Annotated in this window: 194 protein-coding genes, 1 tRNA gene, 1 other RNA gene, 2 pseudogenes and 1 riboswitch (2 of these 199 only partly in view); of the genes and pseudogenes, 83 read left to right on the top strand and 115 right to left on the bottom strand. The window is 58.0% G+C overall.

Annotated elements, in window-relative coordinates:
* A protein-coding gene (gene tmaR / locus ACFOSS_RS11095) for a PTS system regulator TmaR (protein WP_377152421.1) crosses the window boundary here: on the bottom strand, positions 1-100 show its start. 224 nt of this gene lie to the left of the window's left edge; the window shows 100 of its 324 coding nt (coding positions 1-100); its start codon is at positions 98-100; its stop codon lies beyond the left edge, outside the window.
* Between the two features lie 196 nt (positions 101-296).
* On the opposite strand from tmaR, the gene ACFOSS_RS11090 reads away from it, so the two are divergent.
* Positions 297-812 (top strand): M48 family metallopeptidase, encoded by a 516-nt coding sequence (locus ACFOSS_RS11090; protein ID WP_377152419.1) that lies wholly within the window; start codon positions 297-299, stop codon positions 810-812.
* Positions 813-834: 22 nt separating this feature from the next.
* Here the strand turns inward: ACFOSS_RS11090 and ACFOSS_RS11085 are convergent, their stop codons facing one another.
* Entirely contained in the window at positions 835-1,593 is a 759-nt protein-coding gene (locus tag ACFOSS_RS11085; protein WP_377152418.1) for a DeoR family transcriptional regulator, read from the bottom strand.
* 220 nt (positions 1,594-1,813) lie between these two features.
* Between ACFOSS_RS11085 and ACFOSS_RS11080 the strand changes: the two genes are divergently transcribed.
* Positions 1,814-2,338, top strand: a complete 525-nt coding sequence (locus tag ACFOSS_RS11080; RefSeq protein ID WP_377152417.1) for a prepilin-type N-terminal cleavage/methylation domain-containing protein — start codon at positions 1,814-1,816, stop codon at positions 2,336-2,338.
* A gap of 69 nt (positions 2,339-2,407) precedes the next feature.
* Here ACFOSS_RS11080 and aroG read toward each other — a convergent pair whose 3' ends face one another.
* Positions 2,408-3,466: a 3-deoxy-7-phosphoheptulonate synthase AroG gene (aroG, locus tag ACFOSS_RS11075; protein WP_377152416.1), complete on the bottom strand. Its 1,059-nt coding sequence runs from the start codon at positions 3,464-3,466 to the stop codon at positions 2,408-2,410.
* Between the two features lie 318 nt (positions 3,467-3,784).
* On the opposite strand from aroG, the gene ACFOSS_RS11070 reads away from it, so the two are divergent.
* Positions 3,785-5,140, top strand: coding sequence for a DEAD/DEAH box helicase (locus tag ACFOSS_RS11070; protein WP_377152415.1), 1,356 nt, complete (start codon positions 3,785-3,787; stop codon positions 5,138-5,140).
* A 424-nt stretch (positions 5,141-5,564) separates the two neighbouring features.
* Here ACFOSS_RS11070 and ACFOSS_RS11065 read toward each other — a convergent pair whose 3' ends face one another.
* Complete coding sequence (locus ACFOSS_RS11065) at positions 5,565-5,768, bottom strand: DUF1127 domain-containing protein (RefSeq protein WP_377152414.1); 204 nt, start codon at positions 5,766-5,768, stop codon at positions 5,565-5,567.
* Between the two features lie 437 nt (positions 5,769-6,205).
* Here ACFOSS_RS11065 and ACFOSS_RS11060 point away from each other — a divergent pair, with 437 nt between their 5' ends.
* The gene (locus ACFOSS_RS11060; RefSeq protein WP_377152413.1) at positions 6,206-7,858 is read left to right on the top strand and encodes a methyl-accepting chemotaxis protein; all 1,653 of its coding nucleotides are present in this window, start codon (positions 6,206-6,208) and stop codon (positions 7,856-7,858) included.
* A gap of 66 nt (positions 7,859-7,924) precedes the next feature.
* Here ACFOSS_RS11060 and ACFOSS_RS11055 read toward each other — a convergent pair whose 3' ends face one another.
* From ACFOSS_RS11055 to ACFOSS_RS11040, 4 genes are all read right to left on the bottom strand, one after another.
* A complete protein-coding gene (locus tag ACFOSS_RS11055) occupies positions 7,925-9,115 on the bottom strand; it encodes an amino acid aminotransferase (RefSeq protein WP_377152412.1) in 1,191 nt (396 codons plus the stop codon).
* A 92-nt stretch (positions 9,116-9,207) separates the two neighbouring features.
* A complete protein-coding gene (locus ACFOSS_RS11050; protein ID WP_377152411.1) occupies positions 9,208-10,215 on the bottom strand; it encodes a hypothetical protein in 1,008 nt (335 codons plus the stop codon).
* A 14-nt stretch (positions 10,216-10,229) separates the two neighbouring features.
* On the bottom strand, positions 10,230-11,174 hold the full coding sequence (gene lpxM / locus ACFOSS_RS11045; protein ID WP_377153905.1) for a lauroyl-Kdo(2)-lipid IV(A) myristoyltransferase: 945 nt from the start codon (positions 11,172-11,174) through the stop codon (positions 10,230-10,232).
* A 64-nt stretch (positions 11,175-11,238) separates the two neighbouring features.
* On the bottom strand, positions 11,239-12,234 hold the full coding sequence (locus tag ACFOSS_RS11040) for an adenosine deaminase (protein ID WP_377152410.1): 996 nt from the start codon (positions 12,232-12,234) through the stop codon (positions 11,239-11,241).
* Positions 12,235-12,401: 167 nt separating this feature from the next.
* Between ACFOSS_RS11040 and ACFOSS_RS11035 the strand changes: the two genes are divergently transcribed.
* Positions 12,402-13,157, top strand: coding sequence for an HAD-IIA family hydrolase (locus ACFOSS_RS11035; protein ID WP_377152409.1), 756 nt, complete (start codon positions 12,402-12,404; stop codon positions 13,155-13,157).
* 165 nt (positions 13,158-13,322) lie between these two features.
* Positions 13,323-14,993, top strand: coding sequence for an asparagine synthase B (gene asnB, locus ACFOSS_RS11030; RefSeq protein ID WP_377152408.1), 1,671 nt, complete (start codon positions 13,323-13,325; stop codon positions 14,991-14,993).
* Between the two features lie 61 nt (positions 14,994-15,054).
* On the opposite strand, the gene ACFOSS_RS11025 is transcribed toward asnB, so the two are convergent.
* Positions 15,055-16,752: a glycoside hydrolase family 36 protein gene (locus tag ACFOSS_RS11025; protein ID WP_377152407.1), complete on the bottom strand. Its 1,698-nt coding sequence runs from the start codon at positions 16,750-16,752 to the stop codon at positions 15,055-15,057.
* A 434-nt stretch (positions 16,753-17,186) separates the two neighbouring features.
* Here ACFOSS_RS11025 and ACFOSS_RS11020 point away from each other — a divergent pair, with 434 nt between their 5' ends.
* From ACFOSS_RS11020 to cdd, 3 genes are all read left to right on the top strand, one after another.
* Positions 17,187-17,558, top strand: coding sequence for a CidA/LrgA family protein (locus ACFOSS_RS11020; protein WP_377152406.1), 372 nt, complete (start codon positions 17,187-17,189; stop codon positions 17,556-17,558).
* A complete protein-coding gene (locus ACFOSS_RS11015; protein WP_377152405.1) occupies positions 17,555-18,250 on the top strand; it encodes an LrgB family protein in 696 nt (231 codons plus the stop codon). Before ACFOSS_RS11020 ends, ACFOSS_RS11015 begins: the two co-directional genes overlap by 4 nt.
* Positions 18,251-18,360: 110 nt before the next feature.
* The gene (cdd, locus tag ACFOSS_RS11010) at positions 18,361-19,242 is read left to right on the top strand and encodes a cytidine deaminase (protein ID WP_377152404.1); all 882 of its coding nucleotides are present in this window, start codon (positions 18,361-18,363) and stop codon (positions 19,240-19,242) included.
* A gap of 122 nt (positions 19,243-19,364) precedes the next feature.
* On the opposite strand, the gene ACFOSS_RS11005 is transcribed toward cdd, so the two are convergent.
* Together ACFOSS_RS11005 and ACFOSS_RS11000 are read right to left on the bottom strand one after the other, a co-directional pair.
* Positions 19,365-20,711, bottom strand: a complete 1,347-nt coding sequence (locus tag ACFOSS_RS11005) for an MFS transporter (protein ID WP_377152403.1) — start codon at positions 20,709-20,711, stop codon at positions 19,365-19,367.
* Positions 20,712-20,916: 205 nt separating this feature from the next.
* Positions 20,917-23,637, bottom strand: a complete 2,721-nt coding sequence (locus ACFOSS_RS11000) for a family 14 glycosylhydrolase (RefSeq protein ID WP_377152402.1) — start codon at positions 23,635-23,637, stop codon at positions 20,917-20,919.
* Positions 23,638-23,960: 323 nt separating this feature from the next.
* On the opposite strand from ACFOSS_RS11000, the gene ACFOSS_RS10995 reads away from it, so the two are divergent.
* Positions 23,961-26,099, top strand: coding sequence for a methyl-accepting chemotaxis protein (locus tag ACFOSS_RS10995; protein ID WP_377152401.1), 2,139 nt, complete (start codon positions 23,961-23,963; stop codon positions 26,097-26,099).
* Between the two features lie 13 nt (positions 26,100-26,112).
* On the opposite strand, the gene ACFOSS_RS10990 is transcribed toward ACFOSS_RS10995, so the two are convergent.
* Positions 26,113-26,343: a hypothetical protein gene (locus ACFOSS_RS10990; protein ID WP_377152400.1), complete on the bottom strand. Its 231-nt coding sequence runs from the start codon at positions 26,341-26,343 to the stop codon at positions 26,113-26,115.
* Between the two features lie 333 nt (positions 26,344-26,676).
* The gene (mtgA, locus tag ACFOSS_RS10985) at positions 26,677-27,453 is read right to left on the bottom strand and encodes a monofunctional biosynthetic peptidoglycan transglycosylase (protein WP_377152399.1); all 777 of its coding nucleotides are present in this window, start codon (positions 27,451-27,453) and stop codon (positions 26,677-26,679) included.
* A 146-nt stretch (positions 27,454-27,599) separates the two neighbouring features.
* On the opposite strand from mtgA, the gene ACFOSS_RS10980 reads away from it, so the two are divergent.
* The 11 genes from ACFOSS_RS10980 (at position 27,600) to ACFOSS_RS10930 (ending at position 41,845) form a co-directional block, all read left to right on the top strand.
* Entirely contained in the window at positions 27,600-28,055 is a 456-nt protein-coding gene (locus ACFOSS_RS10980) for a YaiI/YqxD family protein (RefSeq protein WP_377152398.1), read from the top strand.
* Positions 28,056-28,227: 172 nt separating this feature from the next.
* Positions 28,228-29,388: an efflux RND transporter periplasmic adaptor subunit gene (locus ACFOSS_RS10975; protein ID WP_377152397.1), complete on the top strand. Its 1,161-nt coding sequence runs from the start codon at positions 28,228-28,230 to the stop codon at positions 29,386-29,388.
* Complete coding sequence (locus ACFOSS_RS10970; RefSeq protein WP_377152396.1) at positions 29,381-30,070, top strand: ABC transporter ATP-binding protein; 690 nt, start codon at positions 29,381-29,383, stop codon at positions 30,068-30,070. Before ACFOSS_RS10975 ends, ACFOSS_RS10970 begins: the two co-directional genes overlap by 8 nt.
* On the top strand, positions 30,067-31,278 hold the full coding sequence (locus ACFOSS_RS10965) for an ABC transporter permease (RefSeq protein ID WP_377152395.1): 1,212 nt from the start codon (positions 30,067-30,069) through the stop codon (positions 31,276-31,278). The genes ACFOSS_RS10970 and ACFOSS_RS10965 overlap by 4 nt, the downstream gene beginning before the upstream one ends.
* Before the next feature lie 8 nt (positions 31,279-31,286).
* A complete protein-coding gene (locus ACFOSS_RS10960) occupies positions 31,287-32,495 on the top strand; it encodes an ABC transporter permease (RefSeq protein WP_377152394.1) in 1,209 nt (402 codons plus the stop codon).
* 152 nt (positions 32,496-32,647) lie between these two features.
* A complete protein-coding gene (locus tag ACFOSS_RS10955) occupies positions 32,648-32,965 on the top strand; it encodes a hypothetical protein (protein WP_377152393.1) in 318 nt (105 codons plus the stop codon).
* Between the two features lie 246 nt (positions 32,966-33,211).
* Positions 33,212-35,185, top strand: coding sequence for a type I restriction-modification system subunit M (locus ACFOSS_RS10950; RefSeq protein ID WP_377152392.1), 1,974 nt, complete (start codon positions 33,212-33,214; stop codon positions 35,183-35,185).
* Complete coding sequence (locus ACFOSS_RS10945) at positions 35,182-36,531, top strand: hypothetical protein (protein WP_377152391.1); 1,350 nt, start codon at positions 35,182-35,184, stop codon at positions 36,529-36,531. Before ACFOSS_RS10950 ends, ACFOSS_RS10945 begins: the two co-directional genes overlap by 4 nt.
* Positions 36,528-37,778 carry a PDDEXK-like family protein gene (locus ACFOSS_RS10940; RefSeq protein ID WP_377152390.1) on the top strand — a complete coding sequence of 417 codons (1,251 nt, stop codon included), beginning with the start codon at positions 36,528-36,530 and terminating at the stop codon, positions 37,776-37,778. Before ACFOSS_RS10945 ends, ACFOSS_RS10940 begins: the two co-directional genes overlap by 4 nt.
* A 147-nt stretch (positions 37,779-37,925) precedes the next feature.
* Positions 37,926-38,642 (top strand): hypothetical protein, encoded by a 717-nt coding sequence (locus tag ACFOSS_RS10935; protein ID WP_377152389.1) that lies wholly within the window; start codon positions 37,926-37,928, stop codon positions 38,640-38,642.
* Positions 38,643-38,701: 59 nt separating this feature from the next.
* Entirely contained in the window at positions 38,702-41,845 is a 3,144-nt protein-coding gene (locus ACFOSS_RS10930) for a type I restriction endonuclease subunit R (RefSeq protein WP_377152388.1), read from the top strand.
* A 187-nt stretch (positions 41,846-42,032) separates the two neighbouring features.
* On the opposite strand, the gene ACFOSS_RS10925 is transcribed toward ACFOSS_RS10930, so the two are convergent.
* The 5 genes from ACFOSS_RS10925 to ACFOSS_RS10905 all read right to left on the bottom strand — a co-directional run bounded on the left by ACFOSS_RS10925 (position 42,033) and on the right by ACFOSS_RS10905 (position 47,301).
* Positions 42,033-42,120, bottom strand: a tRNA-Ser gene (locus ACFOSS_RS10925).
* Positions 42,121-42,430: 310 nt separating this feature from the next.
* Positions 42,431-44,182, bottom strand: coding sequence for a C4-dicarboxylic acid transporter DauA (gene dauA / locus ACFOSS_RS10920; protein WP_377152387.1), 1,752 nt, complete (start codon positions 44,180-44,182; stop codon positions 42,431-42,433).
* Between the two features lie 166 nt (positions 44,183-44,348).
* On the bottom strand, positions 44,349-45,980 hold the full coding sequence (locus tag ACFOSS_RS10915) for a methyl-accepting chemotaxis protein (RefSeq protein ID WP_377152386.1): 1,632 nt from the start codon (positions 45,978-45,980) through the stop codon (positions 44,349-44,351).
* Between the two features lie 189 nt (positions 45,981-46,169).
* Positions 46,170-46,484, bottom strand: a complete 315-nt coding sequence (locus ACFOSS_RS10910) for a YfiM family protein (RefSeq protein ID WP_377152385.1) — start codon at positions 46,482-46,484, stop codon at positions 46,170-46,172.
* A gap of 4 nt (positions 46,485-46,488) precedes the next feature.
* Positions 46,489-47,301: a DUF1189 domain-containing protein gene (locus tag ACFOSS_RS10905; RefSeq protein ID WP_377152384.1), complete on the bottom strand. Its 813-nt coding sequence runs from the start codon at positions 47,299-47,301 to the stop codon at positions 46,489-46,491.
* 127 nt (positions 47,302-47,428) lie between these two features.
* Here ACFOSS_RS10905 and ACFOSS_RS10900 point away from each other — a divergent pair, with 127 nt between their 5' ends.
* Positions 47,429-48,019, top strand: coding sequence for a DUF4202 domain-containing protein (locus tag ACFOSS_RS10900; RefSeq protein WP_377152383.1), 591 nt, complete (start codon positions 47,429-47,431; stop codon positions 48,017-48,019).
* 35 nt (positions 48,020-48,054) lie between these two features.
* Here the strand turns inward: ACFOSS_RS10900 and ACFOSS_RS10895 are convergent, their stop codons facing one another.
* The gene (locus ACFOSS_RS10895) at positions 48,055-48,399 is read right to left on the bottom strand and encodes a hypothetical protein (RefSeq protein WP_377152382.1); all 345 of its coding nucleotides are present in this window, start codon (positions 48,397-48,399) and stop codon (positions 48,055-48,057) included.
* Between the two features lie 206 nt (positions 48,400-48,605).
* Between ACFOSS_RS10895 and ACFOSS_RS10890 the strand changes: the two genes are divergently transcribed.
* Entirely contained in the window at positions 48,606-49,538 is a 933-nt protein-coding gene (locus tag ACFOSS_RS10890; protein ID WP_377152381.1) for a DUF808 domain-containing protein, read from the top strand.
* A gap of 86 nt (positions 49,539-49,624) precedes the next feature.
* Here the strand turns inward: ACFOSS_RS10890 and trpB are convergent, their stop codons facing one another.
* The 4 genes from trpB to ACFOSS_RS10870 all read right to left on the bottom strand — a co-directional run bounded on the left by trpB (position 49,625) and on the right by ACFOSS_RS10870 (position 54,436).
* Positions 49,625-50,845: a tryptophan synthase subunit beta gene (trpB, locus tag ACFOSS_RS10885; RefSeq protein WP_377152380.1), complete on the bottom strand. Its 1,221-nt coding sequence runs from the start codon at positions 50,843-50,845 to the stop codon at positions 49,625-49,627.
* Positions 50,846-51,208: 363 nt separating this feature from the next.
* A complete protein-coding gene (secF, locus tag ACFOSS_RS10880) occupies positions 51,209-52,129 on the bottom strand; it encodes a protein translocase subunit SecF (RefSeq protein ID WP_377152379.1) in 921 nt (306 codons plus the stop codon).
* Positions 52,130-52,131: 2 nt separating this feature from the next.
* The gene (gene secD / locus ACFOSS_RS10875; protein ID WP_377152378.1) at positions 52,132-53,937 is read right to left on the bottom strand and encodes a protein translocase subunit SecD; all 1,806 of its coding nucleotides are present in this window, start codon (positions 53,935-53,937) and stop codon (positions 52,132-52,134) included.
* Between the two features lie 79 nt (positions 53,938-54,016).
* Positions 54,017-54,436 (bottom strand): hypothetical protein, encoded by a 420-nt coding sequence (locus ACFOSS_RS10870; RefSeq protein WP_377152377.1) that lies wholly within the window; start codon positions 54,434-54,436, stop codon positions 54,017-54,019.
* A 253-nt stretch (positions 54,437-54,689) separates the two neighbouring features.
* On the opposite strand from ACFOSS_RS10870, the gene ACFOSS_RS10865 reads away from it, so the two are divergent.
* Positions 54,690-55,313, top strand: coding sequence for a DUF2441 domain-containing protein (locus tag ACFOSS_RS10865; protein ID WP_377152376.1), 624 nt, complete (start codon positions 54,690-54,692; stop codon positions 55,311-55,313).
* Positions 55,314-55,614: 301 nt separating this feature from the next.
* Positions 55,615-56,733, top strand: a complete 1,119-nt coding sequence (locus tag ACFOSS_RS10860) for an acyltransferase family protein (RefSeq protein ID WP_377152375.1) — start codon at positions 55,615-55,617, stop codon at positions 56,731-56,733.
* 214 nt (positions 56,734-56,947) lie between these two features.
* Here ACFOSS_RS10860 and hrpA read toward each other — a convergent pair whose 3' ends face one another.
* Positions 56,948-60,856, bottom strand: coding sequence for an ATP-dependent RNA helicase HrpA (hrpA, locus tag ACFOSS_RS10855; RefSeq protein WP_377152374.1), 3,909 nt, complete (start codon positions 60,854-60,856; stop codon positions 56,948-56,950).
* 419 nt (positions 60,857-61,275) lie between these two features.
* Here hrpA and ACFOSS_RS10850 point away from each other — a divergent pair, with 419 nt between their 5' ends.
* The 4 genes from ACFOSS_RS10850 to ffs all read left to right on the top strand — a co-directional run bounded on the left by ACFOSS_RS10850 (position 61,276) and on the right by ffs (position 64,521).
* Positions 61,276-61,734, top strand: a complete 459-nt coding sequence (locus ACFOSS_RS10850) for a type III secretion system chaperone family protein (RefSeq protein WP_377152372.1) — start codon at positions 61,276-61,278, stop codon at positions 61,732-61,734.
* A gap of 274 nt (positions 61,735-62,008) precedes the next feature.
* The gene (locus ACFOSS_RS10845; RefSeq protein WP_377152371.1) at positions 62,009-63,445 is read left to right on the top strand and encodes a basic amino acid/polyamine antiporter; all 1,437 of its coding nucleotides are present in this window, start codon (positions 62,009-62,011) and stop codon (positions 63,443-63,445) included.
* 88 nt (positions 63,446-63,533) lie between these two features.
* The gene (locus ACFOSS_RS10840) at positions 63,534-64,322 is read left to right on the top strand and encodes a sulfite exporter TauE/SafE family protein (protein ID WP_377152370.1); all 789 of its coding nucleotides are present in this window, start codon (positions 63,534-63,536) and stop codon (positions 64,320-64,322) included.
* 102 nt (positions 64,323-64,424) lie between these two features.
* Positions 64,425-64,521, top strand: an RNA gene (gene ffs / locus ACFOSS_RS10835) — signal recognition particle sRNA small type.
* A gap of 469 nt (positions 64,522-64,990) precedes the next feature.
* On the opposite strand, the gene ACFOSS_RS10830 is transcribed toward ffs, so the two are convergent.
* From ACFOSS_RS10830 to ACFOSS_RS10805, 6 genes are all read right to left on the bottom strand, one after another.
* The gene (locus ACFOSS_RS10830; protein ID WP_377152369.1) at positions 64,991-66,307 is read right to left on the bottom strand and encodes a type II toxin-antitoxin system HipA family toxin; all 1,317 of its coding nucleotides are present in this window, start codon (positions 66,305-66,307) and stop codon (positions 64,991-64,993) included.
* Complete coding sequence (locus tag ACFOSS_RS10825; RefSeq protein WP_377152368.1) at positions 66,301-66,630, bottom strand: helix-turn-helix transcriptional regulator; 330 nt, start codon at positions 66,628-66,630, stop codon at positions 66,301-66,303. The genes ACFOSS_RS10830 and ACFOSS_RS10825 overlap by 7 nt, the downstream gene beginning before the upstream one ends.
* 618 nt (positions 66,631-67,248) lie before the next feature.
* Complete coding sequence (locus ACFOSS_RS10820) at positions 67,249-68,310, bottom strand: Gfo/Idh/MocA family oxidoreductase (protein WP_377152367.1); 1,062 nt, start codon at positions 68,308-68,310, stop codon at positions 67,249-67,251.
* Positions 68,311-68,587: 277 nt separating this feature from the next.
* Positions 68,588-69,334, bottom strand: coding sequence for a TonB family protein (locus ACFOSS_RS10815; protein ID WP_377152366.1), 747 nt, complete (start codon positions 69,332-69,334; stop codon positions 68,588-68,590).
* Between the two features lie 79 nt (positions 69,335-69,413).
* Positions 69,414-70,436: a putative transporter gene (locus ACFOSS_RS10810; protein WP_377152364.1), complete on the bottom strand. Its 1,023-nt coding sequence runs from the start codon at positions 70,434-70,436 to the stop codon at positions 69,414-69,416.
* A 6-nt stretch (positions 70,437-70,442) separates the two neighbouring features.
* Complete coding sequence (locus ACFOSS_RS10805) at positions 70,443-73,253, bottom strand: M16 family metallopeptidase (RefSeq protein WP_377152363.1); 2,811 nt, start codon at positions 73,251-73,253, stop codon at positions 70,443-70,445.
* 196 nt (positions 73,254-73,449) lie between these two features.
* On the opposite strand from ACFOSS_RS10805, the gene ACFOSS_RS10800 reads away from it, so the two are divergent.
* Complete coding sequence (locus tag ACFOSS_RS10800; protein WP_377152362.1) at positions 73,450-75,921, top strand: TonB-dependent receptor plug domain-containing protein; 2,472 nt, start codon at positions 73,450-73,452, stop codon at positions 75,919-75,921.
* Positions 75,922-76,037: 116 nt separating this feature from the next.
* On the opposite strand, the gene ACFOSS_RS10795 is transcribed toward ACFOSS_RS10800, so the two are convergent.
* The 16 genes from ACFOSS_RS10795 to ACFOSS_RS10720 form a co-directional block, all read right to left on the bottom strand.
* Positions 76,038-76,259: a YgdI/YgdR family lipoprotein gene (locus tag ACFOSS_RS10795; protein WP_377152361.1), complete on the bottom strand. Its 222-nt coding sequence runs from the start codon at positions 76,257-76,259 to the stop codon at positions 76,038-76,040.
* Positions 76,260-76,752: 493 nt separating this feature from the next.
* Entirely contained in the window at positions 76,753-77,742 is a 990-nt protein-coding gene (locus ACFOSS_RS10790) for a 2-hydroxyacid dehydrogenase (RefSeq protein WP_377153902.1), read from the bottom strand.
* A gap of 95 nt (positions 77,743-77,837) precedes the next feature.
* Positions 77,838-78,266, bottom strand: coding sequence for an ion channel (locus tag ACFOSS_RS10785; protein ID WP_377152360.1), 429 nt, complete (start codon positions 78,264-78,266; stop codon positions 77,838-77,840).
* A 99-nt stretch (positions 78,267-78,365) separates the two neighbouring features.
* Entirely contained in the window at positions 78,366-78,815 is a 450-nt protein-coding gene (moaE, locus tag ACFOSS_RS10780; protein ID WP_377152359.1) for a molybdopterin synthase catalytic subunit MoaE, read from the bottom strand.
* Between the two features lie 2 nt (positions 78,816-78,817).
* Positions 78,818-79,063 (bottom strand): molybdopterin converting factor subunit 1, encoded by a 246-nt coding sequence (moaD, locus tag ACFOSS_RS10775; protein ID WP_377152358.1) that lies wholly within the window; start codon positions 79,061-79,063, stop codon positions 78,818-78,820.
* Positions 79,060-79,566 carry a cyclic pyranopterin monophosphate synthase MoaC gene (gene moaC / locus ACFOSS_RS10770; protein WP_377152357.1) on the bottom strand — a complete coding sequence of 169 codons (507 nt, stop codon included), beginning with the start codon at positions 79,564-79,566 and terminating at the stop codon, positions 79,060-79,062. The genes moaD and moaC overlap by 4 nt, the downstream gene beginning before the upstream one ends.
* A 2-nt stretch (positions 79,567-79,568) precedes the next feature.
* Positions 79,569-80,087, bottom strand: a complete 519-nt coding sequence (moaB, locus tag ACFOSS_RS10765; protein WP_377152356.1) for a molybdenum cofactor biosynthesis protein B — start codon at positions 80,085-80,087, stop codon at positions 79,569-79,571.
* A complete protein-coding gene (gene mobA / locus ACFOSS_RS10760) occupies positions 80,084-80,755 on the bottom strand; it encodes a molybdenum cofactor guanylyltransferase (RefSeq protein WP_377152355.1) in 672 nt (223 codons plus the stop codon). The genes moaB and mobA overlap by 4 nt, the downstream gene beginning before the upstream one ends.
* A 2-nt stretch (positions 80,756-80,757) precedes the next feature.
* Positions 80,758-81,774, bottom strand: a complete 1,017-nt coding sequence (moaA, locus tag ACFOSS_RS10755; RefSeq protein ID WP_377152354.1) for a GTP 3',8-cyclase MoaA — start codon at positions 81,772-81,774, stop codon at positions 80,758-80,760.
* Positions 81,762-81,896, bottom strand: a riboswitch (molybdenum cofactor riboswitch). Its footprint overlaps the gene before it by 13 nt.
* Positions 81,897-81,946: 50 nt before the next feature.
* Complete coding sequence (locus ACFOSS_RS10750; RefSeq protein WP_377152353.1) at positions 81,947-82,723, bottom strand: HesA/MoeB/ThiF family protein; 777 nt, start codon at positions 82,721-82,723, stop codon at positions 81,947-81,949.
* Positions 82,720-83,985, bottom strand: coding sequence for a molybdopterin molybdotransferase MoeA (gene moeA, locus ACFOSS_RS10745; protein WP_377152352.1), 1,266 nt, complete (start codon positions 83,983-83,985; stop codon positions 82,720-82,722). Before moeA ends, ACFOSS_RS10750 begins: the two co-directional genes overlap by 4 nt.
* A gap of 19 nt (positions 83,986-84,004) precedes the next feature.
* Positions 84,005-84,340 carry a nitrite reductase small subunit NirD gene (gene nirD / locus ACFOSS_RS10740; RefSeq protein WP_377152351.1) on the bottom strand — a complete coding sequence of 112 codons (336 nt, stop codon included), beginning with the start codon at positions 84,338-84,340 and terminating at the stop codon, positions 84,005-84,007.
* Entirely contained in the window at positions 84,337-86,853 is a 2,517-nt protein-coding gene (gene nirB, locus ACFOSS_RS10735) for a nitrite reductase large subunit NirB (protein ID WP_377152350.1), read from the bottom strand. Before nirB ends, nirD begins: the two co-directional genes overlap by 4 nt.
* A gap of 55 nt (positions 86,854-86,908) precedes the next feature.
* On the bottom strand, positions 86,909-87,739 hold the full coding sequence (locus ACFOSS_RS10730; RefSeq protein ID WP_377152349.1) for an ABC transporter ATP-binding protein: 831 nt from the start codon (positions 87,737-87,739) through the stop codon (positions 86,909-86,911).
* Between the two features lie 27 nt (positions 87,740-87,766).
* Positions 87,767-88,750: an ABC transporter permease gene (locus tag ACFOSS_RS10725; RefSeq protein WP_377152348.1), complete on the bottom strand. Its 984-nt coding sequence runs from the start codon at positions 88,748-88,750 to the stop codon at positions 87,767-87,769.
* A gap of 50 nt (positions 88,751-88,800) precedes the next feature.
* A complete protein-coding gene (locus ACFOSS_RS10720) occupies positions 88,801-90,165 on the bottom strand; it encodes a CmpA/NrtA family ABC transporter substrate-binding protein (RefSeq protein ID WP_377152347.1) in 1,365 nt (454 codons plus the stop codon).
* A 581-nt stretch (positions 90,166-90,746) separates the two neighbouring features.
* Between ACFOSS_RS10720 and ACFOSS_RS10715 the strand changes: the two genes are divergently transcribed.
* The 3 genes from ACFOSS_RS10715 to ACFOSS_RS10705 all read left to right on the top strand — a co-directional run bounded on the left by ACFOSS_RS10715 (position 90,747) and on the right by ACFOSS_RS10705 (position 94,883).
* Positions 90,747-93,425: a nitrate reductase gene (locus ACFOSS_RS10715; RefSeq protein ID WP_377152346.1), complete on the top strand. Its 2,679-nt coding sequence runs from the start codon at positions 90,747-90,749 to the stop codon at positions 93,423-93,425.
* 23 nt (positions 93,426-93,448) lie between these two features.
* Positions 93,449-94,234: a uroporphyrinogen-III C-methyltransferase gene (cobA, locus tag ACFOSS_RS10710; RefSeq protein WP_377152345.1), complete on the top strand. Its 786-nt coding sequence runs from the start codon at positions 93,449-93,451 to the stop codon at positions 94,232-94,234.
* Between the two features lie 91 nt (positions 94,235-94,325).
* Positions 94,326-94,883 (top strand): ANTAR domain-containing response regulator, encoded by a 558-nt coding sequence (locus ACFOSS_RS10705; RefSeq protein WP_377152344.1) that lies wholly within the window; start codon positions 94,326-94,328, stop codon positions 94,881-94,883.
* Positions 94,884-95,022: 139 nt separating this feature from the next.
* On the opposite strand, the gene ACFOSS_RS10700 is transcribed toward ACFOSS_RS10705, so the two are convergent.
* From ACFOSS_RS10700 to ACFOSS_RS10690, 3 genes are all read right to left on the bottom strand, one after another.
* Positions 95,023-96,342, bottom strand: a complete 1,320-nt coding sequence (locus ACFOSS_RS10700) for an ABC transporter substrate-binding protein (RefSeq protein WP_377152343.1) — start codon at positions 96,340-96,342, stop codon at positions 95,023-95,025.
* Positions 96,343-96,351: 9 nt separating this feature from the next.
* Positions 96,352-98,325 carry a methyl-accepting chemotaxis protein gene (locus ACFOSS_RS10695; RefSeq protein ID WP_377152342.1) on the bottom strand — a complete coding sequence of 658 codons (1,974 nt, stop codon included), beginning with the start codon at positions 98,323-98,325 and terminating at the stop codon, positions 96,352-96,354.
* An 82-nt stretch (positions 98,326-98,407) separates the two neighbouring features.
* Complete coding sequence (locus ACFOSS_RS10690) at positions 98,408-101,149, bottom strand: glycoside hydrolase family 3 protein (RefSeq protein ID WP_377152341.1); 2,742 nt, start codon at positions 101,147-101,149, stop codon at positions 98,408-98,410.
* Between the two features lie 624 nt (positions 101,150-101,773).
* Between ACFOSS_RS10690 and ACFOSS_RS10685 the strand changes: the two genes are divergently transcribed.
* Together ACFOSS_RS10685 and ACFOSS_RS10680 are read left to right on the top strand one after the other, a co-directional pair.
* Complete coding sequence (locus tag ACFOSS_RS10685; RefSeq protein ID WP_377152340.1) at positions 101,774-104,113, top strand: glycoside hydrolase family 9 protein; 2,340 nt, start codon at positions 101,774-101,776, stop codon at positions 104,111-104,113.
* A 197-nt stretch (positions 104,114-104,310) separates the two neighbouring features.
* Entirely contained in the window at positions 104,311-105,258 is a 948-nt protein-coding gene (locus ACFOSS_RS10680; protein ID WP_377152339.1) for an endo-1,4-beta-xylanase, read from the top strand.
* Between the two features lie 95 nt (positions 105,259-105,353).
* On the opposite strand, the gene ACFOSS_RS10675 is transcribed toward ACFOSS_RS10680, so the two are convergent.
* From ACFOSS_RS10675 to ACFOSS_RS10660, 4 genes are all read right to left on the bottom strand, one after another.
* Positions 105,354-106,373, bottom strand: a complete 1,020-nt coding sequence (locus tag ACFOSS_RS10675; protein ID WP_377152338.1) for a LacI family DNA-binding transcriptional regulator — start codon at positions 106,371-106,373, stop codon at positions 105,354-105,356.
* A gap of 110 nt (positions 106,374-106,483) precedes the next feature.
* Complete coding sequence (locus ACFOSS_RS10670) at positions 106,484-107,377, bottom strand: MalM family protein (protein WP_377152337.1); 894 nt, start codon at positions 107,375-107,377, stop codon at positions 106,484-106,486.
* A gap of 144 nt (positions 107,378-107,521) precedes the next feature.
* A complete protein-coding gene (locus ACFOSS_RS10665) occupies positions 107,522-108,817 on the bottom strand; it encodes a carbohydrate porin (RefSeq protein ID WP_377152336.1) in 1,296 nt (431 codons plus the stop codon).
* A gap of 26 nt (positions 108,818-108,843) precedes the next feature.
* Positions 108,844-110,097 (bottom strand): putative glycoside hydrolase, encoded by a 1,254-nt coding sequence (locus ACFOSS_RS10660; RefSeq protein WP_377152335.1) that lies wholly within the window; start codon positions 110,095-110,097, stop codon positions 108,844-108,846.
* Between the two features lie 574 nt (positions 110,098-110,671).
* Here ACFOSS_RS10660 and ACFOSS_RS10655 point away from each other — a divergent pair.
* The 3 genes from ACFOSS_RS10655 to ACFOSS_RS10645 are packed head-to-tail and all read left to right on the top strand — an operon-like array spanning position 110,672 to position 113,670.
* Positions 110,672-111,916 carry an ABC transporter substrate-binding protein gene (locus ACFOSS_RS10655; RefSeq protein WP_377152334.1) on the top strand — a complete coding sequence of 415 codons (1,245 nt, stop codon included), beginning with the start codon at positions 110,672-110,674 and terminating at the stop codon, positions 111,914-111,916.
* Positions 111,917-111,926: 10 nt separating this feature from the next.
* Positions 111,927-112,847 carry a carbohydrate ABC transporter permease gene (locus ACFOSS_RS10650; RefSeq protein WP_377152333.1) on the top strand — a complete coding sequence of 307 codons (921 nt, stop codon included), beginning with the start codon at positions 111,927-111,929 and terminating at the stop codon, positions 112,845-112,847.
* On the top strand, positions 112,834-113,670 hold the full coding sequence (locus tag ACFOSS_RS10645; RefSeq protein WP_377152332.1) for a carbohydrate ABC transporter permease: 837 nt from the start codon (positions 112,834-112,836) through the stop codon (positions 113,668-113,670). The genes ACFOSS_RS10650 and ACFOSS_RS10645 overlap by 14 nt, the downstream gene beginning before the upstream one ends.
* Before the next feature lie 88 nt (positions 113,671-113,758).
* Here the strand turns inward: ACFOSS_RS10645 and ACFOSS_RS10640 are convergent, their stop codons facing one another.
* The 7 genes from ACFOSS_RS10640 to ACFOSS_RS10610 all read right to left on the bottom strand — a co-directional run bounded on the left by ACFOSS_RS10640 (position 113,759) and on the right by ACFOSS_RS10610 (position 120,219).
* The gene (locus tag ACFOSS_RS10640; protein WP_377153900.1) at positions 113,759-114,445 is read right to left on the bottom strand and encodes a family 16 glycosylhydrolase; all 687 of its coding nucleotides are present in this window, start codon (positions 114,443-114,445) and stop codon (positions 113,759-113,761) included.
* A gap of 309 nt (positions 114,446-114,754) precedes the next feature.
* A complete protein-coding gene (locus ACFOSS_RS10635) occupies positions 114,755-115,066 on the bottom strand; it encodes a PTS lactose/cellobiose transporter subunit IIA (RefSeq protein WP_377152331.1) in 312 nt (103 codons plus the stop codon).
* A gap of 9 nt (positions 115,067-115,075) precedes the next feature.
* Positions 115,076-116,455 (bottom strand): glycoside hydrolase family 1 protein, encoded by a 1,380-nt coding sequence (locus tag ACFOSS_RS10630; protein WP_377152330.1) that lies wholly within the window; start codon positions 116,453-116,455, stop codon positions 115,076-115,078.
* Positions 116,456-116,502: 47 nt separating this feature from the next.
* Positions 116,503-117,840 (bottom strand): PTS sugar transporter subunit IIC, encoded by a 1,338-nt coding sequence (locus ACFOSS_RS10625; RefSeq protein ID WP_377152329.1) that lies wholly within the window; start codon positions 117,838-117,840, stop codon positions 116,503-116,505.
* Between the two features lie 23 nt (positions 117,841-117,863).
* Positions 117,864-118,169, bottom strand: coding sequence for a PTS sugar transporter subunit IIB (locus ACFOSS_RS10620; RefSeq protein ID WP_377152328.1), 306 nt, complete (start codon positions 118,167-118,169; stop codon positions 117,864-117,866).
* A 472-nt stretch (positions 118,170-118,641) separates the two neighbouring features.
* The gene (locus ACFOSS_RS10615) at positions 118,642-119,634 is read right to left on the bottom strand and encodes a zinc-binding dehydrogenase (RefSeq protein ID WP_377152327.1); all 993 of its coding nucleotides are present in this window, start codon (positions 119,632-119,634) and stop codon (positions 118,642-118,644) included.
* 84 nt (positions 119,635-119,718) lie between these two features.
* Complete coding sequence (locus tag ACFOSS_RS10610) at positions 119,719-120,219, bottom strand: lactoylglutathione lyase family protein (RefSeq protein WP_377152326.1); 501 nt, start codon at positions 120,217-120,219, stop codon at positions 119,719-119,721.
* Positions 120,220-120,317: 98 nt separating this feature from the next.
* Here ACFOSS_RS10610 and ACFOSS_RS10605 point away from each other — a divergent pair, with 98 nt between their 5' ends.
* The 7 genes from ACFOSS_RS10605 (at position 120,318) to ACFOSS_RS10575 (ending at position 125,523) form a co-directional block, all read left to right on the top strand.
* Positions 120,318-121,208 carry a LysR family transcriptional regulator gene (locus ACFOSS_RS10605; protein WP_377152325.1) on the top strand — a complete coding sequence of 297 codons (891 nt, stop codon included), beginning with the start codon at positions 120,318-120,320 and terminating at the stop codon, positions 121,206-121,208.
* A 106-nt stretch (positions 121,209-121,314) separates the two neighbouring features.
* Positions 121,315-121,833: a cytochrome b gene (locus ACFOSS_RS10600; RefSeq protein ID WP_377152324.1), complete on the top strand. Its 519-nt coding sequence runs from the start codon at positions 121,315-121,317 to the stop codon at positions 121,831-121,833.
* A gap of 256 nt (positions 121,834-122,089) precedes the next feature.
* The gene (locus tag ACFOSS_RS10595; RefSeq protein ID WP_377152323.1) at positions 122,090-122,374 is read left to right on the top strand and encodes a DUF2325 domain-containing protein; all 285 of its coding nucleotides are present in this window, start codon (positions 122,090-122,092) and stop codon (positions 122,372-122,374) included.
* A 105-nt stretch (positions 122,375-122,479) separates the two neighbouring features.
* Positions 122,480-123,049, top strand: coding sequence for a TetR/AcrR family transcriptional regulator (locus ACFOSS_RS10590; protein ID WP_377152322.1), 570 nt, complete (start codon positions 122,480-122,482; stop codon positions 123,047-123,049).
* 130 nt (positions 123,050-123,179) lie between these two features.
* Positions 123,180-123,512, top strand: a complete 333-nt coding sequence (locus ACFOSS_RS10585; protein ID WP_377152321.1) for a DMT family transporter — start codon at positions 123,180-123,182, stop codon at positions 123,510-123,512.
* A 45-nt stretch (positions 123,513-123,557) separates the two neighbouring features.
* Positions 123,558-124,265: an oxidoreductase gene (locus ACFOSS_RS10580; protein ID WP_377152320.1), complete on the top strand. Its 708-nt coding sequence runs from the start codon at positions 123,558-123,560 to the stop codon at positions 124,263-124,265.
* Complete coding sequence (locus ACFOSS_RS10575; protein WP_377152319.1) at positions 124,252-125,523, top strand: MBL fold metallo-hydrolase; 1,272 nt, start codon at positions 124,252-124,254, stop codon at positions 125,521-125,523. The genes ACFOSS_RS10580 and ACFOSS_RS10575 overlap by 14 nt, the downstream gene beginning before the upstream one ends.
* A gap of 107 nt (positions 125,524-125,630) precedes the next feature.
* Here the strand turns inward: ACFOSS_RS10575 and ACFOSS_RS10570 are convergent, their stop codons facing one another.
* Positions 125,631-126,527, bottom strand: coding sequence for a LysR family transcriptional regulator (locus tag ACFOSS_RS10570; RefSeq protein WP_377152318.1), 897 nt, complete (start codon positions 126,525-126,527; stop codon positions 125,631-125,633).
* Between the two features lie 211 nt (positions 126,528-126,738).
* Here ACFOSS_RS10570 and ACFOSS_RS10565 point away from each other — a divergent pair, with 211 nt between their 5' ends.
* From ACFOSS_RS10565 to ACFOSS_RS10550, 4 genes are all read left to right on the top strand, one after another.
* Positions 126,739-127,875: an alpha/beta hydrolase gene (locus ACFOSS_RS10565; RefSeq protein ID WP_377152317.1), complete on the top strand. Its 1,137-nt coding sequence runs from the start codon at positions 126,739-126,741 to the stop codon at positions 127,873-127,875.
* A 244-nt stretch (positions 127,876-128,119) separates the two neighbouring features.
* Positions 128,120-128,551 carry a cyclophilin-like fold protein gene (locus ACFOSS_RS10560; RefSeq protein WP_377152316.1) on the top strand — a complete coding sequence of 144 codons (432 nt, stop codon included), beginning with the start codon at positions 128,120-128,122 and terminating at the stop codon, positions 128,549-128,551.
* A 1-nt stretch (position 128,552) separates the two neighbouring features.
* Positions 128,553-129,764: an MFS transporter gene (locus ACFOSS_RS10555; protein WP_377152315.1), complete on the top strand. Its 1,212-nt coding sequence runs from the start codon at positions 128,553-128,555 to the stop codon at positions 129,762-129,764.
* A 5-nt stretch (positions 129,765-129,769) separates the two neighbouring features.
* A complete protein-coding gene (locus tag ACFOSS_RS10550) occupies positions 129,770-130,183 on the top strand; it encodes a (R)-mandelonitrile lyase (protein WP_377152314.1) in 414 nt (137 codons plus the stop codon).
* Between the two features lie 73 nt (positions 130,184-130,256).
* Here ACFOSS_RS10550 and cadR read toward each other — a convergent pair whose 3' ends face one another.
* Positions 130,257-130,658: a Cd(II)/Pb(II)-responsive transcriptional regulator gene (cadR, locus tag ACFOSS_RS10545; RefSeq protein ID WP_377152313.1), complete on the bottom strand. Its 402-nt coding sequence runs from the start codon at positions 130,656-130,658 to the stop codon at positions 130,257-130,259.
* A gap of 81 nt (positions 130,659-130,739) precedes the next feature.
* Here cadR and ACFOSS_RS10540 point away from each other — a divergent pair, with 81 nt between their 5' ends.
* Positions 130,740-133,106 (top strand): heavy metal translocating P-type ATPase, encoded by a 2,367-nt coding sequence (locus ACFOSS_RS10540; RefSeq protein ID WP_377152312.1) that lies wholly within the window; start codon positions 130,740-130,742, stop codon positions 133,104-133,106.
* A gap of 76 nt (positions 133,107-133,182) precedes the next feature.
* Here ACFOSS_RS10540 and ACFOSS_RS10535 read toward each other — a convergent pair whose 3' ends face one another.
* Positions 133,183-133,491 carry a hypothetical protein gene (locus ACFOSS_RS10535; protein WP_377152311.1) on the bottom strand — a complete coding sequence of 103 codons (309 nt, stop codon included), beginning with the start codon at positions 133,489-133,491 and terminating at the stop codon, positions 133,183-133,185.
* Between the two features lie 196 nt (positions 133,492-133,687).
* Entirely contained in the window at positions 133,688-134,647 is a 960-nt protein-coding gene (locus ACFOSS_RS10530; protein WP_377152310.1) for a LysR family transcriptional regulator, read from the bottom strand.
* 159 nt (positions 134,648-134,806) lie between these two features.
* Here ACFOSS_RS10530 and ACFOSS_RS10525 point away from each other — a divergent pair, with 159 nt between their 5' ends.
* Complete coding sequence (locus ACFOSS_RS10525) at positions 134,807-135,115, top strand: DUF1330 domain-containing protein (protein WP_377152309.1); 309 nt, start codon at positions 134,807-134,809, stop codon at positions 135,113-135,115.
* A gap of 60 nt (positions 135,116-135,175) precedes the next feature.
* A complete protein-coding gene (locus ACFOSS_RS10520) occupies positions 135,176-135,724 on the top strand; it encodes an NAD(P)H-dependent oxidoreductase (protein ID WP_377152308.1) in 549 nt (182 codons plus the stop codon).
* Between the two features lie 78 nt (positions 135,725-135,802).
* Here ACFOSS_RS10520 and ACFOSS_RS10515 read toward each other — a convergent pair whose 3' ends face one another.
* From ACFOSS_RS10515 to ACFOSS_RS10505, 3 genes are all read right to left on the bottom strand, one after another.
* Complete coding sequence (locus ACFOSS_RS10515; RefSeq protein ID WP_377152307.1) at positions 135,803-136,888, bottom strand: GGDEF domain-containing protein; 1,086 nt, start codon at positions 136,886-136,888, stop codon at positions 135,803-135,805.
* Between the two features lie 246 nt (positions 136,889-137,134).
* A complete protein-coding gene (locus tag ACFOSS_RS10510) occupies positions 137,135-138,328 on the bottom strand; it encodes an EAL domain-containing response regulator (protein WP_377152306.1) in 1,194 nt (397 codons plus the stop codon).
* A 60-nt stretch (positions 138,329-138,388) separates the two neighbouring features.
* Entirely contained in the window at positions 138,389-139,753 is a 1,365-nt protein-coding gene (locus ACFOSS_RS10505) for a response regulator (RefSeq protein WP_377152305.1), read from the bottom strand.
* A gap of 481 nt (positions 139,754-140,234) precedes the next feature.
* Here ACFOSS_RS10505 and ACFOSS_RS10500 point away from each other — a divergent pair, with 481 nt between their 5' ends.
* Together ACFOSS_RS10500 and ACFOSS_RS10495 are read left to right on the top strand one after the other, a co-directional pair.
* Entirely contained in the window at positions 140,235-140,615 is a 381-nt protein-coding gene (locus ACFOSS_RS10500; RefSeq protein ID WP_377152304.1) for an Hpt domain-containing protein, read from the top strand.
* 124 nt (positions 140,616-140,739) lie between these two features.
* Positions 140,740-141,456, top strand: coding sequence for a Crp/Fnr family transcriptional regulator (locus ACFOSS_RS10495; RefSeq protein ID WP_377152303.1), 717 nt, complete (start codon positions 140,740-140,742; stop codon positions 141,454-141,456).
* Between the two features lie 5 nt (positions 141,457-141,461).
* On the opposite strand, the gene ACFOSS_RS10490 is transcribed toward ACFOSS_RS10495, so the two are convergent.
* Positions 141,462-143,003: a mechanosensitive ion channel family protein gene (locus ACFOSS_RS10490; RefSeq protein ID WP_377152302.1), complete on the bottom strand. Its 1,542-nt coding sequence runs from the start codon at positions 143,001-143,003 to the stop codon at positions 141,462-141,464.
* Positions 143,004-143,380: 377 nt separating this feature from the next.
* On the opposite strand from ACFOSS_RS10490, the gene ACFOSS_RS10485 reads away from it, so the two are divergent.
* Together ACFOSS_RS10485 and ACFOSS_RS10480 are read left to right on the top strand one after the other, a co-directional pair.
* Positions 143,381-144,634 (top strand): anaerobic sulfatase maturase, encoded by a 1,254-nt coding sequence (locus ACFOSS_RS10485; RefSeq protein WP_377152301.1) that lies wholly within the window; start codon positions 143,381-143,383, stop codon positions 144,632-144,634.
* 123 nt (positions 144,635-144,757) lie between these two features.
* The gene (locus tag ACFOSS_RS10480; protein ID WP_377152300.1) at positions 144,758-146,341 is read left to right on the top strand and encodes an arylsulfatase; all 1,584 of its coding nucleotides are present in this window, start codon (positions 144,758-144,760) and stop codon (positions 146,339-146,341) included.
* 85 nt (positions 146,342-146,426) lie between these two features.
* On the opposite strand, the gene ACFOSS_RS10475 is transcribed toward ACFOSS_RS10480, so the two are convergent.
* Entirely contained in the window at positions 146,427-147,281 is an 855-nt protein-coding gene (locus ACFOSS_RS10475) for an SDR family oxidoreductase (RefSeq protein ID WP_377152299.1), read from the bottom strand.
* A 100-nt stretch (positions 147,282-147,381) separates the two neighbouring features.
* Between ACFOSS_RS10475 and ACFOSS_RS10470 the strand changes: the two genes are divergently transcribed.
* Complete coding sequence (locus ACFOSS_RS10470; RefSeq protein WP_377152298.1) at positions 147,382-147,774, top strand: winged helix-turn-helix transcriptional regulator; 393 nt, start codon at positions 147,382-147,384, stop codon at positions 147,772-147,774.
* A gap of 83 nt (positions 147,775-147,857) precedes the next feature.
* Positions 147,858-149,057 (top strand): chromate efflux transporter, encoded by a 1,200-nt coding sequence (chrA, locus tag ACFOSS_RS10465; RefSeq protein ID WP_377153897.1) that lies wholly within the window; start codon positions 147,858-147,860, stop codon positions 149,055-149,057.
* Positions 149,058-149,098: 41 nt separating this feature from the next.
* On the opposite strand, the gene arsB is transcribed toward chrA, so the two are convergent.
* From arsB to nifH, 13 genes and pseudogenes are all read right to left on the bottom strand, one after another.
* Entirely contained in the window at positions 149,099-150,166 is a 1,068-nt protein-coding gene (gene arsB / locus ACFOSS_RS10460) for an ACR3 family arsenite efflux transporter (RefSeq protein WP_377152297.1), read from the bottom strand.
* Between the two features lie 27 nt (positions 150,167-150,193).
* Positions 150,194-150,592 (bottom strand): annotated as a pseudogene (locus ACFOSS_RS10455) (protein-tyrosine phosphatase family protein); the annotation flags it as partial.
* A gap of 165 nt (positions 150,593-150,757) precedes the next feature.
* Positions 150,758-151,099: pseudogene (locus tag ACFOSS_RS10450) on the bottom strand (ArsR/SmtB family transcription factor); the annotation flags it as partial.
* Between the two features lie 109 nt (positions 151,100-151,208).
* Entirely contained in the window at positions 151,209-153,395 is a 2,187-nt protein-coding gene (gene katG / locus ACFOSS_RS10445; RefSeq protein ID WP_377152296.1) for a catalase/peroxidase HPI, read from the bottom strand.
* Between the two features lie 221 nt (positions 153,396-153,616).
* Positions 153,617-154,432 carry a TOBE domain-containing protein gene (locus ACFOSS_RS10440; protein ID WP_377152295.1) on the bottom strand — a complete coding sequence of 272 codons (816 nt, stop codon included), beginning with the start codon at positions 154,430-154,432 and terminating at the stop codon, positions 153,617-153,619.
* Between the two features lie 68 nt (positions 154,433-154,500).
* Entirely contained in the window at positions 154,501-155,259 is a 759-nt protein-coding gene (gene modA / locus ACFOSS_RS10435; protein ID WP_377152294.1) for a molybdate ABC transporter substrate-binding protein, read from the bottom strand.
* Between the two features lie 518 nt (positions 155,260-155,777).
* The gene (locus ACFOSS_RS10430) at positions 155,778-156,476 is read right to left on the bottom strand and encodes a Fe-only nitrogenase accessory AnfO family protein (protein ID WP_377152292.1); all 699 of its coding nucleotides are present in this window, start codon (positions 156,474-156,476) and stop codon (positions 155,778-155,780) included.
* A gap of 22 nt (positions 156,477-156,498) precedes the next feature.
* Complete coding sequence (locus tag ACFOSS_RS10425; protein ID WP_377152291.1) at positions 156,499-157,026, bottom strand: pyridoxamine 5'-phosphate oxidase family protein; 528 nt, start codon at positions 157,024-157,026, stop codon at positions 156,499-156,501.
* A gap of 16 nt (positions 157,027-157,042) precedes the next feature.
* Complete coding sequence (locus ACFOSS_RS10420) at positions 157,043-157,471, bottom strand: hypothetical protein (RefSeq protein ID WP_377152290.1); 429 nt, start codon at positions 157,469-157,471, stop codon at positions 157,043-157,045.
* A gap of 55 nt (positions 157,472-157,526) precedes the next feature.
* Positions 157,527-158,915 (bottom strand): Fe-only nitrogenase subunit beta, encoded by a 1,389-nt coding sequence (anfK, locus tag ACFOSS_RS10415; protein WP_377152289.1) that lies wholly within the window; start codon positions 158,913-158,915, stop codon positions 157,527-157,529.
* Positions 158,916-158,927: 12 nt separating this feature from the next.
* Positions 158,928-159,284 carry a Fe-only nitrogenase subunit delta gene (anfG, locus tag ACFOSS_RS10410; RefSeq protein ID WP_377152288.1) on the bottom strand — a complete coding sequence of 119 codons (357 nt, stop codon included), beginning with the start codon at positions 159,282-159,284 and terminating at the stop codon, positions 158,928-158,930.
* 1 nt (position 159,285) lies between these two features.
* Positions 159,286-160,875 (bottom strand): nitrogenase iron-iron protein, alpha chain, encoded by a 1,590-nt coding sequence (anfD, locus tag ACFOSS_RS10405; protein ID WP_377152287.1) that lies wholly within the window; start codon positions 160,873-160,875, stop codon positions 159,286-159,288.
* Positions 160,876-161,030: 155 nt separating this feature from the next.
* On the bottom strand, positions 161,031-162,041 hold the full coding sequence (gene nifH, locus ACFOSS_RS10400) for a nitrogenase iron protein (protein ID WP_449301178.1): 1,011 nt from the start codon (positions 162,039-162,041) through the stop codon (positions 161,031-161,033).
* A gap of 418 nt (positions 162,042-162,459) precedes the next feature.
* On the opposite strand from nifH, the gene ACFOSS_RS10395 reads away from it, so the two are divergent.
* Together ACFOSS_RS10395 and ACFOSS_RS10390 are read left to right on the top strand one after the other, a co-directional pair.
* Positions 162,460-164,148 carry a sigma-54-dependent Fis family transcriptional regulator gene (locus ACFOSS_RS10395; protein ID WP_377152286.1) on the top strand — a complete coding sequence of 563 codons (1,689 nt, stop codon included), beginning with the start codon at positions 162,460-162,462 and terminating at the stop codon, positions 164,146-164,148.
* A gap of 28 nt (positions 164,149-164,176) precedes the next feature.
* Positions 164,177-165,283, top strand: a complete 1,107-nt coding sequence (locus tag ACFOSS_RS10390) for a nitrogenase component 1 (RefSeq protein WP_377152285.1) — start codon at positions 164,177-164,179, stop codon at positions 165,281-165,283.
* Positions 165,284-165,383: 100 nt separating this feature from the next.
* On the opposite strand, the gene ACFOSS_RS10385 is transcribed toward ACFOSS_RS10390, so the two are convergent.
* From ACFOSS_RS10385 to ACFOSS_RS10375, 3 genes are all read right to left on the bottom strand, one after another.
* A complete protein-coding gene (locus ACFOSS_RS10385) occupies positions 165,384-165,986 on the bottom strand; it encodes a hypothetical protein (protein ID WP_377152284.1) in 603 nt (200 codons plus the stop codon).
* A 181-nt stretch (positions 165,987-166,167) separates the two neighbouring features.
* Entirely contained in the window at positions 166,168-166,410 is a 243-nt protein-coding gene (locus ACFOSS_RS10380; protein WP_377152283.1) for a hypothetical protein, read from the bottom strand.
* A 159-nt stretch (positions 166,411-166,569) separates the two neighbouring features.
* A complete protein-coding gene (locus tag ACFOSS_RS10375) occupies positions 166,570-167,511 on the bottom strand; it encodes a DMT family transporter (protein ID WP_377152282.1) in 942 nt (313 codons plus the stop codon).
* 225 nt (positions 167,512-167,736) lie between these two features.
* On the opposite strand from ACFOSS_RS10375, the gene ACFOSS_RS10370 reads away from it, so the two are divergent.
* The 3 genes from ACFOSS_RS10370 to ACFOSS_RS10360 all read left to right on the top strand — a co-directional run bounded on the left by ACFOSS_RS10370 (position 167,737) and on the right by ACFOSS_RS10360 (position 171,856).
* Positions 167,737-168,846, top strand: a complete 1,110-nt coding sequence (locus tag ACFOSS_RS10370; RefSeq protein ID WP_377152281.1) for an NADH:flavin oxidoreductase/NADH oxidase — start codon at positions 167,737-167,739, stop codon at positions 168,844-168,846.
* Between the two features lie 224 nt (positions 168,847-169,070).
* Positions 169,071-170,912, top strand: coding sequence for an SLC13 family permease (locus tag ACFOSS_RS10365; protein WP_377152280.1), 1,842 nt, complete (start codon positions 169,071-169,073; stop codon positions 170,910-170,912).
* Between the two features lie 125 nt (positions 170,913-171,037).
* Entirely contained in the window at positions 171,038-171,856 is an 819-nt protein-coding gene (locus ACFOSS_RS10360) for a shikimate 5-dehydrogenase (protein WP_377152279.1), read from the top strand.
* Positions 171,857-171,945: 89 nt separating this feature from the next.
* Here the strand turns inward: ACFOSS_RS10360 and ACFOSS_RS10355 are convergent, their stop codons facing one another.
* Together ACFOSS_RS10355 and ACFOSS_RS10350 are read right to left on the bottom strand one after the other, a co-directional pair.
* Positions 171,946-173,247, bottom strand: coding sequence for a dicarboxylate/amino acid:cation symporter (locus ACFOSS_RS10355; protein ID WP_377152278.1), 1,302 nt, complete (start codon positions 173,245-173,247; stop codon positions 171,946-171,948).
* A 317-nt stretch (positions 173,248-173,564) separates the two neighbouring features.
* Positions 173,565-173,909, bottom strand: coding sequence for a DUF805 domain-containing protein (locus ACFOSS_RS10350; RefSeq protein ID WP_377152277.1), 345 nt, complete (start codon positions 173,907-173,909; stop codon positions 173,565-173,567).
* A 268-nt stretch (positions 173,910-174,177) separates the two neighbouring features.
* Between ACFOSS_RS10350 and ACFOSS_RS10345 the strand changes: the two genes are divergently transcribed.
* The 7 genes from ACFOSS_RS10345 (at position 174,178) to ACFOSS_RS10315 (ending at position 181,270) form a co-directional block, all read left to right on the top strand.
* Positions 174,178-175,176 (top strand): sulfate ABC transporter substrate-binding protein, encoded by a 999-nt coding sequence (locus tag ACFOSS_RS10345; RefSeq protein ID WP_377152276.1) that lies wholly within the window; start codon positions 174,178-174,180, stop codon positions 175,174-175,176.
* Positions 175,177-175,378: 202 nt separating this feature from the next.
* Positions 175,379-176,029, top strand: coding sequence for a TetR/AcrR family transcriptional regulator (locus ACFOSS_RS10340; RefSeq protein WP_377152275.1), 651 nt, complete (start codon positions 175,379-175,381; stop codon positions 176,027-176,029).
* Complete coding sequence (gene hlyD, locus ACFOSS_RS10335) at positions 176,026-177,009, top strand: secretion protein HlyD (RefSeq protein ID WP_377152274.1); 984 nt, start codon at positions 176,026-176,028, stop codon at positions 177,007-177,009. Before ACFOSS_RS10340 ends, hlyD begins: the two co-directional genes overlap by 4 nt.
* On the top strand, positions 177,006-178,736 hold the full coding sequence (locus ACFOSS_RS10330; RefSeq protein WP_377152273.1) for an ATP-binding cassette domain-containing protein: 1,731 nt from the start codon (positions 177,006-177,008) through the stop codon (positions 178,734-178,736). Before hlyD ends, ACFOSS_RS10330 begins: the two co-directional genes overlap by 4 nt.
* Positions 178,733-179,863, top strand: coding sequence for an ABC transporter permease (locus ACFOSS_RS10325; RefSeq protein ID WP_377152272.1), 1,131 nt, complete (start codon positions 178,733-178,735; stop codon positions 179,861-179,863). Before ACFOSS_RS10330 ends, ACFOSS_RS10325 begins: the two co-directional genes overlap by 4 nt.
* Positions 179,863-180,957 carry an ABC transporter permease gene (locus tag ACFOSS_RS10320; RefSeq protein WP_377152271.1) on the top strand — a complete coding sequence of 365 codons (1,095 nt, stop codon included), beginning with the start codon at positions 179,863-179,865 and terminating at the stop codon, positions 180,955-180,957. Before ACFOSS_RS10325 ends, ACFOSS_RS10320 begins: the two co-directional genes overlap by 1 nt.
* A 133-nt stretch (positions 180,958-181,090) precedes the next feature.
* Positions 181,091-181,270 (top strand): hypothetical protein, encoded by a 180-nt coding sequence (locus ACFOSS_RS10315; protein WP_377152270.1) that lies wholly within the window; start codon positions 181,091-181,093, stop codon positions 181,268-181,270.
* A gap of 38 nt (positions 181,271-181,308) precedes the next feature.
* Here the strand turns inward: ACFOSS_RS10315 and ACFOSS_RS10310 are convergent, their stop codons facing one another.
* From ACFOSS_RS10310 to ACFOSS_RS10300, 3 genes are read right to left on the bottom strand one after another with little or no spacing between them, the layout of a single operon-like run.
* Positions 181,309-182,076: an amino acid ABC transporter ATP-binding protein gene (locus ACFOSS_RS10310; protein ID WP_377152269.1), complete on the bottom strand. Its 768-nt coding sequence runs from the start codon at positions 182,074-182,076 to the stop codon at positions 181,309-181,311.
* Positions 182,073-182,750 (bottom strand): amino acid ABC transporter permease, encoded by a 678-nt coding sequence (locus tag ACFOSS_RS10305; RefSeq protein WP_449301177.1) that lies wholly within the window; start codon positions 182,748-182,750, stop codon positions 182,073-182,075. Before ACFOSS_RS10305 ends, ACFOSS_RS10310 begins: the two co-directional genes overlap by 4 nt.
* 26 nt (positions 182,751-182,776) lie before the next feature.
* Positions 182,777-183,544, bottom strand: a complete 768-nt coding sequence (locus ACFOSS_RS10300; RefSeq protein WP_377152268.1) for an amino acid ABC transporter substrate-binding protein — start codon at positions 183,542-183,544, stop codon at positions 182,777-182,779.
* A 334-nt stretch (positions 183,545-183,878) separates the two neighbouring features.
* Between ACFOSS_RS10300 and mdh the strand changes: the two genes are divergently transcribed.
* Positions 183,879-184,853: a malate dehydrogenase gene (gene mdh, locus ACFOSS_RS10295; RefSeq protein ID WP_377152267.1), complete on the top strand. Its 975-nt coding sequence runs from the start codon at positions 183,879-183,881 to the stop codon at positions 184,851-184,853.
* A 119-nt stretch (positions 184,854-184,972) separates the two neighbouring features.
* Positions 184,973-185,881 carry a DUF4424 family protein gene (locus ACFOSS_RS10290; protein WP_377152266.1) on the top strand — a complete coding sequence of 303 codons (909 nt, stop codon included), beginning with the start codon at positions 184,973-184,975 and terminating at the stop codon, positions 185,879-185,881.
* A 7-nt stretch (positions 185,882-185,888) separates the two neighbouring features.
* Here ACFOSS_RS10290 and ACFOSS_RS10285 read toward each other — a convergent pair whose 3' ends face one another.
* The 4 genes from ACFOSS_RS10285 to recC all read right to left on the bottom strand — a co-directional run bounded on the left by ACFOSS_RS10285 (position 185,889) and on the right by recC (position 197,265).
* The gene (locus ACFOSS_RS10285) at positions 185,889-188,123 is read right to left on the bottom strand and encodes an EAL domain-containing protein (RefSeq protein ID WP_377152265.1); all 2,235 of its coding nucleotides are present in this window, start codon (positions 188,121-188,123) and stop codon (positions 185,889-185,891) included.
* A gap of 126 nt (positions 188,124-188,249) precedes the next feature.
* The gene (gene recD, locus ACFOSS_RS10280; protein WP_377152264.1) at positions 188,250-190,346 is read right to left on the bottom strand and encodes an exodeoxyribonuclease V subunit alpha; all 2,097 of its coding nucleotides are present in this window, start codon (positions 190,344-190,346) and stop codon (positions 188,250-188,252) included.
* On the bottom strand, positions 190,343-193,927 hold the full coding sequence (gene recB, locus ACFOSS_RS10275; protein WP_377152263.1) for an exodeoxyribonuclease V subunit beta: 3,585 nt from the start codon (positions 193,925-193,927) through the stop codon (positions 190,343-190,345). The genes recD and recB overlap by 4 nt, the downstream gene beginning before the upstream one ends.
* Positions 193,924-197,265: an exodeoxyribonuclease V subunit gamma gene (gene recC / locus ACFOSS_RS10270; RefSeq protein ID WP_377152262.1), complete on the bottom strand. Its 3,342-nt coding sequence runs from the start codon at positions 197,263-197,265 to the stop codon at positions 193,924-193,926. The genes recB and recC overlap by 4 nt, the downstream gene beginning before the upstream one ends.
* 477 nt (positions 197,266-197,742) lie before the next feature.
* Between recC and ACFOSS_RS10265 the strand changes: the two genes are divergently transcribed.
* The 3 genes from ACFOSS_RS10265 (at position 197,743) to bluB (ending at position 199,865) form a co-directional block, all read left to right on the top strand.
* Positions 197,743-198,621, top strand: coding sequence for an SPFH domain-containing protein (locus ACFOSS_RS10265; protein WP_377152261.1), 879 nt, complete (start codon positions 197,743-197,745; stop codon positions 198,619-198,621).
* 119 nt (positions 198,622-198,740) lie between these two features.
* The gene (locus ACFOSS_RS10260; RefSeq protein ID WP_377152260.1) at positions 198,741-199,103 is read left to right on the top strand and encodes a DUF2750 domain-containing protein; all 363 of its coding nucleotides are present in this window, start codon (positions 198,741-198,743) and stop codon (positions 199,101-199,103) included.
* Positions 199,104-199,124: 21 nt separating this feature from the next.
* Positions 199,125-199,865 (top strand): 5,6-dimethylbenzimidazole synthase, encoded by a 741-nt coding sequence (bluB, locus tag ACFOSS_RS10255; RefSeq protein ID WP_377152259.1) that lies wholly within the window; start codon positions 199,125-199,127, stop codon positions 199,863-199,865.
* On the opposite strand, the gene ACFOSS_RS10250 is transcribed toward bluB, so the two are convergent.
* From ACFOSS_RS10250 to pspA, 9 genes are all read right to left on the bottom strand, one after another.
* Positions 199,844-200,593, bottom strand: a complete 750-nt coding sequence (locus ACFOSS_RS10250) for a substrate-binding periplasmic protein (protein ID WP_377152258.1) — start codon at positions 200,591-200,593, stop codon at positions 199,844-199,846. The genes bluB and ACFOSS_RS10250 overlap by 22 nt on opposite strands.
* 267 nt (positions 200,594-200,860) lie before the next feature.
* Complete coding sequence (locus ACFOSS_RS10245; RefSeq protein WP_377152257.1) at positions 200,861-202,399, bottom strand: DUF3369 domain-containing protein; 1,539 nt, start codon at positions 202,397-202,399, stop codon at positions 200,861-200,863.
* Between the two features lie 146 nt (positions 202,400-202,545).
* Complete coding sequence (locus ACFOSS_RS10240; protein ID WP_377152255.1) at positions 202,546-203,292, bottom strand: glycerophosphoryl diester phosphodiesterase; 747 nt, start codon at positions 203,290-203,292, stop codon at positions 202,546-202,548.
* A 6-nt stretch (positions 203,293-203,298) separates the two neighbouring features.
* Positions 203,299-204,465, bottom strand: coding sequence for a glycerate kinase (locus tag ACFOSS_RS10235; protein ID WP_377152254.1), 1,167 nt, complete (start codon positions 204,463-204,465; stop codon positions 203,299-203,301).
* Entirely contained in the window at positions 204,431-205,567 is a 1,137-nt protein-coding gene (locus ACFOSS_RS10230) for a TIGR01620 family protein (protein WP_377152253.1), read from the bottom strand. Before ACFOSS_RS10230 ends, ACFOSS_RS10235 begins: the two co-directional genes overlap by 35 nt.
* A complete protein-coding gene (locus ACFOSS_RS10225; RefSeq protein ID WP_377152252.1) occupies positions 205,564-206,994 on the bottom strand; it encodes a YcjX family GTP-binding protein in 1,431 nt (476 codons plus the stop codon). The genes ACFOSS_RS10230 and ACFOSS_RS10225 overlap by 4 nt, the downstream gene beginning before the upstream one ends.
* A gap of 2 nt (positions 206,995-206,996) precedes the next feature.
* Positions 206,997-207,368 (bottom strand): envelope stress response membrane protein PspC, encoded by a 372-nt coding sequence (gene pspC / locus ACFOSS_RS10220; RefSeq protein ID WP_377152251.1) that lies wholly within the window; start codon positions 207,366-207,368, stop codon positions 206,997-206,999.
* Entirely contained in the window at positions 207,365-207,622 is a 258-nt protein-coding gene (gene pspB, locus ACFOSS_RS10215; protein WP_377152250.1) for an envelope stress response membrane protein PspB, read from the bottom strand. The genes pspC and pspB overlap by 4 nt, the downstream gene beginning before the upstream one ends.
* A 1-nt stretch (position 207,623) precedes the next feature.
* On the bottom strand, positions 207,624-208,301 hold the full coding sequence (gene pspA, locus ACFOSS_RS10210; RefSeq protein ID WP_377152249.1) for a phage shock protein PspA: 678 nt from the start codon (positions 208,299-208,301) through the stop codon (positions 207,624-207,626).
* Positions 208,302-208,480: 179 nt separating this feature from the next.
* Here pspA and pspF point away from each other — a divergent pair, with 179 nt between their 5' ends.
* Genes pspF through ACFOSS_RS10180 form a run of 6 tightly spaced genes read left to right on the top strand, consistent with a single transcriptional unit; the run spans position 208,481 to position 214,732 of the window.
* Positions 208,481-209,491, top strand: a complete 1,011-nt coding sequence (gene pspF / locus ACFOSS_RS10205) for a phage shock protein operon transcriptional activator (RefSeq protein WP_377152248.1) — start codon at positions 208,481-208,483, stop codon at positions 209,489-209,491.
* A gap of 1 nt (position 209,492) precedes the next feature.
* Positions 209,493-211,100, top strand: a complete 1,608-nt coding sequence (locus ACFOSS_RS10200) for an ABC transporter substrate-binding protein (protein ID WP_377152247.1) — start codon at positions 209,493-209,495, stop codon at positions 211,098-211,100.
* 3 nt (positions 211,101-211,103) lie between these two features.
* Entirely contained in the window at positions 211,104-212,066 is a 963-nt protein-coding gene (locus ACFOSS_RS10195; RefSeq protein WP_377152246.1) for an ABC transporter permease, read from the top strand.
* Positions 212,050-212,943, top strand: coding sequence for an ABC transporter permease subunit (locus ACFOSS_RS10190; RefSeq protein ID WP_377152245.1), 894 nt, complete (start codon positions 212,050-212,052; stop codon positions 212,941-212,943). The genes ACFOSS_RS10195 and ACFOSS_RS10190 overlap by 17 nt, the downstream gene beginning before the upstream one ends.
* Positions 212,943-213,941, top strand: coding sequence for a peptide ABC transporter ATP-binding protein (locus tag ACFOSS_RS10185; protein WP_377152244.1), 999 nt, complete (start codon positions 212,943-212,945; stop codon positions 213,939-213,941). Before ACFOSS_RS10190 ends, ACFOSS_RS10185 begins: the two co-directional genes overlap by 1 nt.
* Entirely contained in the window at positions 213,938-214,732 is a 795-nt protein-coding gene (locus ACFOSS_RS10180) for a peptide ABC transporter ATP-binding protein (protein ID WP_377152243.1), read from the top strand. Before ACFOSS_RS10185 ends, ACFOSS_RS10180 begins: the two co-directional genes overlap by 4 nt.
* On the opposite strand, the gene miaE is transcribed toward ACFOSS_RS10180, so the two are convergent.
* The 11 genes from miaE to apt form a co-directional block, all read right to left on the bottom strand.
* Positions 214,729-215,343, bottom strand: a complete 615-nt coding sequence (gene miaE, locus ACFOSS_RS10175) for a tRNA-(ms[2]io[6]A)-hydroxylase (RefSeq protein ID WP_377152242.1) — start codon at positions 215,341-215,343, stop codon at positions 214,729-214,731. The genes ACFOSS_RS10180 and miaE overlap by 4 nt on opposite strands.
* A 66-nt stretch (positions 215,344-215,409) precedes the next feature.
* Entirely contained in the window at positions 215,410-216,714 is a 1,305-nt protein-coding gene (locus ACFOSS_RS10170) for an inosine/guanosine kinase (RefSeq protein ID WP_377152241.1), read from the bottom strand.
* A 94-nt stretch (positions 216,715-216,808) separates the two neighbouring features.
* The gene (gene hemH / locus ACFOSS_RS10165; RefSeq protein ID WP_377152240.1) at positions 216,809-217,783 is read right to left on the bottom strand and encodes a ferrochelatase; all 975 of its coding nucleotides are present in this window, start codon (positions 217,781-217,783) and stop codon (positions 216,809-216,811) included.
* Positions 217,784-217,859: 76 nt separating this feature from the next.
* Positions 217,860-218,504 (bottom strand): adenylate kinase, encoded by a 645-nt coding sequence (adk, locus tag ACFOSS_RS10160; protein WP_377152239.1) that lies wholly within the window; start codon positions 218,502-218,504, stop codon positions 217,860-217,862.
* A gap of 54 nt (positions 218,505-218,558) precedes the next feature.
* On the bottom strand, positions 218,559-220,631 hold the full coding sequence (locus ACFOSS_RS10155) for a GGDEF domain-containing protein (protein ID WP_377152238.1): 2,073 nt from the start codon (positions 220,629-220,631) through the stop codon (positions 218,559-218,561).
* Positions 220,628-221,737, bottom strand: a complete 1,110-nt coding sequence (locus ACFOSS_RS10150; protein WP_377152236.1) for a sugar ABC transporter substrate-binding protein — start codon at positions 221,735-221,737, stop codon at positions 220,628-220,630. The genes ACFOSS_RS10155 and ACFOSS_RS10150 overlap by 4 nt, the downstream gene beginning before the upstream one ends.
* 227 nt (positions 221,738-221,964) lie before the next feature.
* Positions 221,965-223,872, bottom strand: a complete 1,908-nt coding sequence (gene htpG / locus ACFOSS_RS10145) for a molecular chaperone HtpG (RefSeq protein ID WP_377152235.1) — start codon at positions 223,870-223,872, stop codon at positions 221,965-221,967.
* A gap of 106 nt (positions 223,873-223,978) precedes the next feature.
* The gene (recR, locus tag ACFOSS_RS10140) at positions 223,979-224,581 is read right to left on the bottom strand and encodes a recombination mediator RecR (protein ID WP_377152234.1); all 603 of its coding nucleotides are present in this window, start codon (positions 224,579-224,581) and stop codon (positions 223,979-223,981) included.
* A gap of 47 nt (positions 224,582-224,628) precedes the next feature.
* A complete protein-coding gene (locus ACFOSS_RS10135) occupies positions 224,629-224,958 on the bottom strand; it encodes a YbaB/EbfC family nucleoid-associated protein (RefSeq protein ID WP_377152233.1) in 330 nt (109 codons plus the stop codon).
* 22 nt (positions 224,959-224,980) lie between these two features.
* The gene (gene dnaX / locus ACFOSS_RS10130) at positions 224,981-227,332 is read right to left on the bottom strand and encodes a DNA polymerase III subunit gamma/tau (RefSeq protein WP_377152232.1); all 2,352 of its coding nucleotides are present in this window, start codon (positions 227,330-227,332) and stop codon (positions 224,981-224,983) included.
* A gap of 31 nt (positions 227,333-227,363) precedes the next feature.
* The gene (gene apt / locus ACFOSS_RS10125; RefSeq protein ID WP_377152230.1) at positions 227,364-227,909 is read right to left on the bottom strand and encodes an adenine phosphoribosyltransferase; all 546 of its coding nucleotides are present in this window, start codon (positions 227,907-227,909) and stop codon (positions 227,364-227,366) included.
* Between apt and ACFOSS_RS10120 the strand changes: the two genes are divergently transcribed.
* Positions 227,908-228,081 (top strand): hypothetical protein, encoded by a 174-nt coding sequence (locus ACFOSS_RS10120; RefSeq protein ID WP_377152228.1) that lies wholly within the window; start codon positions 227,908-227,910, stop codon positions 228,079-228,081. The genes apt and ACFOSS_RS10120 overlap by 2 nt on opposite strands.
* A 56-nt stretch (positions 228,082-228,137) precedes the next feature.
* Here the strand turns inward: ACFOSS_RS10120 and ACFOSS_RS10115 are convergent, their stop codons facing one another.
* Complete coding sequence (locus ACFOSS_RS10115; protein WP_377152227.1) at positions 228,138-229,157, bottom strand: porin; 1,020 nt, start codon at positions 229,155-229,157, stop codon at positions 228,138-228,140.
* 308 nt (positions 229,158-229,465) lie between these two features.
* On the opposite strand from ACFOSS_RS10115, the gene dinG reads away from it, so the two are divergent.
* Positions 229,466-230,686, top strand: the 5' portion of a protein-coding gene (dinG, locus tag ACFOSS_RS10110) for an ATP-dependent DNA helicase DinG (RefSeq protein ID WP_377152226.1). It continues 846 nt past the right edge of the window; the window shows 1,221 of its 2,067 coding nt (coding positions 1-1,221); the start codon lies at positions 229,466-229,468; its stop codon lies off the right edge, out of view.

Raw genomic sequence — 230,686 nt, 5'->3', positions numbered from 1 at the left:
TCTCGTTATCTTCGATCTCGCGCTTGAGCTTATTCCGACGACGAGACATACGCACATACTCCAACACATCACTGAACATCGAGATGTTGACCTGTTCCATCTTCTAACCCCTTATGGATGTTTTTGTAACGCTATGATGTCGTGGCGACATCGATTTGAAAACGCTATTAGCATAGCGAAAAATGCCCCTCTGGCGACAGGGGTTACCACAGACTTGCGTATTGTTACCTATTGATACGCGACTGACGGCTTGGAGTGATACGCGCCAGTGCCTATAATCCCCGCGCGGAGGGAGTATGCAACCCAAACACTTGAATTATTTGGCCGGTTATCCGGAGTCCATTCAACAACAAGCACAAAAATTAATCAGCAGTGGAAAACTGGCTGAGTGGTTTGCCCATCGATATGGCCAACAAAGCCACAGCGTGCAAAATGACAAGGCGTTATATGAATACGCGATGACACTCAAAGAGCGTTTCATGAAACACGCAGCGCCCCTGTCACGTGTTCAATTTGATAACAAATTAAATCTGGTGCAGCAGGCATTAGGTTTGAACACGCAAATTGCCAGAATACAAGGTGGAAAGCTCAAGGCAAAAAATGAAATACGCATCGCCTCGTTATTCAAACAAACCCCTGACGCCTTTTTACGGATGATAGTCGTACATGAACTGGCACATCTTAAAGTCAAGGCACATGACAGAGCCTTTTACCAACTTTGTCAGCACATGGAGCCCGATTATCATCAATTGGAATTCGATTTACGGCTATATCTCATCTGGAAAGAGACAACTGTTTCCCCAGAAAAATAACGAAAACAGAATACGGTGAGCGTTAAGAACAAATCTTCCATTTGACGCCTTGCTGATCATATACCTGCGTCAACGCTGTTTCGGGTAACTCGGCAAAGAACACCTCTGATATCTGCATCGCTGCCGCAATGAAGAACATGCCTCTGGACTGCGCCGCGTGTGGGGGTATAGCAACCCAGACGGCCCTGGCCTGCCGAATCATGATTTGCTCGCAGCTGACCAAGGCCTCATCCAGCCCCAGCAGCTGACCATCCGGCTCAACTGCGCAGGCTTCGAGCAAACAGTAATCCATCTGGAATTGACGCAGAAAATCATAAGCACTCTGGCTTTGAACCAGACCGGTTCTACTGCAGACCTGACCGGCACTGATATATACCTGAAAATCATCTCGGGCCGTCAGCAGCGCTGCGATATTCAAATTGGATGTGGCAATGCGTAAATCACGGTGATCGAGGAGCGCTGCGGCAACGGCTTCCATTAACGGACCAGACGATAAAAATAGCGAGGCACCATCAGGTATGCGTTGCGCGATAAACCGCGCCATGCGCAATCTGGATTCAGCATCCGAACCGGATTTTGCCGGTATTACCAACGGGGCACTGGGCAAAGAGGCCCCTCCGTGGTGTCGCGCCACCTTGCCTTGTTCTGCCAATTCATTGAGATCGCGACGAATTGTTTGCGGGCTGACATCTAGCTGGGCAACCAGTTCCTCTGTCGAGGCAAATCCATTTTGACTGAGGAGTTCGAGAATTTCCTGGTGTCGCTTGGCCTGTTTGAACACGCTTTAATCCACCTGCATTATTGTATGGGCGATTATAACGATGCCCGCTGTCACTGACTATAAGCGCTCTGTTTCGACGCTTACCCTTCCGGTCAATCCGCGGCCCCTGGATTTGGCGCCTAAATCGCCCCGCTCATTACGGTATTATCACTGATGTAGATTGAAATATTTTATTTAATCAGCAGAATGTTCGGCAACTGATGACTAACGAGTGTGTCGCGTGACCCCAAAAAACGGTTTTACATTAATTGAACTGATTATCGTGATTGTCATTGTTGGCATTTTGGCTGTCATCGCCGCCCCCCGTCTATTATCTTTCGGCGCCGATGCTCGTATCAAGGTACTGGGTCAGTTGCAGGCCAGTGTCAAAGAGGCCAATCAATTGGTGTACCTGAAATCGAAAATGCCGTCGTACAGTGTAAAAGCCGTTTCGGGAAGAGCGGATCTAACGGATGTCGATCTAGATGGAGATGGTACCTATGAAACACGTCTCAAGTGTGGCTATCTGGATAATACCGATGTCAGCAAGCGGCTAGACTACAGCACAGATACACTTGCCAGTCAGGAAGAAGATGTCGACAAGGTGTATTTCGGCTATGTACGCGGTAATAACAGTACGGTAAAAGCCAGTAACTGCTATTTCATGTATCGGCAAGCTTATGGATCCACTAATCCGGCCAGTTGTGATGCCGATAGCGCCGCAAGTAATGCCGCATCCTACGCCCTCGTCACCACTGGTTGCTGAGTAAGCATGAAAATAATAAAGAGGACCGAAGTCCTCTTTATATCATGTTGCAGCGCAAGAGCGCGCTGATTAGCCGCGACGTCTGGCGACCGCTTCGGCCAGTTGACGCAACAACTGTTCGGTATCACTCCAGCCAATGCAGGCGTCCGTGATGCTTTGTCCAAAGGTCAGCTTGCAAGCCTCACCTTCAATCAGATCCTGCCGCCCCTCTACCAGGTGGCTCTCCACCATGACGCCAAATACACTCTGGCTACCATTGGCAATCTGGCCGCAGACATCTTCACACACTTCCATCTGCTTCTTGAACTGCTTGGAGCTGTTGGCGTGGCTGAAGTCGACCATGACTTTTTGCGGCAATCCGGCCTTGGCCAGATCGTCTGCCACCGCCGCGACGTGGGCGGCACTGTAATTCGGCTCCTTGCCACCGCGCAGGATAATATGACAATCCGGGTTGCCACCGGTCTGCACGATGGCAGAATGACCATATTTGGTTACCGACAGGAAACAGTGTGATGCGCTGGCGGCATTGATAGCATCAACGGCCACTTTAGTGGTGCCATCGGTACCGTTTTTGAACCCAACCGGACAAGACAAGCCGGATGCCAGTTCGCGGTGGACTTGCGATTCAGTGGTACGAGCACCGATAGCGCCCCAACTCATCAAATCTGCGACATATTGCGGCGAGATCATATCCAGGAACTCGCTGGCGGTAGGCATGCCCATTTCGTTCAGATCCAGCAGCAACTTGCGACCAATCCGCAGACCATCGTTGATACGGAAAGTACCATCCATGTAGGGATCGTTGATCAGCCCTTTCCAACCGACAGTGGTGCGTGGCTTCTCAAAATAGACACGCATGACGATTTCGAGGCGATCTTTGAGTTCATCGCGCAAGGCCAGCAGACGTTGGCCATATTCAATGCCGGCTTGTGGGTCGTGAATAGAACAGGGACCAATGACGACCAACAACCGATCATCGGTGCCTGAGAGAATGTTGTGAATGGCCTGGCGCGCTTCAAAAACGGTAGCCGATGCTGTTTCAGTGGCGGGGTATTTTTCCAGAACGGCCACCGGAGGCAACAATTCCTTAATCTCTTTAATGCGAACGTCATCGGTTTGGTATTGCATCATCTACTTCCCATAGTGAAAGTGCCAAGGAGCCCATGGGCTGGCTTTAAACCGACGTAGAAAGGATGAAGGGAACCGCAATCGAGGCTAAGCAACAAACGGAACACAAACCACAGTCATACGCCTGGCAAGTCACGGACAACCCCTTTCGGGCTCCGCTCCCTGGCGTCAGTGTCGACGGAGACAACAATCTAGAAGCTTTAGCCGGCCGGTGTCAACTAAAGCGCCACTCTGAAGCGTGCTTTTACAACGCTGACATCGCCTAGCGCGCGCCGTTGGCATAGAATAGAAAACAGTATCTGATCACTGGAGTCTGTTTTGCGTTTTGACGAATTTTCGCTGCACCCCAAGTTGCTTGGCGCCTTGAGTCATCTGGCCTTTGATGAACCTACTGAAATCCAGAAACTGTCCATCCCGCTGATCCTGGCGAGCAAAGATGTCGCCGCCTCATCAAAGACCGGATCGGGCAAGACGCTGGCGTTTTTGTTACCTATGGTGCAACGGCTGCTGACGAGTCGCGTACTTGGCAAACGAGGGCCGCGTGCACTGATCCTGGCCCCGACCCGTGAACTGGCCAAACAGGTTCATGCCCAGCTGCGCCTGCTGATTGCAGCCACATCCTATAAATCGGCACTCATATTGGGCGGCGAGAATTTCAACGATCAAGCCAAAGCATTACAGCGTCATCCTCATATTGTCATCGGGACGCCGGGTCGAATCGCTAACCATCTGCAAGAACGTTCGCTGTTTCTGGATGGTCTGGAGCTGCTGATCCTCGATGAGGCAGACAGAATGCTCGACATGGGGTTTGCCAATGAACTCAAACAAATCCATGATGCGGCAGATCACCGGCTGCGCCAGACCCTGATGTTCTCGGCCACGCTGGGTCATACCGATTTTGAAGCGCTTTCGACCGTCTTGCTGCAATCCCCGCAACGCATCAGCGTCGGACAAGAGTTTGAACAACACGACGACATTTCGTTGCGTTTTATCCTTGCCGATCACCTGGACCACAAACAGACTCAACTCGAATACCTGCTGCAACAAGAAAACTATCAGCAAGTCATCGTCTTTACTGCCACGCGCAGTGACACAGAGCGCTTGGCAACGCTGTTTAACGCCAAGGGTTTCAACTCGGTTGCGCTCTCCTCCGATCTGAAACAATCCGCTCGCAACAACATCATGGACGGTTTCATGCGAGGTCACCACAAGGTGTTGTTTACTACCGACATCGCCTCACGCGGTCTGGATCTGCTCAATGTGTCGCTGGTCATCAACTTTGATATGCCCAAAGTGGCCGCCGAGTTCATTCATCGCATTGGTCGCACAGGTCGTGCCGGGGCCAAAGGCACTGCCGTCTCGTTAGTCAGCGCCAAGGATTGGGCGAGTTACCTGGCCGTTCGCCAATTATTGAATCTGACGGATGATTTCATGGTGTTGCCCGGTTTGGAGGCCAAGTTTACGGGTCTCACATCAGCCCCTCGCAAGCGCAAGCCCCATGCTCACCCGCTGCTGCGCAAAGCGCAACAGGAGGTGGCACAATCCAAGACAGAAGATGCCCATGCCGCCAGAGTGGCCGCCGCGCATCGGCGACGCCCAGGCAAGCAAGCCTCTGATGAGCAACTGGCGCAGGAGGGTTTTGCGCCGCTGCGTCGCCGTATAGTCAAAGATTGAGTCTGATTGTCCGGAGGAGTATCAAGGCAGCCAAGGCTGCCTTTTTTACACCGGCAAACGGCTAACTGCACGTCATCATCAAAAGGGCTGCCAGCAACCGATATCAGACCGCGGACACCCTTGTATCGGCGCTGATTTGCATGGTTGCCGCGAGCTACTCGTTCATATCCCGGGGTTAGCCCGGTATGTATGGTGACCAACCGCCGTCGCCTCACGATGCCCTGGCACAGGCTCGGCAATCGGTTGTGGCTGGACAGTGGGCCTGCATGGGAAACCCATTTTGCCTCATTGAGGCAGACGACTATCTGACAAAAAAGCCCCGCAATGCGGGGCTAATGGAATAAAGGAACTGAGTTACCACTGTTCCACAGGGAAATGGAATCGTCAGTAGACAGACTTTGTTGCTAACGCAGTCCCTTTCTCCTTAATCGCGCCAGAATGGCTTGTTGCTCTCGTTAAAACGGTCTGATTCGGTCAAGCCAATATCCTTGAGCAGGTAGGGCGGCAGCTCTGCCAGTTCACGACGGCTGCGTGCACGCTCCAGCCAGGTCAGACACAGAGACTTGAGATGTTCAACAACACCGGCAGGTTGCAGGGTGCTGGTTTGAGAATTCAGTTGGGTAGCCATGATGTGGTCTCCTCATTGGTATGAGCTAAGTCTAGCCCTCCCCCATGGGAGTCACAATTGACCTTTTTTGCCAGCTATTAATTAGAAAAACTAATGCATGATCCAGATCACCCCACTGCACCTCCAAAACGCACCGCGCGTAACCAGAGTCAGGACTGCACTTTGGGCGTTACTGTTATGTTAATGAAAAATCGAAATATTTGCCGAAGATGATTCGGCAAATGTAACTGATTTATCCATCTGGTGATTCTGAGAACAAGCTCAAATAAAAGTTTACCAAAACACGATGCTGATTCGAGTTCTGATCTTCTCGCTCCACATGCAACTATCTAGAATATCTGCACGATTCGATGTCCGGATCAAACCAAGCCTTTGGCCTCATTTTTTTATGGGAAGTGAATATGGACTCTGCACTGCTTTCCTCCGCAGTATCAGATATGCATCATCGTCATCATCAACCTGGATGGTTGCTGCGCATGACCTCGAAGCTGCGTTTCAATGGCAAGATGGGACTGCTGTTCCTGGTTGTGCTCCTCTGCTCTATCCTCGGTAACCTCTATTCTGCTTTTGAAACACGGGATGCTATCCGTGACAGCATTGACCAGGGACTGATCAGTCAAGTGACCGCCGTTCACAGCCTGCTGCAGGCTGAATTGGACCAGGCACCGGCAGCCTTTCTGACCAACAGTCGCCGGATGCTGCAAGGCTTGCGCTGGGGCGACAACCAGTCAGGTTATTTCTTTCTAGCCGACCGGCAAGGCCGACTACTCATCTACCCACCTAAAGCCGAGCGTGAAGGTGGCTTCCTGGATACCGTTCAGGTCATCGAGACGAATGAAGAAGTCAGCCAGGCCTTTACCCGAATCGGTCATGGTGACACGGCAGAGCTCATCCACTACCCCTACGTCAAACCCGGTAGCACGAAAAAGACAATGAAAGCGGCTTATGTGGCGCCGGTCGGAGAGTACCTGCTGATTTCAGGTGTGTACATGGACGCAGCAGATGACGCTTTCATCAGCTACCTGTGGCGCAGTTCCATCATCATTGCCGGCACCCTGCTGAGCATGCTGTTGATCGTGATGATCATCAGCCGCGCCATCGGAAGTCAGGTTAACCAGTCGTTGAATGAGCTGCGGATGATCGCCAATCGTAATCTCAGCCGGCGCATAGCGGCGGTCGGTCGCGATGAATTTGCCGATATCAACCGCGCTCTGGAAGAAACACGCCACAACCTCAATAACTTGCTGTACAAGCAACATGACACCTCCATCACGCTTTCGGCGGCGTCCTCGCAAATGAATGATGGGATGCGCCAAGTCGGTCAGGCCGTGCAGGACCAGCGCGAACGCTTGGATGCGCTCGCTGCCGCCATGGAAGAGATGGCGACAACCATCCGTGATGTCGCCAGTAATGCGCAAATCAGTGCCTCGGACAACCAGCAGACTGACGCTATGACCAATCGAGGTGTCAGCCAGCTGCAGCACTGCATTACCAGCATTCATCAGCTTGTCGGCAATCTCAACGACAGCGCCTCCGCAGTCGATCAGGTAGAGCAGCAGGTCTCCTCCATCGGTCAGGTCGTCAACACGATCAGTGGCATTTCTGAACAGACAAACCTGCTCGCCCTCAACGCAGCCATCGAAGCGGCCAGAGCCGGCGATCAGGGACGCGGTTTTGCCGTCGTGGCCGACGAGGTTCGCCAACTGGCCAGCCGGACTCAGCAGGCGACCCGTGAGATTGACGATATGATCAACAACCTGCAGCAGAGAACCCGTCAGGCCGTCAGTCAGATGGAAGTGAGCGTCAAGAATGCGCAAAGTGCCATGCAGGACGCCGAGGCGGCTAACCATGAATTTGCGGCGATCGCCGATCAAATTGGTCATCAGGCCGAACGCAGTGACATGATTGCAGCGGCGTCGGAGCAACAAAGTCTGGTCGCCAGTCAGGTCACCGATAGTCTGATGATCATTCGGGATGCCGTTGAAGAGACCGAGATGGTGGTGCATCAGCTCGGCGAGGCCAGTGGCAGCCTTCACCAGCAGGCGATCATGCTTGAAGACATGGTCGGCTCATACCAGCTCAGCCGCTAATTGCTTGGCGTCACACAACAAAAAGGCGCCAGGAGGCGCCTTTTTCATGTTTAACCTGTCACTGATTTAGATGACCTGAGCAATCGCCTCGCACAGCGCATCGATATTCTGTGTCGTGATACCCGCCACACTGATGCGGCCAGAACCCACGATATAAACAGCAAATTCCTCTTTCAGACGTGCAACCTGCGCCTTGTCCAGACCAGAGAAAGAGAACATGCCATTTTGCTCAGTCATAAAGCTGAAATCTTGGCAGACACCATGCTCCTTGAGCTTGCTGACGAGTAATTTGCGCATCTCCCAGATCCGATCCCGCATCTGGCGGACTTCATCTTCCCACTCGGCCTTGAGCTGCGGATCCTTGAGCACAGTGGAGACGATTGAGGCACCATGGGCAGGCGGATTGGAATAGTTAGCGCGGATTGTCGTCTTGATCTGACTGAACGCCACTTGCGCCACGTCAGCTGAATCGGTGACCAGTGTAATGGCGCCCACACGTTCGTTATACAGACCGAAATTCTTTGAGAATGAGCTGGCTACCAACATCTCGCGATGATGTTTGGCGAAGATTCTCAGCCCGGTTGCGTCCTCATCCACACCACGGGCAAAGCCTTGATAAGCGAAATCGAAAAACGGCAGCAGCTTGCGTTCAGCACAGAATTGCGCAAGCTGTTCCCATTGCGCTTGGCTGGGATCGATCCCGGTCGGGTTATGGCAGCAGCCATGCAGCAAGACAACATCGCCCTCTTGTGCCGCGGCCAAGGAGTTCAGCATGCCGTCGAAGTTCAGACCGCGCGTCAGTGGGTCATAATAGGTGTATTCGGCTGTCTCCATTCCCGCCGCGCCAAATACCTGGAAGTGGTTAACCCAGGTAGGATTGGAAATCCATACTTTACGACTCAGTTGCTGCCGGGATAGAAATTCGGCACCGATACGCAATGCACCTGTCCCGCCCGGAGCCTGGGCCGTCTTGGCACGCTGACTGGTTACGATATCACTCTGCGCACCAAACAACAGTTGTTGCACTAGCTGACCATATTCGGCCAACCCCTCAATGCTCAGATAATTCTTGGTTTTTTCCGTTTCCAGCAGGATCTGCTCGGCTTTCTTGACTGTATTGAGGATGGGGGTCTCACCCGCATCATTCTTGTAAATACCGACGCCAAGGTTGATCTTGTGACTGCGTTTATCGTTACGAAACTCTTCAGTGAGGCCCAAAATCGGGTCTGCTGGCGCCGCTGTGACCTTTTCGAACATAGTAATCCCTGTCTGTGTCTGCTGATGGATGGCCGCTGACTTGAACGTCCGGGCCACCAATGGGCACCAGACGAGTGCATGTGCATTTTATATCACTCTGCCGATGCAGAAAGAATCCTTTCCTCAAGATTCATACTTGCCGGGGCAGACAACACCCAACGCGGTGTGAGTGTGAAAACCTCTTGCTGCAGCCAGCGCCCCGATGTGAAGAGATAGCCCAACGGGCTCTGCCAGGCACGCGGTAATGCGGCCAAAGACCAGGCATGGGCGTCGGAGAGTGCGATGCCGTACTCATTGACGAATGACGATAGATTATCCGGCAACATCAGACACACGGCGCGGCTCAGTTCGTTAGCCCATTGTAGACAGCGCATTAGTGCATCCGGATGCAGATCGCACAGATGCGCCCACAGAAAACCGGGTGGCAAAGCGCGCAAGAAGGACTGCCATAACGACGGCATGCCGGCAGGCGCGAAAACGACCAGCTCATCTGCTGCCAGCGGGTAGCTCAGGTAAGCGGCCCGGCTCTCGATGGTGACAATTTTGCCGGGCGGCTGGGCGGCCCAGAGAATTTTAGCGATCTGACTGGATAACGCGACGGGCAATACACACTCAGCACTGTGCCGGATCCAGCTTTGCATATCGAGCAAGTCACCCTGTTGCAGGAATAACGTCATCGGCAGCCGGGTTCTAAAACGCAGTGGCTGATCGGTTGCAGCCGAGAGCCCTTGCTCGGCTAATTGCGCCCACTCCGCAGGTTGCCAACGATGATGCCGATCGCCAAACAGCAAGGCTGCAAAGATCGCCGGAGGTAATTGCGCAGGCAGCTCGATGCCAAGACGTTGTAGTTTTTGTTCGGCATCAGGCTGGGTCCGCAGCAGCCACTCCTGATGCTGTTGCAGAAAAATTGTTCGCCCGGCCGCGGTTAGCGAGTAGTGTTCCGCTGTCGAGTCGACCTGCAACCACCCCTGTTCAATCCACAGCTGCGCCTGCAATTTTGCCCAGCGACGTCGAATGCGCACAGCGGATTGGTCAAGCAGAGCCTCGACCAGACAACGTGTTGCTTCATCTTCCATGACAATCAACGATTCCTGGCTCACTCCGGCTCCTGCTGTCAGTCGTAGGTACGCCCCGGATCATCCACCGGACGCGAGCGAAAATACTTGAGGAACCACATATAATCGGCGCTGAATCTGGCAACTTGCTGCTCGATGATCTGGTTCATCCGCAGGGTATCTGTTGCAATATCTTGACCGGGATAGTCGCTGAGCGCTGGAGAAAACTCGATCTGATAGCCACCCAGGTGATCGTCATAAGCGATAAACATCGGCACAACTACCGCTTGCGTGAGTTTGCACAATTTGGGCAGGGCTGGCAGCGTGGCCTTCATGCGTCCGAAGAACGGCACAAACAGGCTGCCCTCAGGACCATGATCCTGGTCCGGCAGGTAGAAAAAGTGATATCCCTGCTTGAGGTTACGGATTATGGGTTTAAGTCCGGCGCTGCGCTCATACACGGTGCCACCAAAGAAGCGCCGCTGCCGATTGATAAACCAGTCATACAACTTGTTCGGCACACTGTGCATCATGGTGCACATTTTAAGCCCTTGTGCACTGATGTAGAGTCCTGCCATGTCCACAGCCCAGGCATGGGGCATCAGGAAGATGATCGGTTTACCACTGGCCTCAGCGGCCTGAACATGTTCCCAGCCTGTCACCCGGTAACGAGACAGCAACGTCCTGCGGGAACGAAAGGTTGGCACCCCGAACGCCAGCATGCATTGCAGCCCCTTGGTCATATTGGCGAGCAGCAAGGCTTCACGTTGCTCAACGCTCAAGGCAGGAAAGCAGATCGCCAAATTCGTTCTGGCGACACGGCACGGCTTCTTGGCCAAACGCACGGCCAGGGGCGCCAGCTTGCGGGCCAGGGCATCGCGCCAGCGGGTTGGCACCCAGGCAAACAGACACATCAATGCCAACATGAGCCAGGTAGGCCAATGGCGGGGATGAAGAAGATCAGAATCAAAGCGCGTGTCAAACGCAGCAGGATCCTGGTGCATACGGTTTTCGGAGCTCATAACAACCTGTCACGACCAAAATCAGAGGGGCTTATCATAGCATTTGTCACAGACACGCCAGAATGCGCTCGCGCAATGCCTTTTTTTGGCGCTCATCCAGCCAACAAGCTTCGACAGCATTCAGGCTCAGCATGCGCAGTTGCTCTCGGCTGGCATGAAGCTCTGTTGCCAAAGCGCGGAAATTGGCAGTCATGTAACCCCCGAAGTAGGCAGGGTCATCGGAGTTGACCGTGACACAGAGCCCGCGATCCAGCAGATCGAGAATTGTGTGATCCGCCATCTGTTCGAACACCTTCAACCGAGTATTGGATAACGGACAGACCGTTAGCGGTACACGCTCTGATGCGAGCCGTGCCATCAACAAGGGATCATCCACACAACGCACGCCGTGGTCGATGCGTACGACCTTCAGCAAGTCCAGCGCGTCCCAAATATAGCTTGCAGGCCCCTCCTCTCCGGCATGCGCCACACAGGGCCATCCCAGCTCACGGGCACGTTGGAACAGGCGCACGAACTTTGATGGCGGATTACCAACCTCGGCAGAATCCAGACCGATGCCATCAATCTCGTCGCGGTAATCGACCGCCTGTTCGAGTATCGCCAACCCCTCATCCTCGCTTAGGTGGCGCAAGATGCACATGATTAGACGGCTAGTGATGCCCCATTGGCGTTCAGCCTCCGCCAACGCGCGACGAATACCCTGCAGTGGCACCGCGAAATCGACTCCCCGCGCGGTATGGGTTTGCGGATCAAAGAAAATCTCGGTGTGCACCACGTTATCTTGCTGGCAGCGCTGCAGATAGGCCCAGGTGAGATCATAGAAGTCCTGTTCAGTGCACAGAACGGCAGCCCCCTGATAATAGAGGTCCAAAAACGACTGTAAGTTGGCAAACTGGTAAGCGGCGCGTACGGCTTCAACATCGGCGTAAGGCAGTGTGATGCCATTGCGCTGTGCCAGCGCAAACATCATCTCCGGCTCCAGTGTGCCTTCTATGTGCAGGTGCAGTTCAATTTTAGGCAGCTCAGCCAGAAAGATTTCCATCGTATACTCCTCGTCATGGCGGCGACGCTATAGTAACGTGACTCACCATACAAAACGTCGACTTTATACAAATATACAGGAAATCCAGCCAGTTAGATTGAATTTCCAGACTTAACAGACCGCCGGCTGACATTCAACCAATGAAAAACGCCGAAGAGGAGTGAGCTTTGAATTCAAAACAAGCCGTAATCTGCGATATCGATGGCGTCATCCTGCATAACAACAAGCTCATCCCTGGCGCAGATCTGTTCGTGCATCGATTGATAGAACAAGGCACGCCGCTGCTGTTTGTCACCAACTATCCGGGCCAAACGGCTAAAGATCTGCAGAACCGTTTCCAGGCCGCCGGCGTCAATGTGCCGGAAGCCTGTTTTTACACTTCGGCGATGGCGACAGCCGCATTTTTGACTCGTCAGGAAGGCCGCAAGGTATATGTCATTGGCGAGGGGGCCCTCACCCATGAGCTTTATATGGCCGGTTTTACCATTACCGACATCGATCCCGATTTCGTTGTCGTCGGCGAAACGCGTAATTACAACTGGAACATGATTCAGCAGGCTGCGCAGTTTGTCGATCAAGGGGCACGGTTCATTGCCACTAATCCTGATACCCATGGCCCGCATATGTATCCGGCCTGTGGTGCCTTGTGCGCACCGATCGAGCGCATGACAGGCCGGCAACCGTTTTATGTTGGTAAACCCAGTGCCTGGATCATGCGCGCCGCGTTGAACAAGATGCAAGCCCACTCGGATCAGACGATTATCATCGGCGATAATCTGCGCACGGACATTCTGGCTGGATTTCAGGCCGGACTGGAGACAGTTCTGGTGCTCTCCGGGGTGAGTAAAATCGCGGATATCGATAAGGTCCCTTTCCGGCCCAATCACATTTTCGAGTCAGTAGTCGACATCGACCTGGTCTAAATTGCCTGTTTTCGCCAAAATCGCACCAAAATAGCCAGGCGTAACGCCACCGCCGACATTTCTGCTTGCAGAGGGTCGGCGCCGTCTGGCAGATTGATGGCTGAGGAATGATAAAAGGACAAGTGGGCCAACGTGGGGCCCCACCATCTCGAGGAATAAGGAAGTATGTGTTCAATTTTTGGTATTCTGGACATCAAGTCAGATGCGGTTGCACTGCGCAAAACGGCTCTGGAGATGTCCAAACGCCTGCGTCACCGTGGCCCCGACTGGTCCGGGGTGTATAGCACCGACAAAGCCATTCTGGTTCATGAGCGTTTGGCCATTGTCGATCCGGGCAATGGTGCGCAACCGCTGTACAACCCCGAGCGGACCCACGTGCTGGCCGTTAACGGCGAAATCTACAACCACAAGGAGCTGGAAAAGACGCTGAGCGTCGATTTTCAATTCCAAACCGGTTCAGATTGCGAAGTCATTCTTGCCAAGTACAAAGAGAAAGGCGCGGCTTTTCTTGATGAAATCAACGGGATTTTTGCCTTCATTCTCTATGATGCCGAACAGGATGCCTATCTGATCGGTCGTGACCATATCGGGATTATCCCGCTGTACATGGGTTATGACGAGTGCGGCAATTTCTATGTTGCCTCCGAAATGAAAGCCCTGACCCCGGTGTGCAAGAGCGTACAGGAGTTCCCGCCCGGACATTACCTGTGGAGCAAGGATGGTGAGCTCACGCGTTACTATCAGCGCGACTGGATGGAATACGACAACATCAAGGACAATGTCACCGACAAGTTAGCCCTGCGTGACGCACTCGAAGATGCCGTCAAGCGCCAGCTGATGTGTGACGTGCCATACGGTGTACTGTTGTCCGGTGGTCTTGATTCCTCGATCATCTCTGCTGTCACCAAGCTCTTCGCCGCGCGCCGCATCGAAGATGATGGCAAGTCCGAAGCCTGGTGGCCGCAACTGCACTCGTTTGCTGTCGGTCTTAAAGGCTCGCCGGATCTTTCGGCGGCACAAAAAGTGGCTGACCATCTGGGTACTATTCACCACGAAATCACCTTTACCGTACAAGAAGGGATCGATGCGCTGCGAGATGTGATCTATCACCTCGAGACGTACGACGTCACGACCATTCGTGCGTCGACCCCCATGTACCTGATGGCTCGCTTCATCAAGGCCATGGGTATCAAGATGGTGCTGTCCGGTGAGGGTTCCGATGAGCTGTTTGGTGGATACCTCTACTTCCACAAGGCACCGGATGCCAAGGAGTTCCACGAAGAGACGGTACGCAAGCTGTCTCAGCTGCACATGTACGACTGCCTGCGGGCTAATAAGTCGATGGCGGCATGGGGCGTCGAAGGCCGGGTACCCTTCCTCGACAAGGAGTTCATCGACGTTGCCATGCGTCTGAACCCCAAAGACAAGATGTGCGGCAATGGCAAAATTGAAAAGCACATCCTGCGTGAGGCGTTTGAACATTACCTGCCCAAAGAGGTCGCATGGCGCCAGAAGGAACAGTTCTCCGATGGTGTCGGCTACTCCTGGATTGACAGCCTGAAGGTCCACGTCGAAAACGAAGTCAGCGATCAGATGTTCGAAGCGGCTGCCTACCGTTTCCCGGTCAATACCCCATTGACCAAGGAGGCCTACTTCTATCGCGCCATCTTTGAAGAGCACTTCCCGCTGGAATCTGCAGCCCGCTGCGTACCTTATGGTAAGTCAGTTGCCTGCTCTACACCGAAGGCGCTGGAGTGGGATGAAAAGTTCAAGCTGATGGCTGATCCGTCTGGCCGTGCTGTTATGGACGTGCACAACGAGGCCATTAAGCATTAAGGCTTAACACGTCTCCCTGTGCAAAGGGCCTGCTGATGCAGGCCCTTTTTCTTATGCGCAGTTACAAGCGGTAGGTGACGACCAGGGCGCCTCCCGGCGGCAACAGATACTCATCGGGTGCTGGTGCGTCATAGAGCGCCAACTCCCCCCCGGCTGGCAGGACCAAGCGTTGTGCCTCGGCGTGCCAGTTGAAGAAAAACGACCAGCGTTTGCCATCAAACACCATCTCGCCATAGCTCAGGTCTTCACAAAAATCCGCTGCTGGCGCTCGTCCCTCTGCCATGCGGATCAGCATCTGGAGCCACTGGCTCTGCCGTGGATTCAGATCACGCAGTCGATCGCCACTCAAGATCATGCCGCCACAGGCGAGCAGAGTCGTCATATGAAATTCGTAATCAGCCTGTGAGGCGTGCTGCCAGCTTAAATCGTGCAGACACAGACAATCCGGATCGAGCTGCCACAGGCGCTCACCTTGCCAACTGCGGGCGAAGATCTCGCGAGCGACCTGTCGGATACGATGCCCGGAGCGCTCAATGTCATCCGCTACGCGCATCCCTTGCACCAGCCCGAGCGAAGGCCATATCGGTGCGTTGCAACCCAACAGGAAGGCCCCTTCCCCGGCACCATCTATGATGGCTTGCATGCCGCGTCGGTATGCGCTGATACGTGTTGCTTGCGGATCATGATGTTTGCCTCCATGGATCGCCCCCCAAAAGTTGGCATCCAGCTTGAAATAACGAATGCCGAACCGATGCCGCAAGGTGGAAAACAGCCCGCTAAGATGTGCTTGAACCTCCGGGTGGCTGCCATCCAAGACATACCAGGGGGTGCAGCGCCAGCCACCGTAGGTGACGGTTTCCGCAGCCAGAGGCTGACCATGTTCATCGCGGATAAACCACTCCGGATGGTCCTGGAACAGCCTGGACCCCGGTTCGGCGATAAACGGGGCGACCCACAACGCCGGCTCGGCGCCACTGGCATGGATGGCCTCCACTACTGGTTGCAACCCGCCATCAAACCGGTCAGAAGGAGTAAGCCAGTCCCCCATGGCAGCTTGATAACCATCATCGATTTGCACATAACGTAGCTCAGGGAAACGCTGCTGGATCTGCTGCAGGTTTTCGCGGATATCGTCGGCACTGACGTCGGCATAGTAGTGATACCAGGAGCACCACCCCGTTGGCCGCGCCATGGCACAGACAGGTGGATGATGCCGTGCAATGCGCTGCGCCAACCGGGCCAGCAAGTCGCCTCGTTGCCGGCCTTGCATCACCAGTAACGGCTCACTCAACCAATGACTGCCAGGCCGCAAGGCCACAGACTCGGTGCGCATCAGCACCTGCAGACGCCCGTCAGGAAAGAGTCGGAACTCACCGCCGAAGCGCTCACAGCCGGTAAATGCCAACAGTGTCCACTGCTCCTGCGCCTTGAACATCAGCAGATTATGTACTGTGTGGTAGCCCTCGTCCGCGGTTATGCGATAGACCTCGGCATCAGGACAGCGCCCTATCGGTTGCGGTGCGCCCCAGCTACCCGCTGTTTGCGCCAGCATCTGGAATCCTTCACCATAGATAGGCCAGTCCGGTTCAGCAACAGGCTGGTCCAGCAAGAGCCACTCGCGTGGGCATAGGGGCTCATTCGAGATGTTATCCAGCCTGACAACGACCTCATCATCCGACCAGGCCGGCGTGGTCAATGTACCTGGAATTGAAGGAGTGTTCTGGATGGCGTGACGCCAGTGGTCAAGCAAGTTATTCATGCTGCAATCCCATTGGTTGTGACGATAAAACTTTTATATGAAATTTCGACTTGCAATCTGCAAACACGCGCTATAGTTAAAGTGCTCCTTCAAGCAACATGCAACATGCTCCAAGCTACACGTAACACGTAACACGTAACACGTAACAGGCTACACGGTTCCATCATGAAGTGAGCAAGGGGGCCACCGTACCGGATGGCCTAGCGTTTAAGAGTTTGTTCATGCAATACGTTCCACATGGTTCGCGCTGTCGCGATGACAGTCGCACTTAAAGGGCGAGTCAGTACACTGGACTCGCCCTTCTCATTTGTGTTTCCTCCATTGTAGCCCCTGGAAGCTGAACAGACTCTTGCTGCGCAGGCGGATAAGCGGCTGCACGCACGCCATCGTCATGATAAAGTGTGAGTCATAACGCATTTTTGATGGTTGCAGTCATGACACATAACCAAAGGGTGCAACGTGCCCTGAGCTATGTTTCGAGTTTTCTCATCATCCTGGCGGCCTTGGGTGTCGGCAAGCTGGTCGCCAGCCAATTACCCTTCGCCTTTCCCGGCAGCATCATCGGCATGTTGTTGCTGTTTTTGTTACTCAATTTTCAGTTGGTGAAGCTGCATTGGCTTGAGGCCAGTGGCGGGCTCTTGCTTCGACACATGGCCCTGCTGTTCATTCCGGTCGCCGTCGGGTTACTGGCCTATCTGGATACCGTATTGGCCTCATTGACGGTCATTCTGATCAATGTGGTATTGGGTATTGCCTTGATCCTGTTCGTTGTCGGTCATGTCTTTCAGAGGATGAACCGTTCATGATCTTCTATTTCGCCATACCACTGACTTTGCTGCTCTACTGGCTGACCCGCCAGCTATATCGTTTCAAACCGTGGCCGTTTATCAATCCGGTGCTCCTGCCGATGTTCGTCATCATGGCCGTGATCGTGCTCAGCGGCAGTGCATTGCAGGACTATCAGGCCGGCGCCCATCCCATTCACCTGCTGCTTGAACCGGCCGTAGTGGCATTGGCTATTCCGCTATACCAGCAGATTGGTCAAATCCGTGCCCGATTGAAACCAATCCTGCTCGGATGCAGTTTATCCGTGCTCATCAGCGTTGGGCTGACGTTGATCACCTGCAGCCTGGTGCCCACTGCGCCAGAGATTGTCAGCTCCATTGCTACGCGATCAATTACTACGCCGCTGGCGATGAGCGTCAGCAGCAGTCTTGGTGGCGTAGCCGCCATCGCCGCCGCGATTGTTGTGCTGGTCGGGATCCTTGGCGCTGTCATTGGTTTCCCGCTACTGCGACTGTTTCGGGTAACCGATCCGCAAGCACAGGGACTGGCCATCGGCGCCTGTTCCCATGCCGTCGGCACCGCCGCTGCCGCAGAAAGGGGCACTACACAAGGCGCCTTTTCATCACTGGCCATGGTGGTATGTGGTGTTTTGACTGCGATACTGGCCCCGGTGCTGTTTGCGCTGTACCACTGGATTAGCCAGCATTTGTGAGATGCTGCACAGAGTCTGAATTGTCAAACGTTTCGATTTTGCTCGAAAAATCAATGGCGTGCACATTCAGACTCACTGCTACTCCACGGCCATCCTAGGCGGAGAATCTGATGCTCGCTACCACTGAACACGTCCTGACTACCCTGCCTGCCGCTTGGCAGCAGCTGTTGCAAGCGCATGCCCGCCACCACGATCTTTCTCGCCTCCCGGCGTCGTTGATCGAACAACTTCAATCCGTCTCAGGGCTGACTAAACAGGAACTCTCGCTGCAATTGTTACCGCTGGCTGCCAGTTTTGCGTACGCCGAGATCTCCCATTTCCACGTCGGTGCTATCGCCTGGGGGGGCTCGGGAGCGTGGTATCTAGGGGCCAACATGGAGTTTCGGCAGCAACCCCTGGCCCAAACCATTCATGCCGAACAATGCGCAATCAATCACGCCTGGCTATGCGGAGAGACGGCCCTCGAAGCCATAACCATCAATGCTTCCCCCTGCGGTCATTGCCGGCAGTTCATGAATGAGACCAATTCGGCCAAGCAGCTGCAGATCCATCTGCCAGGACGAGCTCAGAGCCTGCAACAACTGCTGCCAGACGCCTTCGGCCCTGCGGATCTGGGCATAGTGGAGACGCTGCTGCAGCCCCAGTTGCACGCACTGGTCGCCCCGCCAGAGGGCCAGCCACTACTGGCTGCAGCCTGGCAAGCGGCCAGCCAGAGCTATGCCCCCTACTCCCACGCCTACGCCGGGGTGGCACTGGCGCTGCAGGACGGGCGGGTGATCTGCGGGCGCTATGCTGAAAATGCCGCCTTCAACCCGAGCCTGCCGCCGTTGCAGTCCGCATTGATCCTGTTGCGCATGCAAGGTTTGACACCCGAGGCGATTACCCGGGCGGCCTTGTATGAATCAGCGCACGGGCGCTTGTCGCATCGCGTCCCTACCGAGTCGCTATTGCAGGCCTATGGGCTTTCGACGCTGGAATACCTGAGACAGTAAATACCTGAGACAGTAAATACCTGAGACAGAGGGCCATGAAGGCCCTCTGTTTTTTTAACGCGATTTAACGTAACTATTACGATGATGAATGATGCGTTCGCGTATAGCGCGGCACCTATCGATTACGCCGTAACCGGCGCGATAGCGCCTGAGCCGTTGTGCTCGCTGACCGCTTCATCGACATCCTTGACTTTCAATGTCATAAGCGCCGCCAGCAGCATGGAGGCGCCGCCCAGTGCCAGCGCCGACATCGCGTTGCCATCGAAGTATTCACGGGTGATATAACCGAGGATGCCCGCAGCCAATACCTGTGGCAGGACGATAAAGAAATTGAAAACGCCCATGTAAAAACCCATGCGCCGTGCCGGCAGCGCGCCGGCCAGAATGGCATACGGCATACAGAGTATCGATGCCCACGCAAAGCCAATGCCGACCATGTTGATCAACAACCAGCGTGGATCGCTGATCAGATTCATACCGATCAGTGCCACGCCCCCCAGTGCGAGGCACAGCGCATGCACACCGCGACGCCCGATACGGCTCGCCAACCAGGGCAGGACGAACGCCGCCAGCGCCGAGATGCCGTTATAGGCAGCAAAACAGATGCCAACCCAATCCGCCCCTTCGTTGTACAGCGCAGAGGATGAATCTGTACTGCCATACAGGTGGCTGGTCACCGCCGAGGTGGTGTAAATCCACATCGCAAACAGTGCAAACCAGCTGAAAAACTGCACCCCGGCCAGCTGCCGCATGGTAGCTGGCATCGCCAGAATATCGCGGATGGCCGGTCGCAGACCATCAGCTTGCGGCGCTGATGACACATCCGCGTCGAAGGCCTGCAATTGTGCCGGTGAATACTCCCGCGTGCGCCACACAGTCCAGAGTATGGTCAGCAAGAACACCAGTCCGCCTGCGTAGAACGACCATTTCACTGACGGCGGAATCACCCCTTCCGGCGCCGTATTGGCAATACCGAACACGTTGGTCAGCAAATACGGCATGGCAGATGCCACCACTGAGCCTACGCCGATAAAGAACGTTTGCACCGCAAAACCGGATGTCCGCTGGCGTGACGGCAGATTATCCGCCACCAGCGCACGAAATGGCTCCATCGACACATTGATCGATGCATCGAGGATCCACAGCATACCGGCGGCGACCCACAGGTAAGGGCTGTTGGGCATGATGAGCAGGGCCAACGAGGAGAGAATGGCACCCGCCAAAAAATAGGGCCGACGACGACCGAGCCGGCACCAGGTGCGGTCGCTGAAATAACCGATCAACGGTTGCACCAGCAGGCCAGTGAGCGGTGCGGCGATCCACAGAATCGGGATCTGATCGATGCTGGCACCGAGGGTTTCAAAAATTCGGCTGACATTGGCATTCTGCAGCCCGAAACCGAACTGAATGCCCATGAAGCCGAAACTCATATTCCATATTTGCCAAAAGGAGAGAGATGGTTTTTGCATTTATTATTCCCGCTGAATGATCACGCTTGTCCCTAAGAAGGGGCGTCAATGTAACGTTTTCAGTCAGCAGGAGACGTGATCGGCTTCACAGCACAACCGGTCGATTCAGTGAACTTACAAAACCGTCAATATGTCAGCGGTTACATTTGTGTGAGGCTGTTCAAGATTTAGACATTGAGGCGGCCCCGCCGTGGCCGCCGAAGTTTCACTGAAACTGATTGATCAACCACTGTAACCGTTCACGGGGCGTGCGGTTTTCATCGAAGAAGTTCTGCATGCGCAAGAAGGTAATGCCACCAAAGCCCGGCGTGCGGCGCAGTGCATTGGCAATCTGTTGCCAGCCCTGTTCACCGTATAGCTCACCGGCCAGTGCATTTTCTCCCATCAAACTGATGCCTAGCTCATGAGCCGCATCGGCAAACCAGCCCACCAGATCGGCGGCACGCGAGTAGCCTTCATAGTCTTTATTGATCATTTCCAGACAGGTGAAGTGGACTACCACACGCTGACGACAGTCGGACGGCACCAGTTGCTCGAGCAGCTGCAGATATTCACGCTGGTTTGTCGGGCCCAATGTGGGATGGGGTCGGATCAGTCCGGCGGTGATCTCCGCCACCCGCGGTGAGGCCGGATCGCTGATCTCCCAGTGAATTCCCGGCACCTTGATGCCGACGGGGATCCGCACCCAGTCTCCGACCGCGAAAATGTCCAGCGCCGCCTGCAGGATCCGTTGGCCATGCGCGACCAGCGCACCGTGATACCAACCGAGAAACTCTCTCGCCCAGGCTGAATAGACGTATTCCTTGTTATCGAACAGGTTGTCGGCAACCGGCATCGCAATCTCGGCAAAGGTCCGATAACGGGTACCAAAGGCATAATTCAGCGCCTCGAGTGACGAGAAGCGGCTGCGCAAATAACGCTGCCAGTCCTGTTCGGCCAACGGGCTGTAACACTGCAGTGTTCCCCGGTTTGGGTAATTCCCCCAGTCGTGGGCATTGTAACTGGGGTAACGCAACTCCCCGGCCGGACCCAGGCTGACATTGATCTCGGCAATCATGCCGGCACGGCTGATGAAGTGGTCGCGGAACGCCGTCATGAAGCGTTCATAGTAAGGCTGAACATACTGGTCTGCCCACAGCGAGACATACTCCATCGAGGCATCGCCGGTTTCGCTGACATATTGCAGATCGCGCACCGAATCGAGCTCAGGATGGGTCTCCAGCAACTTGCCCCACAGCCAGAGTGGAATCGTCTGCATGAAATCGTCATTGACGTTGCCACCAGCCTGGTGGAACGACAGGATAGGCACCCAGCGCATGTCATGGCGTGCCAGCAAGGCGACGAGGCGGTCATAGTAGCTCCAGTCAAAGACACCGGATTGCCGGCCCTCAATCAGCCCCCACCACAGATCGGTGGAGATGGCCGTGACCCCCATGCGCCGCAACTGGCGCACTTCGTCGGCAAACTGCTGCCACTCCGCCTCGGACAACAACTGACGCTGGTTGGCGACCTTGAGGTGCAACGGCCCCATCACGCGGAATTCACGGTGATTGAGTCGCGACACCTGTCCCTGGCCGTGACGCAAGCGGGTCAACTGGCGCAAGCGGGCTTCGCCGACCTCCTGGCCCATCAGGATGTCCAGATCGCGGATCGCCCAGCCACAGTAGGCGCCCTGGTGCATCACGGTGTTGATCAGATGATCCCACTGCGGATGATCATCCAGTGCCAGACGGCGATCGCTCTCGGCGAGCAGCGGCAAACCCAGCGCCGCCGCCGCACTCTGCCAGTGGGTCATCAGCATCGGCTCGCGTTCGCCTTGCTGAACACCGGCCCCGGTGAGCAACAGGCGGCAACGCGATCGCACGGCGGCAGGAATCAGCTGCGCAAGCAGCTGCTGGTAGTGTTCATCGTCGGCACCCGGCGCTGCGTCGACAGCAACGGTTGCAAAACCGGCGATCAGCGCCGCACTGTGTTCATCGCCCCCCTTGAGCAGCGGAAGACGCCCCGGCAAACGCACCCCCAGCGATACGCCTTGCCAACGGCCAACAAAGACCTCGGCCGCCAGCAGCATCAACTGCTGGCCATACGCTGTCAGCGATGCCTGATACCAGCGATAGACATCCTGCTCCGCCTGACCATGAGTGCCCTCCAGCAGCGCACTGGCAATCTGTATCAGCTGCGCCTTGAGTACCTGATTGGCTGTCAGATCCTGCTTCTCACAGTGCCATGCCTGCTGCCATGCCGCCAGCGAGCCATAGTAAGCCAGCTGGGTATCCCGTAACTGAGACAGGGCGCGTTGGCTGAAACAGGGAAAGTGCGCCAGCAGGCCATCACTGGCATAGTGGCCGAGCAACGGATAACGCCACTCCCCCTCCGGCCCGACGCTGAGCACCAGATGCGGCACCATGTCGGCAAATTCAGCCAGATGTTCGGCAAATCCCTGCAAGAATTGCGCGAACAGCGGTCGGGTATAGTCGTGGGCCCAGTACGAGGTGACGGCCACACTGTCGCGGCCATATTGATCAAGAAAACTGAAAGTGTCGCGCGGTTCATCGGCAGGCAGCTGCTGTTGCAAATGCCCCCACAACCAGCCGGGAAGCAGCGTCATATGACGGCTGTCATCCATGCCTCTGGCCACCAGAGACAAGTCCGGGATCACCTTCAGCCCCAACTGCCGGGCCATGGTGAACAACTGGCAATAAGGGCGCCAACTGCTGGCCTGGCTGGCCTGCTCCGGCGCAAAGGGGGCAACGTGACGCCAGCTGATGGGGAGGACAACGGCATCGACGCCGCTGAGTCTGGCTTGCTGCATCTGCTGACGCAGATGTTCAAATAATTCCGGGCTTTCGGGGAGTTGCAACAGGTTACGGCTCAGGGTCACGCCCAGGTGAACCCACAACTGCATCGGAGCATTCTTGATTGTCATAATTCTCTCTGGCCATCATCAATGGCAACATGTCCGCCACCGGTTTACCTGTCCTGCCGACAGGGCCGCAAATCTGGTACGCTTTTCACAGTCAGGCGCTGTGATTTGGCTCACATTTTATAAGCCATTGCTTCGTTGGCCCCACCAGTAACCACGCAGAGACCCCCACTTGGTGAAATTGCACCGCAATAGTGCAAAACAGTCCAACAATTTCAACTTTCTCAATAAGTTATAACAAGAAAGTTCTGCAAACCCCCTGTTCAATCACACGCAGGCAAGGATATTATCAATCCACTGTTGAAGGGCGCTTTGAAGGAATATTTATGCGTTCAATCTCCATACAATGGAAGATCTCTCTGCTGGCGGGCAGTTGCCTGTTGTTGTCCACCGCGGCCATGACCGCAGTGTCACTCTATGCTGCCCATAGCAGCAATCAACTGGTGGTCGCCCAGTCGAGTCAAGAGCTCGAAGACAATGCCGCCCAGCTGCTGGCGCAACAGGCCGAAACCGAATCGACCCGCATCGTCAACTTTCTGAACGATGCCTCGGTGCGGGGCCAGATGGTGGTCCAGGCACTGCAATTCCAAAAAAAGTTTGCTGAAGACAACCTGCTCAGCAGCGAAGTCTTGCGCGGCGCCGTCAATCAGACGGTCCGTTCCGCAGCCGAACACGCCACCATGGCCCGCGGCGCCTTTGCCGTCTACCTGCCCGATGCACTCGACGCCGAAGACGCCAACTATGTCGGTTCAGACAATCTGGGGGCCAATGATAAAGGGCGGATGGCCTTTTACTGGGGGCGCAACGCCAAGGGCGAGATGACGCAGCAGACCATAGCCGAGAAACAGCTTGCCGATCAAAGCACACAGGCCAATGGTCAGCCGAGTAACGCCTGGTGGCACTGCAGTCAGCAGGAAAAAGGCATCTGCCTGGTCGATCCCTATAACGACAGCCGTCAACCCGCCGCCGGCTTGCTGACCACCTTGTCGCTGCCTTTGCTGGATGGCGATACGCTGCTGGGTAGCGTCGGATTTGAACTGCCGCTGGGGCCACTGCAGTCGCTGCTCGACACCATGGATAACAGCATGTTCGACGGCAAGGGTGACGTCGTGCTCCTGAGCCAGAATGGCATTGTGGCAGGCAGCACCCGTGAAGGGTTGCAAAGTGGCAGTCATTACTCAACGGAGGCTGCCGATGAGTTGTCACAGCTGCAGCAGGTGTTTGCCGGTGGCAAGCGCCAGGTCAGCTGGCAACAGGACACCTTACAAATACTGATGCCGGTGGTGCTGGCCGGCGATAAACAGCACTGGGGACTGGTCATTCGCATGCCCAAGCAGGTGGTGCTCGCCCGGGCTGCCGAACTGGAGCAACAACTGGGCAGCGCCCTGGGGCGCACCACGGGCCAACTGCTGCTCGCCGCGCTGCTGATTGCCTCTTTGGGCATCGCCGTCTTCTGGTTGATGGCACAGCGTCTGGTCACGCCGTTGCGTCACGTGGCTAACCGCCTGCGTGATATCGCCCAGGGCGAAGGCGATCTGACCCAGCGCATCAGCCTGCGTCGTGACGATGAGCTGGGCGAACTGGCGACCTGGTTCAATGCCTTCCTCGAGCGGATCCATGGCACAGTGCGCGAACTGGTGCACTCGGTGCACCACAGCAGACAGCTGACCACCCAGGCCACGGCGCTCTCCCACGACAGTCGCAACGCGCTCAATGCCCAGTTCAACGAAATCGACATGGTGGCCTCGGCGTTTGAAGAGATGCACCAGACCTCTGGCGAAGTCGCCATCAGTGCCAACCGGGTCGTGGCCGCGGCTGACAGCGCTGAAGTCTCGGCGCAACAAGGCAAAGCCGTGGTCGAGGAGACACGCCATGCGATGGAAGACCTGATGCACTACATCAGCAACGCCAAGCCGCAGGTTGAATCCCTCGCCCGTAACAGCGACAACATCAGCCAGATCCTCGAGGTGATCACGGGCATTGCCGAACAGACCAACCTGCTGGCCCTGAATGCTGCCATCGAAGCGGCCCGGGCCGGGGAACAGGGTCGCGGTTTTGCCGTCGTAGCGGACGAGGTGCGCAATCTGGCCCGTCGCACTCAGGACTCCGTGGTGGAGATCCGGCAGGTGATCGGCGATCTGCAACAGGGCACGCAGCAAGTCGTCAGCGCCATCCTCTCCAGCCATGATCAGGCCAATGTCACCCAGCAACGCTCACAGCAAGCTGTCGTGATGCTTGAAGCCATCACCCGTTCGGTCTCGACGATTCAGGAGATGAGCAATCAGATCGAGATTGCGGTCAAGGAGCAAGGCAAGGTGAGTGGCGAGATCAGCGAGAACGTCAGCAATATCCGCAAAGCCAGCGAGACGGTGATCCTGGCGGCCGAAGAGACCAACCAGCGGCTCGATGAGCTGCAACAACTGGCCGATGCCCAACAGCGCCAGGTTGATCAATTCAAGGTCTAACAATACCGATTTCTTAATAACATGCAGACCGCCCCGGCGAGGCTATTTCCCTGGGGCGGTTCTTTTTTTGTTCGCGGCGGGCTGAGCCATCAGCTTCGATATTAATCACTGCGTCGAAAATAAATTTATGTATGTTTTTCAGATAATTATAGTGCGCCAACCACTGCGCCCGCCAATACAGGGCCGTGCGGGCATAATCGGCATCGAATAACCACGCCGGCTGAAAATACTCATTTGCCGCCACCTGTCATCACTGACACAGACCCTGTTGGATTGACACCTTTGCAGCCGCGCAAAAATAGGCGCCGCAATAAGTGTAAAGCTATGCAAATCACGCTGCGGCCTGAGCGTCAGGCTCGTATGCTCAGCATGCTGGTGTGCGGGACTATCCATTCCCCATGTTTGATGGTCCCGCACCACAGTATGCCAAGTGGCATCAACGGGTGTCTGGAGTCGATCACCAAGCACCACCTGTTTACGCCCCGCGCGTCGCTCTCCCCCGGGCCAGGTGGGATCACTCCAACTTTTTAGCCTGCCGTACACACGGCGGGCTTTTCTTTTTGTCCGGGAGCCGGGGTTACGGCAGCTCGGCGCTGCGCATGCGCTGCAGGATCAGATTGGTTTTGTACAGCAGGTGGCGATTCTGGCGGTGAGTCTGGTAATACCGCGGATTGGTGACCATGGCTGCCAGGTAGGCGGCCTGATACGCAGATAACTGGCTGGCATGAACATGGAAATATTTCCGCGACGCCGCCTCGATCCCAAACAGCCCATCCCCCCACTCAATGACGTTGAGATAGAGCTCGAAGATGCGCTGCTTGTCGAGAAACGTCTCCAGCATCACGGTGATCAGCGCCTCTTCGGCCTTGCGCCACGGCGTCCGGCTGGCCGATAAGAACAGGTTCTTCGCCAGCTGCTGGCTGATGGTCGAGCCACCGGCAACGATGCGCCCTTTCTTCAGGTTCTTCTCCCAGGCGTAGCGCATCCCTTGCCAGTCAAAGCCATCGTGTTCGCTGAATCGCGCATCCTCTGCTGCCAGCAGGGCGCGCTTGGCATGGCGCGAGATCTTGTCATACGGCACCCACTGGTAACGTAACGCAGCGTCGGGATCATCATCCTGCAGGCGTTCAAGCTGCTCGCTCATGAAGCTGGTCATATCCGGATTGATCCAGTTCAGGCTGATGACATAGCCCAAAATCCACAGGTTCCACAGCAGGTAGGCACACAGCAAGCCCCACAGCAGATGACGCAGACGATACTGGCGCCAGCTGGCAGGCACGGCGCGGCGCAGCAGCGGGATACGACGTAACAGGCGATGGCTGCGACGCAACAATGCAGATGGGGTAAACGACATCAAGAGGTCCGGCAACGACAAGGGCCGCCAATTGTAGCTAACTGCAGCCCTGACCGGCAATCGCTTGGTCCGCGCACGGGAGTAACGCGTACAACAGGCGGCGAACCTGCTACCATGGCGCCCCAAACCTGTAATGGAGCCTGTCTATGACCATCTGGGTCGATGCCGATGCCTGTCCTGTTGCCATCAAGGAGATCCTCTACCGCGCCGCCGAGCGCACGCGGATCCCGCTGGTGTTAGTGGCCAACCAGCCGCTGCGCACACCACCTTCGGCGGTGATCCGGCGGGTACAGGTCTCCAGCGGTTTCGACGAAGCGGATGACTATCTGGTCGAGCAGGCGCAGGCCGGTGATCTGGTGATCTCCAGCGATATTCCGCTGGCCGCTCGTCTGCTGGCCAAACAGGTGGTGGTACTCACGCCCCGTGGCCAGCCGATGACCGAGGCCAATATTGGCGAGCGCCTGGCGATCCGCGATTTTATGGATACCCTGCGCGGCTCCGGCATCCAGAGTGGCGGCCCCGCGGCCATGACCCCGGCCGATCGGCAGACCTTCGCCAACGCGCTCGACCGCTACCTGCTCACCGCGCGCCGCCCTGAATAACCCCCTCCCGTCCAGCGGCATCCGTGACGCGGCCGCGCGACCAAGCCGATATCCGAAGGCACCCGTGGCGATTTGCGACACGGGCGCCACTAACTGGGCGCCCTGTCACGACAGCTGACGCCCTCAGACAGCACAATAGGTGCAGAGTCCCTGACATCAAGGAGCCAGACGTATGCGCTCGCGTCTGTTGCTATCGCTATTCCTGCTGCTTGCCCTCTTGGCCCTGCTGCTCTGGTGGTGGTGGCGCCCCGTCGTCACCCCCCTTGAGGTGGTCAGCCCCTCGCTCGGTCCCTTGCGCGTGACCGTCGTCAATACCCGTGCCGGGACCATCAAATCCTGCCAGCGCGCCGGACTGAGTCTGCCGCAGGGTGGCATAGTCCAGCGCATCGAGGTGGCCGCCGGCGACAGAGTGCGCGCCGGGCAACCGCTGCTGACGCTGCGCAACGACGATCTGCAGGCCGAGGTGCAGCGCGCCGAGGCCAGCGCCCGCCTCAATCAGACACTGCGCGCCCAGCGCTGCGTCGAGGCCAGTTATCAACAACGCGAAGCCGACCGCCTCGCCAGCCTGCAGGCGCGCAATCTGACGTCGAAAACCTTGAGCGAACGCGCCGCCACGGACGCCGCCTCCAGCCGCTATGCCTGCGAGGCGGCCGCCGCGCAGACCCAGGTTGATAACGCCATCATCGCCGCCGCCCGTGCCCGGCTGGCCCATAGCCAGCTGATCGCGCCATTTTCCGGTGTCGTTGCCGAGGTCAACAGCAAGCTGGGGGAATACATGACCCCTTCTCCGCCCGGCGTCGCCATGCCACCGGTGATCGATCTCATCGACGATCGCTGCCTGTATGTGTCCGCTCCCATCGACGAGGTGGATGCCGCTCGACTGCGCCTGGGGCAACCGGTGATCCTGATGCTCGACGCCTTGCCCGCCGAGCGCTTCAGCGGGCGGCTCCGCCGCATTGCTCCTTATGTGCGCGATGCCGAGAAGCAGGCGCGAACCGTCGAAGTGGAGGCCGAGTTCACCGATCTGCCCGCGCAACAGTCACTGCTGATCGGTTACAGCGCCGATGTGGAGATCGAGATTGCCCATGCCGAGCAGGTGCTGCGCCTGCCGGCCGAAGTGCGCCGCGATGACGGCTCGGTGCTGGTACTGCAAGCCGATGGCCGCCTGCAGGAACGCCACCCGCGCTGGGGGCTGGAGAACTGGAACTGGCTACAAGTTGCAGCAGGATTGGCCAGCGACGATCAGGTCGTCCGCCAGCCTGGCACCCTGGATCCGGCCCACTCCGCCCGCTATCAGGCGGCCGAAGCGCCAGCGGAGCCCGCGGATGATTGAATTAACCGGCGTCAGCCGGTATTTCAAGCTGGGCGAGCAACGGGTCTGTGCCCTCGACAGCATCGACTTGCGCATCACCGCCGGTGACTATGTTGCCGTGATGGGCGCGTCCGGTTCCGGAAAATCCACGCTGCTCAATGTGCTCGGTTTGCTGGATCGCCCCGACAGCGGCTGTTATCGGCTCAATGACATCGACACCGCCACGCTGACCGAGCCGGCACTGGCCCAGCTGCGGGCGACTGCCCTCGGCTTCGTGTTCCAGTCCTTTCACCTGATCCCGCGCCTGAGTGCCGCCGAGAACATCGCCCTGCCGCTGGTGCTGGCCGGTGTCGCCCCCCGGCAACGCCAGCAGAGGGTGGCTGAGCTGCTGGCGGCACTGGATCTGAGCGACCGCGCCCGGCACACGCCGGCACAGCTCTCCGGCGGTCAACGGCAGCGGGTCGCCATTGCGCGCGCCGTGGTGATGCAGCCGCGCCTGCTGCTGGCCGACGAGCCCACCGGCAACCTCGACAGCCAGTCGGGGCGGGATGTGATGCAGTTGCTGGAACAGCTGAACCGCCAGCACGGCATCACACTGCTGGTGGTGACCCATGACGCCCAGCTGGGTGCCCGCGCCCGCCGCCAACTGCGCATGGCCGATGGTCGGTTGATCAGCGATAGCGCCGGCGGGGTCGCCCCATGAGTTACCGCGACACCCTGTTATTCTGCCTGCTGGCACTGGGGCGGCAGCGTGGACGGCTGACAACGCTGCTGCTGGCCATGGCCCTGGCGGTCAGCTCGGTGCTGGTAATGACCGCATTGGGCGAAGGTGCTCGGGGTTTTGTCGCTGCCGAGTTCACCCATCTGGGTAAAGATCTGCTGGTGATGTTTCCCGGGCGCAAGGAGACCACGGGCGGCATGCCCCCGATCACCGGCAATACCTTGCGCGATATTACCCTCGACGACATGGCCTACCTGCAACAACGCATTCCACACCTGCGTCTGGTCCCGCTGGTGATGGGCTTTGCCGAGGCACGTCACGGCGCCCGCCTGCGGCAGACCATGTTGCTCGGTGCCAGCAACGACATGCGCCATACCCATCAGCTGACCCTGTTGCAAGGGCACTGGCTGCCAGAGGATGCCAGCCAGGACGCCTCGGTCTGCCTGCTGGGAAAAACCGTGGCATCAGCGCTGTTCCAGCGCCCGGAACAGGCCGTCGGCCAATGGGTTCGTTTTGATAACCGCCGCTTTCGTGTCGTCGGGCTGTTCAGCAGCCAGAGCAGCAATCTGGGTATGGAGTTCAACGAAGCCGCACTGGTCCCGGTCGCCGCCGCCCAGCGTCTGTTCAATGTCGAAGGGTTGTTCCGCCTGCTGATCCAACCCCTGGCCGGCCAGCCCTTGCCGGGGTTGATTCGGCAACTGGAGTTGCGGATGCAGGAGCGGCATCAAGGCGTGCTGGATGTCACCGTGTTGCGCCGCGATGCCATGCTGCAGAGCGTGAACCGCATCCTGGCGACCTTGTCCTTGTGCGTGGCGGGCATCGGCGCCATCAGCTTGCTGGTCGCCGGTATCATGATGATGAACCTGGCGCTGATCAGCACCCACCAACGACGGGGCGAGATCGGCCTGTTGCAGGCCCTCGGCGCCAATCGTGCACTGATCCGCCGCCTGTTCCTGACCGAGGCACTGCTGCTCGGTGGCGCCGGAGCCTGGCTCGGTATTGTGCTTGGTTACCTGCTGGTGCTCGGCGGCCGTCTGCTCTGGCCGAGCTTGCCATTGCAGATCCCCCTGCTCACCACGCTGCTGGCCGGCGGTGGCGCCCTGATCACGGCACTGCTGTTCAGCTGGCTGCCGGCGCGCCAGGCCGCGCAGCAGGATCCGGTCACCAGCCTGCACAGTGCATCCCCCTAGGAGACCCCATGCGCAGTATTGATTATCTGCTCTGGTGGCAAACGGCCCTGCGTTCCGGACGCCTGCGCAGCCTGCTCAGCGCCTTGGGCATCGCCATTGGCATTCTGGCCGTCACCGCCCTGACCGGGATCGGTGAAGGGGTTCGCCTCTATTTGCTGGATACCTTCTCGCAATTTGGTTCCCGTCTCATCGCCATCACCCCCGGCAAGACCGAGACCGCCGGTGCTCCGCAGGGATTGCTGGCCAGCAGCCGGCCGTTACGGCTGGAAGATGTCGCGGCGTTGCGCTCATTGCCCGGAGTGCTCGCCGTAGTGCCGGTATTGCAGGGACAAGGTGAAGTCCGCAGTCAGGGACTAACCCGGCAGACCACGCTGCTCGGCACCGACCACCAGGCGGCCCGGGGCTGGCAATTCACGGTGGCGGCCGGCCGTTTTCTGCCCGCGGATGACAGTGCCATGCCGCGTGCCTATGCCGTGCTCGGTGCCAAGGTTGCCGCAGCGCTCTACCCGCAAGGCGAGATCCGGCGCGCGCTCGGCAGCCGGTTGCGGGTCGGTGACCGTCGTTTTGTCGTCACCGGCGTCATGGCGCCGCAAGGCCAGTTTCTGGGTTTTGATCTGGACGACATGGTGTTTATTCCGCTGGCCCATGCCCAGGCACTTTTTGCCAGCGATGCCCTGCAGGAGATCGATGTCGTCTACCGGCCCGGCATCGACGACCAGACCCTGCGCCAGCAGATCCGGCAGCGTTTGATCCAGCGTCATGGCGCCGAGGATTTCACCCTCTATTCGCAGCAGGACATGCTGAGCAGTCTGGACCGGATCCTGGTTGTCGTGCGGGCCGCCATCGGGGGCCTCGGCACCATCTCGTTGCTGATCGGCGCCGTCGGCATCTACAGCATCATGAGCATCGCCCAGCAGGAGCGCATTCCGGAGATCGGCCTGTTGCTGGCGATCGGCGCCGGCCGCCGCCGCTTGCTGTGGCTGTTTTTGGGGGAAGCCATGCTGCTGGCCCTCGCTGGCGGCGGCCTGGGGCTGCTGCTGCTTTTCATCGTGCAACAGTTGCTGCACAATCTGTTGCCGGCCTTGCCCTTGACCATACAGCCGCTGTACCTGCTGCTGGCACTGCTGGTGTCGGCCCTGGTCGGCTTGCTGGCCGGCTTCGCCCCTGCCTGGCGTGCCAGCCATCAGGATCCTGTGGTGGCGCTGCGCGGCGAATAATCAGGCCCCATCACCGTTGCTGCTCCCGTCGCCGCGCGCCGCCACACAAGATCAGCACCGCAGACAAAAAGCGGCGGGCTGTCATCTGCTTGTCATCCCCCTTGCGGATGCTGGGCGCGTGTTGCCCCTCTGTGCACACCAAGGAGCCCACCATGCTGCAACCGACCGCCCAACCCGGAATCGCGCTGCCTGCCACAAATCGAGCCTTGCGTGCCCGCTCGCGACTTGATGCCGCCTGGTTCATGCTGTTTGCCGGTGCCCTGCTGCTGGTGCTCGGCCAACTCAGCCACAGCCAGGCCCCGCAGCCACTCGGCCAACCGCACGCGGACACCACGCCGCGCCCGGCGCTCTGCCAGGAGCCGCACTCGCCTGTGCTGGATGCTGGCCACCCCACCGACGTTGCCACCCTGCAACAACGCGAACAGCAGGACACCCTCTGTGCCCACCAGGCCGCCCTGGCACGCGACTAATCCGCAGCCTAACCGCGTGCCACGCCGGTCACCTGGTCCCTCATTTTCCTCGCGTCACACTGCCCCAAAATGCGACATGTCTAGCCTTCCTAGGCTCCAGCGCTGCAATTTTCCGTCCTACAACGCGCAACAACCGCTTGATATCGCGAGGCTTGTTAAGTCTCCGTTGTACACACCTGTGATAACCTACTGCTCTGTCTTCTTATTATGTCGGTGCCTGGCGGACCGGCGGTTTCAGGAACACGCATGACAACGAACATCTCCACCCTGGCCAGCTTGATCTGGTCGGTCGCCGACCTGTTGCGCGGTGATTTCAAACAGTCCCAGTACGGGCGCATTATTCTTCCCTTTACCGTATTGCGCCGCCTCGAATGTGTACTGGCAGCCAACAAGCAGAAGGTGCTCGTTGCCGTCGAGAGCACCAAGGTGCTGCCCGAGGTCGCTCGCGACAAGCTGCTCTTGAGCGCCGCGGGCCAGAGCTTCTATAACACCTCCAAGCTGACGCTCGATTCGCTGGGTGAAAACCAGATTGGCGATAACCTGGATGCCTATGTGCGCGCCTTCTCGACCGATGCCCGCGAGGTGTTCGAACATTTCAACTTCGAGGCCAGCATCGGCCTGCTCGAAGATGCCAACCTGCTCTACAAGGTGGTGCGCTCGTTTGCCACTGTCGATCTCTCGCCCGAGGCGGTCGATAACTACGACATGGGGCTGGTGTTCGAAGAGCTGATCCGCCGCTTCGCCGAAAGCTCGAACGAGACCGCCGGGGAGCACTTTACCCCGCGCGATATCGTCCGGCTCACCACCTCGCTGGTGTTTGCCAGCGATAACGAGGCGCTGACCAAGCCCGGCGTGGTGCGCTCTATCTATGACCCCACCGCTGGCACCGGCGGCTTTCTCTCCTGCGGCATGGAGTACCTGCACGAGCTCAACCCGGCGGCCCGTCTGGCCACTTTCGGTCAGGAGCTCAACCCCGAGTCCTACGCCATCTGTAAGGCCGACATGCTGATCAAGGGCCAGGACATCAGCCATATCAAGCTGGGGAACACCTTAAGTGACGATCAGCTGCCGTTCGAGCGGTTCGACTACTGCCTCTCCAACCCGCCCTTTGGTGTGGACTGGAAGAAGGTGGAAAAGCAGGTCAGCGATGAACATCAGCGCAAGGGCTTTGATGGCCGCTTCGGCCCCGGCCTGCCGCGCGTCTCTGACGGCTCCTTGCTGTTCCTGATGCATCTGATCTCCAAGATGCGCCCGGCCAGTGCCAACAGCGAAGGCTCGCGCATCGGCATTATCCTGAACGGCTCGCCGCTGTTTACCGGCGGCGCGGGTAGTGGCGAGAGCGAGATCCGCCGCTATGTGCTGGAAAACGATCTGCTCGATGCCCTGGTCGCCCTGCCCACCGACATGTTCTACAACACCGGCATTGCCACCTATATCTGGGTGCTCTCCAACCATAAGCCTACCGAGCGCAAGGGCAAGGTGCTGCTGATCAACGCCAGCGACCTGCACACCCCGATGCGTAAATCCTTGGGCAGCAAGCGCAAGCAGTTAAGCGAGGAGGCCATCAACGAGATTGTTACCCTCTATAGCCGTTATGAAGCCAGCCCCATTGCCAAGATCTTCCCGACCTCGGCCTTTGGCTATCGCCGCATCACGGTGGAGCGGCCATTAAAGCTGGCCTTCTACCCGCACGACGCCGAGCGTCTGGCGGCCCTGCAAGCCGACAAGGGCTGGCAGAAGCTCGATGCCAGCCTGCAAGCGGTCATTCTCGCCGCGCTGCCACAACTGCCGGAACAGCTGCTGTGCCGCGAGCAGTTTAAAAAGCAACTGACCAAGGCGCTCGGTGCTACCAAACTGCCCGCCCCGGCCTTAAAACTGCTGATTAATACCCTCGGTGAGCAGGATGATGCAGCCAAGGTCTGTACGATCAAAGGCGAGCCGGAGGCCAGTAGCGATCTGCGCGATTACGAGAACGTGCCGCTGGGTGAGGATATTGATGCCTATCTGGCGCGTGAGGTGCTGCCCCATGTGCCCGATGCCTGGATCGATGTCAGCAAGACGGATGCGCTGGATGGCCAGGTGGGCATAGTCGGTTACGAGATACCGTTTAACCGCCACTTCTACCAATACCAGCCGCCACGCCCGCTGGCCGAGATTGATGCCGATCTGGACGCGGTCGCCAAGGAGATTATGCAACTGCTGGCCGAGGTGCATTCATGAGTAGCGTAAATCAGCAGGGAATATATAAATCTTATGCGGATTATAAAAAAACCGATGTGGATTGGATTGGGGATATTCCAAATGAATGGACAACAAAACGAGTAAAACACATGTTCTCAATCTGCAAACGCATTGCAGGTGAACTCGGGTTTGATGTTTTATCAATCACTCAAAGAGGGATCATTGTTAAAGATATTGAAAGCGGAGAAGGACAGCTTTCAATGGATTATTCAAAATATCAGCGGGTAAAGCCTGGTGATTTTGCTATGAATCACATGGACCTCTTGACTGGGTATATTGACCTATCTCGTTTCGATGGTGTAACCAGTCCTGATTATAGAGTTTTCAAGTTAATCAAAGAAAACTATTCGCCAAGATACTATCTATATATTTTCCAAATGGGATATAACTTACGTATCTTTTTTCATATGGGCCAGGGAGCATCACATCTAGGCAGATGGCGTCTTGCCACCGATGAGTTTAATGAAATGCTCTTCCCAGTCCCTTCGCCAGAAGAACAACTCACTATCGCCACCTTCCTCGACTACGAAACGGCCCGTATCGATCAGTTGATTGCCAAGCAGCAGCAATTGATTGAATTGCTGAAAGAAAAGCGTCAGGCGGTGATCTCCCACGCCGTCACCAAGGGGCTCAACCCCAATGCCCCGATGAAAGACTCCGGCGTAGAATGGCTCGGCCAAGTGCCAGAGCATTGGGTGGTTGGCAGATACAAATTTTGCTGTTCAAGAGTAATTGTTGGAATAGCAGAGGCTGCGACCCATGCATATGTAGATCAAGGTATTCCGCTTGTACGCTCTACCAATATTAAAGAAACAGGTTTGGACTGTGGTGACATGCTTTATCTTGAGCCAAAGTTCGCAGCACAAAACATCACAAAAAAATTAAAGGTTCATGATGTTATTACAGTAAGGACTGGTTATCCAGGAATTAGTGCTGTTATACCTGAGGTATTAGATGGCTCACAATGTTTTACAAATCTCGTCGCAACGCCTTTACCTGTTCACGAGTCTGAGTTTTTATCAACATATCTAAACTCAGTCATGGGTAAGTCATATTTTGATTTAAATGCATGGGGTAGCGCGCAAAAAAACATCAGCGTTCCAATTCTTCAGAATTTCCCAATATCATGGCCGTCACAGCAAGAACAATTAGAACTCGTTAGTTTTTGTAAAAAAATTAACGATAAATTCAATCGATTAATTTATGTGAGCATGAATGGGATAAAACTTCTGCAAGAACGCCGAACCGCTCTGATTTCCGCCGCTGTGACTGGCAAAATTGATCTGCGTGGCTGGCAGCCACCCCAGAGCGAGGAGGCGGCATGAGCCAGACGCCACCTGTGATGACGGAGGGCAGCGCCGAGGAGCAGTACCGCTGGCTGACCGAGCTGATCTTTGATAGCAAGGAGCTGGATAAACTGGGGGGCATGGTCTCCGAGTTTAATCTGTTCGAGGCAATGGGCATGGTGCGCCAGGAGATCCGCCACTCCCACTTTCTCGGCACCCTGCTCAATCCCCGCGAGTCCCACGGCCTGGGGGTTCGCTTCTTCGAGTCACTCTTTGCCCGGCTGCTCTACGGACTGCGCGATCGGCATGAGTGCCAGATCTCGCTACTCGATATCGATCTGTGTGATTACGACGACTTGCAGGTATTTCGCGAGCAGGATCGCATTGATCTGCTGCTGGTGAGTGAACAGAACCGTCAGGTGTTTGCCATCGAGAACAAGATCGATGCCAGCGAGCACAGCAACCAGTTAGCGCGCTATGAGCAGAGTGTGCAGCGGCGCTACCCCGGTTATCGCAAGGTCTTTGTCTTCTTGACCCTGGATGGGGACGAGGCCAGCCGCGATGAGTGGTTAACCTTGAGTTATACCCAAGTCATCGAGTGCCTGACCGAGTTGGTCACCGATTATGGTCACCAGATCCCGCCAGCTGCCCGGATTGGCATCGAACACTACATCACCCTATTCAAGCGATATTTTATGGAAGATACCGAGATTGCGGATCTGTGCCGCCGCATTTACAAAAAGCACCAAAAAGCCCTGGATTTGATCTTCGAACACAGACCCGCAGAGGGGGATGGACGGGCTGAGCGCCGGGATTGGGCCAAGGAGATAATCGCCCCCGCAGCGGCGCAGCAGGGTTGGCTAATCGACGGTGAGACGAGCAAAAACACACGTTATGCCTATTTACCCTGGGATAACGGTCAGGGAATGTGCTCTTCCAGCTGGAGCAAAAGTGGCCGCGTGGTGATGTTTGAGATCCAAAGCGGGACTGACAAGCTGGACTTGAAACTGCTGATAGGTCCAAGCAGCGATGCCACGCTGCGAGATCACCTGTTTGTTTGTATCGAAAAGAGTGCAGTGGCTGCCCTGTCGACCCGAAAGTTGCGACATAGCCCGCAGTGGAGCCAGGTTTATTCGCTATCGCTACTCGATAAAAAATACCTTGGCGATGAACCTGACGAGGCGCTATGCAAAAAACAGATCGACAAGCGGATGCAGTACTTCTGGTCGCATGATTGGCCATTGCTGAAAGAGACCATCAACAAGGCGATTGCAACCTGGTCGTGAGAGTGGCAAGAGCCGTGGACAACACAGTGCTGGCCGTTCGCGGCTGGAAGCAACGCCTGATAAGGAGCAAGCCTGACAGGGCATACCCTTGGGTTGACATAACAGGGGCTGAACCCACAGCCCCAAGAACAAGAGAGGCATGAGTTAATGGCGAGAATCATCATCTGCAAACTTTGTCATCTGCACGTTGAAGAAGACAAATTGCTGGTGCATCTGCTGGACAAGCATCAATGGGTTGAAGTGAAGGAAACTCCACATCTGGGGCTAAATTCGATGACAAAGGATCCCGTGTTCCTCAATCAACCTGTCGCATCTCTCGCCCAAGACCAATTAATAGCCAAACCAGTTGCAACGGTGATGAAGCCTTGTAGCTGTATTTACTGCAAAGTGAAGGTTGAACCGGCCCACGCTATAGAACATATGCGTCAGTGTCAAAAACGCATTAACCAATTGGCAAATAAAGAAAAGCAGGGAAAACCTGAACAAGGACGAGTACTTTGCGCTTACTGCAACTGTAAAGTTCATGCTCGAAACATTATGAGTCATATTCGGCAGCGGCACTTATCCGAACAAGCCTCGTCTGCTATTGAGCAACAAGGACGACCTGGCAAACAGGCAAAGCGGTCCAAACAACCCAAAGTGGTGATGACTAGCAAGCGGGGAACGCGAACGGTCGGACTGCGGATTTGTGATAAATGTAGAGTCATACATATGGAGCACTGGACTTATCACTTCTCAGATGGAACATCACAAACTGTCTGTCGATTCTGCAAAGGGCAATTGCTGGATAACGCGGCCAATCGGAGAGTGGACGTAATGGATCGCTGCGTCCCAGGCTCCGCAATGAGCGGCAAGCGACGATAAGTATCCAGAATATATAGAATTCAATGACAAACCAGATCACCCAAACGACGAAGAAGAGCATGGACCAAAAAGCACGGGAAAGAGCCTTTCAGGATCATATCGTTAATGCGCTGGCACACAGCGGCTGGCTGGTCGGTGAGTCGGCCAAGTACGACCGCGAGCGGGCGCTCTACCCCGAGGATCTGATCGCCTATGTGCAGCAGAGCCAGCCCGAAGGCTGGGCCAAGTTCTGCAAGACCTATGGCGAGGAGCCGGAGCGCCATCTGCTCAATGCCGCCGTGCGGGCACTGGAAGGGCAGGAACGCGGCACTCTGTGGTTATTGCGCAACCAGATTGAGGATCGCGGCCACCGCCTGAGTGTGGCGACCTTCAAGCCGGACCATGATCTCAACCCCGAGCTGACAGCCCGCTATGCCATGAATCGACTACGGGTGGTGCCCGAGCTCATCTACAGCCCCCACGGCTACGACGGGCGGCTCGATTTGACGCTGTTTTTAAACGGACTGCCGATTGCGACGCTGGAGCTGAAATCCTGCTTCAAGCAGAGCCTGGAAAACGCCAAGCAGCAGTACCGCAAGGACAGGCCGCTGAAAACAGCTGGCAAGGTGGAGCCCTTGCTGGCCTTCCGACGCGGGGCCCTGGTCCATTTCGCGGTCAACCAGTTCGAAGTGGCGATGACCACCAAGCTCGCTGGCGAGAGCACCTACTTTCTGCCCTTTAACCGTGGCACCTGTGACGGCGGTGCCGGTAATGATCAGCCTGAAACCGGCTATGGCACCGAATATCTGTGGCAGGAAATATTGCAACCAGAAGCACTGCTGAAAATCCTTGCCCGCTACATGCACCTGCATGTGCAGCATGAAGAGGATGATCTGGGGCGCATCAAGAAAAAAGAGAGCCTGATCTTCCCCCGCTATCACCAGTGGAACGTGGTTGAGAGCCTGCTGGGTGCCGTGCGCCACGAAGGCAGTGGTCAGAAGTATCTGATCCAGCACTCTGCTGGCTCCGGCAAATCCAACTCCATCGCCTGGCTGACCCATCAGCTCGCCTCGTTGCGGCAAGGCGGCCAGAAACAGTTTGATTCGGTGATCGTCATTACCGACCGCACCGTGCTCGATAGCCAGTTGCAGGAGACCATTGCCCAGTTTGAACATGCCGATGGCGTCATCTCCCGCATCAACCGCGAAGAGGGTGACGGTAGCAAGTCGGCCCAGCTGGCTGGCGCCCTATCCTTGGGTACGCCGATCATTATCGTCACCATCCAGACCTTCCCCTATGTGCTCAAGGCCATTCAGGAAACCACCACGCTGAAGGGGTGCCGCTTTGCCGTGGTGGCCGACGAAGCCCACTCCAGCCAGACCGGTAAAACCGCTCGCCAGTTGCGGGAAGTGTTGATGGCCGAGCAGCTGGATGACGAGGAGGAGCTCTCGACCGAAGATGTTATCAACCTGACCTTGGCCGCCCGTGCTGGCAGCGCCAATATCAGCTACTTTGCCTTTACCGCGACACCCAAGGCCAAGACGCTGGAGCTGTTCGGTCGCAGACCTAAGCCGAACATGCCGAGCAGCGATGACAACAAGCCGGAGCCGTTCCACGTCTACACCATGCGCCAGGCCATCGAAGAGGGCTTTATTCTTGATGTGCTGAAGAACTACACCAGTTATCGGCTGGCCTACAAGTTGGCGATGGACAGCGAAGAGGCCGACCAGGAAGTCGACAGCAAGCGGGCCAAGCGCAAGCTCTCGCAATGGGTACGGTTGCACCCGCACAACATAGGCCAGAAGGTGCAGGTGATCATCGAACACTTCCGCCAGAATGTGGCTCCTCTGCTGGCCGGGCAAGCCAAGGCGATGGTGGTGACCAGCAGCCGGATGGAAGCGGTGCGCTACAAGCTGGCGTTCGACAAGTACGTGCAGGAGCAAAAATACCGGGGCATCCGTGCCATGGTGGCCTTCTCTGGAGAGATCGAGGACAACGGCCAGAGCTTCAATGAGCGCAACATGAACCCTGAGCTGAACGGGCGTGACATGCGCAAGGCGTTCGACACCCAGGATTATCAGGTGATGCTGGTTGCCAACAAGTTCCAGACCGGCTTCGACCAGCCCAAGCTGTGCGCCATGTATGTGGACAAGAAGCTGACGGGGGTGGACTGCATTCAGACCCTATCGCGGCTGAACCGGACGTGTCCGGGCAAGACCTCCACCTTCGTGCTGGATTTCGTCAACGATCCGCAGGATGTGCTGGAGGAGTTCCAGAAGTATTACGAGACGGCAGAGCTGGAAACCGTCTCGGATCCCAATCTGGTCTATGACCTGTTCCACAAGCTCAAGAGCACCGGCATCTTCACCTGGAATGAGGTGGTGGCCTTTACCGATGCCTATTTCGACCCGAAACGGGGTCAGGAAGCCATGCTGGGTTATATCAAACCGGCGGTCGACCGCTTCAGCAAACGCTATGGCTTCACCACCGAGACCATTCGCGAGTGTCGCCGCATGTTGAAACTGATTGAACAAGGCGGCTCGGCCACCGACAAGGCCAATGCCGAACGGCGCCTCAAAGAAGCGAGCGAAGCCCGCTCTGAGCTCGACATCTTCAAGAAAGACCTCAACGGTTACGTGCGCTTCTACGAATTTGTTTCGCAGATCACCGCTTTTGATGATTATGAGATGGAGCGGTTGTGTGTCTTTGCCCGCCACCTGTTGCCCCTGTTGCGTCAGGAGATCCTCGAAGAGGACGAGATCGACCTCTCCGCCGTGATGCTCACCCACTACAACCTCAAGGCCAAGCGCACCCAGGATCTGAAGCTCAAGGAAGATGCCGAAGGCTATGGTTTGCAGGGCATATCGGCACTGGGCAGTGCCGCTCCGAAGGAAGAGAAGAAAGACTTCATCTCGGAACTGCTGGCGCGCATGAACGACCTGTTCGGTGTCGAAGTCACCGAGGGCGACAAGCTCGACTGGCTGCACGGCATGGCCAGTAAGCTCAGTGAAAACGCGACCCTGATGGAGCAGGTCAACAACAATGATCGCGACGCCATCATGCTGGGTGACTACCCCAAGGCCGTGGATGAAGCGGTGATCGCGCGCATGGACACCCAACAAGGCATGTCGCTGGATTACCTCTCTGCCCCAGAGAAAGCCGTAGCCCTGCAACACCTGTTGCTGGATCTGCTGCTCAAAGGGATTGGGGGGTTAGCAAGGTGATGGCGGCAAGAAACGCTGCATTCGAGCAGCGTATTGCCCGCGCCATCCGTGGCGCTCGCCCTGCGGGCAGCCTGCGGCTGTCCCCGACGGCACGCCTGCCGTTGGGTCGAACAGGCTGCAAATCAGATCCGCCCATCAGCGGATAAAAGAAAAGACCCTGTCTTGCGACAGGGTCTTTTCTTTTATCTGGCGGTGAGGGAGGGATTCGAACCCTCGATACGTTGCCGTATACACACTTTCCAGGCGTGCTCCTTCAGCCACTCGGACACCTCACCGTTTTTTGATTCCTTGTTTAAGGCGTGGAATCTCACCTTTTTCCAGTTCAGTGCTCTGTGGCTGCGTCGCACGCCTTGCGTGCTCTCCTTTATCGCCAGCTTCGCTGGCTTGGGGCAGCCACTCGGACACCTCACCGTTTTTTGATTCCTTGTTTAAGGCGTGGAATCTCACCTTTTTCCAGTTCAGTGCTCTGTGGCGGCGGCGCTGTGCTGTCGCCAGAACCGGTATCGACTTGCGGCCATGCCGTAAGGACCGGCGCAATTTAGAAGAATCCCTGGTTCGGGTCAAGGGATTTTTCGGTCATCACGTTCAACTGCTGGTAAAACCAGCATTTTGCGCTGCCGTTGCCGTAATATGCTGCAACGCCTCCTCCATGGTCGCGGAGAATTCGACGGCATCCGGTATCGCCTGAAAGCTGGCTCGGGCCAGTGTCTTCAAGGGTTGAAACTGTACCTCGGCAACCTGCAAGCGGATCCCCTGTGCCCGCAAGTCATCACACAAGTGCTGAAAACCAGCCAGCCCACCGGCATCCAGAATCGAGACCCCATCCAGCAGCAGCAATACTCCCTGATGCCCCTGCACCCGCGCCAGCAACTCGGCAAACAGATGGTCGGCCGCAGCAAAAAACAGCGGGCCGGTAATGCGGTACGCGGCCCAGCCATCGGGGATCTGATGGCCCCAGCGCTTGGTCAGCTTGAGATCGGTCAACAGCGTCATCTTCGACATGGCGCGCATGAACAGCAGCGACGCCAGCACTATGCCAAACGTAATGGCAATCACCATGTCAAACAGCACCGTCAGTGCGATGCACAACACCATGACCAGCACATCAGAACGGGGGGCGGTGCGCGCCAAGGCTACCACCTTGTGCGCCTCACTCATGTTCCAGGCCACCATCATCAGCAGCGCCGACATGGCCGCCAGCGGCAAGTACGACAGCCAGCGCGCCAGAAACAGGATCGCCAGCAAGACCACAATGGCATGGATGATGGCAGCAACCGGTGAGGTGGCACCGGCGCGCACGTTGGCGGCAGAGCGGGCGATGGCGGCGGTAGCCGTTATGCCGCCAAAGAACGGCGCCAGCAGGTTGCCAATCCCCTGCCCCAGCAGCTCGCCATTCGAGTGATGCCGGCTATCGGTCATGCCATCGAGCACCACGGCACACAACAGCGACTCGATGGCACCGAGCATGGCCATGGAGAAGGCGGCGACCATCAGCTTTTCAATGGTTTGCAGATCCCAGACCAAGGGCGCCCCCTCCGGTCCCGGCAAATTCCAGGGCAGCACAAACGACGGAGCAAACGGCGGAATACCCTGCCCCAGGGTGCCATCGGGCAGCGCGTAACTAAAACGCGAACCGATGGTGGCCACCTCTTCGCCGCTCAGACCCACCAGCCAGGCCACCAGCATACCGGCCAGCACCGCCGGTAAATGACCCGGCAGCTTGAGTTTCAGCTTCGGCCACAGGATCAGGACCGCCAGTGTGACCACGCCGACCAGCGTGTCGCCCCAGTGCCATGTCGGCAGCGCATGCCAGAGCGCAGCCACTTTCTGATGGTACTTCTCCGGCATCTCGACCACCGTCAAGCCAAAGAAATCCTTGAGTTGCAAGGTTGCGATGACAATGCCGATGCCCATGGTAAAGCCCAGTGTCACCTGCATCGGTATATAGCCAATCAGGCGGCCCAGCCGTCCGACCGCCATCGCGACCAGCATGGCGCCACACATCAAGGTGGCCACCAGTAGCCCGGCGACACCAAACTGCTGCGCCACCGGATAGAGAATGACGACAAATGCCGCCGTCGGCCCGGAGACGCTATAACGGGAGCCACCGGTCAGGGCGATGGCTATGCCGGCGATGATCGCGGTGTAGAGCCCGTGCTGCGGTGGCACACCACTGGCAATCGCCAGTGCCATGGCCAGCGGAATGGCAATGATACCGACCGTTAAACCGGCCAGCAGATCCTTGATCAGTCGGGAAATTGAATAGGGTTGCTGCCAGCAGGCGTCGCGCAGGGCGCTGCTGATCTTGAGAAGATGACGCTGAGTCACGGCTTGCATGGTGTCCTCGAAACGAACAACGACGGGGCGATTTGTCACGCAAATCGCCGCCTTACACTACGCCGAATGAGCGAAAAAATCCATATTGGTTTCGTTTTTGTTTGTTTGCGCGTTTGCGCACATTCACGGGCCAAGAGCCCGCTCGGGCCCTTGGCAATCGCCTGGACTAGAGGCGAAAACGCGATACCAGCTCCTGCAACTCGTCGGAAAGCTGGTGCAAATCGTGGCTGATCGTCTGGACCTGCCCATGCTGCTGACCGACTTCGGCAGAGAGTGTCGAGATATTAATCACGCTGCGGTTGATTTCTGCACTGGCCAGGCTCTGCTCCTCGGCGGCACTGGCGATCTGGGCATTGCGATCATTCATCACCAGCACGGCACTGGCAATCGCGCTGAGCGCTTCACCTGTGCCTGCCGAATGCTCGACGGTTTGCCGACTGAGGCGCTGGGTCTGCTGCATGCTGTTGGCTGCATTATGCACCCCCTGCTGCAGACGGCTGATGATGCTCTGGATCTCGTTGGTCGAGGTTTGCGTCTGGGTGGCCAGCTTGCGCACCTCATCGGCCACGACGGCAAAACCACGCCCCTGATCCCCGGCCCGAGCGGCTTCGATGGCCGCATTGAGAGCCAGCAAATTGGTCTGGTCGGCAATACGCCGGATCACCTCGACCACAGAGCCGATTTGCTTGGTTTCGTCCACCAGGTGGTTAACCATGTCGTCGGCCACGGTCACTTCCTGATTCAGCTGCCGCATCGCACCGATGGCTTGCTGAATCACCTCGGCACCCTCATCGAGACGCTGCCGGGCATCCAGCGCAGCATCCGAGGCTTGTACCGCACTATTGGCCACTTCGCGGGTGGTGGCCGCCATCTCGTTCATCGCAGTCGCGACACCTTCGGTCTCATGATGCTGGCGCAGCATGGTTTCCTGGCCCGCCTTTACCGCCAACTCCAACTCTGCCGCGGCGTGCTGGCTGCGCTCGCTGGCGCCCATGATCTGGCTGACCGTCTGGCTCAGGTTCTGGTTGAAGCGGTTAAATGCCCGCGCCAGCGCCGCCAACTCATCACGCCCCTGTTCATCCAGCCGCCGCGTCAGATCGCCACCGCCATCGGCAATGGCGCTAAGACTGCGCTCGGTCTGTTGCAAGGGCCGGATGATACTGCGACCAATGGCCAGGCTCAGCAGTGTCAGCAACAGCATCAGCGGGAACACAATCGACAGCACCGTCATCAGTTGCGACATAAAAAACGCCCAGACATCGTCGGTGTAGACACCACTGCCCACCACCCAACCCCATGCCGGAAATAGCTGGACATACGAGACCTTGAACACCGGATCCGCATGTCCGGGCTTTGGCCAGTAGTAGTCGACGAACCCTCCGGCAGGGGCTTGTTGCGCGACACGCACAAACTCCAGAAATATCGGCTTGCCTTGCGGATCGCGGATTTGGCTTAAATCCTGGCCTTCGAGTTCAGGTTTGGCGGGATGCAGTACGGCCTTGGGCGAGAGATCATTGATCCAGAGGTAGTTTTCATCGCCAAAACGCATCTGGCGGATCAGTTGTTTGGCTTGCTGCTGGGCACTGGCCCGATCCAGCTCGCCACGCTGCTCCTCGGCATAAAGCGCGCTCAAGGTGCCGTTGGTGGCCTCAACCAGTTGACGTACCGTCTCGCGCTTGTCGGCCATGACGGCCTGGTACGAGACATACAAGGTCACCGCAGCCAGACAGATCAGTCCCGAGAGTGTCAGCACGCCGCTGAGCAGCAATCTGTGGTAAATCGTTAGTCGTCGCAGCATCCGTTTTCTCCGTTACGCTTCACTGAACGGAGCACTGCATAGAAGGGGCCAGGTTGAATGCCAGAAGGGATGTCGATGTAATTTATTGATTTTATTAGTTAATAGCCAATGTGTGTCGGCTCCCCGCAGTGCCGTGCACGCTTGCTACTGCAAAATGCAACGCAGGTTTGAAAATTGCAAACCTGCGGCCTAGCGAGCCTGTTCGGCCAGGCTATAGCCGCACAGGGCACCCGCCAGATCCCATGCCAGATCGCGCCAGCTCCAGCCCGAACCCCCAGGACGGGAATCCAATGCTTCCTTGCCCAGCCCAATCTGAAGTGTCAGACCGATCCCGAATTGGGCCCGTGTTGTGGCCGACTGCGAGTGGCTCGCCGCCGTTGCCGCAGAGGCCAAAGCCGCGGAGACAACGAAATGTTTGGCCTTATCCGGTCCCAACCAGTGATCCTGTGGTGAGCTGGCACAGCCCACCAACAGGAACAGAGGCAGCCACAGGAGGTGCCTCAAGGGCTTAGACTTCCATAATATGGTCGTTGCTATCGGCCGACGGAGTGCTGGATTGCGCCCGCGCCACGCTCTGCACGGCAAAAAACAGGTATCCCTGGGCAATCAGGAACAACACAAAACCCGGCAGTGTCGCCGCCATCCCCAGCACGCTGGCCAGAGTGATCACCAGAATGCTCGGCGTTACCGCCAGACACGTCAAACGCAACAGGGTGCCATACGGCAAGCGAACCTTCAGGATCGAGGCAAAGACCATGCCGCCGACGGCATAGATCAATACCTGCATCAGCCGGTACAGGAACTCGCCCACCAGGACAGGCAGATAGGCGATAGGTTTGACAATCCCCACCATCCGATCGAGAAACGCGTGTGCTTGAACCTTGTCGAAGGCGTAGGACTCGATCTGTTCAAACGGATAGCTGCGCACCTCACCTTGATTGTCGATCAGCAGGCGATCGGCCAACAACACCAGTGGGGCCTGCAACTCCGCCTCGCTGGGCTTGTCACTGCGGGTATCAATCACCACCATGGGCTCGCTCTGGCCTGGCAAAGTGATGATGTAAGGTTGCGGGACATCAGTCTTCAATTGCCCCTGCTCAATGCGCAGCGGCGGCATCTTGTCGATGACCTGGCTCAGGTAGGTGTTTGCCATCGTTTCGATGATCTGGCCCACCTGAAATGTCATCGGGATAGAGGTGACACACAACAGCAGGAACAGGTAGCCGATACCGGTTCCGCGCCAGTTTTTCGCCACATCCACATAAAAATCACGGGAAAACCATGCCAACCACGGGGCCGACCAGGCTCGATAAAATTGCACCTTGTGCTCCTTGATACCTAGTTGAACGAAATCAGGGACATGATACCTGATTCCGACCCAGGCTGCCGCCGTTTGACATGTGGTAGCCAGACAGCAATAGTGGCAGCACTTTACAGGGAGATGATTCATGACCAATAAGCTGGATGCAACTGCCGCACTGCAGGCGTTCGATACCGCCAATCAGGCCGACCCGCGCCGTGACATCGACGAGCATGGCGACGCTCACCCGCAGGAGTGGCTTTATGGTCGGCGCATGAGCGAAATGCTGGCCCGCTTCTGTCCCGAGGCATCACTGGCGCTGCAATTGGCCGCACGGGCTCAACATCTGGAACGCTGGGTGATCCCCCGTGATCACTACCCTCGCGACCGCGCCGGTTATCTGCAGTGGCGCAATGAGCTGAAACAGTACCACGCCCGACGCGCCGCAGAATTGATGACGGAGTTGGGTTATGACGTGACACTGATTGAACGGGTTGGCAGCCTGTTGCAAAAGGAGCAGCTAAAGCGGGATCCCGAATGCCAGACCCTGGAAGATGTCATCTGTCTGGTGTTCTTGCAGTATTACTTCACGGCGTTTGCGGCGGCACACGAGGAAGAAAAAATCCTGGATATCGTGCGCAAAACCTGGCGCAAGATGTCGCCGGCCGGCCAGCAAGCCGCCCTGACATTGACGCTGGATGCCGCTGCCCTGGCACTGATCGGCAAGGCACTGGCGTAAAAAAAACAGGCGTCATGCACATGACGCCTGTCGGCTTACTCCTCTTCGGACGCCGGCTCCTGATCCTGTCCCTCGGGTGGTGGTGGCATGTGCTCCGGCCGGCAAGCCAGAACCAGATCCGTGGTGGCCACAGCGGCACTGGTCGACGCCTTTTTGGCCGCTGGTGCCGCCTGGCAGGTCCCATCCAGCGTATTGCCATCCGGCATCGTCATGGCGCAAGGGTCGTTGACGGCCATGCCGGCGCAGGCATCGAATGCTTCCTTGGGCGGCCGCGGTGGCTTCTTTCCGTCAGGCCCCTGTGCCAAAGCCAGGGCACTCACCAATGCCAGTGACAGCCAAGACCAACGCAACACGCCACCCGGTTTATGATTCATCCGCATCTTGTTTCTCCAATGGTCGGTAGATGAGGCGAGCATAGGTCTCGACCGAACCATTTCCCAGCACCTTTGCCGAGTTTTACCAACGTTAAGCTGGCATGACAGAGACGATCCGGACCTTGCGTAGTGATAACCGAAAAGCGCAGCACTTGTTCATTGATTTGCGCTCCGTATACTCGTGGCTTCCCCTTGAAGAAAAGGAAAGCACCATGGCAGCTGGAAGCCTGCTCGCTCTGCTTGATGATATCACTAGCGTCCTGGATGACGTGGCCACCATGACCAAAGTCGCCGCGCGCAAAACGGCTGGAGTACTCGGTGATGACCTGGCACTCAATGCCGAACAGGTGTCAGGGGTTCGTGCCGAACGCGAGCTGCCTGTGGTCTGGGCCGTCGCCCTCGGTTCGCTGCGCAACAAGTTGATACTGGTCCCCGCCGCCCTGCTGATCAGCGCATTCGCGCCGGCGCTGATCACGCCGCTATTGATGCTGGGCGGCGCCTACCTGTGCTTTGAGGGCGCCGAAAAGCTGTTACATAGCTGGCTTGGTCATGATGAAGCGGGCGCAGCCAGCGCAGAGGGCGCTCCGGCCCCCGCAACCGATCTCAACACGGATCTGCTGGCGCTGGAGCGCGAAAAGATCAAAGGGGCAATCCGGACTGATTTTGTCCTGTCGGCCGAGATCATCGTCATCGCGCTGGGCACCATCCAGCTGATGGCGCTGCCAAGCCGGATTGCCGTCCTGAGTCTGGTCGCGCTGGTGATGACGATTGGCGTCTATGGCCTGGTGGCGTTGATCGTCAAGCTGGATGATATGGGGCTCTGGCTGCTGCAGCGGCCGGGCTCACCAAGCCGGATGCTGGGTCGCGGCCTGCTGTGGCTGGCCCCGGCCCTGATGCGTACCCTGGCCTTCGTTGGCACCATCGCCATGTTCATGGTCGGTGGCGGCATACTGTTGCACGGCCTGCCCCTGGGTCACACACTGAACCACGCCATCGCGAGCCTGGTCGCCAGCTGGCCTGCTGCCACCGTCTGGCAATCGCTGGCCGAAATGCTGGCGGGTGCCATCAGCGGTGTCGTCGCCGGTGGTGTGCTGGTACTGCTTGCGCTGCCACTGCAACGGCTGTTGCGCCGTCGTGCAGGTTAAGCCATGTCGATGTGCTGATGATCGCGGCCAGCACCTCTGCGCTTTGGCATCGGAGGTGCTGGCACACTCTGCGCAGTCGCGTGCCGTTACAGGCTGCCAACCCCGTATTCGGCACCGAAGTGCTTGATGACAAAATCAATGTCTTTGTCACCACGGCCAGACAGGTTGACGAGGATAGAGCCCCGCTCGCCCTGCTCGGCCAACTGCAACGCATACGCCACGGCGTGGGCAGACTCAATCGCCGGTATGATGCCTTCCAGGCGCGACAGTGTGAAGAACGCATCGATGGCCTGGCGATCATCGATGACCCCATAGCTGACGCGGCCCAAATCCTTGAGATAACTGTGCTGCGGCCCCACTGCCGGATAGTCGAGGCCACTGGCAATCGAGTAGACCTCTTGCGGTTCACCCTGTTCGTCCTTGAGCATGTAGGACTTGAAGCCATGCATGATGCCCGGCTCGCCCTGACTCAGGGTGGCGGCGTGCTCACCCGGTGTGGCGAGATCGCGGCCAGCGGGTTCAACACCGTGCATGCTGACCTCTGCATCGTCAAGGAAGGCGGTAAACAGCCCCATGGCATTGGAACCGCCGCCAACACAGGCGACCAGGTTCGCCGGTAACGCCCCTGTCATCTGCTGGAACTGCTCGCGTGCCTCGTTGCCGATAATGGACTGGAAATCCCGTACCATCATCGGGAACGGGTGCGGGCCGACCACGGAGCCGATGGCATATAACTGGGTATGGGGATCGGCAAGGTAGGCGGCAAACGCGGCATCCACCGCCTCTTTCAAGGTCTTGCGACCATGGGTCGCCGGGATCACCCTGGCGCCGAGGATGCCCATGCGCACCACGTTCGGGTGCTCCTTGGCAATATCGACCTCCCCCATATAGATATCGCACTCCAGGCCGACCAGTGCCGCAGCGGTTGCCAGGGCCACCCCATGCTGACCGGCGCCGGTCTCGGCAATCACTTTTTTCTTGCCCATCTTCTTGGCCAGCAAGGCCTCGCCCAGGCAATGGTTGATCTTGTGCGCGCCGGTATGGTTGAGATCCTCGCGCTTGAGATAGATATCGGTGCCATAGCGAGCGGAAAGGTTGCGCGCGTGGAAAATAGGGCTCGGCCGGCCGACAAAATGACGATACAGACGCGACAGCTCGTCGAGAAAGGCCGGCTCTTCACGAATTTGCTGATAAGCCAGGGTAATTTCGTCGATGATCAGCTGCAACTCGGTAGGCACATAACTGCCACCGTAATCGCCAAAATAGCCATGCTGATCCGGTACTGCGTGGTGAAAACTGTTTTTCATTTTGCCTCCTGCAACGGGCGATCCAATTAAAATCAGCAGGTTAGAGTTTTCTTTCGACGCCGACTGTTAGCCATCGCACAACTTTTGCCTCCCTGAGTCCAGCGCCGCCCAGTTTTGACTGATGGCGCCGGCCCTGGCTGCGGCTCGGCAACAGACCAAGGCGGCACCCGGCCTGTCATGCCCGTCTCCTGATGCCAGCCGCCACGTTGCAACCCGTACGAGACCAATCCCTGCTACCAGCGTCTGTGGCTGGAGACCCGCGGTCGTAGACGCACGCCAGGCGGCAGCAGACAGTCAAGGCGCCGCGACGCCTTGACTGCTCTGCATGGGCCCGAGGCCATCCTGCGGCTAGTGCGCACCGGCCTAGACCCCATCCCAGACTTCGGTTTCGATCTGCTTCTTGTCATACGCCGCGGTCGACAGCCCCAACAGCTCCTGTACCGTGGAGGCGATGGTGATCGACGAGACGGTCCCCACCAACACGCCGGCAAACAGCGTAAAGGCAAAGCCGTACAGTGCCTCGCCACCGAACAGCAGCAAGGCGCCAACCGTGAACAGCGTCGTACCCGAGGTGATCATGGTGCGACTGAATGTCGCTTTAATCGCGCGATCGGAACAACTATGAATATCCGTGGTGACGCGCGCCTGCAACAGATCGCGCAGGCGATCGGAGATGACAATGCTGTCGTTGAGCGAATAGCCAATCACGGCCATCAAACCGGCGATGACGTTGAGATCAAACTCGATCTGCATCCAGGCCAGCAAGCCGAGCGCGAGCACCGCATCGTGCGCCACCGACAACAAGACACCGACCGCCTGCCGCCATTCAAAGCGCATCCCCAAATAGACCGAGATGGCCACCGAGGCCACCAGCAGGGCCAGCAAACCCTGCTCGAACAACTCTGATCCCACCTGCGGGCCTACCTGATTGGCGCGGATCAACTCCACCGGCAACTGCAACAGCTGATGCAGCTGGTCAACGACCTCCTGTGGCGATCCGAGCTGAACGGACGGCGGCAGTTTCAATAGCCACTCCCCGGCGCCACCGCCAGGGAGCAGTTGTAACCCCGACGCGCCAGCGTTGGCCAACAGCTGGTTCAATTCAGCAGGCGATTGCAAGGTGGTGATGTTCAGCTCGAGCAGCAGGCCACCGGTGAAATCCAGCCCCAGATGCAAACCCTGACTCAGCAGAACCCCCAGCGCCAGCAGGGTCACAAGCGATGAAATTCCCAGCCCGATATAACGCCAACGGGTCAAGGAGAGCATACACAGTCGATTCAACATGGTCAGATCCTCACCGCTTTGGCGGTCGTACGGCCCCAGAGGGGATTAATCAGGGCACGGGTGCCCCAGATGCCCGTGATCATGCTGGAGATGAGCCCCAGGATCAGCGTGATGGCAAAGCCCTGCAAGGGCCCGGAGCCAATGCCATACAACACCACGGCACTGATCAGCGTGGTGATGTTGGCATCGAAGATGGTGCTAAATGCCGAGCGATAGCCGAAGTCGATGGCATTGGCCAGGCTGCCGCCTTCCCGTAACCGGTCGCGTATGCGCTCAAAAATCAGCACATGGGTGTCCACCGCCATGCCCACGGTCAACACCAGTCCGGCGATGCCCGGCAGCGTCAGCACGGCACCCGGCAATACCGCCAGCATACCGACCTGCATCAGCAAGTTGGCGATCAGGGCGGTGATGGCGACCCAACCGAAACGGCGGTACCACAACAGCATGAACAGCATCATGCCGGCCATACCAAATGCCAACGCAGTGAATCCGGCTTCGATGTTCTGCTGGCCGAGTGTCGGTCCGATGGAGCGCTCTTCCAGAATTTGCAGCGGTGCGGTCAAGGCACCCGCACGCAGCAGCAAGGCCAACTCCCGCGCCTCGTCAACACTCTCCAGCCCGGTGATCCGGAACTGGTTCCCCAGTGCCGACTGTATGGTCGCGACATTGATCACCGCCTGCGAGGCGCGCAGCGGCCCCCCGTTCTCGCTTTGGTATTCGGTGAACACGGTCGCCATCGGCTGCCCGATATGGTCCCGGCTAAAACTGCTCATCCGGGCACCGCCTGCACGATCCAGGGTAATGCTGACCTGGGGTTTGCCCATGTCGTCGCTACCGGCTCTGGCATCGACAATATGGTCACCGCTCAGAACCGGCTTGCGCACCAGGTTCACCGCACGGCCTTCGCGATCCGTCAACACATAGCCAGTGGCATCGCCGACCAGATGGAAAGCCAGCGACGCCGTGGCCCCGATCACCTCCTTGGCCTGCTTGGGATTGTGTACGCCAGGTAACTCGATGCGGATCCCCTTTTGCCCCTGGCGCTGCACCGAGGCCTCCGTGATACCCAATTCCTGGATCCGTTTTTTCAAGATCGACAGATTCTGCGTCACGCCGTTGTTGATCAGCTGATTGCGCTCCTCCTGGGTGAGCGTCAACAGGAATCGGTTGCCATCGCGTTGCAGTTGCCAGGCTGCAGGTTGGCCAGACGTATAGTTGCGCAACAACTCAAGCCAGGGGCCGGGAGTCTCGGTGGCAGGTAACGTCATGCTGACAAGACCGGCCCCAGCCCGACTGACCTGGGTGCCAAACAAGCGCTGATTGCGCAGATCATCACGCAGCCGCTCCATCAGGTTGCGGGTCTGGGTTTCGATCATAAAGTCGGTATCGACGCCGATCAGCAGCTGCGAGCCACCGCGCAGATCCAGGCCAAGCTTGATAGGTGCCGCCCCAAGCCGGGTCAACCAGGCGGGTGCATTGGCGTGAAATTCAATCGTCATCTGCCGTTCATCGCGGCCGGATTGCAGCAGCAGGCGCCGAGCCTGCTGCTGTTGCGCGGCAGTATCGAAGACCAGAACCTGGTGACCAGGCACCGTCACCTGCTGCCGGGGTTCGACCGCAGCGCGTTGCAACAGCTGCTGTTCCTGCGTGGTCAACGGCTGATCACCGTGCAGTCCCAACGCCGGCTGTTCACCGAAGAAGGTCGGTAAGGAGTAAAAAGTAAAGGTGGCAAGCATCAGCAGCAGTAAGGCCAGCTGCCAGGGCCCCATACGGTTGATCACCGCTTTGGTGTTTTGTCGTGTCATGATCAAGGATCCCGAAGAAATAGCATCCGCTCCAGAACGCGCGGTTCCGGAGGCAATATCAGGTGGCCTGAGGCCGGGATCAGTTCACAGACAGACTTTGCAGATAGCGGTACTGGTGATGACGGGGATGGCGATCATGTTCATGCAGACGCCGCGACGGCTGGTGCCAGTGACCCGCGAGCGAGCGAGCCAGCAGCAGACAAGGCAGCAACCCCGCCAGCAGCAGGCTCTGCCACGGCAGACTCCAATCGACAAGCAGCGTAAAAACATCTGGCCACGGCTCGTCGTCATCCAGCTGGCTGGCCGACTCAACACGCAGGGTGCGCAGGGGTTGGAACACGATGAACTGGAGTGTCTTGGCGACCGACAGCTCGCTACGCTCGCCCACCAGGCTTTGTGTTTCGGCACGCGGTAACCCCTCGGCATAGAAAGCCGAGACCGAGAACACAAACAACAGGCTACATGCCAGCAACAGCATGCGGGCGACACGCAATGACATTCCAGACTCCAGACGAGAAGTGGCCAGACCCTATCACGGCTGCCGGTGGCGAGTCAAAAACCAGCAACTGACGCGCCGGATCACAGTGTGGCTGTTTACCTGCCGGCAACAGGGTGGAAGCTTGATCCGCATCCGGTGAAATTGTGTAAATTGACTTATCCTATTGTCGTCATTAGAAATTATCAGACATTAATGAGTCCACATGCCTGCAACGGCAGTGGCTGTCTGCTTCTGCGAATCAGGGATGTCGCACATGCTAGCCAAAAATGCAGAGTACTTTCATATCCATCGGCTGGGGCCCTACAGTGGCCTGTGGCAGGTTGGCCATCGCATCAACTGGGTACAGAAGCGCAACAATTTTTTCTATGACCACTACAATACCCGCGGTCTGTTCTACGATGACGGCATCGAAGAGCTGCCTTTTGGCCAGGCGCTGGACAAGTTCTTTGCCAGCAGCGCGGACTATCAGCGCATGGAGGCCATGAATCTGCTCAAAGCCGCGCGCGAAGTGACCAAGAGCCAGTCACTGTTCATCCGTGAAGAGATCTTCGAAGAGGTCCGTAGCAACTATTTCCCGCATCTGCCATCACGCAAGACCTGCATTTGGGTTTGTACCCGCGACTCGGTGGATTTCTGGTGGCAGACCCTGAATCCGGGCAACCAGAAACTGCTCAAGCTGAATTTGACCGGCTCCCTGTATGTCGCCGATCAGCGCCACCTGCTGGCCGACACCTACCGTCACAACGATATCCGCGCCCGGGCCTTCGAGTACTGGACCGGCAGTGACGGCATCCGTCTTGAGGACCAGGAGGTGCTGTTTGAAGGCATCATCGACGTGGTCGCCGAGTACAATTCTCCCAACGAAATCGAAAGATAACGGCCCGATCTTGCACCACCCTGGCGCTCTCATCGCCAGGGTGAGTCTTTTATTCTGTTATTTCTGATTTTTTGGTATCAGATTTCACAATCCAGCCTGGTGATATCACATAGCTTCAAAATTATGATTCAACTATTTGCATTGGACTTGGCACCAACGGGCAGATAAGAATCGACTGCTCCCTCGACAATTGCGTTCACGACCTGAGCACACATACCTTAACCAATTTAAATTTGCCGTATCCTGGGTGTCGGCGTTTTCCCCCGGAATAAATTTCGCACTTTGGCACGGAGGCTTGCCTATGCGTTATTTTTATATGGATTCATTACGCGGAATATTGATGGTTGCTGGTGTGTTTTATCATGCACTACTCATTTATGGCACCCAGGGCGGATCGGTATTGAACGATCCCGGGCATTACGTTGCACTGGATTATTTAGCCGCCCTGGTACATTTATTCCGCATGGAAACTTTCTTCGTTATTTCCGGCTTCTTTATGGGCATGGTATTAACAAAAAACACATCGCTGCCTGCGTTATTGAAAAAGAGGACTATGCTGATATTACTGCCTTTTTGCAGTGTGTTTTTTACGCTGAACGTCATACAAGCACACTTTATGAGCACGACAGGCTATTTCAAGGTAATCCACCTCTGGTTTCTGGTTAACTTGTTGATATACACCTATATTGTATTACTGATTCTGCCGCGTCATTGGCTGACAAAACTGGATGATTCTATTTTCGTGCGGCGCGGATTGATCAATCGCTATACTTTTTCACTCCTGGCGTTTGTTATTTCCAGCACTGTCCTCGCCCTGATTAAATTTAATATCATCCCGAAAGTTGTCTTTCAACTCAGTCCGGCATTATTGGTCCAGTTCTTTATTTACTATCTGCTCGGGCTGATGTTTTACAGCAGTGCTCACCTTTATTCAAAAATGCGCCATTTCAGATTACTGGACTGGGTCATTCTGCTGCCGGCGCTGGTCATCTACCTGGGTTTGCTCCATTCAGATCTCTATGATGGGCTAATCAAAGCGGCAGTGATGGATTTACTACGTAATTTTCTTGCCCTCTCACTGGCCATGCTGGCTTTGCAACTGTTTTACACCTGCTTCAATCGCGAGATCCCGTTTTTACGTCGCGTCTCCGATGCCGCCTACTCCATTTATCTGTTTCACTACGTCATCGTCGTGGGGATTGCCGCTTACCTGCTCCCGCTGGCCTGGGATCCGCTGCTGAAATTTACCCTGGTTGTCATTCCCGGCGCCTGCATCCCCTATCTGTTGCATCGCTACGTGATCAGCCGGCATGCATGGCTGTTATTACTGTTTAATGGCAAAGAGGTCGCAAAATCGCAGAGAACAACCGCACCGGCCATGGCGGCACGCGAGGAGACGCTAGCCAAGGACAATGGCTGACGGGAGGACAACACCGATCTGGTCAACACCGCACGCCGCAAACAACCTTGCATCATCGGGCACGGCGCTACTGGCTGGCCGCTGCGGCATGACGGGCGCAACAGCGGCTGAGGCTGTGGACGGCTGGCGGTACAGGTCGCGGTAACAGCACGACAGCATCACGTACAGGCGCCCCCTCATGCCAGACTCGGCCGCACAGGAGGGGGTAGCTCACTCAGATCTTAACGGCGGCAATGGCCTGACTGACGCGTTTGTCGGAGATCGGATACGGCGTACCGAGCGTCTGGGCAAAGAAGCTGACGCGCAGCTCCTCCAGCATCCAGCGGATCTCCGCCACGTCGGCCGGCACCGGCTGTCCCTTGGGCAGCTTGTTCTTCAGCTGTTGGTATTCCTGCTCCACCGCCTGCACCTTGAGCATATACAGGCGGTCGCGGTTCGGATCGGTCGGGATCTTCTCCAGCCGGCGTTCAATCGCCTTCAGGTAACGCAGCAGATCCGGCAGGTGCTGATGACCGGTATCGGCGACAAAACCGCGGTAGATCAAGCGCTCCAGCTGGGCCTGAATGTCCGAGTGCGCATAGGCCAGCTCCAGCGTCACCCGGCCCTTGAGCTGTTTCTTGATGCCATGGGCCGTGGTCAGGATCTGCTCGACCAGCTGGGCAATCGTCACCACTGTGTCGTTGAGTTCGCCGCGGATCAGCTCCTTCATCGCCTCGAAGGATTCCGCATCCCACTTCGGTGCCCCCTGCGCCGCCATCAGCTGATCACAGCCGCAGGCAATGCAGTCGTCAATCAGATCGGCCACCTTGCCAAACGGGTTGAAATAGAGCCCGAGCTTGGCCTTGTTGGGCAGCTTCTCCTGCAGGTATTTGATGGGATTGGGCACATTCAGCAGCACCAAGCGCCGCTGGCCGGCCCACATCGCTGCCGCCTGGGCCGCCTGGGAGTCGAACAGCTGGATCGCCACCGAGTCCTTGTTGTCGATGAGGGCCGGATAGGCCTTCATCTCGAACCCACCACGCTTCTGGCTGTACTCCTGCGGTAACGGGCCAAAGCTCCACAGTGTCAGGCCGCTCTGTTCGATGTCACTGTCCGCCACCGCCGACAGGGTCTGTTGCACCTTGCCCTGCAGCTCGAGTTTGAGCGCATTGAGATCCTTGCTCTCGGCCACCTTGCGCCCCTTGTCGTCGACCACGCGGAAGGTGATTTTCAGATGATCGGGCACCTGATTGAGCTCCCAGCTCTCGCGCGGGATGGTCACGCCGCTCATGCGTTTGAGCTGCTTTTCGATGCTGTCGAGCAAGGGGCCGGAATCCGGGTTCAACGCCTGGTTCAAGGCGCTGGCGTAGTTCGGTGCCGGCACGAAATTCTTGCGCAGCTGCTTGGGTAGCGCCTTGATCAGCGCCACCAGCAACTCGTGGCGCAAGCCCGGGATCTGCCAGTCAAAGCCCTGGGGCTCAACCTGGTTGAGGATCGGCAACGGAATATGCACCGTCACGCCGTCGGCGGCTTCACCCGGCTCAAACTGGTAAGAGAGCCGTAACTTGAGACGCCCCTGATGCCAGAAGTTCGGATAATCAAGCTCGTTGACGTGGCTGGCATCGCCCTTCATCAACATCTCGCGTTCGAAGTTCAGTCGCTCCGGATCCTGCTTGGCGGTGGTCTGCCACCAGCGGTCGAAATGGCGGGCCGACACCACATCGTGCGGAATGCGCTCGTCATAGAACGCAAACAGCGCCTCGTCATCCACCAGAATGTCGCGCCGGCGCGACTTGTGCTCCAGCTCCTCGACCTCGGCCAGCAGCTTGAGGTTTTGCTTGAAGAAAGCGTGGCGCGTCTCGAAGTCGCCTTCCACCAGCGCGCGGCGGATAAACAGCTCACGACAGGCGGCCGGATCGATCTGGCTGTACTGCACCTCGCGCTCCGGCACGATCGTCAGGCCATACAGGGTCACTTTTTCCAGCGCCAGCACGGCGCCGGCCTTGCGCGACCAGTGCGGATCCGAGTAGGAGCGCTTGACCAGATGCTGGGCCAGCGGCTCAATCCACTCCGGCTGGATACGCGCCGCGGTGCGGGCAAACAGCCGCGAGGTCTCGGTCAGCTCGGCGGCCATCACCCATTTCGGCGGCTTCTTGAACAGACCGGAGCCCGGGAACAGCATGAAGCGGGCATTGCGGGCGCCGATGAACTCCTGCTTGTCACCATCCTTGCACCCGATATGGCTGAGCAGCCCCACCAGCAGCGCCTGATGAATGCGGATGTTGTCGCCCGCGACGTCGTTATGCACGAGCCCCAATTCACGGGTGGCCTGGCGCACCTGATAGTGAATGTCCTGCCACTCGCGGATGCGCAGATAGGAGAGGAACTCCTGCTGGCAGCGACGGCGGAACTGGTTCTGGCTGTCCTGTTCCTGCGCCTCCTGCAGATAGCGCCACAGATTGAGGAACGCGACGAAGTCCGACTCCTTGTCCTCGAAGCGGCGATGCTGCTCGTCGCTGGCCTGCTTCTTCTCCATCGGCCGCTCGCGCGGATCTTGAATTGACAGTGCCGAGGTGATGATCAGCACCTCCTCCAGGCAGTCAAACTTCGGCGCCTCGATGACCATGCGCGCCAGACGCGGATCGAGCGGAATACGTGCCAGCTGGCGGCCGATGGCGGTCAGGCGCAGGCCATTACCCTGCCCCGGTTGCTCGGGCTTGCCCTCCTGCCATTTGCCCTCAATGGCGCCAAGTTCTTCCAGCAGACGAATGCCGTCGGTGATCTGGCGGCTATCCGGCGGCTCGACAAACGGGAAGCGGCTGATATCGCCGAGCCCGAGCGCCAGCATCTGCAGGATGACCGACGCCAGGTTGGTGCGCAGGATCTCCGGATCGGTAAACTCCGGCCGACCGAGAAAATCACTCTCGTCATACAGGCGGATACAGATCCCCGGTGCCACGCGGCCACAGCGCCCCTTGCGCTGGTTGGCACTGGCCTGGGAGATGGGCTCGATCGGCAGCCGTTGTACCTTGGTGCGCGCCGAGTAGCGGCTGATGCGCGCGGTACCCGGATCGATGACATAGCGGATACCCGGCACCGTCAGCGAGGTTTCGGCGACGTTGGTCGCCAGCACGATGCGCCGGCCGGGATGGGGACTGAATACCCGGTTCTGCTCGGCATTGGAGAGCCGCGAATAGAGCGGCAAGATTTCGGTATCGCGCAGGTTGCGCTTGCGCAGCGCGTCGGCGGTATCGCGGATTTCGCGCTCGCCGTTCATGAAGATCAGAATATCGCCGAGCCCCTCGACACACAGCTCGTCGACGGCATCGAAGATGCCCTGCAGCGGATCTTTTTCCTCGCTGCCATCGACCAGCGGCCGATAGCGGGTCTCCACCGGATAGGTGCGACCTGTGACCTCGATGATCGGCGCCTTGCCAAAATGGCGGGCAAAGCGTTCGGGATCGATGGTCGCCGAGGTGATGATCACCTTCAGATCGGGACGTTTCGGCAGCAGCTGCTTGAGGTAGCCGAGAATGAAGTCGATGTTCAGGCTGCGTTCGTGGGCTTCGTCAATGATCAGGGTGTCATACTGGCTCAGCAGACGATCATGCTGGATTTCGGCCAGCAGGATACCGTCGGTCATCAGTTTGACGAAGGTGTCGTCACCCACCTGATCATTGAACCGCACCTTGTAACCCACGGTACTGCCCAGCTCGCTCTTGAGCTCCTCGGCAATCCGGGTCGCCACACTGCGTGCCGCCAGACGCCGCGGTTGGGTATGGCCGATCAGCCCCTGCACCCCGCGCCCCAGTTGCAGGCAGATCTTCGGCAGCTGGGTGGTCTTGCCCGAGCCGGTTTCGCCGGCGACGATCACCACCTGATGCGCGGCGATGGCGCGGGCAATCTCATCCTTCTTCTGACTGACCGGCAGATCTGCCGGATAGTCGATGGCCGGCAGCTTGCTGGCGCGCGCCTCGGCACGCAGCTGCGCCGCCGCCAGCTCCAGCGCGATGGCCTCGAGGATTGGCTGGCGTTTGGCCGCCGGCACTTTTTCGACACCGCGCAGACGGCGCGACAGGCGCTGACGATCCATCGCCAGACAGGTGGACAAGGCAGATTGCAATTGGGAAATAGACAAGGACACGCTGACAACCCCACAGACAGCCGCGCCATCACCCACCGGAAGCATTCCGGCCCAGCAACGGCAGCAGTAACAATGGCCGTCATGCTAGCAGAAAAGGGAACCAGACCAAAACGTGGTGGCCGCGGCCGCAGGGGACGCCATACTGCGTCCCTCCCGGCCACCACGCCTATGGCCTGCTCTGCCGACAACAGGCGGCATAGCTTGCCGGCATCATTATCCTTTTTCTGGCAACGGTACTGATTTTCGCCACTGACAGCCGACAAGGCACGCATGTCGCACTCAGTCGGCAAGCACGACGTCGTGTGCGCCCGCGTCTGCCCGGTATACCGGGGCTCGGCGACCCGGTATGTTGTCGATGACTTCATTGATGCCGGCTTTTGGTTTAGACTGCGGCGTCTTTTTCACCAAGAATCCGAGCAATGATGATAGTTCCGAGCTTTGAAGTTGTGATGCGCTGGCTGAGCCAGGGCCAGTTTCCCCACTACCTGTGCGATCAGTGCCACGGCATCCATGTCGTTGACTTGCAGTCGCTGGAGGGGGTGCTCGAGAGCCGGCTGTTTGTGGAAAACGACGGCATCATGTTCACCACCGAACTGGAGATCCGCCCAACGGCCTTGCTGCCGCTGGTGGCCGACCTGGGACGTCTGAACATGAACTATCCCGCGCTGAAGGTGTTTGTCGATGTGGTGGATGACAATCTGCCCCGGCTGATGATCTGTGATTCGCTGGCCACCGCGGCTGGCCTGACCGACGAACAGTTACATCTGTTTATGCGCACCACGATCGAGGCGACGCAACAACTGTATGGTGAGTGTGAACAGATGGGCTTTCTTAATCCGCCTGAAGAGGCGATGCCGCCAGGCAGTGCCATGCATTGATCTCCCCCAACATGCCGTCATCGCCGACGGCATGTTGCTTTCTGCCCCCCCGATTCAGCCCGCCTGGCCGTCGCCGAGACTGCGTAAAGATGCAAAATATCGCCCCGCGGGTGCCATTTAGGTTTATTCGCCTGCTTTTTTCACAAAAAATGAATTTAATTGCCGTTATGTGCGTTGATAACAACATAGTTAAGCAATATAGTGCGCGCCTTCTGGCATGCCATGCTTTAGTTGGCATGACTCAACATTCACCTCGATGCATGAAAATACACACATGAAGAAAAACCTAGGACTGGGCGCCCTGATCGCGCTGGTATTGAGCTCCATGGTCGGTGCCGGCATCTTCAGCCTGCCACAGAATATTGCCGCCCAGGCACAAGTCGGCGCCATCAGCCTCGGTTGGCTCATTACCGGCATCGGCATGATCTGCCTGGCCCTGGTATACCAGTTTCTGTCGCTGCGCCGCCCAGATCTGGACGGCGGCATCTTCACCTATGCCCGTGCCGGATTTGGCAGCCTGATCGGCTTCAATGCCGCCTGGGGCTACTGGATCTGCCAGTTGCTGGCCAACGTCTCCTACGTCGTGGTGCTATGCAGTGCCCTGAGTTACTTCGTCGATACCCCGCAACAGGTGCTGATGGGTGAAGGCAACACGCCTGCGGCGATTGCACTGGGCTCAGTACTGATCTGGTGCGTGCACCTGCTGGTGCTGCGCGGCATTCGCCTGGCCGCGTTCGTCAATATCATCACCACCATCGCCAAGCTGGTGCCGCTGGTGGTGCTGTGTGTCGCTCTGTTGCTGGCCTTTCATCTGCCGACCTTCTCGCTGGATATCTGGGGCCAGAACACCGCTGGTCTCGGCAGTGTGCTGGAGCAGATTAAATCGACGATGAAAATCACCCTCTGGGTGTTCATCGGCATCGAAGGCGCCATCGTCGTTTCCGCCCGCGCCGAGCGTCGCAGCGATGTCGGTAAAGCGACCCTCATCGCGCTGCTCAGCGCACTGGCGCTGTATGTCATGGTCAGTCTGTTTGCGCTGGGTGTCATGACCCAACCGGAAGTGGCCGCGCTGAAGAACCCCTCTACCGCCGCCATCCTTGAGCGCGTGGTCGGCCCGTGGGGAGCCATGCTGATCAACGGTGGCATGATGATCTCGGTCTGCGGTGCCTTCCTGAGCTGGACCTTGATGGCTTGTGAAGTGCCGTTTATCGCCGCGCGTACCGGTCTGTTCCCCAGCTGGTTTGCCGCCGAGAACCGCAATGGCGCACCTCATCATGCGCTTTGGGCATCGACCGCGATGATTCAGTTGTTCTTGCTGATCATTCTGTTCCAGCAGAGCACCTACCTGCTGCTGGTGAATGTCACCACCGCCGCGGCCCTGGTGCCTTATGTCTTCTCCGCCGCTTATGGCGTGCGCCTGAGCTGGAGCGGCATCAGCTACGAACAGCAAGACGCAGCCCGGCGTCGCGATCTGGCCATCGCCCTGATCGCGACGCTCTACGGCCTCTGGCTGGTCTACGCCGCCGGCCTGGAGTACCTGATGCTGGTCACCCTGCTGTATGCGCCGGGGATCCTGATCTACTGGGTCGCTCGCCGCCAGCACGGCGCTCGACAGTTGAACCGGGTGGAACAAGCTCTCAGCCTGATACTGGGCGCCGTTGCCCTGTGGACGCTGTGGCTGGCCAGTCACGGTAACCTGAGCCTCGGCTAGACTCGTCGGGCTCAAAACAGGGCAGCGACTTGTCATCCGCTGCCCTGCCCCTTAGGATCGGACCACGTTTCATCATGGTTGCCGTCGCATGACCTTGATCCTCATCTACCTCGCCACCGGCCTGTTGTCTGGTTTTCTGGCCGGCCTGTTCGGCATTGGTGGCGGCCTCATCATAGTGCCGCTGTTATTGCTCAGTTACCGCCTGCAGGGATTGCCGGAAAGCATCAGCATCCATTTGGCCGTGGGCACCTCGCTGGCCTGCATCGTGTTTACTGCCCTGAGTTCAGTGCGTGCCCACATGGCCAAAGTCGAATTGGAGTGGCGCCTGGTTCTGCAGCTCTCGGCTGGCATGGTGTGCGGTGCACTGCTCGGGGGCGATATTGCCGCCGGTCTCAGCGCCACGCTGCTGCAGCAACTGATCGGTCTGTTTGCCTTGGTGATGGCGCTACAGATCTGGTGCGATTGGCGCCCGCAGGGCAAACATCCCCATGTCACCCGCTTGGAACGCCCCCTGGTTGGCACGGCGATCGGCGTCAGTTCGGCGCTATTTGGCATCGGTGGCGGCACCCTGATCGTGCCGTACCTGCGCTGGCGCCACGTCCCCATGGTGCAGGCGATCGCCATCTCGGCCGCCTGTGGCATCCCGGTGACCGTCAGTGCCACCATTAGCTATATCTATCACGGCTGGCATGAGCCCGCCTTGCCGGCGCACGCTTTTGGTTTCGTCTACTGGCCCGCACTGCTGGGCATAGTGCTGACCAGTACCCTGACCGCCCGTCTCGGTGTCCGCCTGGCCCACCGCTTATCCAGCCTCTGGCTGCGTCGCAGCTTTGCCTTGCTGCAGCTGCTAATTGCGATCAAATTCCTGTTTTTTTAGCCAGGTTGCCGAGTTTTCAGGCACTTGAGCAACCCTGACCGGTAAAGGGTTTGCAATTGCCAGCCAGGCTAGGTAGACTCGCCGGCGTTGTTATGGGGGCTCTGTTGGTCCTCCCGCATCGGAATCTCGTCGACCTGGTCAGGACCGGAAGGTAGCAGCCAAGGCGAGTCCTTCGAGTGCCGGGATGTGGCTGGCAGAGCCCCCACCATTTCTGGCAAATCAATTAGTTAGCCTCAAAGCCTGTCTGGTCATCCACTGGGGGTGGACGCCGGCCTGTAGACAAACAAGAGGCAACCTCATGAATCTCTGGCCGTCTCTGGCCTAAGTTACCCGCACGGTATCTGGTACTTCCGCAAGGTCACGATCATGCCTTGTGGTAGACGCAAAGAAATCAAGAAAACACTCCGAACAAGAGACAATTCCGCAGCCAAGCGGAAGGTGCTGGAGTTGCTCGTCTGTGTGCGCTCGGGGAGCAAAACTCGACCTGATAACCCCTGCCCTCGTCGGTTCTGGAACAAACCAGACTACAGGCCTCAGGCCCGATTGTGGTGCCAAGCCAGCCAGAGAGTCAGATGCCAGCCCGTGCATGTCTTAACGCCTACTCCAGGCACAGCGAGTGGGGTGAACATAGCGTGCCCTATGCGGCGAGATTGCCCTTCGCGGCCCGCTTACAGTTTGAGCCGCAGATTTTTTTGCACCTCATCGATGAGGGATTTCGGGACGCCGTGTTCCTTTGCCAGCGTGGGCCACGTTGATACCTGTTCAATAACCTGGCCAATGACTGCATCCACCCTATTGGGCGTAAACATCGGCGACAACTGGCTCAGTTTCTGGAAATCGGCACGCACGAAGTTGTCTTGTTTACCGTTCAATCGCATCCAGTGTGTGCCTACCCATCTGCTATCGGGCTTGTAGCTGTAGGCGATGTCATAGGCGGGTGCCAATGACCACTGAGTGCCTGTCAGCATGAAGGCAAAATTCTTGGCATGATCATCATGATTGCGCGCCACTATGTTGAACACCATCCGGCGCAATAACTGCTCGGCATCCCGGGCAGGCAAACGCAGCTGCCGGGCCGTGCCGAACAACTCCTCGTAGGAGTATGAGCCGTGCTGCTTGTAATCAACGTGCGCAAGACCGTTGAGGGTTTGCACATGGATTTTTTCATTACCACGCCGATCGAAGCGTTGGGTAAGAAAATGGCGACGGCTGCCCTCATCCAGCAACCGGCACGGCATCATCTCAATACCCGAGCCCGTGGCCATCAGGTAATAGACATACTCCATGGCGCCGAATCCCAGCGGATCACCGAACGTTTCGCGGTCTTTATTGTGCTCGCTTACACCATCGAATTTCATCAGGTAGTGGGTGTAGCCTTCCGGCACCTTGGCCTGGCCTGAACGTACTTCGGTGAAGTCATCATTAAACGCCAGCACGGCCTTAGGACGTGCGCCACCGGCACTCATGCCGACGGACAGCAGCGCCAGCATGCCTTGCCGATCCTCTTGCCCATTCGACCTGAGCGCCACTTCAAAACCAGTACGCTGATCCAGGACCTCCTGTGCAATGGATACTAGCGACTCGATGCTGATCTCATGGGTGCTATTGAGGTTTTTAACGCGAAATGCCGGTCTGTACTCCAGCGCCCCCATGCCCCGCAACCCGGTGTATTGCAAACGTTGCAAAGGGGTAATGGCACTACTGGACTGACCCTGTGCCGCCACCCAGGCGTTGAGGACGGCATTGCCGAAATCATCTGGCAGCGAATCGGCCAGTAAGCCGGGGAGCCCCTTAAAGGTCGCATAGCCCAGCGCGGGAAAGGTATAAATTTGCTCGGATAACGGCATCATGAGCGGTGACAGCTGGATGCCGGTCTTGATGAACTGCCTGTCATATTCAAACGCCGAGCGCTGGCCATCCGTGTCATAGCTCACCGCCCCAACCAGCGCTCCGTGATAATGGACGTTCACAACCTCCATCACCATGACATCGGCTCCTGCTCGGGTTCTTTGACCGTGGGCGACGAGGCACGCACGCGACGTTTACCCTGCAGCTTCGCCAGTTGCAGTGGCGAGACCAGCTGCACCGGCAGAAACAGATCCAGCTCAGCCGTCAGGTTAAGGCCCGCCATGATCGCCACGAACACCTCCAGCGACACCTGTCCCTTCTCCGCATTTAACACCGCTTTGCGTGTGATGCCGACCTGATCGGCCAGTTGGCTCTGGGTAATATTTTGATTCAATCGAGCCTGTTTGAGTCGCGCGCCCAACTCGGCAGCCATGGCAGCAGGCGATACACCATTAATCATATTATGACCCCATATTGGCACTTTATGTATGCATAATCCGATTAGTGTTCCAATTATAGAACATAATAGCTAACGACTAAAAGATTTCACAGCGCCATGCCTATTAAGTGCCAAATACAGCACCTAAACCACAATTTAGGCTCTAATGTGCCCTTTTGTGCTCATAAAACATCAACGATAACTGTCTCGAATCACTTGATCCAGTCACGCCTTTGCAGGCGGGGCCCTGGGCGCCGGTCAATCAACAGCCTGACCAGGCGGCCAGGTATTGCATGCCGGGCTATATGGTGGATGACGGCAAATCGCTGGTTCGTCGCAGAAAATTGCGGTAGCAGGGCTACCTTGGCAGGCCAGCCACTGGCAGTAGATGCGCGACATTAGACATCAGATCGAAAAGTTGCGCATTCACCCCGAGCAGTACCCGCACTGAGGGCTGAGCGCATAGCGGTGCAGGCGCCGCCATGACTGGCAACCCGCCCTGGACGCGGAGTTATCCCGGCATAACCGGCCACAAAGACGGGTCAGACTATCCGCTGTGCTAGGTCTGCTTAGTTGCATCGACAACCCATCCAGCGCGCCCCCCTCAGTCGCCGGCGGCGCGCGGTGGCATGGCTAATGCTATGAGATCGGGTTTCGCCATGCCTGCTGCAACTCCAGCAGCAGGGTCACCTCTTCCAGACGACGACGCGTCATCGCCTGCCGGACAGCCCGGCCTAGCGTCTCGATGCCTGGCTGGCAATCAGGTAAACACGCGGCCAGACAGTAGTCATAGAGGGCTCCCGGACGCTGCAACTCATGCCGTTGTCCCTGGTGCTCGAACAGCAGCAGATCGCTATTGCCCTTGCGATCCAGCGACAGTTGCCAGCCGGAATGACCGGTGACCACCAGACCCTTGCGTCCACCGTCCGGGCCCGCGTACTTGTCCAGGTGCAGCGTTAGCGGCACCCCGCCGATGGTGCCTGCCAGCTCGGCCCGTCCCTCCGCCGTGGCGACGTCCCCGACCGGAATGGTCTGTCCGAGACGGTCGGTCATCGCCCGCAGATGCAGTGACAAGCCGCACGGCAAGCCATTGGCTACCATCCACTCGCGCAACATGGCCAGCACGTGGGTGCCGGTATCCAGCACCACACCGTCGGGATGGCGCAACTGGCGACGATCCGGCTCGCCGGTGGCAAAATTGAGGGCGCAAGGTTCGCCCTGCTCATTGCAACCGCTGCGCTCTCGCACATAGCCATCAATCCGCAGGATGTCGTGTATGCCATGCAGCGGGCTGCCGCCAGGCAATCCCCCCAGCAGGGTTTGCAGCCCCTCGACCCGGGCCGTCCAATGATCCAGTGCAAGCACCCGCCCCGCCAGAGCCGGGTCGGCCAGCTGCTGAGCCAGCGCGGCAGCCTCTGCCAATGTCGCCACCACCGGTTTTTCCACGATGATCTGCGCTACTTCGCTGTCCAATGCCTGCTGCAATACCGACCAATGTGCCGCAGAGTTCGTAGTGACCAGCAGCCCTTGTAACGGCTGCGACAGCATGGCCGCCAATGATGAAACCGGCTCGACACCCGGCAGCGTACGCGCAGGATCGCTATCTACGCCCAGCAGACGCAACCTCGGCGCTGCCAACCGACTCAATGCAGGCAACCATGCACTTTCCACCACACTGCCCAGCCCGACAAATCCCAGCATCTTTGCTCTCCACAGACTTAGTGTGCTTATTGCAACATGATTAGCGGCCACATATATGAACGGGATAGCAACGGTAGTTTAAATGCGGGTGACATCAGGCAAGGCAGAGCACATGGAGCCTGTACCAGTAGCTCGCCGCGATGCGATGCGGCGGTACTGGTCATCGCGCCTTCGGCAACACGTCGATGTCGTCAGGGCGAAAAAAGCCGCCTCTTCGCCTCACAAAATCCGGTTACAAGCCACTGGAGTGCTCATTTTTGCTCTTGTCCACTCGCACTCAGCGACTCTGGTACTGGATTTCGATGCGATAGCGCCGTTCTTGCCACGAGTGATCGGCGGGCGCACTGGGATATGGCGCCGCGTTGCTGACGAGCGTCCGCGCGGCATGGTCAAACTCGCGGATCCCCGATGTCTTGCCCATCAGCTGTCTGACCAGACGCCCTTGTCTGTCGATGACAAATTCGACAATCACGCTGCCGCTGCCCTGACGCCCTAGCAAACGCGGAGTCTGCTTGCGCGCCAGCAGGTGCTGGCGTACCAGCAGATCATATGCGCTACTGTCCGGTGCGGCGGCGAACGACTGTTGCTGCATGCCCGTTTCACGCAATTTTTGCTCGCTGCGGCGTGAGCCCTGCGCTCCCTGATCCCCGGCCTGGCTGGCAACCGCCGGTCGGGCCGTGGGTTGGGGTCGTGGTTTGACGCTGGCGGTAGGCTCGGCACGCTCGCGCCTGATGACAGGTTGCGGTTTGACGTTAGGTTTAGCCTTAACGCGCGACGGGCTGTTGCGCGCTGCGGCGATAACAGGGGCGCTGGTGGTTTCCAGCCGCCGGGGTTGCGGCTGAGCGGCAGCGACACTGGGTTGTTGCGTTCCGGCCCGGGCCGCGACAAAGCCAAAGCTGATGACCCGACTCGGCTCTGCCGCCAACGGCACAACCGGCGAAGAAGACCAGACGAACCCAGCCAGTACCGCGACATGTAACAGCAGCGAGCCTAACAGGCCGCGCTGCAACAGACGTGGGCTCATGACTGCCCACCGCGCACTATTCGTTCAGGAAGCAGCTGGCTCCGGACACCCAGGCGCAGACAGGTGGCCACATTGCACATCAGGACGCTTCCTCGCTCAGTTGACCGGCCTCGCCATCCTGTTCATCACGTGCTTGCCGGATCAGACACTCAAAAGCGTGCAAGCGCTTGTACACCGAGATCAGCTCGACAATCGTCGACCAGCTGTTGACGAGAAACTGCAGTGAGCCGACGACCTTGCCAAACGCGCGCTGTATCTGCTGCAGGATACCCAACGTAATGGTACCGCTGACAATCGTCGGCACCAGGATGACATAGGGCAGAATCGCCGAGAATTGCAGATAAGACCATTTGGCCAGATCGAAATAGAGATAGTGACGGTACATCTGCAGGTAGTTACGACGTACCTGGCTAAACAGTTGGCGCAGGCTAGGCGGTGTCGCGCGCTGGCTGTCATCCTCCCCCAGTACCAGCTCCTTGCGCAGCGCGGCTTCTGCTTTTTGATTGTTAAATTCCAGCCCGGGTAACTTGATGCCGACCAGCGCCAGCAAGACTGTGCCCGCCAGCGCCGAGATCACGGCCGCGTAGATCAGGACATGGGGAACGTCGCCAAACAGCGGTACCTGACTGACGTGGCGGCTCAATCCCCAGAGCAGCGGTTGAAACGCGATCAGCGTCATGACAGATCGCAGCAGGGAGACACCCAGCGCCTCAACGATACGGGCAAAACGCATCGTGTCCTCCTGCACCCGCTGGGAGGCCCCCTCAATGTGATGCACCAGATGCCAGTGCTGACAGTAATAGTCGTGCATCGCGGTGCGCCAGCGAAAGACAAAGTGGCGGATATAGAACTCCAGCACGATGGCCACCAGCACGTAGATCACCGATAGACGGGTAAATAGCCAAAGCTGTTCGAACAGCGCCTGTTGGCTGATGGCATTCGGCGTGGCCAACGCTTTCTGGATCAGGTTGTAAAAGTCGCCAAACCAGTTATTGACCTCGACATCCAGCTGCACCTTGTACCAGGTGGTTGCCAGTATCAGTACGGAACCCAGCAATGACCAGTGCATCCAGCGACGCTGAAGAAAGAAACTGTGAAACATGATGAATTACTCCAGAACTGCGTTGGTCTCGGGTTGCAGAATCAGCGATACCCGGTTCGGTTGCGGAAAAATCTGTTGTGCCAACCGGCTCAGCGGCGCAGCAACAATCTGCTCGGGTAACGTCGTCATCGACTGCAAATACCGTCCATCACCGTAGGCCTCATGACTGAGCATCAGGCGTCGCAGCCAGGTGTTGTCATCCTGCAGGCGCAGCTGTTCTGCAAACTGCACATCCTGCTGCAGCCGTGCTACCGGATAAGTGGCCACCGTTGCACCAAGCCGGGCCAGTACCTGCTGCGCCGCTTCGAGCAACGCCTCGGCCCGTTCCGGCGCACAACTGAAACTCAGCTCCGAGACCACTTGATTGAGTTGCGGATCCAGCGTCATCTCGAAACTGACACTGTAGACACCGCTGAGCTTGAGCCTGAGTTCCTCCTTCAGCGCGGACTGCGCCAGCGGATTCAGGCTAGAGACGACAAAGGCGCGTTCAGGCGTCCACGCCATCGGCGTCGCCCCCTGCAAACGCACTTGCGCGCGCCCCGGTTCCAATACACTCAGGTGCTGATTGCGGATGCCGGGCTGCTGGGGCTCACGAGCCGTCATCAGCGCAGGTTGCCGAGACAGAGGGGCCAGATAACGCAGAATCAGCGACTGCAGTGCCGCCTCTTCGTATTCACCGAGCAGATAAACGCGCGCCGGTGCACGCAGGTGGTCACGCGCGATGCGGGCCAGCACCAGGGGATCCGTGGTGACCGACGGCCTCGTCTCGCCCTTGGCCGGATACAGCAGCTGTTGCCATGCGGCCTGTTCACGCGAAGCGGGGCGCGCGGCCTGGTCCAAGAGTGACGGTTTGACCTCATCCAAAACATAGCGGGCGATGCGTCCGGATGTCAGGCTGTGCACATACTCGCCAAACAAGGCACCAAGCTGTGCCGGTGCAACGCGGGCCGCCAGATCCAGCCGTCCGGCCTGCAGATCCCAGGTCCAGTGCGGTTGTGACACCGATGCGCGATAAGCTGCGTTTTTCTCTGGCGACCAAAATGAGAAGCCGCTCTGCTGCCAAATCTGCACCGCAGTCTGGCTATTGACCGAGCTATAGCGACGGTTCAGATAGCCACCTTCCGTTTGCAGGCGTACCAACAATTTGCCATCGGCGGTTGGCCGACGTAACCAAACTATGCGATCGCCATTGGCCAGTTGCCACTCGATGAGTGGCAAGGCACCGTCATGCCGCTTCATGATAATCCGCCCCCCCTGCCCCTTGGGCTCGGGCAGTCGTGGGGCGCTGACCTGCGGCGTCGCCGCCTTCTGCACCACAGGCCTTAACTCGGGTAAGGCCGGCAACGGCTGTGCGGCTATCTGCTCGCGCCGCAGCTGGATCGCCTCGGCGGATGGCAGCACCAGGGTTTTGCCACCTGGTACCTGGAAATAGGCAAATTGGTCCTCGGCATCGAGCAAGCTGTTCAGTCGCTGCTGCAGGCGCTCAGCCGTCAGCGCAACAACCCACTGCCGGGTACGCTGCTGGTAGATCTCAGGTTCTTCGATCGGGCCTGAGTGCAAGACGGCTTCGGTGATCTTGTCTTCCCACTGTGCATAATTGCGACCCGCCCATTGCTCAGGCACGGCATCCAGCTGACGCAATGCCTGCTGCTTGAGTGCTGGCAGCAAGGAGGTATCCACGCCGTGGCGGCGTAAGTAGGCGTGTTGCTGTAACAAGAAGTCCAGTCCTGCCTGATGGTCGGCGCTGGTCGCCGCCATCGCCAACGTCAGTCGCGCCGGGGTCGGCTCATCCAGGCTAAGGCTCCAGCTTGTAATACCGGCCGGCAACGCCTGGCTGCGCCGCCGTACATGCTCGCGCAAAAATTTGCGCAGGAAATAATTCTCTAGGGCCGCACGCTTACCCTCGAGTGTGCTGCGCGGGGCCTGTGCCTGGCGCAGGCCGATGGCAACACGGCTGGTGGTGCCCTTGTCATCCTGGATCATCCCGACAAACAGCTGTTTGGCCAGCGGCAATTCGACATAAGGACGTGGCGTAGGGCGCGCATCATCGGGCTGAGAAAAATAGCGCTGTAACGCACGTTCAAACGCAACCTTATCGACCTGGCCCGATGCAATCAGAATCATATTTGCCGGACGATAGTGGCGACGATAGAAGGCGTGTAAATCGGCCGCCTCCAGACGGGCAAGGAGCGCGGCATCACCGAGTGTGGTTCGGCCGGCGTAACGCGAGCCATGACGGGTAATCGCCCGCTTCTGTTCGTTGATACGGGCCGCGACACCCACTTGCTGTCGCATCTCTTCAACGATGATCTGACGCTCTTGTTGCCAGCTGCGCTCATTAAACTGGGCGTGAAAGGCCAATTGGCTGATCAGTGCCATGGCGCCATCCAGGTCGAGGGCATCCCGCGGCCGAGTGCGAATCATGTATTGGGTCTGCGCCAGCCCAGTGACAGCATTGACCTGCAGGCCGGTCTTCCACCCCAAGCGCGCCAGGTAGCGATGTATGGTCTCCGGATGGCCGGCGGTTTCGCGAAACACCATATGCTCCACGGCATGAGCGATACCGGCAGCCTCGGGCTCATCAATGGCGCCGGCCTGCACGATTAAGCGCAGATTGAACGGTTCATCGGTTTTTGTGCTGGGATACACCACATAGTGCAGACCATTCGCCAGCCGGCCCTGCATCAGCTGCGATGTCCAGGCCGCAGCCTCTTGTTCGCCCTCTGCAGCCACGACCATCGATCCGAACGAATACGACACCAATACAATACATAACGAGAAAACACGCGAGGTCACGCTGGTTATAAACATCTTCATTTGAATTCGTGCTTAGTTTTTTCTTCTAGATTGTTAACTCAACTGCCGTTGATAATAACTCGCATTTACAATATTATCCACAACCTTTCCCAGCTAAACCGTATTGGCTTGCCTTGTGCCTTCGGTGAATTTCGCATTCGCCAGCTGAGAGCTGTACCCATTTGGAATATTATTCTGTTGTGAGGTGTAACAAGGGATGGTTATTAAACGTACTGTGATCGTCGGCTGCCTGGGCTGCAGCCTGATAAGTGCCCACGCGGAGGAGAAGCTGGTCGACCTCGGTGCCATGGAAATTGCAACCAGTGGTGCCGAAGGCACGACCAGCTCGGCCCCCCCCAGCAATTACGAGAGTTTTGACCCGCTTGACAGCGGCCGCAGCGTCGTCGTGGGTGACACCATTAGCGCATCCCGCGAAGGGGGAACAGACACCACCAGCTTGTTGCAGCCGCTGCCGTTTGTGCAAATGGATACCGAACGGCAATCTGCTGAAGCCGAAGATCTGCAGTCGCTACGCCCGTCGGATTTTTCTATTTCAGGTGGTAACTACTACGACAACAGTGTGCTGATTGATGGTGTCAGTGCCACCTCGATCATGGATGTCTCAACCCAGAACGCCAATGACTTCAACGAGGTCAGTGGTCAAACAAGCCAGACGCTATATGTCGATCCGACGCTGATCGGCAGCATGGAAGTCATCGACTCAAACGTCTCGGCACGCCACGGTGATTTCACCGGTGGGGTTGTCGACATCCAGTTGCGCCAACCGGCACGCAAATTTGGTGTCTCGGCAACCGCCGGCTTTCAAAACGACAGCATGGTCAGTTACCGCAAGTCCGGTAACGGCGAACTGACCAGGAGCGAGCCTGACTTCTCCAAGTACCAGACCTCTGTCGCGGTCGACACGCCACTGAGCGACAAGCTGTTTGTTCTCGCCGCCATCAGTCAGTCTGAATCTGCGGTGAAATACAATATGGATGAAGCCTACGGTGGCACGCGCTACGAAACCGGCGACAAAGCCAATAACGTCTTGTTCAAGGCGTTGTATGAATACAATCCGGATCTCAGCCTGGAGGGACAGCTAATCTACAGCCCCTACCGTAGTGAAAAACAGCCGGATAACAGCATTAACAGCCTGAACACCAATCACACTGACGGGCTCTCATCGTATCTGGCGTTAAATGGCATTTCCGGCGAGCGGAGTTGGCAGCACAAGGTTTCGTACCAAGTCTCCGATACCAGTCGCGATTGGGATGGCGATCGTTATGCCTGGCCTTCGAAAGCAGAGTCGATTGACTGGTGCAGCGACGGTAATTGCATGGAGGGCGGATTTGGCGATCTGAACCAGACGCAGAAAGACAGCGTTTACCAGTTCACCGTCAACCAGCCCGTCGGTGGCGGCAATCTGAGCCTTGGCGGCGAGCTGCGTTATACCGAGGCTCGCAAACAGCGGCCAGAAGATAACTACTACTACTCGTCGGGAAAAGTCATGGCAACGGGTGTGGACGCGCAATGTGCTATCGACGATAGCGCATGTCGTGAAGACGTCGCCTTGAGTCAATACAGCTATTACCAGGCCTATGATGCTGAAGTCGATCTGTTCAGCCAGGCGCTGTGGCTGGAATATCTGCGTTCGGTCGGGCACTGGGAATTCCGCACCGGTGCACGCCTGAGTCACGATGACTTCCTGGATAACTACAATCTGGCACCACGCCTGACCGCCAATTGGGAGTTTTTCGATGATACCTTCCTGACCTTGGGCGCCAACCGTTACTACGCGGCCAATATGGTCGGCTATGCCATCCGTTCCCAATATCCGGACAACTACACATATCGTCGCAGTGTCAACACCAGTACCGGCGAGATCGGTGACTGGAGTCTGCTCTCTCACGTCCGGGCAACAGATTATGGGCAAGGCGAGCTGAAAACCCCGTACAGCGATGAGCTGACCGCCGCCTTGACATTCCCGGCACCGCTGGATGGGCATTTTCGTATCAAGAGTATCTATCGTTTTAACCGCGATAGCTTCGCTAGTACCAGCAAGACGAGCGAAGAGTTTAACTCCGACACCGGAAAGACCCTTAGCACCACACTCTACAGCATGACCAACGATGGCAAGAGTGATTACAAGGGATTGGCGTTGGAGTGGGATGGCCAGATCACGCAACATAGCTTTAATGCCAATGTGACCTGGTCGGAAACCAAGTCTTACGGCAAGGGATCTACCTATTTTGATTACACGGATCCCCAGTCACAGGTCTACTACAACGGACGGGTCATCGACATGAACGAGCTGTATGATCTCAATGATCGCAGCAACTTCGCGGCACCGCTACGTGCAGCGGTTGGCTGGACCGCCCGCTGGACTCAGCGCTGGATGACCAACGCCAGTGTCCAGTACCGTGGCAGCTACGAGTATTTGGGCGACTCAGGCGATAACATCGATATTGATGGCGACAGCTACGATGTCTACGACACCATCAAGATCAAGTCGTTCACCACCATGAACGTCAATACCCGCTACCAGTTCTTCCAGTGGCAAAACCAAAAAGCCGCTACCGAATTGCGCATCACAAACCTGTTCAATTCGACCCCGCATAGTGCCAGCAACAGTGCGGCCAGTTACCGCCTCGGACGCTCAATCTGGCTGGGTGTCAACTATGTCTATTAATAGCCGACCAGGCTGAGTCTATGCCGTAACACATGTAGGCCACCTGTGCAGCAGGTGGCCTATTCTCGTCATATCTATCATAGCGGGACAACAAAACGCATGCGGAATTGGCACATCTAGCGTTCGAGAATCTGCACCACATCCTCTTTTTTGATCATGGTTTCACGACCATCTGCATCATCGTAAATATACATACCGGTACTATCATCCAGCTTTGGCTTGCTCTCTGTCGTCAACATGCGCCCATCCTTGGTGCTGATAATGTATTGGGAACTGCAGGCAGCGAGGCCAATCAGACATAACACAGTGACAGACACAACAGTTAAAAAACGTTTCATGGTAGGGCTCCTAGGTGGTGTCACAAAACGCGCCATCACGACAGGTATTTGCGATGCTGTAACGATGGCGTCACCTACAGCCTAGAACAAGAAACGTCCTCCGTGGTGCAGACATAGCACCAGCGCCACGGGTCTGTGTCTGCCCGATTAGCGCTCTGCCACGCCAGGCACGGAGATCAATGCCATTACCCCGATCGGGATCCTCAGCAACGGAACGCTAAAACGCACTTTACCGTGGGCCGTGGGCCTGGACTTTGATGCGCGTTGAGCTAATCGCCGGCAGCCCTTAGCTGGTACAGGGCCCCTGCACGAACTTAACAGCCCAGGTTTGCAGCTTCTTGGATACACATACCGCGACTGACGCTCAACGAGGCAATATAAATTGGACTGGATCTTCAGGCTGGCGAAACAGAGCGCAGATGTCACCGCATAACGGCAAGGAGTAAAAAAAAAGCATATCGCGCCCTGACCGACAGCCAGGGGCGCGACCCAATTATTCAATCTCGTTGCCGTTGCGTCCACCCGCGGCAAACGTCTTGATGTTATCGAGCGTAGTCTCGGCAATGGCCAGCAGTGCGTCGCGGGTCAAGAAGGCCTGATGGCCGGTAAACAACACGTTATGACAGGCTGACAGACGGCGAAACACATCGTCGGTAATCACTTCATTGGACTTGTCTTCAAAGAACAGCTCCTGCTCTTCTTCGTAGACATCCAACCCCAGCGCACCGATACGACGCTGTTTCAATGCCTCAATGGCCGCCACCGAATCCAGCAGTGCCCCGCGACTGGTATTGATGATCATGACGCCATCTTTCATTTTGGCGAAAGCGTCTGCATCAAGCAGATGATAATTCTCCTTGAACAGCGGACAGTGCAGGCTAATCACGTCCGATTCACGGAACAGGGTATCCAGGTCGACATACTCCGCGCCCAGTTCAATGGCGACGGGATTTGGATACGGATCATTGACCAACAGTCGCATGCCGAAGCCATTGAGGATCCGCAAGGTGGCCAGACCGATTTTACCGGTCCCGATCACCCCGGCGGTACGACCATGCATGTTGAATCCCACCAGACCATCCAGTGAAAAGTTCGCATCCCGGGTCCGCTGGTAAGCCTTATGGATATGGCGATTGAGTGTCAGCATCATGCCGACGGCATGTTCTGCCGTGGCTTCAGGAGAATATGCTGGCACCCGCAAAATCGTCAGGCCCAGTTCCTTGGCGGCCGCCAGATCGATGTTGTTATAGCCGGCACAGCGCATGGCGAGCAGACGGGTACCATTTTTCGCCAGAGAAACCAGCACCTCGCGGCTCAAATCATCATTAACAAATGCACAGACCACGTCGTGATCATGGGCCAGACGACTGGTCTTGGCATCCAGGCGCACGTCGAAATAGTCGATGTCGTAATTGAAGGCCTGGTTCGCCAACTCAAAATGATCACGGTCATAGTTTTTGGCACTAAACATCGCAATTTTCATCATCGCACCTCCCGATTATCAGGCAAAAACATCGCGTTATGACCAATACTCCCGGCAGCCAATCCGCCCCAGCAGGATGAGGTCGTGCAATTAGACTAGTTAGCTGTTCCCCGGAATTTATCTCTGAGCTGTTGCTGCAGCAAGGCCAATATGGTTGCGCCGGAAAGGCTAATCATCAGGGCACCATTAATCGCTTCGAGCGGACCGAGAAGACGCCATTTTGCACTCATGACCAGATCGCCATAACCCAGGGTTGAGAAATTGACGCCGGAGTGATAAATCGCCGTTTCCAACGTTGGAAATTCATCCAGCCACCAAAACAGGGCTCCCCACAGCGCGATCTGCAGCATGGTTCCAAACATCAGGATGGTGATGACACCAAACAGCGGCCAGGCCCCCTGTGCGTCACGAGTCGATTGACCGCTCTTGCGCAGATAATAACGGATGCTCCATACATTAATGTGCGTCTGCAGTAGCAAGTTTCCCCAAACGATAGGCATCCCAATCAACAGTACATTCAACATGCTGCGCCCCAGTCAGTGTGTTCTGCCCTCAGTTATAGAGTATATTGCGGCCGCCGTACCCGAGCCGGTACTGCCGAACTGCCGGCAGCGCAGCACTCGTTACCAGCGCGCGGCGGCAGCCTGATCGCTGCTGCGGCTGGCGACCCAGCGCTGCGAGCCATCGCGTAACGTCTCCTGCTTCCAGAACGGGGCTCGGGTCTTCAACACATCCATCAGGTACTCACAGGCGGCAAACGCCTCACCGCGGTGGCCACTGGCCACCAGTACCAGCACAATCTGATCGCAAGGGGCAAAGGCACCGACGCGATGGATCAGCGTCACCGCCTGCAGATCCCAGCGCTGACGGGCACTGGCCACCAGCTCGGCCAGCACCCGTTCGGTCATCCCCGGATAGTGCTCCAGCGTCAGGCCGCAGACAGCATCACCCTGGTTGATATCACGCATGCGGCCGACAAAGCTGACGATGGCACCCGCCGCCGGCAGTGCACTTAGCGCCGCATACTCCTCGGCCAGCGAGAAGTCGGCGTCGGTAACGAGAATGCGCTCCATGGCTAGCCTCCGGTCACTGGGGGGAAAAAGGCCACCTCATCGCCGGCCTGCAGCGGGCAGCTATCGTCGCGCACCACCTGATTGACCGCCACCAGCACCTCGCGATCGGCCAGGGCATATTCCCAGCGCGTACCACGTTGCATCAGTTGCTGACGCAGGGCGCCGGCGCTGGCTGGCACATCGTCCAGCCGCAGCTGACTCACCGCCAGCTGCTCGCGCAGACTGGCAAAAAAGCGCACGGTTATCATAGCAGCGACTCCTGACGTAGAAAGTGGCCCGAGCGCCCGCCCTGCTTTTCCAGCAGGCAGATCGAGTCGATGACCATCTGTTGGTCCACCGCCTTGCACATGTCATACAGCGTCAACGCTGCGACGGACGCCGCCGTCAGCGCCTCCATCTCGACCCCCGTCTGGCCATGCAGCCGACACAGCACCTCGATATGGACGGCCGCCATGCCGGTTGCAGCCTCGTCAGGCTGCGGCTGCAATGTCACCTCGACCTTGGAGAGCGCCAGCGGATGACACAACGGGATCAGATCACAGGTCTTTTTCGCCGCCATGATGCCGGCAATGCGTGCGGTGGCGAACACATCCCCCTTGTGGTGGCCGCCACTTTGAATCAACGCCAGCGTTGCCGTGCGCATGCAGATGCGCGCCATCGCCCGCGCCTCGCGTACCGTACTCGGCTTGCCACTGACGTCGACCATGTGTGCCTCGCCGTTATGCTGGATATGGGTCAACTGCGGGCTCATCTTCAGCCCCCCTTCTTCAGGTGCATCACAAAGCTGCATGGCCGGGTGCGTGCATCGAGCTGTGGCGCAATGATCTGCGTCCAGCCGGTCAGGCAAGCGTTATTCGAGCCCGGCAGGCAGAACAGGATGGTGCGGTTGGCCAGCCCGGCCAGGGCCCGGCTTTGAATGGTGCTGGTGCCGATCTCGGTATAGGAGACCTGACGGAACAGTTCGCCAAAGCCCTCCACCTCCTTGTCGAGCAGCGGTTTGACCGCCTCTGGCGTGGTATCGCGACCGGTGAAGCCGGTGCCGCCGGTGATCAGCACCGCCTGGATGTGGTCACTGGCGATCCACTGGCTGAGAACGGCACGGATCTGGTAGATGTCATCTTTAACCAGGGCGCGATCGGCCAGCCGATGGCCCGCGTCGCTCAGTGCGTTAACCAGCAGTTGGCCCGAGCTGTCACTGGCCAGATCCCGGGTATCGGAAACGGTCAGAACGGCAATGTGTAATGGTTGAAACTCCAGTGCGGCATGGCTCATGGCGCGAACTCCTTGGCAGATACAAAAAGGGAATGAGGCTCAGTGTGGCGAGGCAATGTGGAAGCACAGCGCGCCGGTTGTGCGCGGCAAAAGGCCTGCCACTCCTGTGGGGTATTGGTGTTGCACAGTGCGATGGCCGCCTGCTCAGGCGGTGTAAGCGCCAGATCCGCGATCTGCGTGAGATCCAGCAGGCGGATCAGGCCGCCGACCGAGGCGGCGCCTTGGTCGGGATCCGCCAGCAGTTGCTGCACCCCGGCCAGTGCCGCCGGGCTCGCCAGCAACAGCGGAAACTGGTTGTGCTGCAAGGCTGCACCGATGTGGGTATCCGCGGCCAGCTGCAAAAAGGTCCGCAGCAGTTCAGCCTCCAGCCCCGGCATGTCCACCGGGATCACCAGCCAGCGCGCCGCGGGGGCCCAGGTCAGCGCCGAGGCCAGGCCAGCCAGCGGTCCGCGCCCCTGATAGCGCGGCAAATCCGGCAGCGAGGGCACGTCGGGGTAATCCCCCGCCGCCCACACCTGCTGGCAACCGGCTGCACGCAGCCGCTCCAGACCGAGCTGCAACAGACTCTGGCCATGAAGCAGCAAGCGCGCCTTGTCCTGTCCCATACGCGACGATCGGCCGCCACACAGCAGCAGGCCATACAGCGGCAGCTGGCTGGGTTTGCTCATGTTTAGCCTCCTATCGATGCCAGATGCTGACGCACCCCGGCATTGCCGCTGTGCAGGCGATGGCCCAGCACCTTGTGCTGCAATGCGGCCTGGATGCGCTGCTGCAGCGCCGTCTGGTCGGCGTCGGACTGCAGCAGATCGCGCAAGTCGATACCGCCATCGCCAAACAGACACAGGTGCAGCTGGCCCAGTGCCGAGACACGCAGACGGTTGCAGCTTTGGCAGAAGCCATCGGCATAGGGCAGGATCAACCCCACTTCCCCCAGGTAATCCGGGTGCAGATAGACCTGCGCCGGTCCCGCATCGGCCTGGCGTGGCTTGAGTTGCCAACCGGACGCCAGCAACTGCTGGCGCAACCCTTCGCCGCGCAGATGATGACGCGCGAAATAGTCATCTTGAGCGCCGGTCTGCATCAGTTCGATAAAGCGCAGCTGGACTGGCGTCTGCTGCACCCAGCGCAGAAACAGTCCCAGCTCATGGGCATTGAGCCCCTTGAGCAACACGGTATTGATCTTGATTTGACTGAATCCGGCATCCCAGGCGGCCTCAAGCCCGGCCATGATCTCCTTGAGACGATCTTGGCCGGTGATCAGTGCAAACTGGCGCGGATCCAGACTGTCGATGCTCAAATTGAGGGCATCGAGCCCGGCGGCGCGCCATTCCCGCGCCTTTTGCTGCAGGCGGTAGCCGTTGGTGGTCAGCACCAGCGTTTGCAGCCCGTCCAGCGCCTTGAGATCGGCGATGATGGCCGTCAGATCACGTCGCATCGAGGGTTCACCGCCGGTCAGGCGGATCTTGGTGGTGCCGGCCGCGACAAAAGCACCGGCCACGCGGCGCAGCTCGTCGCGGCAGAGAAAATCGCGCCGACCATCGGGACGATAACCCGACGGCAGGCAATAGCTGCAACGGAAGTTGCAGACATCGGTCAATGACAGGCGCAGGTAGTAAAACCGCCGCGCAAAGCCATCCACCAGCGCCGGGGGCTGTGCCACCGGTCGAAGCTGTATTGATGAAGCCATAAACACCTTTCCAAAGTCGGGAGGCGGTTTGGTTTCCCGCACCACCCTCGCCGGTTTCCCGGCTCGGCCGGCCAGCCCTGGCACAAAGGCGTTAGGCTAACAGGCTCGGGTTTATTGTTTCAGTGGTAAGTTGATGCGTGTGTCTGTGCGCGCTATATCTCCGTGAGAGTGATCAGGCGCTGAGCCGATGACGTTGCCCGCATATGCTGCACTCGGCATCAGGCTGCAGCGTCAATGTCATGAACTCCAGGGTACGACCATCGATCAACAGCAGCTGGCCGCCCGGTACCACAGCGGCACCGCTCAGCCATTTCACCGCCTGCAGCGCCTGTAGTGATCCGACCATGCCGACCAGCGGGCCTGCGACACCATTGGTGACACAGCTGCCATCAGGCTCGGCAAATCGCTGGCTCAGGCAGCGATAGCAAGGCTCATCGGGCTGCCAGCCAAAGCTCACCACCTGACCTTCGAACCGGATCACCGCCGCCGAAATCAGCGCTACCCCTGCGGCACGACAGCACCAGCTGATCAACTCCCGGCTGGATCGCCGATCACTACAGTCGAGAACCAGATCGACGTCGTGCAGCAGGTCAGGCAGATTCAGCTCGTCGGCAAACTCGGCCAGCGCTTGCAATTGCAGATAGGGATTGAGTTCGGCCAGACGCCTGGCCGCCGAGACCACCTTGTGCTGGCCCAGGCTGGCTTCGCTGTGCAGCACTTGACGCGCCAGATTACTCAGCTCGACCCGATCGCCATCCAGCAGGGTCAGCCGACCAACGCCACTTGTGGCCAGATACTGACTGGCCGCACAACCTAATCCGCCAAGGCCGATGATCAGCACATGGGAACGCTTTAAGCGCTCCTGCCCTTGCAGATCCCACCCTTTGAGGTTGATCTGACGGTGATAACGCAACAACTCGCCATCGCTTAGACACGCATCGTGATTCATGTCATCACCTCGTCAAACAGCAGGATCTCGACCCGACTCCCCGCCGCCAGTTGGCTCTGATCGGGATAGGCCTGATCATCCAGACAGATCAGACAGTTCGCCTGAGCCAGCGCGCGGAACATGCCTGAACCCTGCTCACCAGCCAGCACCACCTGCAGCTCACCCTCGGCGTTGACCGATGCCATACCACGCTGAAAGTCGATGCGTCCGGCGCTCAGACGTAACGGCTCCAGTGTGGTAGCGCGCAACCGCAGCCGCGGTGCCGAGTCTGCCCCCATCAACCGCTCCAGCGCCGGTTGCACCAGCAGCAAAAATGTCACCAGTGCCGACACCGGGTTACCTGGCAGGCCAAAGAACCAGCGACCATGGCGGGCGCGGCTCAGCCGGCCGCAAGCAAACGGCTTGCCCGGCTTTATCGCCACCTTCCAGAACGCCACCTCACCCAGCTCGGCCAGGATCTGCCTGGTATAGTCGGCATCACCGACCGATACCCCACCCGAGGTGATCAGCACATCAGCTTCGGCATCACCCCGCAAGAACGCCTCGCGCAATGCCGCCGGATCATCAGGGATGATGCCCAGATCCAGCACTTCGCAGCCCAGCTTGTGCAGCAAAGCCCGCAGCCCATAGCGATTGCTGTCCACCAGCTGACCGGGCAGCAGCACCGCATCAACATCGCGCAGCTCGTCACCACTACTAAAACAGGCCACCCGCAACGGTCGGTACACCACCACCTCGCTGACACCCACCGCCGCCAGCAGCGGCAGATTCCGCGCACCGAGTCGCACCCCGGCGGCCAGTACCGGCTCGCCGGCGGCGATATCCTCACCACAGCGGCGAATGTTCTGCCCCTGTTTGACCGCCGCGCGCAAGACAATCGCGGCTGACTCCCCCTGGACCACGGCTTCGGTCTGCTCCTGCATGACAACCGCGGCCGTGCCCTGCGGCACCGGCGCACCGGTCATGATGCGCACCGCACTGCCTGACGGCCACGAGGCGGCAAACGGATGACCGGCCAACGCCGTACCGGCTAGCGGCAACGGCCCTGTGGCGGCGAGATCGGCCGCTTGCAGCGCAAAGCCATCCATCGCGGAATTGTCAAAGCGCGGTGACGGGTAACGGGCGATCACCGTCTCTGCCAGCACCCGGCCCTGAGCCTGGCCCAGCGGCACGGTTTCACGGCCAACGCAGCAAGTCAGCATGGCGGCCAACTGCTGTTGCGCCTCGGCCAGACGCAAGACGCCCTGTACTCCACAACTCATGCTCTGCTCCTCATGGCGCTTAGCCGCCCCGTGACTGGATATAGACCTCACCGCCATCAAGACGGACTGGCCAGACCCGTAGCGCCACGGCGCTCTCCTCCAGACACCGACCATCGGCCAGCTGGTAGTGATGCTTGTACAGCGGCGATGCCACACAGGGGATGCCGCCCTGATCGCCGACAATGCCGCGGGAGATGACGAAGGCCTCACCCAGCGGATCCCAGTTGTCGAGGGCATAGACAGCCGGACTCAGCTGCGGCAGATAAAACAGCGCCACCTGCTCATCCCCAACCCGCGCTGCTGCGCCGACATCGGGCGTTAAATCCGTCAACGCACACACTTTGACCCAGTTCATACCAGCTCCTTGATGTAGATGATTTCCTGCTCCTGAGCGGGGAACGCCTGGCCACGCTCCACCTTGCGCGGCGGCATATAGGCCTCGTCGCTGTTGAGGAATGGCTTGAAGCGCTTGAGTTTTTCCGGATCAGCAAGCGTGCCCTGCCATTCACACTGGAAGGTCGCCAGCTGGTAAGCCATCTGCGCCTCAAGCTCGGCACCGATCCCCAGCTTGTCATCGAGGATCACCGCCTTGAGATAATCGAGACCACCTTCCATGTTTTCCATCCACACCGAGGTGCGTTGTAGCCGATCGCCGGTACGGATGTAGAACATCAGTATGCGATCGATATAGCGCAGCAGCTCTTCGTCACAGAGATCGGTGGCAAACAGATCGGCATGGCGTGGACGCATGCCGCCGTTACCGCAGACATACAGATTCCACCCCTTGTCGGTGGCGATGACGCCGATGTCCTTGCTCTGCGCCTCGGCACACTCGCGAGTGCAACCGGAGACGGCAAACTTCAGCTTGTGCGGTGCCCGCAGCCCCTTGTAGCGGTTCTCGATCAGGATCGCCATGGCGATGGAGTCCTTGACGCCATAACGGCACCAGGTCGAACCAACACAGGATTTGACGGTGCGCACTGACTTGCCGTACGCCTGGCCGGTCTCGAAACCGGCATCAATCAACTCCTGCCAGATGGCCGGCAGTTGGTCGACGCGGGCGCCGAACAGATCGATGCGCTGGCCACCGGTGATCTTGGTGTAGAGGTTGTATTTCTTGCCGATGGCGCCGATGGCGATGAGGCCATCCGGGGTGATTTCGCCGCCCGGGATGCGCGGGACCACGGAATAAGTGCCATCTTTTTGCAAGTTGCCGAGGAAGGCATCGTTGGTGTCCTGCAGCGGCCGATGCGGCTTGTCGAGCACATGTTCGTTCCACAGCGAGGCGAGGATAGAGCCGACCAGCGGCTTGCAGATGTCACAGCCTAGGCCCTTGCCATGCTTCGCCATCACGGCACTGAAACTCTTCAGCTCACCCACACGGATCAGGTGAAACAGCTCCTGTCGGGTAAAGGCAACGTGCTCGCAGACATGGTTGTTGGCCTCCATGCCGAGCTCGAGCAAGGTCTGATCGACCACCTGCTTGACCAGGTTGGCACAGCCACCGCAACCGGTCCCGGCCTTGGTGCAGCTCTTGACCTCCGCGAGCGTGTGGTTGCCGGCCTTGACCGCCGCGACGATGTCGCCCTTGGTGACGTTGTGGCAGGAGCAGATGGTGGCGCTGTCCGGCAGCGTCAGTTGCGGTGTTGCGCTGCTCTGTTCGCCCATGATCAGCGCCAGCGGCTGTTCGCCAAGCTCGACGCCGTTGAGGTAGTACTGCAGCAGGGTGTCATATTCGCTGTTATCCCCCACCAGGATGGCGCCCAGCAGCCGCTTGCCGCTCGCATCGACCACCAGCTTCTTGTAGACCCCGACCTTGCGATCTAGCGTCAACACCTCCTGAGCCCCGGCCGTCGCGCCGTGGGAATCGCCGATGGCGCCGACATCGACGCCCATCAACTTGAGTTTGGTGCTCATATCGGCCCCGAGAAACGCACCGCCATTACCGAGCAGTTCAGCGACGACGGCGCGGGCCATCTGGTAGCCGGGAGCAACCAGACCGAAAACCTTGCCTGACCAGAGCGCGCACTCGCCGATGGCCCAGACCGCAGCATCGCTGGTGCGGCAGTGGTCGTCGACGACGATGCCGCCGCGTTCGCCGACCAGCAGACCGGCGGTCCGCGCCAGGCGGTCCTCAGGGCGGATACCGGCCGAAAACAGGATGACGTCGGTTTCGAGGAACTCGCCGCCCTTGAACACCATGCGATGGCGGGCACTCTCGCCATCGACAATGCACTCGGTTGCTGTATTGACATGCACCTGCACGCCCAGGCTTTCAATCTTGTTTTTCAGCAGGTCGCCACCCACCGGATCCAGCTGTACCGGCATCAGACGCGGCGCAAACTCGACAACGTGGGTTTCCAGCCCCAGCAGGCGCAGCGCATTCGCCGCCTCCAGGCCCAACAGACCGCCCCCCACCACCACGCCGGTACGCCCACCGGCACAGGCATCACGGATGGCATCCAGATCCGACAGGGTGCGATAGACATAGCAGCCTGCCCGCTCGTGACCCGGTATCGGCGGCACAAACGGGTATGAGCCGGTCGCCAGCACCAGACGGTCGTAAGAATAGGTTTCACCGTGACAGGTCTGTAGCCGGCGTTCTGCCAGATCCAGCACCTCGACGGCACTGGAGAGCAGCAGGCGAATGCCTTGCGCGGCATACCACTGCGGATCGGCCAGTTGCAGATCCCGTGGCGCCTTGCCGCCGAACACCTCGGACAGGTGCACCCGATCGTAGGCACTGTCCGGCTCGGCCCCAAATACAGTGACTTCAAACTGATCCAGGCCACCGGCCAGCACCAGCTGTTCGATGAAATGGTGACCGACCATACCATTGCCAATCACCAGTAATTGTTGCTTGCTCATGTTTGCACTCCCTTGGCTGGAATCGCTCCCGCCTCGACTCTCAATGGCGGCTGATTCAGGCCACGGCGGCCCGTGACTCAGCCTTGGGCTTTTTTAGTGGTGTCACCTTGCTGTGCTTCTCATAGAGGAAACTCAGCACACACTGCCGCAGCTTGTGGTATTCGGGATCATCGGCCAGCGCTACCCGGTTGCGCGGTCGCGGCAGCGTGATGTCGAGAATTTCACCGACCGAGGCGGCCGGTCCATTGGTCATCATGACGATGCGATCCGACAACAACACGGCCTCATCAACATCATGGGTGATCATGATGACGGTGTTGTTCAGCTCGGCCTGGATCTCCATCAGGGCATCCTGCAGATGGGCACGGGTCAACGCATCCAGCGCACCGAATGGCTCATCCATCAACAGCACCTTGGGTGACATCGACAAGGCTCGGGCAATGCCGACACGCTGCTTCATACCACCGGAGATTTCGTGTGGTTTCTTATCCAGCGCATGGTCCATCTGCACCAGCGAGAGGTAATAACGCACTTTCTCGGCGATCTGTGCCTTGCTCGCCCCTTTCATCACCTGGCGCACTGCCAGCTCGACATTCTCGTAAACCGACAGCCAGGGCAGTAGCGCATGGTTTTGAAACACCACGGCGCGCTCAGGCCCCGGGCCTGCCACTTCACGCCCGTCGAGGATAATGCCACCCGACGTCGCCTCGTTGAGACCGGCCACCAGATTGAGCACTGTGCTCTTGCCGCAGCCGGAGTGGCCAATCAGCGAGATGAACTCCCCCTTGGCGATCTTCAGGTTGACGTTGACCAGCGCCTCAAACCAGCCTGTCGGGGTAGCAAAGCGCATACCGACATCACTCAAATCCAGATAGTGTTTGGACATTCTCGTTTCTCCTTGTCAGCCGCGGATTCAACGCAGATCGCTGCGCTTGTCCCAGGACAGTCCCTTCTGCAACGCCAGCATGCCGCGGTCGAGCAGGAAGCCAATCAAACCTATGGTGATCACCGCCACCATGATGCGAGCCAGCGAATCGGCGCTGCCGTTTTGAAACTCATCCCAGACGAATTTGCCCAGCCCCGGGTTCTGCGCCAGCATCTCGGCGGCAATCAGTACCATCCAGGCCACCCCCAGTGACAAGCGCAGGCCGGTGAAGATCATCGGCACGGCCGACGGCAACACGATTTTGCGCACATGGGTCAGCGGCCCCAGTTTCAGTACCCGGCTGACGTTTTGCAGATCCGGATCGATCGTTGCCACGCCGACCGTGGTGTTGATCAGCGTCGGCCACAGGCTGCACAAGCTGACAGTGAACGCCGAGATGACAAAGCTCTTGGCGAAAAAGGGATCCGAGCTGACATACAGCGCACTGACCACCATGGTCACCAGCGGCAACCAGGCCAGGGGGGAGATGGGTTTGAGGATCTGGACCAGCGGGTTAATGGCAGCATACAGGCTGCGATTCAGTCCGAGTACAATGCCAACCGGGATGGCAATCAGTACCGCTACGCCAAAACCGGTCGCCACCGTGATAAGGCTGGTCAGTACTTGGTCGAAAAAGGTGGGCCGTCCGGTATAAGGGCGGATTTTCACCTCGGCATGGGGATCGACCTTGAGTTTTTGCGCATTGCGCGCCTCCTGGCGAGCATAAAAGGCGGTGCGTTTATCACGCTCGCTGACAAATTCCTGATACAGGGCGTGAACCTGCACCGCAGTCGCCGCCGGGCCCGGCAGCGCTCCCAGACTGGTCTGTACCTGGCTGGCCGTGATGTGCCACAGACCGAGGAACAGCAGAATGCCCAGCAGGGGTAACAGTCCGGCACGCCAGGCACCAGCGGCCGGCAGTGTCAGGCCAAAGCGCCCTTTGGGTCGCATCCATTGCATGATGGCTTGCATCGTCTTCTCTCCTTGCAGCGGGGGAGTCGCCTCCCCCGGGTCAGATAACATCAGAGCTTGTCGTCGCCCTTGAGGCCGATGGCAAATTGCTTGAGATAGTCATTCGGCTTGTGGCCGTCGTAGCTCACACCATCGATAAAGTGACTGTCAGCCGGCTTGTAGCCGCTTTCGCTTGCAAAGTCCGGGAAGTCGCTGGCTTTCATCTTGCCTTCGGCAATCAGCTCCTTGGCGGCAATGGCGTAGACGTCCGGGCGGTAGACCTTCTTGGCCATCTCGGCATACCAGCTATCCGGTTTGGCCTCGGCGATCTGGCCCCAGCGGCGCATCTGGGTCATGTACCAGATGGCGTCGGAGTAGTACGGATAGGTCGCGTGGTGGCGGAAGAAGACGTTGAAGTCCGGAGCCGGGCGTTTGTCGCCTTTCTCGTACTCGAAGGTGCCGGTCATCGAGTTGGCGATCACCTTGGCGTCGGCACCGACATAATTTGGTTTGGCGAGGATCTGGACTGCCTGCATGCGATTGGCATTGTTGTTCTGATCCAGCCAGTAGGCGGCACGGATCAGCGCCTTGATCAGGTGAATGTGGGTGTTGGGGTACTTGTCGGCAAACGCCTGGGTAACACCGAATACCTTCTCCGGGTTGTTCTTCCAGATTTGCTCGTCGGTGACCACCGGTACGCCGATGCCCTTGGCAACCGCGGCCTGGTTCCACGGTTCACCGACGCTGTAGCCACTGATGGTACCGGCCTCCAGCGTCGCCGGCATCTGCGGCGGCGGCGTTACGGACAGCAGCACGTCAGCCTGTTGCTGACCGGAGTTATCCCCCTTGGCTGGCGCGTAGTAACCCGGATGGATACCCCCCGCCGCCAGCCAATAGCGCAATTCATAGTTGTGGGTCGACACCGGGAACACCATGCCGAAATTGAAGCTCTTGCCTTGTTCCTTGTAGCCCTTGATAACTGATTGGAGAGCATCAGCCTTGATTGGATGCAACGGCTTGCCATCACTCCCTTTGGCCAGCGAGGGAAGCATCGCCCGCCACACGTCATTTGAGACAGTAATTGCATTTCCATTCAGATCCATGCTGAACGCCGTCACAACCTCGGCCTTGGTACCCACACCCAGCGTGGCGCCAATGGGTTGCCCGGCGAGCATATGGGCACCGTCGAGTTGCCCGTCGATCACCCGATCCAGCAACACCTTCCAGTTCGCCTGGGCTTCGAGGGTGACATAGAGACCTTCATCCTCGAAATACCCCTTCTCGTACGCCACGGCTAACGGTGCCATATCGGTCAGCTTGATGAAGCCGAGCTTGAGCTCTTCTTTCTCCGGTGCCCCCACTTCCGCCCGGGCCTGGGTATTGAAAAACAGGGTAGCCAGCAGGGTGGCCAGTGCAGTCTTGTGGTAATGAGGCATTTTTTCTCTCCCTGAAAAAACAAAAGCGCCCTGCCGATCTGTCGATCAGCAAGGCGCCTTTGCCAAAATTCGCTACTGTCGCTGTGTAGTTACAGCCGTTACTCACGCACTCTGGTCAGCCTCGCCGTTGAGGGTGACCTGCGTCACACAGGACTATTCAGTTTCTGTGCCAACTCTGAAACAGCACTGTTTGGTGGTGTAAAGATGGATTTTTCAGGTGTGTTTGCAATCTGAGCAGTGACTTTCACCCTGCCTGGCGCCCCAACTCAGTGCGGGTGCACCACGCCGAGTGCAATGCACACCCGGCATTGTCCTGCGCTCGGCCCGGCGCGGGATTTACGGCGCTCCTAGTCGTTGCTGTCGTTGTAAATCAGCTAATTAAGCCAGGTTGCCGGTAACGCGGCCACCTCAGCCCTGCGCGTGAAAAGCAGAATTAGCGTCAGCGAACAGATCGGCACGGCTTTTGCCTAGTGACGTTTGATAACTTTCAGATACCACTTTGGATAACGACGTCCACCTCCCCGGCCTGTGCCGAGCGGAGTGGGCGTCTTTTTGTCTGTGCACTTGTGCGGAGCGCAATAATGAGCGAACAGGGCCTTATTCCCATCACTGAGCCACAGGCACAATCCGGTGCCATCAAGACGACCTGCGCCTACTGCGGTGTGGGTTGTGGTATTCAGACCAATGGCCAGCAGCTCACCGGCGACAGTGACCACCCGGCCAATCACGGCGCCCTGTGTATCAAGGGTGCCAGCCTGCTGGAAACCATGGCCTACCCGCAGCGGCTGCTTTATCCGCGCGTCGCCGGCAAACACGCCAGCTGGGACCAGGCCCTCGACCACATAGCCGAGCGTTTTACGCAGATCATCGACGAATCCGGTCCCGAGGCGATTGGCTTTTATGTCTCCGGTCAGCTGATGACCGAGGATTACTATGTCGCCAATAAACTGATGAAAGGTTACTTGGGCGCGGCCAACATCGACACCAACTCACGGTTATGCATGTCCTCGGCGGTCATGGCCCATCAACGCGCATTTGGCGAAGATGTGGTGCCCGCCTGTTATGCCGATCTGGAGCTGTGCAATCTGCTGGTGATCGTCGGCGCCAACACCGCCTGGACGCACCCCATCGTTTTCCGCCGGATCCAGCAGGCACGCAGTCGCAACCCGCAGTTGAAGCTGGTGGTGATCGATCCGCGCAAGACCATGACCGCCGAACAGGCCGACCTGCACCTGCCGCTACGTCCGGGCAGTGATGTGGCACTGTTTAATGGTCTGTGCCGCTATCTGCAGCAGAATAATGGCCTCGATGAGCGCTATATCGCCGACCATGTCAGCGGCTATGCCGAACTGAGCCAGCTGCTGGATAGTGCCGAATATGAACCGGCGGCGGTAGCGGCAACCTGTGGCGTCAATGAACGCGATCTGCGTGCCTTCTACCACTGGTTCTGTCGCGAGCCCAAGAGCGTGACACTGTTCTGCCAGGGGGTGAACCAATCCAATCAGGGCACGGACAAAGGCAACAGCATCATCAACGCCCACTTGCTGACGGGACGCGTCGGCAAGCCAGGCGCTTCGCCGTTTTCCATCACCGGTCAGCCCAATGCCATGGGCGGCCGTGAAGTCGGCGGGCTGGCGACCCAGCTCGCCGCCCACATGGGCTTCAGCGAACAACATTGCGATCGGGTACAACGCTTCTGGCGCTCGCCGACCATAGCGCGCAAGCCTGGCCTCAAGGCGGTGGATCTATTCACGGCAGTGCATGAAAAAAAGATCCGTGCGCTCTGGGTCATCGCCACCAATCCGGCGATTTCGCTGCCCGACTCGGCCCGGGTGCGCGAGGCCCTCGCCAACTGTGAACTGCTGATTGTCTCGGAAATGACACCGAATACCGATACCGCCAAGTTTGCCGACATCTTGCTGCCAGCAGCGGGCTGGGGTGAGCGCGGTGGCACCGTCACCAACTCCGAACGCTGCATCAGTCGGCAGCGAGCGTTCACCGCCCCTCCCGGCGAAGCGCGGCCCGACTGGTGGGCGCTGGCCGAAGTGGGCAAGCGCATGGGTTTTGCCGAAGCCTTCGCCTATCAAGGCCTTAACGACATCTTGCGCGAATTTGCCGCCCTGACCGCCTTCGAGAATCAGGGCGAACGCCAGCTGCACCTTGGCGAGTTAGCCAAGCTCAGTGACGCTGAACTCGATGCCTGGCAGCCGGCACGCTGGCCTCTCAATCCCGCGGTTAGCATCGTCGAACGTGATCGCCGCTTTGGTGATGGCCACTTCTCGACGCCCGATGGCAAGGCGCGACTGATGGCCGTCCAGCCACAGCTGCCACAACTGGATCTGCCCGCACCCGACGCCAGTCCCGGACGCAACTGGTTGCTGAATACCGGACGCTTGCGCGATCAGTGGCATACCATGACCCGTACCGGCCATCTGACACGGCTGATGGAAACGGAACCTTACCCACGCATCAGCGTCAACCACACGACGCTGCTGGCCAGTGGTCTGGAACAGGGACAACTGGTATGGATCGGATCGCGCCGGGATCAAGTGTTGGCACGCCTGGAGCGCGATGACGGCCTGGCCGACGACGAAGCCTTCATGCCGATGCACTGGAGCGATCTGTTCACCGCCCGTGGTGGGGTAAATCGCCTGGTCGCACCGGTGGTCGACCCGATCTCCGGTCAGCCACAGTTCAAGCAGAGCCGGGTGCAGGTACAGCCCTTTGCCACCCGCTGGCTGGCGCTGTGGGTTGGACAGCATGAACCGGAGCTTGACGCCCTGGGCCGCGATCCGGACTGGTGGAGTCGCCGTCCGGTGGACGGCGGTGAATGCCGCCTGCTGGCCGATGCCAGCAGCGACCAGAGTCAGTTATGGCAAGCTATCGCCAGTCGCGGCCAGTGGTTGAAACTGCCAATGCCCGGCGGCTGGGTAGCCGTCAAACTCAGCAACCAGCGCATCGCCGGGCTGCTGTTGTGTGGCGACAACCCGTGGCAGCTCAACGTCGGGCTGCTAGCCGGCCTGCTGGCGACCCCCCTGAACCTGTCCCTGCTGGCCAGCACGCTCGAACAAGCCCTCGCCGGCGACAGCCGCATGGTCTGCTCCTGCATGCGGGTGAGCGAACGGCAAATTGTCTCGGCGATTGTGGAACAGGGAATTCAAGAACGCAGTGGATTGCAATCCCTGTTAAAATGCGGCACTAACTGTGGCACCTGTATCGGCGAGATCGACAAACTGGTCGCCAAATACCGGCCACAGTGATGACACGGACAAGGAGCGTCTGTATGGCAACTTCTCATGGCAACGTCACCCTGGTCGGAGCCGGCCCGGGTGATGTCGATCTGCTGACCGTCAAGGCATTACGCCTGATCCAGCAGGCCGGTGTGGTGGTGTATGACCGGCTGGTTGGCGCCGAGATCCTGGCGTTGATTCCGGCGCAGGCCGAGCGTCATGACGTAGGCAAACGCTGTGGTGAACCCTCGTTCAGCCAGCAACAGATCAATGAACTGCTGCTGACCCTGGCGCGACAAGGCAAGAGGGTGATCCGCCTCAAAGGCGGCGACCCTTATGTATTTGGCCGCGGCGGCGAAGAAGCGCTGTTCCTGCGCCAGCATGACATCCCCTTCAGTGTCGTGCCTGGCATCACGGCGGCGCTAGGTTGCGCCGCCAGCTGTGATATCCCCCTCACCCATCGCGGCATAGCGCGTTCGGTGACGCTGATCACCGGCCATCTGCAAGCCGGTGCCGACAAGCAAAGCCGGCCATTTCTCGGCTGGAGCCAGTTGCTCGGTGAAGGACACACCCTGGTGTTCTATATGGGGTTGGAGCAAGCGGCAACCATTCGCCATGGTCTGCTCGGTTATGGCCATCTGGCCAGTATGCCGGTGGCCTTGATCGTCGCCGGCACCACGCCACGACAACAAGTCTTTACCACCACGCTCGGTGAACTTGAACAGCAAGCCGAGCGGCTCAAGGGGGCGACACCCGTGCTGATCATGATCGGCGAGGTGGTCCGCCTGCGCGAGCAACTGAACCAGGCGGCCGCTCAGCTCTGGTCGCAGGTGGCGTAATGAGAGCCGAGCTCAACCGTTTATTCGGCCCGGCAACCATCATCAGACACCCGGCGTGTGTTGCTCCCACGCCTGGCAGGCAGGGTACAGCATGAGCTTTTCCCGCATCCTGATCCACAGTGACGACGTGGCACACGCCAACCGGCTGGCGCTGTTGCTGAGCCGCTATGGTCATGATCCTGTGACCATTCGGCGTCCGGATCCACTGCAGCTACCTACCGATTTGAACGGCGCCATGGTGGATTGCCGCCTGTTGACGGCTGAATGGCGGGTTGTGAGCATCGGCTTGGCACAACGCGGCTTGCCGGTCGTACTGTTCAATGATGCCCTTCCCGAGCATTTGCATGATCAGCTGATGGAAGCGGGTGTCTTGCTGGTGCCCCACCGGCTGCTGGATAAAGAACCCGTCGAAGCCTGGCTCAAGCAGGCTCGCGCCCAACAAGCCATGCTGCGACGGCAGCAGGATGCCATGGCAGACATGGCGGAAAAACTCGAGGCCAGAAAACTGATTGAACGCGCCAAGGGGATCCTGATGCAAAAACATCAGCTCAGCGAAGATGCTGCCTTCACCGCGTTGCGCAAGAGTGCCATGGAACACGGTCTGACGATGGGCGAACTGTCACGCCGGCTGTTACAACTGCCGGGCTAGCATGCGATGATGCGGTCCATGCCGTACAGCCACGCAATCTGACCTCATGTCTATGCATGCGCAGGCACCCGACCGCTTGTCGCGACAGGTCAGCCCGCGGCCAACCCCGTCCTGTCATACCTGCCCCTCATCCGGCCCCTCATGGGGCCGGAACGGCGGTGGACGCCGCACTGGCGGGCACCATGGGCACAGTACAGGCCGGCATCGCTTTCGCCTTCGCCTCGGCCTGCGACTGGGGCGGATACCAGGACGCCAGCGTCTGCTGGATTTGCGCCGCCGCCTGCTGCGGCGACTGCTGCCCCAGCACCACCGCCTGCGCTAACTGGTTGAGCTGGGCATTGAATGCCGGCTTGCCGCGCGATAAGAACTGCGCCCCCAACCGGATTGTCGAGTCGCACTCATCGCGCCAGCTCATCATTTGCTGCGCCACCGGATGGTGCAATTCAAAGAAGTGATTCGACAGCGAGAAGAAACCGGGTACGGCATTGGAGAAGCTTTCGGCAAATTCCGCCGATGACATCCACTCCAGCAGGTGCCATGCAGCGGCACGGTTCGGGCTGGCACTGTTGATGCCGATGCCCATGTCGGTATGGTCGACGAAATAGCAGGCATCCCCGCGCTTGCCAACCGGCGGATGGAAAGCGGCAAAATTCACCTTGCCGGTAAATTGCGGGATTGACCAGGAGCCGGCAACGATGATCGCCGCCTTGCCGCTGGCAAAATCCACCACCGTCTGCGCCTCGGTCCGGCTCTCCGCGGCCGCACCGATATAGGGTCGCCACTGTCTGAGCTCATCGAATGCCGCGACAAACGGTGCACTGGTAAAGGTACTGTCGCCATGGATCAGTGCCAGCCTGCCATCCTCGCCTTTCCAGTACGCGGGCCCAATGTTCAAAAAGCCCAGTTCAGAGACGACCCAGTTATCATGGGCGGCCAGCGCGAGCGGTAGATAGCGACCATCGTGGCGGATACGTTCCAGCACGGCAAAAAACTCCTCGCGCGTGGTCGGCGGAGTTAATTGCAGCTGTTTAAAGATATCCACGTTATAGAAAAAGCCCTGGATGACAGAGGCAATCGGCAGACAGAAGGTGGCCGCACCGGTATCGGTCTGCCAGGCCGATTTGGCAAAGCTGGGGAAATTCTCCATTCCGGGGAAATCGGTTAAATCCACCAGATGTCCGGCTTTGAATAACGCCAAGGATTGATCATAGGGGCGACAAATAATCAGATCGCCTGCGGTATTATTTTCCAGCCGTTGCTGCAGTGTGGCGTCATATTCTGACGTTTTAACCGGATTCAATTTCACGTCCAAATCCGGAGCGATTTTATGCAATATCGGCAGTAACGTTTGTTGCCATAATGCCTGGTCATCTACGCGCCAGGTTTCCATCGTTAATGTCGTACTCATCGCAGTTAATGGCAGACTTAATAATGCGAAACAGCATAACGTCTTAAACATTATTTCACCTCACACCCTAAACTTGGCAATCAGTTGTCGTTGGTCTGATGCTAATTGCTTCAATACTAATGATGAATGCAATGATGAACCGGCCACCATTTCACTCTCGTGAGCCAATTCGGCAATCGATGCAATAAATTGTGCAATTCCCTGGCTAACAGATATTTGCTCTTCCGATGCAAAAGAGACCTGATCAATAATTTCCTTCACCGCATACACGCTGGCAGTAATATTATCAAATGCCCGCTCCGCCTCGAGGATATGATCCACGCTGGACTGGGTATTCTCCTGGCTGCGCGACATAACGCCGAGCACATCGGCGCTGCAGTGTTGTAAATCGCCGATCAGGGACTGGATCTCCTGCGTCGCATTCTGGGTGTGGGTGGCCAGCGCCCGCACCTCGTCGGAGACCACGGCAAAGCCCCGGCCGGCGTCACCGGCGCGCGCCGCCTCGATGGCCGCGTTCAGTGCCAGCAAATTGGTCTGTTCGGCAATACCACGGATCACCGCCAGGATGTTGCCGATGTTGTTGCTGACCACATCCAGCCGGCGTGAAATCCTCACCGCATCATCAATCTCGCTGACTAACTGCTGCAGGCTGCGACGACTGTCACTGATCACTGTGATGCCGCGGGTGGAGGCCTCATGCGCGCTGTCGATTTGCTCCTTGGCGATCAGGCTGGAGCGCGCGACCTCGGCCGAACTCGATTCCAGCTGACAGACGGCAGCCGCCACCTGCTCGGTCTGCCGTTTCTGCTGTTGCACCTTGCTCATCACCTCATGGCTATTTGCCGACGAGCGGTCAGATTCAGCCACCAGGCACTCGGAGCCAGACTGCACATCCAGCAGCACACTGCGGGTGTTGCCCGCCAGCTCATCGATACTTTGCGCCAGCTCGCCGAACTCGTTGCCGGCAACATAGTTGACCCGGGCGCGCATGTCGCCTTTTGCCATGTCGGCAAGCACAATGCGGATCCGGCGCAGCGGGCGGCCGATGGCACGCATCGTGTTCACCGTGATCAGGATTGCCAGCCCGATCGAGATCACTGACAGCAACAAGATCACCATGAAAGCGCTGTTGATGGCCGCGTCGGCGCGCTGACTATCGGTCTGCATGCTGTGCTGGCTCTGCTTGCTGAGCGCGGCCAGTATGTTGTCTATCTGGATCAGCCCCCGGGCCTGAGTCTGCTGCGCCTGGACCAGCTCCTGGCTGATGCTCAGATTGTTTTGCATCAGTTCAAGCAAGCCACCGGCCTTGAGCACCAGATCCTCGACTTGCTGGATGCTGTGCGTGATGCGGACTTTCACATCTTCGGGTATCGCCATCTTGCGCAGGCGTGACCTCGCCATGGCGATATCCGTGGTCATGCGCGCACGACTCTTTTCAATCTCGGCGTGTTCGCTGATACGCTGAATATCCCGCAGATCCCGCGCCAGGCTGCTGGTCACGGATTCAGCACGATTTTGTAATGAACGGTTATTGGCAGTGAATTTAATCAATAAGTCGACAGAGCGGGAATAACTGTCCACCAATAACAAGAAGGCACGATTCTTTTCCTGGTGTGCCTGCTCGTTGCGTATTAATTCCCGATGACGGGACATCATGATTTCAGTGTGTTTAAAAAATGTTGTTGCCTGCTGTTGTAGTTCATCTAACAGCGCATTATCACTGTCAGCGAGTTTTTTATTCCGTAACTGTTCCAGTACCGCAAAAAAGGCGGATTTATTTTGATCATAATATTCAGCATGTCGTTGCAACAGGGCTGACTGGCGTGAAATTAAAAAGCCAAGACTGTCGCGGTTACTGGCAATCAGCAATTCACGCAGCGAGCTGGTTGCCAATGAAAATGGCGTTGCACGGTCGATGACAGTTTTAAATCGACTGTGAATATCCTCGGTACGGGAGTAACACATTCCCGCTAATACCAGCAGTAATGTGAGCAACACCATAAACCCGATTTTAATTCTGGTTACGATCAGCATGGCGATCACCGCCTATTTATGAAATGGTTCTGAAGTATGAAATAACGCCCGGAACCTTGGTCCCGGGCGCATGGCGTGACTGTTATGCCGCCGGTTTGCCATCGCAACTGAGCTGCAATAGTTGTTTTACCTCCGCTTTCACGCTGGCCGGCGTCCAGTTGATCGGACCCAAATCGAGCTGAGCCCGACCGCTGGTGGCCATGATGAACGGCGTATTGGTCTTTGAGAAATCCATGTCATTCTTGAAGCAACGCAGCGGCATCGCCAGCGTGACCCACTTGTCTTTCGGCAACTGGCGCAGGGTGTCCGTCACATCAATGGTGTCGCCACAAGGCCAGCCACACTGCAGCCCCAGCGTCATCGGGCTGTCCGGAGCCTGTTTGATGCGCAGTGTCACCATCAACTGACTATCGGCCTTGAGGTAGTTGCGACGGTCGGCACCCTTGACACGCGTCGTTTGCACCTGGATGGTGGCACCGGTCTCGGGACTGCTGCCGCTGAACGTTACTTCACGGGCATCCTGCTGACGCAGGTAGTCCACGGGTTTGACACGGATGTATTTCATCTCGGTCACGCTGTTACCGGAGACCTCGGTGCCGGTCCAGTTGCTGGCATCCCCCATGCGCAATCTGTGCTCATCAGTAGCCTTGGCACCGAACAGAACCAGTGGCGTGGCCGCCGCCGTCAGCTTCGAAGGATCGCTCTCCTTGCAACCGAAACTGCGCTTGTCGAGCGGTAGTTTGTCCAGATCTGCATAATGGCTCTGGGCGCTGGCCGCTTGCTGGTACGACAGGCCATAGCCAAACGCAAACAGCTGGTGTGCCTTATCCGGGCTCTGCTCAAACGCCGGCCGCTGCCAGCCAGGCTGGTTCGAGGGAATGCGGTTGATGCTGGTCGCACACTTCTGCACAGGCCAGGAGAAGGAGAGACGACCGCGGAAATCATGGGCGATTTTGCCGTTCGCATCGCGGAACAGCACATCGGTGATCCCCAACCCTTCGGTACCTGGCAACCAGGCAGCGACAAACGCATCCGCCAGGTTCAGCTCTTCGTTGACATACAGCGGACGACCGGAGAACAAGATCGCCACGGTCGGGATCCCTTGCGCCTTCAATTTGCGCAGCAACTGCAAATCTTCGCCATAGCTGCTCTTCATCTCGGCATAGGAGAGGGTCTTGTTGTCAGGAATATCGCCAAACCATTCGGCGTACGGATCTTCTCCCAACACCACGATGGCCACATCGGGCTTGCTGCCGGCCTGTTGCGCGAACGCCTCGGCGGTCAGCACATTCTGCTTGCCGATGGTCTGTTCTACCGCAGACAACACACTCACCGCCTTCGGGAAATCGGCCAGGGTGTTTTCGGTTCCCTGCCAGGTCAGGCTCCAGCCACCGACCTGCTTGCCCAGGTCGTTGGCCGCGCTACCGGTGACCAGCACTTTCTGCTGACGTTTGAGGGGCAAAATGTTGTGCTGGTTTTTCAACAGCACCAGCGACTTGCGTACCGCCTCACGCGCCAGAGCACCATGCTCGGCACTGCCGAGCACCGTCTGCTGCCCCGCCAGTTGCCGCTGCGACGGCATCGGTTTGTCCCACATTCCGGCGCGCATTTTGACACGCAAGATCCGGGTGACGGCATCATCGATACGTGCCATCGGGATCCGTTGCTGCTGCACGGCATCCAGCAGGCTGCTGCGGAATGCCATCCAGTCCTTGCGTGCCGTGACCATGAACACATCGATGCCGGCCATCACGGCGGCGTTGCAGGCCCCCATGCTGCAGCCGGCAACTTCACTGTGCCCGTTCCAGTCCGAGACAATGACGCCATCGAATCCCATCTTCTGTTTCAGCACATCGGTCAGCATGTATTTGCTGCCATGCAACTTGCCGTTGTACTCGGCACCGTCGGCGATCTGCTCGGCGTAGTTTTTCCGATCCTGCCAGCTGTTGAATGATGCCATCACCACCTGGGCGCCCGCATTGAGGCCGGAGAAATAGCCCATCGCATGGATATTGCGCAGATCATTTTCCGAGTAGAAATTGTCACCCCGGTCGATACCATCGCGCGTGCCGCCATCGCCGACAAAGTGTTTGACGGTGGAGATGACGTGGCACTGCCCCTTCAGATCGGCCGCCGAGCCCTGCAAGCCGCGCACCATTTCGCCGGCATAGGCATAGACAATGGATGGATCTTCGGAGTAGCCCTCATAGGTGCGTCCCCAGCGATCGTCGCGCGGCACCGCTACGGTAGGCGCAAACGTCCAATCCAGACCGGTGGCCGCGACTTCCTGGGCGGTCGCCTGACCGATGCGGTAGATCAGATCGGCATCGTGCGCAGCACCCAGGCCGATGTTATGCGGGAATATGGTCGCCTGAAACACGTTGTTATGACCATGCACGGCGTCAGTGGCCCACATGAACGGAATGCGAAAACCACGCCCCTGGAACGCCTGCTCGGTCGCCTGCCAGTATTTGTCCGCCTCCGCGGCCCACGCCTGGGCTGGCGCCTGCTTGTTATTGCCCGGCCAGCCACCGCCGCCGTTGAGCACAGAGCCAATCTTGTATTGACGGATCTCGTCCGGTGTCACTTCACGAAAATCCGGCTGCAACATCTGGCCGATTTTCTCCTCCAGCGTCATCTTCGCCAAAATGGCCTGCACCTTGGCCTCGATGGCCTGCTCCACCGGAATCGCGCTGTGAATCACTGGCCAGTCGGTAAAATAGGGTGTCTCTGCGGGAGCGGCCCCGGCACTGGCGGCTGCCAGCAGCCCCAGGCTGATGCCGGCAGCCAACATCGCGGATCGGTACTCTCTTTTTTGTTTCATTATCTCAACCCCGAGAACGTAAAGCGTATGATTGAATCATCTGAAATCGATTGCACAAGTGTAATCGCAAAAATAACCTGCTCGCCAGCGGCCAACCGCTCATTTCGTCGTCTCCCGTTATTAAAATCATGGAAACAGTGAGCCGAGTCACAATTAACAAGCAGAATTCTGGAAATCGATTTCAGAGCAACCATTTCTGGCCTTAGGATGCGGTTACCTTACTGTCATGGGTAGGGTCTATTGGTTTGTTTCATACCAGTTTGTTCCATGTGTATGTTCCTTTTTATAGCCGGAGCTTGCTCCGGCTCTTTTATTTTCAATGATTTAACTATAGAAAATTGTACGCGTAGCAGAATAGGATCGCGTGAGCATGTCATTTTTGCCCCCGGGGCCAGTCATCAGTGACCAAGCGTGGTTATGACAAAGCAGTGATGTAGAACGCGCCTGAAGGCGACAGCCAAGCGCAAACTGCACACAAAGTGCCGCTCTGCTCACAGTTCATACACAAGGATTTGATTTTTAGCCGACGATCTTGTTTCTTTCGCATGAAATCGATTTCCACAAATCAACTGTGGCAAGTCGATGTCGTCATTCAAGCGGTGTGTTTATTCAGAAGAGGCAGTAATGAAGCTATTTAGAAAAAGTAACGTCTCGCTCATCATCTCCTGCGTGCTGGCCATGCAGGGTTGTGCCAGCAACGGTAGCACCGGCAACAGCCCTGCCGTTGGTCCGACTGACGAGCTGCTGACCAATGGCAGCTTCGCCCAGGGAACAGATGGCTGGTGGTCTGCCGGCGGCCCGTTGAGTGCCGATCAGCAGATGGGCTGTCTGACCTTTACCAACGGTGGCAGCAATCCCTGGGATGTCATTTTTGGCCAATCCGGCCTGGCGCTGGCCCAAGGGCAAACCTATACCTTGAGTTTTACCGCCTCTGCCAAGCAGCCGATCCATGCCAAGGCACTGATTCAGCATGATGGCGCCCCTTATACCAGCTATCTGATACAGGACATCGAGCTGGGGGCCAGCGCCAAACAGTTCGACTTCACATTCACGCCGTCAGCTACCGACGAGAAGACCCAATTCCAGTTGCAGCTTGGCACCCAGACCCCGACCACCGTCTGTGTCGGCAAGGCCTCCCTCAAAGGCCCGCGCCTGAAGGCCAAAAATGACTTTGCCGAAGTCCGGGTCAACCAGGTCGGTTACCTGCCCCACGCCCAGAAGCGTGCAACCGTCGTCAGTGATGCCGCCACACCGCTGCCCTGGACCCTGCTCGATAGCCAGGGTAACAAGCTGGCAGAAGGCCAAACCCGGCCGTTTGGTCTGAATCCGGCCTCCGGCGAGAAAGTACACATTGTGGATTTCAGCCAGGTCACCCAACCAGCACGCGATCTGGTGCTGGTGGTCAATGACAAGAAGAGCCACCCGTTCAGCATCGATCCCCAGCTGTATCAAAAGATGAAGTTTGACGCCCTCTCCTTCTTCTACCAGCAGCGCAGTGGTATCGACATCGAAAGCAAATATGTCCAGCGTGCCGATTTGGCCCGCCCCGCCGGCCACAAGCCGGAACAGGTGACCTGCTTTAACAAGACCGATGCCAAAGGCAACGCCTGGCCCGGTTGCGATTACAAGCTGGATGTCACCGGAGGCTGGTACGATGCCGGCGATCAGGGCAAGTACGTGGTCAACGGCGGCATCTCCACCTGGACGCTGATGAACTTCTACGAGCATGAACAGCACGGCCGCAAACGCTCGGCCAGTGCGTTTAGCGATGGCCAGGTGAAGATCCCGGAAAGCGGCAACGGCAAGAATGACTTGCTGGACGAGGCGCGCTGGATGATGGACTTCATGCTGGCGATGCAAGTGCCAGAAGGCAAGAAGGCCGCCGTGCCGGTCGGTGATCAATCCGCGCATCTGGATGCGCTCAAGCTGACCGAGATCGATGCCTCTGGCATGGCGTTCCACAAGGTCGCCGATGAGGCCTGGACCGGCATGCCGCTGCCGCCGCACAAGGATCCGCAACCCCGTTACCTGAGTCACCCCAGCACCGCGGCCACGCTGAATCTGGCGGCGACCGCGGCCCAGTGTGCCCGGGTCTGGAAACAGAGCGATGCCCCCTATGCCGCACGCTGCCTGAAGGCGGCCGAAACAGCCTGGCAAGCGGCGAAGAAACATCCGGATGTCTACGCCTATGACAACTTCGTCGGCTCCGGTCCCTATGACGACACCCAGCTGGATGATGAATTCTACTGGGCAGCCGCCGAGTTGTTCGCCACTACCGGCAAGACAGAGTACCGCGATGCTATCCAGAACTCCCGTTACTACCTGACGACACCGAAGGGTGACAAGGACGCCACCGGCGACCTCTACTGGCAAGGTGTGGCCAGTGCCGGCACCATCACGCTGGCCCTGGTGCCCAACACACTGCCGCAAGCCGATGTGCAGCGCGCCCGCGCAGCCATAGTGGCGACTGCGGATGCCTATCAGCAACGCGTGGATCAGGAAGGCTATCTGATCCCCTACACGGCAGAACAGTATCCCTGGGGCTCCAACTCCAACCTGATGAACCGCAGCATCTTCCTGGGGCTGGCCCACGACATCACCGGCGAGCGCAAATATGTGCAGGCCATGTCTGATGCGATGGACTACCTGCTCGGGCGCAACCCACTGGATCAATCCTATGTCTCCGGTTACGGCAGTCGCCCGCTGCAGAATCCGCACCACAGATTCTGGGCACACCAGGTGGATGCGGCCTCGCCGATGGTGCCGCCGGGTGTGCTGTCGGGCGGTCCTAACTCCATGAATTTCAGCGATCCGGTCGCCGCCACCCTCAAGGGCAACTGCATCGGCCAGATGTGCTGGAAAGATGAGATTGGTGCCTGGACCCTTAACGAAGTCACGGTGAACTGGAATGCGCCGTTCTTCTGGACCGCCAGCTATCTGGATGAAGGCGATCTGGCGAACTAACCCTGTAACCTAATAAACGCGGCACACCTCGGTGTGCCGCGTCGTTTTATCGGAGTCAGCATGACCAAACAGACCTTGTTCGGCCTCGCGCTGTGGTGTATCGCCGCGGCCGGATGTAACCAGAAAAGTCCCCCCCCGAGAGCGCCCCCCCCAACAGCGGCGACGGGCTCGCCACGATAAGCCCGGTTCCCATCGGCGTGGCCGTCGGTGTCGGCCAATTCGAATCACAGTCGAGCCTGCGCTACAGCCCGCAAGCCACGGCCCTGCAACAGACGGTAGCCCGCGAATTCAATCTGCTCGTCGCGGAAAACGTCATGAAACCGCAATACCTGCACCCGGAGGAAAACCGCTACTTCTGGGAGGACGCTGATTACCTGGTCAGTTTTGCCAAACGGCACGGCATGGCGATTCATGGTCATACCCTGGTGTGGCATCAGGCGTTGCCGGCGTGGATGCAACACTACAGCGGTAACTGGGATGGGATGCTCAAGGAACACATCAGCACTGTGGTCAGTCGCTACAGCGCCGATATTGCCAGCTGGGACGTGGTCAATGAGGCGTTCCTTGACGATGGGACCCCGCGCGACAGCGTCTGGCAGCAGCATGTTCCCGACTACATCGCCAAGGCATTTTACTATGCCAACCAGAGTGATCCGGATGGTGAATGGTATTACAACGATTACAACCTCGAGGGCATGCCGAAGAAACTCGATGCGGTGCTGGCGATGGCCAATGGATTACGCCAGCGCCAGATCGGCATGACCGGTATCGGCTTCCAGATGCACATCGATCGCTACTGGCCAAGCCTGGAGAGTATCCGCACGGCGTTTGAAAAAACCGTCGCCGCCGGACTCAAAGTTCGGATCTCCGAGCTGGATATCCGCATGAACGTCAATGGCGATGAGGCCCAGCTGAGCGCGCAGCTGGCGGCCATACAGCAACAACGCTATCACGACATCATCACCACCTATCTGCAGACGGTGCCGGCAGAATATCGCGGCGGCATCAGTTTCTGGGGGGTAAGCGATAAATACAGCTGGGTCCCTGCCTATTACCAGCACGCCGACTGGCCATTGCTATTTGACGACCACTTGCAACGCAAGGCGGCGTGGCATGGGGTCTATGAGGCGCTGCGCGCGCAATAAGGGCGCGGCCTGAAAGTCGCAACGCCTGAGCCTAGGTGATGATATCAAAGCCGGATCCCAATCCGGCTTTGAGCTGTCGATGCCAAGATAACTGATTATTCGACGAAGGGCCGCGTCGATTGCCGCGCCACTATGGTTAATTCTGGCAACTCATCTTGCAACTCAATGCTATCGGACTCCTCACTGCCTTCGATCAGCCCCAGCAGTGTCTTGGCCAATTTCACCCCGGTTTCGTAAATAGGCTGCTTGACGGTGGTCAGTGGCGGGTTGGAGAAGGTAGAGAACGGCAGATCATCAAAGCCGATCAACGAGACATCTTCCGGCACGCTCAGGCCGTTTTCCCGCAGCCCCAACAGGGCGCCATAACCGGTCTGATCGTTGGCACAGAACACGGCCGAGAATGGACGGCCACTGGCGACCAGTTGCTTGATGGCGTCGCGGCCACCGACTTCACAAAAGTCCCCCTGCACCACCAGGGCGGGATCAAACGCGATCCCCGCACTGGTCAGCGCCTGGCGGTAGCCATGCAGACGCTCGATGGCATCTTTCTGATCGGCCAGACCCACGATGTGTGCGATCTGTGTATGTCCAAGATCGAGCAGATAACGGGTCGCCATATAGCCACCCAGGCGGCTGTTGACGTTGTACGAGCGCACGCGCTCGGTATTGATATTGTGGCCAGCGGCAACGATTGGTACCTGCTGCGAGAGCTCAATCAGATTCTGCTGGCTGACATGGCCGGTGAGGATCAGGATGCCATCGACGCGCCGGGCAATCAGCAGGCGCAGACGATCCAGCTCCTGTTGCGGGTTCCAGTGCCCGCTGACCACGATCGGCACATAGCCGGTGCCTTCGAGGGCTTTTTCTACCCCGCGCAGCATTTCATTGGAGAAGGGACTGTCCAGATACTGGGTCAACACCCCCAGCGTCATGGACTGACCGGTTTTCAGCGACTGCGCCATCAGGTTCGGCCGATAATCGAGCTCCTTGACGGCATTCTCGACGGCAATACGCTTCTCTTCAGCAACTTTTGCCGATCCGGTTAATATACGGGAGACAGTACTGGCCGAAACTCCGGCGACACGAGCAATATCGTAGACAGTGGCTTTTTTCATCTGGGCTGGCTGCTCGCCCCTCCTCATGTTTATCGGATGACGGCAAAGGAGTCATCAAAACCAGCCGCAGACAATACTACAGGGCTATAACTAACACAAGCCGGGCCCAGTCATTCTGGAACATTGCTCACTTCTATTTCCGCAAAGAAAACATCTCGTCCTTTTTTATATCCGGCACATTCTGAAGTGCGTATGAATAAAATCGCTTCTTCATATTTTTTCGCAGCAACAGCCTGGCGGATGTGTTGATAATATTCTTGCTCGCTCATTATCGAAGGCGTGCGGTTTTTTTCACAAAACTGTGGTTTGCCGGCCGGAGAATTTACTGCTGACGCCCCGTTTTCATCCGCATCAAAGTTAAATTGCAAACGCCCGACTGGTGAATGGGGAATAATCGAACGCGAGAACTTGCCCACCTCGGAAACCCGATCGTAACGCATGCTGTTCAGCAATAGCTCTTCATCGATACGCGTGTTGCCGACATAATCTTTCTGCTTGGAAAACACTAGCATATACAAGCTGTTGTAGCCATCTGGCAACGTGAAGCTGCCACGGTAATTCTGACCGGATGACTGGCCACCATCATAGGTAAACTGCGAACTGTCGATGACCTTCACCACGCGGAATTCTTCATCCAGAATCATGACCGAAGGAATTAAAACCGTAAAATCCAGTGGTGAGAGCACGGAGACTGAATGACCAAGTCGTTGCGGATTGATCAAATATGCACCGATATAACTTTTACCGGAATCAAATGCAAAAACCTGATTATCGACGCCAATTTGCAACCAGGTTTTGGCGTGATCTATCGGTTGATAATGTAACTGACTAAATTGAGTAACGGGGCTTTTATCCTGCAGTTCCTGGCGTTCATCCAGCACTTGCTGCTGGAATGAACGCACACCGGCCGAGGATGATTTATCTATATTACCATCCAGATGAGCAGTGCACCCCAATGTCAAAAGAGTGAGCATCCAGAAGGCACTGTTGGTAAATTTATGCATGTTCATCTCCCCTCTTATTTCATTGCGAATGTGGCTGGCCACATTATTTCTAAATCCGTGATGCACTATTGTTTTTATTTCGTCGTTGCAAGCCTTGCGCCCGCCGCCGATTGGCAAAGCGGGCCTTGCGGCCCGCTTGGAGAATTACCACCACATATCGGCCTGAATACCGACCAGAACGTCCTCACGGCTATCCAGCCAGCTGGCCTTGTAGTTGCGATCCACATAGGTCGCCAGCAGACGAATTTCCGGTGACGGCCCCATACCGGTATTGACCGTGAAGGTTGGCACAATACTCACCTTGCTGGAGTGGCTGCCCTGATCGACGTTATCGACAATCAGATTATTTTTCACATAACCCAATTCCGTCTGTACCGAGAAAAACTCGTTCACCGGGAATACCGGGCGCAGTGATGCGGCATACCAGGAGTCATGTCCGCCAAGTTCGTAATCGTTGTACTGATAGGAGAGTGTCGGCAGGAATTGCACCTTGGCGCCATACCAGCCCCCCCAGACAAACATGCGATAGGATTGGTCGCCCTCACGCACCTTGGTCTGATACGGCTTGTAGCCATCATTCTTGTCCTGCACCGTCTTCTGGTACAGGGAGCCCTTGCGGTACATGGCCGTGTTGGTCAGCGTGGCCCCCAGCAGATCGCCTGAGCCCAGACCCCGCCCCGCTTGGGCGATGAACTTGGAGAAACCACCCGGCAGGGTGAAAAAATCATCCCGCGAGTAGATTGCCGTGCCTTCGATCCCCTTGGTGGCGTACTGGTTATTGTCGCCATTGAAGCTGTTGTCCGGCATCTGCTTGGCGGCCACTTCAATGTCCCAGGCGCCGTAACGGGCACTGGTATGCAGAGCATGCATGATCGCGGATGAGCCGTCCGGGCGTTCCGTGTGATCGGTATCGTTGCTGTTGATGTAAGCAAAATTCCACTTGCCGCCACCCAGCTCCAGATCCTTCACCCCGGCACCGGTACCGGAATAGTCGGTATAAAAGAAGTCTGTAGTGTAGATGTAGTTTTCACGGCCGTAATAACGCATTCCACCCCACATCTTGCCGGTCGGGGTAATGCCACCGAGCTCGACATAGGTTTCGGAAATGCCAGTCTCGCGCGGCGCGGTACGGGTTTGCAGTCCATCGTCTTTAGATTCGATATTCAGATGAATATCGACCGTCTTGTTACTACCCAGATCCCACAACTTGTTGAGGCGCCCTTCCCAGCTGTTATCAACTTCAGCCCCCAGGCGGCCCATATTCTTGTCGATTTCATCGGCATAACCGGCCTTGCTAAAATTGTCTTTGGCATCAAACAGCGACCCGGCTCGAATATACCCGTGGAAACCGATGGTTTCAGTAGCTAACACCGCAGGTGAGAGCAAGGCTCCGCCTGCCAGCGCTATGGACAGCGCCAGATAGGTTACTTTCATATTCATCCCTTAATTCAATACTGGTTGTCGGATCAGATCTTTTTGCAGCCGGTATCGGCCGCGTCCGTGGATGCCGCCATCAAGGCCACATTGGTCAGGTCGAAATTCATGCCGCTCATCGAGTCCCAGGCGCCGGAGATGTACAGGGCCTTCTGGACTGAACTCATGTTGCTGGCCGGGATCAGGGCGTTGTACGGGAAATGGCAGCGATACCAGGTGCCATCGGCAGGCACCTTGTCCGCATTCAGGGCAACAAAGGTGCCGTAATCCGGGCCGGCCGTGCCATCGGCGCGGATCTGCAGCTCCGGCGAAGCGCCATAGCTGTTAACCTTGATATCAAACACCAGGCTACCGTCCTGATAGGTGCTCAGATCCTTGGCCGAGTTGTCAGCACCAAAGAACAAACCACCATTGCCAGGATAATTAACACTCAGCACGCTGTTCTCGTCTGCCTGCTCCACACCGAAGCTGTTCAACGGGTAGTCGGCCGTCAGTGAGGTCGCTTGGCTGACATCGCCGGAGTAGTAGAGTGCAGCATCGGCACTGGTCAGCGCCGGAGCGGAATTTACGCCAGAACCAGTATCAGGAGTGGTCTCGCTGCCATCCTTGCAGGTGACAGGGTCAACCACTGGGGTGTCGGTGGTCGTCAGCACGTAGCGGACGTTGGTGATCTCGTAAGCAAATTGCTCGGTGGTGCCCAAATGGAATGGGGTGTGTACCGCCGCCAGATTAATCGCGGTGGCGCCCGGGAAAGGCTTCATGCAATTGACCGGCACCACCAGCTTTTGCCAGTTGCCATCGCTCTTGAGGTATTTGGCAATCGGCAGGCTGCTACGGTTCGGGTATTCGTTGTCAATGGACACCGACATGCTCTGCGGTGCCGGACTCTTGGCGCGGATCTCGAAGTCGATAAAGCCAGCGGCATATTTGCTCAGATTGATCGCCGCGTCGCTCTTGAGCATAAAGGTGCCGTCACCGTCGCCGCTGACTTGTACATCGGCGGTGTCGTTCTCGCCGGCGTTGTTGATCAGTACGGCACTAATGCTCTGCATCGCCACCGGTGTCGCGGTCACCGCCTTGACCGCCCAGGCATCCTTCTCCGACTGCACCATGGGGACGGCGCTACTGGCGGCGCCCTTGCCAAAGAACAGGCTGGAGGAGTCATTGTCTACCGGTGGTATGGTGCCACCGCCGGGATTGCTGCCAATGTTCTCAGCACCGCCGCACCCTGCCAGCAGCGAAGCGGCTATCAACGACAGGTGAATTCCTTTTTTTACAGTGATCATGGTGGCCCTCCATCCAAGCCATAAAACAGTCCGGGAATGTACCGTCCGCAGCTTGCAATCGATATCATGCCGCGATGACGTGAGGCCAATTCTTATGAAATCGATTTCCAATGCAATAAGAATCGCAGTTTGTCGTTTGATTTCGTGCGACCAATCACAGATGACAGCAGGTTACATTTGACAACTTATCACAAATAACAGCCTATCCTATTGTATATTAATGAGTATTTTGACTGACACGAGAGTAAGGCTTCCAGCCGGCTGCTTATCGCGCTTTTGGCACCTGCAGCGGGCTCTGCTCGACAGTAGCGACACGCAGGACATCGATTTCAGATTAACACTTCGAAGGCCGAGGCCCTGTGATCACATGCCTCAAGAGGCTTCGCGCAATGACGCCTCGGCCGGCACCATCAAGCTGGCACACCCAGGTTGACGCTACGACGCAACTGCAAAAGCTGTGATATAACGCGCGATTGGGACTGCGAAATCACGCAGAACGAAATAAACGTTAAGAGCTGGTTATCGTCTGGGTTATAATAAAATGAAATCGCTTTCAAATGGACGGATGGTGACGATGGGAAATATGATCTGCCGAGGGATGGTGGCCATTTGGCTCGGATTGTTAGCCACGGATTCTATTGCAACCACCTTGACGATCGCCTCCTATCCTAATTTCGATGCCTCGGTGCGCGAAATGATCAGTGAATATGAAAAGCTCAACCCGGAAATAAAGATCCGGCTGGTCAGCCTCTCCTATTACGACCATCACAATTCACTGTATACCGCATTAAAAACCAATACGCCGATTGCCGATGTTGTCGGTATTGAGCAGGGGTTTATTTCAAAATTCGTTTATTCCGGAAAATTAACCGCCCTCTCCCATGCCCCGTTTGATGCCGAGAAATACAGTGATCGCCTGACACCATTTATGGTGGTCAATGGCCGCGGCAACGACGGCCAGTTATATGCGCTGCCGGCGGATATTGGACCCGGCACCCTGTTTTATCGGCCGGACAAGTTGCAACAGGCCGGTGTCAGCATTGATGACCTGACCCGGTCGTGGGAAGGATTTATTCAAGCCGGGCTGAAATTAAAAGCCCAAGGTATTTTACTGCTGGCCAATGCCGAAGAAATAAAAGATGTCTATATCCGCACCGGCATAAAATCCGGTGAAGGGATCTATTTTGATGCCGCCGGCCGGGTGCTGGTCAACAGCCCGCGCTTTGTTACCGCGTTCACTTTGGCCAAACAGATCCGCTCGGCCGGACTTGATGCCCGGCTGCAGATCTGGAGCAATGACTGGGCCGAGAGCATTCGCCGCGGCCATGTCGCCACCTTGATGATGGGGGCCTGGTTTACCGACCATCTGGCGTCATGGATTGCCCCGCAGGATGCCGGCCGCTGGCGGGTACACCAGTTGCCGGGCGGAGTCTATGCCAACTGGGGGGGCTCCTATTATGCCATCCCGCAGAACGCGGCACACAAGGCCGAGGCCTGGGATTTCATCCGTTACATGACGCTGGCACCGCAAGTACAACGCCATCTGTTCACCAAGCTGGATACCTTTCCGGCACTGCAGCAGGCGCAAGCGGATGAGCTCATGTCACAGCCGGTGTCCTATCTGGGCAATCAGCCGGCACGACTGCTGTGGCAAACGGCCGCACAGACCATGCCGGCGATTGTCGCCAACAAGCACGATGCCTACGCCGCGGATATCGTGCGCAAGCAGCTGGACCTGGTGCTGGATAATGACAAGGATATCCAGCAGGCGCTGGCCGATGCCGAACGCCAGATCCAGCGTAAAGTCCAACGGCCGTGAGTTTTGATGCATGCGCTACCGGTTTTTGAATGACAAGCGGCTGATCCCCTATCTCTATCTGCTGCCGTTTATGCTGCTGTTCCTCGGCTTTACGCTGTTCCCGTTGCTGTTTTCGCTGTGGATGGCGCTGCACAGTGCAACCGACGCGGGCAGTTTTTTGCAGATGAGCTTCAGCGGGCTCGAGAATTTCCGCTATGTGCTCGAGGACGACTGGTTTCACGTCGCTGTGTATAACACCCTGTGGATCGCGCTGGTTTCCGGCCTGCCGCAACACCTGATCGCCATCCCGCTGGCAACCTATCTGTACCGGCACAGCCGGCGACGCAACCTGCTGTCACTGTTTCTGTTTTTTCTGCCCTACCTCACCTCGTCGGTGGCCATCGCCCTGGTGTTCAATGCGTTGTTCTCCCGCGATTACGGCTTGATCAATCAGTGGCTCGCCGCGCTGTGGGGCCTGGTGTCCCCCGCCGGCACAGCACCTCCGCCAGCGATTGACTGGTATGATGCCGAGCATATCCGCTGGCTGATCGCCCTGGTGGTGTGCTGGAAAAACACCGGCTGGAATACGCTGATCTACCTCGCCGCGATGCGCACCGTGAACAAGGATCTGTTCGAAGCGGCGAGCCTGGAAGGTGCCGGCTTCTGGAAACAGCTGCGCATCGTGGTGCTGCCGAATATCAAGCCGGTGATGCTGCTGGCGCTGGGTCTGACGCTGATCGGCAACCTGCAGCTGTTCGATGAAGCCTACCTGCTGACCTCAGGCACCGGTGGCAGTGGCCAGTCCGGCCTGACTGTCATGATGTATATCTTCAATCTGGCCTTCATTGACGGCGATTACTCCCTGGCGTCGGCGGCCGCCTGGTTGCTGACGCTGCTGTTGCTGATCCTCCTGCCGCTGCTCAAAAAGGGGACCCGCGATGAAACGACTTGACCGCCAGCGCCTGGGCACCGAGATCATGCTGCTGGTGATTCTCTTGTTGACGCTGTTTTTTGCGTTGCCGTTCTGGTTCATGCTGGTGTTTGCCACCCACGACGAAAGCGCCATCTTTGCCATTCCGGCACCGCTGTGGTTTGGCAACCAGCTGCAGGCCAATTACCAGGCGCTGCTCGCGGCGTTGCCGGCGTTCTGGCTGAATGTCAAAACCAGCCTCTATATCAGCTCGGCCACAGCATTGGCGAACATGCTGCTGTGTGCCCTCTCCGGCTGTGCGTTCGCGCTGTATGACTTCGCCGGCAAGCGGCTGCTGCTCAAGGCGGTGATCCTGGCGCTGCTGTTTCCCGCCGTCCTGAACATGATGCCCACCGCCATCATGGTGTCGTTTCTGCAGTGGTTCAATCAACCCAGAGCGCTGATCCTGCCGGCGGCCTGTGGGTCGTTTGGCATCTTGTTTATCAAACAATATATCGAGCAGGCCATCAGCCAGGACATGGTGGATGCCGCACGGGTCAACGGCTGCAATGAGCTACAGCTGTTCATCCACGTCGTACTGCCGGCCATCACGCCGGCGCTGGCAACCGTGGGGCTCATTACCTTCATCGGCGCCTGGAATAACCTGATCGCCCCGCTGATCGTGCTCCAGGATGCCAGCCTGTTTACCGCCCCGCTGGCACTGCGTTCGTTGCAGGGCGTGGGTACCATTCCCTGGGGCGCCATCTGCCTGGGCGCCAGTCTGACCACGCTGCCGTTTATCCTGCTGCTGGCACTGACTGCGCGCTGGATTTTGCGCGTCACCTACCAGAACGCCGAAGTGTGATGCCATCACCATGGCGACCGATGACAAAGCGCGGCCGCTGCCCCCGGCAACAGACCGCGCTCTGGCTGCTCAGGCGTAGGTAACGACCTTATTCAGTCGGGCGCAGCACCAGCGCTGTGTATTTGGCGTAGGCCGGCTTGCCGGAATAGATCGAGGGCGGGAATTGCGGGTTGGCACTGATCCAGTTATTCATGAACAACTGCATATAGCCGGTAACAGGCTTGTTGGCGCGCCGCACCGTGACCCACTTGTTGGCGGTACGACTAAACACCTGCCAGGTCACGCCGGTGGCATCAATCTCGAACGCATAACGCTCCAGATTCCACAACGCCATGCCGTAATTGGCCAGCTGGATGTCCTGGGGTGACTGCTGGCCGGCGATCCAGACATTGGTATGCAGCAGGTTGGTGCCGCCCATCAGTTCGATGTCCACCTCGTAATGCGAGCTGGTCCCCGCCTGACCGGCGTAGGTAAAGAACGAACTGATGGTGCCGGGCACGGCGCCAGCCTGCATCGTCACCTCGTAACGACCGCGGCGCATGTAGCTCGGCGAGCGCACTTCGGCACAACTCTTGGCACCGTTCTCCACTTTGGCATGCAACACCAGCGTGCTGCCTTCCTGCCAGGCGTTAGCCGCACGCCAGGTGCAGTCAAATTCGGCACCACCATTGCGCCAGCCATCCGACACTTGCCAGTTGATATTATTCCAGCTCAATGCTGAGGCCGGGGATGACAACACGGATGCCAGCACGCATCCAGCGAACAGGTATTTCATTTCCACACGTCTCTCCTTATATATTATCAGGGCACAATCCGAGTGCAGAATATATATAGACAGCACGTTAATCCGCTGAAGAAATCACATCATCGGATTTCAAAAAAACAGCCGAGAAAATGAAACTATTTCAATATCATTTCAGTCCCGGAAGGGTTATTTCAATCACGCAAACACATCACCAACAAATAAAGCCCCTACCAAACCCATTTAATGCCATTAAATGTTCCCAACCCCTATAAATAAAAAACCACCATCACGAGGGGAGTGTGATGGTGGAAAACTTCCAATACACGAGCGATAGCAGTATTACCGTGCCTGACGGCGATAGACCTCAACCAGTTCGCTGGCTAATTCACGGCACAGAATCGAGGTCATTAGGTGATCCTGGGCATGCACCATCACCAGCGTCATTTTGGTTTTGCCCTCGCCTTCATCCGCCTCGATCAGCTTGGTCTGCACGGCGTGGGCGGCTTTCCCGGCCTCGGTGGCTTCGGCCAGCAGGGCGGTGGCTTGAGCGAACTGGCCTTCACGCGCCTGGCGCAGGGCTTCAAAACACAGGCTGCGGGACTGACCGGCATTGACGATAATGCCCATCACGGCTTCTTCTAAATCCAACATATTGACCTCTTAAAAACCATTATTACGGGAAACTTCGGCAAACCATTCGCCACTCTTTTTAACGGTGCGAACTTGGGTTTCCAAATCCAGACTGATAAAGCCATAGCGATTATTGTAGGCATTCATCCATGACCAATTATCAATAAAGGTCCACAGGTGATAGCCGCGGCAGTGGGCGCCTTCCTGAATAGCTTTATGCATCCATTTAAGGTGCTCACGAATAAAGTCGATGCGATAGTCATCCTTTACCTGACCATCGTCGGCAATAAAGCGTTCTTCATTTTCCACGCCCATGCCGTTCTCGGAGATATAGCAATCAATATTGCCGTAATGATCCCGCAGATTAATCAGAATATCGTAAATACCCTTTTCGTAAATTTCCCAACCACGATAAGGATTCATTTTACGACCCGGCATTTCATAGTTCTCAAAGAACCAGTCCGGCATAAAAGGCGCATCCGGGCTGATGGCGGTCATTCGTGCCTTGACGCGACGTGGCTGGTAATAGTTGATGCCCAGCAGATCGACCTTGCCATCTGCAATCAGCGCCAGATCCTCGGCCTGATAGACCGGTAGCTGATCATGTTCTTTCAGCAGGCTGACCAGCTCGGCGGGGTAAGCGCCCTTGACGGCCGGATCGAGAAACGCGCGGTTGAAGAACAGGTCGGCAATGAACGACGCCTTGAGATCTGCCGGATGTTGTGACCGCGGGTACGACGGTGTCAGGTTCAGCACGATACCGATGCGCCCCGGCAGCTTCAGACTGCGATAGCAACGCACCGCCAGGCTATGAGCCAGCATCATGTGGAACGCCACTTGCGCCGCCATGCGGAAACCAAACTTGTTCGGATAGTGGAAGTCGTACAGGTATCCCCCTTCCACCACGACCACCGGCTCGTTGAAGGTCATCCAGCAGGCCACGCGATCGCCGAACAGGTTAAAACAGATCTCGGCATATTTGGCATAGGCCTCGACTGTTTCACGGCTCTCCCAGCCGCCTTTTTGCTGCCAGTACAGCGGCATATCAAAATGGAACAGCCCGATGAATGGCGTAATACCATTTTCAATCAGGGCATCAATGACATTATTATAAAATGTCACCGCTTCCTGATTCACATTAATACCATCCGGCATCAACCGAGCCCATGAAATAGAGGTCCGAAAACTGTTGTGACCAATATTCTTCATCAGCTGAATATCTTGGCGATAGTTCTCATAAAAGGTCGATGTCTGCGCTGGACCAATTTGGTTATGGAAGCGGTTGGGTTCTATTTCAAACCAGTGATCCCAAATGGTTTTGGCTTTACCACCTTGTTGCGCCGCACCTTCTGACTGGGCAGCAGACGAAGCACTGCCCCACCAGAAACCTTCTGGAAAACGATATTTCATTATTTAAATCCCCACTGTGAGAAACACAGGACAGCTATTTAATTCAATCAAACCTGACTGGTTGCCGGCTTCAGATCCGCGTTGTCAGTAGCGCTTTCTGCCTCAGCCGCATCCTGTTGCAACAAGGTGCGCTCATAGGCTTTGACAAACGGGTAATACATCAGCGCCGCCACGGCCATGCAGACAAAACACATGATCACGGGGGCAATTGCCCAGTTGGTGGCCCAGGAGGCGCCAATCGGTGCCGGCGTGGTCCAGGCCGTCAGCATCACCACCTTCTCGACCAGTCCCAGGTCGACGGCAAACCAGGCCAGAATGGCGTTGATCACTGGAATAAAGATGAATGGCAGGAAAAAAATCGGGTTCATGATGATCGGCGCACCGAACAGGATGGGCTCATTGATGTTGAAGAAGCCAGGCACTATGCCCATCCGGCCGATGGTGCGCAGGTGCGCCGCCTTGCTGCGGATCAGCAGCATGGCCAGCGGCAGGGTCGAGCCGACGCCACCGATAAACAGGAAGTGATCCCAGAAACCTTGCACAAAGGTGTGCGGGATCGCCTGTCCAGCCGCCAGCGCCGCCTGGTTGGCTGCCAGATTCGCCATCCAGAACGGGTTCATGATACCGGTGACAATCATGGTGCCATGGATACCGGCAAACCACAGGATTTGGCACAGCAACACCGCCAGGATCACCGCCGCCAGGCTATCAGACGCCGCGACCAGTGGTTTGAGCATCGCCATGATCGCCTCGGGCATGATCATGCCGGTGGTGTGCTGGATCAGCAGGTTCAGCGGGTGCAGGGTCGCCATGATCGCAATGACCGGGATCAGCACCTCAAACGAGCGGGCCACGCCACTGGGTACCTGTTCCGGTAATTTAATGGTGACGTTATTCTTTTTCAGCCAGCGGTAGACTTCGGTGGCATAAATAGAACACAGCAAAGCGGTAAAAATGCCCTGTCCCGAAAAATATTGCATCGAGATGGCGCCATTTTTTAAATCACCTGCCACCAGCATGAATGACATTAAGGACAAGAGGCCCGTGGTAATCGAATCAAGGCCGTAGTGTTTGCCCAAACTGGCACCGACGCCCATCGCAATAAATATGGTCATCAGCCCCATACTCATATTAAATGGCAACATCAGCTGTTCACGATATTGGCTGGAGAAATCCAGCCAGGCACGCGCAAAACCCCAGGTGGTTTCGGCAGAGATCGGCGGGAAAATAAACACCAGCATGAAACTGCCGACAATCATGAACGGCAGAGCAGCAATAAAACCATCACGGATCGCCAGCACATAACGCTGCTGGGCGATGACGCCGGCCATCGGGGCCAGCCGTTGCTCGATCACTTTGACGAGCGCGTTATACAGTGAGCTCATTTGCTTTCATCCTTCCTGAGCAATCAGCCAATCAAATCCAGTGCAAAATCCAGCACCTTGTCACCGCGTTGCATGCCGTAATCCATCATGTCAATTGGTTGCACCTTGATGCCATGCGGCGCGGCCTTGGCCGCCAGTTCCTGCTGCATGTACTTGATTTGCGGGCCCAGCAGAACGACCTGATAGTTCGGCATCTGATCATCAAATTCAGCCGCACCGAAGGCCTTGATATCCGCTTCCAGTCCGCGCTTGCTTGCCTCGGCCAGCATCTTCTTGACCAGCAGACTGGTCGACATCCCCGCTGAACAGCACAACATGATCTTTTTCATGGGTTTCCCTCCGTATAGAAATCTTGCTGCAATATAGATCCGCAGCCACCCCATAGGAAATCGATTTCATATTGTTTTTGTTTATCTGTGATTTAGATCACTACCATTTCGACCAATAAAAATCACAAATAGAATTTATGTCATTGATATATATGGATTTATATTTCTTGCTTAAATTCAAGAAAGCCTTGCTTCATGGATGCTGATAACTCAAGGCATCGATTTCATGAAATGACAACACAAACAGAGCCAGACGATGCCGATCTGAATTTGCGGCGCAGACCGGCCAACGGCGCAGTGTCATCCGGGCGATGCGGTCTGTACGGGGTGAGTCGGGCCGGGTGCGAAGGCAACCGCGCAGGAGGATGCAAAAGAGAATGTAATGGAGAGATCAGAACGCAGGCCAAGCCACATCGGCATTGGCCTGCTGTAGGCTCACGCTGCGGTGCAGCCGAGGCGGAGTCCGGCCCCGTTAATCGATGTGGATCAGGAATTTCTCGCCGTGACTGGCTTGCTGCAGTTGCCGCACCGCGTCAGGCAGCGCGGCAAACGGGCTCTTCCGCAGCGCCGGCACCGCCAGCTCGCCACTGACCAGCTGCTGCAGCATGCGGTTGCCCGCCGCCACCAGCTGTGACCATTGTCGGTCGGAGGCATGGACATGGGCGGCCCCGAGTGCGATCTCATGCAACGAGTGGCAGTGATTAAACGCCGGTAGCGGGTTGTGCTCTACCCGGCCCAATACCGCCACCAGGTGGCCGTAATAACCCAACGCTGGCAGGAGTTGTTGTGCCTGCGAACTCGACACCAGATCGATAATCGCATCGAAGGGTTGACCACCATTCGCCGCGAGCAGCCGTGCCAACCATGCCGTATCGGCATAATCTGCAACCGCCTGTACGCCGTGACGGGTCAGCCAGTCATGGTGCCGGGCCCCGGCGCTGGCAAACAGCCGCCAGCCCCGGGTGCGCGCCAATTGCACAATCCAGTGGCCAACATTGCTGCCAGCGCCGGTGATCAGCAAGGCCTGGCCTGCTGACTCCGGTAATTTCGCCAGCGCTTGCCAGGCGGTGAGTGCCGGACAGGGCATAGCGGCCGCCGCCTCATCACTCAACCCCTCTGGTACGCTGAGCAACGCCCGCGCCGGCACCTGGGTATGACGGGCAAAGCTGCCGGCCCGCCGCAGATCGGTGTGATAGGCCACGCGCGTGCCGACAGCCAGGTGATGAACGTCGCGACCTACCGCCACGACCAGCCCCATACCATCCACACCCGGCACATGACCTGGCTGCCAGGCGCTATGGCCATGAGCCATCAATTTCCAATCCACGGGATTCAGCGCTATGACCCGATTGGCCACCACCACATCCCGTGCCCCCAGTGGCGGCAGGCGATAGGGCTGCAGTGTCAAAGTCTCGGTGCCGCCCGGGCCTGACCAGCACCAGGCTTGAGTCGTCGACCATGTCATGGCAAAGATCCTCTTTGTTAAAACGAGAACAAGGTTGCAGACCGAGCGGGTGAACGCAGTCCGCCCGCCCTCGCGACCTGGCGTTTACTGGCCTTGATAAGCCCCAGCAGAATAGGTCAGTTCATAGCTATGGCTGTAAATTTCCAAAATATTGCCGAATGGATCTTCCATGTACACCATCCGATACGGCTTCTCGCCCGGGAAATATTCACGGATCGGCATCCGTTGCTTGCCTCCGGCCGCCACAATGCGCGCGGCCAGGCCTTCCACATCCGGATCCTGGACACTGAAGTGGAACACCCCGGTCTTCCAGAATTCAAAATTTTGTTCGCGGCGCTCGCTGTTGGGAAACTCAAACAATTCGATGCCGATCTTGTCACCGGTCGCGAGGTGCGCAATGCGAAAAGAGCCCCAACCCGGCCCAAAGACATCGTTACACATGATGCCTATCGCCGAGTCATCTTCGGTAATGGTGGTCGGCGGCATGATCAGATACCAGCCCATGACCTGGGTATAAAATGCAACGGCCTGCTCCAGATCGGTCACGGTAATGCCGATGTGGGAAAAATTACGTGGATATGTCATAGCGCACCTGCGGTCTGTGTTAAAAACTGCCGCCATGATAGGCATCAGGTGCATAATGAAAAATAACGACAAACTATTTGAAGCAATAAAATATATTTATGATAAATCCGCTGTGGCTGCGCACATTGCGTTGCGTACATGAAACGGGCAGCTTTACCCGCGCCGCCGAACAACTCGACCTGACCCAGGCGGCAGTCAGTCAACATATTCAGCGCCTGGAAGCACAGTGCGGTCCCCTGCTATTGCGCAAACCGCGCCAGCTGGAACTCACACCGCGCGGCCAGCTGGTACTGGAGTTCGCCCGCCAGCAAGATGAGGCCAGCGAACGACTCCGCGCCCAGCTGACCGAGGACGACCCCTACTGCGGCGCTATCCGCATGGCCACTCCTGGCAGCATCGGGCTGCGGCTCTACCCACTGCTGCTGGAACAGCAACGCCTCCATCGGCAATTGACGATTCAGCACCGCTTTGCCCCCAGTCAGGAGATAGTGCAGTCCGTGCTGGACGGGCGCAGTGACGTCGGCCTGGTCGATTACCCGCCGGAGCATCCCAGTCTGCATGCCGAGCCGTTTATGCGTGAAGCACTCTGTCTGGTGGTGCCCCACGAGATCACCTCGGCCAGCTGGTCACAGTTACAGGCGCTGGGGTTTATCGATCACCCGGATGGCCGCAGCATGGCGCGTCGATTGCTGGGACGTCTCTATCCGGGTCAACGTGTTGACGATCTGCCGCTGCGCGGTTTTACCAACCAGATCGGTCTGATACTGGAGCCGGTGGCCCTTGGTCTGGGTTTCACTGTGCTGCCGCATTTTGCGGTCAGTGCCTATGCGCAGCAGGAGGCGATCCGGGTGCTCACCGGCCAGCCCGAGGTCATCGACACCCTGTGGCTTATTTATCGCTCGGAGTGGCCGCTGCCGGCACGGCACCAGCGACTGGTCGCCTGGCTCGCGGAGGCCTTAGTGAGGCCAGCAACACAGACCAGGCGCTAAGGTTTCGCTAAGCTTCGGGCATTAAGCTAGTGTTGAAACAACAGCTTGCGGCGTAATGAGGGAGCTCGTCTCGCCCACACACAACAACGACATCGGAGAGTTTTCCATGGTCAGATACCACCCTCTGCTTATCGGCATTCATTGGCTGGTCGCGCTCGGCGTGCTGGTCGCCTACATCACCAGCGGCGATCCGACAGAAGCGGGCAATGCCTTCGAAGAACTTGTCGGTCAGACCCACGTTGCTGCGGGGGATCTGGTCGTGGTACTGGTGTTGCTGCGTCTGCCACTGCGCTTGATCCTCGGCGCGCCGGCTGCGGTACCGATGCCGCAATGGCAGGCCCTCGCCGCCAAGGGCGCCCATGTTGCACTGTACGGGCTGATGTTGCTAGTGCCGCTGGCCGGCTGGTGCGCGCTGTCTGAACGTGCCGCCGATTTTAGCGTTTTCGGGTTAGCGCTCCCCTTGTTAAGCGATGTCCCCCCGCTCCTAAGCACACTGGGTGATTTGCACCCGTTGCTTGGCAACGCCTTCTTGTGGCTGGCCGGTATCCATGCCGCTGCGGCGCTGTGGCACCACTTCAAGGAAAAAGACGACACCCTGAAAAAAATGGCGCCCTGGGTCAAATAACGCCACCGTTTTGCCGATACCCCCCCGGGTATCGGCCCCTCGACACCACCTCTGTTTACGCTTTGTCACTCTGCGCCCCAACAACAGGCAGGCGCAAAGACGTTCATCCCATCCCCTGCGCAGCGTCAACACAACCTGGCTGTCATACCGCCGCGCTATGGCTCATTTCGCATATCGATAGCGATTTTTCTCACTTCTGCTTTCGCGCCTGCCACGTATCTTGGAGATCAGTCGCATGGATGGCAGGAGGCCTGGCATGACAGTACTCATTGTTGGCGGGGACAGGGTTGGCAGCACTGTGCGTCTGCTTGCCGAAGCCGGGTTTGCCAATTTTGCCCACTGGAGTGGTCGCAAGTCCGGCGAACAGCATCAGGCGATGCCGCAGGATACCGAACTGGTTGTCATGCTGATCGATCAGGTCGGTCATTCGTTTGCCGGCAAGGTCCGCCAGCAAGCCAGTGCGCAGGGGTTACCGGTGATCTACGCGCCACGTTCCCGGGCGCGACTGCACCATCAGCTGCAACGGCTGCAACTGCAATGAACGCGGCGAGTGCTCGCATCGCGTCAGGTACACACATCGCACTTGCCAGGGACCGCTCACCGAGATTAAGATGAGCGCGCACTCACTTATTCATATAGTACGAAAATGGCCCGACCTCGTAGTGAAGATAAGCAACTCGCCCTGCTGCAGGCAGCGACCGACATCGTCGCCGCCCAGGGGCTCGGCGCGCCAACCTCACAGATCGCCAAGCGCGCCGGCGTCGCCGAGGGAACGCTGTTTCGGTATTTCCCCACCAAGGATGCACTGCTCAACGCCCTGTATCTGTATCAAAGCCGTCGCGCCAGTGAAGCCACCAATACCGCCTGGGATGAACAACTGCCCATGGAAACTCGCATGTTGCACATGTGGGAAGCCTGGATTGACTGGGGTGTTGCCAATCCAGCCGCCTTCAGTGCCATCGCCCAGCTGGAAGTCTCCGACAAGTTGACCGACGCGGCCCGCGACGAAGCCTGGGGCTTGTGCGAGTGTGCCCAGCAAGCGTTGCACGGCATGCAATTTCCTGGCATGGACAAGCCGAGCTCGCTGGCATTTTTCAATGCGCTCTCCACCGGCATCGCCCAGGCCACCATTAACTTTCTACTGCAACATCCAGAACATGCCGAGGCCTGCAAACGGGCGTCGTTTGCGCTGAGCTGGCCGCTGTTGCGCTCTTGAACTGACAACACCCCGCCTGATGAGTCGTTGCTTTAGCAATAAATGAGTGATTAATCAGGCAATACTTTAACCCCGACACGCCGCGCACTATCTCGCGCTGGATGATGAGTGCGTGGCACAGGAGACCATGATGCACCCTTGGCTATTACTCGGCATTGCCATCGGCAGCGAGGTGCTGGCCACCTCGGCACTGCCCGCCAGTCACGGCTTTACCCGCCCGCTACCGTCACTTGTCGTGTTGCTGGGTTATAGCGTGGCGTTCTACTGCCTGTCACTGGTGCTCAAGGATCTGCCAGTCGGTGTGGTCTATGCCATCTGGTCTGGGGCCGGGATTGTGCTGGTGTCGCTGATTGGCTGGCTGTTCTATCAGCAGAACATTGATCTTCCCACCCTGCTGGGCATCAGCCTGATCACCACCGGGGTCCTGGTTCTCAACCTGTTTTCCAATTCGCTGCGCCACTAGAACTTGATGAAACGCCCAAGCCTACCCTACCCGCAGGAGCCCTTGATGAAAGATGTTCAAAACAATAATCCCGGTCGCCGCGTTCTCATTGCCGGCGCCAGTGGTCTGGTTGGTCAACCGCTGTTGCGTCAGTTGCTCGCCGCCGCAGATGTCAGCCAGGTCTATACCCTGGGTCGTCGCCCGTTGACGCTGGAACACCCCAAACTGCAGCAGCTGGTTGTCGATTTCAACCAGCTCCCGCCACTGCCGGCAGTGGACGAGCTCTATCTCGCCCTCGGCACCACCTTGAAACAGGCCGGCAGCGAGGCGGCGTTCCACGCCGTGGATTATGGCGCGAATCTGGCCGTCGCCAAGGCTGCACTGGCCGCCGGGGCACAACGCATCGCGCTGGTCAGTGCCGCCGGTGCCGATAGCGACTCACGTTTCTTCTACAACCGTACCAAGGGTGAACTGGAGCGGGCGCTGAGGACACTCAACCCCGCCGGGCTATTGATTGCGCGTCCCTCACTGCTGCTGGGTAATCGCGCCGCACTCGGTCAGCCACACCGACCGCTGGAGCACTGGTCACAACGGCTGCTGGGTATCATGGGCCCACTGTTGCCCGCCGGCTGGCGTCCCATCGCCGCCGAAGCCGTCGCCCGCGCCCTGACCGATCTGCTGCCGGCACGCCAGGGGGTGCGCATCCTGAATTCAGCCGAATTGCAGCGCCACCGGCCGCGCCAGCAGCAGGAACAACCCGATGCCAGATCTTAACCCTCAGCGCCGTCGCTACCGCCGCTGGCTTGGCTTGACGCTATTAACAGGAAGCGCCGTGATGACCTATTTTCAGATCTTTGATACCGATCCCAATGTGGCTGAGCGCCCGGCCATGGCCAGCCGTCAGCTAGACGGCCAGTTCCAGAACCTGGCCCCGGTGCATGGCTTGAGTTTCGCCGACGGCCTCAAAGGCATGTGGCATTTCATGCTGGATAAGTCCGCGGAGGCAGTGCCTGACCAGGCAATCCCACTACAGACATTGACGCGTGACGATCTCCTCACCGCAGCTGACAACTCGCTGTGGCGCCTGGGTCACTCGACGGTGTTGATCAAACTGGCAGGAAAATTCTGGATCACGGACCCGGTGTTCACCGAGCGCGCCTCACCGTTCTCGTTTGCCGGCCCCAAGCGCTTTCACGCCACGCCGATCAGCCTTAACCAGTTACCACCGCTGGAGGCGGTGATCCTCTCGCATGATCACTATGACCATCTGGATAAAGCAACGGTGCTGACGCTAGCGAAGCACACCCAGTGGTTCCTGACCCCGCTGGGCGTCGGGGATCGCCTGCAGGCGTGGGGCATTCCCGCAGCTAAAATCCGCCAGCTCGACTGGTGGCAGAGCACGCAAATCGACGAACTTACGTTGACTGCCACCCCGGCGCAGCACTTCTCTGGCCGCAGTCTGACGGATCGCAACCGCACGCTCTGGGCGTCGTGGGTCATCGCCGCCCCGCAAGCCAAACTGTTTTTTAGCGGAGATAGCGGCTATTTCGACGGTTTCAAGGCGATTGGTGAGCGATTCGGTCCCTTTGATGTGACGCTGATTGAGAACGGTGCCTACGACAAGGCCTGGGCCGGTGTGCATATGCAGCCGGAAGAGAGTCTGCAGGCGCACCGCGATCTACGCGGTAACTGGCTAGTCCCGATCCACAACGGCACCTTCGATCTGGCGCTACATGCATGGAGTGAACCGCTGGAGCGCATCAGCAGCCTGGCTGAGGCGCAGCAAGTAGCCATCAGTACGCCGCGCTTTGGTGAGCCGGTGGACATCACGGCACCGTCTGAACTGAGTGCCTGGTGGCGTGTCGTCCCTGATGAACAACTCACCGCTGCTGGCAAGATGGCCAATGCCATACCGGCTGCACCGGTACGCCCGGCTACCGAAACCGCAGCACGCTCAGATGGTCCAGCCCGAGGGTTGGCACAGCTGTGCGCACGCTTTGTCGGCTGCCGCCGGCCCAGTTCCAGTCAATAACGCTTCCCTGTGGACCGACCATCAGCCGATGGTCAATTCAGTCCGTTACGCGGCCCCAGGCCGCGTTTTTTTTGCGCCTCTGCCGATTGCCATTGCCCGGAGAGGGTTCACATCGCAGGGGGCCATCTGAGGGTTTCGATCACCATGCGCAGCGCGGGTGAGACGTTGCGGTGCGGATAATAGAGATGCTGGCCATCCAGGCTGTGACTGAAATTCTGCAGCACCTGAATGAGGTTTCCGCGTCCGAGATCCTCCGCCACCAGATCCTCGGGCACATAGGCCAACCCCAGTCCAGCTCTGGCGGCCGCCGCCTCCATATAACTGTCCGAGAAGACCCACTGCCCCTGTGGTTTGTGCTTGACCAGCTTGCCTTCATCCCACAATTCCCATTGATACAGGCTGCCATCGGCAAACTGGTAGGCGATGCAGGGATGTAGCGCCAGATCGGCCAGCGTCTGTGGAAACCCGTATTGCAGTAAGTGCTCTGGCGTCGCCACCACCACCATCGCCATATCCGGGGCAATCCGCACCGCCACCATCCCCTCGTCAACCTCGTCGCCCGGCCGGACACCGGCGTCATAGCGCTCGTCGATGATGTTGACGAAGCGGCTCTCGCTGATGAGCTCCAGCCGAATATCCGGATAGCGTTGCCGGAACGAGGCCAGCTTGGGCAACAAGATCTTGTCAATCGCATATTGGCTGGCATTGATCCGCACCGTGCCGGATGGCGTGTCGCGAAAATGGGCAAGCGTGGCCAGTCCGGCATCCAGCGACTGAAAACTGCTCTGTGTCGTGCGATATAGCTGTTCGCCGGCTGGCGTCAGGGACAGGCGGCGCGTGGTGCGCACCAGAAGCTGCACCCCGAGTCGAGCCTCGAGATCGCGGATGGTACGGCTGATCCCGGACTGCACCAGCCCCAGCCGGGCCGCCGCCCTGGTAAAGCTGCCTTCGCGCGCCACCAGCATAAACACATGGAGATCGTTGTAATTTTCGCGACTCTTCATCTTGCGTCTCTCCCCGCCATCGCCCCATCGACCATGGATAGCAGATTCACGGCCTACGAACCGCACCATATTAATCACAAATAAGCATTAATGTTATGCAAAAACCACGACTAATCATCACTAATCATTGTCACTAGAATGCGCTGCATGGGTGACCAAACCACCCATCCCCAGACTAAGCACCCTGAGTCCACCGCCAAGGAGCCTTGCCATGAATGTTCTACCCAAAAAACTGAGCGCTATCGCCTCCGCCCTGTTGTTGGGCGCAGCATTAACCGGAGTCTCCACCATGAGTCATGCCCAATCTGCCGATCCTACCGCTCCCATCTCCATGGTGACGCAATGGGATAAGACCTTTGCCCAAAGCAGCAAGGTGGAGCATCGCAAGGTCAGCTTTAAAAACCGTTACGGCATCACGCTGGTGGCCGACCTGTATCTGCCGAAACATCGGGGCAACAGCAAGCTGGCGGCCCTCGCGGTGAGCGGCCCCTTTGGTGCGGTGAAAGAACAATCGAGCGGTCTTTATGCGCAAACCCTGGCGGAGCGTGGGTTTATCACCCTGGCGTTTGACCCCTCCTATACCGGCGAAAGTGGCGGCCAACCGCGAGATGTGGCCTCCCCGGACATCAATACCGAAGACTTCAGCGCTGCTGTGGATTTTCTCGGCCTGCAACCGGAAGTCGACCGCAATCGCATCGGATTACTGGGCATCTGCGGTTGGGGTGGCATGGCGCTGAATGCCGCCGCCATGGATACCCGGGTGGCAGCGGTGGCCACCAGCGTCATGTACGACATGAGTCGGGCCATGGGCCATGGTGTTGGCGCCGGTAAAGATCGCTACTCGACAGCGGATCGCCGCGCCGTTTTGAAATACCTGAACGAACAGCGCTGGAAAGATGCTCAGAGTGGCTCGATTGCCCACTCCAACCACGATATTTATGTCGATGGCAACGGCCAGGTTACTGCTGCCGCGCGTACCTTGCCGGAAGTATTGCCAGAGAATCCACATCCGGTGTTGAAAGAGTTTTTTGACTACTACCGGCTGCCACGTGGTTTCCATCCGCGCTCTGTCAATTCAGCCAGCGCCTGGACCACGACCATGCCGCTTTCGTTTATGAATATGCCGCTGCTCAGCTACGCCGGCGAGATCAACATCCCGACCCTGATCGTGACCGGTGAGAAAGCCCACTCCCGCTATTTCGCCGAGGATGCCTTCAAGGCCGTGGGCAGCAAGCACAAGGAGCTGGTTATCGTGCCCGGAGCCAACCATGTGGACCTGTATGACAACGATGCTGGCAAGATCCCGTTTGACAAATTCACGCAGTTTTTCCAAACGAACTTGCAATAACCCTCAAGTGCCCGGAGTCGCTGGTTACGCTCTGGTCGGTAAGACACTAAGTCCTTTGCGCGGCTCGCCTAAGCCGCGCTTTTTTTCAGACCATCCGCTTCACTCACGTGCTGGTCGCTCCGCCACGAACGATTAGCCGCGCAGTTTAGGGAGGATTACCGCTCATGTTTGTGCGCCTTCGCCAACAGTTTTTTTGCTGCTACTGCCAGGCAGCTTCGTTGCTCATCACACCTGGGGGGAGACCATGCATATTCAACTTGCAATCAATGACCAGCGCTTGCAGGCCACGCTCGACGACACCGCGTGCGGTCGCGATTTCTATGCCCTGTTACCCCTGACCCTGAGCGTCGAAGCATATGCAGCGACCGAAACCATCGGTTATCTGCCACGCAAGTTGACGACCCAAGGGGCGCCGGCCGGTGTCGAGCCGCGGGTTGGTGACATCACCTACTACGCGCCCTGGGGCAATCTGGCGCTGTTCCATCGCGATTTCAGTTACTCCCGGGGGCTGATCCGCCTGGGCCATATTGAGGGCGCACCCGCGGCGATTAGCCGTGCACTGCGGATTGATCGGACGACAACCCTGACCCTCACACCGCTGACGGGCCCTTCCGGCTCCGGCACGGATGCCGTTTCAGAGCCGGCGTTAAAGCCCCACTTACAGGAAAAGAACTAGCATGACGCCCGCTATGTCAGACCCTGGATCCCCGACGCTAGCGTCAACAGGCGCCCATTGGCGGGGCGTTGGCGCCCTGTCGATGTGTGTTGCGATGCTGATCGCGGCTGAGTTTATGCCGGTGAGCCTGCTGCCCCCCATCGCTCATGATCTGGGTGCCACCGAGGGGCAGGCTGGGCTTGCGATCTCGATATCCGGGCTATTTGCCGTGCTGGCCAGTCTGCTGATCGCCCGGCTGAGTGCTCGCCTGGATCGACGCCACCTGCTCATCGGCTTGACGCTGCTGATGTTGCTGTCGTTATGCCTGATCGCCCTCAGCCCCAACTTTGGCCTGTTGATGGTTGCCCGGGCAATACTAGGGATCGTCATAGGTGGATTCTGGGCGCTGGCTACCGCCACCATCATACGGCTGGTCGAGCGCGCGTCGGTACCAAAGGCGCTGGGGATCATGTATCTGGGCAATGCCATGGCCACCGCCTTTGCCGCCCCCCTGGGCAGCTATCTGGGTGGCATGATCGGCTGGCGCGGCGTGTTCTGGCTGCTGACGCCAGCCGTGTTACTAAACCTCGTCTGGCTATGGCGCAGCTTGCCATCCATGCCAGCACAAAACCAGCAAGCCGCCCGCTCGCTCCTGAGTCTGCTCCAGCGCCGTCATGTGCGGTTTGCCATGCTCGGCGTCATGCTGACCTTTGCCGGAGCCTTCACCGCCTTTACCTACTTGCGGCCCTTGTTGGAGCTGCGCAGCCACGTCAGCGTGCCGCAACTCTCTTCGTTATTCCTGGCGCTGGGCCTGGCCGGATTTATCGGCACGTCCGGTGCCAGCGCGCTCCTGGCCAAGCATCTCTACCGGCTGCTCCGCTGGTTGCCGCTGGCACTGGCGTTGGTGACCGTTGCACTGTTGATGTCCACGCATTGGTTGTGGGCAATCATGGTAGCGATGACGCTGTGGGGTGCCATCAATGCCGCCATCCCGGTCGGCTGGTCGGCCTGGATCGCCGAGGGTATTCAAGATGCAGCGGAGCGTGGCGGAGGCTTGATGGTGGCCGCCATTCAGCTGGCCATCATGCTGGGTGCCGCTTTCGGCGGTCTGTTGCTGGATCTGCTCTCGGTCGAGGCAACCTTCATCGCCAGTGCCCTGCTACTCATCACCGCCAGCTTGCTGATTGGCAGTGGCAAACGACTCAGACCTCTCTCATCTGTCACACAGGAGTAAATAGCATGCACATTCTGCGCAATGGCTCCCTGCCCTCCCTGCAAGGTCCCGACCACTGGTTTAGCGGCCGCGTCCGTATCGACGGTCTGTACCAACCGGAGGCGCCCGCCTGTTTCTCGTCCGCCACGGTCACCTTCGAGCCGGCAGCGCGCACCGCATGGCATAGCCACCCGCTGGGCCAGATGTTGATCGTGGTGGCCGGTTGCGGCCAAATCCAGCGCAAAGGAGAAGCCATCGAGGCGATCCGGGCCGGGGATCTGGTCTGGATCGCGCCGGGCGAAATTCACTGGCACGGCGCGGCCCCTTTGACCGCCATGAGCCACATTGCCATTCAGGAATACCAAGATGGCACCGCCGTAAGCTGGTTCGAGCAGGTCAGCGAGGCTCACTATCTCGAATCGCAACCTGCAGCTGGCTAGCAACCGCTCCGCTAACTAAAGCCAGGTGTCTGTGCAGGCAGCTTTCTATTGCGTGGCAGCTTTGTACTGCGAGTCAGACCCGCGGTTGTTCCAATTTCTTGAGGATGCCGCAGTCACGCATGGTCTGTACCGACTGGCACTGATGGCGCAGTTCGCTCAGTTGCTGCGCCAGCGCCTGCAACTCGGCAATGCGCGTCTGCACCTGCGTCAAGTGATCATCGATCAACGCATTGATGCTCTGGCAACTGGCATCCGGCTGCTGACGCGCGGTAAGCAGGGTGCGGATCTCCTCGTGGGTCATATCCAGCGAGCGGCAGCGGCGGATAAACACCAGCCGCTCCAGATGCAAGGGGCCATAGTCACGGTAGTTGTTCTGCTCGTTGCGCAGCGGCGCCGGCAGCAGCCCTTCACGCTCGTAATAACGCACCGTCTCGACCGGACAGGCCGCCAAACGGGCCAGTTCCCCTATCTTCATTTCGCCTCCCCATCCCGGCTTGACCCTGTAGTGACTTCAGGGTGTGAAATGGCATCATAGCCTTAGCCTTGGAGGATGACCATGTCCGAACGTCACCTGAAGATCGCCGCGCATCGCGCTGTTGCCACGCCGCCAAACAAGCCGGCGGGCAAGATCAGCCTCTCCGGATTTCACAAAACACCGGTTGCATCACCCCGTACTGGCGCCATCCATCACCCTGCGCCGGCTGGCGCTGGCAGCGCAACACCTTCCCCTTGTGGCTGCTCCGGCGGCTGCGCGACCGCGCCCTCCCATCCGGCACCGAGCGCCGGCGCAGCGCAAGCGGGCGATGAACAGCACACCCTGTTGATTCAGCAGATGTGTTGTCCGGTGGAAGAGCAACTGATCCGCAAGCGTCTGGCCGCCGAGCCGGCAGTTCATGCGCTCGAATTCAACCTGTTGCAACGCCAACTGCAGTTGAGTCTGGCGCCCGGAGCCCTGCCAACCATCGTTGCCGCGCTGCGCGAACTGGGGTTTGCCGCCGAGCCCGTTGCCGACACCAGCCGCACGCCCCCAGCGCCCCAAGCCAAGGCGCCGTTGTGGCCACTCGGACTGGCGGCGCTGGCGGCGCTGGGCGCTGAAATCGCGCACTGGTTGAATGCGGCGCAGTGGGTAGCTGCCGTGCTGGCGCTGCTGGCCATCACGGTCAGTGGCGTGGGCACCTACCGCAAGGGGTGGCAGGCGTTGCGCCACGGCAGCCTGAATATCAATGCGCTGATGAGCCTGGCGGTGACCGGCGCCCTGCTGATCGGTCAATGGCCGGAAGCGGCCATGGTGATGGTGCTGTTCAGCCTTGCCGAGCGCATCGAAGCGCGCTCGCTGTCGCGTGCCCGGGAAGCCATCAGCGGTTTGCTCAGCCTGGTACCGGAGCAGGTCAGTGTGCTCGGCAGTGACGGCCAGTGGCAGCGCCTTGCCGCCGCCGAAGTCGCTCTCGGAGCCCGGGTGCGGGTGGCACCGGGGGAGCGCATCGGCCTGGATGGCCAGGTGCTGGCCGGCCACTCCAGCGTCGATCAGGCGCCGATCACCGGCGAGAGCCTGCCGGTGGAGAAAACCGTCGGTGATGTCGTCTATGCCGGCACCATCAACCAGGAGGGGGCGCTCGAAATCAGCGTCACCGCGCCGGCAGACCAGAGCCAACTGGCGCGCATCATTCAGGCCGTCGAATCGGCACAAGGCGCCAAGGCGCCGTTGCAGCGCCAGGTCGACCGCTTTGCCGCCGTCTATACCCCGGCGGTGCTGGCCATCGCGTTCCTGATCGCCCTGCTGCCACCACTGCTGCTGGATGGCGACTGGCTGAGCTGGATCTACAAGGCGCTGGTACTGCTGGTGATCGCCTGCCCCTGCGCACTGGTGATCTCGACGCCGGTGACCATCGTCAGCGCCCTGGCCGCCGCCGCGCGCCACGGCATCCTGATCAAGGGCGGCCTCTATCTGGAGCAGGGGCGCCGCCTGACGACACTGGCAGTGGATAAAACCGGCACCCTGACCGCCGGCCGCCCGACGCTGCAGCAGCTGATCCCGCTGACGGATCTCAGCCACGAACAGTGCCAGCTGCTGGCAGCGAGCCTGGCCAGCGGCTCCGACCACCCGGTCTCCCAGGCGATTGCCCGTGCCGGTCGCGACAGCGCGTACCTGGCAGTCAGCGCACTGCGTGCCCTGCCAGGCCGTGGCGTGCAAGGGACGATGAACGGTCTGCGCTACACCCTCGGCAATCATCACCTGTTGCATGAGCTGGGTCTGTGCAGTCCCGAGCACGAGGCGCGCCTGTTGCCGCTGGAGCAACAGGGCATGACGGTGGTGACGCTGATCGAGGAGCAGAAGCTGCTGGCGCTGTTTGCCGTCGCCGACACCTTGCGTCCCAGCAGTGCCGAGGCGATCACCCAGTTGCAGCAATTGGGGATCCGCACCCTGATGCTCAGCGGCGATAATCCGCACACCGTCGCCACCATTGCCCGGCAAGCCGGCATTGACGAGGCACGCGGGGATCAACTGCCGGAAGACAAACTGCAGGCCATTGCCGCGCTGGCACACGGCGCCGATGGCCAGCGCGGGCTGGTGGGCATGGTCGGTGATGGCATCAACGATGCGCCGGCGCTGGCGCGTGCCGATATCGGCTTTGCGATGGGGGCCATCGGCACCGACAGCGCCATCGAGACCGCCGATGTCGCGCTGATGGATGATGATCTGCGCAAAATTCCGACCTTCATCCGCCTGTCGAAAGCGGCGCACCGCATCCTGATGCAGAATCTGGCGCTGGCGCTCGGCATCAAGGCACTGTTTCTGCTGTTGACGCTGGTCGGCAGCGGCACCTTGTGGATGGCGGTGTTTGCCGACATGGGTGCCAGTTTGCTGGTGATCGGTAACGGCCTGCGCCTGTTGCGTTTTCAGGCCACCACAACGGCCCGTTGATACGGAGCAAGCCGTCTGTCAAACAGGCCATCGCGCTGACCCGCGATGGCCTGGCAATCTGTATCGCAAAGCCTGGCTATTTTTTGTGCCCACGCCCGGGATTATTGCCACTGTGGATACTGCGGTTGTAATGCTCGCGATATTTACCATCCACACGGTCACAATCCTGCTTCAGTGAAACCGAGCCAATCTTGATATCGATACAGTTATCTTCCCACCACGCATATTCCTTGTCGTCCCATCCGGCTGGCTTTGATTCACCCTGCCAGGTCTGTGAACGCTCGGCTTTATCATTGCCCTTTCCAGACTTACCGTTCGGTGCCGCCTGAACACCCAGGCTGATACTGGCCAGCACCAGCAGCAATGCGGTCATCATTCGTGTCATGTTCACGCTCCCCTCATGTTTTCGTCATCTCAAGTTTAGACGGCTCACTGGGCCGATACATGAATAACGCCTAAACAACGCTGTTCTCTGCCCTGTTTCCTGACTCACGTCTGGCATGGCAGCTCTATATACCGATCATGCAGCGCAGCCGCGGCGGATCCTCTTTCATGCCACCCTCGTCCGTTAAGCCGAGGGCTCACACTGGCGCCGCATAGTCGGCCAGTGCCGCGAGCGGTACATGTAACGCCGGCTGTGTGGCGAAACTCGTCAACAGATACTCCACGGTGACCCGGACACGCGGTGCCATCAGTGCCCGATGCGGATACTGCAATACCATCTGGTAGCTGCCAGGATCGTGCTGCCCGACCAGCAGGGCCTTGAGCTGCCCCGATTGCAGATAGGGCCAGGCATGGTGCACACCGACCTGCGCGATCCCCATCCCCAGCACGGCCGCCTGCACCAGCGCTTCAGGAGCCGACAGCGTCAATACCGCGTGATCCAGCGGCTGGGTGATCTGGCTACCATCGTGACAGCTAAAGTGCCAGGCCGCGAGACGTCCACCAAGAAAGCGCCGTCCAATCAGACGATGCTGTGCCAGTTGCATCGGCGAATCAGGCACACCGCTGCGCGCCAGGTATTCTGGCGCCGCCACCAGCAGCATGTTGAGCCGGCACACAGGCCGCGACACCAATGCCGAATCGGCGATATGGCCACCACGCAGTGCCAGATCGTAACCATCACGCACGAAATCGATGACCCTGTCATCAAAATCCACTTCGACACTCAGCGCAGGGTGACGTTGCTGCAGGCCTGGCAACGCCGGCAACACATAGTCGCGACCAAACGCCGCACTGGTGGACAAACGGACGTGGCCGCCGATCTCCGCCCGCTGCTCGGCTAACACATCCACGGCTGAATTCAGTGCCTCTAGTGCAACGCGCGCCTGGGTAAGAAACAAGGCCCCCTCTTCCGTCAGACTCAAGGTCCGCGTGGTACGGTTCATCAGTCGCACACCCAGAGCCTGCTCCAATCCGGCCACATTCTTGCTCACCGCCGCCGCACTGATCCCCAAAGTGCGTCCGGCGGCCGCAAAGCTACCGCCATTGACTGCCTCGACGAATGAGAGGATTGCCCGTACCCGCTGTGATATCTCCATCTCTGCCTCCTGCACCAGGGTGGAATCAGCATATTCAACCTTAAGTTGCGAAAGCAACAACAGCAACGCCACTTATAGTTGTGAATGATTGCAGCGACAATGCTCTCATCTTGAGTGCCGGACAGCGAGCTTTCGGCACCACAACCGCAGGAGGTCCCTATGTCGCAACCGGCTTACTTTGTTTTCGATGCCGTCATCCACGATGCCACGGCCATGCAACCCTACATGCAGAACGTTGCCGCCAGCTATCACGCCTTTGGCGGTGAATTACTGGCGCTAGGCGGCGATCTGCAGGTGGTCGAGGGTAAAGCGCCAGCCGGCCAACTCGTGCTGCTGCGCTTCCCTGACCGCGCCCGCGCCAGCGCCTGGTATGCCAGCAGTGACTACCAGGCACTGATCCCTCACCGACAGGCTGGCGCTACGTGCGATGCCTGGTTGCTCAGTGGGACGGCAATCTCTGCCGACTAATCCCTTTTCACGCCATAGCGCCGTCATAAGTGCGGCGAGCCTAATATGCAGAGGTCACATATGAAAACACTGGTTGTCGTGTCTCATCCCTACCCGGATCAATCCACCGCCATCAAGGCATTGCAGACCGCTGCCGCACAGTGCGAGGAGGTCTCGGTGCGCAATCTGGAGCAGCTGTATGGCGCGGACATCAATGCCTTCGACGTCGAGGCAGAACAAGGTGCGGCAGAAGCCGCCGATCGGATCGTCTTCTTGTTCCCAATCCACTGGTTCAACCTGACGCCCATGCTCAAGGCTTATCTCAATCAGGTCTGGAGTTACGGTTGGGCATTTGGCCCCAATGGCAATGCACTGCGTGGCAAGCCGCTGCAGCTAGTGGTCACCGCCGGAGCGACAGCCCACACCTACTCCGCCGCCGGGTTGATCGGCAGCAGCATGGAGGAGGTGCTGACACCGCTGCAGGCCAGTGCCTTGTATGTCGGTATGCACTATCTGCCCCCGCTGGCGTTTTATGAGGCAATGGGTCGCGACGCAACCACGCTGGAGCAATTTGCCGAGCGCTTCATCACCTGCATCCGATCACCATTGGAGAACAGTGCGTCACGGTGAGATGCCGCCATGGCAGACACGTAACACGCCAGGAGCGTGCCGGCCCTGACCGGCACACTCCTGGGCGCAGGGGTCACCCTATGCCTCGCTGATCGCCGGAACCTCTGTATTGAACACCTGATATTGGTTACGTCCTGCACGCTTGGCACGATACAGCGCCTGATCGGCCAGATCGCACAAGGCTTCCAGGCTGGCCCCAGGTTGCCAGCAGGCGATGCCGATGCTCAGCGTGACATGGCTGGCGGTAGGCGACTTGACATGCTCCAGATTCAGCTCGGCCATGCGCGCCATCAGACGGTTGGCGACGACGACGGCGCCTTCGGCGCTGGCATCGTCGAGGAAGGCGATAAACTCCTCCCCTCCGTAACGCCCCACCATGTCTACATCATCACGCAGACACTCCTTAAGACAGGCCGCAACCTTCTGCAGACAGAGATCACCTGCCGGATGGCCGTAGTGGTCGTTGTACTTCTTGAAGTGGTCGACATCGATCATCAGGATGCAAGCCACCGGGCTCTCCTCGGTTTTGCGCAGCAGTTTGTTGCTGATACGGGAGAAGAACGACTGCCGGTTGGGGATCGCCAGCAACATATCGATATTCATCGAGTGGATCAGCTTCTCCGTCAACTTGAAATTGTTGTATTCGATCTCGGCAATGAAGTGGATACCGCGGCGGACCATGAAGAAGATGCTGCCAACAATCAGCACCAGGGTCATGAACATCACTCCCTGCAACACCCAACTGGCAGAAAAGGCCCGATCATCCGCCAGTTGATTCAGCACCAAACACAGCAACATGCTTAAGCTGAAATAGGGAATCACCAAGCTGGCTCCAATATAAACCAGGGGAATCAGAACTAGCAGTGCCGGCATGATGGAGCGCAGGCTGCTGTGTGAATAGATCACCTGATGATGGTACAACGCCAATATGATCAGCCACACCAACGTCGTGACGAAGGTGATGGAAACAAACTGCAGTCGCAAGGTGTCATTGGCCAAGTTTCTTTTCTCTGCAGAGTAACGTTTTGCTATCAGATAACCAGCAGCCAGAATATAAATAAACAACATCAACAGCATGAGCCGAACATATTGTGTGCTCGATAACGTGTCATCAAGAAATGGCAGCTTGAACGTGCCAAGATCATTGAGCACCAAATACGCCATGCGGAATATCGTCAAAGCCAACAAAATTACATTGGCAGCAATAAAATACCAAAGTCCTTTCATGGACATTCGCTGGACATGTTTTAACAAAAAGTCTCTATGCTGCAACGAAAGGTTATCTGCCAATACCGTCGACGAAATAGATAAAGCATCTGCTTTTTCTACTGCCGCAAAAAATGGATTGTTTGCCATAATCTTACCGTAATAATGCTGTCAGGCTAAAATTCGCGGATTATTCCGTCGCTCTTATTGCACCAGCGCCAACCGTTGTTGATTCCAGCGAATTAACTCGTTCGCGCCGATAGCTGGAGAAAAATAGAATCCCTGCAAACTGTCACAGCCCATCTCCTTGAGCATCTGCGCCTGCGCCTGGGTCTCAACACCTTCGGCCACCGTATGGATACGCAGGTGGCGCGCCATCGCTAACGAAGCGTGTACCGCCGAGCGGTAGCGTGAATCCTCCAGCATATTGGCAACAAAGATGCGGTCGATCTTCAGCTCCGAAACCGGACTTTGCACCAGATGCAGCAACGAGGAGTGACCCGTGCCAAAATCGTCTATCGCCAGTTTGATGCCATGCAGCCGCAGCCTGGCAGAGGTCTCCAGCAGTCTGGAAAGATCGTCATAACCTTCGGTCTCGGTGATCTCCAAACATAAGAGATGGCCTGGCAAGCCATGCCGATCCAGCAGGGCGAATACCCGGTCGGCAAAGCACACATCCAGCAGCTCAGAGGGAGCGATGTTGACCGATACCGGGACCTCAACCCCCTGATCCAGCCACTGCCGACAACGGATGATCGATTGCTCGAGGATATGCTCCCCAAGTTGATCGATGAGGGCATGCTGGTACATGGGATCGATGAAATAGGCCGGCGAGAGGATGCCATGCTGTGGATGCTCCCAGCGTGCCAGCGCTTCGACCCCGATCAGACGCCCGGTTTCGACACAGATCTGCGGCTGAAAGTACGGGCGTATCTGCTGCTGCGACAACGCCTGTTCCAACATCTGGCGGTCCGGTGGTGGCACGGTGCCCCCTCGCGGCATCGGGCAGGGTGGCACCAACGGCAGTTGCTGAAGACACTCACTGATCTGCTGCCGGCTGACCGGTTTGGACAATGCATCACTGATGAACACGCCCTGCAAAGTGGCCATCTCAACCACCGAGTGAATGATGTCGGCACTGGCGGCACTGAGCAACAGCACAGGGCAAGCGTCGTCATCGTTGGCCAGGTGACGCAGGAAGGTCACCCCATCCATACCCGACATGTTCAGATCACAGATCAGTGCATCCGGCATGCCCTGTGCGGCGATCATCTTCAGTGCTTCTGCCCCGTCCTGTGCTAGCAACACATTCTTAGCCAACGGTTTACACAACTCGTGCAACCAGTTGAGCTGGAACAGCTCGTCTTCAATAATCAGTAAATTGTTAAGCGTGGTCATACGTTACCCCATGACAAGTGACCATGATTCAATGTGCTCCAGCCAGATTGCACTCTCGACTTAGAGCGCATATGCCCTGTCACTCGCTACAGATGACCGCCACTTCTCCATGTAGACACTCATCGTCGTTTGGAATGTCTGTCGCCTGTTGCGCGGCAGACTCGATTTGATGGCCGCATAATATTCCGGCAGCCGTTCCGGCTGTTCTGGCAAGGCGATAAGCTTGTTCCACTCCATCTCCTCAACCAACCCCATCTGATACTCTTGCGTCGCTCCCGATTGCTGGCGATGCAACTCGATGAGATCGTCAACACTCGGCTTGGTGCCGCAGAGAATGTCGGCTCGTGCCTGCAGCAAGGCGTCAATGGATTGCGCCATCGGTAATAGACGTTGCCCCTGCCAGCCTTTGCTCAGCGAGCGGTAACGCGTCAGATGTTCCTGCCGCGCCTCTGGGGTCGCAAACTCGGCCACATCCAGCTGCAAGGCCGCCAACAGCTGCTGCAGCGGGATTTCATCCTGCTGCATATGACGGGCATAGCGCAGGCCTCGCTGCACCGTCTCCTGCGCGGACACCAGATCGAAGCCTGCCATCTCGATGAAGGCCTGCAACCAGTAGCGCTTAGTACCTCGTGGGCACAGGGCGATGGCCTGTCGAATGCTGTCCAGTGCAAGATCGAGTTGCTGCAGCTGAACACAGGCCTCGGCTTTGAGCGTCAGCGCCTCACTGCACAGCAAGGGGTCATCCTGCAGCGGTCGCACCAGGGTAAACACCGATTGCAAATGCTCCTGCAACAATTCAGCGCGGGCCAACAGCAACCTGGCCCGATTGCGTAGGCTGGTACTTTTCAAGCCACTCAGCAGCTCCCGCGCCCGATCATAATCCGCCGCCTCGATACAGGCCTCGGCCATCAGCAGACGCGCCTTGAGGCTGGTCACGCCCTGTCCACGCGCCAACTGGCCACCACGCGACAACAGTGTCGGCAGATTTTGCTCTCGACGTTGCAACAGCAAGGGACACAGTCGCTGTTTGAGCTGCAACAACTCCTGCAGACGTTGGCTCACTACTTGGTAACTGATCGGTTTGACCAGATAGCCATCCGGTTCCAGCTCCATGAAGCTACGCACCACCTCGAGCGAGGCATCCGCCGTCACCACGGCGGTAACACAATCTGCGGCCAATGACTGCTCTTCACGCAGCGTCGTCAGTAGCTGGTAGCCGTTCATGCCATGGCTGGCGAGATTAAAATCCAGCAGTAATAGCTGATAGTTTTTGGCGGCACAGAGCGTGAGCGCAATCTTGGCACTGTCAGCCAAATCAATCTGATCGGCGCGAAAACCCATCTTCTGTAACATGCCACGCAATGCATTACTCATCACGGCACAATCATCCACGATCAGGATGGGGCGGCTCTTATCTATATGCATAATGAACGCCCGAGCACCTCAGCTTGCTATTGTTCATATGAGTTATCCCCACCGGAGCGTGAATTCATGTCGATTGCTCATACCATGCTGCTATATTAACTTCCTTAAATCACGTCGTCTGTTATTTTGAGAACAGACACAGCCAAAAACACCATAAAATAAATATAGAGATCGCGTCAAAAACCGGATTAATATTATTAACGAGAGCATTACCATCTTATATTAATGGTCATTTTTAGGTATGGCCGAACATGACGCTGCACGACTGAAATCATCTGTTATTTTGAGAACAGACAATTAATTAACTTTCTTATACCTTGTTATTTGTTTTGAGCCATTACCTTATCTCATGTGCATGAATTAATTGCATGCACCGTTAATAAGTTGCTAACAGCTTGTTTGTTTCATTGATGGAATTATTAAAACATCAACACAGACTATCTATATTCCGGTGTATGTCACCGCTGGGGAGAATACTTTTATGTCAATCTCATCACTGTCGGATATTCGCTCGCCTCGTGGCTTCCATCTGGATCGAGAGCACCTGCTCAATCTGGTGGCCAGTGATCGGGAACTGGTGAAAACTCTGCTGACCACCTACTTGACCGCCAGTGGCAGCGAAGTCTCCACGTTGCTGCAAGCGATCACGACAGATGATGTCGAGGTAACGGCCAGGTATGCCCATAAGATACGCGGTTCACTGCGTTATCTTGGTGCCCGGCGCATCGAAGCCATGTTGTGTGATGTCGAGACGGCGGCACGAGCATACGACCTGCAGACCCTACGCACTCATTACCGGCCAATAGAATCCGATTATCGTCAACTGGAACTGGAGATCCGGCACTGGCTTACCGAGCTGTAAGCGCGCCGCTGATCGTTTAGAGCCCTGTGTGAGCCCCAAGACAGCTTGGTTCATTTGTGTCATGCTGATTTCGATTACAGGGACACGGCACCATCTACCGCTTGACCGGCTGGGGAGAGAGAAGATGCAAACGAGATCTGTGTTGCAGGCAACGGCGGAGATCCAATGGCCCTGTCCGCTGCCGGACGCCACCAAGGCCTCATTGTTGCAGATTGCCCGCCCCTTCGATCCATCGCGTCTGATGGGCCCTATGCCAGGCATCTTCTACGTTTTATCTGGCTGTGTGGTGGGCTATGCCACCAATGAAGCTATGGATAACTCCCTGGGACTGATTTTCGGTCACGGCAGCTGGTTTGGCATCCAATACATTGACAACCCCGAGTATGCCCCGGTCGAGTTATTCGAAACGCTGCTACCGACCCGCTTGTTGTTGTTTCCCAAAGACTCGCTGCAATTCCTGCTCGAAAAAGAACCCCTGGTCTACAAGTTGTTGTTCTTCATCTCGCAGCAGATTGGCCGAATGACCTTGCAAATAGGCAGTAATACCCTGTTTTGTCTGACTACCAGGGTAACCTATTTGCTGTTGGAGTTAGCTCGCCAGCATGCGCTGGTCGAAGATAGCCATCCAGTACTCAAGATCACCCAGCAGCGCCTGAGCCAGATCGCTGGCATCAGTCGCCCGCGCGTCAACGAAGTACTCAACGTGCTCGCCGATGCCGGGGAGATTGCCATCCGTCGCGGCGAAATCCTCCTGCTGGACTTCACCGCCATGAAAGCACGCCTCCCCCAATTCAGCTTCATGTACCACGATCCGGTACCCCATATCGATCATACCGGTTGAATCGCTCACCGCCGCAGGTCACTCTGCCCTGCTTCCCTGACACTGGCATCCGCCTTGGCGTCAGGAGCCTTTGCAGGTGCGGCATACCAGTTCGGCTTGCCAACGATCTTGGCATCAGCCGGATCGGCAATATAGTGCGGTGACATGATTTGCACGCCATATTCGTTGAAAACATCCTGAATATTCGCCAGCAACATACTCATCAACTGGGCCCTTGATCTGGGTTCCGTAGGCACCGCCTGCGCTACCAGCCGGTATTCAGGATAAAAATCCGACAAGGATATCTGGAAGACCATGGGGGCCGGATCGGTCACCACCCCGTCCGTGCGACGACAGGCCTCCAGCAACAGCGCCTCCACCTGCCGCCACGGCGTGTCATAGCCGATGGTGACAGTGGTATCGACCAGATAGCCGCTGCCCTGCACGATACGTGAATAGTTACGTGTCACCGAGCCAGTAATCATGGTGTTGGGAATGGTCAAGGTCTCCCCTACACCTGTCATGATGCGGGTGGTAAAAATCCCCATCTCGACGACGGTGCCCTCGTTATCCCCCACCTTGATGTATTCCCCGCGCTTGATGGTACCGGCATAAGTCAGGATCAGCCCGGCAGCTGCCTGGCCAACCACATTGGACGCGCCGAGGGAGATCATCAGGCCGATGAGTACCGACAATCCCTTGAACGCCTCGGTCCCTGCGCCCGGCAGATAGGGATAGGCCATTGCCAGGGCAAATAACCAGACTGCCAGCGAAATCAGCCTGTTGGTTGGAGCCAGTGTTTCTGGTGTCAACCAGCGGAGGGTGCCGGGCATCGCCAGACGCAGCATCAATGCTTTGAGTATGCCGATGACACCTCGGGCCAGGAAGAAGATCACCAGCACGATCAGCAGCCCGGGCAGCGAGCTTGTAATGGCACCGATAAAGTAGCCCAGCAGCGACAATAGATAACTGTTGAGCTCCTCACCCCACGGGCGGGTATAGGGAAATTGACGCAGCACAAAGCTGCACCACTCGTACACACAAAGCAGTATGAGTGACCAGCAAAGGATCCCTAACGTACCGCGCAGAATGGGAAACAACAGGCCAGCATCAAACACTGAGGTATGACCAATTTTTAACTTGCTGGTGTGTTGTCGCATCAGTGGCAACAGACGCGCCAACAGCCTGGAGCGGCTGAACAGCACGACACGAATGCAGACCAGCAGCAGCAGGGTGGCCAGCATAAAATAAACCAGCGCCTGTAACAGATAGCGCGCACTGCGCAACTGTTCCGATTCAGAGATGACCAGTCTCAGCTGCGCAGCGGCCGCAGTCGCCACCGTATTCACCGACTCATCCTCTGGCAGCAGATCTTTGGGTGAGATAATGAAGGCGCGCTGCCCCCCTATCAGCACCAGCATGCTGGTATCGATCGGGGTCGTCGTTACGCCCAGCTCCCCACCTTCTTCCAGTGCATCACGAATGACCCGTTCAGCCCGCCTGACCCGCGCCTGGGCACTCTCACCGAGCAGCGTGCCTCTGAGGGTCACCACAGTTCGGTTAGCCACGACTAACTCAGCCGCGGAGCCAGATTCTGGTGACAGATTGACGGGAGCTTCGGCTCGGGCGACGGGCCACAGAAACGAAAGACAAAACAAGATCCACGAGAGGTAACGCACCATGCTCAGAGTCCTTCTGTCCGCATCCATGATGGTTACGTTAGCCAATCCCTGCACGCTTGTCTAACCCTCGGCATTCCCGAAGCAACAGAGGCGCGGTCAAAAAACTTTATTAACATATTCATCAAGTTGTAGTTTTGGCGCTGATAGCATCAGCACGTCAGACTCCTTTTCCCATCAGGTGCATAAAGTGTCGATCACCATTCTTGGCGCCATATGAATTCAGTGTTAGCTTAGCCTGAATGGCTAATTCGCAGGATCACCCCATGTCCATTCCCGTACTTAACCTGCCCGCCTTGCCTGGCGATCGGCATTATCGCTTTCATGCCATGGTCAAACCCACAGGGGCACGCTGCAACATCGACTGCGACTACTGCTTCTATTTGCACAAAACCGACCTGCTCCACCATGACCGCCACAGCCAGATGAATGAAGCGACGCTGGAGCAACATATCCGCCAATACATTGAGGCACAAACCGGTGATGAGGTGGTGTTTTCGTGGCAAGGTGGCGAGCCGACGCTGATGGGACTGGCTTTCTTTGAGCGGATCGTCGAGCTGCAACGACGGCACGCCAAGCCCGGACAGCGTATCGCCAACGATCTTCAGACCAATGGCATTGCGCTCGACGATCACTGGATTGAATTTTTATCTCGTCACGGATTTCACGTCGGCCTCTCCATCGACGGACCGCAGGCCCTGCACGATGCCTATCGCAAGACCCGAAGTGGTAAGTCCACCTTTAGCCAGGTGATGGCCGCCGCCAGCCGGCTTAAAGCCGCCAACATCCCTTTTGCCGCCCTGTGTGTTGTCAACCGACTCAATGCCCTGCACCCTCGCGAGGTCTACCGTTTTCTGGTGGACGAGGTGGGCACCTGGCGCGTGCAATTTACCCCGGCCGTCGAACCGAAACTCTACCGGCAGCAAGCACCCGCGCAGCTGGCTGCCGCCATGTTACCTACCTATGACACAGCCCAGGCACACCCTGGCCATCTTCAATCCATTGTCACCGACTGGTCAGTCGATCCCGATGACTATGGCCGCTTTCTGATCGGCGTCTGGGAGGAGTGGAAGGACAACGACTTGGGACGCGTGCATGTCAACCTGTTCGAAACGCTGATTGCCCAGGCCGCCGGTTTTCCTGCGCAGACCTGCACCCAGTCCGAATTCTGCGGCAAGGCACTGGCCGTGGAACACGATGGAGAGGTCTTCTCGTGCGATCACTTCGTCTATCCTGAATACCGGCTCGGCAATCTGCATCATACCCATCTCGGCGACATGGCCTTCTCCACTGCCCAGCAACAATTTGGGCTAGCCAAACGCGAGACCTTACCCAAGCAGTGCCGTCGTTGTGACTACCTGCGTCTGTGCTGGGGGGAATGCCCCAAAAATCGATTACTTAAATCGCAAGATGGTGAGCCAGGTCTCAATTATCTTTGTGCCGGCTTGTATCGTTTTTACCAGCACATCGGTGCCGATGTTGTGCAGATCCTGCAGCACTTGGGCTATCTCAAACGCTAGGACTCGCCGTATTCGTCCTTATTTCCAGACAACACCACCAGAGGACCAGACCATCACGACAGATATAAATTCACACTAACGCGACTGTGCTTCATCAAAGCTGATTACAACAAGGAGTACGAGATGAAAAAGACTGTTCTTGCCTCGGCACTGCTGGCAGCGCTCTCCTGGACGCCGGCCCTGCATGCCGCGGAATCCGGCCACCCGAATATATTGGTCATCTTTGGTGACGATATCGGCTGGCAGAATGTCAGTGCCTACGGCATGGGTACCATGGGTTATCTCACCCCCAATATCGACAGTATTGGTAAACAGGGGGCGATCTTCACCGACCACTATGCCCAGCCCAGCTCCACCGCCGGCCGTGCCGCCTTTATCACCGGCCAGTACCCGATCCGCTCAGGGATGACCACTGTCAGCATGCCTGGTGGCGATCTGGGTCTCAAAGCTGCCTCACCGTCGCTGGCAGAGGTGCTGAAGGCACAGGGGTATGCCACCGGCCAATTCGGCAAGAACCACCTGGGTGATCACAACTTCGCTCTGCCGACTGTCCATGGTTTCGATGAATTCTTTGGCAACCTCTACCACCTCAATACTCAGGAAGAGTCCGAACAGCGAGACTACAAGCACTTTGCCGAAGCCTACTCCGGCTCCGTTGAAAAATACGATCAAAAGTTCGGCACCCGTGGCGTGCTGCACTGCTATGCCACCAGCAAAAACGACAAGACCGTCGAGCCGCGCTTTGGTGAAGTCGGCAAGCAAAAATGTACCGATACCGGCCCGCTGACCCAGGAGCGGATGAAAGATTTCGATGGCAGTGAAGTGATTCCAGCCGCGTTCAAGTTCATCGATAAATCGAAGAAAGAGGGCAAACCATTCTTCGTCTGGCTCAACACCAGCCGGATGCATCTGTATACCCGTCTGAACGATAAGTGGCGCTATGCGGCAGAAAACAATACCAGTGAATACGATTTCCATGGCAGCGGCATGTTACAGCACGACCATGATATCGGCGTAGTGCTCGACTATCTGAAGCAAAACGGGCTAGATAAGAACACTGTCGTGGTCTATAGCACCGACAACGGTCCAGAACACTCCTCCTGGCCGTATGGCGGCACTACCCCATTCCGTGGCGAGAAGATGTCCACCTATGAGGGCGGCGTGCGCGTCCCCATGATGGTTCGCTGGCCTGGTCATATTCCAGCAGGTGAAGTATTGAATGGTATTCAGGGACACCAGGATCTGTTTACCACGCTCTCCTCCATTGCCGGCGTCAAGAATGTGGCCGATCTGATGCTCAAAGAGAAGAAGCAGTTCATTGATGGCATCGACAACCTGGATTACTGGACCGGCAAGGTCAAAGAATCACATCGCAACTCCATCCTCTACTACTACGAGGACAAATTAACCGCCGTCCGTCTTGGCCAATGGAAATTCCACTTCTCCACCAAAGAGGACTACTACGCCAACGTTGTGCCGCTTACCGTGCCGAAGATCTACAACCTGCGTGCCGATCCGTTTGAAAGCTATGACTCCCGTGATGCACAAGGCCATCTGTTACAGAAGATGTCCTGGTTGCTGGCACCGGTGAATGAGATCATTGCCCAGCATATCAAGTCGCTGAAGGAGTACCCGCCGGTACAAGGCGGAACCAGCTTCGACATGTCTGACATCATTTCGCAAACCATCAAGAAAGGTCAGCAGTAGCATCCAAAGCGTCGGCCAAGGCCGACGCTTTTTTTACTGCCCTCAGTCCACGCGCGTTAATACCCTCAACGACAAGCCTGCGACCTCATTGGCCAATCGCCGTCGCAATCATCGCCTGCCACGGCGTGGTCGCATGGCCTATCAGCTGGCTCAGGGTATGGCTGTCATCGAACAAACCGCCTTGGCTGGCACCGACATCGGAGTCGGCCAGCAGCTGGGCAAATGCAGGTGGCAAACCGGCCTGTTCCAGCACGGCCGCAAACTCGACCTGGGGCAGATCCTGATACACCACGGGTTTGCCGGCAGCCTCGGCAATAGCCGCACTGAATTGCGCCAGCGTATAGGCCTCATCACCGGCCAGTTCATAGAGGGTGCCGGTGGCCTGCTCCCGGGTCAGCGCCACGGCGGCAGCCTCGGCATAGTCAGCCCGGGCGGCCGAGGCGATAAGTCCGTCACCGGCACACCCCAGGAAAGCCTGATGACTCAGTGCCGCCGGAATCGAGGCCAGGTAGTTTTCGGTGTACCAGCCATTACGCAGCAGTACATGGTTGAGTCCTGAGTCACGGATGAGCTGTTCGGTCTGACGATGTTCCTCAGCCAACCCCAGCGGGGAGACATCGGCATGCAGCAGACTGGTATAGAACAGCCAGGGCACGCCGGCCGCCTTGGCCGCGTCAATCACCGCCGCGTGTTGTGGCAGGCGCTGGCCTATCTCATTGCCGGAAATCAGCAACACCTTGCGGGCACCGCTAAAGGCACTGCGCAATGACGCCGCATCACTATAGTCGGCCCGCCGCACCACCACACCGCGCGCAGCCAGATCGGCCACCTTGTGCGGACTGCGCACCGCAGCGACGATTTGCTCGGCAGGCACACGCTGCAGCAGAGACTCGATCACCAGACGACCCAGTTGGCCAGACGCACCTGTAACTACAATCATGTCTTTCTCCTTGGTAAATTCAGTAGACGACACTAAAATAGCCACCTAACAAACTTTTTGTAAGTACGCACCAAAAGGTAAGTATGCAATGAGCGAGACCATGGATCAGCCTGTTGAGGGTGAGCATCGCCTGGGAGACCTACTGGCCCGAGGCTATGTGTTTTCAGAAAAATGTCCATCGCGCGAGGTGCTTAAACACGTGACCAGCCGTTGGGGCGTGCTGGTGTTAGTCGCGCTGCTGGCCGGCACCCACCGTTTTAGTGATTTGCGGCGCAAGATCGGTGGCGTCAGCGAGAAAATGCTGGCGCAGACGCTGCAGTGGCTGGAGCAGGATGGCCTGGTGCGCCGTACCGCCTATCCGGTGGTACCGCCCCATGTCGAATACGATCTGACGCCAATGGGCCTGGAGGTGGCACGCCACGTCGAGCAGCTGGTGGATTGGATTGAGGACAATCTGGGCGCCATCCTCGCTGCCAGGCCGCAGACGGAATGACGACAGTTACATGTCATCTGCCTGTCATGCTGGCTGGTGAAAATCGATGATTGGACATAAAACGCACCGTGACTAACCGTGTGATGAACAGACGCGCCCACGATCACCACCCGCTGGTTATTTTCCTGATCTTTTTACGCCTGGGTCTGACCAGCTTCGGCGGACCCATTGCCCACCTGGGTTATTTTCGGGCCGAGTTTGTCACCCGCCGCCGTTGGCTGGACGAAGCCGGTTATGCCGATCTGGTCGCGTTGTGCCAGTTTCTGCCCGGGCCCGCCAGCAGTCAGGTCGGCATGGCGCTAGGACTCGGCCGCGGCGGCTATGCCGGTGCACTGGCGGCCTGGCTCGGCTTCACGCTGCCATCGGCGCTGGCGCTACTGCTGCTGGCGCTAGGCTTGCGCCAACAGCCGGAACTGGCGCTGCAGCCGCTGTTTCACGGTCTCAAGGTCGTGGCGGTGGCGGTCATCGCTCAAGCTGTCTGGGGCATGGCACGCCAGCTCTGTCCGGACCGTACGCGCCTTACCCTGATGGCGCTGTGTGCCAGTGCCGTCCTGCTCTATCCAACGGCCAGTTTGCAGTTGCTGGTGTTGCTGCTGGCCGGCATCGCCGGACTCTGGCTCTGCCCGGCCCACCCTCCCCACCTCGCCGCTGCTCGGCCCTGTCCAATCAGTCGTCGTGGTGCGCTGGGCTGGTTGTTGCTGTTTGCGGTCCTGCTGCTGGCATTGCCCTGGTTGGCACAGCAATTTCCAGAGTCGTTATTTCCCTCGCTGGCGCTGTTCTATCGCACCGGCGCCCTGGTATTTGGTGGCGGGCATGTAGTGTTACCCCTCTTGCAAAGCGAGCTGGTCAGCACTGGTCGTCTGGATGCCGATCTGTTTCTGGCCGGCTATGGTGCGGCCCAGGCCGTACCCGGTCCGCTGTTTACCTTTGCCGCATTCGCCGGCGCCGTCCTGAACGGACCGCTCGGTGGCGTCACGAGTGGACTCGTCTGTCTGCTGGCCATCTTCGCGCCGGCGTTTTTGCTGCTGGCCGCCAGCCTGCCGTACTGGCAGACCTTGCGCCAGCAACCCAGGTTGTGTGCCGCGCTGGCCGGAATCAATGCCGGCGTCGTCGGCCTGCTGCTGGCAGCGCTGTATGATCCGGTCTGGACCAGCAGCATCCACTCCGCCGGCGATCTGGTGCTGGCGCTGCTGGCCTTTATCGCGCTGCAATTCTGGCGCCTGCCACCCTGGTTAGTGGTGCTCGGCTGTGGTGTCACCGCCTTGCTGCTGGCTGCATTGTAATCGCCAGCCAGCAGGCGGAATGCAGACAGACCGAGTTACCATCAGTGACCGCAACCGGCCTGATACCAATCGCGACTGCGATTAACGACACGCACCACCAGCAGCATCACCGGCACCTCGATCAGTACGCCCACCACGGTCGCCAAGGCGGCGCCGGAGTGAAAACCAAACAGGCTGATGGCGGCCGCCACTGCCAGTTCAAAGAAATTGGAGGCGCCAATCAGTGCCGATGGACAGGCGACGCTGTGCTTCTCGCCGACCACACGGTTTAACCAGTAGGCCAATGCGGAGTTAAACAGCACCTGGATCAGGATCGGCACCGCCAACAGCGCGATCACCAGTGGTTGCGCCAAAATGGCTTCCCCCTGGAACGCAAACAGCAATACCAGCGTCAGTAACAGCGCCGCCATCGACCAGGGTTGGATCCGTGCCAGCGCTTGATCAAAGCAGTCTTGTCCACGGGCCAACCAGCGTCGCCGCAGCCATTGCGCCAGCAATACCGGAAGCACGATGTAGAGCAGCACCGAGGTCAGCAGGGTATCCCAGGGAACCGTGATGCTGGAGACCCCCAGCAGCAGTGCCACCAACGGCGCGAAGGCAAACACCATGATCACATCGTTCAGCGCAACCTGCGACAAGGTGAAATAGGGATCACCCGAGGTCAGGCGACTCCAGACAAACACCATGGCGGTGCACGGCGCCGCAGCCAGCAGGATCAAGCCGGCGATGTAGCTGTCGATCTGATCGGCCGGCAGCCAGTCAGCAAATAATTGCCGGATAAACAACCAACCGAGAAACGCCATCGAAAACGGCTTGACCAACCAGTTGATAAACAGCGTCACTCCTATGCCACGCAGATGCTGGCGCACCTGATGCAAGGCCCCAAAATCGATCTTGACCAACATCGGAATGATCATCACCCAGATCAACAGGCCGACCGGCAAATTGACCCGAGCCACTTCCAGGCTACCAATCGCCTTGAACAGTGACGGCGCCAGCTGACCCAGCGCGATGCCCGCTAAAATACAGAGCCCCACCCAGACGGTGAGATAGCGTTCAAAGAAACTGATCGCCAGGACCGCCTGCGGCGCCTGATCCTTGTGCTGCATATTTTGCTTCTCCCTCGATAGTCGCAGTTAAACGCCGGGTGGCGCAGGATACAGACGCTCGAGACTTTCGCGCTGTACTGGTTTGACATTCAGTTGTGGCCGAATCGCCTTGGCCTGCGCGATTGCCGAATCGACATCGCGCGCCAGCCCCAGCGCCAGGAGCACGCCTGCCGCCACGGTACCGGTTCGACCGCGTCCGGCACCGCAATGGAAGGCCACTTTGTGGCCCTGCTGATACGCTTCCATCACGGCGGCAATGGCGGACGCGAACAGGGCCGGTTCTGGCGCTTCGGCGTGATCGGCCAGCGGGATCTGCACCCATCGCACACCTTCGGCCGTCGCGGCACAAGCCGTGGCTTCCTCACGCAGGTCGACGACCACCTCAACACCGTCCTCATCCACCATTTGCTGGATATCGGCAGCACCGCCGAAGTAGATACGCTCAGGGATCAATTCATGATATGGCTTGTTCATTTTCTCTCTCTTGTAAGTCACATCGGCGCCAAGCGCCCTGTATTCACCGGCGGAATTACATCCAGCGACCTGTGTCGTCGCAGCACAACATCCGGCGGCAGAGCGCCCGGACAGCGGGGGCAATAGCAGCGGAGCACAGCCAGCATCGGCGCGCAGGCTGGCACACTGCTCCGGATGGCCGGCACAACACTGTTCGGTCAGGTAGGCGATAAGCTCCAGCATCAGCGGCAGATTGGCACGGTAACGCTGAAAGCGTCCCTCCTGCTCCACGGTCACGAGACCAGCATGGGTCAATGCCTTGAGGTGAAACGACAGATTGTTCGGCGCAATCACCAACTCGGCAGCCAGCTGGCCGGCCACCATACCTTCCAGGCCAGCCTTGACCAGCAGACGGTAGGTCTCCAGCCGGACACCGGAGGCCAGGGATTCAAATACTTTGGTCGCGATATCTTGATTCATACTTCGATATTACAAGAGTTATTGAAATATTGAAATGACCTTGCGAACTGACGCTCCCGCTAGATAAAAAAACGCCGGCACGTGGCCGGCGTTTTACGCTCAACGTTAATCACAGATCGAAACGATCGGCATTCATCACCTTGACCCAGGCGGCGACAAAATCACGCACAAACTTGTCACTATTATCATCCTGGGCATACACCTCGGCATAGGCGCGCAGTATTGAATTGGAGCCGAATACCAGATCGACTCGGGTCGCGCTCCACTTCACCGCACCACTGGCTCGATCGCAGAGGTGATACAGGTTGTCGCCGGCGGGTTGCCAGCGATACGCCATGTCGGTCAAGTTGACGAAGAAGTCATTGCTCAGTACCCCGACGCGATCGGTAAACACACCGTGCAAAGTGCCGCCATGGTTGGTGCCCAGCACCCGCATGCCGCCCACCAGCACCGTCATCTCCTTGGCCGTCAACCCCAGCAGTTGCGTGCGATCGAGCAGCATCTCTTCCGGCGTCACCGCATAACGCTGCTTTTGCCAGTTACGATAGCCGTCATGCAGCGGCTCCAGCACGGAAAACGACTCGACATCGGTCATCGCCTGTTCGGCATCGCCTCGTCCCGCGACAAACGGTACCGTCAGCGGCACACCGGCATCCCGCGCCGCCTGTTCAACCGCGGCACTGCCGGCCAGCACAATGAGATCGGCCAGGCTGACGGGTTTGCCAAACGCGGCCTGAATCGTTTCCAGCACCGCCAGCACCTTGTTGAGGCGTTCAGGCTCGTTGCCAATCCAATCCCGTTGTGGCGCCAGACGAATGCGGGCGCCATTGGCTCCACCACGGTAATCCGAACTGCGGAAGGTGCGGGCACTATCCCAGGCGGTACTGACCAGCTCCCCGACCGACAGGCCCGACTGCAGGATGCGCTGTTTAAGCTGACTGATCTCCGCCTCGGTCGGCACATAACGCGCCGCCGGGATCGGATCTTGCCAAATCAGTGCTTCTGCCGGTACATCCGCCCCCAGGTAGCGACTCTTGGGGCCCATGTCCCTGTGGGTCAGCTTGAACCAGGCGCGAGCAAACGCATCAGCAAAGGCAGACGGATCCTGATGGAAACGACGGGCAATCGGCTCGTAGATTGGGTCAAAACGCAGTGATAAATCCGCCGTCGTCATCATCGGTGGATATTTCTTGCCCGGATCATGGGCATCGGGGATCAGGTGTTCAGGCTTGACGTTTTTCGGCGTCCACTGCTTGGCTCCAGAGGGGCTCTTGGTCAGCTCCCACTCATAACCGAACAGCATGTCGAAGTAGCCATTATCCCACTGTGTCGGATTCGGCTTCCAGGCCCCTTCGATGCCGCTGCTGGTGGTGTGCACCCCAACGCCACTCGCCAACCGGTTATGCCAACCCAGGCCTTGTTCCTCGAGTGCGGCGGCTTCTGGCTCCGCACCGACCAACGCCGGATCGCCGGCCCCGTGCGCCTTACCAAAGGTGTGGCCGCCAGCGACCAACGCCACTGTCTCCTCATCATTCATCGCCATGCGCGCAAAGGTCTCGCGCACATCACGGCCGGAAGCTACCGGATCCGGGTTGCCATCCGGACCTTCCGGATTGACATAGATGAGCCCCATCTGTACCGCAGCCAACGGGTTCTCCAGCTGGCGTTCACCGCTGTAACGGCTGTCTGGCTTATCACTGGTGGCCAGCCATTCCCGCTCCGAGCCCCAGTAGATATCCTTCTCCGGATGCCAGATATCCTTGCGGCCACCGGCAAAACCGAAGGTCTTGAAGCCCATCGACTCCAGCGCCACATTCCCGGCCAGAATCATCAGATCCGCCCAGCTGATCTTGTTGCCATAGTGCTTCTTGATCGGCCACAACAGGCGACGCGCCTTGTCGAGGTTGACGTTATCCGGCCAGCTGTTGAGAGGGGCAAAACGTTGGCTGCCGGTGCCGCCACCACCACGACCATCTGCAGTACGGTAGGTACCTGCGCTGTGCCAGGCCATGCGGATCATCAGTCCACCATAGTGGCCCCAGTCGGCTGGCCACCACGCTTGACTGTCGGTCATCAGTTGGCGCAAATCCCGTTTCACCGCCTCCAGATCCAGTGTTTTGAAGGCCGCGGCATAGTCAAAATCGGCATCCATCGGATCGGTTTTGCTGTCGTGCTGATGCAGAATGTCCAGATTCAGGCTCTTGGGCCACCAGTCGGTGACGCTGCGGCTCTGGCTACTCTGGGCGCCGTGCATGAAAGGGCACTTGCCCCCGCTGGCAGTCGGTTTATCACTCATCGCTTACCCCTTATCTCATCCGTACGGTCGGTTCTCTTCCCTGTCGTTATCGCAGCACAGCAACAGGGCCTCGTGTGTTGACTTGATTGTTGTGCCTGACCGCAGTTTTTGCCATCAGAATGGGCAGATTGGGGTAATCGAACATTTCAATTGCCAGAGTATGAAATCATCGAAAAGATGCCCATTACAATATAACGGGCACACAAAGAGGCACTAATGTCTCAGCGCTTGCACAACAGGACAGACGAGGCCTTGAAGAAGGCTACCGCCGTCGCCCCCTCCTTTAACTCCAGGCGCTCGACACTATCCCGCGTGACGACGGCACACACCGTCTTGCCCCCGGCCAGCTGCAGACTGATCTCGGCATTGACCGGGCCATCGTGGATACGGGCAATTTGCCCGCGCATCTTGTTGCGCGCCGTGGTTTTGATGTCCGTATCCGTCATCAGCAATACCGACGAGGACTTGACGATGGCAAACAGTTCCATACCGAGTTGCAACTGCATCGCCTCGGCCGACTCGCGGGTGATCACCGAGACGATCTCGTTATCATCGTCGAGTTGCAACCGCACCTCGAAATCCACTTCACCACTGCGCATCGCGACAATTTTGCCGGCAAACTGATTACGCGCACTGGTCTGCATCGACATGCGCCTGAGCAGTTGCTGGAACGCCTTGAAGTTGGCGCTCTGGGCGTTGTCCATCTGTGCCGCCAGGCGATCCATCGCCTGCTGGTACTCAGCCTCCACGGCACGATACAGCGCAATCACCCGCTGGCCATAGTCCGTCAACTGGGTTCCCCCGCCATTGCGCCCGCCGGCGGCACCGATCACCAGGGGTTGTTCGGCGAGGTTATTCATCGCATCGATGGCATCCCAGGCCGTCTTGTAGGAGATTGGAATCGTCTTGGCGGCCCGCGAGATGGAGCCATATTTGCCAATCGCCTCCAGCAGACTGATACGGGTATCGCCTAAAAAAGTCCCGAATTCGGTGTCCACTTCGAGGCGGGTTTTCAATTTGTGATTCGACAGCGTCATCTTGTCTCCAAAGTCCAACACACTCTGTCAGACGAACAGGTGCAGGCCAGGCCCTGCGGCCCCAGTGCTTAATCCAGATAGCCGTATTGATGCATGATCGCCTTGGCCGCCGGCGACTTGAGGTAGGCGAGCAGCGCCTTGGCGGCCGCATCATCCGCACCGCTGTTGAGCAGTACGGCATCCTGGTACAGCGGCGCATAATCCTCGAGAGGGACCATCCAAACAGAGCCTTGACCCGGCTTGCCATCCTTATAGACCTGAGACAGCGCCACAAAGCCCAGTTCGGCACTGCCACTGTCGACAAACTGCTTGGTCTGGGAGATGTTGTCGCCCTGCACCAGCTGGCCGGCCAGCTTGGTATTCAGGCCGAGTTTGGCCAGCACCTCGGTCGCCGCCTGACCATACGGCGCCGTCTTCGGGTTGGCGATGGCCAGATGCTTGAACTGTCCCTGGCGCAACACCTCGCCTGCAGCATCTACTCGCTTGGCATCGGCAGACCAGAGCACCAGCTGGCCACGGGCATAGGTAAATGCACTGCCCGGCACCGCCAGCTTCTCGGCGAGCAGTTTTGCCGGTGTCTTCTGATCGGCGCTGATGAAGATGGCAAACGGTGCGCCGTTTTTGATCTGGGTGAACAACTGCCCGGTGGCGCCGGAGGAGATCAGCACCTGGTGTCCGGTCTCGGCGCTGAATTGGGCACTGATCTGCTGCAACGGCGCGAGAAAATTCGCGGCCACCGCCACCTTGATGTCATCGGCACACGCACTGCTTGAGGCCAGCAGCACCAGCCATCCCAAGCATGCACTCCGGCTCCCTGTTTTCAGCATCCGATTGCTCCCCTCGACGTAATATGACCGCGCTTGTAGCGGACAAAGTAGACACGGTGGCGCTGCCAAGGTGTCAGGCACCGTTATCTACGCTTGTACATATCCTTACAAAAGAGATGCCAATTTGCTGAAGCAGGATTAAAGGAGGGCGGTATTGGTAACAAAATCGAAACGCACGCTGTTACGCAGCATATCAGCTCAATAAAGACGGCATGGATAGCGGAAAGTTTGCTCCTGCTGTGATACCGGAACAGCCAGATACTGCTCGCAGCCAGCATCATCACGGCTGCCATGCACCACGGCGTAGCGCGATGCACCGCTATGGCATCAATTCCACAACGACCGCGACCCAAGATGACAAGCCCGCCTCCGCGACCGGCGAGGCGTGAAAAAGGCGAGGCAACGCTCGCCGCCGCTTGGATTGACCGCTTGCCGTCGGCCTCACTGCCCGGCGCTCTGGTCCGCCACGCCGGCACGGCTCACGACACCGGCTGCCCCGCCAAAACTCACGTCGCGGCCTACTGCGGCGCAGGGTCTGACGTCACCAGCAGATGGATCAGCGTCGCCTCATCGGGCAAACGCTGCAGCTGCAGACCTAGCCGCGCCAGCTCCGGCTCCAGCCAGCGCGGCGGATGCGCACAGCGCAGATGCAACTGGCTAAACGGCTGCTCACGCAGAAAGGGCAGCAACAATTGCTGCGAATTCATGCCGCTGGCTGCCAGACTCAACGCCAGGTTGATGGCATAGCTGCCCGGCACACCATCGTCGGTCGGCAGCGGCATCAAGCTGGCCTGCTGCTCGGGAGCCAGCAGGGTGTGCCCCTGGCTTGCGCTGTGTCGGCCGCGACAACCGCCGCCCGCTGGCGTCACGGGTTCAGCTCGCTGCGCGGCAGCCGCCCGGATCTGCTGCAGTGCCGGTAGCACGGGGCCATCGAGGCGCCACATCATCAAACCACAGCCATCGATGATGGCGCGCACGAAGCCGTGCATCTGGCGCACCACCAGATCACGACAACCGGCCTCCTGCAGCTGCGCAAGCAAGCGCAGCAGCGACGGACGCATGACTTCCAGGCTGGATGACGTCGCAAAATCAAACGGCAGCAACGCCACCCGTTGCCACTCCCGTTCGGCGTCAACATAGTGATACACCCCTATCTGACCCTGACCTGCGAGCGCTTGCACCTGCCCGGCCGCGTCGATACAGACGGCTACCTTCATTCCTGCCTCCTGTGGTCAGACGCTACGCCGCGGCGATGCCATGCTGTTTGCCTTTCATCGCCACTATCTGGATGCGCACCACGCTCGTCGCCGTCAAACTGGCATCCGGATAATCGAAGTGGCGATCACTGAAGCGGGCGACGATGCGATCCAGCACCGCCACTTTTTGCGCCTTATCCTCGATCAGCTGGCAGAGCCCCTGGCCAATCACGGTACTATGCCGCGCCTCGAAATTGCAGGCCAGGTTGTCGGCGATCACCCCCTGGTAATCGCTGATACAGAAACAGACTTTCGGATTGCGCGCCAGCAGTGCCATCTTGGTACCGCGCCTGGCGCTGTGAAAATAGAGTGCCTCGCCGTCGTAGGCATAAAACAGCGGCAGCACGAAGGGCTCGTCAGCGCTGGCCAGCGCCAGGTACATCAGATGGCCCGCACTCAGGATTTGCTGCAACTGCGCCGGGTCGGTGATCTCCCGATCCTCGCGGCGCATGGCGCCATGAGGGTGACCCGCTGCCAACGGCGGCAGGATCTGCTGGTTGTGTTCAGTCATGGGCATTACCTGCGGGTCAAAAGGGATCGGCCGTGGGCAATAGCAACCCCTGGGCAGAAAAATGACTCACCAGATCACCGCAAATGGCCAGCGCCTGTTCGGCATCGGCGGCCAGCGGCGTGCCGTGATGATAGTGATCGAGCGAGCAGATGCCAAAGATGCTATCCAGACTGCGAATACGCTTGTTCAGCAACGCCGGAAACGTGCGGTCTACCTCCTCGGCACAATTCATCAGGCTGCCGTAGTTATGGTTGAACGGCATCGCATCGTGGTAGGCGCACAGGGCAATCAGATAACACTCGATGGCGATGGACGCCACATTGAACACCAGGCTCGCCGGCTGTCCTTCATGGGCGAATTGACAGGCCCGGGCGTGATAACCATCGGCATCACTTAAGTTGCGCAGATAACGCTGCTTGGCTTGTTCAAACAACAGCTTGGTCATGGGACCTCCTTGATGGGTTGTCAGGGCGGGCCCAGGGCCCGCCCACTGTGACGCCTTACCAGACGTTCAGGATCCACTCCTTGTTCTTCTTGTATTCCATGTCAGTGAACAGGGTGTTGGCCATCTGCTCCGCCAGCCAGATGGCACCGGCATACCCCACCACCGGATGGCGATAGAGACCGGCCCGGTCATAGGTCGGGAAACCGACCCGCACCATAGGAATGTTCTGGTCGATGGCGGTGAAGCGTCCCTTGGAGTGGCCGAGGATCAGATCCAGCTCCAGCCCCTCGTTGGCGACGCGATTCTCCAGCTCCCACAAGTCGGCATTGGTGACGATCTCCATGTCCCAGTCGACGTTAGCGCGCAGTGCCTGGACTCGGGGGTCCTCCTCGTAGAAAGGGTTGTCATCCCCGAGCAGCAACAGCTTGGGCTTCATCTCCAGATCGATGCAGAACTCTGCAAGGCCAAGCACCAGATCCGGATTGCCATAGATGGCCACACGCTTGTCCGCCAGGAACATGTGTACCAGATCGGTCAGTGCATCCAGCGCCACGCCGCGTTCGCGCACCAGCGACGGCGGGATCGGCTTGCCGGTCAGGGTCTGCAGGTGCTTCAAGAAGATATCGGTATTGCGGATGCCAATCGGCGTCGGCCCTATGATGGTCGGCAGCGCAAACTGTTCCTGCAGGTACTTGGCCGCCTTGGCCCCCTCGTAGCGGTTGAGCGCCAGGGTGCCGATGGCGTTGGCGGTGCCCTGCAGATCGGCGATGCTGGTGCTGCCGTGGGAGGTGTGATTGCCCTCCGGCATCAACGGCGAATCAAACGCCTCGATCTCGAACAGTACGGTGGCGTCGATGCCCATCTCGGCCACCAGATGCTTCAGCGCCGTCACATCGCCGGGATTGACCCAACCGGTCAGCAGGTTCAGCTTGCCGTTCGGTTCACCACGGGTAGCAAAGTATTTGACGAAGTCGCGCACCGCATTGTCATAGCCATGGATCATGCTGCCGACAAAGCTCGGGGTATGCACCGGGATCAGATGCACCTCGCGCCCGGCATATTTCTCCTTGAGCAGCCCGTTGTTGAGCTTGGTGATCAGACCGTCGATGTCATCGCCGATCACCTCGGTGGAACAGGTGGTGATGATCGGTACCACCTTGACGTGGGGGTAACGCATCAACAGCACGTCCACCGCCGTCTCGACCCGATCCAGCGCGCCAAACACGGCGCCGTCCTCATGCACCGACGACGAGGCGATCTCGAAGCTCTCCTTGAGATGCTGGGAGATCAGCAGGCGCACGAACATCACGCAGCCCTGGCCGCCATGCACGATACCGATGCAATCCTCGATGCCGATGCTGGCAAACTGGGCACCGGCCGGCTGGCAGGTGAAGATCGGATTGATCACCCCGGCCCGGCTTTTTTCCATCATTTCGCAACTCATGCTCGTTACTCCCTAGTAGTGCCGGTCGGTCAGCTCGGCATTGAGCGAGCCGCTGATAGTGAGAAAATCCAGTCGCTGGTGCACACCCTGCATCAACGCACGGATCTCGTGGTGGCTCATGGTCGCCAGCCAGGCAAAACGTTCGCGGTAAGCCTCTGCCAGACAGACCGCATCGGCCCAGTAGCAGCGCTGCTCCGGCGTGCTCAACTCCACCGGCTCGTCACACAGCAAAGCCGTGGTGGTGCCGAGGATCTGGGCGTTCTGCCGCTCCCGATCCCAGGAGCGGGAGTGAAACTGCCACAGGCACTTCTTCATGATGTAATCGATCATCTGCTCTATTTGTTGCTGTAGCGGCGGTTGCTGTTCCATATCAGCCTCCCTGCTCGGCCAGTTCCGGCACCGGCATCGGTGCCGCCTGGCGTGGAAAATGTGGATAGACCCGGGTTTTCAGCTTGGCCAGGCTGTCAAATTCGCCGCTGTACGGACGCAGCGCCGGATCGTTACGCACCGCGTCGCTGAGCGTGGCATCGGAGAGCATGCGTGCCGTCCGGAAACCCAGATCCGTGGGGATGTCGTCCTGGCTGATGTCGATCAGTGCCAGCTGATGGATCGGTGAGTAGATGGCGTTGTAGATGTCGCGGGCAAACCGCACCCAGCCTTCATACCCTTTCCACGGGCCATTGTGATAGGCGTGGGCGTTGAGGTAAGGCACGCGGATCTTCTTGGCGACCTCGCCGGGGCGCTTGCCGGTGAAGATGATGTCCGGCTTGAGCTTGTACATCGCCTCGAGCCCTTCAAGCTCGTTGGGATCGTCAATTGCCAGCGCCCCCTCTTCGCAACGCGCTATGCCCTTCTCCATGTCCCCCTGGTGGCCGAATTTGGTGTACAGCGACACCACCTGCACCCCCATCTCCTCATGGATGACATTCGCCCAGTGCCACAGCTTGGAGCCGCCAGGCCACAGGCAGACCTTCTTGCCCTGCAAGCGAGCCTTGTACCAGTCCAGCTCCGGCTTCCAGCGTGCCGTCTCCTCGTCGATGATGGCCTGGGCCCGCTCCTCGATACCAAAGAACAGCGCGATCTTGCGCAGCGACGACGACAGCGGCTCGAAACCAAAGCCATCGATGTCCAGACGCGGTATGCCATAGCGCACCCGCAGCTCGTTGCAGATGTATTCGGCCGAGCGGGCACACTCCAGCACGTTGAGCTGGGCGCGGTGCATGGCGCGCAGATCGTCATACGAGCCGTTGCCGGTGAAGGTGGAGAGAATTTGCACCCCCATACGCTTGAAATAATCCTGCATCACCTCCTGATCGCCTTGAATATTATATTCACCGACGTAATTGATGACGTAATCACTGGTTATTTCCGGCTCGACAGTGCCGACTTTGTTTTTTACCCAGGCAATATTAATCGTGTGGTGACCACCCGATTGGCTCGGGCCGCGAAATCCGGGCGAATTACAGACAAATATATCCACCTCTGGCATTTCATCCATGACTTCCTGGGCAATGGCCTCAATATCGTCACCGATCAGTGCCGAGGCGCAGGTTTGATATATCGTCATCCGCTTGATTTCAGGATGGGCCTTAAACGCCTCGACAATATTATTCTTCAGCAATTTTTCGGCGCCAAAGACAATATGCTTCTCTTTCATGTCGGTGGCGAAGGTATATTTAAGCTGGAAATTATCATTGTCACTAATATAGCGTTTTGTTTGCCAGGTATCATAGGTACAACCGACAGGACCATGACTAATATGAATCACGTCCTTCATCGGGGTACCGATAACATGCTTGGCACCGCAATAGGCACACCCGCGTTCGGAAATAGTGCCAGGAATGGTATTTAAATAACCTTGCGGCAACGCGTCCGTAATTGTTTCTACCGGACCTTTAAGCACGGCGTGCTGTTTACGCTCCGGAATGCATTTGCTGCAATCAAACTCATGGTAAGGCATGATGAGGCCCTCGTTAATTACCGGCGTATTCTCCGCGGGTATAGATTTCCCGACCGGATATACCCGACTAGATAGCTGGTACTGAATGAATGCGCCGGCAGCGGCGGGCTAACATGCCCCGCCGGGGCCAACACGCATGGCGCCCAGATCAGGCGTCAGTCCATCAGGCCATATTTGACGACCATGGATTCGAGCTGATCCATCGTCAGCGGGCTGGGGATTACAAAGTCCTTGTTTTCCAGGATTTTTCTTCCCAACTCACTGTATTCCTTGGCCTGATTGGCTTGCGGGTCGAATTCGGTGACGGTCTTTTTATTGAATTCGGCTTTTTGCACGATATTGTCACGCGGAACAAAGTGAATCATCTTGGTGCCAATAGCCGAGGTAAATTCCTCAAGGAACTCTTTTTCACCATCCACCTTGCGGCTGTTGCAAATAATACCGCCCAGACGAACCCCACTCTGTTTGGCATATTTAACCAGCCCTTTACAGATATTGTTGGCGGCATAAATCGCCATCATTTCACCGGAGGCGACGATATAGACTTCCTGCGCCTTACCATCGCGGATCGGCATCGCAAAGCCGCCACACACCACGTCACCCAACACATCAAAGAAAATAAAATCCAGCTCCTCGGTGTAGGCGCCATTGGTTTCCATCAAATCGATAGCGGTAATCACACCACGACCGGCGCAGCCGACCCCTGGCTCAGGGCCACCGGATTCAACACAACGAATATCTTTAAACCCGGTTTTCACCACCATTTCATTAGTGATTTTCTCGGCACCTTTATCGCGCAAGACATCCATCAGGGTTTCTTGCGGTTTGCCGCCGAGAATAAGGCGGGTGGAGTCAGCCTTGGGATCACAGCCGTGAATAAAGACTTTCTGATTATGAAAATAGGCCAGTGCCGCAGCCGTATTTTGTGTCGTCGTGGATTTACCGATGCCGCCCTTGCCATAAATAGCGAGTTTACGTGTCATGGTGGAGCTCCTTTCCATTTGCCAATGTAATAACCGAAGAAACAGTGAACAGCAGAAAATATGTATCAGCGTGCAAGGCAATGTTTGCCTGTTATTAACAACGCAATGGTCGTGCCATATTCGGCTAGCGCTATATAAATTTAAAAATAGCGTGTCGAAGCTCGGTTTATTTTGGCGCACCACGTGACTAACATACTGAAATTAATCTGCTTTTTTTCTTGCTGCGCCGCATTGGCGCTGATAGCTGACTCGTCGCAACAGACTGCAAACCGCCAATTCAGCAGTGCGATCTGTACCAGGCGGCGCAAAGGGCTCCGGCTAACTGTACCGTGCTGAACCTTTTCGGTACTGGCCTGGTATTGCCCTCGGATCGCGTCAACAGCGAGCACCGCCACCGTCGCCATCCAGGCCGAAGCCTGTTACCGGCATTGTTCGTGCTATAGGGAAATATATGGCGCCATTTTTGCAATCAACCCTTCAAATGGCGTGCCGTGGCGGCTAGACAACACGGCACCACAACCCGGTCACAAGCTAATCCGCGTTATATAAAGCAGAACACAGCGCAGTGCAGCGCCGGTGCGCTACACAGCAGGAGGGGTCCATGATGCAAACCAGTCAACCTGTACGGCAGCCGACAAACGATGAAGCCTGTAGCAAAACCGACAAGCCCGAACTCCCCTGTCTGTTCGGTGAGTGCCGCAGTGCCCTGCTGCCGTTGCTCTCCGATCTGTGTCGCGCCATGGGCCAGGGCAATCCGCTGCAGGGCCTGCTGCGTGAGGCCTTACAACTGCTGGCGCTGCACATGCAGATCCGTCGCGGCATGGTGACGCTGCTCGATCCCCAGACCGGCCGGATTTTCATCTATGAGGGCATCGGTCTGAGCCGCGAGCAGATCGCCCGCGGCATCTACCGCCTCGGCGAAGGCATCACAGGCCGCGTGGTTGCCAGCGGTCAACCGCTGGTCGTGCCCTCTATCGCCAATGAGCCAGGCTTCTTGAACCGCACCGGCAGCCAAAGTGGCGCGGATACCCGGCAGAATGCCTTCTTGTGCGTGCCGATCGCCCGTGGCAGTAAAGTGATGGGTAGCTTGAGTATTGAGCGTCACTATGCCAACGCCGAGTTGCTGGAGCTGGATGTCGAGCTGTTGTCGATTCTGGCATCGCTGCTGGCACAATCGGTCGAGCTACACCTGCTGGAGAGCATTCACAAGAGTGCGCTGATCGACGAAAACCGGCGCTTGCGCGATGCCCTTAAGCAGACGTTCAAACCGGCCAATATCATTGGTCACTCCCCGGCTATGGATGAAGTGTACCGGCTGATCGACAAGGTCAGTCGCACCCGCACCACAGTGCTGATCCTCGGTGAAAGCGGCGTTGGCAAGGAGCGGGTTGCCAGCGCCATTCATCAGCACAGCCCGCAGCACGGCGGGCCGTTCGTCAAGTTCAACTGCGCATCGCTGCCGGAGAGCGTCATCGAGAGCGAACTGTTCGGCCACGAGAAAGGCGCCTTTACCGGCGCCACGGCGCGGCGGGCCGGCCGCTTCGAGGAGGCCGATGGCGGTACCATCTTCCTGGATGAAGTCGGTGAACTGTCGTTACCAATGCAGGCCAAGTTGTTACGCGTGCTGCAGGAGCGCAGTTTCGAACGCCTCGGCAGCAACCAGACGCGGCACATCGATGTGCGCATCCTGGCCGCCACGAACCGCCCCCTGGCGCAGATGGTGGCCCAGGGCCAGTTCCGCGAGGATCTGTTCTACCGGCTGAACGTCTTCCCGATCACCATACCGCCGCTGCGAGAGCGGCGTGGCGACATCCTGTTGCTGGCCGAGCACTTCATCAGTCGTTTCGCCCATGAGCAGGGCATTGCCACCCCTCGGCTGAGTACCCGGGCGCTGAACCGGCTGCAGCAATATGGCTGGCCGGGCAATGTCCGCGAGCTGGAGAACATGATGGAGCGCGCCGTGCTGCTCGCCGACGATGGCCAGATCCACCTTGCCCAGCTGCCTGCCGCACTGCAAACCGCCAATGGTGTTGCGCCGACCGACAACGAACCGGGCAGCATCGATGCGACGATCGCACAGATTGAATACCAGCTGATCATCGAGGCACTGATTCAGCATCACGGCAACGTCAGTGCCGCCGCGAGCCATCTGGGCATGACACGCCGTCTGCTGGGATTGCGGATGGCCAAATATCAGCTGAGCTACAAGATGTTCCGCGCTAAGGAGGGCAACACACTGGAACAGCTGCTCAGCCAGGAGATAACCGCCCAGCCCGTTCAGGATCGTTAGCCTGATCCGTGCACAAGGAGAACGCCCGATGCCCATATTGCTGTCATCGCTGCAGTCCATGGCGGGGGGGTCATGCGGACAGACGCATCACACCAGGGACACCGTTACACCTGCACTGCTGCCACCTGTTCCCAGGCGCGGGCGACATCACGCCGTGGTCATGCCGGAGAGTCTCGGCGCTGACGGCATTGCCAGCGAAACAACCACGCCATCTGTGCCACAAGACCCACATGCTGATGGAAGCGAAGCTGGCTTTGCGCAGGCACTGCAAGCTCAGCTGGTTTCGTTTTTACCCGCCGCCGAAACAGAGCGGGATCCCAGACAGCTCACCATACTTGCCTCGCCCCTGCTATCCGCGGCTGATCACCAATGGCTAGTGCAGTGTGTTCGGCACCATGGCTTGATGCCACTCCTGCTGGCACCTGGCCACCCGCTGCATAGGAGTCAGTGGTACGAATTGGTACATAGTGTCGCCACCTTGGTGATCGGCGACAGTCTACACCACGTCGCCGACTGGCTGACCTCACACACGCGGATCCCAGATTATCGCTTCAGTGGCTTGCATGATCTTGAACAGTGTGATCGCCTGCATCAGGTGCTGGGCCGACTCAGTGGGCGCTTGACCCCAGCGCCATACCGGCAGCAACGCCAGCGGCTGCAACGCTTGTTCCTGCAGACATCACGACTATACGACGCTGTGCACATTGGATTGGATTGCGAAAGTGACTGGCTGTTCGCTCATCATCGCCTCTACCATCACCTTGGGCTCAGGCTGGAGTGTGTGGTTCTCCCTGCGGTTCCGCTACTGTGGCATCCGCGGGTACAACCGCATTGGCAAACGCTACCCTGCCGCCGTCTGTTCGTTGGCCCAGAAGTCAATCTGGCTGATACCATGACAACGGGCATCGATCTGTTGCTGACAACCAGACGACCGGGAACCCAATCCACCTTCCGCTTGCCAATGCAGATGCAGGTATCCGCTTCAGACAACACAGTCAGCATCGGCTACTCCGGTTGCCGGCATCGGTTGCAACACTTGAACACAGCACTCCAACGTTTTTGCACGCGCGACCATGCCGGCGACAGTTTTCCAGATTTGCGCATGTTGTTCAGTCAGTCCGCTCCTTTTGGCTGATGGCTAGCCGATTCGCATTGCCCGATGCCGCTGGAGCCAGCCTTGGGGAAAACAAAAAAGGCGGCCCATGGCCGCCTTGGTACTGGTCGTACAGGCGTTATCAGCCTTGCGCACCACCAAATTCGACGTCGGATACATGCCCGCGACGGTCGACGAAACATTTCCAGGAGGCATCAGCATCCGGTACGGACATCATGTAGATGGTCGCGGCCTGTGAAGAGGAGACATCCGATACCGAAATACGATCTTCATCAGCGCCGGTGACCGCCGCCACCTTGCGAGCACAGGCGCGGGCAGTTCTGTCGTCACGGCCATCGCGGCGGGAATAGTCGTTGGAGTGGTCATGATGGCGTGAATAGTCGTTGCTATTCATGGAGTACCGATCCGCGCTCTCGCCATGCTTGTAATCGTACTCGCTGATCTGCTGGCAGACACCATTGCCACCACGTTTGCCGCTGTAGCTGGCACTGAAATCACGGCCACCATCGCGGGTCAACGACACAGTGACGCCGTCCTTGGAGGCTTCAAGATAATTGCCGTTGTACTTTTCAACATGGACTTTTTTGGTGTTAAACCAGACTTCACCTTGCTCGTTCATGTGCACCCGCAAGTCGTTCGGGCAGCCGAAGAAGGTTTCCGGAAAATGAGCCGCGTTGGCATAGCCAGCAAACAGAACCATCGTCAGCATGATTAATTTTTTCATGGTTTCTCCAGTTAGAGTGGTTTGCCGGCCAGGAAAGAACATGATCTCCAGGCCAGCAGCAAGCGTTGTAACCTGTCAGCGGCAGCCCATTGGCTGCTCTGCTGTTATCGTTGTTATCACCCGCTATCGATGCAGGTGGTGCATGTACTCAGCTTTTGGCCGGACATTTCACGCTAGCCAGTTAACGCTGACCTCTCCTTGAAGACCAATCAAAAAAAATAATAAAAAATAAAGAGGTAAAATCCAATAATATCAATAACCTAAAATTAAGTACCTCCATGTTTATGCCCCCCGCTTTTGCCCCTTGCTCCAAGCGAACAACGCCGGTCGCCGACGTCAGAGCAAGCAAGGTGGGAAATCTGGCGCAGCGATAACCGCCGTTGCCGGCCGCGCAGCGATGTTGTTTGCGCGCCAGCAGCCCCATCGGCGAGGCCCCCGGTCAGCGGTTGCGAGCCGACGCGCTCGGCCAACGCTCTTGCCACAGCGGCAGCACAGAAATGATGTTAAGGCAGTGGTTGACTGACGATGTGCCGCTGCACCCTGCTCCGCGGTCCTCGACGGCGGTCATGTCCCGCACCGCGGATCAGCGCCTGAGCAGTCCGATCACAATCAGCAGCATGCCGAGCAGGTGGAATCCGTGCAGCTGCTCGCCCAGCAACGCCACCGCCAACAAGACGCCGAACACGGGGATCAGGTGCACCGACAAGCCAGCCCGCGCAGGCCCCAAGCGGCTGACACATGCGCCATACAGCAGGTAGGCCAACACCGAGGGAACCACACCGACATAGGCCAGACCGAGTAGCACCTCAAGACTCCAGCTGACACCCCCATCCTGCGTCTGCTCCCAAGCGAACGCAGGCAGCAACATCCCCAGGCCGAGTACAATCTGCAGTGTCATCAGCGCCAGTCGATCTAACTCCGCCGGTAACTGCTTGAGCGCTATGGTGTAGATGGCCCAACACAGCATCGCCAGCAGCACCAGCAGATCACCCCTGGAAAAAGCCAGCTGCAGCAACTGCAACGGCTGGCCATGGCTGATGATGAGAATGACGCCCGACAAGGAAATCAGCAGTCCCAACCACTGGCTCCCGCCTAAGCGCAGCGAGCCAGACAGGGTTCCCAGCAGGCAGATAAACACCGGAATGGTGGAATTCAGCAGCAAACCATTGGTGGCCGGTGTCGTCTGCAGCCCCAGGTAGACCAGGGTATTGAAGCCGGCAATGCCGGTGAGCGAGGTCAGCAACAGCAAACGCCAGTGGGGCAGGAACAGCGGCCATTGTCGGCGCAAGGCCGGGATAGCAAACGGTAACAGCACCAGCAGCGCAATCACCCAGCGGCTAAAAGAGAGTGTCAGGGGGGGAATGGCACCACGCATCGCTCGCGCGACGATAAAGTTACCGGACCAAAACAGCGGAGGTAACGTCAGCAACAGCAACGTCACTCCCTTGAACCCAGCCAGTCGCCTGCTCCAGAAACTCGTCACCTTGCCCCCTGCCATCCGTATCGTGCGACGGGAGTGCATCATGCCGGCCCGCCAGTCTGCTTGTGGGCATGACCTTACGCGGTTTTGTCTTGCTCGTCACGGATCACGGACAGTCGCAATCATGGGCAGCAGGTATCAGGTATCACGATGACAAACATAAGAAATCGGTATTTGATCCTGGGTAGCCTCCTGCCGATAATCCCCATCCAGACCGGCACGGCGCACTCCTGCGCCCCCCGCCACGCCCACGCCTCCCGGAGTTTCGCCATGTCGACCCTGTTTTCACCGTTCCAGCTCCAATCCCTGACGCTGCGCAACCGCATCGCAATACCACCTATGTGCCAGTATCAAGCCGTCGATGGCCTTAGCAACGATTGGCATTGGGCGCACTATGCCGCCCTGGGTCGCGGCGGCGCGGGTCTGGTCATTGTTGAGGCGACGGCGGTTGCTGCGGAAGGACGCATCACCCCCGCCTGCCTGGGACTGTGGCAGGATGCGCAAATCGATGGTCTGGCCCGCATCGCCCATGCCATCAAAGCCGGCGGAGCCGTGCCGGGTATTCAGCTGGCCCACGCCGGTCGCAAGGCAAATGCGAATCCGCCCTGGCTCGGTGACAACCAGATTGCAGCTGAAGATCCGGCGGCCTGGACGACGCTGGCTCCCTCGGCCCTGGCCTATGGCCATCACTTGCCGCGGATACCTCAGGCCGTGACGCGGCAGCAGATCTCGCGCATCCAGGCTGACTTCGTTGCCGCTGCCAAACGGGCGCTGGCCGCTGGCTTTGAGTGGCTGGAACTGCATTTCGCGCACGGCTATCTGGCGCAAAGCTTCCTTAGCGTACACAGCAACCGCAGAACCGACGACTACGGTGGTGATCTGGCCGGCCGGGCACGTTTTTTACTGGAAACCCTGAGCGCCGTACGCCAGGTATGGCCAAGCCATCTGCCACTGACGGTGCGCCTGGGGGTGATTGAATATGATGATCGGGATGAAGAAACCCTGCAGGAGTCGATACAGGTGCTGCAGCAGTTGCGTCAGTTAGGACTGGATCTGGTGAGTGTCAGCGTCGGCTTTACTATCGCCGAGACCCGTATCCCCTGGCGGCCAGCCTTTCTGGCACCGGTGACGGCGCGAGTACGGCGCGAAACCGGGCTGGCGGTGGCTTCCGCCTGGGGCATTGACGCCGCCGAGGATGCCGAGCGCGTCGTCGCCGAGCAACAGATGGATCTGGTGATGATCGGCCGCGCCCACCTGGCCAACCCGCACTACCCGTATCGCCTGGCGCAACAACTGGGGATCCCTGAGCCGGAATCACTGTTGCCCGCCCCCTACGCACACTGGCTGACACGCTATCAGGGTGCCGCCCGTCAGCCATAGGCCATCGACGACGCCCGCGGCACACGGGCGTCGTCAGAGCATACGCCAGCGCGCAGCTGCGCCGCGCACTGAGCGTGCGGCGTTAGTGTCAGCAGGCCCGGCCGTGCCGGTCGCCGACCTCTGCCATGCGGCTCCGGTGGGACAATCAGCGAAAATTTCGTTGATTTACAAAGCCTTTGTACGGTACATCTGCCAGCTAGGCTGGATCCGGCAAGGAGCATGTTGTGAATATCGCCATTCTGCAGGTATTGGGGCTGCTGTCGCTGGCCATAGTGCTGTTCGTCAGCAACCGCGTCCGCATGGATGTCATCGCCCTGCTGCTGATCACGGCCTTCGTGGTCAGTGGCATGCTGACCTTGCCGCAAGCGCTGGCGGGCTTTGCCGATGCCAATGTGCTGTTGATTGCGCTGATGTTCGTCATCGGTGAGGGGTTGATCCGCACCGGCGTCGCCTATCGGGTCGGCGACTGGCTGTTGAAACTATCCGGCGACAGCGAACTGCGGCTGGTCAGTCTGTTGATGCTGTCGGTCGCCACTCTCGGTTCGGTGATGAGTTCAACCGGTGTAGTCGCCATCTTCATTCCGGTGGCATTGAGCCTGGCCGGTCGCATCGGCGTAGCACCGGCCCGCATCATGATGCCGCTGAGCATGGCCGGACTGATCAGCGGCATGCTGACGCTGGTGGCCACACCACCAAACCTGGTGATCAGCAGCGAACTGGAGCGCCAGGGCCATGGCGCGCTGGGCTTTTTCGACATCACACCAATCGGCGTCCTGATCCTGCTGCTGGGCATCGGCTACATACGCCTGGTCGGTAACCGTCTGCTGGCACGGGTGCCGACCACGCCACATGTGCATCAGGGCCGGCGGCGCATGCAGGAGCTGATCCAGCGCTATCAGTTGGCCGACCGCGCCTGTCGTCTGCAGATCCAGCCTGGCTCGTCGCTGATCGGGCCGACGCTGGAAAACCTGCAACTGCGCGCCCGCTTCGGCGCCAACGTGCTCGGTATCGAGCGTCGCCGCGGCTTCCACCATCTGTTGGTCGGTGTGACGACCCAGAGCCAGTTTGAAGCCCTGGATGTATTGCTGGTCGATCTGGTGGGCGCCGAAGATGAGGTCGAGGCGTTTTGCCGTGAATGCCGGTTGCGGCCTCTGCCGCTGCGTGGGCAATACTTCTCCGAACACGCCCGCAGCGTCGGTCTGGCCGAGGTGGCGCTGATCCCCGACTCCCGTCTGCCAGGCAAGACACTGCGGCAACTGGCCTTTCGCCGTGAATACCGGCTCAGCGTGGTCGGTATCCAGCGTCAGGGGGACGCCGTGACCGAGGATCTGCTGGATACCCCCCTGCAACAGGGGGACACCCTGCTGGTGGCCGGCGAATGGAAGCAGATCCGTTATCTGCAGCAGCACAAACGCGACTTCCTGCTCTACGATCTGCCAGCCGAAGTCGATGAGATGGCGCCAGCCCAAAACCAGGCGCCCCTGGCCCTGCTGTGCGTCGCACTGATGGTCGGGCTGATGATCAGCGGCTGGGTCCCGAATGTGATCGCCGCCTTGCTGGCGTGTCTGCTGCTCGGCGCCTTCCGTTGCATCGACATGGAGAGCGCCTACCGCAGCATTCAATGGCCTACGCTGTTGTTGATCATCGGCATGATGCCGTTTGCCACTGCCTTGCAGCAAAGTGGCGCCCTGGCGCTGATGGTCGATGGCATGAGCCAGTTGTTTGGTCGCCTCTCCCCGCATCTGATGCTGAGCGCGCTGTTTCTGGTCGCCGCCAGCATTGGCCTGTTCATCTCCAACACGGCCACGGCACTGCTGCTGGCACCCGTGGCTATCGGCGTGGCCCAGCAGATGGGATTGTCACCCTATCCTTTTGCCATCACGGTGGCGATTGCCGCCTCGGCGGCCTTCATGACGCCGGTCTCGTCGCCGGTCAATACCCTGGTGCTGGTACCGGGTAGTTATCGCTTCGCCGATTTTATCCGCGTCGGCGTGCCATTTACCCTATTGGTGATGCTGGCAACCGTCCTGCTGGTCCCTCTCTTGTACCCGTTTTCCCCCCATTAGCCGCCAAGAGTAAAAAGAGGAACCGTAAAGTCATCGATTCAGCTCTTTTTTGCTGCCACCTGTCACGGCATGCTATCGACGCCACCCGCCACCGCCGGCCTGGCCGGCCTGAATGAGGAATCACCATGACCCGTCATCTGAACAAGGACACCATTGTCTGCATGTCACTGTCGGCCCGTCCGAGCAATTTCGGGACCCGCTTTCACAATTACCTCTACGATGCGCTGGATCTGGATTACCTGTATAAGGCCTTTGCCACCGATGACATCCACGGAGCCATCGCAGGGGTGCGGGCATTGCGCATCCGCGGCTGCGCCATCTCGATGCCGTTCAAGGAGGCCGTCATCCCGCTGGTAGACGAGCTGGATGCATCGGCGCGGGTGATCGACTCGGTGAACACCGTCGTCAATAGCGACGGCTATCTCAAGGCCTACAACACCGATTATCTGGCGATTTATCAGTTACTTGAACAATACGCGGTCAATCCTGAGCTGCCGTTCATCCTGCAAGGCAGCGGTGGCATGGCCAAGGCGGTGGCGGCAGCCTTTCAGGCTCGTGGATTTCGCAACGGCACCATAGTGGCGCGCAATGCCGCTCGTGGTCAGGCGCTGGCGGCACAATATGGCTACCAGTGGGCCGCCGGGTGCGGCGATCTGCGGGCCGCTATCCTGGTCAATGCCACGCCGCTGGGCATGGCGGGCGCCGTCGAGGCAAGCCAGCTGGCATTTTCCGAGCAGCTGATTCACTCGGCAGAGGTGGTGTTCGATGTCGTCGCCATGCCGGCACGCACACCGCTGATTGAGGCGGCCCAACGCCAGAACAAATGCGTGATCACCGGTGCCGAAGTGTTTGCCATCCAGGCGGTGGAACAATTTGTGCTCTACACCGGCATCCGTCCGCAGGAGGATCTGTTTCAGGCAGCGGCGGCCTACGCCCGGGGCTGAGGTCCCGTCCCCCGTCACCGCGCCCGAAACAACCAGGCCGTTTCCACTGGGTGGAAACGGCCTGGTCTCAGGCTACCGCACTCTCCCGATCACGCCTGTTGCACATCCGCCGTCTGGATAGCGGTTGGCTCCCGGGCCTGCAACTGCGCCCAGGCCTCATCATCGATCGCCTCGCCCAGCGCCCCTTCGCTGCGCGAAACCACGCAGGAGGCAATGGCATTTCCCAGCACATTGGTTGCCGAGCGGCCCATGTCGAGGAAGTGGTCGACACCGAGCAGTAACAGAATACCCGCCTCCGGAATATGGAATTGGGTCAGGGTCGCCGCAATCACCACGAGGGATGCCCGTGGCACGCCGGCCATGCCTTTGGAGGTGACCATCAACAGCAGCAGCATGGTGATCTGTTGCCCAAATGACAGTTCGATGCCATAGGCCTGCGCGATGAACAGGGTGGCAAAGGTGCAATACATCATGGAGCCGTCAAGGTTGAAGGAGTACCCCATCGGCATGACAAAGCTGGCGATACGCTTGGAACAGCCAAACTGCTCCAGGCGCTGCAGGGTCTTCGGATATGCGGCTTCGGAACTGGCGGTCGAGAAGGCCAGCAACGCCGGCTCGCGGATGGCGCCCAGCAGGCTCAGTACGCGGCGGCCGAGGAACAACCCGCCCATCGCCAGCAGCACCAACCACAGCAGACCCAGAGACAGGTAGAACTGCGCCATGAAGGTGCCGTAGGTGGTGAGGATACCCAACCCCTCCTTGGCCACCATCGCCGCGATGGCCGCAAACACCGCAAACGGCGCCGCGCCCATGACAAAGCCCGTCACCTTCAGCATGATGTCGGCACACGACGCCAGCACGGTGATCACCGGTCGCGCCGGCTCACCGACGGCGGCCGCAGCCAGACCAAAGAACAACGAGAACACCACGATTTGCAGGATTTCATTGTTGGCCATCGCCTCGATCACGCTCTTGGGAATGGCATGGGCGATGAAGTCCTTCAGATTGATGGCGCCAGCGGTGATCCCGCTCTGGGCATTGGCATCCGGTACCGGCAGATTCAGCCCGACCCCAGGTTGTAACAGGGTCACCATGATGAGCCCCAGTGTCAGCGACAACAGGGACGCCGTCATGAACCAGGCCATCGTCTTGGCACCAACGCGCCCGACGGTCTTGCCATCGCCCATGCGCGCGATGCCGACAGTCAGCGTGGTGAAGACCAGCGGCGCAATGATCATCTTGATCAGGCGCAGAAACAGATCCGTCAACAAGGTGATGTTGGCAGCAAAGGAACTCACAGTGTCAGGAGCAAAGAAGCGCACCAGCTGGCCGCTCAAAATCCCCAGCAACATCCCGATCAGGATGGCTGCGGTCAGTTTATTCATTTTCATAATGGGAACGTCCACGTTCGGTTGATGACTGGAAAATCCGCAGTGCCGTTCTAGATGGCACTTCAGCCGCCCAGCAGAATGCCGAGTCACTCTGGTAAAATCCAGATATTTATGACGGGAATTAGCGAATCGTGCACAATATTTAACCAAGGTGAATCGTTAAAGTGACGAATGATGACTCATGTGATTCCGTTGCGGTTTTTCCGATAGTCATGCCGTTCGTCACACCCTGTGCAGCGCAAAAAACAGACGCCCCCCGAAGGGAGCGCCTGGCGTGATCATCATGCGCGGCGGGCTACATCAAGCCGTTGTAGCGCTCAGCACTGCGGGCAGATACCGAAACGATTGGCCATTTTGTTGCCAGCACGGCACTTGAAGTAAATCAGGACCAGCGGCCCCACCAGCGGAATGGCAGCGAGCAGCACCCACCAGCCGGAAAGATCACTGTCATGCAAACGACGCACGCTAACCGCCAACGTCGGTATCAGGATCAACAGCAAAAAGAGCGCCGCCGGCACATCACCAATCGCGGTCTGGCGATCGGCAAACAGGATCACATAACCCAGCAACAGGTTAACCAGCACGAAGGTCCAGTATTCGCGGCGGCCGGCACGGCCAGAGAAGTTGAAATAGTTTTTCAGGGCATGCAGATAGGCGTTCATAGCGTACAGTTTCCTCGACTCTCTCGTTACGGCCTGGATGGCCTGAACACAAGATACGCAGCCGCGGCACCCTATCCCCAGTCATAAAAAATAATAAAATTCTAATTTACAACAACTTAATCGCAAGTTTGCGTGTGGTAAGGCTTAGCCACGGTCAGGGATTCAAGATTGCATTATTCAATAATTGGCTAAGTAACGTTTTTTTTATTCGTTCGTATCGATAAGGCAGGCAGGCAAGATGTGTCTGACCACGATAAAGGAGTATCCCATGAAGAAAGCCCTGCTTGCCCTCTCCCTGCTCACTACCGGCGCCCTGTCATCTGTGCAGGCGGCTGAAGTCGAATTGCTGAACGTCTCCTACGACCCGACCCGGGAGCTGTATCAGGAGTACAACGGCGTGTTCGCCAAGTACTGGAAAACCCAAACCGGTGATGACGTGGTCATCAGCCAGTCGCACGGTGGTTCCGGCAAGCAGGCACGCGCTGTCGCCGATGGCCTGGAGGCCGATGTGGTCACGCTGGCGCTGGGTTATGACATCAATGCCATCGCCAAATCCGGCCTGCTGGCCGAGGATTGGGCCAGCCGTCTGCCGGATAACGCCGCCCCCTACACCTCGACCATCGTTTTTCTGGTGCGCAAGGGCAATCCCAAACAGATCCATGACTGGGGCGATCTGATCAAAGGCGACGTGGCCATAGTGACGCCGAATCCGAAGACGTCAGGCGGTGCCCGCTGGAACTACCTGGCGGCCTGGGGCTACGCCTTCAAACAGGGGGGGGAAGAGGCCGCCAAGGCGTTTATTACTGCGCTTTACCAGCGCGTCAAGGTGCTGGACTCCGGTGCCCGTGGCGCGACCACCAGCTTTGTCGAACGCGGGCTCGGTGATGTGCTGCTCGCCTGGGAGAACGAAGCCTATCTGGTGCTGGCCGAACCGGGCAATGCCGACAAGTTCGAGATAGTGACCCCCAAGGTCTCGATCCTGGCTGAGCCGCCGGTCGCCGTGGTCGACAAGAACGCCAAACGCCACGGCACCGAAGCCGTCGCCAAAGCCTATCTCGAATACCTCTACAGCGATGCAGGGCAGCGCCTGGTGGCCAGACACCACTATCGGCCACGCAATCCGCAGATCGCCGCCGAGTATGCCAGCCAGTTCAGCACGTTGACGCTCTTTACCCTCGCCGAGCTGGAAGGTGACTGGAACAAGGCGCAGAAACGTCATTTCAGTAACGGCGGCCTGTTCGATCAGCTCTATCAGCCAGGCCGCTAACGCCTCGCCAGCACCGCCTCAGCGCCAATGCCGCCCCAGTGGGCGGCATTGGTCTGTTCCTTGTGGAATTACCAGCCAAATGCTGCCTAATATCGCCATTATTATTAAGTAGAATTTAATAATCAGCCGACTTGGCAACCCGGCTTGCTGTTTTTTATACGCACGTATAAATTAGATTTATACAACCGTATAAGGCCAGCGCATGACAATCCAGAATCCCACTCGTCAACGCCTGCTGGAGCAGGGGCTACAGATCTGCCGCCAGCAGGGGCTGCGCGGCCTGAAAGTCCGTGAGCTGGCCGCGGCTGCCGGCGTCAACCTTGGCAGTTTTGTCTACCACTTCGGCAACCGGGAACAGTTTCTCGATGAGTTGGTCGAGTTGTGGTACGCCCCCCTGTACCAGGCTCTGTCACAGACCACACAGGCCCATGATCACGACACGCCCTTGCAGCGTTTGCAGGCGGTGCTCGAACAGGTGATCTGGCTGCTGGAGCAGAACTCCGCCTTTGTCAGCCAGCTGCTGGCCGATTCCCTGGCCGGTGAAGCCGCAGCGCGCCGCTTTGCACTCAAACTCCCCTGGCGCCACCCCAAGCTGATCCTGCAGTTAATCGTGGACGCGCAACGGGCGGGCGAACTGGTCCAGGACGATCCCCGCCATCTGATGTTGTTCATCATGATGGCGCTTGGCATGCCGATGCTGCTGGCCCGCGGCCCCTTGCATGACTGTGGCTGGCTACCAGATGCCGCGCAACCACTGATCGCCAAGATGGCGGACCCGGTATCCGCCCGCCAGCGCCTGGCCTGGGCATTACAGGGTCTCAAACCCACTATTGGCAATGGAGTCACCTCATGAGACGCACCCTGTTGGTTCCTCTGGCGCTGGCCATCACCCTGGCCGCTGCCGCCCTGGTGCTGACCACACGACTGGATCCTGACCATCAAACGGTCACGACCCTGTATGGCAATGTCGACCTGCGCGAGGCGACGCTCTCCTTTCGCGTCGCAGGGCGCGTGCAGCAACTGCACGTCGATGAGGGGGCAGCTATCCATCAAGGCGACCTCCTGGCCGAACTCGACCCGGCCCCGCTGCTGACGGCGCTGCACGGCGCCGAAGGGGCGGTAGCCGCGGCGACAGCAAGGTTGCAACGACTGCAGCAAGGTTACCGGCAGGAAGATCGCGCCCAGGCCAGCGCCAATGTCAGCGCCGCCCGCGCTGCACTGCTTGAGGCCAAACGCCAGCTGAGCCGGCTGCAGAATCTGACGCCGCGAGGTGCCACGACCCAGAGCGATCTGGATGCCGCCCGCTCGCACCATGATCAGGCCAAGGCCCAGCTGGCGCTAACCGAGGCCAATTTGGCAAAGCTGCAGGCCGGTTATCAAAGCGAAGAGATCGCCGAAGCCAGGGCCAGTCTGCAGCAAGCCAACGCTTCGCTGGCTGCCGCCCAACTTGCCGTTGCCGATACCCGTCTGGCCGCCCCCAGTGATGGCGTATTGCTGACTCGGTCAGTCGAGGTCGGCGAGAATGTTCAGGCCGGCACACCGGCCTTCACGCTGTCGCTGACGCGCCCGGTCTGGATCCGGGCCTATGTTCCTGAGCCTGAGCTGGGGCAGTTCCCCTCCGGTGCCCGCGTGCAGGTCTGGAGCGATAGTCGACCGGATCACCCTTATACCGGCACGGTCGGTTTTGTCTCGCCGAGTGCCGAATTCACTCCCAAGAGTGTCGAAACCACCGATCTGCGTACCGCGCTGGTCTACCGACTGCGAATTCGTATCGACGATGCCGACGATCTGCTACGCCAGGGCATGCCGGTCACCATACGGTTAATGCCATGACCCCGCATATGAGCGCCATCGAAGTCAGCGAATTGGTCAAGCAGTTTGCTGCCGAATCGCCGCCGGCGTTGGATCGGGTGAGCTTTCGTGTCGCCCGGGGCAGCATTACGGGGCTGGTCGGCCCTGATGGTGCCGGTAAGACCACGCTGCTGCGGCTGTTAGCCGGTTTACTCCACCCGACCGCCGGCCAGTTGCATGTCGGTGGGCTCAATCCCGCGCAGCGCGATCCTCAATTGCATGACTGGATTGGCTATATGCCACAAAAATTCGGCTTGTATGAGGATCTCACCGTGGCCGAGAATCTGAACCTGTACGCCGATTTGCGACAGGTCCTCGGCCAGGAGCGGCAACAACGGCTGGCGCGGTTGCTGTCATTCACCGATCTGGCACGCTTTACCGATCGCTATGCCGGCAAGCTCTCCGGTGGCATGAAACAGAAATTGGGTCTGGCCTGCACCCTGCTTGGCCAACCGCGCATCCTGTTACTGGATGAACCGGGCGTCGGTGTCGATCCGCTATCGCGTCGCGAATTGTGGAAGATGGTGCGCGAATTGGCGGCCCAGGGGATGACGGTGCTGTGGAGCACAGCCTACCTCGACGAAGCCGAATTGTGTGACAGGGTACTCTTGCTCAATCAGGGGCGTTTGCTCGCCAGCGGCACGCCGGCCGAGCTCAAGGCGCCGCTGCAGGGCCGCTGCTGGAATCTGGCCGGCTTCTCGGCACCGCGCCGCCCGTTATTGCGCCAAATGTTGCGTCGTCCTGAGGTGATGGATGGCGTCATTCAGGGACAGACACTACGCCTGGTGCTGGCGCCGGAGGCCTGTTGCCCACCCCCTGCCGAACTCGATGCCGGCGCCAACTGCCACTATTTGCCCGCCGAGCCACGACTCGAAGATGCGTTCATCACTCTGCTGGGGGGCGGCCCGGGCGGCGATTCCACTCTGGCGATGTTGACCGCAGATCGGCAACAGACATTGTCCCGGGAGGCCGTGATCTCGGCCCAACAGCTGACCAAGCGGTTTGGCGATTTTGTCGCCACCGACAACGTCAGTTTCTCGGTACGCCGTGGCGAGATATTTGGCCTGCTCGGACCGAATGGCGCCGGTAAATCCACCACCTTCAAGATGGAGTGCGGCCTGCTTAAGGCGACCAGTGGCCAGGCGCATGTCATGGGTTACCCGCTGGACAGGAGTCCGTCGCAGGCGCGCCAGCAACTGGGCTATATGGCGCAGAAGTTTGCACTCTATGGACAGCTGACCGTGGCGCAGAATCTGGCTTTCTTCTCCGGCATTTATGGCCTCAAGGGAGAGCAGCAACAACGTAAAATCGCGCAGATGGTGTCCGCTTTCGCGCTGACGCCCTATTTGCAGGTCCTCGCCGAGACACTGCCATTAGGTTTCAAGCAACGGCTGGCACTGGCATGCGCCGTGATGCACGAACCCCCTGTGCTGTTCCTCGACGAACCCACGTCAGGCGTCGATCCGGTGACGCGTCGCGAGTTCTGGAGCCACATCAATGGGCTGGCGGACAAGGGCGTCACCATCATGGTCACGACCCATTTCATGGATGAGGCCGAATACTGCGATCGCATCGCCTTCATCTACCGTGGCCGCCTGCTGGCATTGGGAACCCCGGACGAGCTCAAGGAGCAGATCGCCAGTCGTGACTGTCCCGCCCCCACCATGGAACAGGCCTTCATCCGCCTGGTTGAGGAGGCTGACCAATGAGCCGTATCGTACCGCGCCGTTTGTGGGCATTGTGCCGCAAGGAGACCCTGCAGATACTCCGCGATCCGAGCAGCATACTGGTGGCGTTCATCATGCCCATCATCCTGCTGTTTGTGCTCGGCTACGCCGTGAATCTGGATGCCAGCCATCTGCGACTGGGCGTGCTGCGCGAAGACAGCGGCGCCGCTGCGCGCACACTGGCGCAGAGCATCAGCGCCAACCCGCTGTTCGAGGTACACAACGGCGCCTCGCGCCAGCAGCTGATGCAGGCACTGGCCGAGGGAAAGGTGCGCGCCATCCTGATTATCCCCGGCGATTTCTCGGCCAAATGGCAACGGCAACAGGCGCAGGCACCCTTGCAGCTGCTGGTGGATGGCGCCGAACCGAACACTGCCCAGTTCATGGCGACCTATGTACAGAATGTCTGGCAAAGCTGGCTGAACCAGCAACAGCGTGAGCAGTCCCAGCCACTGCCGCTACAGATCGAGGTGCTGAGCCGCACCTGGTATAACCCGGCGAACATCAGCCGCAATTTTCTGGTTCCAGGCTCCATTGCCGTGGTCATGACCATCATCGGCGCCTTGCTGACCTCGCTGGTGGTGGCACGGGAGTGGGAGCGCGGCACCATGGAGGCTCTGCTGGCGACACCGGTTACCCGGGCCGAGCTGCTGCTGTCGAAGATCCTGCCCTACTATGTGCTTGGCATACTGGCCTGCTGGCTCTGTCTGCTGGTAGCAGTGCATATCATGGGGGTGCCGTTTCGGGGATCCTTGCTGATGCTGTTCCTCAGCTCCTCACTGTTTCTGGGCTGTGCCCTTGGCATGGGGCTGTTCCTGTCGACCCTGTTTCGCAATCAGTTCAATGCCGCCCAGGCCGCACTGACCAGTGCCTTCTTGCCGGCGATGATGCTCTCGGGATTTGTGTTCGAAATCTCGAGCATGCCGACCCTGTTGCAGTGGATCACGCACCTCATACCGGCACGTTACTATGCCAGCTCGCTACAGACGCTGTTTCAGGCGGGAACCTTATATGCGGTGTTGTGGCCCAACCTGCTCTGCCTGCTGGCCCTGGCACTGTTCTGGCTGCTACTGACCGCCCGCAAAACGCGGCGTACCCTGGAGTCATGATGCTGCAACGACTGTTTTTCTTGGTCCGCAAGGAGCTGCAAGCGCTGCTGAACAACAAGCAGGGACGATTGCTGCTGATCATGCCAGTCATCCTGCAGACGGCGCTGTTTCCCTATGCCGCAACCCTCGAGGTCCGCAACAGCTCGCTGGCACTCTACGACGAGGATCAGTCGGCTCACAGTCGCGAGTTGATCCAGCGTCTGACACAGGCGGCGGCCTTCACCCATATCGTCTCGGTGCAGGGCATGCCGGCGTTACAACAGGCCCTGGATACTCAGCAGGCGCTGGTGGCGGTGCACATTCCAGCTGACTTTGCGCGCCAGATCCTGACCAGGCGCGCCCCCCAGGTACAAGTCCTGGTCGACGGACGACGCTCGAACAGCGGACAGATTGCCAGCGGCTATATCGGCCAGATCATCATGCAATATCAGGAGGATCTGTGGGGGGCGCCTCCCGGCGCGCTGCAGGTGCGCCAACTGTACAACCCAAATCTGGAATTCAAATGGCACATTTTGCCCAGCCTGGTGGCCATCATCACCACCATCGGCTGCTTGATTGTCACGGCGCTGTCGGTCGCCCGCGAGCGCGAAGAAGGCACCTTTGACCAATTGCTGGTCTCACCGCTGACTCCCTTGTATATCATGATCGGCAAGGCGGTTCCGGGCATGATGGTCGCTTTCGTACAGGGCAGCTTCATTGCATTGGCCGCCTATTTTCTGTATGGCGTCCCATTCACCGGTTCATTGCCGATGCTGGCGGTCGGCTTGCTGGCCTATGGCCTGTCACTGGCCGGCGTCGGTCTGTTTATCTCTTCGCTGTGTGCCAACCAGCAACAGGCGTTCCTCGGCGTCTTCTGTTTCATGGTCCCGGCGGCCATAGTGTCGGGTTATGTGTCGCCGATTGAGAATATGCCGCTGTTTTTTCAGGCACTGGCCTGGGTCAACCCGTTGACTTATTTCATCCTGATCCTCAAGGGGATCTTCCTCAAGGGATTCGGCCTGGCCGAGTGCTGGCCATACCTGTGGCCGTTGCTGTTGTTTGCACTGTGTAATCTCAGTGCCGCCCTGTACCTGTTCCGGCGCCATATCGCCTGAGCCGCAGGCGTCAGCACGGCGCAGGCTCGGTGTCCGGTTTTGCGCATCAAGGCCATCGACAAAATGCGTTGGCGTCCAGGCAGGCCCCAGGCTAGAACAGGAAGAGCCGCTCCTGGCTATGATGGGGACGACGATGTCTGACAAAAAGAAGCTCAAGCTGAGCAAGAAGAAACTCGCCCGCCTCGACAAAGCGGCATTGTTGGCGCTGCTGCAGCGCCCCTGGTATTCCCCGCCCTGCAAGAAGTGTCCGGCGCTGAGCGGTGGCGACTGTGACTGCGCGCGCAAGCAGTTGAAAAAGATGACCGCCGGCTAAGCGGCGGTCATCTGCACTCCAGGCACGACTGCAAGGCTTCAGATCTCCCAGTTCTCTGGCAAACCATCGGTCAGTGTGGTGATAAAGCGTCGGGTCCGCTCCTGCTGCGGTGCGGTAAAAATTTGCTGCGCAGTACCCTGCTCGACAATTCGCCCGGCTTCCAGGAACACCACCTGCTGGGCAATATTGGCGGCCAGGCGCAGATCATGGGTCGCCATCAACATGGTCGTGCCTTCCGCCGCCAGTTGACGTAACACCGCCACCACTTCCAGAGCCAGCTCGGGATCCAGTGCGGAGGTGGGCTCATCACATAGCAAGACTCGCGGCGACGGCGCCAGTGCCCGGGCGATGGCCACCCGCTGTTGCTGACCACCGGAGAGTGTAGCCGGCATCACCTCGGCCTTGTGACCCATACCGACTTTGACCAGCAAGGCTTCGGCGCGCTCCCGCGCCGCCGCCTTGCTCCATCCCAGCACCGTCACCAAGCCTTCCATGACGTTTTCCAGCACGCTCAGGTGTGGAAACAACTGGAAGCTTTGAAACACCATGCCGGTTTGCTGTCGGATGGCCTGCACCTGGCGGCGAGACGGATGCGGATGGGTATGCAAGTCAAGCTGGGCATCGCCAATCTGCAACTGGCCGCCATTGGGCTGCTCCAGCAGGTTGACGCAGCGCAGCAGCGTGCTCTTGCCACTGCCAGAGGGGCCAATCAGCGCCGTGACACTCCCTTCCTGCAGTTGCAGATCGATGCCGGAGAGCACTGTCTGGCCGGAAAAGGCCTTCTCGATGGCGGTTAAACGAATCATGCACGTTCTCCTGTCGAGGATGAAGATCCCAGTCTGGCTTCCAGCCGGGTTTGCAGCGCCGACAACACCGAGCTGAACAGCAGGTAGATCAGGGCCGCCTCAACATACAGGATCAGCGGTTCATAGGTCGCAGCCGCGATGCGTTGCGCCGACTGGAACAGCTCGGGCACCGTGACTGCCGCCGCCAGCGACGTGTCCTTGACCAACGAGATAAAGGTGTTGGATAGCGGCGGGACAGCAATGCGACCTGCTTGTGGTAACACGACGCGGCGCATGGCCTGCGTCCAGCCCATACCGATGGAGTACGCCGCCTCCCACTGCCCGCGCGGTACTGCTGCCAGGGTAGCGCGGATGATCTCCGAGCTGTAGGCCCCGACGTTGAGTGTAAAACCGATCACGGCGGCGGTGAACGCATCGAGCGTGATGCCGGCGCTGGGCAGACCATAGAAGATCAGAAACAGCTGCACCAGCAAGGGGGTACCACGGATCAGCCAGACATAAAAACGGGCGATCAGCACCAGTGGCCAGGGGGCATATAGCCGCGTCAACGCCGTGATAAAGCCCAGTGCGATGCCAAGCACAAACGTGATCAACGTCAAGGGTACGGTAAAAACCAGCCCCGCCTTGAGGAGGGGCCAGAAAGAGTCAAGCATCAACTGTAACCAGGCAGGCACGGCAGAGCTCCTTGCTTCTGGTTAGATTATTTCGACACGTCGGCGCCGAAGTATTTATCAGCAATCTTCAGGTAGGTGCCATCGGCCTTGATGTCGGTCAACGCCTGGTTGACGGCGGCCAGCAATTCGGGCTGTCCCTTGGCCAGCAGTACACCTGCGCTGTCGGCACTCTCTTGCGTGGCGGCAATCTTCAGCGGCGCATCCGGCTTGTGCTTCTTGAAGTCCAGATAGGAGAGACTGTCATTGATAGTGGCATCGGCACGACGCGACAGCACCAGTTCCACAGACTGATTAAATCCGTCGGTGGCCACCAGCTCGGCACCGTGGCTGGCAGCCAGCTTGCCAAAGTTGCTGGTCAGCGACTGGGCCGCTTTCTTGCCTTTAAGATCGGCAAAGCCCTGGATGCTGCTATCGTCGTTACGCACCAACACCACCGCCTTGGAGACAATGTAAGGTGCAGAGAAGTCGTACTTGGCCTGGCGTTCCGGCGTAATAGAAACCTGATTGATGACCAGATCATAACGCTTGGCATCGATGCCGGCGATCAGCCCGTCCCACTTGCCTTCGACAAATTCGGCTTTAACACCCAACTTGGCCGCGATGGCGCGGCCAATCTCGACATCGAAGCCCACCAGTTCACCACTGGCCTCGTGAAAGGTGAATGGCGCATAGGTTCCTTCGGTACCAATGCGAATGGCACCGGCATTTTTGATCTCGGCCAGACTGGCCGCCGAGGCCACCCCTGACAGGGACAGCGACAAGGCCCCCAACACCATCAAACGAGTCAACTTCATATCCACCTCTTCACGGTTATTTATTCTGCATTGCGGCCTGTTTTGCCGGACAACATCAGGCTATCCGCGCGCTGCCGAGAAGCGAACCAACATAATTCGTCATCCTTATGCTTTTTTTTGCTAAAGACTTTTTCATCCTCAGCCATACCGTCTGGCCGCACGGGCTCAAGATGGGTGTCAATTTTGTATCTATATGATAAATTGAATAAAATTAACCATCAGGTTGTGAATGTCCGCAACGACAGCCTCACACCTGGTTAACAACCGCGGCGTCGCATCGTGCTGGTCCACGGCAGGCTAAGCGGTCCGCCCCTGTTCTACCCGGAGCTTTAGAATGAAGATCGCCGTACTGGGTGCCGCTGGCGGCATCGGCCAGCCTTTATCACTGCTGTTGAAGATGCATCTGCCCGCGGGCAGCGAGCTGGCACTTTACGATCCCGCCCCGATGACACGTGGTGTCGCCGTCGACTTGAGTCACATCCCGACCGCGGTACGCGTCAAAGGCTATACCGGCCGCGACCCGGATGCGGCGCTCGAAGGGGCCGATATCGTCCTTATTCCCGCCGGGATTGCACGCAAACCCGGCATGGAACGTTCCGACCTGTTTAAATTCAATGCCGGCATCGTGATGGATTTGGTACAGCACTGCGCCCGCTGCTGCCCTGCCGCCTTGATCGCGCTGATCACCAACCCGGTCAACAGCATGGTGCCGGTCGCCGCCGAAGTACTGAAACTGGCAGGCGTCTATGATGCCCGACGACTGTTTGGTCTAACGACGCTGGATGTGGTCAGATCCGAATCCTTCTGCGCCAGCGATGAGCGCCCGGAAGCCCTGCCGGTACAAGGCGTCATTCCGGTTGTCGGCGGCCACAGCGGTAACACCATTATCCCACTGTTTTCCCATTTGGGGGGCGAGCTAGGCGATGATGCCGCCATTGCCGAGCGCATTCGCCGGGTACAGCAGGCTGGTACCGATGTTGTCGACGCCAAAGCCGGCGCCGGCTCGGCCACCCTGGCCATGGCGTATGCCGCCCTGCGGTTTTGTCTGTCATTGCTGCGGGCCCGCCAAGGCGAGTTGGGCATCATCGAATGCGCTTACGTTGAAGGCGGCCACGCCGCGGCGCCTTTTTTCAGTCAGCGTGTGCGCCTGGGGGTTGACGGTGTCGCAGAAGTGCTCTCCTATGCCCCGATCCACCCGGTTGAACAAGCCGCCATCGACGCCATGCTGCCGGGCCTCAACGAAGAGATTCGACAAGGCATCGACTTCGTGCGTCAGTTGATGCCGATCTGGCACCAGGTCAGTCGCTAAAACCGCGTCGGCTCGTTGCCACAACGAGCCCACTTCTATGCCAGTACTGTGACACGCCATCAGACGCGATGTGTTCGGTTCAGTATGATAGTCGTCTCATCATCTACAAGGTCCTCGCGATGCGCCCTGCTTATCTCGCCACGCTCTGCACCGCCCTGCTGCTGTGTTGCCATGTCCCATTCGCTCAGGCCAATGACAGCAGTGTCGGTGACGATAATGGCGGCCTGATCCTGACCGAGCAGTCGCAGATCCGTATGCAGCGCGAACAGCTGCTGCTGAGTGAAACCGGGGTCGATGTCCGCTACCAGTTCATCAATGAGTCAGCGCAGGATCTGACCATCAACATGGCCTTTCCGATGCCGGCCATGTATTTCGGCATGTCGGATCACAACAGCATTCGCGATTTCACACTCTGGGTGAACGATAAGGTGCAGCAGACACAACGCCGCCTGGTGGTGTTGCTTGATGGACGCGACATCTGGCCCGAGCTGCAACAGCGCGGCTGGGATGAGCCGCGGCTGCTGACCATGATGGAAGAGTTTGCCGAGTCCGCAGAACCGCCCGGCCTGCCCGCAAGCTGGTTGGATGCTAACGGCGCCCCCCGCTTTACGCTGCATGAGTATTTTCTCTGGCGTCAGCACTTTCCTGCCGGCCAACCGGTCCGGATCCGTCATCACTACGTGCCGAGCATCACCACAGGGGTTCCCCAACCGGGGAGCGTCCTGATTGAAGAGTATGCCAAACTGGCCTGTCTGGATCAGGCCACGCGCGCCGGAATAGCGCGTCGCGAGGGCGAGTATGGCGTTGGCTGGTCTTATCTGCGCTATATCCTGACCACCGCCAATAACTGGCACGGCGCGATTGATGAGTTTCATCTCATCATCAAAAAACAGGCCGCCAGCGATCTGCTCAGCCTCTGCTTTGCCGGCGAGTTGCAAAAGCGCGACGCCTTGACGTTCGAATACCACGCCCGGCATTTTCAGCCGGCCCAGGACCTGGGCATCCTGTTTATTCGTAAAGCGCAGTAACTCAACGTCAGATGGCCTCGACAGGCTCTGTGGACAGCAGGCGCGGCGTGATCTGTTCGGCAGGCACCGGGCGCGAAAAGTAGTAGCCCTGGAAATAGCTGCAGCCGAGTTTTTCCAGCACCGCCAGCTGCGCGGCGGTCTCGACCCCTTCAACCAACAAGCGGGCATCCAGCGTCTGACACAAGGCGACCATGCTGCGGATGAGCTTTTGCTGGCGCGTGTTGTGCTCGATGTCGGCGATCAGCGAACGATCGATCTTGATCTGGCTGGCCGGCACCGTGATCACCCGCGCCAGCGACGAGTAGCCGACGCCAAAATCATCCACCACCACCGGGAAACCCAAGCGGCTGAGTAATGACACGCGTTGTGACAGCGCCGATTCATCCTCGGTCAACGCACTTTCGGTCAGCTCGATTTCCAGCGCCCCCGGCGGCAACCCCAACTGTTTGCACAGGCTGAGCCAATGGCGAAGCAGTTGGTCGGACGCCAGTTCATGCACTGAAAAATTGATTGAGATCGGCGGCACTTGCAACCCGGCGCGGTGCCAGCGATGCCAGTCGATACTGATTTGCAACAATACCGCTTCCGTGAGCTGACACGAGAGCCCATTGGCTTCAGCCAGACGACAAAACTTGGCCGGACTGATATCGCCCCACTCCGGATGATGCCAGCGCGCCAATGCCTCTAATCCTACCCATTGGCCAGTAGGAGCATGGATCTGTGGCTGATAAGCGAGCCGGATCTGCTCGCGTTGCAAGGCCAGACGCAAGGCAGCAAGCATGCGGGTATCGCGTTGTCCCTCTTCGAAATCCGCCAGCACAAAACGATATCCCTCCCCTGAGCGCGCGGCCTGCTCGATGGCAAAACGCAGATAGTTCAACAGCTGATGCGCCGGCACATCGGGACAGGGAGCTATCATGCCCCAACACAGGGAGACCTGCCCGTGGCGTCCCTCCAGCGCAGCCAAGCGCGTGCTCAAGGCTGAATAAACGGCTTCGGGTGATGGGGATTCCGTTAGTGCCGGTGTCGCCAACAGCAGGGTTTCGACATCCCACTGTCCGATAAAGCCCCCCTGCTGGTACCAGTCGGCCAACTGCTGACTCAGCCAGATGGCCTGCTGACCTGGTTTGTCGGCACTGCGGCGATGCACCCGGATCATCGCCAGCAAGCCTGGGCTGGCCTGTTGCTGCTGTTTCTCGTGTAACTGTTGCATAAAGGCCGCCAGATTTGGCAAACCGGTCAACGGATCCCGCCAGCGACGCTGGCTATCCAGCTGCCGGGCTTGCTTCTCGAGGCGCTTTACACGCAAGCGCTCGCTGTCATCCTCCAGCTGGACCAGAAAGTGCGAGCTCTCAGCCAGCGGTTGGCATTCGACAAACCACTCTCGTTCATTATCCAGAGTCCATTTGCAGCGCAGGGATTTCAAGGCAATGGGACGCAAACCCACAGGCAGCAGATCGTTGAGCCGCATGCCGGGCATCAGACGCGCCGCCAGCATAGCGGAGGCCTGCTGATTCGCCAGCAGGATGCGGCCGCGACTATCAAGCAACAACCGAGCCGTCTGTCCGGACTCGAACACCAACTTATGCAGGTCACGGCTATGTTCAAGGCGCTCGACCAGTTTCTGCCGCTGCTCCAGCGTGAGCTCAAATGCACGCAACAACCGCCACGCTGCCAGAGGTACCGCCAGATTGAAGAAGACGAACAACACCGCATGCAGGTAGAAGTGCGAATTGGGCAGCGTCAGATCGATAGAAAACCAGTTCGGCAGCGGTTCATTTATCAGCAACAGCGTGAACGGCAGGATATTGAACACCATTGTCAGCAAGGCAACGCGGAGGCCTAGCAACAACATGGCCAAGGCAGGGATGGCATACAAAAACAGGGAGCCCAAGTTGGCGAGCGCACTCTCGGTGATGAAGATCTGCATGCTGAGGCCAGCCATCAGGATCGTGAACAGTAGCCCCCATGCCACCAGATGGTAGTGACGGTCGACCTGCCACACCAGGAGCGCGGTCATCAAATAGAAGAATATCAACAAGATGGGGACATGGGGCTGATGGTAGTGCCAAGCCTGTATCGACGACGGGATAGCAACCAGACACACCAATACCAGCGCAGCAATAGTGATCATGCGCAGCGCACTCACGCGGCTTTGCGCAAGCGCTGCCGCCGTGTTCAGGTATTCCGTTTGCAGCAAGAAACCAAGTACGTGCGATAACAGCGAGGGTTTATTTTGCATTCTGCTTCCGTAGTTACGCTCAATGTGTCCATGACGGCACCCAGCTGGGAGTCACCTGACTTGACTATGATCATGACAACACTGACTCAAAAGCGACCCTATTCTTGCATAACTTTAATCTTACCCCTACAAAAACCGAAGTGAGAGCCCCGAATGCCGCTCGGTTCGGCGTCGGATCGCCTGTGCCAGCAGTGCCGGATCGGTATACAGCGTCAGCTTCTGCTTCGCCCGGGTTAGGCCGGTATAGATCAATTCGCGCGTCAACAACGGTGATAACTGCTCCGGCAGCACCATGATGACACGATCAAACTCCGAACCCTGTGACTTATGGATAGTCATCGCATACACGGTCTCATGGGCCGGCAAACGGCTTGGCAGCAGTGACTTGGCCCTGTTGGAATCCGTTTTCTCCATCGTCTGTTCAAACCAGACCCGCAAGCGCCCCTGTGCATCCGGTAGACAGACGCCGATGTCGCCGTTGTAAACTCCGAGCGCATGATCATTTTGCGTGATCATCACAGGTCGCCCGGCATACCAATCATGCTCCGGGCGGATCAAGCCGGCAGCAGCCAGCGCCTGTTCGATGCGTGCATTGAGCCCGATGACGCCAAAGGGCCCGTCGCGTAATGCACACAGCAACTGGAACTGATTGAAATAGAAGAAGACGTTATCCGCTGGCCGCCCCTGTTGTACCGCGAGCAGGTACTGGCGATAACCCTGCACTACCGACTCGATCAGCTGGCGGTAGGCTCCTTGGCTCCAGGGCTGCAATTCTATATCTGACAGGCCTTGCGCCCACAGTTGCGCCAAGCCTTCGGCCTGCCCTTGATTGCAGGCCGCCGCCAGCAAGCCAATCCCGGAATCGGCGGTAAAGCGCCAACTCTTGCGCAGCAAGCACAGGCTATCTCGCAGCGGTGAACCCCGCTCATGCCCCGGTGTCAGCTGGTATCCGGTCTGCTGACCCAGTCTGGCGGCCTGCTGCGGGCTCACGCCTTCTCGCAGCACACTACAGATATCCCCAAGCACCGAGCCCGCCTCCACCGAGGCCAGCTGGTCCTTGTCTCCGAGCAGAATCAGTCTGGCCTGTTCCGGCAGGGCGACCAGCAGGCGGGCCATCAGCGGCAAGTCCACCATCGAGGCTTCGTCAACCACCAGAATGTCCAGATGTAACGGGTTACCGGCATGGTGCCGGAACTGGAGTTGCCCCGGTATCACCCCCAGCAGCCGATGCAAGGTACCGGCTGTGGTCGGCATGGCCGCACGCACGTCATCAGGCAACGCCAGGGAGCCCAGGGCCCGTCCCAGGCTCTCGCCCAGCCGCGCTGCCGCCTTGCCGGTAGGGGCCACCATGCGAATCACCGGTACCTGCCCCTGCTCAAGCCCCTGCTCGACCAGCAATGCCAGCAATTTGGCGACCGTCGTGGTCTTGCCAGTTCCTGGCCCCCCCGAGATCACAGCCAATGCCCGCGAAAGTGCGGTGGCGACCGCCAGGTGTTGATCATTGCGACGGGCGCGAGCAGGAAGGGCCGCCAACAGCTGTGCCAGCTCGGCTTCAGAAGCAGCGTGCGTCAACCCCTGGCAAAGCGCCTCCGTCTCCACCGAGGGGGCAGCCACCAGATCCAGATACTGACTGGCAAAGCGCAGGGCATCGAAGTGAGGGCCCGATCGTTGTTGCTGTAAACTGGCCCAGACAGCAGCGCTGTCAATCGCAAACAGCCGCTGCATCGAGTCCTGGACCCGTGCAGAAACGGCCACCTGGCGTGCCGCAAGCCGCAACAGGCAACGTGCGACCTGTGCCTCGAATCGATAATAACGACTCAGGTAGAGACGCCCCTGCCACAACTGCAACGGCCACTGTTCTGTGCCGGAATCGTCGTCCTGTACTCCCGCCACCGGATGGCCGACCAGCGGATGCTGTCGCCAGAGCTCAGGCCACTTTTCAGGTGGCGCCAACTCTGCAAGCAGAGGCTCAATCTCGTCGTCACCCAGATCCAGCAGCCGTGGCGCAGTCGGCTGCGTCAGGGGCAGGCAGACATGGCCCTTGCCCAACAAGGCGCTGGTCCAACAGGCGGCCAGCACCAGTTCGGCGTCGCCACGGCTGGGCATATCACGACACAGATCGGCGATCAAACGCGCAAACTGGAAGTCGATATGGCGTAGTTTGCTGGCCGGCAACAACTGACGCAGCCGTTGCAGGACCATCTCCGGAGTAACAGGGCTCATGACCGGGCTCCACTGAACAAAAGGTCGAGTTCATTAATCAATGCCAGTTCAGGTTTGGCAAACCAGACCCCGGCCTGTGGCATACCGCGCAAGAACAGGTAGAAGACCCCTCCCAGGTGACGTTCTGGCTCGTAATCCGGCAACCGCTGGCGTAATAGGCGATGCAACGCCAGCGAATAGAGCTGGTATTGCAGATCATACCGATGCGCCAGCATGGCAGCACTCAATGCCGCCGGCTGATAGTCGGCCGCCTGGTCACCAAGATGATTGGATTTGTAATCCAGCACATACCAGCGCCCCTGATGCTCAAACACCAGATCAATAAACCCTTTGAGCATGCCGCGCACCGTCGGAAACGCCAATGGCCCGGCCTGACGCGACAGGGGATCATGGCGGGCGATCACCTCTGACAGTCTGAGCGCATCCAGCTCTGCCATCGGCAACAAGAACTCCAGCTCTACCTGGCGCCGCTCTGCCGGCACCGCCCCCAGCCGCAAGCCTGGCAGCGCCGCCGCATCCAGCTCGGTAGCGAGCACCGCCTCCACCTGCTGGCGTAACACCGGAGCCCAATGTGTTTCAAAGCCGGATTGCTGCAGCCACTGACTGATCTGTTGTTCGAAACACAGATTCGTTTCGCCTTGCAAGGCCGCCTGATGGATAGCAACAAAGTCAATCTGTTCAAATAGCGTGTGTAACAGTGTCCCCGCGCGCGCGCCGCGCGGAAAATCAAAGATGGTGAGCTCGCGTTCTGGGCTGGCCGGCGCAACGGCGCTCTGGGCTACCGGTGTGGCATCGTTCGCCACTTCAGCATCGAAACCCGGTATGGCCAACACCCCTTCGGCATGTCGATCGCTGGCGGCGCTCAGGGCAGAATAGGAGCTGATCCACCAATTGCGCTCAATCTGACCGGCAAAACGCCGGACGCACGGTGGTTGCGTCGGTGTGGCCGTGGCAGGCAGGGAGCCTGACGCCAACGACACAGGGGGAGGCAGCACTGCGATCCCGGGCGTCGCCGCCTGCAACGCCTGCAATGCCGCTGTCATCCGTTCGGCCTCTGCCGGCTCGGCACCCTGCAACAGATAGCCAATGGCGCTGTGATGCAGATCCGTGGTCAGTGTGCGGGACTGACCGCTCTTGACTGGCGCCAGCCCCAGCCAACAGGCATAGACGGCGCGCGTCAGCGCCACATATAACAGGCGCAGATCCTCGGCCAGTCGCTCCTTGTCCGCCTCGGCCCTGGCTTCCGCATTGGCGGCCAGATCGAGCCGCAACTCCCCGTCCACATGATAGAGCGCCAGATCGCTGCTGCGGTATGCACAGATAAAGGGTAGAAATACCAGCGGATACTCCAATCCCTTGGATTTGTGAATTGTGACGATCTGAACCAGTTTGCGCTCCGACTCCAGGCGCAGTATCTGCTCTGTGGCACTGTTGCCGGGGTTGGCTATCGCCTCACTGAACCAGCGTAACAGAGCATAGTCACTATCCAGCTCGGCGCTGGCCTGTTGTAGCAGCTCTCCCAGGTGCAGGAAGTTGGTCAACCGGCGTTCGCCCAGCGGCGCCCCGAGCAGCGACGCCGCCAGCTCCCGGCGTTGCAGCAAGGCCTGCAACATCACCAGGACCCCTTTGCGCCGCCACAGTTGCTGATAGTCGCGAAATTCGCTGACCGTCTGCTCCCAAACGATCTCGTCGAGCGTCAGGGCATCCAGCGCCAGCGCATCCAGATCGAACAAGGCCGTCGCCAACGCGGCTCGCAGCGCCCGCTCCGACTCCGGCTGCAGACAGGCTTGCAGGATCAGCAGCAGATCGTTCGCCTCCTGCTGGCTGAATACACTCTCGCGATTGGAGAGATATACCGAGGCCACGCCACGCCGCGACAACTGTTGCTGAATCAGGCGCCCCTCGGCACCGGTACGCACCAACACGGCGATATCCCCCGCCTGCAGCAACTGATCACCCAACCAGGCCTGACCTTGGTTGGCGGCCTGTAGCAGGCTGGTGATCTCGTTGGCTGTCGCCTGTGCCATCAGGGCTTGATAGCGCCCCTTGTTCAGGGTCGGCGGATCCGTCTGCCACCAGCAGTTCAATACGGGCGCATCTTCACCCCGCAGACGCAGACCAGCAGCCTTGCCCTGGGCAGAAACCGGCCAGAACGGAATATCGGCATCATAGATAAACGGCGCGGATGCACGGGCAAACAGAGTATTGATTGCCGCCACCAGCGCCTTGCTGGAGCGATAATTGCGCCCGAGCGTGTAGTGGTCCGGCACGTGGCGACGAGCCTGCATGTAGGTAAAAATGTCCGCCCCACGAAACCCATAGATAGCCTGTTTGGGATCACCGATCATCAATAGCGCCGTCGGGGTGTCACTGGCGCCGTAAAGACGATGGAAAATACGGTATTGCTGCGGATCCGTGTCCTGAAACTCATCGATCATCGCCACCGGATAGAGCTGCCGCACGCGCTTGGATAATTGTTCGCCCAAAGGTGAACACAACGCCTGATCCAGATTGGCTAGCAGATCATCGAACGACAGCCAGTGTTCGCGTCCTTTCGCCTGCTGCAGACGCTGTCTGACATCCGCCGCGGCCTGTTGCAGGATCAGCGCCCGTAGATTCGGCGGTGCCGCCATGAACTCATCAATCTGGGCAAACAAGGCCAGCGTCGGTAACTGCCCGCCCTTCTTCAGATTGGTTGCCAGCACCGACAAGCGAAAACGCCCCAGCGCGTCGGGCAGTTGATAATCGCCGTCCTGTTGCTGTGCCCAGGCGCCAATCGCCGCCAGCCAGGCGTCGTAATTCTTGCCAGTATAGCGACTGATGTGACCTTCCGTCTGGGCTCTGATCTCCTCTTGCTGCGCCAGCCAGGCCTGCTTGAGCCGAGTGATGCGCGCCATCTGTTGCTGATGGTAGGTCAGCAAGTCTGGCGTTGTCAGCGACGGCAAGACGACCAGCTCCGGACTATTAATCAGGCTTTGCAGATCAGCCAGCAACGCCTCCGGGCCGGACCAGCATTGCCGCACCGCACGCACCAGGCCTGGAGGGGCCGGATAAAAGTGCTGGCGCCAGTAGTCGCAGACCGCCTGTCGTCGCAGTGCCCCTTCATCGGTCAACAGCTCGGTGTTGAACAGTGCACCTGACTCAAACGCATACTGTCTGAGCATGCGTTGACAGAAGCTATGTATCGTGAAGATCGCCGCCTCGTCCATCTGCCGCTCGGCGGCCAGCAGCCGCGCCGCGGCCTGTGCATGGTCCGCAGTCTGTTCCAGCAATGCCGCCAGCAGCGTATCGTCGCCCGCAGCGGAACGCAGAAAGGCCAACCGTGCCTGATGAATTCGGGTCCGGATGCGCCCCCGCAACTCTTCGGTCGCGGCATCGGTAAAGGTGACCACCAGAATTTCCGGCACACTCAACGCGCGGGCATAGGCCGTTGCGCTTGCTCCCTCCGTGTCGCCATGGCCCAGCAGCAAGCGCAGGTAAAGCCCGGTGATGGTATAGGTTTTGCCGGTACCGGCCGATGCCTCGATCAGACGTTGGCCATGGAGAGGAAAGCGCAGTGGGTCAAGTTGGACTGGGGTCATGCCGAGATCTCCAGCGGTTGCAGATGGGCCGACAGTGGTGCCAGATGGCATTCCGCCAGCGCGGCCATCGCCTCGAGCGTGGCGTCATCCAACTCGGGGAAACAGCGGCGGACATAGGGGTCAGCCCCTTCGCCAGGACGGTCAAAGCCATCATTGAACTGGGCGCGAGCCGCCGTTGCAGCGGCGTCACTATCCCCTTCGGCCAGCCACTTGCCGTACCAGGCCCAGGCGGTTTTGGCAAACAACGGCAAGGGTTGTGTCAACCCGCGCTGCCAATCCTGGACCAACGCTTGCAGTGCCTGATGAGCTTGTTGCGGGGCGACTGCCAGCAGACGCCATTGCTTGCTGCTGTCGAACAACAGACTGTCCCCCCCTCCGCTCAGTGCCAGACACAGGTGCTGGATCCAGACTTGCAGCAGATCGCGGCCATGCAGGTTACCCGGTTTGTAATACAGCTGATGCGCCCCTTGCAGCGCCAACCAACCTTGCAACGGTGCCAATGGCGTGCCGTCAGGACGACATAATTGCAGGTCTAGATTCACCTCGCGATGTTGCACCACGCCCTGCCAATAGGGCTGGATCCGATCGGCCATAGCGCGCATCTGGGCGTCATACTCCTCCAGCAGCTGGCGTCCGAACTCCCCCTGCGGGAGTTGACCGCTGAGCAACAACCGCTGACGGTGCCGAGTCAGATCCTGCTGCTGCAGGTAGCCCTCCAGCAGACCGCGCTTGAGTTCAAACAGCTGCAGCGTATCCAGAGTAAAAGGCTCGTTTTCATCCAGTGCCCCTTCCAACGGTTCGAACCAGACCTTGAGGCGGCGGTTGAGAAAGTAACGCGCCGGTTGGCGGTAGAAGCGCAACAGTTCAGCCAACTCCAGCGGATCACCCCATTCCGCCGGCAGCGGCAAGGGACTCCCCTGAAAGGGCCGCTGACCGGTTTTCGGCCGCAGCGCCGGTAGCCACTGTTCGGCATAGGTAAACAAACGCGAGTCCGGTTCAGGGTAAAAATAACGCGGGCTGTAGGGAGTCAACGGGTGGTTCACCGTCAAATGCCGAACAAGCCGTTTGGCCGCCAGTTCGTCGGCAAGCGCTTCATCACCCGCCAGTACAAACCCTTGCTGGCAATAATCCAGCAACTCTGCCAACAACACTGACGGTACACGAGGCGAGTTATCCTGCACACTAAAGCCCTGATAGCTGATGTAGAGCCCCTGCTGGGCACTCAGCAAGGCTTCCAGAAACAGATAACGGTCATCATCACGACGCGAACGGTCACCGCGTCTGGGGGCCACCGCCAGCAGGTCAAACCCCATCGGCGTCAGGGTGCGAGGATAGACACCGTCATTCATGCCCAGCAGACAGACCTGACGGAACGGAATGGATCGCATCGGCATCAGGGTACAAAAATTGACTTGCCCGGCGAGGAAGCGCTGGCTCGAGCGCTGATTGGACAGCGCCTGTTTCATCAGGTCATAAAACAGTGCCGGTGTCAGCGGTGCCGTAAAACCGGCCTCATGCTGACACTGCAGCCACTCTTGCAACAGGCTGTGCACTGTCTCCAGCGCCCGTTCGTCGTGCTCGTCCGGACGATAGAAACTCGCCATCAACGCCAACAGCCGCTCACGCCATTCGCTCAAGGGGGCCGGTTGCTGCAGCACCGGTAACCACTGTTCCAGCGTTTCGATAAAGGCTGCCAACTTGCCCAGATTGACTGCTGCCTGCCCCTCCAGCTCGGCAAAAGGCAAAATGCCGGCAACGGGCTCGCCATCCCCCATGCCATAGCCCAGCAGCATGCGCCTCAGCCCGAATAACCAGCTGTTGGCACTCAACTGCGGCAGATTGAAACGCTCGGGATCGGCATCATTCAACCCCCAGCGTACGCCGGCAGCATCGACCCAGCGGCGCAACGCATGGAAACTGCTGTCATCAAGCTCAAATCGGGCCAGTACCGCCGGCACCTCGAGAATCGACAGAACTTCCCCGACCCCCAGACGTGATTCAGGCAAATGCAGTAGCGCCAGCAGGCTCAACAACAGCGGATTTTCCTGGCTGACAGAGCGATCGGATATCGCATACGGGATCAGACCGCGGGCGCCAAAGACGGCCTGAATAGCCGGGCTATAGGCATTCACGTCCGGCATCATCACCACCACATCCTTCGGCGTCAGGCTGGGATCGGCCTCAAACATCGCCAACAGTTGGTCATGCAATACCTCCAACTCGCGCAGGGTGCCGTGGCAGGCGTGGATTTGCAGCGAGCGATCGGCCGGATCAATCTGCGTCTTGTGCCGACTGCTGTCCGGGTCATAGTGGCCACTGCCACGATCGGTCAGCGTCAGGACATCCTGCTGCAGCCGACCCAGCAAAGGAGGCAATGCGGCCTGTTCATCACAGCGGTCATCGAAAAAGCTGATTTCATTGGCCTCAAGCTCCAGCAACTGCTGCAGATAGTCGCGCCCCTGCTTGCCCATGGAGGCCAGTAACGGGTTCACCGCACCCTGATAAGAGTCGATATCCTGGCCAGGCTTGAGCCGTTGCGCCAACCGAGACAGCGTGCGGCGATCAAGGATATCGCCCCAGTAGTGACGACAGGGGTTGGTGATAAACAGATGAACATCGATCTGTCGCCCCAATTGCTGCAAGGCTTCAACATAGCGGGGCGGCAGTGCCGAAATGCCGAAAACCAGCACACGCGCTGGCAGACGCTGCGCCAGATCCTGACGGTGATTGAGCGCCTCGATAAAATCGGCAAACAAATTGGCTCTGTGATAGCCACTTCCGGCCTGCGGCACGATGCGATCGACCAACGCGCGCCACAGCACCGGCTGCCACTGCTGCTCGGACGCCGAGGCGAGCTCGGGCGCCAGTCCTTCCCCTTGCTCCCAGGCCGCAATCCAATCTGGACGGTAGACCAGATATTGGTCAAACAGGTCAGCAATCTGTTGGCACAACTGCCACAGTCGCAATGCATCCATCGGTTGTTCATCCGGCAGCAGGTAATGCCGCAACGGTGAAAAGCTGGGCTCCGACAACATGCCGGGCAATAGCACCATCAGATGCCAGCTCATGGTCGCCTTGTTATAGGGACTGGTCGCCGGCACATCATCCAGCACCCGAGTAAACATCTGCCAGATGAAACTGGCCGGTAGCGGGAACTCCACATTGGCAGCGATACCAAACTCATTGGCCAATTCGAGTCGCAACCACTGCGCCATTCCTGGGCTCTGCACCAGGATCTGCTCGCGCGCCAGCGGATTGGTCAGGGGCGCCACCTTGAGCAGGTGGACAAGCATGGTTCGCAGCACAGAGAGCTGATTCGAGACGTGCAAGGTCAGCATCGATCATTCCCGCAACAAGATGAATAGTGAGTCCACCCAGCAGGGTAAATGACTATCTTATTGAAAGGAATCGTATTTGAAGAGAAGTTGCACGCGTTTGCTAGTGGAGGTCGAATCGCTGCGCTGAATGCTGCATCCTTGTGCGTTTTATGCCTCCTCGGCAGCTGACTCAGCCGGCCACAAGCCCATTTGCCGTCGCCAGTATGGTTCGGAATCGGGCCCATGACACGCCTTCAATCACAGCCAACCGGGGAAACTGGCTGCTGCTGACGCTGTAGCTCATCACCTGACGCTTGGACCCGATGGCATCTGCAGCCAAAACAGCAAACGTTGGAAAAGGGCAAGATACCAGGTGGTGAGCGGGACTGAGCGGCGTTTGGGTGCTACATCTTTCCCGACTGTGATCGCCGCGCTAGAGCAGGCGGTGGAATGACAGTATTCTGATGCGATTGGAACCAAAATCCAGAAGGAAATCTGATGAATCCGCAACGCTCCCCCCTCCTCATCCTGGCCGGCTTAGTCGTCCTGGCTGTTGTGTTTATTGCCAGTAGCAGCTGGTTTACCGTCGATCAGGGCGAACGTGGCGTCAAACTGCGTTACGGCAAAATCGTCGAAATCGCCGAACCCGGTTTAGGATTCAAGCTCCCGTTGGTGGACAAGATTGTGAAGCTCTCGGTGCAGAATCATACCGCGCAATACGAGAACATTCAGGCGTATAGCCGTGACCAGCAACCGGCGCGCCTGAATATCTCCGTCAGTTTTCATGTGCCCGCCGATGATATCAATCGCCTTTACAGCCACTACGGCAGCATCGAAAACATCAGTGAGCGCGTCATCAGCCGGCAGGTGCCGACGCAGGTCGAAAACACTTTTGGCCAATACACCGCCATCTCTGTGGTCCAGGATCGCGCCCGCTTCGTAAAAGACCTGACTGCCGCCATTACCGGTGCCGTAGAACAGACACCCGTGATTATCGACAGCGTTCAGGTAGAGAACATCGATTTTTCCGAAGCCTATGAGCGCTCCATTGAGGATCGGATGAAGGCAGAGGTCGCCATCGCGACCCGGCGCCAGAATCTGGAGACCGAGAAAATCAACGCCGATATCGCCATCACCCAGGCCAAGGCCAGCGCCGATGCCCAACTGGCTCAGGCGCGGGCCGAAGCCGAAGCCATACGCCTCAAGGGGACAGCGGAGGCCGAGTCGATTCGCTTGCGTGGCGAGGCACTGCGGCAGAATCCGCAAGTCGTCGCGCTGACTACAGCGGAGCGTTGGAATGGTGAATTACCACAAACGATGCTACCCAACGGCGCCGTCCCCATGATCACGCTGACCGATCCCCTTAACAACCCATAAGCCTACAGGGCGGCGGCGCGGCAAAAACAAGATAACGCCGAGCCGTTGCATGGATTTACTTGTCCACTCGACGCTTTTGGGTCAGGATCGTCTCCTACTCCCTTCATCAAGGAAATGACATGAGCCAACTGACTGCCGATTTAAAAGCCAATTACCAACTGCTGGTCGATGAAGCACGCGAATCTGGCCTACTGTGGGGGCTGCAATTCGGTGAGGATTGGGTTGTCTGCGATTCCAACGAATTTTCCGACACAGATGTCCTGCCTCTGTGGTCAAACGAAGCTGCAGCCAAGACGCATTGTGTCGAGGAGTGGGCAGAGTATCAACCGGTAGCGATCGATCTGGAAACCTTCTTCGAAGAGTGGGTCAATGACTTGGGCGAAGATGGCGTGCTCATCGGTACCAACTGGAATGACGATCTGGATGGCCTGGAAGTCGAACCCCATGAGCTGGCCAAGGATTTGGCCGCGGTGGATGAGTAACCCTTACGCTTCGCGACGACCATGAATCAATACGCCTTCAATACTGACGAACAGCAGGGTCTCTATCGGGCTATCTACGAGCGGCGCGACGTCCGCTCGCAATTTTTGCCAGATCCGATCCCGGACACCGTGCTGGCGCGACTGTTACACGCGGCTCACCATGCCCCCTCCGTCGGGTTTATGCAGCCTTGGGATTTTATCCTGATTGACAGCTTGTCGGTGCGACAACAGGTGAAGGCATTATTTGACAGTGCGAACGCGGCGGCGGCGGCGCGGTTTGCCGCCGAAGGGGATCCCCGAGCATCCCTCTATCCACAGCTCAAGCTGGAAGGGATCCTCGATGCACCACTGAATCTGTGTATCACCTGTGATCGTCGACGTGGTGGACCAACCGTATTGGGGCGCACCGCGATTTTGGAGATGGATCTGTTCAGTGCCTGCCTGGCGGTGCAGAACCTTTGGTTGGCTGCCCGCGCAGAGGGCGTCGGTGTCGGCTGGGTCAGCATTCTTGACAACCAAAAACTCAGCGCCTTGCTTGGCCTGCCGGAACATGTCTATCCACTGGCTTATTTGTGTATCGGCTACGTCTCTGAATTTCTGGATAAACCTGAATTGGCGAACCGTGGCTGGCGCCAACGCCTGCCACTCGAAGCGCTGGTACACCACAATCAATGGATCAGCGAGCCGTTAGCCGAAACGTTGCAGGAGCAGCTGAAGGCGACCCAGATTCCAGATTACTGTCACCCCGCGCGGGATAAATAGCGTTGCTTGATCTGTTCCAGTTCACCACTGGCAACCAACTCCGCCAGCACCCGCTCAAACTCCGGCGCCCGTTCCACAAATCGTGACTGGCGCGACAGTCCCATATAGACCGCCAGCGGTTGGTTGAAACGCAGCGCCGCCTTCTTGAAGTGATGCGTCAGACCATTCTGTTTGAGCAGATAGTCGCCTTCTGACTCGGTGCTGACGACGACATCGACGCGACCCAGAAGCAGCTTTTTGAAATTGCGCAACGGTACTGCAACATCCCGTTTATGCAGTGCGGTATCCAGATCAAACCGCCGGCTATAGATAGCGCCCCGCTTAGTGCCGATCTCCAGGCCGTACAGATCTTCATAACGGCTCACATCCAGATGACTGTCTGCCCGTAGATAGAACACCTTGTCACTCTCATGCTGATAAGGCACATCCAGATAACGGATAAATTGCGTGCGATCCGGTGACATGATGATATTGGTCATCAAATCGGCTTCGCCGTGGCGGATCATCTCCAGACAGCGCGCGAGGGGGGCCGGCTTGATCTGCAACTCGACACCGAGGCGTTGCGCCACTATTTTTGCCACTTCAACATCAATGCCGCCATAGCCTGACGACTCGGAATACATTTTCCAAGGCGCACTTTCACTAAACGCCATGACCAGCGGCGCCGCACTGACAGTGCCGGAGATGATCAGCAACAATAACGAAAAACAACGAACCACAAACGACACAGCGGACCCCAATTCAACGTGCAGCGCCTGCGCCCAAGCATTATCATGCACTATATCAACAGTGAACGACGCTAATACTCTACGCGAATAGCTGCAAGAAAATCAGGTGGTTAGAATGGTGTTTTCGCGACGTAGACAACAATATGCTGCAAGAGTGAGCAAGGTGGCCCCCCGCTCGCTCAACGTCGTCATACAAAGGACCCCGTTCAAGCAGACGCTGTCCCCGGGGCGGCAACACGCCATCAGACCTTGACCATTAACGGCTGGCTAATCCGGATAACGCTGATAAATATCCTCCACCGCCGGCAAATTACTGAGCAACAAATTCACCAGCACGGGATCAAACTGTTTGCCTGCGCCCTGGCGGATATAATCGATGGCATCGCTAAAACGCCAGGCAATCTTGTAACAGCGTGGGCTTACCAGTGCATCCAGCACATCGGCAATGGCGACAATGCGCCCGGCAATGTTGATCTCTTCTGCCTTGAGACCTCGGGGATAACCGGTTCCATCCCAGCACTCGTGGTGTTCGTGCGCAATGATGGCACCTAGCTGCAGCACCCGTTTATCCGACTTGCTCAATAGCTCGAATCCGATCTGCGCATGGTGTTGCATCACATCCCATTCATCTTCATCCAGCTTGGCGGGCTTGTTGAGCACCTTATCGGGGATGCCAATTTTGCCAACATCATGCAATGGCGCCGCCTGGCGAATAAATTCAACATCCCGTTCCTGCATACCACTTAATTGTGCCATCAACGCCGACAGCTCGCCGACCCGCTTGACGTGGGCGCCGGTTTCTTTCGAGCGTTTTTCCACCGCCTCGCCGAGAATAAAGATCGTGGAGCGCTGGGTCTCTTCGATCTCCTCGCGCAATAACAGACTTTCATAAGTAATGGCGACGTTCGCCGTGAAGATCTCCAACAACTCGCGGGCATCCGGACTGATGGTCTCGGCAAATGACATATACACAACCGTCTCGCTGCCGGCCTTGCTGTGGTAATAACTGGTGAAGTGGTGAGCACCAAATTGGCTCCGTCTGTCGCGCAGTGCGACATGGAACGCATCCTTTACCTCCGAGGGCAGCATCTCCACATCCTGATCGATATGCAATTTGGAAAAGGCCTCCGTCGCGGCCAGAACCTTCAAATGCCCATCTTCGGACGATGCAGCATACGCCTCGACGCGACTGGCACAGACGCCATCGCCATTGAGATTGAGCAGGTAATTGACCTGTTCAAGCACAGCGGAGGCAAACCGCCTGAGGTTATGCGAATCATAGACTTCGGTAATCGCGTCAATCGCCCGCCGCAATCCCACACGGGCACGTTCCAGGTGCATGATGTCGCGATAAGCCCGCAAGGAGGCATAAAAGACCGTGACCAGCTTGTTGTGGGTCAGCTCGGTCTTTTCCTTGTAATCATTGATGTCGTAGGTCTTGATCACATGCTCTTCCGGTGCCTGCCCCGGCTGACCGGTACGCAACACGATGCGCACATTTCGATTGTTCAGCTCTTCACGAATATAGCGCGCCAGATCCAGACCGGCGCTATCGGTTTCCATGACCACATCGAGCAAGATCAAGGCGATGTCATCGCGCGACTCCAGCACCCCGACCGCCTCTGCCGCACTGTAACAATGAATGAAACTGATGCCTTTACCATCAAAGCTGAAACCGGACATCACCAGTCGGGTGACTTCATGAACAGAGGGCTCATCATCGACGATCATCACTTGCCAGCGCGACAGGTCATGCCCGGGATCTATCTCTGGTTCATCCTCAATAAAGAGCAAATCATCACTCATCTCTGACTCCTGGTTCTGTCCACATGCCGCCGCCACTGGCGCGGTTCCCCATATTCGCTGCTGATTCGAGCTTAGTGCATTTTTAACCAGTCAATAGTCAGATTGCCGGGTAACCGGCTGATTTGGTTAGCGCTCTCACAAAAACCCTAACCGCAAGTCTTGCCGCTGAATACACGCGGGTCATCGGTGAAGACGGCATCCATACCCCATGCCCAGTGGGAGGCGACACTCAACGGATCATTGACGGTGTAGCACAGCAGCTGGTAACCCTCATCCTTGATGGCGGCCGCCAATTGGGGCGTCAGACTCTGCCAGTCACAATGCAAGCTGTAAGCCTCGATGGCCCGCAAATGATCACGCCAGTTCTCGGGAATCGCCTCATATAGCTGGCCACGACGATAATGATGAGCCCGTTGATGACACAAGCGCAGCGCCTGATGGTTGAAGCTAGAGAGCAACAGGCTGTCAGCGTCACGCCATTCTTGTTGCAACGTCGCCAGCACCGGGGTGACTAGCGCCTCGACATCCTCCCCCTCATGCTTGATCTCAAGATTCAAACCCAGTCCCAGACGCTGGATCTCACGCAACGCTTCTACCAGCGTCGGGATGCGTTCGTCGGCAAACTGCGGAGCAAACCAGCTGCCGGCATCCAGTCTGCGCACCTGCTCCAGCGATGACTGCGCCAGCTGTCCTTGCCCATTCGTACACCGTTGCAGCTCATCATCATGGAAAATGACACAGGCGCCATCCGCCAGCAGACTAACATCCATCTCTACCCAGCGAATGCCCAGACTGGCTGCCATCCGAAACGAAGCCAGGGTATTTTCAGGAGCCAGCGCCGCCGCCCCGCGATGTCCGATAAGCCGAATTTCGCCCTGAGGGGTCAACAACATATTGAGTTATCCTTGTTTAAGAAATGAGCTCGCCCACAAGGCAACAACCTGAGCACTGGTTAGCTCCAGGTTGGCCGCCGCAGTGCTGAGTGCAGCATCGAGCGAGTGAGGTATCGGATTGGTGGCAAAGCAAGCGGTGACCCCAGCAGGAAGTGTGGTGGCGGTGTCACTGACCAGGCTGCCCACAAGGGCGACCAGCGGCTTATTTTGACGCTTGCACCGGGCACCGACTCCGGAGATGACCTTGCCAGCCGCAGTCTGCGTATCCAGTCGGCCTTCGCCGGTCAGGACCAGGTCAGCCCGCGCCAACAGTTGATCAAAGCCCAGCAAGTCCAGTACGACCTCGATACCGGGTAGCAAGCTGGCGCGCAGACAACCGAGCAACGCCGCCCCCACACCACCTGCGGCGCCGGCGCCGGGCAGCGCATCGACACGCTCGCCGAGGGTGTTGGCCAGTAGTGCCGCCCAATGCAACGAGGCGCGTTCAAGCTGTTCGATTTGATGGCCATCGGCGCCCTTTTGTGCCGCAAAAACCCGAGCGGCCCCCTGCTCGCCACACAACGGATTCTTTACATCGCAAATGACACGAATGGGCATGCGTGTCCAGCGAGGGTCAAGGCCTGACATGTCCAATTTGTGTACCTGTAACAAGCCTGCTCCGGTTGCCGCTACCGGTTGTCCATGCTGATCCAGCGCCCTGGCACCCAAAGCACAGAGCATGCCCAGACCTCCGTCATGGGTAGCGCTACCACCAATGGTCAGCAGTAACTCGTCAACGCCGGCCATCAATGCGCACATCATCAACTGACCGAAGCCATAACTGGAGGTCTGCAACGGGTTGCGTTGCGCAGGCGCAAGCAGCATCAGGCCGCTCGCCGCGGCCATTTCGATGACACCAATCCGCTTGCCGTCAGGATGTGTCACTATCCCCCAGGTTGCGGTAACAGGTGCGCCCAGCGGCCCTGACACGGTGTGTCGCAGGGTTTGTAATGACCAGGCTTCGGCCAGCACCGCCAAAGTCCCTTCACCGCCATCGGCCAACGGCAGGCAGAGGCACTCGGCCTGCGGGAGCACCGCCAGCACTCCGGCTTGCATCGCCTGCGCCGCCTGGTTCGCAGTCAAAGATTCCTTAAACGAATCAGGACAGATCAGAACGACCGGTGCTCGCTGCATCAGTGCCTCTGGAGGGATTGGTCACACTGGTAGTCTCATTGCCGTCCATCGGCACCACCGCCTGTTCTGCTGCCTGCCGCCGGGTAAGTCGCGCCATCACGGCATCCAGCAGGGCCCGGCGAAATTGCGAGAGTCGAGGCTTTTGCGTCGCATCAAACGGTAATGGCCGGCATTGCGTCATTGCAGCCATTCCCAGTCGAACCGTCAGCAGCCCAGCCCCCAACCCTTGACCGACTTTCGCCGACAAGCGGGCTGTCAACTCGGCTCCCACCCAGTCCAGTCCGATATCGCTCACCAACTCGGCCACCCCCAGATAGACCAGATGGCGGAATACCTGGCGCAACAGGCGAACACGGCTCCAGTAACCCAGCCGTACACCGTAGCAACGGGCGATCTGCTCTACCATGCGCAGGTTACGCCACAGCACAAACAGGATATCGAAGGCCGCAAAGGGGCTGATAGCCACCCAGATGGCATTCTCGCTGCTCCAGCGCAAGATGCGCTTGCGCGCCTCCTCGTCGGCACCGGTTAACACAGTTTGTGCAAACAAGCTGATCTGCTCCTGCGCACTGACATAACTGGTTTGCGCCGCCAGCCACTGCTGATACTCAGGCCGGGTATCCCAGCCGGCATCCTTCGCCAGGCGCTGACAAAATGCCATTGCCTCCTCTGCTGGCGCCTGTTCAGTAAGCCACTGTTGCGCTTCGCTGCGGGCGTGATGACTGGATTTGAGCTGGCGTAATGATCGCAACTCTGCCCACAAGGTCCGCGCAGCGCCCATACCCAGCAGCAGGCAGGCAAGGCTCCATAATCCGCCCCACAGCGGGGATAGCTGCCATTGATGCCATAAGCCCGCCAGCAACTCCGCAGCACTGAGTCCCAAGACCAGTCCTCCTCCCCACAGCAGCCAACGGGGTCCCTTGCCGGTTGGCGCCTCGAGGCCGGTGGCAAATGACGGAGCCTCTGCGGGCACCTCTACCGGTGTGGCATTGCGCAGTGTCGCCGGATCCAGGTCAATGCGCCCCAGGGTGGGAATAACGCCCCCGTTATCGATGCTGGCCGGCACGTCAACGCGCCCCTCGGGTAACTCAGGTGCACTCATTTCATCTTGTCTCCAAGCAAAAACTCCAATGCTGAGTCAAGGCGGATATGTGGCCACGGTCCCTGCGCCGGCAATAGCGGCGGACGCAGTGGCACCAAGCCAAACCCCTGTTCGGGATTGGCTCTTTGACGCTGCCAGAACCCCTCATCAGGCCGACCGCAAGGCACTTCGCCAGGAAATAAACTCACCGGGAGTCCCTGCAGATCCGTACCCTGAATCACAGGTAGACGTCGTCCCTGCCATTCGATACTCATATAACGTGACGCCATCAGTGACGCCATTGCCAGACACTGGATCTCGATGCCCTCAAACCGTGCCTGGCCATAACCACCATAAACGAGTTGTCGCAACAGTTGCTGCATAGCCGCATGTTGCTCCGGAGTCACATGATCTGCTTTGCTGGCGACAAACAGCAGCTTGTCGATGCGCGGTGCGAACAAACGGCGTAACCAGTTGTTGTGGCCATAGTGAAAACTGCCTAGTAACAACGACAAGGTGCGCTCGAGATCATCAAAGGCGGTTCTGCCGGCACTTAGCGTATGCAGACAATCCACCAGCACTATCTGACGGTCAAAGGTGGCAAAGTGCTCCTGGTAGAAGCGTTTGACGATGTGCTGCTTGTAGTGTTCGTAGCGCGCCTCGAGCATGGCGTACAAGGAGCCCTCTGCCGGGCTGCGATCCGGATCTGCCGCCAGCCAGGGTAGAAACTGCAGCACTGGAGCGCCATCGTACTCACCAGGCAGGACAAAACGGCCAGGCTGAATCAGCGACAATCCCAGCTGCTGACGACAAGCCAGCAACCAGGCTTTATAACCTGCAACCAGGGGGGCCAGCGCCTGTTCATCAAACGGCGTATGGGCATTCAACTGACATACGGCATCACGCCAGCTCGACGCTAACATCGCCACGGCCGGCTCTGTCAGTTGCTGTGCAACTTGTCGACTCCATTGCCGATAATCCAGCGATAACAAGGGCAAGTCCAACAACCACTCGCCGGGATAGTCCACTATATCCAGGAATAGGGAGCCTGGTGATTGACCCAATTGGCGCCGCAATAGATGACGGCTACGATAACGCAGTTCAAGCCGAATCTCGCTGACGGCCCGGGTCGGTTCAGGCCATGACGGTGGCGAAGCCAGCAATGCCGACTTCGCATCGTCGAAACGAAAAGTAGGAATATGATGGTACTGCTGTGGCACCTGCCGTCCGCCAAGCCAGCGACCTGAACGCACCAGTTGCCAATGAGGCAACGTGGTAGTCAGGTCCAGTTGCTGTAGCTGATGCACCAGCGCCGTGATAAACGCCGTTTTGCCACTGCGCGACAAGCCCGTCACCGCCAGGCGGATATGGCGATCCAATGACCGGTTGACGAGAGTTCGTGCCTGCTCTTGCACCTCATCAAGCAATTTGCGGCCAGATAGCATCATAGTCATAGTCCCTTGAGATCGCGCCGGATCCGATACGCTTTCGAGGTCACACAACGCTCGATCCGTTGAACTCTGAGCTCGAGTTCTGCCAGCCGTTCACTGGCCAACGTCAAGGCCTGAGCCGGGCTGACACCTTTTTGCCAACCATGCTGTTTCATGGTGGGCAGCGGTTCTGCTCCCGCTAGTTCGTCTCGCTTGGGTAACATGCCCCAGGCGATCAGGTAGAGCAACACCGTCAACAAGGTGGCAAAAATAAGCCCTGTTGCCACGCCCAACCGAATCACCCACACCTCGACACCAAAATAATCGGCCAAGCCGGTACAGACACCTGCCAGCGCGCCTCGGGAAGGATCCCGGTACATTCGTTGGCTCATGATTTATCTCCTGATAGTGACTCATCATCACGCCACTCTGGCACTTCAACATCCAGCAGGCGCTCCAACGTGTGCACACGTTCCTGGAGTAATTCAGCCTGTGCCAACAGGGCTTTGAGGCGTGCTCGTTCCTGATCGGACAACCCCTGTTCAACCTGCCGTCCGCTACGGTAGTGCAGAAACAGCCAGATCGGTGCGACAAACAACACAAACAGGATCGCCGGAATAACCAGTAGCCCCGCTAACATGCTCATATCACTCCTCCTTCGTCTTATCGGCAGCTGATATCATACGAGTCTTCATGGCTTCAAGCTCACGGGAAATTTCGTCGTCTGCTTCCAGCTCGGCAAATTGTTGCTGCAAGCCGGCATTCGGTTTCAGCACATCGGCCCGCCCTTCCAACTCCTCAATCTTGCGCTCCATGCGGTCAAATTTATCCATCATGCTGGCAGGGGCTCCACGAAAGGCTTGCTGCTGCACATTCAGGCGACTGTGAGCCGTCGCAGTTCGTAACAGCATGGCCTTTTGCCGAGTCCGCGCATCATCAAGCTTGCTTTCCAATTGCTGAATTTCGTTCTCAAGCTTGCTGATCCCCTCTTCAACCGCCACAAAATCCAGTTGCAGCGCATCGGCTTGCTGTTGCTCGCGCGACTTTTCGATCAGTGCGGCACGCGCCAAGTCTTCACGCTCCTTCTCAAGCGCCAACTGAGCCTTTGCCTGCCAGTCGGCGATGCGCACGGTAAAGCGCTCATGCTGACGTTTGAGCTCTTTCTTGTCGGCCAAAAAACGGGCCAGATTGGCACGTTCACGCACCAGGCCCTCTTCCATCTCCTGAATGATCAAACGCACCATTTTTTGCGGATCTTCAGCCTTATCCAGCATGGCATTGACGTTGGCATTTACAATATCGGCAATTCGTGAAAACAGACCCATGATGTTTCTCCTCTTACTCTGCCGCCAGTAGACGTTGGCGACTTGTCTACGCTAATACAGCAAGGGCTGTGCCAGTCACAAACACCCATCGTAACCTAATGATCACAAAGAATATTTGTTATATATCCTCATTAGCACTAGGATCACTAAATAGCAATCCAAACCAACAGTTGGCAAAAATGACCACCTCGGAACTCACTGAACAACGCCTGATCGGTGAATCGAACGCCATTGGCGAAGTGCTCGAGCAAGTCTCGTTGCTGGCAGCGATCGCCCGCCCCATCCTCGTGGTTGGCGAACGGGGCACGGGCAAGGAGCTGATTGCCCATCGGCTACATTACCTCTCGCCGCGCTGGCAAAATCCATTTATCACCATCAACTGTGCCAGCCTTAACGAGGCGCTACTCGAAACCGAGTTATTCGGTCACGAAGCCGGCGCCTTCACCGGAGCACAACGTCGGCACCATGGGCGCTTCGAGCGTGCAGATGGCGGCACGCTGTTCCTCGATGAAGTGGCCACCATGAGTGACCGGTTACAGGAAAAATTGCTTCGGGTCATCGAATACGGCGAATTCGAGCGGGTGGGCGGTCAGCAGCCAATTCGCGTCAATGTGCGACTGGTCTGCGCCACCCATGAACATCTGCCTGCACGCGTCGCGGCCGGAACGTTCCGCGCTGACTTACTCGACAGGCTGGCGTTTGATGTGATTACGCTGCCGCCGTTGCGTGCGCGCCAGGATGACATCCTGCTACTGGCGCACTTTTTCGCCAACAATCTGGCTGCAGAACTTGGCCACATCGGGTTTTCCGGCTTCAGCGCCACCGTCATGCAACAGTTGCAGCAGCACGCCTGGCCGGGCAATGTCCGAGAGTTACGCAACGTCATAGAGCGCAGTGTTTATCGCTACGGCCAGCCCGACCAGCCGCTCGACCGTTTGTGTATCAATCCTTTTTCCTCGCCATGGCGTCCGGAGCGCGCAGTGGAAACCACCCCGACGGTGAAAATTCCCGTCAACTGGCTGGCGCATATGGCAGAATATGAACGTCATCTGCTGGCTGAATTGTTGCAAGCGGCCCGGTTCAACCAGAGAATGGCTGCACAAATGGTTGGCTTAAGTTACGATCAGCTGCGTGGCTTGATCAAAAAACATGGTCTGAGCACTCGCCCTCCCGAGATGAGCAACAACTAAAATGAAACGATATCTCACTTTGCTGACGCTACTGCCGTGGTTACTGACCGGCTGCAAACCGCTGGAAGATCAAACCCTGCGCAACGGTGCCATCTACTGCGTCGAGAGTGCACCAACCAGCATGAACCCACAGCTGTATGCAACCGGCTCCCTCGGTTCCTCGCTATCGCACCAACTGTATGATCGTCTGTTGACGGTCAATCCGCTGACGCAACGGCTAGAGGGTGCTCTGGCAACCCGGTGGACCGTCACGCGCGATGGCCTGACTTATCAGTTCAAGCTGCGTCAGGGCGTGCAGTTCCATACCCGCCCCTGGTTTACTCCAACGCGTGAGCTGAACGCCGATGATGTGTTGTTTAGCTTCAACCGCATGTTACAAGAACATCACCCATTTCACGGGGTTTCCGGCGGCAGTTATCCGTTTTTTGACAACACGGACTTCAAAGAGCAAATCCGTGAGATTCGCAAGGATGATGAGTTTACCATCAGCTTTATACTCAACTCTCCCAACTCGGCGTTTCTTGCCTATTTAGCCAGCGACTATGCCGTAATTCTCTCTGCCGAATATGCCGATAAGCTGCTGCTGGCCGGTAAGCCTGAACAGATTGACACGTGGGCGGTCGGGACCGGCCCCTTCATGCAACAAGAATTCCGCAATGGCGAATACATCCGTTTGTTACGTCATGAGCGCTACTGGGATGTGGTAGCCGGTCTGGAACGACTGGCGTTCGATTACACCCCCAAGGCGACCAAGCGTCTGTCAAAACTGATCACGGGTGAATGTCAGGTGATGTCCTATCCGGCAGCCAGTCAGATCGCCTTCATCAAACAACACCGTGACTTGCTACTCGATGAGGAGAGTGGATTAAACACGACGTTTATCTCATTCAACACCACGCAGAAGCCCTTGTCTGATCTGCGTGTACGCCGAGCCCTGTCGATGGCCATCAACCGCGACAATATACTGCAGGCCATCTATTTCCAGACCGGAGAATGGGCCAGCTCACTGCTGCCACCTATCTCCTGGGGACATAATCCCAATCTGGACGAAATTAGCTACGATCCCATCGCAGCGAAACAGTTGCTGAAACAGGCCGGTGTCGCCGACGGTTTTGACCTGGCGCTGTGGGTGCAACCGCAGGGGCCCGCTTTATCGACGAATAGTCTCAAGATCGCCCAGGTGATCCAGGGGGATTTGGCTCGAATTGGGGTGCGGGTTCGTATCGTTCAACTGCGCTGGCCGCTGATGAAAGCCCTGCTGCAAGAGGGACAACACGATGCGGTTTTGATGAGTTGGAGCGCGGATACCGCCGATCCGGATAATTTTTTCCGCCCCTTGCTAAGCTGCCATTCTCGCAATAGTCAGGGCTTTAACTATGCGCGTTGGTGTGACAGCCAGTTCGACACCATGCTCGAACAAGCCAACCGGACCGGCCGACTGGCGCAACGTATTGAATTTTATCAACGGATGCAGGATCGCATTCAACAACAGCTACCCCTGTTGCCGCTGGCACATACGGTCAATCTGTACGCCAGCTGGAAGAGTCTGCATAACCTGGAAATGACGCCGGTTGGCGGCATCTCCTTCAAGCATGCTTATCGGGACTGACCCATGCTGATCTATACGCTACGCCGTCTAAACCTGCTGCTATTTACCTTGTTGGCACTCTCGCTGCTGGCCTACTGGCTGGAAGTGGAGCTGGGAACAGGGACACCTGACTCGCTGCTAGGTGGCTACTTTGCTTATCTTGATCGGCTCTTTGCAGGCGATTTGGGGATCTCGCTGCATACCGGACGCCCTGTGCTGGAAGAGATCCGTATCTATTTTCCTGCCACGCTGGAGCTGTGTTTGGCGGCCGTCATCATCGCCGGTCTGGTCAGCATACCGTTGGGCACGCTGGCAGCGCTCAATCAGGGAAAATGGCTGGATAAGATCATCATGAGCATCAGCCTGGTCGGCGCTTCCATTCCCGTGTATTGGCTGGGGCAGTTACTGGTGCTGCTATTTTCACTCCAGTTCCGTTGGCTGCCCTCATCCGGGCAACTGAATCTGCTGTATGAGATTGAACCTGTAACCGGCTTTCAACTACTGGATTGCTGGTTATCGACCAGCCCACAGCGCTGGAATGCGTTTCTTGATGCACTGCGGCATCTGGCCCTGCCTGCGTTGACCTTGTCCCTGCTCCCTGCCGCCGAGATCAGTCGACTGGTGCGCAACGCCATGGCTGAAGTATTGCGACAGAACTATATCAAGGCCGCCTTCAGTCGCGGCTGGTCTCCGGCATATGTGATACTCCATCACGGTGTGCGTAATGCCCTGCCGCCGATGCTGCCTCAATTAGCGATGCAATTTGGCACCATCATGACGTCCGCCATCATCATAGAGCAGGTGTTCGAGTGGCCGGGGATCGGCCGCTGGCTTATCGCCAGCATCATGAACCGGGACTATGTTGCCATCCAGGCCGGCCTGCTGCTGATCTCATCGCTGCTGCTGCTGTTGAACATCGTGACCGAGCTTGTCTCTACGCTGCTGTATCCGGCAAGAAGGAAGGAACTGTATGGCCAGCAAGACTAAGGGATATCCGGAGATCCGCATTCCCTCTCCACTCACCCAGACCTGGCTGCTCTATCGTGAGAATACGCTGGCGATGGCCGGCTTCTGGGGGCTGTTATTTCTGTTGCTGGTGATGTTATTCGGACCGACGCTGGTTCACTTCGATCCATTGCAACAAAATGCTGACGCCTTGTTACTGCCGCCATCATGGAGTCACTCGGGAACCTTGCAACATTTCTTTGGCACCGACGATCTGGGGCGCGACCTGCTGTCCCGTCTGGTTTACGGTGTTCGCCTTACGTTTGGCAGTGCTTTGCTGGCAACGATAACGGCACTGTTGTTGGGTACGCTGATCGGCATGCTTGCCGGTATGACACAGGGCCTGAAATCAAGCTTCCTGCATCACATGCTCGACATGCTGCTGTCTATTCCGTCGCTGTTGCTGGCGATCGTACTGGTAGCGGTGATGGGGCCCGGGCTCGATAACGCTATCCTGGCCGTCACACTGACACTGTTGCCCCAGTTTATTCGTGCCATCTATACCGCCGTCAGCCAGGAGTTGCAAAAAGAGTACATTATTGCTGTTCGCCTTGACGGTTCGACCCCGCTGCGTATTTTGCGTCTGGCAATATTACCAAACATCGTCGACACCCTGGTGGCACAAACGACCCGCTCTCTTACCACCGGCATTCTCGATATTAGCGCCATCTGTTTTCTCGGCATTGGCGCCCAGTCCCCGCTTCCGGAGTGGGGCACCATGCTGGCCGATGGCATGGACCTTATCTATATCGGCTCCTGGACCGTAACCTTGCCGGGTTTGGCCATCGCTTTTAGCGTGCTGATTACCCATCTGGTGGGTGACGGTCTGCGCAAGGCTCTGCAACAAGGAATTGACTGATGCCACTGCTGGATATCCGAAACCTGACGATCGAAATCGACACGCCCCAAGGCCGGGTCCGCGCTGTCGACCGCGTCAGTATTACCCTGAATGAGGGCGAGATACGTGGTCTGGTCGGTGAATCTGGCTCAGGCAAGAGCCTGGTGGCCAAGGCCATCATGGGTATGCACAAGGACAACTGGCGGGTAACAGCCGATCGCATGCGCATCAATGATATCGAACTGATGGGCATGACCGCGCGGGAGCGACGCAAAATTATCGGCCGCAGTGTCGCCATGATTTTCCAGGAACCCCGCTCTTGCCTGGATCCGTCGTTGACCATCGGCAACCAGCTGATGGAGGTCATCCCCGGGCGCGTTTTTGATGGTCACTGGTGGCAACGCCTGTTCTGGCGACACAAGCATGCTGTCGCCCTGTTGCACCGCGTTGGCATCAAGGATCACCGCAAGATAATGGCGGCCTACCCGCACCAGTTATCCGAAGTGCTGTGCCAGAAGGTGATGATCGCCATGGCCATCGCCATTCGCCCCAGGCTGTTGATTGCCGACGAGCCCATCAGCTCGATGGAGGCGACAACCCAGGCACAGTTATTACGGCTGCTGGATCGCATGAACCAGAATAATCAGACCACGATACTGCTCATCAGTAATGACATTTCCTCTATCGCCAATCTGACGGAGACGATCACCGTCATGTACTGCGGTCAGATGGTTGAAACCGCCCAGCGTGAGCAACTGCTGGTCGAGCCCCATCACCCTTATACCCATGCGTTGCTGAACACCATCCCGGATTTCAGTGGTCGTTTGCCGCACAAATCACGACTCAATGCCCTCCCCGGCGTGATTCCTCCGTTACAGCACCTGCCGATAGGTTGCCGTCTTGGCCCGCGTTGCCCGTATGCGCAGAAACTCTGTGTGCAAACCCCGCCGGTCACCCGGCTCAAGAATCAGCACTTCAGCTGTCACTTCCCGCTTAATATGGAGGAATCGAAGCGATGATTGATCAGAGCCCGCTGCTCCGTGTCGTGGATATCGGTAAAGAGTTCATCGAGCGCCGCTTCCTGTTTATTCGTAACCGGGTACAGGCTATTCGCAGTGTCAGCTTCTCGCTCAACCCTGGCGAAACCATCGCGATTGTGGGTGAAGCCGGATCTGGAAAAAGTACCCTGGCACGAATTCTGGCCGGCGTCGTGGCCCCGACGCATGGTGAGATCAGGGTGAATGGCGACTTGATTGGCCCTGGAGACTATCAGCGGCGATGTCAGCAGATCCGTATGATCTTTCAGGATCCCAACTCATCTCTCAACCCGAGACTACGCATCGGCCGCATTCTGGAGGCACCGCTGATCCTGAACAGCGATCTGACCCCGGAAGAGCGTGCCCACAAAGTGCAAGAGACGCTGCGCATGGTCGGCCTGTTACCAGAGCATGCCCTGTTCTACCCACAGATGATTTCGGCCGGACAAAAGCAGCGGGTGGCACTGGCACGTGCACTGATCCTGAGCCCGAGCATCATAGTGGCAGATGATACGTTTTCGATGCTGGATCTCTCCGTCCGCTCCCAAATCGTTAACCTGCTTCTTAAACTGCAGGAAGAGTTGAAGATTGCCTATGTGATTGTGGCCAATGACCTTGGTCTGGTCCGCCACATCAGCGACAAGGTCATCGTCATGCATCAAGGAGAAGTTGTCGAAAGTGGCGCCACCGAACATGTCATCCAGGCACCACAACACGACGTGACCAAACGCTTGATCCAGAGCTATGGCCACGAATACCGAGCGGAGCGCTAGTCCGCTACCGGAACGCCACTGTGGAAGCGGAACGTCTGATCCGGTGACAGGATCAGTTCCGCTTCACGCTCTCCAAACCAGTGGATGCGCGCACTGATATCCTCCCCGGCACACACCTCGGCCAACATCAGATAATCACTGTAGTGGCGGGCTTCGGATCGCAGCAGCGAATAGTAGAAGCGCTGCAGTTCTTCGTCCAGCAAGGGCGCCAATTTGGCAAACCGTTCGCACGAGCGCGCCTCGATATAGGCACCGATGATCAGCTTATCAACCAGGGTCGCAGGCTCGTGGGTCCGAACCCCCTTGAGCAGACTGGCGGCGTAGCGGCTGGGTGAAAGTTGGGTATATGCCACCTGTCGTTGTCGCATCAGGGTGACAACTTGTTCGAAATGATGCAGCTCTTCCCGAGCCAGCCTGGCCAGCGGAATGAGCAGCGGCTCGCGTTCCACATAACGATAGATCAGGCTCATGGCCGTGGCGGCGGCTTTCTTCTCGCAGTTAGCGTGATCAACCAGCAACAGCGGTATCTGTTGCCGGGCCTGTTCACACCAGGCAGCGGGGGTAGGACAGTGTAAAAAGCGATGCACCGGCGCTAATAACTCCTGATACATCATGCACTCCATGCTAGGTTGACCGTTTTCGTGTTAACAAAGTGTATCCTGCAAACAACGCGACACTCAACGCTCCCAATAAGCCTCTTCCAGACTGTCTTCGCGTTCCGGTAATCCGCGCGAGAGACGCGGGCTGCTCTGTTTGAGCACTTCATAACTGACCCGATTGGCATATTTGCACAACTGCGAAAACGAGGAGTAGGCCAGGCAAGCCTGCTGATGCTTGGCGGAATTGGGGACCATCTGCCGGTGATAACGGTTGGCGGCCATATCGTGCAAGATGGCAGATAACGCGCCATCTCCGGCGCCGTTGGTATTTTTGATGAAGTCAGGCCCCCCCATGTACGGCGCGATATGGGCAAACACCCGGCACGGCCGCTCACAAGCCGCTCTGGTCATGGGACGACTGAATTCGTATCGGTTAAATTCGGCAATGGCGCCCGGCAATAACGGATGACTGGTTTCGCGACGCGTCTCCTCCTCGGTATAGCCGGCCATGAACAGGCCAGTAGCCCCGGCGGTACAAAGCACCAGATCACACCACTCCAGCGCTTTATCTGCGGCCAACAACGGGTCCTTAAATCCGGTCAGCGCCTCGGCTTCCTCTTCATTCATGGCCAGTACTGTGACATAGCGTTCGATAAACTCGCGCCACCAGAGCGGCTGTTCATCGATGATGAAACGCGTCCCCAAGGTCAATACCACAGGAACCTTCGCCGCCTGAGCCTGCTGCACGGCCTTCAGCGTCGCCTGCTTTATGGTATCCCCTTCCAGCTCTCGCACCAGGTAAGCACTGATCACCAGCGCCGAAGCCCCCTGAATGAGTTCGGCTGGGACATAGTCATCCGTCAGGCGATTCATCAAGCCAGCATTGATGCCAAAGCTGCGATCACCATCGTCAGTGACGAAGGTAAAACAGCGACCAATTGGGCCCGGTACCGGTTGCAGGTAGTTGAGGTCAACCTTGGATGAGGTGTTGCACAAGTAGCGGTAGGCGTAGCCCCCTACCTCGATTTGCTGGCTCATGACCCCCAGCAACACGGAAGCGGAGTCACTCAGCACCGAATAGTTGTGTAATGTATTGGCGATCGTCCCGCCAGCAAACTGGCTTTCAATCAGCCTGCGGCTCTGCAATTCTTGATAGATAGCTTCCGCAACGCTATCCGTGACCAATAGCGAATGGCCCTTACTCAAACCATAACGTTGCAAGAACTCGACATCTACCTGCGCTTCGATGTCGACCAGCGTCTGATCGATACCGACAATATAGGATGCAGATTGCTCTGCCTGCGGCTTGGTCTGCACCAGCAGAGGATCGCGGGCCCCTACTGGAAAATAGTGTTTAGACTTACGCTGGCCTGGGAATTTCATGGATAAACGCTATCAGGACGAATGGACCGGGCCGCGGATCCTACCATAATCCGCTGCCCTGCCTAGGGGGCTCAGCCGGCTGTTTGAGGGTTATTCAGTACGCAAACCTTTGCGTGATGAACTGGATCAACATCTGCCCATGTTCAGGGCCGGCGTTCAAGGCCGGTATGTAGTGAAACTGCCGTCCCCCGGCGTGAAGAAACAGCTCTTTGCCGCCGATGGCGATCTCTTCGAGTGTTTCAAGACAATCCGTCGCAAACCCCGGGCAGACGACATCAACATCCATCACCCCCCGTGCCGGTAATTGAGTCAACAACTCATCGGTATACGGCTGCAGCCAGGGTTCACGGCCAAAGCGGGACTGGAACGAGAGGCTCCATTGCTCCGACGAGAGCTGCAACGCCTGCGCGACCAGCTGTGCGGTACGAGCACACTGTTGTGGGTAAGGATCGCCCAATCTGGCATAGCGTTGTGGAATACCATGAAACGACAGCAGCAAATGGGATTGCCCCTGTTGTTGCCAATGGCGACGCACCTGCCCGGCCAGCGCAGCAATGTATTCTGGCGCATCATGGTAGTCGGCCAGCAGTTGCATGGCTGGCAGCACAGCTTGTTTGGACATCAGTCGAGCCCAGGCATCAAACACTGGCGCCGTCGTCGTCGATGAGTACTGTGGATACAGCGGCAGCAATAACACCTCGGTGACGCCCGCTGACGCCAGTTGCTGCCATGCCTGCTCAAGGGACGGTTCGCCGTACGTCATCGCCAAACGCACTGGGCAATCGATATTTTGCGCCAGCAATCCGGCCTCGACATCGCGGGCCAACGCGTCGCTATATGTCAGCAAGGGGGAGCCGCCGGCCTGCCATATGCTCTGGTAGTTTCGCGCAACTCGTCGACTGCGCAGCGGCAGAATCACGCCATACAACAGAGGTAACCATAAGATCCGCGGCAGATCGACAACCCGGCGGTCGGAGAGAAAATCGCGTAAAAAGGACCTGACTGCGGCGGGTGTCGCCGCAGAGGGTGTCCCCAGGTTCACCAGTATCACACCCTGTTTTTTTTGCATGCCTGCTCCAATAAAAAAACGCCCGTAACGACAAGCGCTACGAGCGTATTTGACGCCAAGATCAGTCGAGAGCCAATCAGCCCAGCAATGCCGCCAGTTGCTGACTCACAGCATCGACCGCCTGAGTACCGTCCAGGCGCTCGTAGCGGGTGCGTCCTGCCGCCGCTTCCGCCTTGTAATACCCAACCAAGGGTTCAGTTTGCTGGTGATAGATATCCAGACGCTTGCGTACCGTGGTCTCTTCATCATCGGCTCGAACCACCAACGCTTCGCCCGTGACGTCGTCCTTGTCTTCCACCTTTGGCGGGTTGAAGACCACATGGTAAACACGGCCTGAGCCAGGATGGACCCGACGACCGCTCATACGTTTGACGATCTCTTCATCCGGAACATCAAATTCGAGAACGAAATCAACGACGACTCCAGCATCTTTCATGGCATCGGCTTGCGGAATGGTGCGCGGAAAACCATCCAGCAGGAAACCCTTGGCACAATCATCCTGAGCAATCCGCTCTTTGACCAGACCGATGATAATCTCGTCAGAGACCAGTTGGCCCTTGTCCATGACTTCCTTGGCCTTCACACCCAGCGGAGTGCCTGCCTTGATCGCGGCCCGCAGCATATCACCGGTGGAGATTTGCGGAATACCATACTTGTCCATCAAGAACTGGGCTTGAGTTCCTTTCCCGGCACCAGGCGCGCCAAGCAGAATAATGCGCATCAGATTTCCTCTTTTGGTCTAGCAATGACATCAATATCAATCAGGAGGCGAAAACTACACGCTTTCTGATGAATCCTCAAGTCCAGCGTCCTGAACACCATGTTTATGCTCGTAATACGCCTGTTTCTGCTGATACATCGCCTTGTCAGCCATCTTGTACAACAAAGAAAACGGCGTTTTATGGCTGTCGGCATAGCCAACACTGAAACTGACACCATGTTCTCGTCCCGCCAAGGTCGCCGGCTGGAATTGCGTCTGTTGCAACCGCGCCACTAACTCGCCCTTTTGCTCGACACCCTCACCTTCCAGCAGGATGACGAACTCGTCGCCACCGATACGATACAGTGAGCCATTTATCCCCTGCAAACACTGGCGCAAGCGTTCGGCTACGGTCCTTAGTAGTGCATCACCCGCTTCATGACCACGAGTATCGTTCAGCTCTTTCAACCCATTCACATCGATCAGGAACAGACCCGCCTCCTTATCGAGTGAGGTCTCCAGATCAGCCATGGTTTGATCAAAGGCAATCCGGTTACCCAAACCGGTCAGACCATCGGTCCGAGCCCAGAACGCGAGCCGATTCGTCAACGCCCGGTTCTCGAGATACCCCCCCAACTCCCGGGCAAACAACATCATCCCCCTGAGCATCTCTTCACGCAGATTATCCGATTGCAGCAAGATCCAGCCGCCACCAAATGGCGGCGGCAACGGGATGGTGTAAAGCCCGGCATCGAACAGATAATCTGACGTTGCCGCTTGTAATGGCACTATGGTGTCACGGGTAAATCCAGTGTGGGTATAGACCTGTCGGGGCTCATTGGCCGGCTGCAAAATGATGGCAAACGGGATCTCTAACTCACACGCCACCAAATGTTTGACCACTGTGGTCAACAGTAACTCCGAGGAGGCGTCATTGGGTAATGCCTGCCGCAGGTGAATCAGTTGGTTGAAGATACGATTACTGATCTCGAGGCGTTGCAATGTCAACGCCAGCTTGTTGGTCCGCTCTTGCACCTTTCCTTCAAGGCTCTGATTCAAAAGGGAAAGCTCTTCCAGATAGCGATCCTTCTCGCGCGCCATGCCAGCGAGTTGCTGATTGTTTTCCTCCAGCGTCGACAGTTGCTGCCGGATGCGGCTCTGCATGTCGATCAACAGGCGTTCTGTATGGGCGAACTCCCAGATCCGCGACGTTGTGGCCTCCACCAATTGGCCAGCCTCCATGCGGCGGATGATGCCATACAGTGCGTTAAAGGCGCGTAGAATGGGTCGAAAAGAGAAGATAAACACCATCATTAACACCAGCAGAAAAATCACCTGGTAACTGATGAAAGGACGGATCGCCTCATTGACCGCATCGCGCATGCTTTCCGGCGAGCGGCTGACCCGGATAAAGAGGTTGATACTCGGCGCATAGTCCTTCTCGCCGATTTGCAAGCGCTGGTACTGACTGATAAACCCGCTTTGATTCGGAGGTAAGGTTTCACCGAGCTCAACCGTCGACCGCTCCATATGTGAAGCCCGGTTGGCCTGTGCCAACAGGTTGTCGAACGGGATGATGGCAATCAAAAAGCCCTGCACACCATCAGCTCCCCGCACCACCACACTGCTGATACTGGAGATGAAAACCAGCCCCATGTGATCGCCGGTTGGCACCAGCTCCTTATCTTCGATCACCGCGACACGACCGCTCAGAACACCCGATTCATACGCTTTATCCAACCGCGTCATCAATTGTCTGATGGCTTGATTGCGTTCCACTGGGCGGATCTTGCCACCAAAGTGTTCCCGCACCCGGCCGTCACGAGAAACCAGGTATAAGCTGGAAACCACAGAGTAACGATTTACAAAATTCTCGAATCGCTCACGCACCTGACTGCCGTAATAGAGACTGGCGATGCCCTTGATGATGGTCTCATGCCCGGTCAGTAACCTGAGCCCTCCGGTCAGCGCACCCAGTTCGTTCTCCAGATTTTCACGGATGACAAATGCCTCGCTGTTGAGCTCGGTCACCAAGGTTTGGGTCGCAAATTCCTTCAAGCCTTGGTAGTGAATAAAACCCAGCACAGATAATGGCAACAGCAACATACAGAAGATCAGACCGATGAAGAAACGACTAAGACGAATCATCTGGCACTGCCTTCTTCTTCTACCGCCATCGTTTGCATGTTATGAGCCGTCTCTTGGGCGGAGAACTCACCAGACAGGAACAACTCCAGCGACTTCCCCATCACCAGCCAGACAATCATCATTTTGCGATCGTTTGGCATGGCGCGACTTTTCAGCAACTGCTGATGCAGGATGCGCATATCTTCCGACATTTTGTCAGACAGATTGGCCGCCACCCGCTCCACGGAAGGAAACAGCTTGGAACGCTCATACAGTGCCTTTTGCGTCTCATCGGCCAACAGGAAACGCACCAGCTCTTCACTAATCTGACGCTTGGTATCACTCAGATCGCCGCGCCTGGCCATGACATAGGAACTGCTGAGCGGCACCATACGCTGGCCCTGCCATGTCGGCATCAGGGCCATTCCTAATCGGTCACCCAGAACATCCTTGAGTGTTTGATAGGCCCAATCGCCATCCAGCAAATAGCTCACCTCCCCTTTGATGAAGGCTTGCTCGTTACACATCAATTCACACTGCGCCACGGGATGGCGAGCAATCAACGCCACATAACCTTGCAAGGCTGCGACCATCTGCGGCGTATCGAGGCTGAAGTTATCGCCGTTCAGTGGCCAGCCACCCGATGACGTCAAGAAGGGGATAAACCAGTAGGCTTGCTTGCTGGGCCAGGCCAATTTACCGTCCGGGATGTCCTCAAGCCGGCTGACCGGGGCCACCAGGTCTTTGCGATAGTAGAGAATGAGCTGATTGCCCATATTGATCGGCATGCCATACCAGCTATTCCCGAGCTGGCCATCGTCACGCAGTTGATAGGCACGCGGAATGGTATCTGGCCAGGGCCCCAGATGATACTCCTGGACATTACTGATTTGATCACTGGGAATGAAATAGAGATCTGGCAACAGGACCGAAGAGAGAACTCGATCCCGGAACTGATCCGCCCGAAAGTGCTGTTGCACAATTTTGTGGCCCGTAATCTTTTCAAACCGGGTCAACTCGGGTTGTAAATGTTCGAGGCTGTGGGCGTTCCACAGTGTCAGCGTCTCGGCAGATAACGAGCCGTGAGCGAGCAACACAATAGTGGCAAGCAAGGTCGTCAGTCGCATCACATTTCCTCTTCGTTGATAACAGCACACCTCAATTTGATGGCCGCCCCTTCCCAAAATACGGGGCTAAGGATCTAAAAAAACACGCCATTTGATGTCGAGGATGCAAAGATTTTAGCAAGCAAACGCTTAACCTGTGCCTGACGATGTCACACATTATCAATAGCCTGCCGCCTAAAAAAACAAGGGCCGCACCGGGCGGCCCTGAATGGTGCTCAAACTGACACTCAAGCCAGTAGCAGCTTATTCAGTCTGGCGACAAAACCGGCCGGATCCTTTAATCCACCCTGTTCAGCCAGCTGAGCTTGCTCCAGCAACAAATGACACCACTCGCCAAAACGAGCGTCATCTGCTTCACTGGCCAGACGCTGCAGCAGGGCGTGTTCAGGATTCAGTTCCAGAATGAATTTCTGCTCCGGAACCGGCTGGCCTGCAGCCTGCATCAACTTCATCATCTGGCTGCTCATGCCATAGGTGTCGGTCACCACACAGCTTGGGGTATCGGTCAGACGGTGGCTGATGCGCACCTCCTTAACCTGCCCTTCCAACACCTTGGCAACGCGCTCAACCAGGCCTGCATGCTCCTTGGCTAGCTCTTCTTGCTGTTTGCGACTCTCTTCATCCTCCAGTTCGCCGAGCTGCAGATCGCCACGGGTCACCGAAACCAGCTGTTTGCCCTCAAATTCACTGAGGTGGCTCATCAACCACTCATCGACACGATCCCACAGCAGCAGCACCTCCACGCCCTTCTTGCGCAGCAGCTCCAGATGCGGGCTCTTGCTGGCGGCCGTGTAGCTGTCGGCGATGATGTAATAGATCTTGTCCTGCTTCTCTTTCATGCGGCCAACATAGGCCTCGAGGCTGACATTCTGGACGTCCGACTCCGCATGGGTCGAGGCAAATCGCAACAGCTTGGCAATCTCCTCGCGATGCGCGTAATCCTCCGCCGGACCTTCCTTCAGCACGTTACCAAATTGCTGCCAGAAGCTCTGATACTTGGCTTCGTCATCCTTGGCCAGCTTGGCCAGCATGCTCAGCACTCGTTTGGTACAAGCCTTGCGCAGCTGAGCAGTGATCTTGTTGTCCTGCAGGATTTCACGAGAGACGTTCAGCGGCAGATCGTTGGAATCCAGCACCCCCTTGACGAAGCGCAGGTAGGTCGGCATGAACTGCTCGGCATCATCCATGATGAAGACGCGCTGAACATAGAGCTTGAGGCCGTGTTTCTGCTCACGATTCCACAGATCCCACGGTGCGCGCGCCGGTACATACAACAAGGAGGTGTACTCCTGGCTGCCCTCGACCTTGTTGTGCGCCCATGCCAGTGCATCGTCATAGTCGTGGCTTAAGTGCTTGTAGAACTCTTGATACTCTTCGTCGCTGATGTCGCGCGGAGTCCGCGTCCACAACGCCGTGGCACGGTTTACCTGCTTCCACTCACCCGGGGTGATGACTTTCTCGCCACCTTCGGCCTCTTCTTCACGCGGCTCCTGCCACATTTCGACCGCCACGCTGATGTGGTCAGAATACTTGCCGACCACGGTGCGCAGCTGCCAGTCATCCAGGAACTCGCCTTCCTCTTCCTTCAGGTGCAGGATCACGTCGGTACCACGGCCAACCTTCTCCACATCCGCGACGGTAAAGGTGCCAGAACCATCAGACTCCCAGCAGACGCCGCGGTCGTGAGCTTCGCCTGCAGCACGGCTGATGACCGTCACCTTGTCAGCGACGATGAACGAGGAGTAGAAGCCGACCCCGAACTGGCCAATCAGCTGGGAATCACGGGCTTGATCCCCGGAAAGATTACGGAAAAACTCAGCGGTGCCAGAGCGCGCTATGGTACCCAGGTGCTCGATCGCCTGATCCCGGGTCATACCGATGCCGTTATCGGAGATCGTCAGAGTACGCTTTTCCTTGTCGATCAGCAGGCGTACGCGTAACTCACCTTCATTTTCATACAGATCGGGCTCGGAGAGCGCCTTGAAACGCAGTTTGTCGGCAGCATCAGCGGCATTGGAGATCAACTCGCGCAGGAACACTTCCTTGTGCGAGTAGAGGCTGTGCGCCATCAGGTTCAGCAGTTGTTTGACTTCGGTCTGAAACCCGTGGGTTTCCACATGAACGGCTTCGGTCATCGTTGCTTTCCTTGATGAAAGTTATGGATTAGGACAGAAGCGATATGGGGGCGGCCATGCAAGTTTCAAGACCGCAACAAACTGAATGCTGAAAAAATCGACAGGGTTATTCCAAAGGACGCCGCCCGGCAAGCGAATGTGACAGCGTGGTGCCATCGACCAATTCCAGCTCGCCGCCGACCGGTACACCATGGGCAATTCGGGTCACAGTGACACCCGCCTGGCGCGCCAGATTGGCAATGAAGAACGCCGTGGCATCACCTTCGATGGTCGGATTGGTAGCCAGAATGACTTCATCATAGGCTTCACTTTGCAATCTGGACTCTAACAAGTCCAGACCCAGCTCACGCGGGCCAATACCGTCAAGCGGTGACAGGTGTCCCATCAGCACAAAATAACGACCCGAATAGAGGTGTGTCTGTTCGATGGCCGCCACATCGGCAGGAGACTCCACAATGCACAACTGCCGCTTCTGCGCACGTTTAGGGTTAGCGCAGATCTCGCACAGTTCATTTTCAGTGAAAGTACGGCACTGTTGGCAGTGGCCGATTTCGGTCAGCGCCCGCTCCAGTACTCGCGCCAAACGCTGGCCGCGCGGCCGTTCCCGCTCCAGCAGCTGAAACGCCATCCGTTGTGCCGACTTGGGGCCAACACCCGGCAAGACCTGCAGCTCGCGGATCAATTCATCGAGTAAGGGACTGTACTTCATCGGCTCTCCGATACAACAAGCGGGGTTTCCCCCGCCCGTTTTTACACTCAGAACGGCATCTTGAATCCGGGAGGCAGTTGCATGCCACCGGTCAGCTCGCCCATCTTGGTCTTGTTCTGCTCTTCGATACGGCGCACGGCGTCGTTAAAGGCCGCTGCGATCAGATCTTCCAGCATTTCCTGATCATCTTCCATCAGGCTCGGATCGATGGCGACACGACGCACGCTGTGGCTGCCCGTCATCGTCACCTTGACCAGACCAGCACCGGATTCGCCAACGACTTCCATATTGGCCAGCTCTTCTTGCATCTTCTGCATACGATCCTGCATGGCCTGAGCCTGCTTCATCAGATTACCGAGTCCACCTTTACCAAACATCGCTTATCTCTCTGTAGGGTTATCAATTGGCTGTTTTCAGTGGCTGGATACTATCAGCATCCAGCTGAGCACCAAAGCGCTCAATCAAAAATTGAATATGCGGATCCTGCTCCAACGCCAATTTGGCCTCGTTCAGAATCGCCTGATAACGTTCATGCTCGATGACGATTGGCGGCTTAGCCTCCGGCGTGCCCAACTGAATATCCAGAACAACCGGCTGACCAAGGTGCGCGGCCAGGGTGTTGGCCATCACGGCGATCGCCTTATCGGAAACCAGGTGACGATGCTCCTCTGGCAACGTGAGCACCCAGCGATCCGCCTCGATGCGACGACTCGATTGCAACGCCAATTGCCGCAACCGGCCGCCAAGACCACTGGCAGCAATCAGCTCGGCCCAGGCATCGCCACAACCGGACAGTAAATCGTTGGATTGCCAGCGCCTGTCCGTTGTTGCCTCACTGGGCGCATTATTGTTGCTTGTCGAGGGCAGAGAGGACGATAGCGGTGCGGCAACCGAACCGGTACCCGCAGGCGTTATCTGAGCGGCGCGGTTTGCAACCAGCGGAGCCATTGCGTCATCGCCGGAGTTAGGCTCCTTGCCGGAGGGTAACGGCATGTCGTCCTGATAACTCGTCAGCGGCGGCAGTTCCCATGGTGGCGTCTCTTCGACCGAGCGCTGGTGGTCGCGCGGCAGGTACTGCGCAGGCTCGTTGGCCATGAGAGCAGCACTAGCAGGGTTGACGCCTGACGGCGGTTCTCGCCGTGGCGCAGCCATCGCCGGGGTTGTCGGCCGCGTCTCCGGGGTGGTTTTGGGCGCTGCGACGCCAGGCTGGCGCGATTCAGGCTCGCCACTGACAACCTGGCTGCGCAGCCGATTGCGAGCCGCCAGCAAATTGCCCAGCCCACCCTGGGTGACAGACTGCTCGTTGATCTGAGTATGCGCTGGCACCGTCTCGTCACTCGATACGGTTGACGGGGCTGAGGGCACTGAGGGCACTGAGGGCACTGAGGGCACTGAGGGCGATGGTTGCCGCAACATATGCGCTTGGGCCAGCAAGTCCTCCTGCTCTTGTTGCAATCGCTGCTTCATTTGTGCAACTGCTTGCTCATCCTCTTCATCGACCTGCGCCGACAGCGTGGCAAGCGGAGTCTTGAGAGCCAAGTCTGGCGTGGTATCAGGTACCACCGCATCAATCCGGCCTGGAATAGCGGTGGGGACTGCCGGCGGTACAGACAGACCCTCGCCATGGCTCGCAGGCACAGGTGTCAGCAGCGGCTTGGCGACACTGGCGCGAGGAGAAAACGCCAGCATGCGCAATAGCGTCATCTCCAGCGCACTGCGGCCATCTGGCGCCAGTGGCAGTTCTTTACGCCCCTGTAATGCCATCTGATAACAGAGCTGGATCTCGTCCGCGGCGAACACTTTAGCCAACTGCAACACCTGCTCGGCATCCAGCGCTTCAGGATCCGGTGCGGCGCCCAATAATTGGGCCAATGCCATGCGGTGCAGCAAGGCAGCAAGCTCCAGATGCACAAGATCGAAATCCGGGCCCAATTGTGCCAGCTCTGCGACCTTTGCCATCAAGGCGGCGCCATCCTGCCTGGCCAGCAAATTGAGTAACTGGTGCAGGTGGCGATGGTCGAGCGTCCCCAGCATGGCCAATACCAGCTCCAGGCGCACATGGCCGTTGCCATGGGCCAGCGCCTGATCAGTCAGGCTCAGTGCGTCGCGCATGCTGCCATCAGCGGCCTTGGCCAGTGCGCCCAGCGCAGGCAACTCGTACGGCTGCCCCTCGGCATCGAGAATGGTCTGCAACTGCCCGCTAATCTGTTCGCGATTGAGCGCCTTGAGATGGAACTGCAGGCAACGGGAGAGAATCGTGATCGGTAGCTTCTGCGGATCCGTGGTTGCCAGCAGGAATTTGACATAGGGTGGCGGCTCTTCGAGTGTTTTGAGCAGCGCATTGAAGCTGTGCCGCGACAGCATATGCACTTCGTCGATCAGGTAAACCTTGTAGCGCCCGCGTGCTGGCCGGTACTGCACATTGTCCAGCAGTTCACGGGTGTCTTCGACCTTGGTGCGCGACGCAGCATCGATCTCCAGCAAATCGACAAAGTTGCCCTGATCAATTTCGCGACAGCTGTCACACACACCACAGGGCGTGCTGCTGACCCCCTGCTCGCAGTTGAGACACTTGGCTAGAATGCGCGCAATCGTGGTTTTGCCCACACCGCGGGTGCCACTGAACAGATAGGCATGATGTAAACGCCCCTGATCCAGCGCATTGATCAAGGCGGTCAGCACATGCTGCTGACCGACGACCTCATGAAAGTTTCGCGGACGCCATTTTCTGGCCAGTACCTGATATCCCATCCCTGCTCCGTATCGCGGGTTGACACCTGAATTAATGGCCGCCGAATTGCACCAGGCTCAGTGGCTCGACACCCGCGGCACGCAATTTTTCCTCACCGCCCAGATCCGGCAGCGAAATGACAAACGCCGCTTGATCAACCAGACCTCCACAGCGGCGAATCAGCTTGATGGCCGCATCAACCGTGCCTCCGGTAGCCAGCAGATCATCCACGATCAGCACCCGCTCACCTGGCTGAATGGCATCGTCATGAATCTGCAGACGATCCAGACCGTATTCCAGCTCATAGCTCTCTTCAAATACCGAGCGCGGCAATTTGCCAGGTTTACGCACCGGAACAAACCCCAAACCCAGTGCCGCCGCCACCGGAGCGCCAAAGATGAAGCCGCGCGCCTCAGTGCCCACCACCTTGTCCAGCGGCACCTGGCGATAGTGCTCAACCAGCAGATCGATAGTGGTCTTGAATGCCTGAGGATGCTCTACCAGACTGGTGATATCGCGGAACAGGATGCCCGGCTTGGGGTAGTCTGGAATCGTCTTGATGCAGGATTCAATAAAGGTGAGGGTTTGAGGGTTCATGTTGATTACCGATAAAAAAAAAAGAAAGCCCATCTTCTGGTCAGCAGATCGGGCTTGGGTTCTCTTGTGCCGCCTTAGCTTAACAACCCCGTTTTCCTTTGCAACCTCGACAGCAGCAAAGCGCGTGACGAAAACGTATTTTCAGCATCAATTGCATAAAAATCCGGCATGAAAAAAGGCAGTCGAATGACTGCCTTTTTATCTGACTGACATGCGTCAGCAAACAACTTAGTAGTTGTATTGCAGCGCCAGAGTCCACTGATCGTCGGCACCGTCGATTTGATCGAACTTGTACTCGGCGTAGGTGTAGAAGTTGCTGGTGAAGGTGTACTGAGCACCCAGCAGGTAGTTGTCAGACAGATCTTCGCCGCTATCCTTGTTTTCGGAGAAGTTGTAACCGGCCAGGAAGCCCCAGTCGTTCTCCAGGATATACATGGCAGCCAGTTCGTAACCCTTGGCAGTTACATCAAAACCTTGGCCTTCAACCTTGCTCTCGTTGTACAGTGCTGCGGCATAGAAACCAGCTTCACCGTAAACGCCATAGGAAGTAGACAGTGCCCAGTCGGTCTTGCTGGCAGTCTGACCAGCTTGAGCATACTCATCCTTGGCAAAACCGGCATTCACACCAACGTTGATCGGGAAGGTGTAGCCAACATTGGCGGCATAACCATAATCCAGATCCGGTACGCTGATGGTGTTACCACCGCTATCTTGGCCCAGAGACAGTTCAGCACTGTCATCGCTGAACTGGTACGAGGTACCGACGCGGAAACCACCAAAGGTGTTGTTATAAATGATTTGGCCTTCCTGACGGCCCTTGTAGGCGTTGGCAGAAGAACCCCACTCGTTGAAGATATCGGTAACACCGATAGCGTCATAGTAAGCGGTATCGGTCTGACCAAAGGTCACCTTACCCACTTCACCACCATCGAAACCGGCATAGAAGTGACGAGTCTTCAGAGACTCCTTGGAATCACCGTAGTCAGAGTTTTCGGAGTCGATTTGCCATTCGCCACGACCGAAACCGGAAACCTTGTCGTTGATCACAGTTGAGCCACGGATACCGAAACGGCCGTAACCTTCCAGGGTATTGCTGTCAGAACCGGAAGCGGTGTCGTTGTAGACGTTTACTTGAGCACGGCCATAAACATCAAACTTCTGACCATCTTTTTCGTAAACGGTAGCAGCATTAGCTGCTGAAGCAGCCAGCAGAGCCGGAACGGCCAGTGCGAGAAGAGTTTTTTTCATATTCATTTGCCTACTGAAATTAAACACTAAGTCCTTATATTCCCTGTGGAAGTGACGTTTCCATCACTCTCGAACGAGCCTAGCACACAAAATGTGAAGCGAGCAACAGAAAAAAATGAACTATTCGGCGTTGGCGTTGTCCGTAGCATAATTGTTTGTTTTTAAAAGCCATTGCTCATTTATTTATCACTTTTCGCTGCTTGCTCAGAGCTTTATATGAAGCTCTTTCTCAATAAGAGATTTCGCTTTTTGTTAGCTGTCTCACAGAGCGTTATACTGCCCGTCATCGAGTTTCCGGAGACCTCCGTATGCCTGTTTCGGCTATCAAGACAACCGTTTCGCAGAACTATCGGCGGCTCAGCCAGAAACTTGCAGCTTTCGTGCCAAGAAAAGAGCAAAACTATCTGGTCGCCGAAATTGTCAAAACCCTGTGTGGAGAACAAGGGGGGCCGCATCGCCTGTTGATTGCCGAAGCCGGCACCGGCATCGGCAAGTCACTGGCCTATCTGCAAGGCGCCATTCCCGCCGCCATGCTGCAAAACAAGCGCCTGGTGCTATCCACCGCGACGCTCTCGTTGCAAGAACAGCTGATAAACAAGGATTTACCTCTGTTTAGCCAGGTCAGCGACTCGCCGCTGCGTTACCGTTTGGTCAAGGGACGTCAACGCTACTGCTGCATCGTCCGCCTGCAACAGCGGGTCGATGCCCAGGCACAACCACAGGAGCAGTTGTCCTTCGGTGACTGGCTGGATTTTAAGCCCGATGCAACTTCACAGGCGCTGTACCAATCCCTGCTGGATGCCTGGCATGCCGGCAGTTGGGAAGGCGATCGTGACGGTTGGCCCACCCCCATCGCCGACGCGCACTGGGAAGCGATCAGCTGCCAATCTCACAGTTGTACCCCCCTGTTCCCCTCTCATCAGGCGTGTCCGTTCCACCGTGCACGGCGCGATCTGGAACAACAAGATGTTCTGGTGGTAAACCATGCCCTGCTGCTGGCCGATTTGCGGTTAGGAGGGGGGGTCATACTGCCGCCACCGGAGGAGTGTTTTTACGTCATTGATGAAGCGCACCATCTGCCTGTGATCGCCCGAGACCAGGCATCGGCCCAGACTGCGTTACGCCAAGATCTGCTCTGGATGCAAAAATTGCCCCAAATGGGGGATGAAATCACCAAGTTAGTGCAGAACAGCCTGGTGCAGAAGCTGAATGAGCAGTTGAACAACCAGGTTCAGATGTTATTGGCCGACTACAAACAACTGCAGCAGGTGCTCAAGGCGCAGAGCCACTGGTTTGCAGACGCGGAGATCCATCGGTTTGAGCACGGCGTCTTACCTGATGAGCTGCAGCCAATTCTGCGAGCCGGATTAGAGCCGTTACGCCAATTGAACCGACTCCTCGATCGGATACAGGGCGCACTGGCCGAACATGCCAAGGAGACCGGCCGTGCGGCTCGGACACTGGAAGCGGCGATGAGTGAGGTTGCCGCCTCCTTATTACGCGCGCAGAGTCTGCTTGATTTGTGGGAA

Origin of the sequence: Pseudaeromonas sharmana (assembly GCF_042649925.1) — a bacterium.
GTDB classification, from domain to species: Bacteria; Pseudomonadota; Gammaproteobacteria; order Enterobacterales; family Aeromonadaceae; genus Pseudaeromonas; species Pseudaeromonas sharmana.
This window is presented reverse-complemented; position numbering and strand designations above follow the sequence as displayed.

Excerpts from the sequence above, each read along its gene's own strand:
- ACFOSS_RS10150 (WP_377152236.1), bottom strand. The coding sequence starts at position 221,737 with ATGCGACTGACGACCTTGCTTGCCACTATTGTGTTGCTCGCTCACGGC.
- ACFOSS_RS10960 (WP_377152394.1), top strand. The coding sequence starts at position 31,287 with ATGCGCAGTATTGATTATCTGCTCTGGTGGCAAACGGCCCTGCGTTCC.
- ACFOSS_RS10475 (WP_377152299.1), bottom strand. The coding sequence starts at position 147,281 with ATGATTGTAGTTACAGGTGCGTCTGGCCAACTGGGTCGTCTGGTGATC.
- ACFOSS_RS10550 (WP_377152314.1), top strand. The coding sequence starts at position 129,770 with ATGCACATTCTGCGCAATGGCTCCCTGCCCTCCCTGCAAGGTCCCGAC.
- ACFOSS_RS10650 (WP_377152333.1), top strand. The coding sequence starts at position 111,927 with ATGCGCTACCGGTTTTTGAATGACAAGCGGCTGATCCCCTATCTCTAT.
- ACFOSS_RS10425 (WP_377152291.1), bottom strand. The coding sequence starts at position 157,026 with ATGACTGAACACAACCAGCAGATCCTGCCGCCGTTGGCAGCGGGTCAC.
- ACFOSS_RS11025 (WP_377152407.1), bottom strand. The coding sequence starts at position 16,752 with ATGAATAACTTGCTTGACCACTGGCGTCACGCCATCCAGAACACTCCT.
- ACFOSS_RS10265 (WP_377152261.1), top strand. The coding sequence starts at position 197,743 with ATGAATCCGCAACGCTCCCCCCTCCTCATCCTGGCCGGCTTAGTCGTC.
- ACFOSS_RS10115 (WP_377152227.1), bottom strand. The coding sequence starts at position 229,157 with ATGAAAAAAACTCTTCTCGCACTGGCCGTTCCGGCTCTGCTGGCTGCT.
- ACFOSS_RS10200 (WP_377152247.1), top strand. The coding sequence starts at position 209,493 with ATGAAACGATATCTCACTTTGCTGACGCTACTGCCGTGGTTACTGACC.
- ACFOSS_RS10845 (WP_377152371.1), top strand. The coding sequence starts at position 62,009 with ATGAAGAAAAACCTAGGACTGGGCGCCCTGATCGCGCTGGTATTGAGC.
- ACFOSS_RS10945 (WP_377152391.1), top strand. The coding sequence starts at position 35,182 with ATGAGTAGCGTAAATCAGCAGGGAATATATAAATCTTATGCGGATTAT.
- ACFOSS_RS10625 (WP_377152329.1), bottom strand. The coding sequence starts at position 117,840 with ATGAGCTCACTGTATAACGCGCTCGTCAAAGTGATCGAGCAACGGCTG.
- ACFOSS_RS10615 (WP_377152327.1), bottom strand. The coding sequence starts at position 119,634 with ATGACATGGTCGACGACTCAAGCCTGGTGCTGGTCAGGCCCGGGCGGC.
- mobA (WP_377152355.1), bottom strand. The coding sequence starts at position 80,755 with ATGAGCAAACCCAGCCAGCTGCCGCTGTATGGCCTGCTGCTGTGTGGC.
- ACFOSS_RS10975 (WP_377152397.1), top strand. The coding sequence starts at position 28,228 with ATGCGCTCGCGTCTGTTGCTATCGCTATTCCTGCTGCTTGCCCTCTTG.
- ACFOSS_RS10320 (WP_377152271.1), top strand. The coding sequence starts at position 179,863 with ATGCTGCAACGACTGTTTTTCTTGGTCCGCAAGGAGCTGCAAGCGCTG.
- modA (WP_377152294.1), bottom strand. The coding sequence starts at position 155,259 with ATGCTGAAAACAGGGAGCCGGAGTGCATGCTTGGGATGGCTGGTGCTG.
- ACFOSS_RS10135 (WP_377152233.1), bottom strand. The coding sequence starts at position 224,958 with ATGTTTGGTAAAGGTGGACTCGGTAATCTGATGAAGCAGGCTCAGGCC.
- moeA (WP_377152352.1), bottom strand. The coding sequence starts at position 83,985 with ATGAGTTGTGGAGTACAGGGCGTCTTGCGTCTGGCCGAGGCGCAACAG.
- bluB (WP_377152259.1), top strand. The coding sequence starts at position 199,125 with ATGAATCAATACGCCTTCAATACTGACGAACAGCAGGGTCTCTATCGG.
- ACFOSS_RS10935 (WP_377152389.1), top strand. The coding sequence starts at position 37,926 with ATGGCGAGAATCATCATCTGCAAACTTTGTCATCTGCACGTTGAAGAA.
- ACFOSS_RS10190 (WP_377152245.1), top strand. The coding sequence starts at position 212,050 with ATGGCCAGCAAGACTAAGGGATATCCGGAGATCCGCATTCCCTCTCCA.
- ACFOSS_RS10370 (WP_377152281.1), top strand. The coding sequence starts at position 167,737 with ATGTCGACCCTGTTTTCACCGTTCCAGCTCCAATCCCTGACGCTGCGC.
- ACFOSS_RS10225 (WP_377152252.1), bottom strand. The coding sequence starts at position 206,994 with ATGATGCTATCTGGCCGCAAATTGCTTGATGAGGTGCAAGAGCAGGCA.
- asnB (WP_377152408.1), top strand. The coding sequence starts at position 13,323 with ATGTGTTCAATTTTTGGTATTCTGGACATCAAGTCAGATGCGGTTGCA.
- ACFOSS_RS10720 (WP_377152347.1), bottom strand. The coding sequence starts at position 90,165 with ATGCCTCATTACCACAAGACTGCACTGGCCACCCTGCTGGCTACCCTG.
- ACFOSS_RS10525 (WP_377152309.1), top strand. The coding sequence starts at position 134,807 with ATGTCGCAACCGGCTTACTTTGTTTTCGATGCCGTCATCCACGATGCC.
- ACFOSS_RS10520 (WP_377152308.1), top strand. The coding sequence starts at position 135,176 with ATGAAAACACTGGTTGTCGTGTCTCATCCCTACCCGGATCAATCCACC.
- moaD (WP_377152358.1), bottom strand. The coding sequence starts at position 79,063 with ATGATAACCGTGCGCTTTTTTGCCAGTCTGCGCGAGCAGCTGGCGGTG.
- ACFOSS_RS10340 (WP_377152275.1), top strand. The coding sequence starts at position 175,379 with ATGACAATCCAGAATCCCACTCGTCAACGCCTGCTGGAGCAGGGGCTA.
- ACFOSS_RS10245 (WP_377152257.1), bottom strand. The coding sequence starts at position 202,399 with ATGAGTGATGATTTGCTCTTTATTGAGGATGAACCAGAGATAGATCCC.
- ACFOSS_RS11015 (WP_377152405.1), top strand. The coding sequence starts at position 17,555 with ATGATCTTCTATTTCGCCATACCACTGACTTTGCTGCTCTACTGGCTG.
- ACFOSS_RS10300 (WP_377152268.1), bottom strand. The coding sequence starts at position 183,544 with ATGAAGTTGACTCGTTTGATGGTGTTGGGGGCCTTGTCGCTGTCCCTG.
- ACFOSS_RS10635 (WP_377152331.1), bottom strand. The coding sequence starts at position 115,066 with ATGTTGGATTTAGAAGAAGCCGTGATGGGCATTATCGTCAATGCCGGT.
- ACFOSS_RS10870 (WP_377152377.1), bottom strand. The coding sequence starts at position 54,436 with ATGTCATTGCGTGTCGCCCGCATGCTGTTGCTGGCATGTAGCCTGTTG.
- dnaX (WP_377152232.1), bottom strand. The coding sequence starts at position 227,332 with ATGGGATATCAGGTACTGGCCAGAAAATGGCGTCCGCGAAACTTTCAT.
- ACFOSS_RS10815 (WP_377152366.1), bottom strand. The coding sequence starts at position 69,334 with ATGAGCCCACGTCTGTTGCAGCGCGGCCTGTTAGGCTCGCTGCTGTTA.
- ACFOSS_RS10390 (WP_377152285.1), top strand. The coding sequence starts at position 164,177 with ATGCCCATATTGCTGTCATCGCTGCAGTCCATGGCGGGGGGGTCATGC.
- recD (WP_377152264.1), bottom strand. The coding sequence starts at position 190,346 with ATGAGCCCTGTTACTCCGGAGATGGTCCTGCAACGGCTGCGTCAGTTG.
- ACFOSS_RS10345 (WP_377152276.1), top strand. The coding sequence starts at position 174,178 with ATGAAGAAAGCCCTGCTTGCCCTCTCCCTGCTCACTACCGGCGCCCTG.
- ACFOSS_RS10675 (WP_377152338.1), bottom strand. The coding sequence starts at position 106,373 with ATGAAAAAAGCCACTGTCTACGATATTGCTCGTGTCGCCGGAGTTTCG.
- nirB (WP_377152350.1), bottom strand. The coding sequence starts at position 86,853 with ATGAGCAAGCAACAATTACTGGTGATTGGCAATGGTATGGTCGGTCAC.
- ACFOSS_RS10470 (WP_377152298.1), top strand. The coding sequence starts at position 147,382 with ATGGATCAGCCTGTTGAGGGTGAGCATCGCCTGGGAGACCTACTGGCC.
- ACFOSS_RS10810 (WP_377152364.1), bottom strand. The coding sequence starts at position 70,436 with ATGTTTCACAGTTTCTTTCTTCAGCGTCGCTGGATGCACTGGTCATTG.
- ACFOSS_RS11060 (WP_377152413.1), top strand. The coding sequence starts at position 6,206 with ATGCATCATCGTCATCATCAACCTGGATGGTTGCTGCGCATGACCTCG.
- ACFOSS_RS10645 (WP_377152332.1), top strand. The coding sequence starts at position 112,834 with ATGAAACGACTTGACCGCCAGCGCCTGGGCACCGAGATCATGCTGCTG.
- secD (WP_377152378.1), bottom strand. The coding sequence starts at position 53,937 with ATGACACGACAAAACACCAAAGCGGTGATCAACCGTATGGGGCCCTGG.
- ACFOSS_RS10955 (WP_377152393.1), top strand. The coding sequence starts at position 32,648 with ATGCTGCAACCGACCGCCCAACCCGGAATCGCGCTGCCTGCCACAAAT.
- ACFOSS_RS10480 (WP_377152300.1), top strand. The coding sequence starts at position 144,758 with ATGAAAAAGACTGTTCTTGCCTCGGCACTGCTGGCAGCGCTCTCCTGG.
- ACFOSS_RS10595 (WP_377152323.1), top strand. The coding sequence starts at position 122,090 with ATGACAGTACTCATTGTTGGCGGGGACAGGGTTGGCAGCACTGTGCGT.
- ACFOSS_RS10185 (WP_377152244.1), top strand. The coding sequence starts at position 212,943 with ATGCCACTGCTGGATATCCGAAACCTGACGATCGAAATCGACACGCCC.
- ACFOSS_RS10195 (WP_377152246.1), top strand. The coding sequence starts at position 211,104 with ATGCTGATCTATACGCTACGCCGTCTAAACCTGCTGCTATTTACCTTG.
- ACFOSS_RS10230 (WP_377152253.1), bottom strand. The coding sequence starts at position 205,567 with ATGAGTGCACCTGAGTTACCCGAGGGGCGCGTTGACGTGCCGGCCAGC.
- hlyD (WP_377152274.1), top strand. The coding sequence starts at position 176,026 with ATGAGACGCACCCTGTTGGTTCCTCTGGCGCTGGCCATCACCCTGGCC.
- apt (WP_377152230.1), bottom strand. The coding sequence starts at position 227,909 with ATGAACCCTCAAACCCTCACCTTTATTGAATCCTGCATCAAGACGATT.
- ACFOSS_RS10630 (WP_377152330.1), bottom strand. The coding sequence starts at position 116,455 with ATGAAATATCGTTTTCCAGAAGGTTTCTGGTGGGGCAGTGCTTCGTCT.
- ACFOSS_RS10440 (WP_377152295.1), bottom strand. The coding sequence starts at position 154,432 with ATGACGCTGTCGAATCACAAATTGAAAACCCGCCTCGAAGTGGACACC.
- ACFOSS_RS10585 (WP_377152321.1), top strand. The coding sequence starts at position 123,180 with ATGCACCCTTGGCTATTACTCGGCATTGCCATCGGCAGCGAGGTGCTG.
- ACFOSS_RS11040 (WP_377152410.1), bottom strand. The coding sequence starts at position 12,234 with ATGGAAATCTTTCTGGCTGAGCTGCCTAAAATTGAACTGCACCTGCAC.
- ACFOSS_RS10565 (WP_377152317.1), top strand. The coding sequence starts at position 126,739 with ATGAATGTTCTACCCAAAAAACTGAGCGCTATCGCCTCCGCCCTGTTG.
- anfG (WP_377152288.1), bottom strand. The coding sequence starts at position 159,284 with ATGGAACAGCAACCGCCGCTACAGCAACAAATAGAGCAGATGATCGAT.
- ACFOSS_RS10555 (WP_377152315.1), top strand. The coding sequence starts at position 128,553 with ATGACGCCCGCTATGTCAGACCCTGGATCCCCGACGCTAGCGTCAACA.
- lpxM (WP_377153905.1), bottom strand. The coding sequence starts at position 11,174 with ATGCACCAGGATCCTGCTGCGTTTGACACGCGCTTTGATTCTGATCTT.
- ACFOSS_RS10315 (WP_377152270.1), top strand. The coding sequence starts at position 181,091 with ATGTCTGACAAAAAGAAGCTCAAGCTGAGCAAGAAGAAACTCGCCCGC.
- nirD (WP_377152351.1), bottom strand. The coding sequence starts at position 84,340 with ATGAACTGGGTCAAAGTGTGTGCGTTGACGGATTTAACGCCCGATGTC.
- ACFOSS_RS10795 (WP_377152361.1), bottom strand. The coding sequence starts at position 76,259 with ATGAAACGTTTTTTAACTGTTGTGTCTGTCACTGTGTTATGTCTGATT.
- ACFOSS_RS10610 (WP_377152326.1), bottom strand. The coding sequence starts at position 120,219 with ATGACATATCCACGTAATTTTTCCCACATCGGCATTACCGTGACCGAT.
- ACFOSS_RS10865 (WP_377152376.1), top strand. The coding sequence starts at position 54,690 with ATGCTAGCCAAAAATGCAGAGTACTTTCATATCCATCGGCTGGGGCCC.
- ACFOSS_RS10930 (WP_377152388.1), top strand. The coding sequence starts at position 38,702 with ATGGACCAAAAAGCACGGGAAAGAGCCTTTCAGGATCATATCGTTAAT.
- ACFOSS_RS10840 (WP_377152370.1), top strand. The coding sequence starts at position 63,534 with ATGACCTTGATCCTCATCTACCTCGCCACCGGCCTGTTGTCTGGTTTT.
- cadR (WP_377152313.1), bottom strand. The coding sequence starts at position 130,658 with ATGAAGATAGGGGAACTGGCCCGTTTGGCGGCCTGTCCGGTCGAGACG.
- cobA (WP_377152345.1), top strand. The coding sequence starts at position 93,449 with ATGGCAACTTCTCATGGCAACGTCACCCTGGTCGGAGCCGGCCCGGGT.
- pspB (WP_377152250.1), bottom strand. The coding sequence starts at position 207,622 with ATGAGCATGTTAGCGGGGCTACTGGTTATTCCGGCGATCCTGTTTGTG.
- hemH (WP_377152240.1), bottom strand. The coding sequence starts at position 217,783 with ATGCAAAAAAAACAGGGTGTGATACTGGTGAACCTGGGGACACCCTCT.
- ACFOSS_RS10570 (WP_377152318.1), bottom strand. The coding sequence starts at position 126,527 with ATGAAGAGTCGCGAAAATTACAACGATCTCCATGTGTTTATGCTGGTG.
- ACFOSS_RS10155 (WP_377152238.1), bottom strand. The coding sequence starts at position 220,631 with ATGATTCGTCTTAGTCGTTTCTTCATCGGTCTGATCTTCTGTATGTTG.
- ACFOSS_RS10940 (WP_377152390.1), top strand. The coding sequence starts at position 36,528 with ATGAGCCAGACGCCACCTGTGATGACGGAGGGCAGCGCCGAGGAGCAG.
- ACFOSS_RS10420 (WP_377152290.1), bottom strand. The coding sequence starts at position 157,471 with ATGACCAAGCTGTTGTTTGAACAAGCCAAGCAGCGTTATCTGCGCAAC.
- moaE (WP_377152359.1), bottom strand. The coding sequence starts at position 78,815 with ATGGAGCGCATTCTCGTTACCGACGCCGACTTCTCGCTGGCCGAGGAG.
- ACFOSS_RS10670 (WP_377152337.1), bottom strand. The coding sequence starts at position 107,377 with ATGCATAAATTTACCAACAGTGCCTTCTGGATGCTCACTCTTTTGACA.
- dauA (WP_377152387.1), bottom strand. The coding sequence starts at position 44,182 with ATGCAAGCCGTGACTCAGCGTCATCTTCTCAAGATCAGCAGCGCCCTG.
- ACFOSS_RS10375 (WP_377152282.1), bottom strand. The coding sequence starts at position 167,511 with ATGATGCACTCCCGTCGCACGATACGGATGGCAGGGGGCAAGGTGACG.
- ACFOSS_RS10640 (WP_377153900.1), bottom strand. The coding sequence starts at position 114,445 with ATGAAATACCTGTTCGCTGGATGCGTGCTGGCATCCGTGTTGTCATCC.
- recB (WP_377152263.1), bottom strand. The coding sequence starts at position 193,927 with ATGACCCCAGTCCAACTTGACCCACTGCGCTTTCCTCTCCATGGCCAA.
- ACFOSS_RS11090 (WP_377152419.1), top strand. The coding sequence starts at position 297 with ATGCAACCCAAACACTTGAATTATTTGGCCGGTTATCCGGAGTCCATT.
- ACFOSS_RS10530 (WP_377152310.1), bottom strand. The coding sequence starts at position 134,647 with ATGGAGATATCACAGCGGGTACGGGCAATCCTCTCATTCGTCGAGGCA.
- ACFOSS_RS10620 (WP_377152328.1), bottom strand. The coding sequence starts at position 118,169 with ATGAAAAAGATCATGTTGTGCTGTTCAGCGGGGATGTCGACCAGTCTG.
- ACFOSS_RS10860 (WP_377152375.1), top strand. The coding sequence starts at position 55,615 with ATGCGTTATTTTTATATGGATTCATTACGCGGAATATTGATGGTTGCT.
- ACFOSS_RS10590 (WP_377152322.1), top strand. The coding sequence starts at position 122,480 with ATGGCCCGACCTCGTAGTGAAGATAAGCAACTCGCCCTGCTGCAGGCA.
- adk (WP_377152239.1), bottom strand. The coding sequence starts at position 218,504 with ATGCGCATTATTCTGCTTGGCGCGCCTGGTGCCGGGAAAGGAACTCAA.
- recR (WP_377152234.1), bottom strand. The coding sequence starts at position 224,581 with ATGAAGTACAGTCCCTTACTCGATGAATTGATCCGCGAGCTGCAGGTC.
- ACFOSS_RS11055 (WP_377152412.1), bottom strand. The coding sequence starts at position 9,115 with ATGTTCGAAAAGGTCACAGCGGCGCCAGCAGACCCGATTTTGGGCCTC.
- ACFOSS_RS10895 (WP_377152382.1), bottom strand. The coding sequence starts at position 48,399 with ATGCGGATGAATCATAAACCGGGTGGCGTGTTGCGTTGGTCTTGGCTG.
- ACFOSS_RS10970 (WP_377152396.1), top strand. The coding sequence starts at position 29,381 with ATGATTGAATTAACCGGCGTCAGCCGGTATTTCAAGCTGGGCGAGCAA.
- ACFOSS_RS10580 (WP_377152320.1), top strand. The coding sequence starts at position 123,558 with ATGAAAGATGTTCAAAACAATAATCCCGGTCGCCGCGTTCTCATTGCC.
- ACFOSS_RS11020 (WP_377152406.1), top strand. The coding sequence starts at position 17,187 with ATGACACATAACCAAAGGGTGCAACGTGCCCTGAGCTATGTTTCGAGT.
- ACFOSS_RS10330 (WP_377152273.1), top strand. The coding sequence starts at position 177,006 with ATGACCCCGCATATGAGCGCCATCGAAGTCAGCGAATTGGTCAAGCAG.
- ACFOSS_RS10715 (WP_377152346.1), top strand. The coding sequence starts at position 90,747 with ATGAGCGAACAGGGCCTTATTCCCATCACTGAGCCACAGGCACAATCC.
- ACFOSS_RS10890 (WP_377152381.1), top strand. The coding sequence starts at position 48,606 with ATGGCAGCTGGAAGCCTGCTCGCTCTGCTTGATGATATCACTAGCGTC.
- ACFOSS_RS10825 (WP_377152368.1), bottom strand. The coding sequence starts at position 66,630 with ATGATTAATGGTGTATCGCCTGCTGCCATGGCTGCCGAGTTGGGCGCG.
- secF (WP_377152379.1), bottom strand. The coding sequence starts at position 52,129 with ATGTTGAATCGACTGTGTATGCTCTCCTTGACCCGTTGGCGTTATATC.
- ACFOSS_RS10500 (WP_377152304.1), top strand. The coding sequence starts at position 140,235 with ATGTCAATCTCATCACTGTCGGATATTCGCTCGCCTCGTGGCTTCCAT.
- ACFOSS_RS10995 (WP_377152401.1), top strand. The coding sequence starts at position 23,961 with ATGCGTTCAATCTCCATACAATGGAAGATCTCTCTGCTGGCGGGCAGT.
- ACFOSS_RS10655 (WP_377152334.1), top strand. The coding sequence starts at position 110,672 with ATGGGAAATATGATCTGCCGAGGGATGGTGGCCATTTGGCTCGGATTG.
- ACFOSS_RS10180 (WP_377152243.1), top strand. The coding sequence starts at position 213,938 with ATGATTGATCAGAGCCCGCTGCTCCGTGTCGTGGATATCGGTAAAGAG.
- ACFOSS_RS10235 (WP_377152254.1), bottom strand. The coding sequence starts at position 204,465 with ATGCAGCGAGCACCGGTCGTTCTGATCTGTCCTGATTCGTTTAAGGAA.
- ACFOSS_RS10965 (WP_377152395.1), top strand. The coding sequence starts at position 30,067 with ATGAGTTACCGCGACACCCTGTTATTCTGCCTGCTGGCACTGGGGCGG.
- ACFOSS_RS10730 (WP_377152349.1), bottom strand. The coding sequence starts at position 87,739 with ATGTCCAAACACTATCTGGATTTGAGTGATGTCGGTATGCGCTTTGCT.
- anfD (WP_377152287.1), bottom strand. The coding sequence starts at position 160,875 with ATGCCTTACCATGAGTTTGATTGCAGCAAATGCATTCCGGAGCGTAAA.
- ACFOSS_RS10285 (WP_377152265.1), bottom strand. The coding sequence starts at position 188,123 with ATGCAAAATAAACCCTCGCTGTTATCGCACGTACTTGGTTTCTTGCTG.
- ACFOSS_RS10540 (WP_377152312.1), top strand. The coding sequence starts at position 130,740 with ATGTCCGAACGTCACCTGAAGATCGCCGCGCATCGCGCTGTTGCCACG.
- ACFOSS_RS10725 (WP_377152348.1), bottom strand. The coding sequence starts at position 88,750 with ATGCAAGCCATCATGCAATGGATGCGACCCAAAGGGCGCTTTGGCCTG.
- ACFOSS_RS10980 (WP_377152398.1), top strand. The coding sequence starts at position 27,600 with ATGACCATCTGGGTCGATGCCGATGCCTGTCCTGTTGCCATCAAGGAG.
- katG (WP_377152296.1), bottom strand. The coding sequence starts at position 153,395 with ATGAGTGATAAACCGACTGCCAGCGGGGGCAAGTGCCCTTTCATGCAC.
- ACFOSS_RS10685 (WP_377152340.1), top strand. The coding sequence starts at position 101,774 with ATGAAGCTATTTAGAAAAAGTAACGTCTCGCTCATCATCTCCTGCGTG.
- ACFOSS_RS10120 (WP_377152228.1), top strand. The coding sequence starts at position 227,908 with ATGTTGATTACCGATAAAAAAAAAAGAAAGCCCATCTTCTGGTCAGCA.
- ACFOSS_RS10290 (WP_377152266.1), top strand. The coding sequence starts at position 184,973 with ATGCGCCCTGCTTATCTCGCCACGCTCTGCACCGCCCTGCTGCTGTGT.
- recC (WP_377152262.1), bottom strand. The coding sequence starts at position 197,265 with ATGCTGACCTTGCACGTCTCGAATCAGCTCTCTGTGCTGCGAACCATG.
- ACFOSS_RS10350 (WP_377152277.1), bottom strand. The coding sequence starts at position 173,909 with ATGAACGCCTATCTGCATGCCCTGAAAAACTATTTCAACTTCTCTGGC.
- mdh (WP_377152267.1), top strand. The coding sequence starts at position 183,879 with ATGAAGATCGCCGTACTGGGTGCCGCTGGCGGCATCGGCCAGCCTTTA.
- htpG (WP_377152235.1), bottom strand. The coding sequence starts at position 223,872 with ATGACCGAAGCCGTTCATGTGGAAACCCACGGGTTTCAGACCGAAGTC.
- ACFOSS_RS10695 (WP_377152342.1), bottom strand. The coding sequence starts at position 98,325 with ATGCTGATCGTAACCAGAATTAAAATCGGGTTTATGGTGTTGCTCACA.
- ACFOSS_RS10560 (WP_377152316.1), top strand. The coding sequence starts at position 128,120 with ATGCATATTCAACTTGCAATCAATGACCAGCGCTTGCAGGCCACGCTC.
- ACFOSS_RS10900 (WP_377152383.1), top strand. The coding sequence starts at position 47,429 with ATGACCAATAAGCTGGATGCAACTGCCGCACTGCAGGCGTTCGATACC.
- ACFOSS_RS10700 (WP_377152343.1), bottom strand. The coding sequence starts at position 96,342 with ATGTTTAAGACGTTATGCTGTTTCGCATTATTAAGTCTGCCATTAACT.
- ACFOSS_RS10515 (WP_377152307.1), bottom strand. The coding sequence starts at position 136,888 with ATGGCGTATTTGGTGCTCAATGATCTTGGCACGTTCAAGCTGCCATTT.
- ACFOSS_RS10800 (WP_377152362.1), top strand. The coding sequence starts at position 73,450 with ATGGTTATTAAACGTACTGTGATCGTCGGCTGCCTGGGCTGCAGCCTG.
- ACFOSS_RS10915 (WP_377152386.1), bottom strand. The coding sequence starts at position 45,980 with ATGCTGCGACGACTAACGATTTACCACAGATTGCTGCTCAGCGGCGTG.
- ACFOSS_RS10310 (WP_377152269.1), bottom strand. The coding sequence starts at position 182,076 with ATGATTCGTTTAACCGCCATCGAGAAGGCCTTTTCCGGCCAGACAGTG.
- pspA (WP_377152249.1), bottom strand. The coding sequence starts at position 208,301 with ATGGGTCTGTTTTCACGAATTGCCGATATTGTAAATGCCAACGTCAAT.
- chrA (WP_377153897.1), top strand. The coding sequence starts at position 147,858 with ATGAACAGACGCGCCCACGATCACCACCCGCTGGTTATTTTCCTGATC.
- ACFOSS_RS10600 (WP_377152324.1), top strand. The coding sequence starts at position 121,315 with ATGGTCAGATACCACCCTCTGCTTATCGGCATTCATTGGCTGGTCGCG.
- ACFOSS_RS10665 (WP_377152336.1), bottom strand. The coding sequence starts at position 108,817 with ATGAATATGAAAGTAACCTATCTGGCGCTGTCCATAGCGCTGGCAGGC.
- ACFOSS_RS10485 (WP_377152301.1), top strand. The coding sequence starts at position 143,381 with ATGTCCATTCCCGTACTTAACCTGCCCGCCTTGCCTGGCGATCGGCAT.
- ACFOSS_RS10660 (WP_377152335.1), bottom strand. The coding sequence starts at position 110,097 with ATGATCACTGTAAAAAAAGGAATTCACCTGTCGTTGATAGCCGCTTCG.
- ACFOSS_RS10805 (WP_377152363.1), bottom strand. The coding sequence starts at position 73,253 with ATGAAGATGTTTATAACCAGCGTGACCTCGCGTGTTTTCTCGTTATGT.
- ACFOSS_RS10325 (WP_377152272.1), top strand. The coding sequence starts at position 178,733 with ATGAGCCGTATCGTACCGCGCCGTTTGTGGGCATTGTGCCGCAAGGAG.
- ACFOSS_RS10790 (WP_377153902.1), bottom strand. The coding sequence starts at position 77,742 with ATGAAAATTGCGATGTTTAGTGCCAAAAACTATGACCGTGATCATTTT.
- ACFOSS_RS10240 (WP_377152255.1), bottom strand. The coding sequence starts at position 203,292 with ATGTTGTTGACCCCTCAGGGCGAAATTCGGCTTATCGGACATCGCGGG.
- ACFOSS_RS11000 (WP_377152402.1), bottom strand. The coding sequence starts at position 23,637 with ATGACAATCAAGAATGCTCCGATGCAGTTGTGGGTTCACCTGGGCGTG.
- mtgA (WP_377152399.1), bottom strand. The coding sequence starts at position 27,453 with ATGTCGTTTACCCCATCTGCATTGTTGCGTCGCAGCCATCGCCTGTTA.
- ACFOSS_RS10830 (WP_377152369.1), bottom strand. The coding sequence starts at position 66,307 with ATGGTGATGGAGGTTGTGAACGTCCATTATCACGGAGCGCTGGTTGGG.
- ACFOSS_RS10385 (WP_377152284.1), bottom strand. The coding sequence starts at position 165,986 with ATGAAAAAATTAATCATGCTGACGATGGTTCTGTTTGCTGGCTATGCC.
- ACFOSS_RS10575 (WP_377152319.1), top strand. The coding sequence starts at position 124,252 with ATGCCAGATCTTAACCCTCAGCGCCGTCGCTACCGCCGCTGGCTTGGC.
- moaB (WP_377152356.1), bottom strand. The coding sequence starts at position 80,087 with ATGAGCCATGCCGCACTGGAGTTTCAACCATTACACATTGCCGTTCTG.
- aroG (WP_377152416.1), bottom strand. The coding sequence starts at position 3,466 with ATGCAATACCAAACCGATGACGTTCGCATTAAAGAGATTAAGGAATTG.
- ACFOSS_RS10705 (WP_377152344.1), top strand. The coding sequence starts at position 94,326 with ATGAGCTTTTCCCGCATCCTGATCCACAGTGACGACGTGGCACACGCC.
- ACFOSS_RS10535 (WP_377152311.1), bottom strand. The coding sequence starts at position 133,491 with ATGACACGAATGATGACCGCATTGCTGCTGGTGCTGGCCAGTATCAGC.
- ACFOSS_RS10950 (WP_377152392.1), top strand. The coding sequence starts at position 33,212 with ATGACAACGAACATCTCCACCCTGGCCAGCTTGATCTGGTCGGTCGCC.
- ACFOSS_RS10605 (WP_377152325.1), top strand. The coding sequence starts at position 120,318 with ATGATAAATCCGCTGTGGCTGCGCACATTGCGTTGCGTACATGAAACG.
- ACFOSS_RS10505 (WP_377152305.1), bottom strand. The coding sequence starts at position 139,753 with ATGCATATAGATAAGAGCCGCCCCATCCTGATCGTGGATGATTGTGCC.
- arsB (WP_377152297.1), bottom strand. The coding sequence starts at position 150,166 with ATGCAGCACAAGGATCAGGCGCCGCAGGCGGTCCTGGCGATCAGTTTC.
- pspF (WP_377152248.1), top strand. The coding sequence starts at position 208,481 with ATGACCACCTCGGAACTCACTGAACAACGCCTGATCGGTGAATCGAAC.
- ACFOSS_RS10850 (WP_377152372.1), top strand. The coding sequence starts at position 61,276 with ATGATGATAGTTCCGAGCTTTGAAGTTGTGATGCGCTGGCTGAGCCAG.
- ACFOSS_RS10430 (WP_377152292.1), bottom strand. The coding sequence starts at position 156,476 with ATGAAGGTAGCCGTCTGTATCGACGCGGCCGGGCAGGTGCAAGCGCTC.
- ACFOSS_RS10785 (WP_377152360.1), bottom strand. The coding sequence starts at position 78,266 with ATGTTGAATGTACTGTTGATTGGGATGCCTATCGTTTGGGGAAACTTG.
- ACFOSS_RS10360 (WP_377152279.1), top strand. The coding sequence starts at position 171,038 with ATGACCCGTCATCTGAACAAGGACACCATTGTCTGCATGTCACTGTCG.
- trpB (WP_377152380.1), bottom strand. The coding sequence starts at position 50,845 with ATGAAAAACAGTTTTCACCACGCAGTACCGGATCAGCATGGCTATTTT.
- ACFOSS_RS10690 (WP_377152341.1), bottom strand. The coding sequence starts at position 101,149 with ATGAAACAAAAAAGAGAGTACCGATCCGCGATGTTGGCTGCCGGCATC.
- ACFOSS_RS10380 (WP_377152283.1), bottom strand. The coding sequence starts at position 166,410 with ATGGGGCTGCTGGCGCGCAAACAACATCGCTGCGCGGCCGGCAACGGC.
- cdd (WP_377152404.1), top strand. The coding sequence starts at position 18,361 with ATGCTCGCTACCACTGAACACGTCCTGACTACCCTGCCTGCCGCTTGG.
- ACFOSS_RS10510 (WP_377152306.1), bottom strand. The coding sequence starts at position 138,328 with ATGACCACGCTTAACAATTTACTGATTATTGAAGACGAGCTGTTCCAG.
- ACFOSS_RS10395 (WP_377152286.1), top strand. The coding sequence starts at position 162,460 with ATGATGCAAACCAGTCAACCTGTACGGCAGCCGACAAACGATGAAGCC.
- ACFOSS_RS10750 (WP_377152353.1), bottom strand. The coding sequence starts at position 82,723 with ATGAATCACGATGCGTGTCTAAGCGATGGCGAGTTGTTGCGTTATCAC.
- ACFOSS_RS11005 (WP_377152403.1), bottom strand. The coding sequence starts at position 20,711 with ATGCAAAAACCATCTCTCTCCTTTTGGCAAATATGGAATATGAGTTTC.
- ACFOSS_RS10820 (WP_377152367.1), bottom strand. The coding sequence starts at position 68,310 with ATGCTGGGATTTGTCGGGCTGGGCAGTGTGGTGGAAAGTGCATGGTTG.
- ACFOSS_RS10170 (WP_377152241.1), bottom strand. The coding sequence starts at position 216,714 with ATGAAATTCCCAGGCCAGCGTAAGTCTAAACACTATTTTCCAGTAGGG.
- anfK (WP_377152289.1), bottom strand. The coding sequence starts at position 158,915 with ATGAGTTGCGAAATGATGGAAAAAAGCCGGGCCGGGGTGATCAATCCG.
- pspC (WP_377152251.1), bottom strand. The coding sequence starts at position 207,368 with ATGAGCCAACGAATGTACCGGGATCCTTCCCGAGGCGCGCTGGCAGGT.
- moaA (WP_377152354.1), bottom strand. The coding sequence starts at position 81,774 with ATGGCTTCATCAATACAGCTTCGACCGGTGGCACAGCCCCCGGCGCTG.
- moaC (WP_377152357.1), bottom strand. The coding sequence starts at position 79,566 with ATGAGCCCGCAGTTGACCCATATCCAGCATAACGGCGAGGCACACATG.
- ACFOSS_RS10495 (WP_377152303.1), top strand. The coding sequence starts at position 140,740 with ATGCAAACGAGATCTGTGTTGCAGGCAACGGCGGAGATCCAATGGCCC.
- ACFOSS_RS10355 (WP_377152278.1), bottom strand. The coding sequence starts at position 173,247 with ATGAAAATGAATAAACTGACCGCAGCCATCCTGATCGGGATGTTGCTG.
- ACFOSS_RS10260 (WP_377152260.1), top strand. The coding sequence starts at position 198,741 with ATGAGCCAACTGACTGCCGATTTAAAAGCCAATTACCAACTGCTGGTC.
- miaE (WP_377152242.1), bottom strand. The coding sequence starts at position 215,343 with ATGTATCAGGAGTTATTAGCGCCGGTGCATCGCTTTTTACACTGTCCT.
- ACFOSS_RS11065 (WP_377152414.1), bottom strand. The coding sequence starts at position 5,768 with ATGGCTACCCAACTGAATTCTCAAACCAGCACCCTGCAACCTGCCGGT.